Annotated in this window: 242 protein-coding genes, 1 tRNA gene, 1 riboswitch and 1 other annotated feature (1 of these 245 cut by a window edge); of the genes, 176 read left to right on the forward strand and 67 right to left on the reverse strand. The window is 45.2% G+C overall.

Annotation, left to right across the window (positions count from 1 at the left end):
* The first annotated feature begins 379 nt into the window (after positions 1-379).
* The 3 genes from EDD67_RS05690 to EDD67_RS05700 all read left to right on the forward strand — a co-directional run bounded on the left by EDD67_RS05690 (position 380) and on the right by EDD67_RS05700 (position 5,073).
* Positions 380-835, forward strand: coding sequence for a MarR family winged helix-turn-helix transcriptional regulator (locus tag EDD67_RS05690; protein ID WP_093075287.1), 456 nt, complete (start codon positions 380-382; stop codon positions 833-835).
* Positions 832-4,257, forward strand: a complete 3,426-nt coding sequence (locus EDD67_RS05695) for an efflux RND transporter permease subunit (protein WP_121439832.1) — start codon at positions 832-834, stop codon at positions 4,255-4,257. Before EDD67_RS05690 ends, EDD67_RS05695 begins: the two co-directional genes overlap by 4 nt.
* A 192-nt stretch (positions 4,258-4,449) precedes the next feature.
* Positions 4,450-5,073: a TetR/AcrR family transcriptional regulator gene (locus EDD67_RS05700; RefSeq protein ID WP_158638212.1), complete on the forward strand. Its 624-nt coding sequence runs from the start codon at positions 4,450-4,452 to the stop codon at positions 5,071-5,073.
* Between the two features lie 34 nt (positions 5,074-5,107).
* On the opposite strand, the gene EDD67_RS05705 is transcribed toward EDD67_RS05700, so the two are convergent.
* From EDD67_RS05705 to EDD67_RS05720, 4 genes are all read right to left on the reverse strand, one after another.
* Positions 5,108-5,794 (reverse strand): Crp/Fnr family transcriptional regulator, encoded by a 687-nt coding sequence (locus tag EDD67_RS05705; protein WP_121439830.1) that lies wholly within the window; start codon positions 5,792-5,794, stop codon positions 5,108-5,110.
* Positions 5,795-5,900: 106 nt separating this feature from the next.
* Positions 5,901-6,104 (reverse strand): YvrJ family protein, encoded by a 204-nt coding sequence (locus EDD67_RS05710; RefSeq protein ID WP_121439829.1) that lies wholly within the window; start codon positions 6,102-6,104, stop codon positions 5,901-5,903.
* 66 nt (positions 6,105-6,170) lie between these two features.
* Complete coding sequence (locus tag EDD67_RS05715) at positions 6,171-6,386, reverse strand: DUF2922 domain-containing protein (protein ID WP_093075274.1); 216 nt, start codon at positions 6,384-6,386, stop codon at positions 6,171-6,173.
* Between the two features lie 20 nt (positions 6,387-6,406).
* Complete coding sequence (locus tag EDD67_RS05720) at positions 6,407-6,622, reverse strand: DUF1659 domain-containing protein (RefSeq protein WP_093075272.1); 216 nt, start codon at positions 6,620-6,622, stop codon at positions 6,407-6,409.
* 96 nt (positions 6,623-6,718) lie between these two features.
* On the opposite strand from EDD67_RS05720, the gene EDD67_RS05725 reads away from it, so the two are divergent.
* The 3 genes from EDD67_RS05725 to arsC all read left to right on the forward strand — a co-directional run bounded on the left by EDD67_RS05725 (position 6,719) and on the right by arsC (position 8,259).
* The gene (locus EDD67_RS05725) at positions 6,719-7,342 is read left to right on the forward strand and encodes a pyroglutamyl-peptidase I (RefSeq protein ID WP_121439828.1); all 624 of its coding nucleotides are present in this window, start codon (positions 6,719-6,721) and stop codon (positions 7,340-7,342) included.
* Between the two features lie 4 nt (positions 7,343-7,346).
* On the forward strand, positions 7,347-7,769 hold the full coding sequence (locus EDD67_RS05730) for a GIY-YIG nuclease family protein (RefSeq protein WP_121439827.1): 423 nt from the start codon (positions 7,347-7,349) through the stop codon (positions 7,767-7,769).
* A gap of 70 nt (positions 7,770-7,839) precedes the next feature.
* Positions 7,840-8,259, forward strand: coding sequence for an arsenate reductase (thioredoxin) (arsC, locus tag EDD67_RS05735; protein WP_121439826.1), 420 nt, complete (start codon positions 7,840-7,842; stop codon positions 8,257-8,259).
* Between the two features lie 33 nt (positions 8,260-8,292).
* On the opposite strand, the gene EDD67_RS05740 is transcribed toward arsC, so the two are convergent.
* Positions 8,293-8,583 carry a 4a-hydroxytetrahydrobiopterin dehydratase gene (locus EDD67_RS05740; RefSeq protein ID WP_093073779.1) on the reverse strand — a complete coding sequence of 97 codons (291 nt, stop codon included), beginning with the start codon at positions 8,581-8,583 and terminating at the stop codon, positions 8,293-8,295.
* Between the two features lie 228 nt (positions 8,584-8,811).
* On the opposite strand from EDD67_RS05740, the gene EDD67_RS05745 reads away from it, so the two are divergent.
* Both EDD67_RS05745 and EDD67_RS05750 read left to right on the forward strand, forming a co-directional pair.
* On the forward strand, positions 8,812-9,807 hold the full coding sequence (locus EDD67_RS05745; protein WP_162843788.1) for an EAL domain-containing protein: 996 nt from the start codon (positions 8,812-8,814) through the stop codon (positions 9,805-9,807).
* A gap of 26 nt (positions 9,808-9,833) precedes the next feature.
* Positions 9,834-10,412, forward strand: a complete 579-nt coding sequence (locus EDD67_RS05750) for an NAD(P)H-dependent oxidoreductase (RefSeq protein WP_121439824.1) — start codon at positions 9,834-9,836, stop codon at positions 10,410-10,412.
* Positions 10,413-10,440: 28 nt separating this feature from the next.
* Here EDD67_RS05750 and EDD67_RS05755 read toward each other — a convergent pair whose 3' ends face one another.
* The 4 genes from EDD67_RS05755 to EDD67_RS05770 all read right to left on the reverse strand — a co-directional run bounded on the left by EDD67_RS05755 (position 10,441) and on the right by EDD67_RS05770 (position 14,579).
* Positions 10,441-12,186 (reverse strand): B12-binding domain-containing radical SAM protein, encoded by a 1,746-nt coding sequence (locus EDD67_RS05755; RefSeq protein WP_121439823.1) that lies wholly within the window; start codon positions 12,184-12,186, stop codon positions 10,441-10,443.
* Complete coding sequence (locus EDD67_RS05760; protein ID WP_121439822.1) at positions 12,183-12,968, reverse strand: hypothetical protein; 786 nt, start codon at positions 12,966-12,968, stop codon at positions 12,183-12,185. The genes EDD67_RS05755 and EDD67_RS05760 overlap by 4 nt, the downstream gene beginning before the upstream one ends.
* Before the next feature lie 117 nt (positions 12,969-13,085).
* On the reverse strand, positions 13,086-13,319 hold the full coding sequence (locus EDD67_RS05765) for a hypothetical protein (RefSeq protein WP_093073769.1): 234 nt from the start codon (positions 13,317-13,319) through the stop codon (positions 13,086-13,088).
* A gap of 93 nt (positions 13,320-13,412) precedes the next feature.
* On the reverse strand, positions 13,413-14,579 hold the full coding sequence (locus EDD67_RS05770) for a KamA family radical SAM protein (protein ID WP_121439821.1): 1,167 nt from the start codon (positions 14,577-14,579) through the stop codon (positions 13,413-13,415).
* A gap of 270 nt (positions 14,580-14,849) precedes the next feature.
* Between EDD67_RS05770 and EDD67_RS05775 the strand changes: the two genes are divergently transcribed.
* A complete protein-coding gene (locus EDD67_RS05775; RefSeq protein ID WP_093073765.1) occupies positions 14,850-15,704 on the forward strand; it encodes a MurR/RpiR family transcriptional regulator in 855 nt (284 codons plus the stop codon).
* Positions 15,705-15,743: 39 nt separating this feature from the next.
* Here EDD67_RS05775 and EDD67_RS05780 read toward each other — a convergent pair whose 3' ends face one another.
* The 3 genes from EDD67_RS05780 to EDD67_RS05790 form a co-directional block, all read right to left on the reverse strand.
* Positions 15,744-17,666: a TRAP transporter permease gene (locus tag EDD67_RS05780; protein ID WP_093073799.1), complete on the reverse strand. Its 1,923-nt coding sequence runs from the start codon at positions 17,664-17,666 to the stop codon at positions 15,744-15,746.
* 243 nt (positions 17,667-17,909) lie between these two features.
* A complete protein-coding gene (locus EDD67_RS05785; protein ID WP_093073763.1) occupies positions 17,910-18,938 on the reverse strand; it encodes a TAXI family TRAP transporter solute-binding subunit in 1,029 nt (342 codons plus the stop codon).
* 275 nt (positions 18,939-19,213) lie between these two features.
* Complete coding sequence (locus tag EDD67_RS05790; RefSeq protein WP_121439820.1) at positions 19,214-20,581, reverse strand: MATE family efflux transporter; 1,368 nt, start codon at positions 20,579-20,581, stop codon at positions 19,214-19,216.
* 558 nt (positions 20,582-21,139) lie between these two features.
* Between EDD67_RS05790 and EDD67_RS05795 the strand changes: the two genes are divergently transcribed.
* From EDD67_RS05795 to EDD67_RS05830, 8 genes are all read left to right on the forward strand, one after another.
* Positions 21,140-22,462 carry a sugar ABC transporter substrate-binding protein gene (locus EDD67_RS05795; protein ID WP_093073759.1) on the forward strand — a complete coding sequence of 441 codons (1,323 nt, stop codon included), beginning with the start codon at positions 21,140-21,142 and terminating at the stop codon, positions 22,460-22,462.
* Between the two features lie 75 nt (positions 22,463-22,537).
* Positions 22,538-23,848: a sugar ABC transporter permease gene (locus tag EDD67_RS05800; RefSeq protein WP_093073756.1), complete on the forward strand. Its 1,311-nt coding sequence runs from the start codon at positions 22,538-22,540 to the stop codon at positions 23,846-23,848.
* Between the two features lie 24 nt (positions 23,849-23,872).
* Positions 23,873-24,715: a sugar ABC transporter permease gene (locus EDD67_RS05805; RefSeq protein ID WP_093073797.1), complete on the forward strand. Its 843-nt coding sequence runs from the start codon at positions 23,873-23,875 to the stop codon at positions 24,713-24,715.
* 179 nt (positions 24,716-24,894) lie between these two features.
* A complete protein-coding gene (locus EDD67_RS05810; RefSeq protein ID WP_093073754.1) occupies positions 24,895-25,944 on the forward strand; it encodes a LacI family DNA-binding transcriptional regulator in 1,050 nt (349 codons plus the stop codon).
* Positions 25,945-26,078: 134 nt separating this feature from the next.
* On the forward strand, positions 26,079-27,182 hold the full coding sequence (locus EDD67_RS05815; protein WP_318272048.1) for an AI-2E family transporter: 1,104 nt from the start codon (positions 26,079-26,081) through the stop codon (positions 27,180-27,182).
* 101 nt (positions 27,183-27,283) lie between these two features.
* The gene (locus EDD67_RS05820) at positions 27,284-27,556 is read left to right on the forward strand and encodes a hypothetical protein (RefSeq protein ID WP_093073752.1); all 273 of its coding nucleotides are present in this window, start codon (positions 27,284-27,286) and stop codon (positions 27,554-27,556) included.
* Between the two features lie 101 nt (positions 27,557-27,657).
* Positions 27,658-28,521: a YitT family protein gene (locus EDD67_RS05825; protein WP_162843789.1), complete on the forward strand. Its 864-nt coding sequence runs from the start codon at positions 27,658-27,660 to the stop codon at positions 28,519-28,521.
* An 18-nt stretch (positions 28,522-28,539) separates the two neighbouring features.
* On the forward strand, positions 28,540-29,010 hold the full coding sequence (locus tag EDD67_RS05830; protein ID WP_121439819.1) for a BsuPI-related putative proteinase inhibitor: 471 nt from the start codon (positions 28,540-28,542) through the stop codon (positions 29,008-29,010).
* 337 nt (positions 29,011-29,347) lie between these two features.
* Here the strand turns inward: EDD67_RS05830 and EDD67_RS05835 are convergent, their stop codons facing one another.
* Both EDD67_RS05835 and EDD67_RS05840 read right to left on the reverse strand, forming a co-directional pair.
* Entirely contained in the window at positions 29,348-32,086 is a 2,739-nt protein-coding gene (locus tag EDD67_RS05835) for a DEAD/DEAH box helicase (RefSeq protein ID WP_147098885.1), read from the reverse strand.
* Entirely contained in the window at positions 32,046-32,921 is an 876-nt protein-coding gene (locus EDD67_RS05840; protein WP_121439817.1) for a hypothetical protein, read from the reverse strand. Before EDD67_RS05840 ends, EDD67_RS05835 begins: the two co-directional genes overlap by 41 nt.
* 148 nt (positions 32,922-33,069) lie before the next feature.
* On the opposite strand from EDD67_RS05840, the gene EDD67_RS05845 reads away from it, so the two are divergent.
* The 3 genes from EDD67_RS05845 to EDD67_RS05855 all read left to right on the forward strand — a co-directional run bounded on the left by EDD67_RS05845 (position 33,070) and on the right by EDD67_RS05855 (position 34,446).
* Positions 33,070-33,342 carry a NifU N-terminal domain-containing protein gene (locus EDD67_RS05845; protein WP_093073744.1) on the forward strand — a complete coding sequence of 91 codons (273 nt, stop codon included), beginning with the start codon at positions 33,070-33,072 and terminating at the stop codon, positions 33,340-33,342.
* 64 nt (positions 33,343-33,406) lie between these two features.
* A complete protein-coding gene (locus EDD67_RS05850) occupies positions 33,407-34,144 on the forward strand; it encodes an AzlC family ABC transporter permease (protein WP_121439816.1) in 738 nt (245 codons plus the stop codon).
* Positions 34,126-34,446, forward strand: coding sequence for an AzlD domain-containing protein (locus EDD67_RS05855; RefSeq protein WP_242006002.1), 321 nt, complete (start codon positions 34,126-34,128; stop codon positions 34,444-34,446). The genes EDD67_RS05850 and EDD67_RS05855 overlap by 19 nt, the downstream gene beginning before the upstream one ends.
* Here EDD67_RS05855 and EDD67_RS05860 read toward each other — a convergent pair.
* The gene (locus tag EDD67_RS05860) at positions 34,443-34,898 is read right to left on the reverse strand and encodes a GNAT family N-acetyltransferase (RefSeq protein ID WP_222591960.1); all 456 of its coding nucleotides are present in this window, start codon (positions 34,896-34,898) and stop codon (positions 34,443-34,445) included. The two genes, EDD67_RS05855 and EDD67_RS05860, sit on opposite strands and share 4 nt — an antisense overlap.
* A 175-nt stretch (positions 34,899-35,073) precedes the next feature.
* On the opposite strand from EDD67_RS05860, the gene ctaG reads away from it, so the two are divergent.
* The 12 genes from ctaG (at position 35,074) to fabF (ending at position 44,584) form a co-directional block, all read left to right on the forward strand.
* Positions 35,074-35,997, forward strand: a complete 924-nt coding sequence (ctaG, locus tag EDD67_RS05865; protein ID WP_093073740.1) for a cytochrome c oxidase assembly factor CtaG — start codon at positions 35,074-35,076, stop codon at positions 35,995-35,997.
* A 15-nt stretch (positions 35,998-36,012) separates the two neighbouring features.
* Positions 36,013-36,642 carry an SCO family protein gene (locus tag EDD67_RS05870; RefSeq protein WP_242006001.1) on the forward strand — a complete coding sequence of 210 codons (630 nt, stop codon included), beginning with the start codon at positions 36,013-36,015 and terminating at the stop codon, positions 36,640-36,642.
* Positions 36,643-36,763: 121 nt separating this feature from the next.
* Positions 36,764-38,056: a molybdopterin molybdotransferase MoeA gene (locus tag EDD67_RS05875; RefSeq protein WP_121439815.1), complete on the forward strand. Its 1,293-nt coding sequence runs from the start codon at positions 36,764-36,766 to the stop codon at positions 38,054-38,056.
* Positions 38,056-38,583: a molybdopterin-guanine dinucleotide biosynthesis protein B gene (mobB, locus tag EDD67_RS05880; protein WP_121439814.1), complete on the forward strand. Its 528-nt coding sequence runs from the start codon at positions 38,056-38,058 to the stop codon at positions 38,581-38,583. Before EDD67_RS05875 ends, mobB begins: the two co-directional genes overlap by 1 nt.
* Before the next feature lie 4 nt (positions 38,584-38,587).
* Positions 38,588-39,067, forward strand: coding sequence for a molybdenum cofactor biosynthesis protein MoaE (locus EDD67_RS05885; protein WP_121439813.1), 480 nt, complete (start codon positions 38,588-38,590; stop codon positions 39,065-39,067).
* Positions 39,060-39,296, forward strand: coding sequence for a molybdopterin converting factor subunit 1 (gene moaD, locus EDD67_RS05890; RefSeq protein ID WP_093073732.1), 237 nt, complete (start codon positions 39,060-39,062; stop codon positions 39,294-39,296). The genes EDD67_RS05885 and moaD overlap by 8 nt, the downstream gene beginning before the upstream one ends.
* A gap of 200 nt (positions 39,297-39,496) precedes the next feature.
* On the forward strand, positions 39,497-39,784 hold the full coding sequence (locus EDD67_RS05895) for a HesB/YadR/YfhF family protein (RefSeq protein ID WP_121439812.1): 288 nt from the start codon (positions 39,497-39,499) through the stop codon (positions 39,782-39,784).
* A 158-nt stretch (positions 39,785-39,942) separates the two neighbouring features.
* Positions 39,943-40,662 carry a YwiC-like family protein gene (locus EDD67_RS05900; protein ID WP_158638210.1) on the forward strand — a complete coding sequence of 240 codons (720 nt, stop codon included), beginning with the start codon at positions 39,943-39,945 and terminating at the stop codon, positions 40,660-40,662.
* 269 nt (positions 40,663-40,931) lie between these two features.
* Positions 40,932-41,912 carry a BMP family ABC transporter substrate-binding protein gene (locus EDD67_RS05905; protein WP_121439810.1) on the forward strand — a complete coding sequence of 327 codons (981 nt, stop codon included), beginning with the start codon at positions 40,932-40,934 and terminating at the stop codon, positions 41,910-41,912.
* Positions 41,913-41,933: 21 nt separating this feature from the next.
* Complete coding sequence (locus EDD67_RS05910) at positions 41,934-42,269, forward strand: hypothetical protein (protein WP_093073724.1); 336 nt, start codon at positions 41,934-41,936, stop codon at positions 42,267-42,269.
* 105 nt (positions 42,270-42,374) lie between these two features.
* Positions 42,375-43,307 carry a beta-ketoacyl-ACP synthase III gene (locus tag EDD67_RS05915; RefSeq protein ID WP_121439809.1) on the forward strand — a complete coding sequence of 311 codons (933 nt, stop codon included), beginning with the start codon at positions 42,375-42,377 and terminating at the stop codon, positions 43,305-43,307.
* Between the two features lie 35 nt (positions 43,308-43,342).
* Positions 43,343-44,584, forward strand: coding sequence for a beta-ketoacyl-ACP synthase II (gene fabF, locus EDD67_RS05920; RefSeq protein ID WP_121439808.1), 1,242 nt, complete (start codon positions 43,343-43,345; stop codon positions 44,582-44,584).
* A 59-nt stretch (positions 44,585-44,643) separates the two neighbouring features.
* On the opposite strand, the gene EDD67_RS05925 is transcribed toward fabF, so the two are convergent.
* The 4 genes from EDD67_RS05925 to EDD67_RS05940 all read right to left on the reverse strand — a co-directional run bounded on the left by EDD67_RS05925 (position 44,644) and on the right by EDD67_RS05940 (position 48,582).
* Positions 44,644-45,366 (reverse strand): Crp/Fnr family transcriptional regulator, encoded by a 723-nt coding sequence (locus tag EDD67_RS05925; protein WP_121439807.1) that lies wholly within the window; start codon positions 45,364-45,366, stop codon positions 44,644-44,646.
* 56 nt (positions 45,367-45,422) lie between these two features.
* Positions 45,423-46,409 carry a tryptophan--tRNA ligase gene (gene trpS, locus EDD67_RS05930; RefSeq protein ID WP_121439806.1) on the reverse strand — a complete coding sequence of 329 codons (987 nt, stop codon included), beginning with the start codon at positions 46,407-46,409 and terminating at the stop codon, positions 45,423-45,425.
* A 362-nt stretch (positions 46,410-46,771) separates the two neighbouring features.
* The gene (locus tag EDD67_RS05935; protein ID WP_121439805.1) at positions 46,772-47,764 is read right to left on the reverse strand and encodes a sodium:calcium antiporter; all 993 of its coding nucleotides are present in this window, start codon (positions 47,762-47,764) and stop codon (positions 46,772-46,774) included.
* 275 nt (positions 47,765-48,039) lie between these two features.
* A complete protein-coding gene (locus tag EDD67_RS05940; RefSeq protein WP_121439804.1) occupies positions 48,040-48,582 on the reverse strand; it encodes an HD domain-containing protein in 543 nt (180 codons plus the stop codon).
* A gap of 213 nt (positions 48,583-48,795) precedes the next feature.
* Between EDD67_RS05940 and EDD67_RS05945 the strand changes: the two genes are divergently transcribed.
* The 5 genes from EDD67_RS05945 (at position 48,796) to pepF (ending at position 55,128) form a co-directional block, all read left to right on the forward strand.
* Positions 48,796-50,028: a putative glycoside hydrolase gene (locus EDD67_RS05945; protein WP_121439803.1), complete on the forward strand. Its 1,233-nt coding sequence runs from the start codon at positions 48,796-48,798 to the stop codon at positions 50,026-50,028.
* Positions 50,029-50,718: 690 nt separating this feature from the next.
* Positions 50,719-51,120, forward strand: coding sequence for a transcriptional regulator SpxA (gene spxA, locus EDD67_RS05950; RefSeq protein WP_093073710.1), 402 nt, complete (start codon positions 50,719-50,721; stop codon positions 51,118-51,120).
* A 305-nt stretch (positions 51,121-51,425) separates the two neighbouring features.
* Entirely contained in the window at positions 51,426-52,076 is a 651-nt protein-coding gene (mecA, locus tag EDD67_RS05955) for an adaptor protein MecA (protein ID WP_093073708.1), read from the forward strand.
* A 108-nt stretch (positions 52,077-52,184) separates the two neighbouring features.
* Entirely contained in the window at positions 52,185-53,252 is a 1,068-nt protein-coding gene (locus EDD67_RS05960; RefSeq protein WP_121439802.1) for a competence protein CoiA family protein, read from the forward strand.
* A gap of 67 nt (positions 53,253-53,319) precedes the next feature.
* Complete coding sequence (pepF, locus tag EDD67_RS05965) at positions 53,320-55,128, forward strand: oligoendopeptidase F (RefSeq protein WP_121439801.1); 1,809 nt, start codon at positions 53,320-53,322, stop codon at positions 55,126-55,128.
* A gap of 393 nt (positions 55,129-55,521) precedes the next feature.
* On the opposite strand, the gene EDD67_RS05970 is transcribed toward pepF, so the two are convergent.
* The 4 genes from EDD67_RS05970 to EDD67_RS05985 form a co-directional block, all read right to left on the reverse strand.
* Positions 55,522-56,448, reverse strand: coding sequence for a ClpXP adapter SpxH family protein (locus EDD67_RS05970; protein ID WP_121439800.1), 927 nt, complete (start codon positions 56,446-56,448; stop codon positions 55,522-55,524).
* Between the two features lie 16 nt (positions 56,449-56,464).
* The gene (locus EDD67_RS05975) at positions 56,465-56,863 is read right to left on the reverse strand and encodes a globin domain-containing protein (protein WP_093073700.1); all 399 of its coding nucleotides are present in this window, start codon (positions 56,861-56,863) and stop codon (positions 56,465-56,467) included.
* Positions 56,864-57,045: 182 nt separating this feature from the next.
* Complete coding sequence (locus tag EDD67_RS05980) at positions 57,046-57,744, reverse strand: lytic transglycosylase domain-containing protein (RefSeq protein WP_121439799.1); 699 nt, start codon at positions 57,742-57,744, stop codon at positions 57,046-57,048.
* 16 nt (positions 57,745-57,760) lie between these two features.
* Positions 57,761-58,357, reverse strand: coding sequence for a CYTH domain-containing protein (locus tag EDD67_RS05985; protein ID WP_121439798.1), 597 nt, complete (start codon positions 58,355-58,357; stop codon positions 57,761-57,763).
* A gap of 151 nt (positions 58,358-58,508) precedes the next feature.
* On the opposite strand from EDD67_RS05985, the gene yjbM reads away from it, so the two are divergent.
* The 7 genes from yjbM to EDD67_RS06020 all read left to right on the forward strand — a co-directional run bounded on the left by yjbM (position 58,509) and on the right by EDD67_RS06020 (position 63,053).
* Positions 58,509-59,153 (forward strand): GTP diphosphokinase, encoded by a 645-nt coding sequence (yjbM, locus tag EDD67_RS05990; protein ID WP_093073694.1) that lies wholly within the window; start codon positions 58,509-58,511, stop codon positions 59,151-59,153.
* On the forward strand, positions 59,056-59,973 hold the full coding sequence (locus tag EDD67_RS05995; RefSeq protein WP_121439797.1) for an NAD kinase: 918 nt from the start codon (positions 59,056-59,058) through the stop codon (positions 59,971-59,973). The genes yjbM and EDD67_RS05995 overlap by 98 nt, the downstream gene beginning before the upstream one ends.
* On the forward strand, positions 59,970-60,890 hold the full coding sequence (locus tag EDD67_RS06000; RefSeq protein WP_242005999.1) for an RluA family pseudouridine synthase: 921 nt from the start codon (positions 59,970-59,972) through the stop codon (positions 60,888-60,890). Before EDD67_RS05995 ends, EDD67_RS06000 begins: the two co-directional genes overlap by 4 nt.
* 68 nt (positions 60,891-60,958) lie before the next feature.
* Positions 60,959-61,741 (forward strand): enoyl-ACP reductase FabI, encoded by a 783-nt coding sequence (gene fabI / locus EDD67_RS06005; protein ID WP_093073688.1) that lies wholly within the window; start codon positions 60,959-60,961, stop codon positions 61,739-61,741.
* A 92-nt stretch (positions 61,742-61,833) separates the two neighbouring features.
* The gene (locus EDD67_RS06010) at positions 61,834-62,088 is read left to right on the forward strand and encodes a hypothetical protein (protein WP_123875810.1); all 255 of its coding nucleotides are present in this window, start codon (positions 61,834-61,836) and stop codon (positions 62,086-62,088) included.
* 74 nt (positions 62,089-62,162) lie between these two features.
* The gene (locus EDD67_RS06015; protein WP_121439796.1) at positions 62,163-62,708 is read left to right on the forward strand and encodes an NADPH-dependent FMN reductase; all 546 of its coding nucleotides are present in this window, start codon (positions 62,163-62,165) and stop codon (positions 62,706-62,708) included.
* Between the two features lie 96 nt (positions 62,709-62,804).
* A complete protein-coding gene (locus tag EDD67_RS06020) occupies positions 62,805-63,053 on the forward strand; it encodes a hypothetical protein (protein ID WP_093074551.1) in 249 nt (82 codons plus the stop codon).
* 35 nt (positions 63,054-63,088) lie between these two features.
* On the opposite strand, the gene EDD67_RS06025 is transcribed toward EDD67_RS06020, so the two are convergent.
* Both EDD67_RS06025 and EDD67_RS06030 read right to left on the reverse strand, forming a co-directional pair.
* On the reverse strand, positions 63,089-63,814 hold the full coding sequence (locus EDD67_RS06025; RefSeq protein WP_121439795.1) for a GntR family transcriptional regulator: 726 nt from the start codon (positions 63,812-63,814) through the stop codon (positions 63,089-63,091).
* Between the two features lie 132 nt (positions 63,815-63,946).
* Positions 63,947-65,101 (reverse strand): TIGR04053 family radical SAM/SPASM domain-containing protein, encoded by a 1,155-nt coding sequence (locus EDD67_RS06030; protein WP_242005997.1) that lies wholly within the window; start codon positions 65,099-65,101, stop codon positions 63,947-63,949.
* A 194-nt stretch (positions 65,102-65,295) separates the two neighbouring features.
* Between EDD67_RS06030 and EDD67_RS06035 the strand changes: the two genes are divergently transcribed.
* Entirely contained in the window at positions 65,296-66,405 is a 1,110-nt protein-coding gene (locus EDD67_RS06035) for a TIGR04053 family radical SAM/SPASM domain-containing protein (RefSeq protein ID WP_121439794.1), read from the forward strand.
* A gap of 232 nt (positions 66,406-66,637) precedes the next feature.
* Entirely contained in the window at positions 66,638-68,212 is a 1,575-nt protein-coding gene (locus EDD67_RS06040) for a diguanylate cyclase domain-containing protein (RefSeq protein WP_158638209.1), read from the forward strand.
* A 53-nt stretch (positions 68,213-68,265) separates the two neighbouring features.
* Here EDD67_RS06040 and EDD67_RS06045 read toward each other — a convergent pair whose 3' ends face one another.
* The gene (locus tag EDD67_RS06045) at positions 68,266-68,589 is read right to left on the reverse strand and encodes a DUF4870 domain-containing protein (RefSeq protein ID WP_093074559.1); all 324 of its coding nucleotides are present in this window, start codon (positions 68,587-68,589) and stop codon (positions 68,266-68,268) included.
* Positions 68,590-68,622: 33 nt separating this feature from the next.
* Entirely contained in the window at positions 68,623-69,264 is a 642-nt protein-coding gene (locus EDD67_RS06050) for a helix-turn-helix domain-containing protein (protein WP_121439792.1), read from the reverse strand.
* Positions 69,265-69,556: 292 nt separating this feature from the next.
* Here EDD67_RS06050 and EDD67_RS06055 point away from each other — a divergent pair, with 292 nt between their 5' ends.
* The 5 genes from EDD67_RS06055 to aceA all read left to right on the forward strand — a co-directional run bounded on the left by EDD67_RS06055 (position 69,557) and on the right by aceA (position 81,862).
* Positions 69,557-71,800 (forward strand): alpha/beta hydrolase, encoded by a 2,244-nt coding sequence (locus EDD67_RS06055; protein WP_121439791.1) that lies wholly within the window; start codon positions 69,557-69,559, stop codon positions 71,798-71,800.
* 305 nt (positions 71,801-72,105) lie between these two features.
* Complete coding sequence (gene gltB / locus EDD67_RS06060; RefSeq protein ID WP_121439790.1) at positions 72,106-76,704, forward strand: glutamate synthase large subunit; 4,599 nt, start codon at positions 72,106-72,108, stop codon at positions 76,702-76,704.
* Between the two features lie 23 nt (positions 76,705-76,727).
* Complete coding sequence (locus tag EDD67_RS06065; protein ID WP_121439789.1) at positions 76,728-78,215, forward strand: glutamate synthase subunit beta; 1,488 nt, start codon at positions 76,728-76,730, stop codon at positions 78,213-78,215.
* A 174-nt stretch (positions 78,216-78,389) separates the two neighbouring features.
* The gene (locus EDD67_RS06070) at positions 78,390-80,594 is read left to right on the forward strand and encodes a malate synthase G (protein ID WP_121439788.1); all 2,205 of its coding nucleotides are present in this window, start codon (positions 78,390-78,392) and stop codon (positions 80,592-80,594) included.
* Positions 80,591-81,862 (forward strand): isocitrate lyase, encoded by a 1,272-nt coding sequence (aceA, locus tag EDD67_RS06075; RefSeq protein ID WP_121439787.1) that lies wholly within the window; start codon positions 80,591-80,593, stop codon positions 81,860-81,862. The genes EDD67_RS06070 and aceA overlap by 4 nt, the downstream gene beginning before the upstream one ends.
* A 48-nt stretch (positions 81,863-81,910) precedes the next feature.
* Here the strand turns inward: aceA and EDD67_RS06080 are convergent, their stop codons facing one another.
* The gene (locus EDD67_RS06080) at positions 81,911-82,363 is read right to left on the reverse strand and encodes a DinB family protein (protein WP_121439786.1); all 453 of its coding nucleotides are present in this window, start codon (positions 82,361-82,363) and stop codon (positions 81,911-81,913) included.
* 202 nt (positions 82,364-82,565) lie between these two features.
* On the opposite strand from EDD67_RS06080, the gene EDD67_RS06085 reads away from it, so the two are divergent.
* Positions 82,566-83,642, forward strand: coding sequence for an SDR family oxidoreductase (locus EDD67_RS06085; protein ID WP_158638208.1), 1,077 nt, complete (start codon positions 82,566-82,568; stop codon positions 83,640-83,642).
* An 80-nt stretch (positions 83,643-83,722) separates the two neighbouring features.
* On the opposite strand, the gene EDD67_RS06090 is transcribed toward EDD67_RS06085, so the two are convergent.
* On the reverse strand, positions 83,723-83,983 hold the full coding sequence (locus EDD67_RS06090; RefSeq protein WP_121439784.1) for a hypothetical protein: 261 nt from the start codon (positions 83,981-83,983) through the stop codon (positions 83,723-83,725).
* Positions 83,984-84,049: 66 nt separating this feature from the next.
* Positions 84,050-84,883, reverse strand: coding sequence for an alpha/beta hydrolase (locus EDD67_RS06095; protein ID WP_121439783.1), 834 nt, complete (start codon positions 84,881-84,883; stop codon positions 84,050-84,052).
* A gap of 347 nt (positions 84,884-85,230) precedes the next feature.
* On the opposite strand from EDD67_RS06095, the gene EDD67_RS06100 reads away from it, so the two are divergent.
* The 7 genes from EDD67_RS06100 to trpB all read left to right on the forward strand — a co-directional run bounded on the left by EDD67_RS06100 (position 85,231) and on the right by trpB (position 91,810).
* A complete protein-coding gene (locus tag EDD67_RS06100) occupies positions 85,231-86,148 on the forward strand; it encodes a glycoside hydrolase family 16 protein (protein ID WP_121439782.1) in 918 nt (305 codons plus the stop codon).
* Positions 86,149-86,285: 137 nt separating this feature from the next.
* Positions 86,286-88,013: a glycoside hydrolase family 16 protein gene (locus EDD67_RS06105; protein ID WP_121439781.1), complete on the forward strand. Its 1,728-nt coding sequence runs from the start codon at positions 86,286-86,288 to the stop codon at positions 88,011-88,013.
* 163 nt (positions 88,014-88,176) lie between these two features.
* Entirely contained in the window at positions 88,177-88,905 is a 729-nt protein-coding gene (locus EDD67_RS06110) for an HAD family hydrolase (RefSeq protein ID WP_121439780.1), read from the forward strand.
* Between the two features lie 43 nt (positions 88,906-88,948).
* Positions 88,949-89,128, forward strand: coding sequence for a hypothetical protein (locus tag EDD67_RS06115; protein ID WP_093074587.1), 180 nt, complete (start codon positions 88,949-88,951; stop codon positions 89,126-89,128).
* Positions 89,129-89,157: 29 nt separating this feature from the next.
* A complete protein-coding gene (locus EDD67_RS06120; RefSeq protein ID WP_093074590.1) occupies positions 89,158-89,979 on the forward strand; it encodes an aldo/keto reductase in 822 nt (273 codons plus the stop codon).
* 73 nt (positions 89,980-90,052) lie between these two features.
* Entirely contained in the window at positions 90,053-90,493 is a 441-nt protein-coding gene (locus EDD67_RS06125; protein ID WP_121439779.1) for an OsmC family protein, read from the forward strand.
* Between the two features lie 144 nt (positions 90,494-90,637).
* On the forward strand, positions 90,638-91,810 hold the full coding sequence (trpB, locus tag EDD67_RS06130) for a tryptophan synthase subunit beta (protein WP_121439778.1): 1,173 nt from the start codon (positions 90,638-90,640) through the stop codon (positions 91,808-91,810).
* A 66-nt stretch (positions 91,811-91,876) separates the two neighbouring features.
* Here the strand turns inward: trpB and EDD67_RS06135 are convergent, their stop codons facing one another.
* On the reverse strand, positions 91,877-92,740 hold the full coding sequence (locus EDD67_RS06135) for a DegV family protein (RefSeq protein ID WP_121439777.1): 864 nt from the start codon (positions 92,738-92,740) through the stop codon (positions 91,877-91,879).
* Between the two features lie 178 nt (positions 92,741-92,918).
* On the opposite strand from EDD67_RS06135, the gene EDD67_RS06140 reads away from it, so the two are divergent.
* The 3 genes from EDD67_RS06140 to EDD67_RS06150 all read left to right on the forward strand — a co-directional run bounded on the left by EDD67_RS06140 (position 92,919) and on the right by EDD67_RS06150 (position 95,456).
* Positions 92,919-93,431 (forward strand): type 1 glutamine amidotransferase domain-containing protein, encoded by a 513-nt coding sequence (locus EDD67_RS06140; RefSeq protein WP_093074601.1) that lies wholly within the window; start codon positions 92,919-92,921, stop codon positions 93,429-93,431.
* 49 nt (positions 93,432-93,480) lie between these two features.
* Positions 93,481-93,672 carry a hypothetical protein gene (locus tag EDD67_RS06145; RefSeq protein WP_123875811.1) on the forward strand — a complete coding sequence of 64 codons (192 nt, stop codon included), beginning with the start codon at positions 93,481-93,483 and terminating at the stop codon, positions 93,670-93,672.
* A 338-nt stretch (positions 93,673-94,010) separates the two neighbouring features.
* Complete coding sequence (locus EDD67_RS06150) at positions 94,011-95,456, forward strand: MDR family MFS transporter (protein ID WP_121439776.1); 1,446 nt, start codon at positions 94,011-94,013, stop codon at positions 95,454-95,456.
* A gap of 25 nt (positions 95,457-95,481) precedes the next feature.
* Here the strand turns inward: EDD67_RS06150 and EDD67_RS06155 are convergent, their stop codons facing one another.
* Positions 95,482-96,621 (reverse strand): DEAD/DEAH box helicase, encoded by a 1,140-nt coding sequence (locus EDD67_RS06155; protein ID WP_121439775.1) that lies wholly within the window; start codon positions 96,619-96,621, stop codon positions 95,482-95,484.
* Between the two features lie 207 nt (positions 96,622-96,828).
* Between EDD67_RS06155 and EDD67_RS13865 the strand changes: the two genes are divergently transcribed.
* Positions 96,829-96,981, forward strand: a complete 153-nt coding sequence (locus tag EDD67_RS13865) for a hypothetical protein (protein ID WP_154718754.1) — start codon at positions 96,829-96,831, stop codon at positions 96,979-96,981.
* A gap of 207 nt (positions 96,982-97,188) precedes the next feature.
* Here the strand turns inward: EDD67_RS13865 and EDD67_RS06160 are convergent, their stop codons facing one another.
* Entirely contained in the window at positions 97,189-97,521 is a 333-nt protein-coding gene (locus EDD67_RS06160; protein ID WP_121439774.1) for a DoxX family protein, read from the reverse strand.
* Positions 97,522-97,714: 193 nt separating this feature from the next.
* Positions 97,715-99,100: an NTP transferase domain-containing protein gene (locus tag EDD67_RS06165; RefSeq protein ID WP_121439773.1), complete on the reverse strand. Its 1,386-nt coding sequence runs from the start codon at positions 99,098-99,100 to the stop codon at positions 97,715-97,717.
* A gap of 148 nt (positions 99,101-99,248) precedes the next feature.
* On the opposite strand from EDD67_RS06165, the gene EDD67_RS06170 reads away from it, so the two are divergent.
* Entirely contained in the window at positions 99,249-99,662 is a 414-nt protein-coding gene (locus tag EDD67_RS06170) for an NUDIX domain-containing protein (RefSeq protein WP_158638207.1), read from the forward strand.
* Positions 99,663-99,710: 48 nt separating this feature from the next.
* On the opposite strand, the gene EDD67_RS06175 is transcribed toward EDD67_RS06170, so the two are convergent.
* Positions 99,711-101,057, reverse strand: coding sequence for an alanine/glycine:cation symporter family protein (locus EDD67_RS06175; protein WP_093074788.1), 1,347 nt, complete (start codon positions 101,055-101,057; stop codon positions 99,711-99,713).
* 177 nt (positions 101,058-101,234) lie between these two features.
* Between EDD67_RS06175 and EDD67_RS06180 the strand changes: the two genes are divergently transcribed.
* Both EDD67_RS06180 and EDD67_RS06185 read left to right on the forward strand, forming a co-directional pair.
* Entirely contained in the window at positions 101,235-102,086 is an 852-nt protein-coding gene (locus EDD67_RS06180) for a GNAT family N-acetyltransferase (RefSeq protein WP_121439771.1), read from the forward strand.
* A complete protein-coding gene (locus tag EDD67_RS06185) occupies positions 102,079-102,594 on the forward strand; it encodes a GNAT family N-acetyltransferase (RefSeq protein WP_121439770.1) in 516 nt (171 codons plus the stop codon). The genes EDD67_RS06180 and EDD67_RS06185 overlap by 8 nt, the downstream gene beginning before the upstream one ends.
* A gap of 88 nt (positions 102,595-102,682) precedes the next feature.
* Here the strand turns inward: EDD67_RS06185 and EDD67_RS06190 are convergent, their stop codons facing one another.
* Positions 102,683-103,498: a ZIP family metal transporter gene (locus EDD67_RS06190; RefSeq protein WP_121439769.1), complete on the reverse strand. Its 816-nt coding sequence runs from the start codon at positions 103,496-103,498 to the stop codon at positions 102,683-102,685.
* Positions 103,499-103,750: 252 nt separating this feature from the next.
* Between EDD67_RS06190 and EDD67_RS06195 the strand changes: the two genes are divergently transcribed.
* From EDD67_RS06195 to EDD67_RS06215, 5 genes are all read left to right on the forward strand, one after another.
* The gene (locus EDD67_RS06195) at positions 103,751-104,395 is read left to right on the forward strand and encodes an HAD family hydrolase (protein ID WP_121439768.1); all 645 of its coding nucleotides are present in this window, start codon (positions 103,751-103,753) and stop codon (positions 104,393-104,395) included.
* Between the two features lie 162 nt (positions 104,396-104,557).
* Positions 104,558-104,806 (forward strand): hypothetical protein, encoded by a 249-nt coding sequence (locus tag EDD67_RS06200; protein ID WP_121439767.1) that lies wholly within the window; start codon positions 104,558-104,560, stop codon positions 104,804-104,806.
* 65 nt (positions 104,807-104,871) lie between these two features.
* Positions 104,872-105,087 carry a CueP family metal-binding protein gene (locus EDD67_RS06205; RefSeq protein ID WP_121439766.1) on the forward strand — a complete coding sequence of 72 codons (216 nt, stop codon included), beginning with the start codon at positions 104,872-104,874 and terminating at the stop codon, positions 105,085-105,087.
* Between the two features lie 71 nt (positions 105,088-105,158).
* Positions 105,159-105,506: a DUF805 domain-containing protein gene (locus EDD67_RS06210; protein WP_158638206.1), complete on the forward strand. Its 348-nt coding sequence runs from the start codon at positions 105,159-105,161 to the stop codon at positions 105,504-105,506.
* A gap of 135 nt (positions 105,507-105,641) precedes the next feature.
* Entirely contained in the window at positions 105,642-106,784 is a 1,143-nt protein-coding gene (locus tag EDD67_RS06215; protein ID WP_121439764.1) for a baeRF3 domain-containing protein, read from the forward strand.
* A gap of 34 nt (positions 106,785-106,818) precedes the next feature.
* On the opposite strand, the gene EDD67_RS06220 is transcribed toward EDD67_RS06215, so the two are convergent.
* Entirely contained in the window at positions 106,819-107,217 is a 399-nt protein-coding gene (locus EDD67_RS06220; protein WP_162843790.1) for a gamma-glutamylcyclotransferase family protein, read from the reverse strand.
* A 113-nt stretch (positions 107,218-107,330) separates the two neighbouring features.
* Here EDD67_RS06220 and uppP point away from each other — a divergent pair, with 113 nt between their 5' ends.
* From uppP to EDD67_RS06235, 3 genes are all read left to right on the forward strand, one after another.
* Complete coding sequence (gene uppP, locus EDD67_RS06225; RefSeq protein ID WP_121439762.1) at positions 107,331-108,164, forward strand: undecaprenyl-diphosphatase UppP; 834 nt, start codon at positions 107,331-107,333, stop codon at positions 108,162-108,164.
* Between the two features lie 57 nt (positions 108,165-108,221).
* Entirely contained in the window at positions 108,222-108,461 is a 240-nt protein-coding gene (locus EDD67_RS06230) for a hypothetical protein (protein WP_123875812.1), read from the forward strand.
* Positions 108,462-108,742: 281 nt separating this feature from the next.
* Positions 108,743-109,099: a DUF805 domain-containing protein gene (locus tag EDD67_RS06235; protein ID WP_093074813.1), complete on the forward strand. Its 357-nt coding sequence runs from the start codon at positions 108,743-108,745 to the stop codon at positions 109,097-109,099.
* 19 nt (positions 109,100-109,118) lie between these two features.
* On the opposite strand, the gene EDD67_RS06240 is transcribed toward EDD67_RS06235, so the two are convergent.
* Complete coding sequence (locus EDD67_RS06240) at positions 109,119-109,829, reverse strand: DUF1361 domain-containing protein (RefSeq protein ID WP_121439761.1); 711 nt, start codon at positions 109,827-109,829, stop codon at positions 109,119-109,121.
* Positions 109,830-109,923: 94 nt separating this feature from the next.
* On the reverse strand, positions 109,924-110,682 hold the full coding sequence (locus EDD67_RS06245) for a helix-turn-helix transcriptional regulator (protein ID WP_121439760.1): 759 nt from the start codon (positions 110,680-110,682) through the stop codon (positions 109,924-109,926).
* Positions 110,683-110,866: 184 nt separating this feature from the next.
* Between EDD67_RS06245 and EDD67_RS06250 the strand changes: the two genes are divergently transcribed.
* Complete coding sequence (locus EDD67_RS06250; RefSeq protein WP_121439850.1) at positions 110,867-111,403, forward strand: macro domain-containing protein; 537 nt, start codon at positions 110,867-110,869, stop codon at positions 111,401-111,403.
* A gap of 94 nt (positions 111,404-111,497) precedes the next feature.
* On the opposite strand, the gene trhA is transcribed toward EDD67_RS06250, so the two are convergent.
* From trhA to EDD67_RS06270, 4 genes are all read right to left on the reverse strand, one after another.
* Positions 111,498-112,136 (reverse strand): PAQR family membrane homeostasis protein TrhA, encoded by a 639-nt coding sequence (gene trhA, locus EDD67_RS06255; protein ID WP_121439759.1) that lies wholly within the window; start codon positions 112,134-112,136, stop codon positions 111,498-111,500.
* A gap of 70 nt (positions 112,137-112,206) precedes the next feature.
* Positions 112,207-112,281: transfer RNA gene (locus EDD67_RS06260), tRNA-Val, on the reverse strand.
* 90 nt (positions 112,282-112,371) lie between these two features.
* On the reverse strand, positions 112,372-112,554 hold the full coding sequence (locus EDD67_RS06265) for a hypothetical protein (RefSeq protein ID WP_093074826.1): 183 nt from the start codon (positions 112,552-112,554) through the stop codon (positions 112,372-112,374).
* A gap of 100 nt (positions 112,555-112,654) precedes the next feature.
* Positions 112,655-113,221: a phosphatidylglycerophosphatase A family protein gene (locus EDD67_RS06270; protein ID WP_093074829.1), complete on the reverse strand. Its 567-nt coding sequence runs from the start codon at positions 113,219-113,221 to the stop codon at positions 112,655-112,657.
* Positions 113,222-113,395: 174 nt separating this feature from the next.
* On the opposite strand from EDD67_RS06270, the gene EDD67_RS06275 reads away from it, so the two are divergent.
* The 4 genes from EDD67_RS06275 to EDD67_RS06290 all read left to right on the forward strand — a co-directional run bounded on the left by EDD67_RS06275 (position 113,396) and on the right by EDD67_RS06290 (position 115,030).
* Positions 113,396-113,713 carry a hypothetical protein gene (locus EDD67_RS06275; RefSeq protein WP_121439758.1) on the forward strand — a complete coding sequence of 106 codons (318 nt, stop codon included), beginning with the start codon at positions 113,396-113,398 and terminating at the stop codon, positions 113,711-113,713.
* 20 nt (positions 113,714-113,733) lie between these two features.
* Positions 113,734-113,934 (forward strand): DUF2188 domain-containing protein, encoded by a 201-nt coding sequence (locus tag EDD67_RS06280; protein ID WP_121439757.1) that lies wholly within the window; start codon positions 113,734-113,736, stop codon positions 113,932-113,934.
* 149 nt (positions 113,935-114,083) lie between these two features.
* Complete coding sequence (locus tag EDD67_RS06285; RefSeq protein WP_121439756.1) at positions 114,084-114,599, forward strand: YjcG family protein; 516 nt, start codon at positions 114,084-114,086, stop codon at positions 114,597-114,599.
* Positions 114,596-115,030: a GNAT family N-acetyltransferase gene (locus tag EDD67_RS06290; RefSeq protein WP_121439755.1), complete on the forward strand. Its 435-nt coding sequence runs from the start codon at positions 114,596-114,598 to the stop codon at positions 115,028-115,030. Before EDD67_RS06285 ends, EDD67_RS06290 begins: the two co-directional genes overlap by 4 nt.
* 71 nt (positions 115,031-115,101) lie before the next feature.
* Here the strand turns inward: EDD67_RS06290 and EDD67_RS06295 are convergent, their stop codons facing one another.
* The 4 genes from EDD67_RS06295 to EDD67_RS06310 form a co-directional block, all read right to left on the reverse strand.
* Entirely contained in the window at positions 115,102-115,581 is a 480-nt protein-coding gene (locus EDD67_RS06295; RefSeq protein ID WP_186805973.1) for an S-ribosylhomocysteine lyase, read from the reverse strand.
* Between the two features lie 74 nt (positions 115,582-115,655).
* On the reverse strand, positions 115,656-116,405 hold the full coding sequence (gene nfsA / locus EDD67_RS06300; RefSeq protein ID WP_121439754.1) for an oxygen-insensitive NADPH nitroreductase: 750 nt from the start codon (positions 116,403-116,405) through the stop codon (positions 115,656-115,658).
* A 265-nt stretch (positions 116,406-116,670) separates the two neighbouring features.
* On the reverse strand, positions 116,671-117,357 hold the full coding sequence (locus EDD67_RS06305; RefSeq protein WP_121439753.1) for an ATP-binding cassette domain-containing protein: 687 nt from the start codon (positions 117,355-117,357) through the stop codon (positions 116,671-116,673).
* A 208-nt stretch (positions 117,358-117,565) separates the two neighbouring features.
* The gene (locus tag EDD67_RS06310; protein ID WP_093074996.1) at positions 117,566-118,222 is read right to left on the reverse strand and encodes a potassium channel family protein; all 657 of its coding nucleotides are present in this window, start codon (positions 118,220-118,222) and stop codon (positions 117,566-117,568) included.
* Positions 118,223-118,384: 162 nt separating this feature from the next.
* Here EDD67_RS06310 and EDD67_RS06315 point away from each other — a divergent pair, with 162 nt between their 5' ends.
* From EDD67_RS06315 to EDD67_RS06335, 5 genes are all read left to right on the forward strand, one after another.
* A complete protein-coding gene (locus tag EDD67_RS06315; protein WP_121439752.1) occupies positions 118,385-119,488 on the forward strand; it encodes a mechanosensitive ion channel family protein in 1,104 nt (367 codons plus the stop codon).
* Positions 119,485-119,730, forward strand: coding sequence for a glutaredoxin family protein (locus EDD67_RS06320; protein ID WP_121439751.1), 246 nt, complete (start codon positions 119,485-119,487; stop codon positions 119,728-119,730). Before EDD67_RS06315 ends, EDD67_RS06320 begins: the two co-directional genes overlap by 4 nt.
* 15 nt (positions 119,731-119,745) lie before the next feature.
* Positions 119,746-120,798 (forward strand): HD-GYP domain-containing protein, encoded by a 1,053-nt coding sequence (locus EDD67_RS06325; RefSeq protein ID WP_121439750.1) that lies wholly within the window; start codon positions 119,746-119,748, stop codon positions 120,796-120,798.
* A gap of 77 nt (positions 120,799-120,875) precedes the next feature.
* The gene (gene dapD, locus EDD67_RS06330; protein WP_093075008.1) at positions 120,876-121,595 is read left to right on the forward strand and encodes a 2,3,4,5-tetrahydropyridine-2,6-dicarboxylate N-acetyltransferase; all 720 of its coding nucleotides are present in this window, start codon (positions 120,876-120,878) and stop codon (positions 121,593-121,595) included.
* Positions 121,596-122,738 (forward strand): N-acetyldiaminopimelate deacetylase, encoded by a 1,143-nt coding sequence (locus EDD67_RS06335; protein ID WP_242005996.1) that lies wholly within the window; start codon positions 121,596-121,598, stop codon positions 122,736-122,738.
* Positions 122,739-122,883: 145 nt separating this feature from the next.
* On the opposite strand, the gene EDD67_RS06340 is transcribed toward EDD67_RS06335, so the two are convergent.
* The gene (locus EDD67_RS06340) at positions 122,884-123,729 is read right to left on the reverse strand and encodes a mechanosensitive ion channel family protein (RefSeq protein WP_093075010.1); all 846 of its coding nucleotides are present in this window, start codon (positions 123,727-123,729) and stop codon (positions 122,884-122,886) included.
* A gap of 160 nt (positions 123,730-123,889) precedes the next feature.
* Between EDD67_RS06340 and EDD67_RS06345 the strand changes: the two genes are divergently transcribed.
* On the forward strand, positions 123,890-124,555 hold the full coding sequence (locus tag EDD67_RS06345; RefSeq protein WP_093075013.1) for a potassium channel family protein: 666 nt from the start codon (positions 123,890-123,892) through the stop codon (positions 124,553-124,555).
* Between the two features lie 48 nt (positions 124,556-124,603).
* Here EDD67_RS06345 and rnjA read toward each other — a convergent pair whose 3' ends face one another.
* From rnjA to def, 3 genes are all read right to left on the reverse strand, one after another.
* Entirely contained in the window at positions 124,604-126,268 is a 1,665-nt protein-coding gene (rnjA, locus tag EDD67_RS06350; protein WP_093075016.1) for a ribonuclease J1, read from the reverse strand.
* 3 nt (positions 126,269-126,271) lie between these two features.
* Entirely contained in the window at positions 126,272-126,484 is a 213-nt protein-coding gene (locus tag EDD67_RS06355; protein ID WP_121439749.1) for a DNA-dependent RNA polymerase subunit epsilon, read from the reverse strand.
* Positions 126,485-126,767: 283 nt separating this feature from the next.
* Positions 126,768-127,349 carry a peptide deformylase gene (gene def, locus EDD67_RS06360; RefSeq protein ID WP_093075022.1) on the reverse strand — a complete coding sequence of 194 codons (582 nt, stop codon included), beginning with the start codon at positions 127,347-127,349 and terminating at the stop codon, positions 126,768-126,770.
* A gap of 182 nt (positions 127,350-127,531) precedes the next feature.
* On the opposite strand from def, the gene EDD67_RS06365 reads away from it, so the two are divergent.
* From EDD67_RS06365 to lpdA, 5 genes are all read left to right on the forward strand, one after another.
* Positions 127,532-128,182, forward strand: a complete 651-nt coding sequence (locus tag EDD67_RS06365; RefSeq protein ID WP_158638204.1) for a YkyA family protein — start codon at positions 127,532-127,534, stop codon at positions 128,180-128,182.
* Positions 128,183-128,577: 395 nt separating this feature from the next.
* Positions 128,578-129,666, forward strand: coding sequence for a pyruvate dehydrogenase (acetyl-transferring) E1 component subunit alpha (pdhA, locus tag EDD67_RS06370; RefSeq protein WP_093075028.1), 1,089 nt, complete (start codon positions 128,578-128,580; stop codon positions 129,664-129,666).
* Positions 129,667-129,669: 3 nt separating this feature from the next.
* Entirely contained in the window at positions 129,670-130,647 is a 978-nt protein-coding gene (locus EDD67_RS06375) for an alpha-ketoacid dehydrogenase subunit beta (protein ID WP_093075031.1), read from the forward strand.
* Positions 130,648-130,744: 97 nt separating this feature from the next.
* On the forward strand, positions 130,745-132,361 hold the full coding sequence (locus EDD67_RS06380; RefSeq protein ID WP_121439747.1) for a dihydrolipoyllysine-residue acetyltransferase: 1,617 nt from the start codon (positions 130,745-130,747) through the stop codon (positions 132,359-132,361).
* Between the two features lie 3 nt (positions 132,362-132,364).
* Positions 132,365-133,774 (forward strand): dihydrolipoyl dehydrogenase, encoded by a 1,410-nt coding sequence (lpdA, locus tag EDD67_RS06385; RefSeq protein ID WP_093075036.1) that lies wholly within the window; start codon positions 132,365-132,367, stop codon positions 133,772-133,774.
* Positions 133,775-133,971: 197 nt separating this feature from the next.
* Here the strand turns inward: lpdA and EDD67_RS06390 are convergent, their stop codons facing one another.
* Positions 133,972-134,193: a hypothetical protein gene (locus EDD67_RS06390; RefSeq protein ID WP_123875813.1), complete on the reverse strand. Its 222-nt coding sequence runs from the start codon at positions 134,191-134,193 to the stop codon at positions 133,972-133,974.
* 236 nt (positions 134,194-134,429) lie between these two features.
* Between EDD67_RS06390 and EDD67_RS06395 the strand changes: the two genes are divergently transcribed.
* From EDD67_RS06395 to EDD67_RS06405, 3 genes are read left to right on the forward strand one after another with little or no spacing between them, the layout of a single operon-like run.
* On the forward strand, positions 134,430-134,984 hold the full coding sequence (locus EDD67_RS06395; RefSeq protein WP_093075445.1) for a GbsR/MarR family transcriptional regulator: 555 nt from the start codon (positions 134,430-134,432) through the stop codon (positions 134,982-134,984).
* Positions 134,977-135,648, forward strand: coding sequence for a cysteine hydrolase family protein (locus tag EDD67_RS06400; RefSeq protein ID WP_121439746.1), 672 nt, complete (start codon positions 134,977-134,979; stop codon positions 135,646-135,648). Before EDD67_RS06395 ends, EDD67_RS06400 begins: the two co-directional genes overlap by 8 nt.
* On the forward strand, positions 135,645-136,598 hold the full coding sequence (locus EDD67_RS06405; RefSeq protein WP_121439745.1) for a glycine betaine ABC transporter substrate-binding protein: 954 nt from the start codon (positions 135,645-135,647) through the stop codon (positions 136,596-136,598). The genes EDD67_RS06400 and EDD67_RS06405 overlap by 4 nt, the downstream gene beginning before the upstream one ends.
* Positions 136,599-136,663: 65 nt before the next feature.
* Here EDD67_RS06405 and EDD67_RS06410 read toward each other — a convergent pair whose 3' ends face one another.
* Positions 136,664-137,056 carry a hypothetical protein gene (locus EDD67_RS06410; RefSeq protein WP_121439744.1) on the reverse strand — a complete coding sequence of 131 codons (393 nt, stop codon included), beginning with the start codon at positions 137,054-137,056 and terminating at the stop codon, positions 136,664-136,666.
* Between the two features lie 190 nt (positions 137,057-137,246).
* A complete protein-coding gene (locus EDD67_RS06415) occupies positions 137,247-138,782 on the reverse strand; it encodes a glycine betaine uptake BCCT transporter (RefSeq protein WP_121439743.1) in 1,536 nt (511 codons plus the stop codon).
* Positions 138,783-139,037: 255 nt separating this feature from the next.
* On the opposite strand from EDD67_RS06415, the gene EDD67_RS06420 reads away from it, so the two are divergent.
* The 4 genes from EDD67_RS06420 to EDD67_RS06435 all read left to right on the forward strand — a co-directional run bounded on the left by EDD67_RS06420 (position 139,038) and on the right by EDD67_RS06435 (position 142,060).
* Complete coding sequence (locus EDD67_RS06420) at positions 139,038-139,937, forward strand: polysaccharide deacetylase family protein (RefSeq protein ID WP_121439742.1); 900 nt, start codon at positions 139,038-139,040, stop codon at positions 139,935-139,937.
* A gap of 23 nt (positions 139,938-139,960) precedes the next feature.
* The gene (locus EDD67_RS06425) at positions 139,961-141,097 is read left to right on the forward strand and encodes a peptidoglycan DD-metalloendopeptidase family protein (protein ID WP_158638203.1); all 1,137 of its coding nucleotides are present in this window, start codon (positions 139,961-139,963) and stop codon (positions 141,095-141,097) included.
* A 138-nt stretch (positions 141,098-141,235) separates the two neighbouring features.
* Positions 141,236-141,673: a hypothetical protein gene (locus EDD67_RS06430; protein ID WP_121439741.1), complete on the forward strand. Its 438-nt coding sequence runs from the start codon at positions 141,236-141,238 to the stop codon at positions 141,671-141,673.
* A 93-nt stretch (positions 141,674-141,766) separates the two neighbouring features.
* Positions 141,767-142,060 carry a DUF3055 domain-containing protein gene (locus EDD67_RS06435; RefSeq protein WP_177169778.1) on the forward strand — a complete coding sequence of 98 codons (294 nt, stop codon included), beginning with the start codon at positions 141,767-141,769 and terminating at the stop codon, positions 142,058-142,060.
* Positions 142,061-142,105: 45 nt separating this feature from the next.
* Here the strand turns inward: EDD67_RS06435 and EDD67_RS06440 are convergent, their stop codons facing one another.
* Positions 142,106-143,584 carry an aminotransferase class I/II-fold pyridoxal phosphate-dependent enzyme gene (locus tag EDD67_RS06440; RefSeq protein WP_244922838.1) on the reverse strand — a complete coding sequence of 493 codons (1,479 nt, stop codon included), beginning with the start codon at positions 143,582-143,584 and terminating at the stop codon, positions 142,106-142,108.
* A gap of 152 nt (positions 143,585-143,736) precedes the next feature.
* Here EDD67_RS06440 and EDD67_RS06445 point away from each other — a divergent pair, with 152 nt between their 5' ends.
* Entirely contained in the window at positions 143,737-144,021 is a 285-nt protein-coding gene (locus EDD67_RS06445) for a UPF0223 family protein (protein ID WP_121439739.1), read from the forward strand.
* A gap of 45 nt (positions 144,022-144,066) precedes the next feature.
* Here the strand turns inward: EDD67_RS06445 and EDD67_RS06450 are convergent, their stop codons facing one another.
* Complete coding sequence (locus EDD67_RS06450) at positions 144,067-144,711, reverse strand: YktB family protein (protein ID WP_121439738.1); 645 nt, start codon at positions 144,709-144,711, stop codon at positions 144,067-144,069.
* A 242-nt stretch (positions 144,712-144,953) separates the two neighbouring features.
* On the opposite strand from EDD67_RS06450, the gene EDD67_RS06455 reads away from it, so the two are divergent.
* Both EDD67_RS06455 and EDD67_RS06460 read left to right on the forward strand, forming a co-directional pair.
* Complete coding sequence (locus EDD67_RS06455) at positions 144,954-145,142, forward strand: hypothetical protein (RefSeq protein ID WP_093071684.1); 189 nt, start codon at positions 144,954-144,956, stop codon at positions 145,140-145,142.
* A 119-nt stretch (positions 145,143-145,261) separates the two neighbouring features.
* Positions 145,262-146,050, forward strand: a complete 789-nt coding sequence (locus EDD67_RS06460; protein WP_242005992.1) for an inositol monophosphatase family protein — start codon at positions 145,262-145,264, stop codon at positions 146,048-146,050.
* 33 nt (positions 146,051-146,083) lie between these two features.
* Here EDD67_RS06460 and EDD67_RS06465 read toward each other — a convergent pair whose 3' ends face one another.
* Entirely contained in the window at positions 146,084-146,275 is a 192-nt protein-coding gene (locus EDD67_RS06465) for a DUF5325 family protein (RefSeq protein WP_093071685.1), read from the reverse strand.
* 169 nt (positions 146,276-146,444) lie between these two features.
* Here EDD67_RS06465 and EDD67_RS06470 point away from each other — a divergent pair, with 169 nt between their 5' ends.
* Complete coding sequence (locus EDD67_RS06470; RefSeq protein ID WP_093071686.1) at positions 146,445-146,798, forward strand: YlaH-like family protein; 354 nt, start codon at positions 146,445-146,447, stop codon at positions 146,796-146,798.
* Between the two features lie 73 nt (positions 146,799-146,871).
* Here the strand turns inward: EDD67_RS06470 and EDD67_RS06475 are convergent, their stop codons facing one another.
* On the reverse strand, positions 146,872-147,075 hold the full coding sequence (locus tag EDD67_RS06475) for a YlaI family protein (protein WP_093071687.1): 204 nt from the start codon (positions 147,073-147,075) through the stop codon (positions 146,872-146,874).
* A gap of 134 nt (positions 147,076-147,209) precedes the next feature.
* Here EDD67_RS06475 and EDD67_RS06480 point away from each other — a divergent pair, with 134 nt between their 5' ends.
* Positions 147,210-147,662: a pyridoxamine 5'-phosphate oxidase family protein gene (locus EDD67_RS06480; protein WP_093071688.1), complete on the forward strand. Its 453-nt coding sequence runs from the start codon at positions 147,210-147,212 to the stop codon at positions 147,660-147,662.
* Between the two features lie 37 nt (positions 147,663-147,699).
* Here EDD67_RS06480 and EDD67_RS06485 read toward each other — a convergent pair whose 3' ends face one another.
* Positions 147,700-148,182 (reverse strand): peptidyl-prolyl cis-trans isomerase, encoded by a 483-nt coding sequence (locus EDD67_RS06485; RefSeq protein ID WP_371859265.1) that lies wholly within the window; start codon positions 148,180-148,182, stop codon positions 147,700-147,702.
* A gap of 195 nt (positions 148,183-148,377) precedes the next feature.
* On the opposite strand from EDD67_RS06485, the gene EDD67_RS06490 reads away from it, so the two are divergent.
* Both EDD67_RS06490 and EDD67_RS06495 read left to right on the forward strand, forming a co-directional pair.
* Complete coding sequence (locus tag EDD67_RS06490; RefSeq protein WP_093071690.1) at positions 148,378-148,674, forward strand: Fpa/YlaN family protein; 297 nt, start codon at positions 148,378-148,380, stop codon at positions 148,672-148,674.
* A 183-nt stretch (positions 148,675-148,857) separates the two neighbouring features.
* Positions 148,858-149,322 carry a Dps family protein gene (locus tag EDD67_RS06495; RefSeq protein ID WP_121439736.1) on the forward strand — a complete coding sequence of 155 codons (465 nt, stop codon included), beginning with the start codon at positions 148,858-148,860 and terminating at the stop codon, positions 149,320-149,322.
* Positions 149,323-149,365: 43 nt separating this feature from the next.
* On the opposite strand, the gene EDD67_RS06500 is transcribed toward EDD67_RS06495, so the two are convergent.
* Complete coding sequence (locus EDD67_RS06500) at positions 149,366-150,271, reverse strand: COX15/CtaA family protein (protein ID WP_242005991.1); 906 nt, start codon at positions 150,269-150,271, stop codon at positions 149,366-149,368.
* 523 nt (positions 150,272-150,794) lie between these two features.
* Between EDD67_RS06500 and cyoE the strand changes: the two genes are divergently transcribed.
* From cyoE to EDD67_RS06530, 6 genes are all read left to right on the forward strand, one after another.
* Positions 150,795-151,709 (forward strand): heme o synthase, encoded by a 915-nt coding sequence (gene cyoE / locus EDD67_RS06505; protein ID WP_121439845.1) that lies wholly within the window; start codon positions 150,795-150,797, stop codon positions 151,707-151,709.
* A gap of 59 nt (positions 151,710-151,768) precedes the next feature.
* Complete coding sequence (gene coxB / locus EDD67_RS06510) at positions 151,769-152,860, forward strand: cytochrome c oxidase subunit II (RefSeq protein WP_121439735.1); 1,092 nt, start codon at positions 151,769-151,771, stop codon at positions 152,858-152,860.
* 29 nt (positions 152,861-152,889) lie between these two features.
* The gene (gene ctaD / locus EDD67_RS06515) at positions 152,890-154,722 is read left to right on the forward strand and encodes a cytochrome c oxidase subunit I (protein ID WP_121439734.1); all 1,833 of its coding nucleotides are present in this window, start codon (positions 152,890-152,892) and stop codon (positions 154,720-154,722) included.
* A 2-nt stretch (positions 154,723-154,724) separates the two neighbouring features.
* Positions 154,725-155,345 (forward strand): cytochrome (ubi)quinol oxidase subunit III, encoded by a 621-nt coding sequence (locus EDD67_RS06520; RefSeq protein ID WP_121439733.1) that lies wholly within the window; start codon positions 154,725-154,727, stop codon positions 155,343-155,345.
* Positions 155,346-155,349: 4 nt separating this feature from the next.
* Positions 155,350-155,697 (forward strand): cytochrome C oxidase subunit IV family protein, encoded by a 348-nt coding sequence (locus EDD67_RS06525; RefSeq protein WP_093071695.1) that lies wholly within the window; start codon positions 155,350-155,352, stop codon positions 155,695-155,697.
* Positions 155,698-155,819: 122 nt separating this feature from the next.
* Entirely contained in the window at positions 155,820-156,299 is a 480-nt protein-coding gene (locus tag EDD67_RS06530; protein ID WP_093071696.1) for a DUF420 domain-containing protein, read from the forward strand.
* A gap of 51 nt (positions 156,300-156,350) precedes the next feature.
* On the opposite strand, the gene ytvI is transcribed toward EDD67_RS06530, so the two are convergent.
* Positions 156,351-157,415: a sporulation integral membrane protein YtvI gene (gene ytvI, locus EDD67_RS06535; protein ID WP_093071697.1), complete on the reverse strand. Its 1,065-nt coding sequence runs from the start codon at positions 157,413-157,415 to the stop codon at positions 156,351-156,353.
* Positions 157,416-157,506: 91 nt separating this feature from the next.
* Positions 157,507-157,860: a YugN family protein gene (locus tag EDD67_RS06540; RefSeq protein ID WP_093071698.1), complete on the reverse strand. Its 354-nt coding sequence runs from the start codon at positions 157,858-157,860 to the stop codon at positions 157,507-157,509.
* Positions 157,861-157,987: 127 nt separating this feature from the next.
* On the opposite strand from EDD67_RS06540, the gene EDD67_RS06545 reads away from it, so the two are divergent.
* The 6 genes from EDD67_RS06545 to EDD67_RS06570 all read left to right on the forward strand — a co-directional run bounded on the left by EDD67_RS06545 (position 157,988) and on the right by EDD67_RS06570 (position 162,135).
* Positions 157,988-159,073 carry a CAP domain-containing protein gene (locus EDD67_RS06545; RefSeq protein ID WP_121439732.1) on the forward strand — a complete coding sequence of 362 codons (1,086 nt, stop codon included), beginning with the start codon at positions 157,988-157,990 and terminating at the stop codon, positions 159,071-159,073.
* 62 nt (positions 159,074-159,135) lie between these two features.
* Positions 159,136-159,570 (forward strand): YlbF/YmcA family competence regulator, encoded by a 435-nt coding sequence (locus tag EDD67_RS06550; RefSeq protein ID WP_121439731.1) that lies wholly within the window; start codon positions 159,136-159,138, stop codon positions 159,568-159,570.
* 32 nt (positions 159,571-159,602) lie between these two features.
* Complete coding sequence (locus EDD67_RS06555; RefSeq protein WP_121439730.1) at positions 159,603-159,878, forward strand: YlbG family protein; 276 nt, start codon at positions 159,603-159,605, stop codon at positions 159,876-159,878.
* A 77-nt stretch (positions 159,879-159,955) separates the two neighbouring features.
* Positions 159,956-160,516: a 16S rRNA (guanine(966)-N(2))-methyltransferase RsmD gene (gene rsmD / locus EDD67_RS06560; RefSeq protein ID WP_121439729.1), complete on the forward strand. Its 561-nt coding sequence runs from the start codon at positions 159,956-159,958 to the stop codon at positions 160,514-160,516.
* 1 nt (position 160,517) lies between these two features.
* Positions 160,518-161,000 (forward strand): pantetheine-phosphate adenylyltransferase, encoded by a 483-nt coding sequence (gene coaD / locus EDD67_RS06565; RefSeq protein ID WP_121439728.1) that lies wholly within the window; start codon positions 160,518-160,520, stop codon positions 160,998-161,000.
* A 76-nt stretch (positions 161,001-161,076) separates the two neighbouring features.
* Positions 161,077-162,135, forward strand: coding sequence for a SepM family pheromone-processing serine protease (locus EDD67_RS06570; RefSeq protein ID WP_121439727.1), 1,059 nt, complete (start codon positions 161,077-161,079; stop codon positions 162,133-162,135).
* A 257-nt stretch (positions 162,136-162,392) separates the two neighbouring features.
* Here the strand turns inward: EDD67_RS06570 and EDD67_RS06575 are convergent, their stop codons facing one another.
* Positions 162,393-163,598 carry a nucleotidyltransferase gene (locus EDD67_RS06575; RefSeq protein WP_121439726.1) on the reverse strand — a complete coding sequence of 402 codons (1,206 nt, stop codon included), beginning with the start codon at positions 163,596-163,598 and terminating at the stop codon, positions 162,393-162,395.
* A gap of 194 nt (positions 163,599-163,792) precedes the next feature.
* On the opposite strand from EDD67_RS06575, the gene EDD67_RS06580 reads away from it, so the two are divergent.
* The 3 genes from EDD67_RS06580 to EDD67_RS06590 all read left to right on the forward strand — a co-directional run bounded on the left by EDD67_RS06580 (position 163,793) and on the right by EDD67_RS06590 (position 165,329).
* Positions 163,793-164,311: a YceD family protein gene (locus tag EDD67_RS06580; RefSeq protein ID WP_121439725.1), complete on the forward strand. Its 519-nt coding sequence runs from the start codon at positions 163,793-163,795 to the stop codon at positions 164,309-164,311.
* Positions 164,312-164,356: 45 nt separating this feature from the next.
* Positions 164,357-164,530, forward strand: a complete 174-nt coding sequence (rpmF, locus tag EDD67_RS06585) for a 50S ribosomal protein L32 (protein WP_093071707.1) — start codon at positions 164,357-164,359, stop codon at positions 164,528-164,530.
* A gap of 64 nt (positions 164,531-164,594) precedes the next feature.
* A complete protein-coding gene (locus tag EDD67_RS06590; protein WP_121439724.1) occupies positions 164,595-165,329 on the forward strand; it encodes an enoyl-CoA hydratase/isomerase family protein in 735 nt (244 codons plus the stop codon).
* 17 nt (positions 165,330-165,346) lie between these two features.
* Here EDD67_RS06590 and EDD67_RS06595 read toward each other — a convergent pair whose 3' ends face one another.
* On the reverse strand, positions 165,347-165,835 hold the full coding sequence (locus tag EDD67_RS06595) for an N-acetyltransferase (protein ID WP_093071709.1): 489 nt from the start codon (positions 165,833-165,835) through the stop codon (positions 165,347-165,349).
* A 157-nt stretch (positions 165,836-165,992) separates the two neighbouring features.
* Here EDD67_RS06595 and EDD67_RS06600 point away from each other — a divergent pair, with 157 nt between their 5' ends.
* The 36 genes from EDD67_RS06600 (at position 165,993) to pyrE (ending at position 203,328) form a co-directional block, all read left to right on the forward strand.
* Positions 165,993-166,886 (forward strand): 2-dehydropantoate 2-reductase, encoded by an 894-nt coding sequence (locus EDD67_RS06600; RefSeq protein ID WP_093071710.1) that lies wholly within the window; start codon positions 165,993-165,995, stop codon positions 166,884-166,886.
* Complete coding sequence (locus tag EDD67_RS06605) at positions 166,879-167,259, forward strand: DUF3397 domain-containing protein (RefSeq protein WP_162843791.1); 381 nt, start codon at positions 166,879-166,881, stop codon at positions 167,257-167,259. The genes EDD67_RS06600 and EDD67_RS06605 overlap by 8 nt, the downstream gene beginning before the upstream one ends.
* Before the next feature lie 111 nt (positions 167,260-167,370).
* The gene (bshC, locus tag EDD67_RS06610) at positions 167,371-169,002 is read left to right on the forward strand and encodes a bacillithiol biosynthesis cysteine-adding enzyme BshC (protein ID WP_121439723.1); all 1,632 of its coding nucleotides are present in this window, start codon (positions 167,371-167,373) and stop codon (positions 169,000-169,002) included.
* A complete protein-coding gene (locus EDD67_RS06615) occupies positions 168,989-169,201 on the forward strand; it encodes a hypothetical protein (RefSeq protein WP_123875814.1) in 213 nt (70 codons plus the stop codon). Before bshC ends, EDD67_RS06615 begins: the two co-directional genes overlap by 14 nt.
* 155 nt (positions 169,202-169,356) lie before the next feature.
* Positions 169,357-169,788 carry a division/cell wall cluster transcriptional repressor MraZ gene (gene mraZ, locus EDD67_RS06620; protein ID WP_093071713.1) on the forward strand — a complete coding sequence of 144 codons (432 nt, stop codon included), beginning with the start codon at positions 169,357-169,359 and terminating at the stop codon, positions 169,786-169,788.
* Positions 169,789-169,812: 24 nt separating this feature from the next.
* The gene (rsmH, locus tag EDD67_RS06625; protein ID WP_093071714.1) at positions 169,813-170,769 is read left to right on the forward strand and encodes a 16S rRNA (cytosine(1402)-N(4))-methyltransferase RsmH; all 957 of its coding nucleotides are present in this window, start codon (positions 169,813-169,815) and stop codon (positions 170,767-170,769) included.
* Complete coding sequence (ftsL, locus tag EDD67_RS06630; protein ID WP_093071715.1) at positions 170,759-171,130, forward strand: cell division protein FtsL; 372 nt, start codon at positions 170,759-170,761, stop codon at positions 171,128-171,130. The genes rsmH and ftsL overlap by 11 nt, the downstream gene beginning before the upstream one ends.
* A gap of 48 nt (positions 171,131-171,178) precedes the next feature.
* Entirely contained in the window at positions 171,179-173,383 is a 2,205-nt protein-coding gene (locus EDD67_RS06635; protein ID WP_242005989.1) for a penicillin-binding protein, read from the forward strand.
* A gap of 148 nt (positions 173,384-173,531) precedes the next feature.
* Complete coding sequence (locus EDD67_RS06640) at positions 173,532-175,001, forward strand: UDP-N-acetylmuramoyl-L-alanyl-D-glutamate--2,6-diaminopimelate ligase (protein ID WP_121439722.1); 1,470 nt, start codon at positions 173,532-173,534, stop codon at positions 174,999-175,001.
* A complete protein-coding gene (locus tag EDD67_RS06645) occupies positions 174,998-176,359 on the forward strand; it encodes a UDP-N-acetylmuramoyl-tripeptide--D-alanyl-D-alanine ligase (protein WP_121439721.1) in 1,362 nt (453 codons plus the stop codon). The genes EDD67_RS06640 and EDD67_RS06645 overlap by 4 nt, the downstream gene beginning before the upstream one ends.
* A 15-nt stretch (positions 176,360-176,374) precedes the next feature.
* Positions 176,375-177,352: a phospho-N-acetylmuramoyl-pentapeptide-transferase gene (gene mraY / locus EDD67_RS06650; RefSeq protein ID WP_093071718.1), complete on the forward strand. Its 978-nt coding sequence runs from the start codon at positions 176,375-176,377 to the stop codon at positions 177,350-177,352.
* On the forward strand, positions 177,349-178,737 hold the full coding sequence (gene murD / locus EDD67_RS06655) for a UDP-N-acetylmuramoyl-L-alanine--D-glutamate ligase (RefSeq protein ID WP_121439720.1): 1,389 nt from the start codon (positions 177,349-177,351) through the stop codon (positions 178,735-178,737). The genes mraY and murD overlap by 4 nt, the downstream gene beginning before the upstream one ends.
* A 6-nt stretch (positions 178,738-178,743) precedes the next feature.
* Positions 178,744-179,844: an undecaprenyldiphospho-muramoylpentapeptide beta-N-acetylglucosaminyltransferase gene (gene murG, locus EDD67_RS06660; protein ID WP_093071720.1), complete on the forward strand. Its 1,101-nt coding sequence runs from the start codon at positions 178,744-178,746 to the stop codon at positions 179,842-179,844.
* Positions 179,845-179,931: 87 nt separating this feature from the next.
* On the forward strand, positions 179,932-180,765 hold the full coding sequence (locus EDD67_RS06665; protein WP_121439719.1) for a cell division protein FtsQ/DivIB: 834 nt from the start codon (positions 179,932-179,934) through the stop codon (positions 180,763-180,765).
* A gap of 1 nt (position 180,766) precedes the next feature.
* Complete coding sequence (locus EDD67_RS06670; protein ID WP_121439718.1) at positions 180,767-181,477, forward strand: DUF881 domain-containing protein; 711 nt, start codon at positions 180,767-180,769, stop codon at positions 181,475-181,477.
* Positions 181,474-182,175 (forward strand): DUF881 domain-containing protein, encoded by a 702-nt coding sequence (locus tag EDD67_RS06675; RefSeq protein ID WP_121439717.1) that lies wholly within the window; start codon positions 181,474-181,476, stop codon positions 182,173-182,175. Before EDD67_RS06670 ends, EDD67_RS06675 begins: the two co-directional genes overlap by 4 nt.
* A gap of 3 nt (positions 182,176-182,178) precedes the next feature.
* A complete protein-coding gene (locus tag EDD67_RS06680; RefSeq protein WP_121439716.1) occupies positions 182,179-182,532 on the forward strand; it encodes a small basic family protein in 354 nt (117 codons plus the stop codon).
* Between the two features lie 95 nt (positions 182,533-182,627).
* Positions 182,628-183,956: a cell division protein FtsA gene (gene ftsA / locus EDD67_RS06685; RefSeq protein ID WP_121439715.1), complete on the forward strand. Its 1,329-nt coding sequence runs from the start codon at positions 182,628-182,630 to the stop codon at positions 183,954-183,956.
* A 53-nt stretch (positions 183,957-184,009) separates the two neighbouring features.
* Complete coding sequence (gene ftsZ / locus EDD67_RS06690) at positions 184,010-185,164, forward strand: cell division protein FtsZ (protein ID WP_093071726.1); 1,155 nt, start codon at positions 184,010-184,012, stop codon at positions 185,162-185,164.
* 112 nt (positions 185,165-185,276) lie between these two features.
* On the forward strand, positions 185,277-185,966 hold the full coding sequence (locus tag EDD67_RS06695) for a YggS family pyridoxal phosphate-dependent enzyme (protein ID WP_121439714.1): 690 nt from the start codon (positions 185,277-185,279) through the stop codon (positions 185,964-185,966).
* A gap of 14 nt (positions 185,967-185,980) precedes the next feature.
* On the forward strand, positions 185,981-186,421 hold the full coding sequence (locus EDD67_RS06700; RefSeq protein WP_093071728.1) for a cell division protein SepF: 441 nt from the start codon (positions 185,981-185,983) through the stop codon (positions 186,419-186,421).
* A 22-nt stretch (positions 186,422-186,443) separates the two neighbouring features.
* On the forward strand, positions 186,444-186,707 hold the full coding sequence (locus tag EDD67_RS06705; RefSeq protein WP_121439713.1) for a YggT family protein: 264 nt from the start codon (positions 186,444-186,446) through the stop codon (positions 186,705-186,707).
* Positions 186,708-186,727: 20 nt separating this feature from the next.
* A complete protein-coding gene (locus tag EDD67_RS06710; RefSeq protein WP_121439712.1) occupies positions 186,728-187,501 on the forward strand; it encodes a YlmH family RNA-binding protein in 774 nt (257 codons plus the stop codon).
* A 71-nt stretch (positions 187,502-187,572) separates the two neighbouring features.
* Positions 187,573-188,106 carry a DivIVA domain-containing protein gene (locus EDD67_RS06715; protein ID WP_093071731.1) on the forward strand — a complete coding sequence of 178 codons (534 nt, stop codon included), beginning with the start codon at positions 187,573-187,575 and terminating at the stop codon, positions 188,104-188,106.
* A 44-nt stretch (positions 188,107-188,150) separates the two neighbouring features.
* Positions 188,151-188,378 (forward strand) — a binding site (T-box leader).
* Positions 188,379-188,427: 49 nt separating this feature from the next.
* A complete protein-coding gene (gene ileS, locus EDD67_RS06720) occupies positions 188,428-191,196 on the forward strand; it encodes an isoleucine--tRNA ligase (RefSeq protein ID WP_121439711.1) in 2,769 nt (922 codons plus the stop codon).
* 131 nt (positions 191,197-191,327) lie between these two features.
* A complete protein-coding gene (gene lspA / locus EDD67_RS06725; protein ID WP_121439710.1) occupies positions 191,328-191,795 on the forward strand; it encodes a signal peptidase II in 468 nt (155 codons plus the stop codon).
* A 4-nt stretch (positions 191,796-191,799) separates the two neighbouring features.
* The gene (locus EDD67_RS06730; protein ID WP_121439709.1) at positions 191,800-192,717 is read left to right on the forward strand and encodes an RluA family pseudouridine synthase; all 918 of its coding nucleotides are present in this window, start codon (positions 191,800-191,802) and stop codon (positions 192,715-192,717) included.
* Between the two features lie 201 nt (positions 192,718-192,918).
* Entirely contained in the window at positions 192,919-193,464 is a 546-nt protein-coding gene (pyrR, locus tag EDD67_RS06735) for a bifunctional pyr operon transcriptional regulator/uracil phosphoribosyltransferase PyrR (RefSeq protein ID WP_093071735.1), read from the forward strand.
* 151 nt (positions 193,465-193,615) lie between these two features.
* On the forward strand, positions 193,616-194,935 hold the full coding sequence (locus tag EDD67_RS06740; protein WP_121439708.1) for a solute carrier family 23 protein: 1,320 nt from the start codon (positions 193,616-193,618) through the stop codon (positions 194,933-194,935).
* 145 nt (positions 194,936-195,080) lie between these two features.
* Entirely contained in the window at positions 195,081-195,989 is a 909-nt protein-coding gene (locus EDD67_RS06745) for an aspartate carbamoyltransferase catalytic subunit (protein ID WP_277872122.1), read from the forward strand.
* Positions 195,990-196,022: 33 nt separating this feature from the next.
* Positions 196,023-197,141 (forward strand): glutamine-hydrolyzing carbamoyl-phosphate synthase small subunit, encoded by a 1,119-nt coding sequence (carA, locus tag EDD67_RS06750; protein WP_121439706.1) that lies wholly within the window; start codon positions 196,023-196,025, stop codon positions 197,139-197,141.
* A complete protein-coding gene (gene carB / locus EDD67_RS06755; protein ID WP_121439705.1) occupies positions 197,119-200,325 on the forward strand; it encodes a carbamoyl-phosphate synthase large subunit in 3,207 nt (1,068 codons plus the stop codon). The genes carA and carB overlap by 23 nt, the downstream gene beginning before the upstream one ends.
* On the forward strand, positions 200,322-201,086 hold the full coding sequence (locus tag EDD67_RS06760) for a dihydroorotate dehydrogenase electron transfer subunit (protein WP_121439704.1): 765 nt from the start codon (positions 200,322-200,324) through the stop codon (positions 201,084-201,086). The genes carB and EDD67_RS06760 overlap by 4 nt, the downstream gene beginning before the upstream one ends.
* Positions 201,083-202,024: a dihydroorotate dehydrogenase gene (locus EDD67_RS06765; RefSeq protein WP_121439703.1), complete on the forward strand. Its 942-nt coding sequence runs from the start codon at positions 201,083-201,085 to the stop codon at positions 202,022-202,024. Before EDD67_RS06760 ends, EDD67_RS06765 begins: the two co-directional genes overlap by 4 nt.
* Entirely contained in the window at positions 201,994-202,704 is a 711-nt protein-coding gene (pyrF, locus tag EDD67_RS06770; RefSeq protein WP_170158420.1) for an orotidine-5'-phosphate decarboxylase, read from the forward strand. Before EDD67_RS06765 ends, pyrF begins: the two co-directional genes overlap by 31 nt.
* 3 nt (positions 202,705-202,707) lie before the next feature.
* Positions 202,708-203,328 (forward strand): orotate phosphoribosyltransferase, encoded by a 621-nt coding sequence (gene pyrE, locus EDD67_RS06775; protein WP_121439701.1) that lies wholly within the window; start codon positions 202,708-202,710, stop codon positions 203,326-203,328.
* 40 nt (positions 203,329-203,368) lie between these two features.
* Here pyrE and EDD67_RS06780 read toward each other — a convergent pair whose 3' ends face one another.
* Positions 203,369-205,105 carry an Rqc2 family fibronectin-binding protein gene (locus EDD67_RS06780; protein WP_121439700.1) on the reverse strand — a complete coding sequence of 579 codons (1,737 nt, stop codon included), beginning with the start codon at positions 205,103-205,105 and terminating at the stop codon, positions 203,369-203,371.
* 177 nt (positions 205,106-205,282) lie between these two features.
* Between EDD67_RS06780 and EDD67_RS06785 the strand changes: the two genes are divergently transcribed.
* The 4 genes from EDD67_RS06785 to rpoZ all read left to right on the forward strand — a co-directional run bounded on the left by EDD67_RS06785 (position 205,283) and on the right by rpoZ (position 207,513).
* A complete protein-coding gene (locus EDD67_RS06785; RefSeq protein ID WP_121439699.1) occupies positions 205,283-206,164 on the forward strand; it encodes a YicC/YloC family endoribonuclease in 882 nt (293 codons plus the stop codon).
* 87 nt (positions 206,165-206,251) lie between these two features.
* The gene (remA, locus tag EDD67_RS06790; protein ID WP_121439698.1) at positions 206,252-206,521 is read left to right on the forward strand and encodes an extracellular matrix/biofilm regulator RemA; all 270 of its coding nucleotides are present in this window, start codon (positions 206,252-206,254) and stop codon (positions 206,519-206,521) included.
* Positions 206,522-206,675: 154 nt separating this feature from the next.
* Entirely contained in the window at positions 206,676-207,287 is a 612-nt protein-coding gene (gmk, locus tag EDD67_RS06795) for a guanylate kinase (RefSeq protein WP_093071747.1), read from the forward strand.
* 4 nt (positions 207,288-207,291) lie between these two features.
* Positions 207,292-207,513: a DNA-directed RNA polymerase subunit omega gene (rpoZ, locus tag EDD67_RS06800; RefSeq protein ID WP_121439697.1), complete on the forward strand. Its 222-nt coding sequence runs from the start codon at positions 207,292-207,294 to the stop codon at positions 207,511-207,513.
* A 194-nt stretch (positions 207,514-207,707) separates the two neighbouring features.
* On the opposite strand, the gene EDD67_RS13870 is transcribed toward rpoZ, so the two are convergent.
* On the reverse strand, positions 207,708-207,872 hold the full coding sequence (locus tag EDD67_RS13870) for a hypothetical protein (protein ID WP_154718753.1): 165 nt from the start codon (positions 207,870-207,872) through the stop codon (positions 207,708-207,710).
* Between the two features lie 114 nt (positions 207,873-207,986).
* On the opposite strand from EDD67_RS13870, the gene coaBC reads away from it, so the two are divergent.
* The 9 genes from coaBC to thiT all read left to right on the forward strand — a co-directional run bounded on the left by coaBC (position 207,987) and on the right by thiT (position 219,072).
* Positions 207,987-209,195, forward strand: a complete 1,209-nt coding sequence (gene coaBC / locus EDD67_RS06805) for a bifunctional phosphopantothenoylcysteine decarboxylase/phosphopantothenate--cysteine ligase CoaBC (protein WP_121439696.1) — start codon at positions 207,987-207,989, stop codon at positions 209,193-209,195.
* Positions 209,192-211,606, forward strand: a complete 2,415-nt coding sequence (gene priA / locus EDD67_RS06810) for a primosomal protein N' (RefSeq protein ID WP_121439695.1) — start codon at positions 209,192-209,194, stop codon at positions 211,604-211,606. Before coaBC ends, priA begins: the two co-directional genes overlap by 4 nt.
* Positions 211,607-211,620: 14 nt before the next feature.
* The gene (gene fmt, locus EDD67_RS06815) at positions 211,621-212,568 is read left to right on the forward strand and encodes a methionyl-tRNA formyltransferase (protein ID WP_121439843.1); all 948 of its coding nucleotides are present in this window, start codon (positions 211,621-211,623) and stop codon (positions 212,566-212,568) included.
* A complete protein-coding gene (rsmB, locus tag EDD67_RS06820; protein WP_121439694.1) occupies positions 212,569-213,933 on the forward strand; it encodes a 16S rRNA (cytosine(967)-C(5))-methyltransferase RsmB in 1,365 nt (454 codons plus the stop codon).
* A gap of 31 nt (positions 213,934-213,964) precedes the next feature.
* Positions 213,965-214,726, forward strand: a complete 762-nt coding sequence (locus EDD67_RS06825; RefSeq protein ID WP_158638200.1) for a Stp1/IreP family PP2C-type Ser/Thr phosphatase — start codon at positions 213,965-213,967, stop codon at positions 214,724-214,726.
* Entirely contained in the window at positions 214,719-216,770 is a 2,052-nt protein-coding gene (gene pknB, locus EDD67_RS06830; protein WP_121439692.1) for a Stk1 family PASTA domain-containing Ser/Thr kinase, read from the forward strand. Before EDD67_RS06825 ends, pknB begins: the two co-directional genes overlap by 8 nt.
* Positions 216,771-216,784: 14 nt before the next feature.
* Positions 216,785-217,669, forward strand: a complete 885-nt coding sequence (rsgA, locus tag EDD67_RS06835) for a ribosome small subunit-dependent GTPase A (RefSeq protein WP_121439691.1) — start codon at positions 216,785-216,787, stop codon at positions 217,667-217,669.
* Position 217,670: 1 nt separating this feature from the next.
* The gene (gene rpe / locus EDD67_RS06840) at positions 217,671-218,321 is read left to right on the forward strand and encodes a ribulose-phosphate 3-epimerase (protein WP_121439690.1); all 651 of its coding nucleotides are present in this window, start codon (positions 217,671-217,673) and stop codon (positions 218,319-218,321) included.
* A 14-nt stretch (positions 218,322-218,335) separates the two neighbouring features.
* Positions 218,336-218,439, forward strand: a riboswitch (TPP riboswitch).
* 78 nt (positions 218,440-218,517) lie between these two features.
* The gene (gene thiT / locus EDD67_RS06845) at positions 218,518-219,072 is read left to right on the forward strand and encodes an energy-coupled thiamine transporter ThiT (RefSeq protein WP_121439689.1); all 555 of its coding nucleotides are present in this window, start codon (positions 218,518-218,520) and stop codon (positions 219,070-219,072) included.
* Positions 219,073-219,129: 57 nt separating this feature from the next.
* On the opposite strand, the gene rpmB is transcribed toward thiT, so the two are convergent.
* Entirely contained in the window at positions 219,130-219,318 is a 189-nt protein-coding gene (gene rpmB / locus EDD67_RS06850; RefSeq protein ID WP_093071757.1) for a 50S ribosomal protein L28, read from the reverse strand.
* Between the two features lie 229 nt (positions 219,319-219,547).
* Between rpmB and EDD67_RS06855 the strand changes: the two genes are divergently transcribed.
* The 8 genes from EDD67_RS06855 to plsX form a co-directional block, all read left to right on the forward strand.
* Positions 219,548-219,913: an Asp23/Gls24 family envelope stress response protein gene (locus EDD67_RS06855; protein ID WP_093071758.1), complete on the forward strand. Its 366-nt coding sequence runs from the start codon at positions 219,548-219,550 to the stop codon at positions 219,911-219,913.
* Positions 219,914-219,950: 37 nt separating this feature from the next.
* Entirely contained in the window at positions 219,951-221,636 is a 1,686-nt protein-coding gene (locus tag EDD67_RS06860; protein WP_121439688.1) for a DAK2 domain-containing protein, read from the forward strand.
* Positions 221,637-221,664: 28 nt separating this feature from the next.
* Positions 221,665-222,528: a DegV family protein gene (locus EDD67_RS06865; RefSeq protein ID WP_121439687.1), complete on the forward strand. Its 864-nt coding sequence runs from the start codon at positions 221,665-221,667 to the stop codon at positions 222,526-222,528.
* 141 nt (positions 222,529-222,669) lie between these two features.
* Positions 222,670-223,332 carry an L-serine ammonia-lyase, iron-sulfur-dependent subunit beta gene (gene sdaAB, locus EDD67_RS06870; protein ID WP_093071761.1) on the forward strand — a complete coding sequence of 221 codons (663 nt, stop codon included), beginning with the start codon at positions 222,670-222,672 and terminating at the stop codon, positions 223,330-223,332.
* 24 nt (positions 223,333-223,356) lie between these two features.
* A complete protein-coding gene (gene sdaAA / locus EDD67_RS06875) occupies positions 223,357-224,229 on the forward strand; it encodes an L-serine ammonia-lyase, iron-sulfur-dependent, subunit alpha (protein ID WP_121439686.1) in 873 nt (290 codons plus the stop codon).
* A 22-nt stretch (positions 224,230-224,251) separates the two neighbouring features.
* A complete protein-coding gene (gene recG / locus EDD67_RS06880) occupies positions 224,252-226,285 on the forward strand; it encodes an ATP-dependent DNA helicase RecG (protein ID WP_242005988.1) in 2,034 nt (677 codons plus the stop codon).
* Positions 226,286-226,362: 77 nt separating this feature from the next.
* Positions 226,363-226,953, forward strand: coding sequence for a transcription factor FapR (fapR, locus tag EDD67_RS06885; protein WP_093071763.1), 591 nt, complete (start codon positions 226,363-226,365; stop codon positions 226,951-226,953).
* A protein-coding gene (gene plsX, locus EDD67_RS06890) for a phosphate acyltransferase PlsX (RefSeq protein WP_121439684.1) crosses the window boundary here: on the forward strand, positions 226,937-227,593 show its 5' portion. The gene runs 357 nt beyond the window's last position; only the first 657 of its 1,014 coding nucleotides appear in the window; its start codon is at positions 226,937-226,939; its stop codon lies off the right edge, out of view. Before fapR ends, plsX begins: the two co-directional genes overlap by 17 nt.

Raw genomic sequence — 227,593 nt, forward strand, 5'->3', positions numbered from 1 at the left:
CTCGGCGCTCGCCCGCGGACTAGTAAGACACGGCGAAGTCTTTTTGAGCCGATGTCGCAGTGATACCTTCAGGTGAAAGAAGCCGGACGATGCGCCGTCATCCGTTCCTTTTAATATGACATCTAACGATGTCATGACTTTGTCAACACTCTGCAGCGTATGTTGGTACGCTGTTAGTGACATCATGATTAAACGAAGTTGCTTTATAATGCTTATGATCCCGCGCAGCGAAGTCTGCGCGGGATTTTTTGAATTTGTTTAAATACTGAGTTATGCCAAGGTTGATTATAAGTTGCGTTTCAATTGACACTCATTTATGCATTCGATATAGTTTAATAAATTAACAGTTAAGATGCTTAATTAATTATGGAGGTGTGTGATGAAAACAGATGAAATTTTTGCACAGATCGAAGAAAACGTGATCGATATCAGCTTAGCCTTAAATCACCGGTTCAATTCCGAAATAGATAATGATTTAACTCCGAATCAACAGCTGCTTTTATACCTTGTCGGTAAAAAAGGAGTTCGTCATGTTAAAGATTTAGCTTATTATATGAGTGTATCGGCCAGCGCCATCAGTCAAATGGTTGCCAAATTGGAACAGGACAGCGTGATCCAGCGGGAGATTGACGAAACAAACCGCCGCAGCACGGTGCTCAGACTGGGCGAACGGGGACAGACATTGATGGATGAAACGGACATGCGGCGAAGCGCAATCATTAACGACTACTTACTTAAAATGAATGAAAAAGATTTATTGGAAATAAACAGCGCTCTTAAGAAACTGTATACGATTATAAGAGAAGAGGAATTAGAGAGAGGCGATAGACGATGAGGAATCTCATAAAATTTTCAATTGGCAGGCCGGTTTTTACGTTAGTGACGATGACTTTATTTATCTTGCTTGGTGCGGTGTCTTTAACAAATATTCCGTTGAAACTTATACCAGAAATTGATCCGCCTGTAGCTGCTGTTGTCACAAGTTATGATGAAGCCGGTCCGCAAGAAGTAGTTGACGGTGTATCAAGACCAATGGAAACGAGTTTATCAACAATCGAAGGACTTGAATCGATCAATTCGATTTCAATGGAAGGTTCATCTTTAACATTGCTCGAATTTTCATGGACAACGTCGATTGAAGATGTAGAAAACGATATTATTCAAAACATGAATCAAACAGAATTGCCGAGCGGTGCAGGTTCGCCGCAGTTTTTAAAGTTTGACCCGTCGCAAATTCCGATTATTCAAGCGTCGATATCAACCATTGATAACGACAACGATAATTTAACCGAACAAGTTAATGAATTAGAGACCGATTTACTCCAAGTGGACGGGGTAGGAAGCATTGATTTTATGGGCGATGCCGCTGATGAAGCAGCCGTACGGCTCGATCAGGATTTACTGGAAGAAAACAACTTAACCCAGGAGATCGTCGTTCAAACGCTGCAGTCTCATAATGTAACAGCCCCCGGGGGTGTAGTTGAATCCGGGGAGGCGGAAATATCGACGCGTCTTTTGTTTGAAATGAATTCGGTTGAAGACATCGAAAACATTACATTAACTGAAGATCCAGAAGACGGTGAAGACGTTACCGTCGCTGATGTTGCCGAGGTCAGCATCGCACCGGAACCGACCGATATGATCACACGGACGAACCAGGACGACGCGATTATGCTCAGTGTTCAGCAGCAGGCGGATGCCAATACTGCTGATGTATCCCGGGCGTTTATCAATGAATTAGACTCCTTGCTTGAAGATGATCAATACAGCGATCTTGATGCATCGATTTTGTTCAACCAAGGTGAATATGTTGATGAGGCCATTTCTAATGTAGCGCTTGCGCTTATTGCCGGGGGATTCATCGCTATGGCAGTTCTGTTTGCCTTCTTGCGCAATTTTAAAACACCGTTGTTAATCGGGATTGCGATTCCGTTTTCCGTTATTGTAACGTTTGTACTGCTTTATTTTTCGAATTTCTCCTTAAATATCATGACCTTGGGCGGCTTGGCACTCGGGATCGGTATGCTGGTCGATAATTCGATTGTCGTAATAGAAAATATTTACCGACATTTGAATATGAAAAAAGATCCGAAACAAGCTGCATTGGATGGAACAAAAGAAGTGGCGACAGCGATAACAGCCTCGACACTCACGACGATTTCCGTTTTCCTTCCGGTCGTTTTTATTGCCGGCATTGTCGGGAATCTTTTCCGTGAATTTGCTTTAACTGTCGCATTTAGTTTGCTCGCTTCCCTTCTGGTAGCTTTAACGGTCGTTCCGATGCTCGCATCGAAATGGCTCAGAACACCGCGGGCCGATGTCGAAACGGAACGCCGGAAATCCCGGTTTGTCAAATTCTTTGATTCATCAGCGAGATGGTCGCTGCGTCACCGGTTCACCATTGTCTTGTTAACGCTGTTGCTCCTTGTTGGCGGGGGCGCTGGTGTAACGACGGTCGGCACTGAATTTTTGCCGGCGACAGATGAAGGATTTTTCCAAATTGATGTTGAAAACGAATCGGGCACTCCGCTTGAGTCAACATTTGAAGATATGGAAGAGATTGAAGCGATTTTAGATGATGAAAATGATGTTGCCCACTACACAGCAGTGACCGGGTCCTCCGGAGAACAAGGACCGATGGCAGGTCAAGGCGGCAGCGGCCATGAAGGTGTCGTTTATGTCTCGATGGTGCCCGTGAATGAACGAGAACGAAGTACAATGGACTTTTCAGAAGATATTCGTACCGACGTAGAACGAGCTGCTCCGGATGCTGAGATCTCGATCACGATGGATGCATCGTTTGGTTCAGATCCGAATACGTTCAGTTTTGATTTAAGCGACAGCAATCCGCTGCAGCTTGAAGAAGTTTCTGAGGATCTGCTTGAGCAGTTTGAAGATATGAGTGAATTTACAGAAGTGACAAATACGCTGGAAGAAACGGTCCCAGAGCTTCAGCTCAATATTGATGATGATGAGGCGCGCGAGGCAGGGTTAACCCCTGCAGAAATTGCTTCGCAAGTCGAGCAGATGACCGGAGGAGCGCTTGCAACGCAAATTGTCACCGAAGAAAATGATGTTTATAATGTGATGGTCCGTTACGAAGAAGAATTTACCGAGACAGAGGAAGATTTAGAAAACCTCCTGCTGCAAACGCAGGATGGAGATTATATTGCATTAGGCGAGCTTGCAGAATTTGATGAAGGTGAAAGTCCGGAAGAAATCCAGCGAATTAATCAAGAAGAGTCTGTGCAGTTCGATCTGACCTTCGGTACTGACTATAATCTCGGGGAGATCAATACGATCGTGCAAGATGAAATAGATGAATACGGACTTCCGGATGAAACATCGATCAGCTACACCGGAGATCAGGAACTGCTTGAAGATGCAGTCAATGATTTAACGTTTGCATTGATTCTAGCGATCGTTTTCGTTTATCTCGTCATGGCCGCTCAGTTCGAATCACTGAGATATCCATTTGTGATCATGTTCAGTGTACCGCTCGTCGTGATCGGGGTGGCGATTGCTCTGACGTTAACGCGAACGCCGATCAGCGTTACAGCATTTATCGGTTTAATCGTGCTCGTCGGGATTGTTGTTAATAACTCGATTGTGCTCGTGGATTATATTAATCAGAGAAAAGAAGCTGGTTTTAAAAGTGCAGATGCGATAATTGAAGGTGTGAAAGACCGCGCACGCCCAATCTTAATGACAGCATCAACGACGATTCTTGCTTTGGTGCCACTTGCGCTCGGCTACGGCGAAGGGTCAGAAATTCAGCAGCCGCTGGCCATTACGGTTATTGGCGGGATGATTAGTGCGACATTTTTGACACTGGTTTTGATCCCGGTACTTTACAGTTTCATGGATAAAGAAACCCGTTTTATGAACCGGAAGTATGTAACCCCTGACGGTCAGCTGATTCCTGCTTATTTGATGGAAGAGCGGTATTCAGATGAGACAGGTAAAACGAGAGGTCGCTATATATCAGATGAGAAAGAGGATATGAGCGAATATTACCGGCCGGCCGAGGACGTTCCGGAAAGCGGACAATTGGTTGACGTAGAAGAAGACAGAAGCGGTGAACAACCGAATGAAGCCTCTCAATCAGATGATCCGTTTATGTACGATGAAAATGTTGTCGACCGTTTGCCGTCGCGTAAAGAAAAACATCGCGCTGATGATTTGTCGCAAGAAGAGATATTGAAAAGGCTTGAATCGATGATCGAAAGAAACAAAAACAGACGCGATGACGAGTAACCTTATAACAGTGCAGTCATCAAGGACAAAGAGAGAACCTTACCAGGTTCTCTCTTTGTGTTTTATTTCACATAATCGTCATCGAAATGCAGATAGTTTGGCACATTTCTTTCACAAATCTTTCGGCGGAATGCGGTAAAATAAAGGCAGGAAAGAGTAGCGGACCGTTAGTGAGAAGAAGGAGAGATGAATATGGATATGCCAGCAGAAAGTCCATTGTCGACCGAAGAACGGATTATGCTGACGGCGATCGATTTAATGGAGAGAAAAGGATTCAAAGCAGTAACGACTAAAGAAATAGCCCATGCATCGGGTTTTTCAGAAATGACTGTGTTCCGAAATTTCGGTACGAAACAAAACATTCTTGAACGTGCATTTGAAACTTACAGCAATCATATCGATATCGAACATGAAATAAAAAATAAAGTGGAATATAACTTGTTTGCTGATTTAAAAAAAGTCGCTCAAGTATTTCAAAACTACCATGCTGACAATAGAAAGATGTTTTTAATCGGTTTTCAGGAGCGCAATACGAATCCGAATTTAATTTATACAATGGCTGAAAATCCCCGGGAATTAAAGCGTTTCCTAATTGATTATTTTGAAGAGATGAAAAAACTTGGGCGCGTGCGCACGAGCATTGACAGCCATGCGCAGGCAATGAATTTTTTATGGATGAATCTGGGTCATTTCTTTTCCGGTCATATTGCCGGTCAGAACGTCGCCGAGAAAACGGTTGAACTTGACGATTTTATCGAAAATGCAGTTGAGGTTTTTTCTTACGGACTGCGGCCGGATTGTCCGGACATGAAATAAAACAACCCTCAGGTTGACTGAGGGTTGTTTTTGTTTACAGTTTGCATGTTTGATGATTGCACTGATAACAGCCGAGTTCTTCAGCCAGCCGTTCAAGGTTGTAAAGCACGATATACTTTGATTGCACAAAAAGAATTCCCGCTTGATTGAGCCGGTTGAGAATGCGGTTAATGCTTTCACGGGAAAGACCGATATGATCAGCAATCTCTTGATTGGTCACTTTTTTGTTAATTAATATCCCTTGTTCAATATTCACGCCGTACTCGTTAGCCAGCCGAATAAGAACGGCATAAACCGCTTGCCGGCTGCCGCAAAAAATATAGTCGCGGCATTGAGACAGAAGCACTCCGTTTTCGGCGTTGAGCTGCTTGAACAATGCGACCGCAAACTCATAATCGTGCGCTGTTAAGTTCTCGACGTCAGTGATTGGCAGGCGCAACAACCGGCTGTCTTCTATGCTGTCCGCCTGAAAAAGTGAAGGAATAGGGTTGAAAAGGTGTGAAGCAGCTAACAGCTGGCCCGGGCGCTTCTTTTCGAAAGTGAAGACTTTGTCTTCGGCAGACGGTTTGCTCAGCTGCACTTCACCTTGTCTGATAAAATAAAGGTATTGCGGGGGCTCGCCTTCGCGAATGATACACCCGCCTTTAGGGACCGTAATATCGGCGGCTGAGGCGCTGAACACCCTGTAAACTTTATCATTTTCGCCAGTTTTTCCGGACATAAGACAGCTCCTCTGTAATTTATACCGTTGAAATGAAACTTCGACTATTACAATAGCATCGTGAAAAGACTGTGCGCGGTGCTTTAAGCGAAGATTTTATTACAATTCATTGATACCAGTCATTTTCTTCTTCAATCGGCTGAACGTGATACGAACTTGAGCCGGCACGTTTTAGAACTGTTTCTTGAAATTTTAATTCATGTACGGATGCATTTAATGTATCGAGTTTTTGCTCAACTCTGTGAAGTAAATAAAACGAGATCGCAGCCGGAAATCCGAAATCACCGATCGCGCTGAACCATATGTCCATACGGCATGCTCCTTCGTCAACAAAACCGGCTGGATAAAGGCTCCAGCCGGTTTACATTTTGGCTTGCTAAATTTCGATGACCTCGACGGTTCGTTCAACAATGCGAGCGTGCCGTTTTTTTACGACGTCTCCGTCTGTTGATGTGAAAATATTCTGATCGATGATTGTATCCATGACTTCGGATACCTGCTCAGCGTTCACCGGCTCAACCGGATGGTCAAGCCCGACCGTGACATTTTTACCGCCTTCATTGTAAAATAACATTTCAAGACGTTTGGACATTGGATTGCCTCCTTTATGCGTTATTCTTGCGTTAAGTCATACGTGTTGCTGCGCTCAATCGCGCTGAGTTCTAACGTTTGCAGCTGAGCCATTTGCGAGAAAACGGCAACAATGCTGCTGTTATCAGCTTCTGTTTTAATGTTTCTGAAATGGCGGAACTGTTCGATAAGTTCGCCGTTTTCGTCTTCACCGGCATGAAGAACTAGTGTAATGCGTGAGTCTTGTGCGTTATTCATTATCTCACCCCCTTTCACCAAACAAGTACGAAGAAAGATGTGAAAAAGGGGGTAGAAGTCACAAGATGATCAGCCGAACGACAAAGGAGGAAAAGAATGAAAATATTAATCAGCGGATTTGAACCTTTCGGCGGGATGAAAACGAATCCCGCGATGGAACTTCTGGATGAAATAAAAGAAAAATCGTCCGATCAATTGGAGATTTATACAATTTTGCTCCCGGTCGTTTATTCAGAATGCGGCGAGAAGCTCGTTGAGAAAATAAAAGCCGTTGAGCCGGATGCAGTGATTGCTCTAGGAGTAGCCAAAGGAAGAGCGAGTATGCAATTCGAACAAATTGCAATTAATATGGAAGATGTCGGAAGCGAAAAAGAAATCGCCGATAATGCGGGTGATACACCGAAAGGCCGTGCGGTCATAACGAATGGTCCGGACGGTTATTTTACAACGCTGCCGATTCGGCATTTAAATGCTGTTTTGCGTCAAAGCGGTGTACCGTCAGCGATTTCAAACAGTGCGGGGACATATATTTGCAATACGACAATGTATCATATGCTCCATTATGTGCGCCGGGCTTTGAAACCGATCCCGGCAGGATTCATCCATGTTCCTGCGGTACCAAGCATGGCGGTAAATGAACCGCACATACCAACGATGACGCTTTCTGCACAATTACAGGGACTGCAAGCGGTTCTCTTGGAATTAGAACGGATGGAGTAAACGAATGGAACAAGCAAACAGCACTTTATATGTCGTATGGCTGTACGTCAGTCAAGAAAAGCAAATAACGATCGGGAAAAAAGGAACGTTTTCGTTTCCTAAAGGGCATTATCTTTATATCGGCAGCGCCAAACGCGGCTTATCTCAACGATTGCAACGCCATTACCGGCTTAATAAGAAAAAACGCTGGCATATAGATTATTTTCGCGAGAACGCTTCGTGGCGTCATAGCTGGGCGTTTCAGGAAGCAAGCGGAGAGTGCGCCCTGCAAAAGTATACTGCTGATCTGCTGAAAGGAGAATATCCAGTTCCTTCGCTCGGTTCCTCCGATTGCTGCTGCCCGGCTCATTTAATTAAAGTGCCGGAAATGTCGAAAACAAAAGGCGACTTGCTGTCGAGATTCTGGCATGAAAATACTTTTACGTAATCTTAAAAATTCAAGCATTCAGGTTTTGGTATACTTTAGTTGTTACAAATTAACGATGGAGGGGTTAATTATGAGCAAACCGGTTATTTATTTCTTGTGCACAGGTAATTCCTGCCGAAGCCAGATGGCAGAAGCTTGGGGGAAATATTATCTCGCGGACGAATGGGAAGTGTATTCAGCAGGAATTGAAGCCCACGGTGTTAATCCAAAAGCTATTAAGGCAATGAAGGAAAAGAATATTGATATTAAAGGTCAAACATCAGACATAATAGATAAGGAGTTATTGCAAAGCGCTGATTTTGTTGTGACGCTTTGCGGTCACGCGGATGATGTTTGTCCGGCAACACCGGCGGATAAGAAGAAGGACCATTGGGGATTTGACGATCCGGCGAAAGCAAGAGGAACAGATGAAGAACAATGGGCAGTATTTCAGCGTGTTCGCGATGAAATCGGTGAACGGATTAAAACCTTCAAAGAAACGGGAAAATAAATAAGACCGGCGTATTATGCCGGTCTTACTTTATTACATGAACTTTTTCGACGTTTCATCGTAAGCATGCGCAGATTCAAAATCTTTTTGCGTTAACCCGCCTTCATCGAGTGTGCTTAACGCGATTGTGACGTTTTTATGATCGATTGTAATATGCGGATGATGGTCGCGCAATTCTGCAAGATCGGCAACGGAATTTACAAATTGAATTGCTTTAGGAAAAGTCGGCAGGTGATACGTTTTCGTGATCCATTTTTCTCCGCTCAGTTCCCAGCCTTGCGAGTCTTGAATGTTCGCTTCAACTTCCTCTTTTGTTAAGATCATTGCGATTGCCTCCTTTATATTGAATGAATATTCTAACTTCATTCGCAAATTCATCATATCAAATTTCAATTGTTATGCAAGAAAAGCAGCAAAGATTTTTTTGAAGACGAGTTTGTCACAACAAATACGGGGGTATATAGAACCATATATAATGCGAAAGATGGTGAGTAAATGGAACCGTGTACGTTTTGTCAACGCACATTCCCGATCAATACAGAAGGGAAATTAATGATTCGTGCCAATCGGAAACTAGAGAGAAAATCTATTGAAGAGATATTTATGGACGTTGAGAATAAGACGTACAATTTTGAGCGAGATGCTTTATTTGTTCCATACGGTTCGCTTGAACAGTTACATACGTTTGTGACCCGACTGACAGGCAGTTTAACCGGCGGCCAAATCGAGGAAACAGAAGGCAATGTCATCGGCAGTGAAGATCAGAACAGCTCTGTATATCCTGTTTATCCTATAAAGGAAATGGCATTGCGGATTGATCATCCGCTTTATACCGAAATTATTCAAAACCGGCTGTTTCAATCGTTCATGCAGCCGATTGTCAGCGCGGCGGATACAAACGTTTACGGTTATGAGTTTTTATTGCGCCCTAATAGCGATGATTATCCTTTTTCACCCGGGGAGTTATTTCAGTTTTCCACCCGGGCGGGCATGCAGTCGATGCTTGACAGTCAAGCCCGGGTAAGTGCGATTCAGAAAGCATCGGAAGAGCTTGATGATGAGAAAGCCGTTTTTATTAATTTTTTGCCGTCGACCATTTACAGCCCATCATTTTGTTTACGAACGACGTTTGAAGCGGTTAAAAAATATGCGGTAAAACCGGAAAACTTGATTTTTGAAGTGGTGGAAACAGAAAAGATCGCCGATTTCAGTCATTTAGAAGCAATTTTTGCTGAATATAAACGCCACGGCGTAAAAGTTGCTTTGGACGACATCGGATCAGGGTATGCAACGGTTGATGTGTTAAAAAAATTGACGCCCCATTTTGCGAAAATTGACCGTGAATTAATCCGGGATTGTCACCTTAGCCCGTCGAAACAAAGCAAGATTAAGCAAATTGCTAAAACGGCAGAGGAGATCGGGACGAAAGTGCTTGCTGAAGGGATTGAAACGGAAGAAGAGTTTTCTGCGGTAAAAGGATACGTAGATTTGGCCCAAGGATATTATTTTGGCAAACCTGCTGCAAAACCAGCTTCTGCCGTATATTAAGAATTTTGTAAAGGAAGGGGCAGTTTATGAAACATAGCTTAATTTTGTTTATGCATCCGTCCGCCGCCAGTTTTAACCGTGCGATTTGTGAACGGATTAAATCGGCGCAAACGGATGCAGGCAACTCCGTTGACGTTCGGGATGTTTATCAATTGTCATTTGATCCGGTTTTAACGCAAAAGGAATATGAAGAATCGCTGGAAGGGATATATCCGCAGGATGTAATGCAAGAACAGGCGTATATCGATGCTGCCGATGAAATTGTTTTTGTCTTTCCGGTCTGGTGGGGAGGCTTTCCCGCATCGGGCAAAGGATATATCGATCGAGTGTTTTCATACGGTTTTGCCTATGAATTGAACGGGGAAAAACCGCTGCCGAAACTGAACGGTAAAACCGCTTCGCTCGTATTTACGACAGGAGCTCCTGACAGTGAATGGCACAATTCCGGTTTGCACGAATCGATGGTTCATCTGATTGATGCATCGACGTTGCAGTTTTGCGGACTTAAACTTACGAATACGATTCATTTAGGAAATGTTATTCAAGCCAGTGACGGTGAACGCCGGCAGATGCTTGACGATGTTTATCATGCGTTTTACACTTAAATTCAAATAAAAGCCGCAGCAGGCACCGTTAATCCGGGCTTACTGCGGCTTTGTTCATCGAAAAAGAATGAACAGACGGTTCAATAAGATCGTACCGAATATAAGACAGATAGCTGCCCTCGTTTATTTCCCCGGTTTGCAAAAATCTTTCCCAGTCAAACACCGATTTCACAGCAATGCCCTTTTTAGCAATAGCTTTTTCGGCAGTCCGGTTTCCCGCTTGAAATGAAGGCATCTGGTTAATACGCTCGGTAAAATAAGTCGTTTCTTCATTTGTCCAGTCAGGTTCTCTCCACCATAAACGTCGGGGCTTTTGTTTGAAGTGCAGCAAATAATCAAGTTTCATCATGTCTGCCGTTATCAGATCGCCAATCTCAGCCGTATCTATAAAACGCTTGAGGCGGTGAAACAAGTCGGTAAACTGGTGACCGATTCGGCTGTATCCTTTTTCTTCCCAAAGGTCGCCGAATTGTTGAAAGAAATCGAAAGGGGAATGAACGGATCGGTTCATCAAGTCAGTCATCGTTAAATCAAAGCGCCGGCTGTTCCAATATTTTTCTAATACATCCTCAAGGCGCTGAATCCGCAAAATATCATCAAATGGCAGCACGTTGTTTGATAAAATTTCATAAGGCGCGTGGTCCATAAACGCATAGCCATAGTGATCAGCCATCTCTCTCATTCCGGTTCCGCGGAGCATTTTTAAAAAACCGAGCTGCAATTCTTCCGGCCGCATTGCAAAGACATCATTGAAGGTTTGCCGAAATGAGTCGTAATTTTCTTCCGGGAGTCCGGCGATTAAATCAAGATGCTGGTCAATTTTTCCGCCTTCTTTAATCTTTTGCACTGTTCGGGACAGTTTGTTGAAGTTTTGTTTTCGTTTAACGATTGCATTGGTTTCTTCATTCGTTGATTGGACGCCGATTTCAAACCGAAAAATCCCTTTAGGAGCATTTTCGTTTAAAAAATCGAGCACTTCCGGGCGCATAATGTCAGCTGTTATTTCAAATTGAAATTGGCAGCCTTGATGGTTGTCGATTAAAAATTGAAATATTTCAAGCGCATATTCGCGGTTAATATTAAACGTCCGATCAACGAATTTAATCATTTTTGCGCCGTTCGCAATTAAATAAAGCAAATCCGCTTTGACGTCTTCAAGCGGGAAATAACGTACCCCTTGTTCCAGCGAGGATAGGCAAAATTGACATAAAAACGGACAGCCGCGGCTCGTTTCAAAATAAACAATTCGCTTGGACAGATCAGGGCGATCTTCAGAAAACCTGTAAGGTGTCGTAAGCGATTGAACATCGAGATTGCCCGCGGCAGGGCGGTGGCGGATTTTTGTATCTTTACGGTAAGAAAGGTTTGTTGCGTCTTCAAATGATGACTTGTCGCGCAAAGATCTTAACGTCGTAAGAAACGCCTCCTCACCTTCACCGCGAATAACCGCATCGACTGACGAGTGTGCAGACATCCATTCATGTGTGTCATAAGATACTTCCGGACCGCCGAGAATTATAAAACAATCAGGAAGAATTTTTTTAATCATACTCGTAATTTGCAGCGTTTTATCAATATTCCATATATAGCAGCTGAACCCGAGCACGTCTGGTTTTTCTTCATACAAATCGCGAACGATATTCATATCAGGGTCGCTGATTGTGTATTCTTTCATCGTTATTTTAAACTCAGGTTCAGCAGCAGCTTTTAATAAGCGAAGCGCAAGGTTTGTATGAATATACTTTGCATTAAGCGTCGAAACGACCGTTTTCATGATGAAAAATCTTCTCCTTTCTCGAGTTCAATCACAAAAGAAAAACGCCATTCAGGGAGATTCGCTGAGGTGCGTTCGATTGCCAAGTCAAGCGGGAATTCCAGCTCGCCGGCAAATTCTAATTCCGCAAGTCGTCCGCCGTTTAATTGTTCAACACTTGAAAACTGCGGATAAATCTCCGTGTTCTCCTCAATAATCGTAAATAAATACTCCTGTTCCCTCTTAGCATCCGGATGATCATCTTGAAACATGAATGAGAGCTGTCTGTTTTTGATCGCGTAATCTTCGACAGCTAAATCGCCTAAGACTATTTTGTCTTTATCGTGATCAAGCGTAAATTGGTATCCGTCTTCAAACAGGCTCGGAATCATATAAAACGGGATTAAAAAAAAGCTGCTCCTGTTATTTGACGGGGGAGGAGTGATGTCTAAAGTGATACCGAGCTGATCGTCTCTCAGTTCTTTTGTGAATAATCGGCTGTTGCTGATATTCGTTTCCGAGAGTTTAAAATAAAGGTCGTTTTCATCTGTAATATACGACGGCCATTGAAATTGATAGTCGTCGGCAGCAATGGCCGACTCGTCTTGATGTTCCGCTTTAAAGCCGAGCGTTAAAGCTTCCGAGCTTTGATCGAATCCTTCGTAACTCAGCTTGAGCGGCTCTTGTTCAATTTCATTTTGCACCGGGAGGGAAGCAGATTCATTTTCTTCATTTGTATCCTCAGCAAAAATGCAGCCGGCTAACAATATTGTAAAAATCGAAAAAGGGAGAGGAAGTTTCATATTGAATTCCTTTCATGACATTGTACTGCTATTGTACTAAATGATGCAGCCCGAATGACAGCTTTTTAACAATAAAAATGACCGTTTCAATTGAAACGGTCACAGTAAATTTGTGCATTATGCCGATATGGGCTCTTCGTCGATCGGCTGCTCAATCTCGACGCCGCTTGCGCTGTTATTAACGGCGCCGTCACCGCCGCCGGGAATCATCGGCAGCAGATAATTGGCGATGAAGAAAAGGATAATAAGTGTGATTAACGTAATAAATCCGTATTTAATAAATGTAGCTCCGACCTTGCCGGGTTCTTTACGTTTTTCGATTTTTTCTTCGGTTCTGTGTTCATCTCTCACAGGAAACACCCTTTCTAACGTTGTTAGTGGGGAAGTTTCCCGGCGGGAACATTTTTAAACATTTTAAACTAAAAACGACAGAAAGTGATTGTACTACAATTGCGGACTTTCTTTTTCAGCGATTTTTTGATTGGCGCCTTCGAAGTCTTCCCATTTCTTTTTCGGGGCATTCCAGTGCGCATCGTTACCCGGAAGATCGTCAAACCATGTGGCGTCCTCCGGGCAGTCAAGCACCATGAATTTTCCGTATTCTGCATCTCTTGATTGATGGTATTTCAAGTATGCTTTTCCGTCTTCGATTGCAAGAATTTCAATTTTTCCGGATGTATGGCTCATCGACAGCCGGACGCGTTTGCCGAGTCCCGATGTTTTTGCTTTCGCTTTTTCGACAGCGTCGTAAGCTTCTTTTAACGTAAGGACAAAATCATTATTGCCCGCCACCGGCCGGTTAATAAAGAAATAGTACGGAGTAACGCCTGCCCAGGACAACCTGTCGAGCAGCTCGGCTAAATCATCCGGGTCGTCATTGATTCCGCGCAGAACAGGTGTCTGATTGACGACAATCGCACCGGCTTGATGAAGTGCATCAAAACCGCGAATCGCCTCAGGTGTAATCTCATTAGGATGATTAATATGCGCCATGACATATATGCGCTGTTCAGGCTTAGAATACTCGCTGATTAGGTCAAGCAACGCCTGATCCTCATAAATGCGCATCGGATTGAATACTGGCATTTTCGAACCGAGACGAATAACCTTCACATGAGGAATGTCTCTAAGCTGTTCAATGATGCCGCGCAGTTTTTTCGTCGCTAAAATGAGCGAATCTCCGCCGGTTAACAGCACATTCGAGATCTCCGGATGATTTTTAATGTACTCGATCCCCGGCTGCACATCAGACATCGCTTCTTTAATGTCATTTCGAAAAAGGCGTTTTCGAAAACAATACCTGCAGTAGGCGCCGCAAACTTCTGAAACGATCAATAAGGCCGTTTCGTCGTATTTATGCTGGCACCCGGGCACGACATAATTTGTATCTTCGTCAGAGGCATCCCAGCGGCCGTATTCTTCCAGTTCACCTTCATTTGGAATGACGAGCTTTCGGATCGGATCTTCCGGATCACCCCAATCGATTAAGCCTAAATAATATTCATTGACGCGGAAGACGAATTTTTCGGTGATTTGTTTTAAATTTTCTTTTTCTTCATCAGACAGATGCGGCACCTTTTCAATGTTCATGATGTATTTCGGCTGTGCCATGTATCATCATCCCCCTTATAATAAGCTACTCTCATTTAAACACAGCCGGCATAACAGGTCAAAAATGGAAGAAAACCCTTTCATAATAAACAAATACTGAAAGAAGGGTTTCATTTTATTCTCTGACAACTCTTTACAAAGCGATGCGACTTCATTAAAATGAAAGATAAATTTCATCAGAGTGAAATTATGGAGTTATTTTAAGGTGTGCATGTCTGACTGATTTTCGTTACGATGAAATATAACAGGACGGAAATCGGGAGGGAAGCCATGCTGGAAAGTGATGTATTACAACAAATTATCCAATCGCGAGAAACAATGAGCAAGTCGCACAAAAAAATTGCCGGCTATTTAATCGATAACCACGAAACAGCTCCGTTTTTAACGGCTTCAAAACTGGCCAAACATGCGGGAGTCGGCGAAGCAACAGTTATCCGCTTTGCTTATCAGCTCGGATACGCCGGTTATCCGGATTTTCAGCGTCATTTGCAAGAGGCATTGCAGCGCAAAATGACATCAGCGGAAGTTCTTCGGCGGACAACTGATGAAGATAATGATGCCGAGGACGCGGTGACGGAGGTGTTGTCTGATGATATGCAAAATATCGATAACACGTTGAAGCAGATCAATACACAAACGTTTGAAGCGGCAGTGAATGAAATGATTCAAGCAAAAAGGATTTATATCATCGCTTATCGCAGTGCGGCAAGTATCGGCGGATTTTTAGAATTTTACTTGGACTTGGTTTTGCAAAATACCGAAATGATTCATCAGGCTGACGGGGTCAGTGAACATCTTTTAGATATCGATGAGCGGGACTTAGTGATCGGGGTAGGATTTTCCCGCTATACAAAGCGGACGGTCGAGGTGATGAAGTATGTGAAAGAAAAACGGGCGAAAACCGTCGTTATTTCCGATCACATGTTAAGTCCGCTAGTACCTTACGGCGATTATAACTTATTAGCTTCAACGGAAATTAATTCATTTATCGATTCCTATGCGGCGCCGATGAGCATCGCGGGCGCGTTAATCACAGCGCTGACACGCTCAGAGCATAAAAAAATTGAAAAGCGTCTGCGGGAATTGGAGAGTTTATGGGAAACGTTCGATGTATTTTACAATTAAAAAGCGCACCGGCTTTTTGCCGGCGCGCCTGTTAATAAGTTAACTTTTGGCTGTTTCCTTGCTTTCACGGCGTTTGCGGAACCATTGCACAGCACCGATGATGATAAACAACACGAAGCCGCTTCCTTCAATCGTCAGATTTTCCGGATAAATCAGCATGATTCCGGCAACAAACAACAGCAGCCTTTCGTACCAGCGAAAGCTGTATACAAAATAATTCATCATAACGCCGCTTACCGCAGCCATACCTAATACAGCAGTTATTACAAGATACACAACCGTTCCGAGCTGCGCATCGACAAAGAGTAGGGCAGGGTTATAAACGAAAATATACGGGATGATAAATGCAGCAATCGCCAACTTGAAGGCGGTGACCCCTGCTCTCATCGGATTCGCTTTCGCTATCCCTGCGCCGGCATAAGCCGCCAGGCACACAGGCGGTGTAATATCAGCAACGATTCCGAAGTAAAATACGAAAAAGTGTGCGGAAATTTCCGGAACGCCGTATGCTATTAACGCCGGAGCTGCCATCGAGGCAGTGACGACGTAATTTGCGGTCGTCGGAAGTCCCATGCCCAGCAGTATACAGGCGATCATTGTGAAAAACATTAACAGGAAGAGGTTATCTCCAGCCATACCGAGCAACCCTCCGGCAATCCGGCCGCCAAGGCCTGTGAAAACGACGATCCCGACGATGATGCCGGCTGTCGCACAGGCAGCAATCACCGGGAGCGCGACCCTTGCCCCTTGTTCAAAGGCATCGAGAAGGTCGCGGAATCCCATCCGTGTATCTCTGCGGGACATGCTCACTAGAAAGGCGGTACCGATCCCTGCAAGAGCCGCGTAAGTCGGTGTAAATCCGCTCACCAGCATCGATACAATAATGATTAACGGAAGAAGCAAATCTGCCCGTTTCAGCAACCCTTTTGATGAGGGGAGCTCACTTTTTGGCAAACCGGTTATGCCAAAGCGTTTGGCTTCAAAGTGTGTCCCCATAAAGACACCGGTGAAATACAGCAAAGCCGGAATGATACCGATAATGATTATATCACCGTATGTGTGCGTCGATACATAATCAGCCATGATAAATGCGGCAGCGCCCATGATCGGCGGCATAATTTGTCCGCCGGTAGAGGCGGAAGCTTCCGCCGCAGCAGAAAATTCAGGGCGGAATTTTGCCCGTTTCATCATCGGAATCGTGAAAGAACCGGATGATACCGTGTTGGCGACTGAACTTCCGGTTAATGTCCCTTGCATCGCTGAAGCTGCGACCGCAGCCTTCGCTGTTCCCCCGGTGAACCGGCCGGTTGCACCAAAAGCGAGGTCGTTAAAATATTGCCCGACACCTGTTTTCGTCAACATCACACCGAAAAACAGAAATAAGTAAATGTATGTTGAAGAAATTTGAATCGGTGTTCCGAAAATAGCATCTGTCGAATAAAACAACCGTCTTGATAAACCTTCCCAATCAAATCCGCCGTGGCCAAAATAAGGAATATTCGTTCCGTAAAGACCGTAAAGAATACCCAATATACCGACGACAACGATCGGCACACCGACTGCGCGGCGGGTTGCTTCGAGCAGCAAAACGATCGCGATCGTCGCGACGATAATATCGAAAGTGGTAAAGCCCATGATTCTGGCGCCGCCGGTTATCCAATCATAGCGGAAAATAATGTAGTAAGACGACCCCATAGCGAGAAATGCTAAGATGACGTCGTACCAAGGCACGCCTTTTTTCTTTATGCCGCCTCGCCGGATCGGGTAAAGTAAAAATATTAACCCTAATGCGGTCCCGAGGTGAACCGCTCCCTGTAAGATCGATACGAGCGGTCCGCCAAAAGCCGGCAAGGCTCTGAAGAGATGAAACGTCGTCAATGAAATGGCAATAAATGCAATCACCCAGTACCATTTGCCGGTATCTTGTCTAAATGACGATTCTTTATCGTATTTTGAGAGCATTTCGCGCTTTTCTTCATCCGTTAAGATGTCATCTTCAGTCGTTTCGAACTCTTTGTCGTGTTTGTCTGTCACGGTAGTTCACCTCACTTGTTTTCATATCTGGGTTGGAGCGGGGGATCTGCGAAAACGCAGGAATCTTTTCTTGCGTTTTCGCAGATAACCTGTGATTTGCAAATAATTTCACAGAAAAAAGAGAAAAAAAGACCGGACAAGAGTTCCGTCCGGCCTCTAGAAATAAGCTGATCAGTCTAGCAGTCCTTCTTCTTCAAAATAACGTTCCGCACCCGGGTGCATCGGCAGATCTTCCGACCCGTTCAGGGCATTATCAAGTGTGACATGTTCACCTTGCGGATGCTGAATATCTTCACTGTGTTCAAACATCGTTTTTGTAATTTCATAACCAAGGTCTTCGTCAATCGTATCTGTCGAGCCGACGAGGATGGCATACGCAGTAATTGCAGCCACATCATCTTCTTGGAAGTCATAGGAATCAGCTTCAATTTCAAATTGTTCGTAACCGCTGTTCTCTTCGATGTAATCTAATCCCTCATCAGTAAGTCCGAGCAGTTCGATTTCACGGTTTTGGTGTAATCCTTCGATTTCGCTGTTAGGCAAGCCTAACAGACCGAAGGAAGCATCAATATTTCCATCTTGGATGCCCTCAGCAGCATCGCCAAACCCTTCTTCATAAGGTTCATAGTCGCCTTCTTCCAATCCGTAAGCTTCGAGAATCAACTCAGCCGCAGCTTGTGTCCCGCTTCCAGGGGGGCCGACCGCAATGCTTTCTCCTTCTAGATCAGCAACCGACTCGTATCCGGCATCTTGCGGAACAACGATCTGCATGACTTCAGGGTAGATATGGCCCATAAAACCGAAATTATCAACCTCAACCCCCTCGAAATCACCATCGCCGGTTAAGGCATCTTGAGCAGGAAGGTGCACGGACATGCCGAGTTCGATCTCCCCTTGATTAATATTTGCGATATTATCAACAGATGCACCTGATGATACAGCGCTGATATCGACGTCATCGTTATCAATGTTATTGTTGACTGCTGTCGCAATCTCTTGGCCTAAAGGATAATACGTTCCTCCGGTACTGCCTGTACCAAGCTGCATGTTGCCGAGATCAACGTCGCCGGCAGCTTCACCGTTGTTGTTATTGTTTGCCGCATTATTTTCATTTTCACCGTTATTATTCCCGTCGCCGCAAGCAGCTAAGAGCAAAGTTCCTGAAAGTGCGATTGTCATCAATCCTGTTGTTCTTTTCATTGTGAAACCCCCTTTGAAATATTGGTAAAAATACTTACAACCGCATAAAAAGTTGCAAATATTCTCTTACATTTAATCAAACTTAATTATAAATGTCAAAAACAAAAGTTAGTAATTCGAAATAGTTTTACTGTTGTACAGCAATAATCGTTGATATTAAGGGGGAAATTCAGTTTTTCCAGCTGTTGTATAATAATAACCGGCCGAACAATTGAAAAAATCACCCGAATGTCAGTAAGATAGTCGTGCATAATTATGAATGTTATACATCTGTATTATTGATCGCGGCTTTTTCGAATAAAAGACATTTGTTCCCATTTCTTTGATTGCCACCGCCGAAGCATCAAAAGTCCTCGAAGCCACTCATCGAGAATCATTGCCAGCCAGACCCCGACTAAACCGAGTCCGAGCCAAATTCCGGCTGTATAAGAGACCGATACAGCGACGCCCCACATCGAGAGGATCCCGATGTAAACAGGGAAGCGTACATCACCGGCTGCCCGCAGCGAATTTATAACAATTAAATTGAAAGCGCGTCCCGGCTCGAGAACAATTGTCAAGAGCAATAAAATGCTTCCGAGCTCAATAATCTCTGGATTTTCAGAAAAAATACTTAAAATTTCCAAACGGAAAACAGCAAAAAGGGCAGCGGCTGAAGTAGAGACAGCCAACCCGATTTTCAAGCTGCGCAAACATCGGCGGTAAGCTTCTCTTTGACGGTTTTCTCCTATTAAATGGCCGACCATAATTTGTGTCCCTTGACCGATGGCGACGGCAAATAAAAACGCGAACATTGTTATATTCATTACATAGACTCTGGCGGTCAGTTCAACCGTCCCCATTGAAGCTATAAAGAAGGTAATGACCATTTGCGATGAAGTGTAAGACAGATGTTCGCCGGCAGTGGGAATACCGATGCGAAACAGGTCTTTAAGTTCTTCTTTCGGAAATTTATGTATGAGCATACTCCATGGCAGATCCCCTTGGACACGCCGGTATAAAACAATAAAAAGGATCACCGTTCCGATGATTCGGCTTCCGGCTGTGCTGATCGCCACACCGGTTGCTCCGAGCTCAGGAGCTCCGAAAAAACCGAAAATCAACACCGCATTTCCGATCACATTTAAGAAATTCATCCCGAGCGTTACGTACATCGCGTCTTTTGTAAAACCGTGGCTTTTAATGATCGCCCCGAGCGTCATAATCAGCGCTTGAACGAAAGCGAATCCGCCGACAATCCGTAAATAAATGAGCGCGGTATCCATCAGTTCTGCGGGGAGGTTCATCGCATGCAATATTTGCGGTCCGAAAAAAAACAAAACGAGGCTCAACATCAAGCCCGAACAAATATTTGCCGCGATCGAGACGACGGCAAACCCTCCCGCTTTATCACGCTGATCCGCACCGAGGTGCTGGGAGATCAAGATAGTCGTACCTGTAGCAACGAAGCCGAACATAACAATAATAACGCTCATAATTTGATTGGAAACACCGACGGCAGCCACTGCATCATCGTCGTACTGACTGAGCATGAGTGTGTCAGCATTTCCCATGATCATGTGCAGCATAATTTCGATGAAAATCGGCCAAGTTAAAGCGAATAATGTCATTTTAGAAGTTTTAGTTGAATTTGCTGAACTCATGATCCACCCACTTTATAATATGGTAGTTAGTTACTATAAATGAAATAGGGATAAAGCAAACTCATTTTACCCTAGGTGCAAGCGCTTGCGCAATGAAATGAGCGGTTAGCGGCAAGAACATTAGGCCGCTGTTCAAAATGGGGAAAGTTTATAGCCTGTCTTTGATCTGATCATTAAAGAACTTGCGGAATATAAATTTCAGTAAACCGCTTAAAAAAATGTTTATATATATAAAATGTTTATATATTATATAATATGATAAAGAAAGGGAAATTAAATTTTTCTCCTTTCTTTAAAAAAAGGGTTGCGGTTTTGAAACGTCCAATAGTATAATAAAGCCATAACGATGCAAACGATTTCACGACAACAAGTCGTGAAAAAAAACGCCATTTTGTGCAATCGGTTGTCCTCTGATTTATCGGTGAGTGTAATTGTTTTATTGTGCGCTGTATAGAGCTTTTGTGAAAGCGCATTCCGCAATTGACATTCACGGTTGAGGCAACTGCATTCCGGCTGTTTGCATTACTTATTTCACACTAATTATAAGGGGGAACCATCATGTTCAAAAGTAAGTCTTTATTAAAATCTTTGACCGTTGTTTCAGCGCTTTCTGTCGGTCTCGCTGCCTGCGGCAATGATGCAGACGAGAACAACGACCCGGCAAACGAAGGAAATAATGCTAACGACAATGCTGCAAACGACAACGGGGACGAAGCCGCTGCTGATGAAGAGGCGCCTGAAGCGCCGGAAGAACTGACTATGTGGGTGAATGACGAGGAATCACAATTGGAAGCCTACGGCAACATTGTTGAAGGCTTTGAAGAAGAACACGGTATTGAAGTTGATATTACCGAATATTCTATGCTGGACCAAACAGAAGGAATGTCCTTGGACGGTCCTGCCGGCCAAGGCCCCGATTTATTCTTCCAGCCGCATGACCGCATGGGAGATGTTGCTTTACAAGGATTGGCCCGGGCGCTTGATTTAACAGATGATCAGCAAGAACGTCTCGAGGGGTATAATCCTGAAGCAGTAGAATCTTTCTCATACGAAGGTGAACAGTACGGAATCCCGGCGGTTGTCGAAACATACGCGCTGTTTTATAACCAGTCGATGGTTGATGAAGCGCCGGAAAATCTTGATGAATTAAATGAAATGGCTGAAGAATTAACAGATGATGACACTTACGGCTTTATGATGGATGCCACTGACTTTTATTTCACTTATCCGTTCTTGACTGCTCACGGCGGCTATGTGTTCGCTCAAGATGATGACGGTGTCTATGACCCAGAAGATATCGGCTTAAATGAAGAAGGCGTTGTAGAAGGTGCGGAAATGATTCAATCCTGGTATCAAGACGGTCCGATTCCGGACGGCGCAGATGGTGATGCTGTTGACGGCACATTTACAACAGGAGATACAGCGATGGTTGTATCCGGTCCTTGGAACGTTCCGTTCTACAGTGATGAATTAGGTGATGATTTAGGCGTATCTAAGCTGCCGGCAGCTGAAGAAGGCGGCGATCCGGTAACATCATTCTCAGGCAACAAAGGCTGGCTCGTTAATGAGTACACAGAAGAAGAGTATTGGGCGACAGAATTAGCGCTTTATATTACGAATGCGGAAAGCTCTGAAGAATACTTTGAGACAGCGCAAGAATTGCCTGCACACGAAGATGTAGAAATCGATGACGAATTCTTCGAGCCGATCTTTGCGCAAACAGAATATACACAGCCGATGCCAAACATTCCGGAAATGTCGCAAGTTTGGGATCCGATGGCGGATGCGCTTGAATTTATTTCCCAAGGCGATGATCCGCAAGAAGTCTTAGATGAGGCTGTTGAACAGATTCACACAGAAATCGGGATTATGAATCAATAGAAGTCAGTATAAAGGGCGGGGGGTTGAGAACGCGTTTCTCAATCCCTGCACCTTTTAGTCAGGAGGAAAGATGTTATGGCTGCAGATAAAGAAAAAAGACAGCAAAATGTGTTACAACGGCCGCAGCACAACTCGGCGCTTGCTGCAGGACTCTCGATTATTCCAGGTCTCGGTCAAGTGTATAACAAACGATACATTAAAGGGACGATCTTATTCATTCTCTTTGCTGCTTTTATCATTGCATTGTTTGATTTTCTTGCAACGGGGTTACAAGGTTTGGTCACTTTGGGAGAAACCCCGCGCGAAGATGATTCACGCGTCTTTTTAAGTAACGGGATTCTTTCAGTAATTTTATTGACGTTTGCCTTATCCATGTACGGAATCACGATTCAAGATGCTTATAAAGACGCAAAGAGAATACAATTAGGCTGGAAAGTACCGACGATTAAAGAAGGGTTCAAAAACGCTTGGGATACAAGCTTTCCTTATTTACTGGTAGGTCCGGGTCTTGCTTTGCTCATTTTCGTCGTCGTTTTTCCGCTGCTTTTCATGTTTTTACTCGCATTTACAAATTACAATTTGTACAATGCGCCGCCGGCGAATCTATTAGAGTGGGTCGGGTTCAGTAATTTCACTGATCTGTTTATGATAGCTGAATGGCGCGCGACCTTTTTAAATGTTCTGTCCTGGACACTGATCTGGACATTTGTTGCTACCTCATTGCAAATTGCTTTGGCAATGTTTTTGGCTATTTTAACAAACGATCCGCGTTTGAAGTTTAAAAAACTTATTCGGACGGTCTTCATTTTACCTTGGGCTGTTCCGGCGTTTGTTACGATACTTATTTTTTCCGCTATTTTTAACGATAACTTTGGAGCGATTAACAATGATATTATTGAGCCGATTTTCGGCTCCGGTATTCCGTGGCTGACGGATCCGTTTTGGACGCGCTTTGCGTTGATTTTAATTCAAACATGGCTCGGGTTTCCGTTTGTGTATGCATTATTTACAGGTGTTTTGCAAGGAATATCGAGCGATTGGTACGAAGCGGCCGATATGGACGGTGCCAACCGGTGGCAAAAATTCAGAAATATTACCTTTCCGCACTTAATGTTTGCAACCGCACCGCTATTGATTATGCAATATTCGTTTAACTTCAACAACTTCAACATTATCTATTTATTTAACCAAGGCGGACCGGCTATCCGGGGTCAAAATGCCGGCGGTTCAGATATTTTGATTTCCTGGGTGTACAGTTTGACGTTTGAAACCCAGCAATTCAATATGGCCGCGGCGATATCAATAATACTCGGACTGCTGGTTGCAACGTTCGCATTCTTCCAATTCCGGCGATCACGATCCTTTAAAGAGGAGGGGACATTCTAAATGAGTCAAACGACGAAAAAACCAATGAGCCGAAAGAAAAAGAATACGCTTGAATTAATTGCAATGTACAGCATCATTGGTGTGATGTTTGTCATTATCCTTTACCCTCTTCTTTGGACGCTCGGATTATCATTAAATCCCGGCCGCGGATTATTCGGGGCTGAAATGATTCCGACAGACTGGTCGCTCGTTCACTATGAATGGCTGTTCTTTTCTGAAAACAGCGATTATCTGACTTGGTATCGCAACTCGTTAATTGTCGCAATTGCGACCTCAGCGTTTGCAACAATGATCGTTTGTTTCACAGCTTATGCGTTTTCGCGTTACCGGTTTAAAGGACGTAAAAATGGGCTGTACGCGTTCCTGCTTTTACAAATGTTTCCGATCTTAATGGCAATGGTAGCCTTGTACATCCTTTTAAATACTGTTGGTTTATTGGATACATTGACAGGGTTGATTCTCATTTACGTAGGCGGAGCGATCCCGATGAATGCTTTCCTTGTCAAAGGTTATTTTGATTCGATTCCGCGTGAATTGGACGAATCGGCGAAAATTGACGGCGCGGGTCATTTCCGAATCTTCTTTCAGATTCTGCTGCCGCTTGCCAAACCGATTCTCGCCGTTGTCGCATTGTTTAACTTTATGCAGCCGTTTATGGACTTCCTGCTGCCGCGGATTGTGCTGCGCAGTCCGGAGAACTACACGCTTGCACTCGGATTGTTTAATTTCGTTAATGATGAATTCTCGAATAATTTCACCCGGTTTGCGGCCGGCTCGATTTTAATCGCTGTTCCGATTGCAGCTGTTTATCTGTTCTTGCAGCGGTATTTGATCAGCGGTCTGGCTTCCGGAGCAACGAAAGGATAACCGTGATAAAGGAGAGAGGAAGCAGGTATCCCCTCTTCCTCTCTTTTTATATTAGTTATGTTTGTATAATCACAGTCAGAAGTGTATATTGAATAATATAATCACTGATAATAACAGCGTCGAATCTTGTGCAATGTATGTGCATACAATATTAACTGATTGAAAGGAGGTTCATTCACATGGCTGTCACGATAAAAGACGTTGCTAAATTGGCGGATGTAGCACCATCAACGGTCTCCCGGGTGATTGCCAACAGTCCGCGTATCAGCGATCGGACAAAAGAAGCGGTCAGAGAGGCAATGAACGAATTAGGCTATCACCCTAATTTCAATGCACGAAGTTTGGCAAACCAATCGACGAAGACGATTGGGGTCGTTATGCCGAATTCGGCTAACAAAACCTTTCAGAATCCGTTTTTCCCCGAAGTTATTCGCGGAATCAGTTCGAGATCGCACCAGCTTGAATACGGTCTGTATTTATCTACAGGACAGACGGAAGATGAAATATTTGAAGAAGTTCAGGACATGGTTTTAGGAAAACGAGTCGACGGCATTATTTTGTTGTACTCGAGGGTGAACGATAAGGTCATGAACTACCTGCACCAGCAAAAGTTCCCGTTTACAGTGATCGGCCGGCCTTATGAACCGTCGATGACAGACCTGACTTATGTTAATAACGACAATTTTAAAGCGGCTAAAACCGTTACCGAATACTTGTTGCTTCTCGGTCATGAAAAAATTGCTTTTATCGGCGGGAATTTAGATTTTGTCGTTACCGTCGATCATATGGAAGGATACCGCAAAGCGCTGACAAACGCCGGGATTGATTTGCGCGATGAATACGTTGTTTTTCATGAAGAACTTCAAGAAGGCGGTCAGGAAGCCGTCATTGATTTAATGAGTTTAGCTGAACGGCCGACTGCTCTGATCGTGGCAGATGATATCATGACGTTCGGCGTTATGCGAATGCTTGCTGAGATGGAGATGAGTGTTCCTGACGATGTATCAATTATCAGTTTTAATAACGTTACCATCTCCGAACTTTCATCTCCGCCGATGACGACAGTGGATATCAACATTTTCAGCTTAGGTTACGAAGCTGCGAGCTGTTTAATCGATTTAATCCATAAACCCGGGATCGAACCGAAGCAGGTGCTCATTCCGCATAAAATGATTAAAAGGCAAACGTGTCAGCGGCTGACGCCAAAATTAAATGAAAAAGCAAAATAATTTAAAGCGGCTGTTTAAATCCTTGTAACAAAGGGAAGTTTTTAAACAGTCTTTTATTTTGCAAAACAACTTTTTTCTTACTGACGGATGCTGTCTTAACGAGTTTAAAATGTTCTTGGAACGGAGGATCGTCATTGCTGTTTGAATCAAAATTCATGCGTTTTTTGGCTGGAACATTGTTAATATTGGCCATCATTTTTATAGGCTCACAAGTTTCGTTTATTTTTCACCCGATCAACGTAGCGTTTCAGACGCTCTTTATCCCTTTTTTAATCGCAGGCGTATTTTTTTATATTCTGCGTCCGTTTGTTAAATATCTACATACTTATAAAGTCCCGAAAGCGCTGTCGATCGTGATCATTTATTTGATTTTTATCGGTGTGATTGTCAGCATTTTTTTATTAATCGGACCGGTTTTGCAAGAGCAGGTGATGAATTTAGCCGACAATGCCCCTGCGTTATTCAATGACTTGAACAACCTGTTGGTTGAAATCGATCAAAATGAATGGTTTCAAGATTTCGTCGCCACTGATGATTTTTCCATCGAGAATTTGACTGAAAATTTAACGGATTATTTATCTGAGGCATTCGATTTTATCGCCGATAACGTGGCCGGGTTTTTTGGAGCGGTCACGAATTTTCTGCTCGTTTTGATCGTTGTTCCGTTCATGCTGTTTTTCATGCTGAAAGACGGCGAGAAACTTCCTGATCAAGTCTTCCGTTTTCTTCCAGAAAAACAACAGGAAGAAGGTCAGCGTATTTTGTTTGATATGGACGACAAACTGTCTTCTTATATTCAAGGGCAGATTATCGTCAGTATTTTTGTCGGAACATTAATGTACATTGCTTATTTAATTATCGGTGTTGATTTTTCTCTCATCCTTGCTTTAGTGAATATGGTAACGAATGTTGTGCCGTTTGTCGGACCATGGATCGGCAGTATTCCTGCGGTTATTGTCGGCGTGATTGATTCACCGATGACGGCTGTATGGATTATTGTTGCGATTATTATCGTACAGCAGCTTGAAAGCAATTTAATCTCGCCGAATGTGATGGGGAAAAAGCTTAGCGTTCACCCGCTGATGATCATCGTGTTGATTTTAGTCGGCGGCAGCTTTGGCGGTTTGCTGGCCCTGATATTGGCAGTTCCGTTTTATGCAGTCGTCAAAGTGATCGTCACGCATGTTTACCGTCTGTTCCAGCTTAGAAAGAAAATTGATGAAGAGCTGAATCAATGACGGAGGCGATCGAAGGCGTTTTTGACGATAAGGAAAAGTTTATTATCCGGCTTGATGAGGAATGGGGAACAGAAGAGCAGAATTAAAAAGGAGTGGGAGCGATGAATAAGTGGCTAGCTTCAACATTTTTAGCTGTCGGCGCCGCGGCTGTCTCATACTATTTAGGCGATGAAGAAAATCGTGTAAAGGCGAAACAGTGGTATAATCGTGCGAAAGCCTGGGCATTAAATGAGACAGAAGATGAAACTTACGAAGAGTATATGACAGAAAAAGTCGGTCATTCACACCCTGAGGATATTCAAGACAACACGATGGTAGATGAAGGCGCCCAGTTTTCGGTCAATTATTACAACGAAAAATATAAAAAACACTGAATGTTGCCGGCTTTGTCTTTTAAAAGACAAAGCCGGTATTTTTCGAAAAATAATGCAATTTAAGCCGGAGTCCGGTAAAATCATAAACGGTTGAATTATGTATGCAGAAAGTTGGAACTGGGATGCTGAAAAAATTTGATTGGAAAGAAGAAGGGAAATTAACGTCCTTGTCGATGATTTCCGGGTTTTTAATGGCGTTAAGTCTAAACTTGTTTTTGATCCCCGGAAATATTTTTGCGAGCGGTTTCGCCGGGGTGGCGCAAATTTTGAATGTTTTTATTCCCCTGTCTCCCGGGATTCTTCTCTTCTTGCTCAATATTCCTGTAGCGATTCTTGGCTGGCGCCTCGTCGGGAAACGTTTTACGTTTTACAGTTTTGTTACGGTCGCCTTTACGACATTGTTTCTTGAAGTATTGCCGATCCTGATGTTGTCAGAGGATATTATTTTGAATGCCGTCTTTGGCGGTGTCATCGGCGGAACGGGTGCAGGTATTATTTTGAAATGGGGCGCGTCTATGGGCGGCCTGGATATTATCGCTTTGATTATGGCTAAGCGAAGCGATCGTCCTGTCGGGGTTTACTTTTTTATTTTGAATGCGATTATTGTCACTTCTGCCAGTTTTATTTTTGGCTTGGAAGAAGCGCTTTATACATTGTTGGCCCTTTATGTTCTGTCGCGGATTATCGATACGATACATACGCGCCATGTTAAATTGACGGCGATGATTGTTACCGATAAGGCGGACGAGCTCCAGGAAGCTTTCCATGCGAAAGTAACGCGCGGCGTTACGCGGATACCGGCTAAGGGCGGTTATACGAAAGCGGATAAAGAAGTGATGATGATCGTCATTACGAGGTATGAATTATATTTGCTCCAGCAAGTTATCGAAGAAACCGATCCGCATGCGTTCACAAACATCGTACAAACAACAGGAATCTTCGGTCTTTTTCGTAAAGATGACTAAGGAGAAAGGGGTATAAACGTGAGAAGGCTTCTCGATCTTGTTATGTTAACTTTCTTCCTGACAGCCTGCGGTGAAGCGGAGGAAAATTATGAAAAACAAAAAAGCGGCACACTCGAACACGAGGGCCTTTTGATGGAAACAAAAATTGAACATCGGGATGATGAAACCGAAATCTCCATTCAAGTAACGAATAAGTCCGATCATCCGGAAAGCTTTACAATATCAGACGGTCACGCTTTTGATATTCGCTTATTGGATGAAAAAGGGAATGTTCAGTATGATTTCGCTGAAGGGAAGATGTTTACGCAAGCAGTCATTACTGAAGAGCTTGAGTCTGATGAAACGCACGAATGGACAGAGACGTTGCCGGCCGATGTATACCGTAATGAAAAAATAGCTGCAGCAGAAGTAACGGTGCGGATTGACGAATGGCGCGGAAATGCGGTCACAGATGATGACTTGAGAATAGAAAAACCTTGGGACCTTTAAGATCTCATTCATAGCCGGCCCCGCAAATCCATATTTGCGGGGCCGGATCTTCGTCGCTTGCTTTCGAGGCTGCTGAAAAAGTAGCTGATCAATTGGTTACCTGCATATTTATTCTTCTTTATAGAGCGAGAAGTTTTATGAGACCGGAGCAAACTCGACGCCTGCGGGAAAAGCAACTGCCAATGTATTTGCGACGAGTAACCGCAGGAGCAGAAGACCCCACAAGAAGCGGTTTCGCTTCTGAGGAGGCTGAGGCGTTGCCCGCGGCAAGCGAGTTTGCGGAGGGCTCATAATATTCTGTATTCTATGCGGCTCAGCTTTCGCCCGCAGAGTGTTTTTACTGGTATTGAAACAAACGGATAAGTTCTTCGTCAGCAAGCGTCCAGAGCGGTGCTGCCTCTCCATCTATGATACTGTCCTGCATTTCTTCTTTTTGATCGATAATTTCCGTGATCCGTTCTTCGATTGTTCCTGTTGCGGTGATGGTATGGATGCGGACATGCTCTGTTTGGCCGAAACGGTGAATCCGATCGGTTGCCTGGTTTTCAACGGCCGGGTTCCACCAGCGGTCAAAATGCAAGACTTCAGAAGCTTCGGTCAAGTTTAAGCCGACTCCTCCAGCACGAAGAGATATGACCATAAACGGGAGATCTTTTGCATGTTTGAACAGATCTAAAATCTTTTGCCGCCCGCGTTCAGACAATCCTCCGTGATAAAACGGAATATCAATGCGCCAATTTTCACGGGCGTAATCACGGAACAGTTCTCCCGAATAGCGGTATTGCGTAAATACAAGCCCTTTCTTGCCTTTTCTTTTCCAATATTCGATAAGTTCGACCGCTTGATCCCATTTCGGGGATCGGTTTGAGCGAAATCGTCCTGCTCCCCGTTCTTTACAAAGCTGGCCGGGGTGATTACAGATTTGTTTAAGCTGTGTCATCGCTTTGAAGATACAGCGCGGTCTGGCCTCGGCAGATACATCGTTCATTTCCTGGATAAATTGATCGGCAACGGCTTTATACATTGTCATCTGTTCAGTTGACAATGAGACACAATGATGAACAATCGATTTATCCGTGAGCTGGAACTGATCTTTCAGGTCAGTTTTCGTTCGTCTGAAGATGAAGGGCTGAATAATTTGCCGGAGCTGCTGGAAATTTTCTTTTTGTTCATCTTTGGATGCATGTTTGACATATTGATCATAAAACCAGCTTTTGTCATGCAAATAACCGGGATTGAGCACGTCCATCAGCGACCAAATATCTTCAGGATAATTTTCTACCGGAGTCCCTGTAAGAGCAATCCGCTGTTTACAAGCGAGAGTTTTGACAGCGCGGTGCAATTTTGAACGGTGGTTTTTCAATGTTTGCGCCTCATCAAAGATGATGTTTTGCCAGCCGGTTTGCTTGAGAACTCCGATATCGTTGAGAGCTGTTGTGTAGGAACAGACCCAAACAGTTCCGCCGGGACCGTTATTAAAGCGTGTTTTTCTGTCTGCCGGTGATCCTGTATATAAACGAACCGGTAAATCAGGTGAGAAGCTGTTTAACTCTTGTTTCCAATGATGTAGGAGACTGGACGGCACAAGAATCAATGAAGGTTCCTCAGACGATTGGACAAGGCTGAGAAAAACTGTTGCCTGCAATGTCTTTCCAAGTCCCATGTCGTCTGCAAGACACGCGCCGAAACCGATCTTATTCATATGCAAAAGCCACGACACACCCTCTTTTTGGTGAGGAAACATTTTCTCTTCCCATTCCCCGGGGATAGAAGGTGCTGATCGATCAGCTTGCGGTGTGAGCCACTCGTTAATTTCCGGGATGTTTATTTGCATACCCGGATGAAACCGTTTGTGCTTCTCATTCGTCCCAGTCAGCGATTCTCGCACGCTTTGGTAGATCACTTCTTCGGGCAAGTCGTGCGAGAGCCGATCGATATTTTCGACGAGGCGGGCGGCAGCATCAAGGTCGAATCGCACCCAGCTTGTCTGAATTTGAATCAGCTCGATTTGCTGCTCGACTAAAGAGCGCAGCGTTTCAATATCAACCGCGGATTGATCGAGAGTGATTTGCCACGCCAATTTGCCGTTCACCGGCGGGCGCTGTGCAGCTGATGTTTTATCCTCGATCTGCGGATGAAAACTCCCTGTTGCTTCAGGTTGGATCTGTTTTTTTAAAAAGTCAGGAATATAAAGCTCAATCCCGTTGTTTTCAAAAAGCGTGACATCTTTTTCCAAAAAAGAGACAACATCGCTCTTTTGTAATGTCAGATTCGCTCTTGCTGAATCGATGTTTACAGTAATAGGCTGAAGTTTTGTCAACAGCTTATGTAATGAGCGGATATACGGCAATGGGTTTTCATGAAACGGATGGAGCCCTTTTAAAATATCATCGATCGAAACGATCTGCCGGGAGATAAGATCTTTGATAAACGGTTTGACACTCCAGATGTTATCACCATGCGCGGGAGGCGAGAGGACGTAAAGAAACTGAAAAACATGGCTGTTCGGGTTGCGCCATAGTTTTTGCGCAACATTTAATGCTTCAAAAGAAACTGAATCGTGTCGGCCGCCATGCGCTAATGTATGAAGCCAATTTTCTGTATAGGCGGATATATTCAGGTCCTGAACTTGACGGTAAAATCTCGACAGCTTTTGTTTAAATGCTTCTGAGGTCTCGAGTTCTGAGCGGATCAGCCTGTCGGCCAGCTCGGCAGAAAAAAGCGGACAAAGATCATGAAATTGCCAACAGCCGTTTGCAGAAGGCTCTATAGCAAATTGTGCTATCTTATACCGCAACTGTAAAAGATTATCTGCTTGCAGCAACGGAAATTTTTCAGCTAACATTGCGGCAACCCGAAACGTATCGGCAAACGGAATTTCAACGTAATAACTTCCTTTAGCATCTGAGGAAATATCATAACGAATGCCGTAAAAAGAATCCTTATCAGCGCGGAAAAGCTCTTGTTTCCAACGAAGAACCTCTTTACGCCGGTACGCTGAAGGATCTTTAGGCTTTAGCCCGATAAGAGCGGAATTATTTTGTGTTGTCATTATTATGCTTGGCAAGGAAGTCAACGTTATCAAGCTCCTGAATGAAAGATCGCAACGACCTGTATTTACGCCGGAGAAGAGCTAGCCAGCTTTCAAAATAGTCGCGCTCGGTAAAGCCTTTAACCGCAGACACCCAATTAAGAGCGTTTTGATAAGCATCTGTCTGCCTCTTTTCGATCAGCTGCTCAGTAATTTGCAAACATACCGGCAGAGCGCGTTCCGGATCGTTGGCTATCAATGCTGAAAAGAAGCGTTTTTCCTCCCGGCTGAACTGCATCGGATCAGCTGAAGAACGTTCCCAAGCACCGATCCCCTCTTCCCACATACGGTGATACGCGGTCAGTTCAAAAAAGGTGCGCCTGCTCGGGGGATGGTGAACGTGTTCTTGCAGTCTGGCTGCAATGAAGGTTTGCAAAAAAGACTGTTCCGCTGAAGACAGTTCCTTTAAACGCTGTTTATAAGAGCGGAAGTGGGGTCTGACAAGCCACTGTTCTGCCCATTGAGTCAATGAAGGATCGGCAGCTGTTGGATCAGGGATCCTTTGTTTGAGCGCCGGGTAGCTGTCTGCATACTTCGATATTGCCTCGTGAGAAAGAGACTGGAAAGCATAAGCATACACATCCTCGGAAAACACGAGGATGAATTCATTAGCCAAACGGCGAAAATCAGTGATGCAAAAAGAATACTGGCCGCGGGAAATTAAGGCTTCTTTCCAGAGATTTATTTGCCTGAAGACGGCTTCAGCTTGCAACTCGACAGAAAAATCTTTTTTAATTTTGCTCGATGTATCATTAATCAGCGACGGCTGTTTATCACGCTGCAAAATCCATTCTTCCAGGGTTGTATGCCGGTTTGACATTTAAGATCCTCCTTAAAAACAGGGGATAAGACAACTTATATTCTACTAAATACCTTTACGGTCAACAATCAGGGAAACGAGTTTCTTTTTCTTTTTATATTCATCGTGTTAAACTGTGGCTGTACACAATTAATAGGAGGGATCATTCATGGCAATAGACGTGCGCGGAGAACCAACGCCCAATCCGAATGCAATGAAATTCACTGCAAATCAAACTTTATTTGAAGGTGCAGGGAGTCATTCGTTTAAAAAAGATCAAGAAACGGATCACCCGTTAGCGAAAGAGCTGCTTGCGCTGGACGGTGTCGATAATATATTTGGTTTTCAAGACTTTGTAACTGTTAATAAAGAACCTGATGCTGACTGGGACGAGCTGCTTCCAAAAATTGAGACAGCTTTTTCTGATGTATACGACGGTTAGTTAGAACGATAAGCCTGACATGGTTCAGGCTTTTTTCTTTGCCGAAAAGAGAGTGGGATGATCAATGAGTGCAAATAATGAATCCGGCGGTTCTTCTTATGCAGAGCCGGCTAACACAGTTTTTCTTCAAGGTATAAAAGACGGCATGCCGATTGCAATCGGGTATGCTCCGGTGGCAATAACCTTCGGTGTTTTAGCCGGAAACACAGGGCTGAAAGCATTTGAAGCGCTGCTGATGAGTATGCTTGTGTTTGCAGGAGCTGCTCAGTATATGGCCCTGTCTATGATAGCGGCCGGCTCCGGGGTGCTTGCTGTCATCTCGGCTACGTTTGTCGTAAATTTGCGGCATTTATTAATGAGCACTGCTATGAATGAACGGATAGATAAAGGCACGCGTTCGAAACGTTCATTGGCGGCCTTTTTATTAACCGATGAAGTGTTTGCCGTTTCGTCGGCTAAAAAATCGCCGGTTCCATTAACCGAGCTGATTGGCACAGGTTTGGCCGCTTATTCGAGCTGGATTGGATTCACATTGGCAGGTTATTACACCGGGGGTGTCATCCCCGTTTTTTTGCAAGAAAGCTTGGGAATCGCTCTTTATGCGCTCTTTATTGCTTTAATTGTGCCCTCGATTCAATCCGGCGGCCGGCTCGTGTTTTTCTTGGCTGCTCTTGGCGGATTGTTTCATGCGGCATACGCGCAGTGGATGGATACGGGCTGGGCGGTCATGCTTGCTGCGATTAGTGCTGTCGCCGTGATGGAACTGATCGAAGGAGGGATAAAATGGCGTCATCGTTCATAACAGCGCCGATTTTTTGGCTGATCCTCGGGATGGGCGCAGTTACATTTATTCCGAGGGTGCTGCCGTTTATAGTTTTGAAAACAGAGGGGTGGCCGGCATGGGCGAAACGGATGCTCTCCCGTGTTCCTTACGCTGTGTTAGGCGCGTTAATTTTCCCGGGCATTCTGTATATTCAAGAAGATATACGGTTCGGTATTCTAGGGGGGACGGCAGCTGTGTTGATGGCCTGGAAAGGAGCGCCTCTGATTGCAGTGATTGGCGGAGCTATTGCCGCCGTGGCTCTCCTGGGCTGGATGGTTTAGAGCGTCCGGCCGTAACGCTTCGATACGATATCATAAAAGCCGAGTGAATTGTACAGCTGTTTTGTTGCCTGATCACTGATGCCTGTTTCCAGCTCAATACCTTGAAAACCTTCGTTTTCAGCCCAGTGAAGCAAATTCAAAAGCAACCGCTTGGCAATCCCCTGCTGCCGCATATCTTTTCGCACATAAAGTTCGTTGAGCCATATGTAACGTCCGCCTTTATCCAGGCCGATGCCAATGTTTAAAAAGGCGGCGCCGACGATTTCGCCTGATGATGTTTCGCTGATAAAGAATTCACAGTCGGATTCGCTGGACAAAGCTTGGCGCACGGTTTTCTTCAACGTTTCCCGTGTGATATCGACGCTGATTTGCATCATTTGTTCCAGCATTAAATCGGTGATTTGATCAATTGTTTGTTCGTCTGCAGGTTTCTTTACCCGTTCGATTTTCACGACGTTACCTCCGTTTTTTAGTAATCAGTGTCTGATATAAAATCAATCGTTATGTTCGCGTTTACAACAAATTCATGTTATGAATATACTATAACATGAGCGGATTATGATAAAATAGAGCTTAAACACGCTGCGAGTGCAAATATTTTCAGTGACAAAGGCAGGGGGCATCAACATGGGGGTATTTTTTGAAACATTTACGGCGCGGACAATCTGGACACCGGAGTTGATCGTTGTACTTGCTGTAATCAGTTTCGTATACTTTATGGTTATTACAAAATTCCGTGCATTTTTTCCGGAGGGCGCACCGGTTCCAACCCGGAGAGTTGTTTATTTTCATTTAGGTTTGTTAGCTGTTTATCTTGGTTTTGGCGGCCCTCTCTATGTACTGGGTCATATTAACCTCAGTATGCATATGCTGAGTATGGCGATTGTATACTTAATTGCTCCGCCGCTTTTACTGATCGGGATCCCGTCATGGTTTTTTAACTATTTTGCCCGTTTTTCGTGGATTCGCAGACTGTTTACGATCGTCGGCTTTCCGATTCTCGGCCTCGTTTTGTTTAATGCGCTTTTTTCATTCTATCATTTGCCGTTTACATTCGATTTTGTCATGACGAATGAAGGCTGGCATAATGTTTATCAAATCGGAATGCTTCTGGCGGCGATGCTGATGTGGTGGCACATTATTCCGCGGCTGACAACGAAGTATGATATGTCAGAATTAAAACGAATCGGTTATATGTTCGCAAGCGGTGTGTTGTTTACACCGGCATGTGTCTTAGTCATTTTTGCCGGGAGCGCGCTTTATGCGACGTATACAGACCCGGGAACATGGGCGACAGCGATGGCTTATTGTTTGCCTCCGGGTGCGGACATTCCATACGAAGTTTTAGACGGTGAACAGTCGTTAACGCTCTTAAGCCCGTACAGAGACCAGCAATTTGGCGGCGCTCTTATGAAAATTACTCAAGAGCTGGCGTACGGTGTCGCAATGGGATATACATTTCGAATTTGGATGCAGCGCGACCGATCTTCTTCACCTCAGCTTGAAGTAAAAGAGTACGATATGTATCAGCCTGAAAATGCCAATGTTTAATGAGGGATGTAAAAAATGTGGAAACGAACAATCCTTGCTTTTTTATTGTTATTGATCGCAGCTGTCGGTACAGCATGCAGTTTTCTTTACGAAGATGTCTCAGAATCTGGTGAGGCGGAAACAGTCATCGATGTGTCCGAATCTGAAGAGGATTGGGAAATGATCGATTTTGAAGCGGTCAATGAAGAAGATGAAGCCATCACAAATGAGTATTATGAAGGAGAATGGTGGGTTGCGAAAACGATTTTCACTCGTTGTCCGACGGTATGTATGATAATGACGCCGAATATGGTTGAGCTGCAAAACGAACTCGACAGCGAAAATATCGATATTGAAATTGTTTCGTTTACAGTTGACCCTGAGTTTGACACTCCGGAGCAGCTGAAAGATTACGGTGAATCGTATCAGGCCGACTTTTCAAATTGGAATTTTTTAACCGGTTATTCGGATGAGTTTATTCGCGAGCTTGTATTGGAGTCTTTTAAAGCGCAAATTCAGGAAATACCGGAACAAAGTGACATTATGCATCCGACTCGCTTTTACTTAGTTGACCCTGATGGCCAGATCGTCCGGATGTACAGCGGAGAGGACAGCTTCGACTTGGATGCGACAGTGAATGATATCGCCGAAGTGACCGGCTCATAGTTCGGAAAAACTGCTGAAACGTGCTCAGCAGTTTTTTCATATTTTGTTCTGATTTAACTGCCGGATCAACAGCTAAAACTGATAAAATGAAAAGAGAATCGATAAAAAAGAGGTGCAGTTTATGTTTAAAGAACGTCAGCCTGTTAAAGTCGCTGAAGCCGTAAATAAGGTAATGTCGTTTACAGCCAAAGGAGAGAAAGAATATATTGATTTAATGGAAGCTGAGGGCCGTTATTTAGCGGAAGATATTCTCGCAGACCATCCGATTCCGCCGTTTGATCGCTCGCCGTTGGATGGGTTTGCGATTCGCAGTGCAGATACAAACGAGGCATCAAAAGAATCACCTGTACAGTTAACGGTGAAAGAAACCGTCGGTGCGGGAAATGTATCAACGGCGGCAATCGGACCCGGTGAAGCTGTCCGGGTGATGACCGGGACAATTATGCCGAAAGCGTGCGATGCAGTCGTCATGTTTGAGTTGGCCGATGAATATGTTGAGGACGGGCTTGAAAAAATTCAAATCAAACGGCGTTTTTATCCAGATGATAACGTTTCAAAACAAGGTGAGGAAACGAGCGAGGGAGAAGTTGTTGTTAAACAGGGGAGCAAGGTCACCTCAGGGGTCATCGCCGTTCTTGCTACATTCGGTTACGACCGTGTTCCGGCTGTGAAAAGACCGGTCGTCGGCATTTATGCGACAGGAACCGAGCTTCTCGATGTGAATGAAAAGCTGGAACCGGGAAAAATACGCAACAGCAATGCTTACATGGTTGCTTCGCAAGTGAGAGAGGCCGGTGCAGAACCGCTTTATTTCGGCAAATTAGCTGATGATTTTGACACTTGTTATGAAGCTGTGAAAACAAAGCTCAATGACGTCGACGCATTAATTACGACCGGCGGAGTTTCCGTCGGGGATTTCGACTTTCTTCCGGAAATATACGCTAAGCTGGGTGCCGACGTTTTGTTTAATAAAATTGCGATGCGTCCCGGAAGTGTGACGACAGTGGCAGCCAAGGATGAAAAATTGCTTTTTGGGCTATCAGGCAATCCTTCTGCTTGTTTTGTCGGATTTGAGTTATATGCTCGTCCGTGGATAAAATCGTACCTCGGTTCGCCGGCGCCTTATTTGCAAGTAGTGCGGGGGACATTGACGGCCGATTTTCCGAAGCCGAATCCTTTCACCCGGTTTATTCGAAGTAAAGTTGAGTACGCCGGAAACCGGCTGTATGCGAGCCCGGTCGGGATGGATAAGTCGCAAGTTGTCACGTCGCTTGCCTACACGGACTGTCTCGCCGCTGTTCCGGGCGGAAGCCGAGGCTATCATGCAGGCGACGAAGTGGATATTTTGCTGTTAAATCCTGAAGGAAGCTCCGAGCCGATTAGAGATCCGGAAAAGAAACGGAGCGGACATTGATGATTGTGTTTCAAATTGTCGGGTATTCAGATGCCGGTAAAACGACCGTCACAGCCGAACTGTTAGCAGCTCTGACAGCAATTAACTATCAGACGGCAACCGTGAAACATCACGGGCACGGAAAATCTTTGCCTGATCCTGATTATAATAAAGATACGTGGAAGCATCGGCAAGCCGGAGCAGAAGCGTCTTTGGCCGTGACAGAAACGGGTTATCAATTGACGGCTGCTAACAGCCGGCCGTTTCCGCTTGAGAAATGGCTGGAGATCTACAAGCTTTTGGAAATTGATGTTGTTTTAATTGAGGGCTTCAAATACGCGGATTATCCGAAAGTGTTGCTCGTTCGGCAAACAGATGACTCAAAGCGTTTGCTTGCAGAGCTAACGAACGTTCGGGCTGTTCTTTATGCTTCAGAGGAAAGCGGCGATTCTATAAAAACAAATTTCAACGGGTTTGCAGGAAGCTCGTTTAATACCGCTGGGTTTATAAATTGGTTTTTTCAGGAATATATTGGCGAAGGGGATTGAGACAATGTCAGAAAATAATTTCAAAGTAACTTATGAACCGCTCAATGTTGAAGAAACAATCAAAAAAGTCGCCGATCGAAATGCAGGCGCAATCAACACGTTTATCGGCACTGTCAGAGAAATGACGAATGAGAAAAAAACGTTAAAATTGACATATGACGCATACGTGCCTATGGCAGAAAAAAAACTTGCTCAAATAGGAAGAGAGATTGCCGCTGATATTCCTGAAGCAAAAATTGCGATCACACACCGGATCGGCGAATTAGAAATTTCCGATCTTGCTGTTGTCATAGCTGTTTCGACTCCTCACAGAGCGGATGCATTTGAAGGAAGCAGGTACGCGATTGAGCGTATAAAAGAAATCGTGCCGATATGGAAAAAGGAGCATTGGCAGGACGGTGAAATGTGGATCGGCGATCAGCTGGAAACGACCTCATATCCAGAAGGAAAACCGTTATATAAGGAGGCAACGGAAGATGATTAAAGTATTATTGTTTGCAGAGCTGGAAGAAAAAGCGGGACAGCGTGAAATTGAATACGACATGGAAGAGGTATCTGTAAAAGAACTGAGAAATAAAGTACAGGAAGATTTTCCGAATATTACAGGTATGGAGCGAGCGATGGCGGCTTTGAACGAAGAATATGCCGGTGAAGACACGCCTGTGCATAAAGACGATCTGCTCGCCTTTATTCCTCCGGTTAGCGGAGGGTGAAGCTCGAGCCGGACAGGCAGAAAAGATGTCGTCCGAATCAAGCAGAGAAGTGTCAGACTTGTCTTGGATGATGAGTACGTCATGCCGGCAGCTAATTTGAAAGCAGCCGGCTTTGTCATAAGCATTTTTGATTGACCGAACAGCTGCCGGTTATTTATAGTACGATATACTCTCAATTCGTTATTACGGAGGTGACATGCATGAATATGACAGTGACTGAAAGAGCGGGAAAATGGTTTGAAGAAGAAATGGGTGTGCATAAGGGAGACGCTGTGCAGTTTTTTGTCCGTTACGGCGGAGATGCCAATTTTCAAAGCGGATTTTCATTAGCGGTTGCGCTGAAAAAACCGGATGAACCTGCTTTAATGACCGAACTTAACGGGATTACCTTTTACGTCGAACAAAAAGACAGCTGGTATTTTGACAATACGGACTTTACGGTTGATTATGATGATGATATCGGTGAAATACGCTACCTTCACGGCTGAAATGAGAGCTGCCTCATAGTTGTATCGTGCCTTTACAAAAAACAAGCTTGCTCGTTCGTTTAAAGGGAGATCGGTGACCTTAATCACCCCGTCTGCCTTGAAACGGTGTTAAAGTTTAGAAAGGCATGACACATTATGAAAAAAGGAAGGTAACGCTTATGAAATGGTATTTTCCGCGTGAACACGGAGCTTGGGCAATGCTCGTTTTTCCGTATTGGACTGGAGCAGTGATGGCGGGAGTGTCGATGACTCACGGATTATTTTTTGCGGGGATCTTTTTCGTCTATTTATTACAAGCTCCGCTCTTAGCTAAGCTTCGGCAAGCAAAACGAAACGATATTTGGCCGTCATTTTTATTGTATTCGTTTTTGGGTGCGGTCTTTTTGCTCCCGCAATTTTGGCGTGATCCTGAAGTATTGGCGCTTGCCATGGCCGCGCTTCCGTTCTTTTTCATCAATATGCTGTTTGCAAAGCTGAAGAAAGAACGTTTATTGGTCAATGATCTTGCAGCCATTACCGGTTTATCCTGGCTGCTTGTGATCGCTTTTTATTTAGGCGAAGGTTTTATTTCTGCCGCCGCAGTTTTGTACGCCGGTCTGTACATATTCTTTTTTATGGCAAGTGTATTTCATGTAAAATCGCTGATTCGCGAGCGTAATAATCCGAGTTTTCATCGAATATCGTTTGTATATTATCTTCTATTGCCTGTTGGAGCTGTCGTGTTGAATTTATACGCTGCGGCCGCGGCGTTTTTTCTCACGTTTATAAAGGCAGCGCTGATTCCTTCTGAACAGTTGCGCCGTCCGATGCAAATCGGTATGATCGAAATGGTAAACAGTATCATTTTTTTTGTTTTAATTCTTGCCGGTTATTTTTAGAAGCAAGAACCGGCTTCTGATTATGTTAGCTGGTGTAATGAATGGCGTGATTTTATAAGAATCGGGAGGAAATCAGCATTGAAACGGCTCGTTTTTGGAATCGTGATTTTTTCTGCAGTTGCCTTATTTCTGTTTTTTCTGCTGTCCGTCGTTACTGATTGGCCTGTAGAAATTCGTCTAATTGTTTCATTAGCTTCAGGGGCCGCTGTCGAAGCATTTTATTACAAGATAAAGCGATCGTCGGCTCTGGAGTGAGAACGGAGGAGAACATGTTTCTAAAAAAAATAACTTACGTAATGGCTTTTATCGCATTAATTCTTTCCGGATGTGCAAATGAACAAGAAAATAGGGCGGCGGGGCTTTTAATTCCGGAACCGATTGACGATCAAGGGTGGAATTATGAAGCGTATCAAGGTGTGATGTCAGCACAGGCTGATCGGGAGCTTGAAATGTTTATTTCTGAAGGGAAAACTTCTCAAGCGGATATTAAGGCGAAAATTGATGCATGGTCTGAGGAAGGTGTAGAGTTGATCATCGGTCACAGCCATCTGTACGGTGATCACTTTGCTGATCTTCATGAGGACTATCCGGACACGCACTTTGTTGTCATGAATGAAGAAGTGTCGGGAGACAATATGACCGGCCTTCATTTTAACGGTTATGCAATGGGGTATTTTGCCGGCATGCTCGCGGCAGATTCGTCTGCCAATGAGCATATTGCCGCGATCGGAGCTTTTCCGTTTCAGCCGGAACTGCAAGGGTTTGAAGATGGCGCCCGCTATTATTCTTCAGCAGTGCAGACAGACATTGCAACGATCGAAAGCTGGACGGACACCGAAGCTGCCGAAAGGAAATACGACGAACTTACCGAAGCCGGTGCAGACATATTTTATCCGGCAGGGAACGGTTTTAATGTGCAAATTATTGAGCGCGTGAAAGAAGATCAGCTTCATGCTATCGGCTATGTCGGCGATCAAATCGATTTAGGCGAATCAGTCATTTTGTCCAGCACTGTTCAAAAAGTAGGCTACCTTTATGAATATTTGCTGGATGCTTTTCAAAATGACGAATTGACAAACGGCAATCATTATTTTGATTTTAACGACGGAGCGGTTGCGATGGGAGATTTTGGCGCGGCGGTCGACGAAGAGACAAAAAAATGGCTGAACAAACATGTTTCTCATTACATTGAACATGAGGAACTTCCGCATGAATCAGATGTTGATGAGCAGCTTGATTCAGACAGTTAAATAAAAAGGAGCTTTAATACAATGACTGAACAGCAAAATGAAGCGATGAAAAAGATGGCAAATCGAATGATCAAGGGCTTTAATGCCGTGCACGACCGTGATTATGAAAAAGGCAAAGAAGAACTCGAACCGCTTATGCCGATGTTTCATTCCGAAGACAGCCCAAATGTTAAATTGTTGGCCTATATATCGATTGCCCAGCTGGGAACAAAAGATATTGACGCCTTTTTGGCGACGTATGAAGAGTTGAATAAATTTGATCCGGAAAAAGAAGAGGATAAGAAATTGAAAAAACGGGTTGATGAAATGTTCGAAACGCTGATGGAATCATTAAACGACGAGAACAACGCGTATTAATCTAAGGTTTAAAGCATAATATTTTGACTGGCAGAAGATGGCTTGCATTTTAGTTAAGAACAGGTCATAATGGTTGGTGAAAACACTTATTTAGGGGGTTACGAGATGCGCGCAGGGATTTGGGGTTTAGGAACGTATGTGCCCGAGCATGTCGTTACAAATAAAGATTTAGAAAAAATTGTCGATACAAATGACGAGTGGATTCGCACCCGTACAGGCATTGAAGAACGTCGAATTGCTCCTGATGAGATTGATACATCGCATATGAGCTACGAGGCAGCGCAAAAAGCTTTAGCCGATGCAGAGATAACAGCCGATCAGCTTGATATGATCATTGTGGCGACGGTGACACCGGATAAGGCCTTTCCTTCTGTCTCTTCTATGATTCAGCGGCAGCTTGGAGCTGACAACGCAGCAGCGATGGATCTGAGTGCAGCGTGTGCAGGATTTATTTACGGCATGGTCACTGCTAAACAATTTATTGAAGGCGAAGCATACAAGCATGTTTTGGTGATCGGGACAGAAAAATTATCGAAAGTGACGGATTGGAATGACCGCAACACGGCCGTTTTGTTTGGTGATGGATCCGGTGCGGTCGTCATGGGACCGGTTTCAGATGAGCGCGGCGTTTTATCGTTTGAATTAGGTTCAGACGGAAGCGGCGGCGAACACATTCGCAAAGATGAGTATTTATTTATGAACGGCCGTGAGGTCTTTAAATTTGCCGTGCGTCAAATGGGAGAATCATCATTGAATGTTGTCGAAAAAGCAGGATTGAAAAAAGAAGATGTTGATTTTCTCATTCCGCACCAAGCGAATATTCGAATTATGGAAGCGGCTCGAGAACGGCTCGAATTGCCTGAAGAAAGAATGTCTAAAACGGTTAACCGCTATGGAAATACCTCTTCGGCATCCATTCCGCTATCATTGGATTATGAACGGCAGCGCGGGAAAATTGCCAACGGCGACACACTCGTGATGGTCGGATTCGGTGCCGGATTAGTGTGGGGAGCTGTAACCTTGCGCTGGGGAAAATAATTCAGGAAATATTCTATTAAGGAGTGGTGACAATCATGGAAAAAAAGCGCGTTGTCGTTACCGGCATGGGAGCAGTGACTCCGCTCGGGAACGATGTAACGTCGACTTGGGACGCAATTATTCAAGGGAAATCCGGGGTTAATCTCGTAACAAAATTTAAAGAGGCGAACTTTCCGACTGACGTTGCTGCAGAAGCTTCTGATTTCAATATTGAGAATTATATTGACGGAAAAGAAGCGCGTAAAATGGACCGCTTTACACATTTTGCCATTGCCGGTGCAAAGATGGCGGTTGAAAATGCCGGGTTGACGATCGATGAATCAAACGCGAATCGTATCGGTGTATGGATTGGATCCGGCATCGGCGGGATGGGCACGTTTGAAACGCAATTTCGTAATTATGAAAAACGCGGTCACCGCCGGGTTTCGCCGTTTTTTGTACCGATGATGATTCCTGATATGGCAGCCGGACAAGTTTCGATTACGATCGGAGCGAAAGGAGTCAACAACTGTTCTGTGACAGCCTGTGCTTCCGGTGCGAATTCAATTGGCGATGCTTATAAAGTTGTCGAACGCGGTGATGCGGATGTTATGGTTACCGGCGGAACAGAAGCGCCGATTACAGAGATGGGATTTGCCGGTTTTTCATCTGCGAAAGCCTTGTCGACAAATCCGGATCCGGCATCTGCCAGCCGTCCGTTTGATAAAAACCGCGACGGTTTTGTCATGGGCGAAGGCTCCGGCATTCTCGTTTTGGAGTCATTAGAACACGCGAAAGCGCGCGGAGCAACGATTTATGCTGAGATATGCGGATACGGATCGACAGGCGATGCGTATCATGTAACGGCTCCTGCACCTGAAGGCGAAGGCGCTGTCCGTGCGATGCAAGAAGCAATCAGAGATGCAGGGATCGAAAAAGAAGAGGTTGCGTATTTGAATGCTCACGGGACAAGTACGGAATATAATGATAAGTATGAAACGAGCGCTGCGAAAACGGCCTTCGGCGATTATGCTTATCAACTCCCGATCAGTTCGACAAAATCGATGACGGGTCATCTTTTGGGCGCTGCCGGTGCGGTAGAAGCGATTTTTTCAATCAAAGCGATTGAAAATAGTATTGCGCCTGCAACGGTCAATTATGAGACGCCGGATGAAGAGTGCGATCTCGATTACATTCCGAATGAAGCGCGTGAAATGGATATTCCGTATGCAATGAGCAATTCGCTCGGTTTCGGCGGTCACAATGTTTCACTTTTGTTTAAGCGTTTTGACGGATAACAGAAATATAAAAAAAGCCGCAAAATCTCATCGTGATTTTGCGGCTTTTTTGCCTGTATTCAAGCTATTGTGCAAATGCCATGCGGACATTTATGACAATGAAGAAGGCGTTTCAGTTCACGAAGCTTTCGGATAATTATTAAACCGTTTTCGGTTAATAAAACACCTGATTTTTTCCACTCGCTAAAAATCCGGTTAACAGTTTCTCTCGTCGTCCCGATAAATTGAGCGATTTCTTGATGAGTGATACGTAAATTTATTTTCCATCCAAGCTGATCCTCAATGCCGTAAGAGTGAGCAAACCTTAGCAGTACAGATGCTAAGGCTGCATCGTTGCCGTAAAATAGCAAATCTGTACACTTCGCTTGAGTTGCGAGCTGATTGAACGCGCGACCGCGGAGCAGCTCCTGCATGATCAGCGGAGAAGAAAGAAGCAAGTCTTCGAGCACGTCTTTTTTAATCTTTGTCACTCTGCATGCTGTGCGTGCAACAGCGGTCATCAATGCAACAGGAACGTCATACAAAACATTGTCGCCCAATATGTCGCCGCTATCTTTCAAGTGGAGAATAAATTGGTAATCATCGATCGCAGCTTTACTGAGTTTGATTTGACCGCTGTGAATAATAAAAACATCTGTCAGCAGGTCGTTCTCTTCGTAAATATGCTGTCTTGCCCGGTAAGAGCATTCTTCTCCATTTTCGACTAACAATTGTTGATCGTTATGGGTGAGCCGATGAAAAAACACGGCGTATTTGTTATGCTTCCAGTGCTCTGTTGCCATTGGTGTGCTCCTTTAAAAAATTGCTCGCCAGCTCCAAGCGCTAAAAAAGACAGAAGTTACCGTTTTCGGCCTAAGCCGACAGCTTTTTCAGCTTTTTTCAGCATTTTATACGAGGCTGCCTGCGCTTTTTCAGCGCCGTTATCGAGAATGAGGTCCAGTTCATCGGAGTTGATCAGTTCTTCATAGCGTTTTTGGATCGGTTCAAGTACAGCAACGACAGCTTCAGCTGTATCGGCTTTAAATTCACCGTATCCTTTGTCTTGGTAGTCTAATACTAAGTCATCAATTGATCGGCCGGTACAGAGGGAGAAAATCGTCAGAAGATTGGATACTCCTGGTTTTTGATCGGGATCAAAGGCGATTTGCTGGTCTGAATCTGTTACTGCGCTCTTAATTTTTTTGCGGATTACTTGCGGTTCATCGAGCATAGAGATGTAGCTTTTCGCATTTTCGTTGGATTTGCTCATTTTCTTGTCCGGTTCAGTCAAAGACATAATTCTGGCTCCGACCTTCGGAATCCGAACTTCGGGAAGCGTGAAAATGTCATTATAGAGCCGGTTGAAACGCTCAGCCAAGTTTCGCGTCAGTTCAAGATGCTGTTTTTGATCTTCTCCGACCGGAACAATATCTGTGCCGTATAGTAAAATATCAGCAGCCATAAGCGGCGGATACGTTAACAATGCCGACGACACGGCCTCTTTGCCGGAGGATTTATCTTTAAATTGTGTCATTCGTTCAAGTTCACCGATATAACTGACACATTGCATAATCCAGGCAAGCTGAGCGTGCGCTGGAACTTCGGACTGAATAAAGAGTGTTGAACGCTCCGGGTCGATTCCGGAAGCTATGTACAAGGCGGCTAAACTTTTTGTATTTCGTCGCAGTTCGAGGCGGTCCTGCGGCACGGTGATCGCATGCTGGTCGACGATGCAAAAAAAACAGTCGTGATCATTTTGCAGATCAACAAAATGTTTCATCGCCCCTAAGTAGTTTCCGAGCGTCAGCGTTCCGCTCGGCTGAATGCCTGAAAATATACGCTTCATGAATATCCCTGCTTTCTGTGAATAAGTACTGAGTTTATTTGAGTAACGACAGCCAAAAGGGAGCGGCAAGCCGTTAAAAAGTCCATCCGGATCTCCAGTCAGAGATGAATGGACGTTGTGCCGAGCAGACGCTTATATGAAAGCGTCCTTGAAGGCGTTTCTTTTCATTCGAATAACAGCCGTCAGCAATAACGGTACATAGAAAATGATTTTCAAAAACGTCGGTCGTTCATCTCTTAAATTTTAATCGTTTTAGCTGGAACTGATTCGTGTCCGCTTGAAGCAAGTTTTGCTCAATCATGTAATTTTCATTCTGCCAACGTTTATTATACGTTGGCAGAAGGCGGATTTCAATTGCCTGTTCAGCTGAAAGTAAAAATGACAGCACTGGCAATCAGATAAACAATTATAATCAAAGTGGAAGGTAAAGCGTACGCAGTTTTTGGTATGAGATTGTGTTTCAGCGCAAAGAATTGGCTTAAAACGATGAGATGAAGCACAAGGCCGGCCCCGATCGTCCAAGCAACCGCAGGATCAACAGCTGTTAATATCGATCCGTTTCTGTAAGCGATGTCTGACACGATAAGAATCAACAGATTAAACAAGTTGCTGCCGAGGATGTTTCCGATGGCAAGCTGGTAGTTCGTTAACTGGATGGCGACAAGAACCGTGATAACTTCAGGCAAACTTGTTGCACCGGCAATTAAAAAAGTGCCGATAAAACTGGAACTTAACCCGGTTGCTTCAGCGATTGCATCGCCTGTTACCGTTAAGAGAGAACCAGCAATAAAAATAATGACCGCTGAAATGAAAAAACCTTTTTTTGCCTGTTGTAATGAAATCGCACGAGTGTGGTAATTTTCAGTTGCTGATTTTGCGAGGTCGTTTAAAGACGTTTGTTTTCGCGAAATGATTCTCATGCCGACAATATACAATAATAACAGGATAAACATTTCAACGCCGATGTTGATGATATTTTTATCAAAGGCAGTTAAAACAGCAGTCATTATCAAAACGGAGAGCAAAAATGATAAGATTGCAGTGCGTCCTTGTGCGAAGTCAATCTGCGACATGATCATCTTACGGCGATAAACGAAATCGAAAACTGCTAAAATAAGAATGTTGAACATATTGCTGCCAAACACGTTGCTTACAGCGATTTCCGGGTTTTCAACGTAAACGGCCGTAAGAGATGTCGTCACTTCCGGCAAAGACGTAGCGCCGGCTAACAGCAAAGTGCCGGCCATCATTCCGCCAAGCGAAGTCCTTTCTCCGATAACATCGGCAAAACTGGACAGTTTAACCGCGGACCAGACAGTAAATGCCGCAGCCAGGATAAAACCGATATAAATCATGTCTGCACCGCCTTCAGAGTAAAATACGCTCAAAAAAAACAGACCTTTTTACGAAAGATACAGTTTAACCGCACTGTATCTTTCGTAAAAAGGTCTTGCGAGCTCTTTGAAAATGATAAGAAATTAAGAGCCTCATAAACCGAGTGCCCAAGCACTGTCTTGACGATTTATGAACCGGGTTGGTCCGCTACTCCCCTTTTTTATAAGCAAAATTCAGGTTGACTTCACTGTAGCATGCGCCGAATAAAAAGGCAACTTTCTCCTCATAGTGCCTGTTAAGGGGCTCCCGCCGATTCATCATAGAAATGGTCGAGTGTACGTTCAATTTTTCTGTCTAAGTCTGCAATTTTTTTTCGGGCGCGTTCCGGAGAAATATAACGGTAATGATGTTTTCCGTCGGGCTCTTCGTCGGCTTCATCCGCTAAAGCGACTACTTCTTGCAGCGGGGTGCGGGTAATTGGTGACTCGGGCAAAAAAGAATCGGTGTGAAAAAGAACAGCCAGTGCAATTTCTTTTGCGCGAACTCGGTCTTCGCCCAGTCGAATTAATAGTTTGTGCGCTCTTTCAGCTCCTTTAATCGGATGAATATCATTTTCTTTATATAAATCGTAATCCCATTCGCCGTTAACATACCATGTATAATGTCCCATATCATGCAGGAAAGCAGCTTTGACAGCAAGGTCAGGGTTAACATTGTATTCAATAGCGAATTGGTAAGCATAATAGGCTGTTGAAATCGCATGGGCCAATCCGGATCTATGAACATATTTTTGCGCAATCGGATGTTCATAAATTTCCAGCAGCGTCAACCTGCTCATATGATCCCTCCTGAAACTGTAAAATATAATATTGTTCAAAATTATAAGGAATGAAATTATTTGTGTCAAACGGTCTTTTTCAATGAAAATAGTAGGCATAATTAATCATAGGAAAAATCTTACTCTCATTGTATAATTTAATAGCGATGAATGACAACTTAGATGACTGCAGTATTTTTCTGCGCATTATTTCAGAAAGAAAGGGAAATGAATATGAATAAAAGTATACGGATGCTGTCAGCAGCCGGAATGATAGTAGTAGGTATGAGCTCGATCGATTACATAGCGGAAGCAGGCGACGTTGAAGTTCGCAGCGCTTCGATGCATTTAGAGAAACACTTGGGATTATCGGCGCGGGAGTGGCCGGGCAGTGTAGGTAGATTTTCGTTTGATTCCGGTTATGACTTCAATTACCCTGATGCTGTCCGCGGCATTTTTGTTACTGGCCACACTGCCGGAGGAAGCCGGTTCGACGAAATGCTTGACTTGGTGAATGATACAGCATTGAACTCGATGGTCATTGATGTGAAAGAAGATGACGGGTACGTCACGTTTATTCCGGATGAAGATGAACCTTTTTATGAAATAGCGAGAAATTGGATAGCCGATCCGGACGAAATGATGGCCGAGTTAGAAGATAATGATATTTACCCGATTGCCAGGGTGGTAGCTTTTAAAGATACGGAACTCGCTGAAAAACGTCCCGATCTGTCGTTTCAAGAAAATGGCGAGGTGTGGAAAAATTCCCGCGGTGAAGCCTTTACAAATCCATTTTTAAAAGAAGTTTGGGATTACAATGTTGATGTAGCGAAAAAAGCGGCTGAGATGGGATTTGAGGATATTCAGTTCGACTATGTCCGCTTCCCGGAAGGGTTTGAAAATATGGATGAAGATTTGGAATACGGCACCGGAGATTATGAAGATTCTCCGGAAAACAACGTTCGCCGCCGTGTGGATGCGGTAACGGATTTTGTAGAATATGCCCGTGAAGAGCTTCAAGAATACGATGTCGATGTTTCCGTCGATGTGTTCGGATATGCGATTACAACCGAAGAAACACCGGGGATCGGGCAAAATTTCGGGCGGCTTGCTGAAGCGGCAGAAGTGATGTCCTCGATGATTTATCCAAGCCATTGGACTCCTCATTTCGGCGTTGATAAACCGGATCTTCATCCATATGAAATCACAGATGAATATGCTCAGCGCGAAAATGAGCTTCTGAACAGCCTCGATGATCAGCCGACTTCCCGTCCGTGGATTCAAGATTTTACCGCTTCTTACCTTGGCGAAGGCAATTATCAAAATTACGGCGTCGATGAGGTTGAAGCACAAATTCAAGCGTTATACGATAACGACATTCATGAGTTTCTCCTATGGAATGCGAGCAACAACTACACTGAAGGTGTCGATTATATGCTCGATTTAGATGAGGAAGACTTGCAATAACAAGATTAGATGAACTTCTGAAACCTCCCCGTTTTTTTCGGGGAGGTTTGTTATCGGCAGTTCTTAAGAGAATTAATTTTGTTTCTTCATGTTTTAACCGCTTTGACAAAAGGGAATGGTTTCGTAGAAGCAGCTGACGATCATCCGTATTGCAGTTAAATTGCAAAAAGAAAGGAGGATCGGAATGTCAAGCAGATCAAAACGCCGCAGAAAAAAATTACTTTGGAAAGAATTCATGAAGCGTAAATGGGGTGAGCTGAATAAAAAACCTTCCCCTTCTCCGAGAAAACCGCCGGTGGCTCCTTTTAAACATTCAGCTTAATGAAATGCGGTGTCTGCGATGCAGAGACCGCATTTATTATTGAGAATGATAATATTCCTTTTTAATTGAAAATGTGATATAGTTAGCAAATTCCTGAAACTTTTCGGATCATTTTTGCGTACAATATATTGAACAGCAATCAAAAAAGCTGTAAAGAAAACCGTTGATAATTTCAAGGTTTAAAAAGACGGAAGAAGGGAATCTTAGCCAGTAAGAACAGAAAGCTGTACATAGCGTTTAACACTTGCATAATTTTTTGAAAACTCATATACAAGTTATACTTTTTATCGTATAATATTAATTATAAATAAGAACTTAGTGATCAGCTGATAAATGCTCATGCAATACATTTTAAGGAGGCGAAAATAATGGTAACCCTGCTCACTTCACCGAGTTGTACATCTTGCCGCAAAGCCAAGGCATGGCTGGAAGAGCACGGCATTGAATTTGAAGAGAGAAATATTTTTTCCGAACCGTTAAGCGTCGAAGAAGTTAAACACGTCGTCCGCATGACCGAAGACGGCACAGATGAGATTATTTCAACGCGTTCGAAAGTGTATCAAGAGTTGAAAACGGATTTAGATATGATGCCGCTGCAGGATTTATTTCAATTGATCAGCGATAATCCAGGTCTGTTGCGCCGCCCGATCATTATGGATGACAAAAGAATTCAAGTCGGCTATAATGAAGCAGAAATCCGCCGCTTTTTACCCAGGGAAGTACGTACGTTTGAATTGCAGGAAGCAACAAAAAAGCTCGTAAATGAATAAAATGACAGACCTTCCACGCAGTCATCGGAAGGTCTGTTTCTTATAATTTTTAAAAGTATTGCTGTTTCAAGAATTACACCTTTTCATTTGGCTCGTATTCTATTACAATAGGGTCAAAATACCTGCAGGAAGTCGAAAATATTAAACAGATCGTTTTAACATTGCGGTGAAATCGGGTAGAATGAAAAGTAAGCAAGGCAGTTGGCAGAGGAAGTTTGTCAGAAACAAACAACTAAGCAGATTATCTTTTGTTGCCAAATGGATTAATCACAGAGGATTTTTATCTCGCGAAAGGGTGAGAACGAATGGAAATCGAAAGAATCAACGAAACAACCATTAAATTTTATATAACGTATACTGACATCGAAATGCGCGGTTTTGACAAAGAAGAGATTTGGTACAGCCGGGAACGCGGCGAAGAGTTATTTTTTGAAATGATGAACGAAGTGAACGATCAAGATCAATTCGAGATGAACGGACCGCTATGGGTGCAAGTACAAGCTTTGGAAAAAGGACTGGAAGTGATTGTTACACGCGGGCAAATGAATGATGGAAGCGTGCGTCTGGATATTCCGGTGGAAGAAAGCGCAGATGATCAATCCGTTGACAATAATATCGTTGACATGCTTGACCAGCAATTTGGCGATGACAGCAGCACTGCCGCGAAAGAAGGGGTGCTTAGTGCAGTCATTGAATTCGCTGATTTTGAAGATGTTATTTCGCTCAGTCACCAAATCGATGACTCCGTGCAGTCAAGCTTGTATTTCTTTGAGAACACGTACTTTGTTTATATTGTGCTTGACGAAAAGTTTTCCGATGAGGAACAAGACAACTTGCTAAGCCGCGTATTAGAGTACGGCAAAGAATCAGATGTAACGATTCACCGCATACAAGAATACGGTAAAACGATCTTAGAAAAAGATGCCTTGCCGACAATTCAAAACAATTTTAACTAAACCGGTCGAAAGCGACCGGTTTTTTTATGATATATTCCACGGCTTCACGGAAATAAGATTGAACATACGTTCCTGTTTTGTTATAGTTAGCAAAAAGGAGCTGAAGTCTTGAAAGATAACGGTGAAAACCAATCAAGAAATGAGAGTGCTGAACATCTGACAGCAAAACGGATGACAGAAAAATGGCTGCAGCGATACGGTTTTGTCCCGGAGATCGAAGCGGCTGTACCGGGAACGTGCCGCCGCGCTGATATTGCTGTGCAAATTGGCAAACGTATGCAGGCGATTGAATTTCAGCGGTCTGCCATCGCGCCGGAATTGTTTCATACGCGGACAACAGACTACTTAAGAGCCGGATACAACCCGATCTGGATCGGATTAAAACCTCCTGGTGTACCGAAATCCGCTGTTCAACTGATCTCGTTTGAACAGCTCGACAGCTTGTGCGTTTCGTTTAAACCTCTTCCTCATGCACTGTATTTAGATGTCAAGCGAATGAAGTGGGTGTTCATTTCCGCTTTTTTGTTTATTCAACCCCGGAAAATCCTGATTCGCCGCACTGATCACTCATTTGAAATCTCTCCTGATATTCTTTTCAGCCGAACTGGCCGCTTGCTTCCCGAAAGAATCGACATTGATACATGTCAATCCTTTTTACAGATCTGGAAAAGGGAAACTTATCTTAAACGCACACAAAAATACCTCCGTATAACTCCCGCCGAAAGAACCGTCCTTTCTGAATTACAAAATTTTCAGCTCAATTTAAACTGTTTCCCTGCTTTGTGCAACATTCCTCTTCTTACACAGTATACAATGAGAACAGCTCCGCATCTTTGGCAAACGTGGTTCGTGCTGACTGTGTTAAACCGGACGCCTGTGGGAACAGCTCTTACGCTGAGACAGCTCTCTTATAAAATTGAGCGCTCTTTACCTGACTTGGGATTTACGGTTTCTGCCAATAATGTTCATCCCCGCGACCGATTAAGGCCGCTGTTGCGTGAGTATTTAGACGTTCTCTGCGAATTCGGGGCATTGCAGCGTCATTTTAACGGGGTGTACAAAGTTATCCATCATGTTACTGTGAAAAAAACGATGACAACACTGCTCGATGATGATGCTTACGTTTTGAACCGAACCGAATCGCGCTTTAAACAATATGCAAAAGCAAATGCTTGAAATGAAGATCGAATTATCAGTAAAATAAGAAGTATTAAAAAGCCAATTAAAGCGGAGGTAAATATAAATGACGAATGCAGCACTGCCGAAACGAGAAGAGGTTCCGAAAGAAAGAACGTGGGATTTAGAAGATATTTTTGCGACAGATGAAGAATGGGAAGCGTTGTTTGCGGAAGTTCAGTCGATGCTCCCGGAGCTCGAACGTTTTCGGGGGACATTACATAAATCAGGGGAACAGATGGCCGATGCGTTAATTTATGAAGACCGGATTGCTGAAAAATTAGGCAAGCTCTTTGTTTATGCTCGAATGAGAAATGATCAAGACACAGCTGATTCTTATTATCAAGGTTTGCATGATCGCGCCGGAATGCTTGTTACAAATGCGAATCAGGCATCGTCATTTATAACCCCGGAGATCTTGGCGATTGATGAAAGAACCGTTCAAGCGTTTGTTCAGGAAACTCCGGCGCTGCATGTTTACAAACACGCTTTAGAAAAGTTAAACAAACAGCGGCCGCATGTTTTGTCCGAACAGGAAGAATCAATCATGGCGCAAGCAGGTGAAGTAACAGCTGCATCTGCGAATACGTTCGGTATGCTGAATAATGCTGATTTAAAATTTCCGCAAATTAAGGATGAAGAAGGGGAGTATCAAGAAGTTTCCCACGGAAGGTTTTTGCGGTTTATGCAGAGCGATCATCGTCAAGTACGAAAAGATGCGTTTCAAAGTCTGTATTCGACATATGAAAAATACCGCAATACATTTGCCAGCACGTTAAGCGGGCAAGTGAAAAAGAATATTTTTCAAGCGAATGTTCGCGGCTATAAAAATGCACGAGAGGCAGCACTAAGTAAAAATCATATTCCTGAAACTGTCTATGATCAATTGATTGAAACAGTGAATAATAATTTACATCTCCTCCACCGTTATGTCGACATTCGAAAACGGGCGCTTGAGCTCGACGAATTGCATATGTACGATTTGTACACGCCGATTGTCAAAGATGTGAATATAAAAGTAAGTTACGAAGAGGCGCAAGAAGAGATTTTAAAAGGATTGACACCTTTAGGTGAAGAATACACGTCGATTGTTCAAGAAGGTTTTAATCACCGGTGGGTCGATGTAGATGAAAACGAAGGAAAACGAAGCGGCGCATATTCCTCTGGCACTTACGGAACAAAGCCGTATATTCTTATGAACTGGCAAGATGATGTGCAAAATATGTTTACACTCGCACATGAATTCGGACATTCTGTGCACAGTTATTATACCCGAAAGCACCAGCCATTTCCGTATGCAAACTATTCGATCTTCGTCGCAGAAGTCGCTTCAACTACGAATGAAGCATTGTTGAACCGTTATATGTATGAGAAGGAAACTGATAGACAACGCCGTCTTTATTTGCTGAATCAATTTCTTGAAGGATTTCGCGGCACCGTGTTTCGTCAAACAATGTTTGCTGAGTTTGAGAAGCGTATTCATGATATGGCTGAAAACGGCGAACCGTTGACGGCAGATAATTTGAGCAGCGAATACCGCTTGCTTAATGAAAAATATTTCGGTGATCAGCTCGTCATCGATGATGAAATTATGATGGAATGGGCGAGAATTCCGCATTTCTATATGAATTTTTACGTTTATCAGTATGCCACCGGCTATAGCGCGGCAGCAGCGCTGGCAGAACAGATTCTCGGCGAAGGAGAGCCGGCTGTAAACAGATTTACAGACTTTTTAAAAGCGGGGAGCTCAGATTATCCGATTGAAGTATTGAAAAAGGCAGGGGTAGATATGACTTCTCCTGATCCGGTCAATAAAGCTCTCAATGTTTTTGAAAAAACATTAGACGAGCTCGAACAGTTAATGTTTGCGAAGTAAAGACAGTGTTTTTGGGAGTGAATACCCCGAAGGCCGTGAAAATCTGAATGAAGAGCTGAAGAAAGTCAAATACAGATAAAATCATGACAGGGGAAAAGTATCACTGTTATAAAAGCCGGATGAGCGTGCTCGTCCGGCTTTATCTCAAGAAAGCGCTGTATCATCAGCGCAAATATTTTGACACATTTGTGAACTGTTTCACTAATTGTTGCGCGAAGGGGGGCAGAGTTGTTATTATTAAATTGTGAAAGGGATCACATAACTCCCCTTGTATATGTGTGACGTCTTTACCCCTTGACGGACACCTCCTTTCAAGACAAAAGACAATATTCCGAACACAAAAAACCAGGCCGACCCCGCCTGGTTTTTTGTGTTGTTAATCTATTAAATTAGTTAATAACACGGTGCTAATGTTCGCCAAACCGATCCGTGCTTTGTTTTTGTTTCATCTACTAAGCAACGGAGCTGTAATTTTTTTAATTCATGCCGAACATCTTCAATCGATAAATCGTAAATAATGGCGAGTTCTTTTTCCGCAACGACGGAATAAAAAGACACAAACTGTTCGATTGAAATCAGCGGGCATTTTTCTAAAGGTTTCCCGAGCAAATCTTCAAGAATATCAACATAAATTGAATACGAATAATTTCCTTTGATTTTTATTCCGGGCTCATTAGGATCTTCTCCTAAAATCACCATCGAAGGGACAGTGTCGATATTCATATCATTTGTTGTTTGCATATCAGACTCTAAAGCTTTCTTTGGTTCCTCAGAAGCTAAATCAGCTTCAAAAGCTTCAATATCCATACCGTCAATATGACGGGCACAATCAATTAAAACGTTTTTATCTGCAATATTTTTCTTTTTCAAAAATAACGCTTCACGGATCCGCCGGGAATATTTAGAACCGATTGATTTACCTTGCATTTCGGCTGCTTTGATCGCCATTGCTGCTGTGTAAGGTGTCGTTAAAGGGTTCTCATACCACACATCGCCTTCACACGGAATACCGGTCCGGCAAGCTGTTTCATGGTAGGAATTCGCCATGTCTTGAACACGGTTTTGTAACTTCTTTCCTGATTGAGAGGAGGACTTATCCGGTGATATACCGATAAAGGTTTTGAGCCTTAAATAATGGCCGTATTCCATTTGCAATTTTTTTATAATCGGATCGATCACCCAGCATTCCGGGCATAAGGGATCGATAAATAAATAAATTTCAACCGGTCTTTCTTCAGTAGTATAAAATGACGACGGATCAGTCGGACAATAAGCACCTTGACTGTCGTCACATACGTACATGTACCTGTTATTCGCCATCGGATCTTCCCCCAATTCAGCGTCGTATAGTCTCATCATCTGTACTGTTGATCATATGTTTGGCTGTGTGGGAAAGTCGATCAAACATTGCCTCGCGGACATTTTTTTCAATGCCGGTGTCAACAAGTGCAGCAGCCATACAAGCCAGCCAGGCTTGAGCTTTCGTTTCGGTGATTTTAAAGGGCATGTGTCTCGCCCGGAGCATAGGGTGTCCGTGTTCTTCAGTATAAAGCGGCTGGCCGCCAAAAAATTGTGTTAAAAATTGTTTTTGTTTCCTTCTTGTTTCTGTTAAATCATCCGGAAATAATTCAGTTAATTCATCATCAGCACTGACGCGGTCATAAAACTGGTCAACGAGTTTGTGAAGGTTTTCTTCTCCGAGATGATCGAAAATTGTTACAGGTTGATTCGTCATGTTGAGCTCCTCTTTAGTTAATGTACCGTCATTGTAGCAAGGAGGGGTATAGATGACAACAAATCCGAACTGACGCTCCATGGAAAAAAAGAGATTATAAAGAAACAACCGTTAAGAAACGGTTGTTTTTGTATGCAGACTGACTGCTTCGATATGCAAGGTGTTAACATCCCAGGTCCAAATCAGGCGTTACGCCTGGCATTGGCGGTATCGATAACACGGGGGACATAAGCTTCAGTTTCTGCGAACGGCGGGACACCATTGTACTTATCAACATTGGCTGGTCCGGCATTATAAGCAGCCACAGCAAGTTTTTCATTACCGTCAAACCGTTCGAGCATGTTTTTTAAATACCGTGTGCCGCCGTCGATATTTTCGGCAGGATTGAAGCTGTCGGAAACACCGAGGCCTTCAGCCGTTGCCGGCATCAATTGCATCAATCCTTCTGCTCCGGCATGGCTCGTGACATCGGTTTGAAAACCCGATTCGTGTTCGATCACACTGTAAATCAAAGATTCATCGACTTGATATTTTGCAGCAGCCTCTTCGATTAAAGAAGTGAATTCATGATCTTTAACCTCGCTGTTAATAGCGGGCTGAGAGGGGGCCGTTATTTTCGTTTCGGCTGATTGGAGGTCAGTCAGATCCGGGAGCATAAAAGACGATCGTCCCGCGCTGAGAACAGGCGTATGCTGTAATTGATTGATCAACATTTGATTGCGGTTTTGCAGGATATTCATTTCTTGCTGCAAAAAGTCGTTAAAGAAAGAAGTATGCTGACCGGACATTGCGTTAAGTCCTGATTCGTTCGATGCAAAACCGCTCTGAAATGGAGCTGAAGCTGCACCGGATGCGGTCGGATTCATGAAGAACTGGTTCATGCGATATCTCCTTTACTTATTTGCTTTGATCATCGCGGTCTGTTTTCGCCTGATAGAAACGCTCGATCTTGTTGCGCGGCGAGTTTCTTACCAGCTGCCAATCTTGGAGCAAGCGTTCAAATGCTTTTTTTCCTTCTGTTTCATCACTGCATTCAAATTCTAATTCATAATCAGTGAAATCAAAATAATTGCTCTTGTCAAGAACTAACAGACCATCATCGAGTTTGGCTTCACTCCGCGCGGTTTTCAAATACCCGAGGTATTGCACATCCGGCTGTGGGGATCCGGTGAGATCCGCAATGCGATGCGCAACATCGCCGTCGGGAACAGTGCCTGAGTTTTTCATCTGCATGAACTCTTCTTCAGTTAATTCTTGATGGGTTTCCAGCAAACCTTTTTCATGAGGCTCTTTTAATGTTAGAATACAGCGGCTGTTCTTATTCCGAACGCGCAAAGCGGCTCCAGCTGAGCGGAGTCCGAATACCGCAGTGTCAAAATAATGGTTCGTCTGTTCTGCGATCGGTGTTCGCATATGCTGGAAATAGTCAAGCATGTTATCATAAGTGTTTTCGTCGATCAGCTGTTTAAATTCGATTTCAATTTCTTGGTTCATAACGGAGTCACCTGCTGTTAATATAGTCGAATATATTATTCCATATTCATGGGAGGAACGCAAACTGCTTAAAAATGCCAAGAGCCGGTGACGCAAAGAGATAATATGATAAAATATACATAGAAAAGTGTTGTGAGGGTGGTGATCGCAGATGATTGACTGGGATGTTATGCTGACGCCTTATAAACAGGCGGTTGAGGAACTGAAAATAAAAATGAAAGGTATTCGAGATCAATATCAGTTAACGTCGAAACACACGCCGATTGAATTTGTTACAGGCCGAGTAAAACCGGTATCAAGCATTCTCGAAAAAGCGAAAAGAAAAAATATTCCTCTGGATCAACTCGAAGACGAAATGCAGGATCTTGCTGGTGTGAGGATTATGTGCCAATTTGTCGGCGATATTGATACAGTCGTGGAATTAGTTAAAGCGCGAACAGATTTTGAAATAGCGGAAGAGAGAGATTATATAAAAAATAAAAAGCGCAGCGGCTACCGCTCATATCATATGATTTTGCGTTATCCGGTCCAGACGATCGACGGGGAAAAACCGATCTTAATCGAGTTGCAAATTCGAACGCTGGCGATGAATTTTTGGGCGACGATTGAACATTCGCTGCAATATAAATATTCCGGTGAAATCCCGGAAGAAATCGAGGAAAGACTGCAAAAGGCAGCCGAAGCAGCCTATTTGCTTGATGAGGAGATGTCAAAAATCCGCGGTGAAGTACAGGAAGCGCAGCAGATCATATCTGAAAAACAGGAGACGCTTCGAAAGAACTCCCCGCCGCGATGAGAATGGCAGAAAGGAAGTTGGTCAGATGAAGTTTTTTGTGAAGTCTCGCGGAGATGATGATTCTAATTTATTAACAGAGAAAATCAGGCATTATTTGTTAGAGTTTGCGATGGAAGAGAGTAAAGAGTCACCCGAGATTGTGATATCAGTCGGCGGGGACGGCACGCTGCTTGAGGCGTTTCACCAATATACAGACCGTCTTGATGAAATTGCCTTTGTCGGTGTTCATACCGGTCATTTAGGGTTTTATGCAGACTGGCAGCCGGACGAAGTCGAAAAGCTGGTCATTCACATTGCTAAAACGCCGTTTAAAGTTGTTGAGTACCCGCTTCTCGAGGTCACGATCCGTCATCAAGGAGAGCGTTTATCAGATCGTTATCTTGCTTTAAATGAGTGTACCGTGAAAAGTATGGAAGGCTCTGTTGTGATGGACATTGAGATTAAAGGAGATGCTTTTGAAACGTTTAGGGGAGACGGGCTTTGTATTTCCACTCCTTCCGGAAGCACGGCTTATAATAAAGCTTTGGGAGGAGCGATTTTGCATCCGTCGCTTTCTTCAATTCAGCTTGCCGAGATGGCATCGATCAATAATCGGGTTTACCGGACAATCGGATCACCGCTTGTTTTGCCTCAGCACCATACATGTTTTATGAAGCCGAAGTATGCCGATCAGTTCCGGGTTACTGTAGACCATTACAATTTGTATGAAGATAATATTCAATCGATTCAGTGCAGAGTAGCTGATGAGCGAGTGCGCTTTGCCCGTTTTCGTCCGTTTCCTTTTTGGAAACGTGTTAAGGAGTCGTTTATTGCAGAATGAGACATCATGAAATTTCGATGGAATGGACGGTGTCTCAAGAAGACAACGGCTTGAATTTACGGTCGTATTTGTTAATGAAGAAAGATATTTCACGCCGGCTGTTGACGGATATAAAATTTGCCGGAGGTTCATTGCTTGTAAATAATAAACAGAGCACTGTCCGGTCCAATTTAGTTGCCGGCGATCGGGTGAAAGTGATCTTTCCGCCTGAACCTGTCAGTGAATTTATTCCTCAGTCATCTGTTGATTTATCGATCGTTTATGAAGATAAGCATTTGCTTGTGATTGATAAACCATCGGGCATTTCAACGATCCCGTCGAGAGACAGGCAAGCTGATTCCGTTGCCGGAGCTGTCCTTGCCTACTACAGCCGGACCGCCTGGCCGGCTACGTTTCATGCGGTTAACCGCCTCGATAAAGAAACCTCGGGATTAATGATTGTCGCTAAACACCGTTATGCTCATGATCAGTTCGCGAAGAAACAACGGATGCAGGAAGTGAAAAGACAGTACACGGCGCTTGTGCACGGGGAAATCTGCTGGTTCAACGGGATGATTCATGCGCCGATTGCGCGGAAAGACTCAAGTATTATCGAAAGAAAAGTCGATGAAAGCGGGAAGGAAGCTCATACAGCTTTTGCAACTGCAGCGGTAATGAATGAAGCTTCGCTAGTAAATGTGTCTTTATTCACTGGACGAACCCATCAAATACGCGTACATTTTGCCTGGCTCGGTTACCCGCTCGTTGGCGACAAGCTGTACGGCGGATCGATTTATCATTCAAACGCTCACTTGCTTCATGCATCGCAAATAGCGTTTATCCACCCGTTTACAAACGAGATGCATTATTTCACTTCTGCATTGCCCGAGCGTTTTACAACCTGCAGTTTATTCCCGGATCAAACGAACGGTCATTGACGGTTAAATTATTATAAAGTAAAATTATGACCAGCTACTAATGCTTGTCGAATAGAGGAGGAACATTTATGCAATTGGATTTATCAAATAAAACTTACGTCGTCATGGGAGTTGCCAATAAGCGGAGCATTGCTTGGGGAATTGCGGAGACCCTCGATCAAGCGGGCGCCCGTTTGATCTTTACTTACGCCGGGGAACGGTTTGAAAAAAATGTTAAAGACCTCGTCAGTGAGCTTCCATCAGCTGACAAACACTTGGTATTGCCTTGCAATGTATCAAGTGATGAAGAAATTGCCGACACGTTTGCGCAAATCGGCGAAAAAGTCGGTGTGATTCACGGAATTGCCCATTGTATCGCGTTTGCCGAAAAAGCTGAGCTGGAAGGTGAATTTTTAAATGCAACCCGGGAAGGCTTTTTAAATGCTCAAAACATCAGCGCTTATTCCCTGACAGCCGTCTTAAAAGAAGCACGTCCGCTCATGACCGAGGGCGGATCGGTGATAACACTAACGTATCTCGGCGGCGAGAAAGTTGTTAAAAACTACAACACGATGGGCGTCGCCAAAGCAAGTCTTGATGCCAGCGTCCGCTACTTGGCTAATGATTTAGGGAAAGAAAACATTCGCGTGAATGCTATTTCAGCAGGCCCGATTCGGACACTTTCAGCTAAGGGTGTCGGCGGGTTCAATGATGTGCTCCAGGCAATGGAGGATCATGCGCCGTTAAAGCGTACGGTAACACAAGAAGAAGTCGGCAAATCGGCGTTCTTTTTACTGAGCGATCTTTCAAGCGGTGTCACTGGAGAAATTTTGCATGTTGACGGCGGCTACAGCACAATCGGCTTAATGTAAAAAGTATTTATGAAACACCACCTTAATGCAAGGTGGTGTTTTTTTGTCATGATTAAAAGGACTGCGGGAAGGGTATAGATGAGTACGAGGTGATGGCTATGGGATATATTCCGCCAGTTACTTATGATCAAAATAATGTTTATGCCGGAAGAGAGCCAAGTGTTATGCCGTTAATACAAGGACCTTCCGCAGTTGAAAGGATTCAGTTTCACGAAGCGTTAAAAAATCATGAGAAACCAAAGGCTTATTTGCACGCCTCTTTAAAAAAGAAACAGCAGCTTATGCAAGCAAAACTTATTGAAAATTCACTTACAGACCGCGGAGAAAGATTCGATAAATCCGTTTAACGGATAAGTTCCCTTTCCTTTTCGGGAAAGGGAACACCGCTGTTATAAATATTATCTTTCATGGAGGGGTTACAATGTCTTATTATATTGCAGGATTTGCTGGAAGTTTACGTAAAGGGTCATTTAACAAAAATGTCTTAAACTTTGTTGCTGAGCGTGAGAATGATGTTTACATACATCCGTTTGACGAGCTTCCTTTGTTTAACGCTGATTTAGAGTCCGGCGGCGATCCTGTACAAGTGAAACGCTGGAAAGATCAAATCAAGCAGGCAGACGGACTGTTTATTGTAACACCGGAGTATTCGCACGCTATGCCCGGGGTGGCAAAAAACGCACTTGATTGGGCGGGAAGCATCGCGAATGAAAACGTGCTTGATAAAAAGCCGGTGATGATTATCGGAGCTTCGCCAACCGGAATGGGTACCGGATTTGCTCAGGCACAAATGCGTCAAGTGCTGGCAGCTTGCGGCGCTTATGTAATGCCGCAGCCAGAAGTATTTATCGGCAGAGTGCATAACATTATGGATGAAAACGGCCGGTTAACCGATCAGGGGACCGTTGACTTTTTAGCGGACGCCATCAATGAATTCCGCAGTTTTATTGCAATGTGCCAACAGTAAACGAATGCAGAAATTTCGCACTTTAAGCAAACTGCTTGATCCGCTGTTCACATTTAGGTAAGGTGTATATTGAATTTACCTATTGGAGTGAACAGCATGAACTTGTTAGACTGGAAATTCAGCAAAAACGGTCAAGTGAAAGCTTGGTTTTCAGTATATCCTCGATCAACCGTCATTCTCCATTTTGTTTCGGGCTACTATTTTACGTTTATGGCTGTATGGTCCGCTTTTGACCCGGCCCCGAAACGCGCGGATTTAGAGGAAATGGAAAGAATAATCAACGATGAACTCGGCTGTTTAGAGGAGTATGAAATACGGCGTTCAGCGCAAAAATTGGAGATTTAAAAAAACTTCCTGCACTGTTTACAGGAAGGTTTTTATTATGAGCGGCTCATTTGGATACGGAAACGATATCGATCCGCTCTGTACCTTGATTTGACGAATTCAAAGGGACGTCCGTCAGCAAGAAACGTCATACGTTCAATTAATAAGACAGGCGCGCCTTCGGGGAGCGAAAGCAAATTCATTTCGCGTTCGTTCACAATGGACGATTCAATTACTTGCGAAGCGCTCCCGATCGCGAGCCCTAGTTTACTTTCGATATAATTGTACAGCGAATCGTAAATCACTTCTTCGGTCAGACCGGTGATAACATCACAAGGAACCCAAGTTGTTTCTAAAGCCATCGGCTGATCATCTGCAAGGCGGATCCGTTCAATTTCATAAACTTGTGCGCCGAGAGCAATGTTAAGTTTTCCGGCAATATAGTCCGAAGCTTCGCGCACCTGGAAAGACAGCATTCGATTACTCGGCACAAAGCCGCGTTCACGCATATCTTCAGTGAAGCTAGTTAATCCTTGCAGCGGCTGGTCAATTTTGGATTCGTTAACGAACGTGCCGGTTCCTTTTTTTCGATGCACGTAACCATCGTTTACAAGTTTTGTGATAGCTTGCCGTACAGTCATGCGGCTGATGTCGTAGGTATCTGCATACTCTCGTTCGGACGGAAGGACATCCCCCGGCTTTAATATTGCTTGTTCAATTTCTTTTTGAATTTTTTCTACAAGCTGAAAATAAATCGGGATCGGCGATTGTTTATCTATCATACTATCATCCTTTTACGCGTAAAGTGTCATAGACCACTGTTCCTCTTGCTTTTAGCACAGTGTACAGCGGTAAAGAAAAGGAGTCAAGCGTTAAGTTTTCTGCGAAAATCATCGCCGTTTTTCATCCGCTTCTCAATCTCGATAAGCTGCCGGAATATAAACACAATACGGTTCGCTGCCGAGATAATCACCGGTGACCGCATAAGTTCTTGATCGTGATCCGCCGCAAACGTAGCGGTATTCACAGACGCCGCACTTGCCTTTATAATTATCAGGGTTGCGGATAGCTTTCAAAACCGGGGATTCCCGATAAATTTCTTTAAGCGATGATTCTTTGACATTCCCCACCTCGATCGGAAGCAAGCCGCTCGGCATAACATTGCCTTTATGGTCGATGAAAATGAAACCGTTCCCGTCATTCACCCCTTTAGGCGCCCGTTTTAGTCCGTCGATTTCCGAAGCCGTGTCAGAAATGGCATCAGCATAGCGAATGTGTTCCTTGTCAATCAGCTGTTCTTTCGCTTTTTGCTGGATGACGACGCGACGGTGATGCTGAGCAGCGGTTGTTTTAATATCAAAATTTGAGGTTTTGTTTAATTCATAAAGCCAGCGAAAGACTTTCTCGTGTTCAGCGGCTGATAAACAGTGTTCCTGCTGACCGCGCCCTGTCGGCACAAGCATAAAAATATACCACATAATGACGTCCAGTTCTTCAACAAGTTCAGCCATTTGTTCTAATTGATCGACATTGTATTTCGAGATAACCGTATTGATTTGCAGAGGCATATTAAGTTCTTTTAATGCTTTGATCTTTTCAAGTGTTAAGTCGAAAGAGCCGGATGTGCCGCGAAAATGATCGTGCGTTTCAGGTGTCGGTCCGTCTAAACTGAAAGCCCAGCGTGACAAGCCGACTTCTTTCGCTTTTTCCATCTTTTCTTGCGTTACATTATCCGTAGCACTTGGTGTCATTGAGACGCGCATCCCTTTTTTAACAGCGTAATCCGCGAGTTCGAATAAATCTTTGCGCATCATACAGTCCCCGCCGGTGAATACGAGCATCGGATTATTCATCGCATAAATTTGATCGATCAGTTCAATACCTTCAGCAGGTGTCAATTCTTCCGGATGAGGCTCGACTTGAGCATCCGCCCGGCAATGAAGACAGCGCAGTTCGCATGCACGTGTTACTTCCCAAATGACAATGAACGGGTCTTGATTGTAATCGATTCCCATTGGTCCTAATTTTGTTTCCGTGCCGGTCTGTTGAGAAGCAGCGTGAGTATGCATAGTTGATCACCAACTTTTTAAAATTAATTACAGTTTAATTTTACGATATTGTGAAGAGTGAAAAGGATCCTTTATGTTACATCTCGGCGACAATTTTTGTCCTTCCGCTGTGACTTGCATCACCGCCTGTTTTCGGCAAATACATGTAGAATCGAAACAAAATCAATGATCGAAAAGACAAGGGTGTGTAAAAAATGATCAAGAAGGATTATGATCAAAATCCGTTTATTGTTATTTGGGAGCTCACGAGAGCCTGTGAATTGCAGTGCTTGCACTGCCGGGCGGAAGCACAATACCGCCGCCACCCGAATGAACTTTCTTTTACGGAAGGTAAAAAGCTGATTGATGAAATTGAAACGATGGACCGGCCGATGCTTGTATTTTCCGGCGGCGACCCGCTTATGCGAGGTGACGTATTTGAATTGGCCTCCTATGCCGTTTCAAGAGGCATTCGAGTATCGATGACGCCTTCAGCGACACCGAATGTGACGAAAGAAGCGATGATAAAAGGGCAGAGCGCAGGTTTATCTCGTTGGGCTTTCAGCATTGATGGACCTGACGAACAAATACACGACTATTTTCGCGGCACTGCAGGTTCTTTTAAACTGACTGTTGATGCGATTCGGACACTCCATGAATTAAATATGCCGGTGCAAATCAACACCGTCATTTCCTCGTTTAATGTGAATGAATTGGAGCGGATGGCTGCGCTTGTTTCCGAATTAAAATGCGTACTGTGGAGTGTGTTTTTTCTCGTCCCTACCGGCAGGGGCGAAGAAAAGCATATGATCAGCCCGGCGGAACATGAACGCGTCCTTCATTGGCTTTTCAATCATTCAAAAACGGCGGAGTATGATATTAAAACAACGGCCGCTCAGCATTACCGCCGTGTTGTGATTCAGCAAAAAAAGCGCGCGGATGCGTCGGAAAAACCGATTGATTATCAAGACACCTTAAAAACCGGGATGATCGGTGCTGTCGATGGCCTCGGACGCGCTCCGAAAGGTGTAAATGACGGCAACGGCTTTGTATTTATTTCTCATACAGGCGACATTTATCCGAGCGGACTGCTTCCGGTTAAAGGCGGTAATGTGCGCGATGACGGATTAGCAGAAGTGTACCGCCATTCACCGCTGTTTCAAGCCTTAAGAGACCCGTCAAATTATAAAGGGAAATGCGGCGTGTGCGAATACCGCTACGTTTGCGGCGGCTCGCGGTCGCGGGCCTACGCGTTAACAGGCAATTATTTGGAGAGTGAACCGGCCTGTGTATATATCCCCGAAGCTTACAGAGCAAGAAGTTAAAAAAAGCGTCCTGCTGATGATAGATCAGACAGGGCGCTTTTCTTGTCGTATCATGCAGTTATGCAATTTTCGACAATTGTATGATAGATTTGCGATTGGCAGTAAACCTTTCAGCCTAAAAACGGTTTAAAAAGAGGAGGAGAGTTCTATAATACTAAGACTAAATTACTTGAAAAGCGGGTAAGTAATATAAACAGCGTGAACTTAAAGACAGAATGCAGGCGGTGAGATGATGATTGAAAATACGAAAATTAAACAGTCGATGAATGAATTGACTGAAGATATTCTTAAAAAAATATATTTATCCGTTTTGCTTGTCGGTCTCTTATTTATGTTTGTTAATTTTTTGAATGAATTAAAACTTGCACAAGTGTCAATAACATATTGGATCGCTCCTTTATACACAGGTGTGCTATTTATTTATTTGTTTGCTTCCCGCTTTTCTTTTCGGTTCCGGGCTTATGCGGTAATTCTTTTGATTTTATTTGTCGGGCTTTTAAGCAGTTTTTTCTACGGGATGCTCGGTCCTGCCGTACTTTTTTACATCGGCTCTGCGTATACCGCGATGCTTTTACTGTCAAAAAAAGAAACGGTTGTATTGATTGCCGGTGCGTTTGTTGCTTATACGGCGATTTATTTGCTGTGGGTGTATGAAGTGCTGACGCCGGCTTTTTCTCTCGATACGTATACGCATTCGTTAAATACCTTTGCAACAAGAATTGTCGCACTTCTGTTTTTTGTCGGTTTAATCATCGTCTCGCAATACAGGGTGAATCAGTTTTTAGTCCGTAAAGTGAATGAATTGAATCAGGCGAGGTCGGAAGTGAGACGGACGGGTGAAAAGCTGACGGTGCAAGAAGAAATCGCTGCGACAAACAGAGAACAGGCGCGGATAAGTCAAGAACATTATTCAGCGCTGATTGAAAACACTGCGGATTTGATATTTACGATGTCGCCAGCCGGATATTTGTTATCGGTAAATTCAAAGTTTGCCGAAAGTACAGGCATGAAAGAGGAAGATTTACGCTCGCAGCATTTTAAGACTCTTATTCAAAAAGACGGCGAAAAGAAAAAATTCGAAAGTGAATGGAATCATATGCTGAAAGCCGGTCAGGCTGTTCAATTTCTTACCAACAGGCATGATCAAATGAATGATCAACTGCTGACATATGAAATTTCAATGACGCCGATTTTTACGGACGATGATGAGTTATCGTTTGTGATCTGCCGTCAGCATGATGTGACAGTGCTAATGAATAAAGAGAAACGAATCGAAAAGTTAGCATACTATGACCAGCTGACAGGTCTTGCAAATCGTGTTCATTTTGAAGAACGGGTGCAAGAAAGTCTCTCGCTGTCACAAACGGAGGACAAACAAATCGGCATCATTTATTTGGATCTCGATCGGTTCAAAAAAGTTAACGATACCGCCGGCCATCATGCCGGTGATGACTTATTAAAGGAAGCTTCAGAGCGGATGGCAGACGTTGTTCAACGTACCGGAGAAATCGCCCGGATGGGCGGAGATGAATTTGCGGTGTTATTTCAAAATAGAGCATCCGATACAGACTTTACCAATATGCTTGAACAAACAGCGAAAGATTTAATCGAAAAATTGGAAGAACCGTATTATTTAAGAGAACATTCGTTTTATTTAAGCGCGAGCGCCGGGATTGTTTGTTCACCGGATCACGGGGTGGATTTCGATGTATTAATGAAAAACGTAGACAGTGCGATGTACGCAGCCAAAAATGACGGTAAAGGGTGCTGGAGATGGTGCAGTGCCGAAATCGAATCACACAGTTAGTCGAAAATGAAAACAGCCGGCCGAAGAACTGTCGGCCGGCTGTTTTCTGCGGGTCACAGAAATTTAATTGTAAACGGGATTCGGTAATACTCGCCGCTGAAAGCTTTCACAGCTGCGACGATGGTGATAATAAACACCCATAAGCCGACAATCGCCGAAAGAAATAAACCGATAACGATAATCGCCAAGATTGCACTGATAACAAAATAAATCGTCGAAGATATAAATAAGTTTAAGTATTGTCTGCCGTGAAAATCGATAAAATCCGAATCGTTTTTCTTGATCAGCCAAATAATCAAGGGGCCGATAAAAGCAGTGAAAAAACTGATCAGATAGATCAGCATCGCAAGCAATCGTTCATCGTTCGTCAATTCCATCACCTGTTTCTTTACTTAATCGTTCATTTCATTTTAGCGAACGCTGTGAACCCAGCCGAACTGTATCGCCTTTCGTACAGCCTCTGTCCGGTCAAAGGCGTTTATCTTTTGCAAAACCTTGTTAATCTTAACAGAAACAGTCGATTGCGCAAAATGAAATTTGTTGGCAATGTCTGTATTCGATTTTCCTTCGAGAATAGACTGTAAAATTTCATGCTCGACGTGTGTTAGTATTGAGTACGGTTTATGACGGTCCAGCTTTAAGTGTCGGATCCGTTTTTTCGACCAATGATTTTTATCAAGATAATTGCAGATTAAGTAATGGAGGTTTCCTTCGATAAAGCAGCCGTAAGCAGCAATATCAGCAATGACTAATTCTGTTTGTGAGGCAGCCGTGTGGAGGGAAACAAGTCCGTTTATCGGCAGGTGCAATAGATGCAGTGTGTCTTCCCCCGGTTTGGTGCGAAACAATACAAGACAGGCGGCATTCTCTTTTTCGTTTTTAGCCAGCGAAGTGATTTCTTGATTGACGGTTTCGGATAGTTCATCGACAAGGAAAATGTACCATTTGCTATAAGAGCTGTGCTGAGTGTTAATCCGATCTTCAATTTTTTGTTTAATCCGATCCGGGCAGATTGTTGAACGGTCTTGCCATATAATTGCAGGAGTTGTCATGTTATGTTCCTCCAAACATTGAAAATGTGACAAAAAAATGAAATTACTGTCATGATAAATGAGTTTTTCAGCATAAGCAAAGTTTTATCAAAAAAATAGTGATTTTGGTTTAGTCATTTTTTGTTGTGTGATTACCAGCTCGGCGTCTGAGCGTTGATAATTCATTGTTGCATGTTTTTTTGTATTAACTGAGGGGAAGTACTTTTATCAGTATGGATAAAAATACGATGGCTCGTTATTTACCAAATTTGATATACTGAACCCAATAAGAATCGATGAGAGGACTAAGCAGATGGTGACACGAGTTTTGAAGTTATATTTATCTCCGTTATTAAAACAAGTGATCAGCCGGGTGAAGCAAACCGGCTCTTTTGATGTTGAGAAAACAGCTTTGCTCGGCGGGATTTGGGCCGCCGGGATGTTTGCTGTGGCTATTGGCGGTGCCGGCAATCCGACAGGGTATGGCATTTTTATTGACATTTTTGTTTACATTACGCTGCACAGCGTTTTATTTATTGCATCCGTATCGCTTGTCGGGATCATGTTATCCTTGCTGTTTATTCCGGTGCCGCGACTGACTGTCGGGGCGCTCTTTTACACGTTCGCACTCTGTTACTGGATGCTTGAAGAGGCAAATATTTATGAGCCGTTCGCAGCATTCTTCAGCGGAATATACACAAATGCCGCATTTGCGCTCGGGTTGTTGGCCGCGCTGCTTAAAACGCCAACGTTAAATGCAGGAACAAAAACAGCAGGCGCGGCGATTCCGGCTGCGATGATAAGTTTGTTTTTATTTTATTCGCCTTCGATCGAACATGAGGATCCGGGGTCTTCTTTCGACCATATGGGGGCTGTTAAGCCGATTGATGAACTTTCACCGGCGGCGGACGGCGTGTACAAGGTCGACCATTTCACTTACGGGAATGGCGAAGACCGGCACCGGGAGCGGTTTGCTGACAGTGTCGGTATTGTAACAAACACGGTCAACGCTTCGGCATACATTGATGATTGGGAAGATCGGCGGACAAAGTTTTGGGGATTTGATGAAACGGAACTGCCGCTTAACGGTGAAGTTTGGATGCCTGATACAGAAGAGGCAGAAAAGCATCCGCTCGTTTTAATGGTGCATGGCAATCATCGTATGGAAAATTTTTCAGAAGGCGGGTATGAGTACCTCGGTGAAATGCTTGCTAGTCAAGGATTTATCGCGGTTTCTGTTGACCAAAATTTCTTGAATTATTCCGGATGGTCGGGTATTCCCGATGATGATTATTGGCTCAGGGCATGGTTTCTGCTTCATCATTTAAACGAGATTGCCGGAATGTCAAGCGAACCGGGCAATCCGTTTTTTGAACGGACTGACCTTGAGAGCACGGCGCTGATAGGTCATTCCCGCGGGGGACAGGCAGCGGCTATGGTGGGAGATTACGAGCGCTGGTTTGCTGATGAGCCGGCGGCGGAAGTGATGAACGATATCGATCTTAAAAGCATTGTTTCCCTTGCTCCGACGGACACACAAGTCGATGATCAACGGCCTGAACTTTTTGATACGAGTTATTTATCGATTCACGGTGCGCTTGACGGCGATGTCCATAACTTTCACGGTGACAGACAGTACGGCCGAGTTAATATAGAACCGGGGAGCGAGCATAAAAGAGCAGGGGTATATATTGCGGAGGCAAACCATAGCCAATTCAACACGGATTGGGGCCGGATGGATATGCGTCTTCCCGGCGGACTGCTTTTAAACCGAGAGCAACTGTTGGAACCGGATGAACAGCAAGAGGCAGCTAAAGTTTATATTTCTGCTTTTCTGCGCTCTACACTGACTGATGAGCGCCGGTTCGATCGATTGTTTAGGGATCCGCGCTATGGTGCAGATTGGCTCCCGGATACAAAGTATGTTACCCGTATGGAAGACGGCGCTTATCAAAGACTCGTCGACTTTAATCAAGCCGAAAATGATTTTTCCTTTGCGGGCGGCGTATCGCTTGAAGCTGACGGGTTTGATCTGTACGATGTCCGCCAGGCTGTCAACCGTTCAGGAAACCGCAAACGAACAGAAGGCGCGGTCGTTCAATTCCAAGCTGACGGGTTATTATCGTTTGAATTGCCAGATGACAATGCAGAAGACATCCTGGCAGGTGAATACGAAACATTCGCTTTGTCGATGGCCAATCTTGACCGCAAGCTCAACGATGAAAAGGAAGAATTTAATTTTAATCATGTTCCGCAAGTTGAAGCCGTCTTAGTTATGAATAACGGCGAAAAAAAGTCTGCTGCGCTTGAACCTTTTGATCAAATCGCTGCATCGATTCATACGCAATATACCCGCATCCCGGCTTTCGATGATTACATGCGCGAGGACAAGTATGCAGAGGCAATTGAACCGGTTTTTGGTCTTTATGAATGGCCGCTCGGCGCTTTTTCGCAAGAAGAAGAGGTCGATCTGTCAGAGCTTGACCGGATCGAGCTGCGTTTTACAGACGGACCAGGGAAGTTGATGATTGACGACATTGGATTTTTCAAAAAGTGAAGATGAAAAATAAACGTGAGAATAAGCTTGCAGACCGGAGTATTCGGGATTTTGTCCCGCTCCGGTCTTTTCTTGTCCCGTTAAATAAAAAAATTTGTGAAAAAATTTCACGTTTCTCTATTAGAAACTTTGAGATAAACGTGTTACAATTATCAAAATCTTTTTAATTCTGCAGTTTTCCTATTTATATAGGCTAAACAATCAGCGGGGCCATGGAAGGGAGTGCAATTTACTCTTCCATGGTCTCGTCAAGTGTTGATTGAACTGACAGAAAAAGAAAATTTCAGTTGAGGAGGAGCGTACTCATGACTTATTTTGATTTTCCGGAACCGCAAGGACTGTATGACCCGCAAAATGAACATGAAGCTTGCGGAATCGGCATGATCGCTCATATTGACGGTCGCAAATCACACGATATTGTCCAAAATGCTATTACAACACTATGCAACCTGGAGCACCGCGGAGGTCAATCTGCTGATACAAGCACTGGGGACGGCGCCGGAATGATGACTCAAATTCCGCACCACTTCTTTTTAAAACAATTTCACAAGGAAGACGTAGCGCTTCCTGATGAGGGGCAGTACGGGATCGGTATGATCTTCTTCCCGCATGATCACAAAGCGCGCAAGAAAACACGCGCGATTTTAGAGCGGATCGTTCGCGAAGAAGGTCAACGAATACTCGGGTGGCGCACAGTGCCTGTGAATGACTCATTTGTCGGCCGCGAAGCGAAGAAATCTAAGCCGTTCATCCGTCAAATTGTTATCACACCGTCTGAGGAGTTAAAATCAGACCAAGATGCGTTTGAACGCAAACTGTATGTGATTCGAAAACGGACCGAACAAGCAACGATGCATGACAAAGATTGTGAGAATTTCTATATTTGCAGTCTGTCTACCCGCACGATTGTTTACAAAGGTATGTTAATTCCTGAACAGCTGGATTCGTTTTACATTGATTTGAATCACCCGGATTTTGTCACTTCATTTGCATTTGTTCACTCACGTTTCAGCACGAATACATTTCCAAGCTGGAAACGTTCGCACCCGAACAGATATACGATTCATAACGGTGAGTTTAACACCATTAAAGGAAATATTAATTGGATGATGGCACGGGAAAAAGCGGCAGCATCCGAAGCTTTTCCGCCGGAAGACTTAGAGAAAATCCTGCCGATTGTGGATACGAACGGCAGTGATTCATCGATGTTTGACAATGCATTTGAATTTTTGACCCTGTCCGGACGTTCGCTTGCGCATACAGCGATGATGATGATCCCGGAGCCGTGGGCTAACGATGAAACAATCGATCCGAAAAAACGCGATTTTTATGAGTATCACAGCACATTAATGGAACCTTGGGACGGACCGGCAGCGATTGCCTTCACAAACGGCAAGCAAATTGGCGCCTGTCTGGACCGCAACGGTCTCCGTCCGGCACGCTACTACGTTACAAAAGATGATATGATCTTTCTCGGTTCAGAAGTCGGTGCTTTAGATGTATTTTCTGAAGACATTGCTTATAAAGACCGGCTCGAGCCGGGGAAAATGCTGCTCGTTGATTTAGAAGAGGGACGGATTATTCCTGATGAAGAGATTAAGCAGGAGATTGCCGAAGCTCATCCTTATCGCGAGTGGATTGATGAACACATGAAAAACATCAATCAGCTGCCAAAAGGCTATCCGGTTCAGCGTCCGTTTGAGAAAGAAAAGCTGGCCGAACAGCAGCTGGCTCACGGTTACACGAACGAAGAATTTGAAAAAATTATCAAACCGCTCGTTCAAGGAGGCAAGGATCCTGTCGGCTCAATGGGGTATGATTCGCCGATTGCCGTGCTCTCAAAACAGCCGCAGCTGCTTTACAATTATTTCAAGCAACTGTTTGCGCAAGTTACAAACCCGCCGATCGATGCTATTCGTGAAGAATTGATTACGCAAGTGTCGACGACAATCGGTGCGGAAGGAAATCTCGCAGATCCGAAAGCGGAAAACTGCGAGCACATTCGTTTAAATACGCCGATTTTATCAAACGAAGATTTGGAGGCGGTCCGGCACGTTAATGAACGAAGCTTCCGAGCGAAGACGCTGCTTACTTTGTTTGATGTAACGAAAGAATCCGGTGAACTCGAACAGGCGTTAGAAGAGCTGTTTGACCGGGCAGATCAAGCGATTGAGGAAGGGAACACATTTTTAATTTTGTCTGACCGCGGCATTGATGAGTCGCATGCTTCGATCCCGGCGCTTCTTGCTGTTTCAGGTTTGCACCACCATCTGATCCGGCAAGGCACCCGCACAGGTGTAAGCATTTTATTAGAAACCGGGGAAGCGAGGGAAGTTCATCATTTCTCTACCCTAATCGGCTACGGTGCAGAAGGGATCAATCCGTATCTCGTATTCGATTCGTTGAAAGATTTGCTTGAGCGTAAAGAACTGGTCAAAATGCACCATAACGATGCTGTGCAAAAATATATTAAGTCCGTAACAGACGGAATTATGAAAGTCCTTTCAAAAATGGGGATTTCGACAATCCAAAGTTATCGCGGCGCACAAATTTTTGAAGCGATCGGTATTAACAGCGACGTGATTAACAAGTACTTCACGCGGACATCTACAAGAATCGGCGGAATCGGACTTGACCTCATCGAAGAAGAGACCCGTATACGTCATACGGCAGCCTTTCAGGAAAGCCGCGGCAAAGACAAGACGCTTGCTCCCGGTGATGAGTATCAATACCGGCAATTTGGCGAAGATCACCAGTACAATCCGCAGACAATTCATAAACTGCAGCACGCTTGCCGCTTAAATGATTATGAGCTGTTTAAAGAGTATTCGGAACTTTTGACAAATGAAGAAAATAACCTGCAGTCTGTACGAGGCCTGCTGAAAATGAAGAAGGCGCAATCGGTTCCGATTGACGAAGTTGAATCGGTTGAGACGATTGTTAAACGGTTTAAAACCGGGGCGATGTCATACGGAGCAATCAGTCAAGAAGCACACGAAGCTTTAGCGATTGCCATGAACCGGATCGGCGGTCAAAGCAACTCCGGGGAAGGCGGCGAAGATATCGACCGTTTCACTGAAGACGAAAACGGCGATTCCCGCCGCAGTTCAATCAAGCAAGTTGCTTCCGGGCGCTTTGGCGTGAAAAGTCATTACCTTGTGAACGCTGATGAAATTCAAATTAAAATTGCACAAGGCGCGAAACCGGGTGAGGGCGGTCATTTGCCGGGTAATAAAGTCTATCCGTGGATCGCGGAAGTTCGCGGCTCAACGCCAGGTGTTGAATTAATTTCACCGCCTCCGCACCATGACATTTATTCGATTGAAGATTTGGCTGAGCTGATACACAATTTAAAAAATGCCAACCCGAGTGCACGGGTCAGCGTGAAACTCGTGTCAGCTGCCGGTGTCGGTACAATTGCTGCCGGTGTGGCAAAAGGCCGGGCTGATCTGGTGTTAATTTCCGGTTACGACGGCGGAACAGGCGCTGCACCGCGGACGAGTTTGAAGCATGCCGGTTTGCCGTGGGAAATCGGTTTAAGCGAAACACATCAAACATTATTGTTAAACGGACTGCGCGACCGAATAACCGTTGAAACAGACGGAAAGATGATGAGCGGACGCGACGTTGTCGTCGCCTCCTTGCTGGGAGCTGAAGAATTCGGATTTTCAACGGCGCCGCTCGTTATTCTCGGCTGTGTAATGATGCGCGTTTGCCATTTAGATACATGTCCGGTCGGTGTGGCAACGCAAAATCCGGAGCTTCGTGCAAAGTTCATGGGTACGGCTGATCATGTCGAAAACTTTATGCTCTTTGTCGCACAAGAAGTGCGTGAATTGATGGCAGAGCTCGGTTTCCGGAATATGGACGATATGATCGGCCGAACAGATTTGCTTGAAGTAAATGAAGAGGTTCAACACTGGAAAGGGAATTCACTCGATTTGAGCAGTTTGCTCTACAAACCTGAGGTTCCTGCTCACATGCCGCGCCATAAAACACGCGAACAAGATCACGGTATTGATACTTCGCTTGATATGGAAGAATTAATTCCGTTTTGCGAAGATGCGTTAGAGCATAAAGTGCCGGTGAAAGGAACGTTTGCGATTCGAAATATTAACCGCGTTACCGGAACGATTCTCGGGAGCGAAATTTCTAAACGTTACGGCTTGGAAGGTCTTCCTGAAGACACGATTCGACTGAGCTTTAAAGGTTCGGCCGGTCAAAGCTTCGGTGCTTTTATTCCGAACGGAATGACGCTTAAATTGGTCGGAGACGCGAACGATTATGTCGGAAAAGGGCTTTCCGGCGGGAAAATCATTGTACGCGCTTCAAGACAGCGGACGTTTGTGCCGGAAGAAAATATTATTGCCGGAAATGTATGTTTTTACGGGGCGACTTCCGGTGAAGCCTACATTAACGGAAAAGCCGGCGAACGCTTCTGTGTGCGCAACAGCGGAGCGAAAGTAATTACAGAAGGTGTCGGCGACCATGCGTGTGAATATATGACCGGCGGAAAGGTTGTTGTTCTCGGCGAGACGGGCAGAAACTTTGCAGCCGGAATGTCAGGCGGGATTGCGTACGTTCTTGACGAAAGTCCGGAGCCGTTTGCTGATAAATGCAATCAAGGTTTAGTCACGCTGGAACCGCTGGAAAGCGAAGAAGAAACGGCGATGATTTATGACATGATCAAACGTCATGTTGAGCACACTTACAGCGACAAAGGGAAGTACGTCTTAAAAAATTGGGATGCGCTCGTGGCGAAGTTCGTCCGTGTCGTGCCAAAAGATTATTTGGCAATTCAAAACCGTATTCAAGAACTTCTCGAAGAAGGAATTGAGTCGTACGATGCGCAAATGACTGCTTTTGAAGAAAGCAAGAAACAAAAAGCGGCACTGCTTAAGTGATACAAAGGAGGGATCGATAACCGATGGGCAAAGTGACAGGATTTATGGAATATAAACGGCAGTCACAACATACACGTGACCCTGGTGAACGAATCAAAGACTGGGATGATTATACGATCCCGCTTACAGAAGAGGAAGTACAAGAACAAGGAGCGCGCTGCATGGATTGCGGCGTACCGACTTGTCATACAGGAATGGAAATTGAAAACGGGACATCCGGGTGTCCCGTTTACCACCTCATTCCCGAATGGAACGATCTTGTTTATCGCGGACAATGGCGCGAGGCGCTGAAAAAAGAGCATGAAATGAATAACTTTCCGGAATTTACCGGCTATACGTGCCCGGCTCCTTGTGAAGGCGCATGTGTTTTAGGGATTAACGAACCGCCGGTGGCGATTCGCACGGTTGAACGGTCTATTATCGATAAAGGCTTTGCTGAGGGCTGGGTCCAGCCGAAGCCGCCGAAACAACGGACCGGAAAACATGTTGCCGTTGTCGGCTCCGGCCCGGCTGGAATGGCTGCGGCCGACCAGTTGAATAAAGCCGGTCATAATGTCACTGTTTATGAGCGGGATGACCGCCCGGGCGGCCTGCTCACGTACGGCATTCCCGAGGCGAAATTGCCTTATTATATCGTTGAACGGCGCATTCAGCTGTTAAAAGACGAAGGCATCACATTTGTGACGAATACAAAAATCGGCGAAGATATTACAGCAGATAAGCTCAAAGAAGACAACGATGCGGTGATCCTTTGTACCGGAGCCACGCAGCACCGTGATATTCCTGCAGAAGGAAGTCACTTGAACGGTGTACATTATGCAATGGATTTTCTGCACAGCAATACGAAAAGTCTGCTTGATTCAGATTATGAAGACGGCGAATACATCTCGGCCGAAGGGAAAAATGTTGTTGTCATCGGCGGCGGCGACACCGGTACCGATTGTATTGCAACGTCTATGCGCCACGGCTGCAAGAACTTAACGCAGTTTGATATTTACCGAAAACGCGGTGATGAGCGGGATGTTGAAGCGAACCCATGGCCGCAGTGGCCGATCGTGCACCGTGATGAGTACGGTCATAAAGAGGCAGCAGCTGTTTTCGGCAAAGACCCCCGCGCTTACGGCGTGATGACAACCCGCTTTGTCGGTGACGATGACGGGAATTTAAAAGAAGTTCATACGGTAGAAGTCGAATCGAAAAAAGAAAAAGACGGAAGGCGGATTCGTAAAGAAATTCCCGGCACAGAACAGGTTTGGCCGGCTGAACTCGTCTTTTTAGCGATCGGTTTCAGCGGACCGGAACAAAGCTTGATCGAACAGTTTGGTGTTGAAACAACCGATTGGTCGACGGTGAAAGCGGAGCATGAAGATTATCGCACGAATGTCGACGGGGTCTTTTCTGCCGGCGACATGCGACGCGGACAAAGCCTTGTTGTTTGGGCAATTAATGAAGGCCGCGGTGTTGCACGCGAATGCGACCGTTATTTGATGGGAAGCACCGTCTTGCCGTAAAACTTAAAATTAGTCAGTACCCCCCCCTCACCTTTTAACAGGTGAGGGGATTTTTGTAAGAAATAAGACCTATTTATAAAAAATAGCTTGAAAATCTGTTCATTTGTTATATAATAAAAAACATATAATCTAACTGTATTATAACAGTTGGTTTTAAATTAAAGGAGGGATTATGTGAAGAGTTACAGCCGGCGGGGCAACATGCAAATTGCGGATGTATTCGCAGCATTTCTTGAAGAAGAATTACTTCCGAAAACGAAGCTTGACAAAGAACTCTTTTGGAGCGGATTTGAAAAACTCTTAACCTCCTTCCATGAACGGAACAAATCGCTGCTCAAAATGCGAAGTGACTTTCAAAACCGTTTGGATGAGTATCACAGACCGGAAAAGGGAGGGAAGGATAAACAAGCGTATCAAGATTGGCTGGAAGAAATCGGATATATCGAACCTCTGACAGAGCGTTTCACTGTAGAAACGAAGAACCTCGATCCGGAAGTCAACACACAAGCCGGTCCGCAGCTCGTCGTACCGGTCAATAACGCCCGGTATGCTGTCAATGCAGCAAATGCCAGGTGGGGAAGTTTGTACGATTCATTGTACGGAACAGATGTTTTGAATGAAGAAGGGGGAGCTGAGCGCAAAGCAGACGGGTATAACCCTGTCAGAGGTGAAAAAGTGATCGCTTACAGCAAAACGTTTTTAGATGAGAGGTTTCCGCTCGCTTCCGGCAGTCACCACAACGTTCGACGGTATTATGTTGCAAACGAAACGCTTTACAGTGAAACAGCTCATGAAACCGTGCAGCTGAAAAACCGTGATCAGTTTCAAGGATTTCAAGGTGAAATGAATGAACCTTCAGCCATTTTACTTAAAAACAACGGGCTGCATATTGAACTGCAAATCGATCGGAGCGATCGCATCGGCGAAGACGATCCGGCTGGGTTAAAAGATATTGCAACAGAAGCAGCGACGACGACGATTATGGACTTTGAAGATTCGGTTGCGGCAGTTGACCCGGAAGACAAAACGGAAGTTTACCGGCACTGGCTGCAATTGATTGACGGGACGCTGACAGCGGGGTTTTACAAAAATGGCAAAGAAACGAAGCGCGCGTTAAATCCTGATCGGACGTATCAATCACCGTTTGGCGGAGAAGGAAACCTTTCCCTTCCGGGACGTTCGTTAATGCTTGTGAGAAATGTCGGTCATTTAATGACGACAGATTTAGTTTATTTACCGAACGGAGAAGAAGCATTTGAAGGTTTAATTGACGCAGTGATTTCTGGATTGACCGGTCACATTGATCTGTCTGAGCGCGGTGTATACGGGAATTCGAAAACCGGCTCCGTTTATATTGTTAAACCGAAAATGCACGGTTCAGCAGAAGCAGCTTTTACAAATGAGCTGATGACAGAGACAGAAAAGCTGACAGGCATTCCTGAACATTCGATTAAAGTCGGTGTCATGGATGAAGAACGGCGGACATCATTAAATTTGCATAATGTGATTAATGAGGTGAAAGAACGGATATTTTTCATCAACACCGGTTTTCTTGACCGCACAGGCGATGATATTCATTCGGTTATGGCATCCGGTCCGATGATTAGAAAAGGGGAAATGAAATCGTCGGTTTGGCTCGATGCTTACGAACGCGCGAACGTTTATCACGGCTTGCAGCTTAACTTGCATGAGAGCGGACAAATCGGCAAGGGAATGTGGGCGATGCCGGAAGAAATGGCCCGAATGATGAGCGAGAAAGGATCGCAGCTCGAAGCCGGCGCAAACACAGCCTGGGTGCCGTCTCCGACTGCTGCTGTGCTTCATGCGCTGCATTATCATGCTGTCGATACGCCTGCTGTGCAAAAAAGGTTGCAACAAACAAGTGAAAATCCGGCGGATAAGATGCTCGAGATTCCGCTGAGCCAACGCCATTTTACGGCTGAAGAAGTTGAAGAGGAATTAAAAAATAATGCGCAAGGGATTTTGGGTTACGTTGTCCGCTGGGTTGAACAAGGTGTCGGCTGTTCAAAAGTGCCGGATATCAATAACGTGCACTTAATGGAAGACAGAGCGACGCTTCGCATATCAAGTCAGCATATGATGAATTGGCTCCATCACGGCGTATGTACAAAAGAGCAGGTGATGCGGGTTATGCATGAGATGGCCGCTGTTGTGGACCGTCAAAATGAAGGCGATCCTGCTTATGAACCGATGTCGGTTCAGCCGGAAACATCGACCGCTTTTCAAGCCGCGCTCGAACTGGTTTTTACTGCGAAAGAACAGCCAAACGGGTACACAGAACCGATTTTGCATCGGCGGCGCCGCGAATATAAAGAATATATCGCCAATAAATCCAAAAAAGGGGAGATGATTCAATGAGAACGAATGAGCGAACCGATGTGATTGACCAGTGGGATTCCGAGAGATACAGCTTAGTTGAACGCCCATACAGCCGAGCGGATGTCGAAAAATTACGCGGATCGGTGATGATCGAGCATACATTGGCCCGCCGCGGTGCGGAAAAACTATGGTCAGATATGGAAAACAAGCCGTTTATCCGGGCGCTCGGGGCGTTGACCGGGAACCAGGCTTTGCAGCAAGTCAAGGCGGGGTTGAATGCCATTTACTTAAGCGGCTGGCAAGTTGCGGCAGACAACAATCTCGCCGGACAAATGTATCCCGATCAAAGCCTGTATCCGGCTAACAGCGTGCCGAATGTCGTTAAAAGCATTAACCAAACGTTTCAGCGCGCCGACCAAATCCAGCATGTTGAAGGAAATGACGAGATTGATTATTTTGCACCGATCGTTGCCGATATGGAAGCCGGATTCGGCGGACCGTTAAACGTTTATGAAATGACAAAAGCGATGATTGAGGCCGGGGCTGCCGGAGTTCATTTGGAAGATCAGCTCTCTTCGGAGAAAAAGTGCGGTCACTTGGGCGGGAAAGTGCTATTGCCGACACAAGTCGCGATTAAAAATTTAATTTCAGCGAGACTCGCGGCAGATGTCAGCAACGTGTCAACGGTTATCGTTGCCCGTACTGATGCGAATGCGGCCGATTTAATTACGAGCGATATCGACCCTTACGATCAGCCGTTTTTAACCGGTGAACGGACAGAGGAAGGGTTTTACCGCACAAACAGCGGGATTGATCAGGCGATTAACCGCGGGTTGGCTTACGCACCGTATGCGGATTTGATATGGTGCGAAACGAGCGAACCGAATCTTGATGAAGCGCAGAAATTTGCTGAGGCCATCCATGCTGAATTTCCCGGCAAAAAACTTGCCTACAATTGTTCACCTTCGTTCAATTGGGCGAAAAAACTGGATGAAGACACGATCGCCCGTTTTCAAGAAGAGCTCGGCGAGATGGGGTATACTTTCCAATTCGTCACCCTTGCCGGCTTCCATGCGTTGAATCACAGCATGTTCACATTAGCTAATGAGTATAAAGAAGACGGAATGGCTGCTTATTCCCGCCTGCAGCAAGCGGAATTCTCCTCAGAAAAAGACGGATATTCTGCGACGCGACACCAACGGGAAGTCGGAACAGGTTATTTTGATGAAGTTTCGCAAGTCATTGCCGGCGGGGCTTCCTCGACATTGGCGCTCTCCGGTTCGACAGAAACAGCCCAGTTCAAATAAAAAGCACTAGAAGCTCCTTTGCCTAACAGCAAAGGAGCTTCTGATCATTTACGTGCGGACGTACAACGGCAACTCATCGTACCCCATCATCCGCAGATAGACAAACAAATTCCCTTTGTGATGGATTTCGTGATCGATCGCTAACTCAATCACTTGATGAGCGGGCATTTTCGCACCGAAAATTTCTGTCATGTCGATCAGTTCATCCAAGCCGTCTTCCGTTAATTCATCAAAAAGCGCGATCGTTTCATCCGTATATGTTTGGGCGTATTCGGCCAAATTTACCGCCTGTTCTTTTTCGCCTAAATCAAGCGGCTGTTTTCCCGCGGCAAATGCAATGAAAATATTTGCGCTTTTCATCATATGCTTGATCAATGTCTCGGAGTCCATCGACGTTTCCGCCGGCTTAAATGAATAGCGGTCTTGATTGATCATAGAAGCAAGTTCATTGGTTACATCTCTGTGGGCAAAAAACTTTTGTTTTAATGTTTCTTTAGACAATGTAGTCCCTCCTCATTTCTCTCTGTTCATTGTTTATCATTCACGTTGACCGGTCTGTTTAAACGGACAATCTTATTAAAGAATGTGTGAATATGAGCAGGAGACTACACATCAGCTTGATGATTTAGTAGAATATGCAATACAGTATTTAAAAATATTGTCATGTCACATATATATGTGTTTTATAAAAGGAGTTTTCATCATGAATGTACTTTTAACCGGAGCGACCGGTTTTCTCGGTACGATAATCACCAATCGTTTAGCTGAGAAGGGTTATGAAATTTATGCGTTAATCCGTAATGAAACGAAAGCGAAAGATTGGCTCGATACCCTGTCTCTTAACACAAAAAAAGCTGTTCATTTCGTTTACGGCGATTTGCTGAAGCCGTCAGGCGGTTTAACTGATAAGCGAATCAACGAATTAACCGGAAAGATTGACAGCGTCATTCACTCGGCAGCTTATTTATCATTTGATGATAATGAAAGAGAGACGGTATTTCAGATCAACAGGCAAGGGACGAAAGAACTGTTGAAGCTCGCTGAAAAACTGGATATATCAACGTTTCTCCATGTCAGCACGGCTTATACGCTCGGAAGAGGCAAAGAAGGATTCGAAGCGCTCTATCAGCCGGAAAACAGAGAGTTCGTGAATGCTTATGAAGAAAGTAAATGTTACGCCGAACACGATGTCATGTCTTATCAAGAAAAGTTCCATGTTGCTGTTCTTCGTCCGGCAATTATCGTTGGAAACAGTGAAACAGGCGACGCGGATTCAACTTTTGGCCTTTACGGTGTGATGCGGGCGGTTGAGTTAATGAAACGTCACGTCCAAAAAAAGCAGCGTAATTCAAAGCTTGACTCTTTTAAAATTGTCGTCAGCGACGAGGAAAAAACGCACCTCGTTCCGGTTGACTACGTTGCAGAAATTGTTACCGGCGCGTTAACGAAGAGTGTAAATGGATCCGTTTATAATGTGACAAACCCTTATCCGCCGACAAACGGGATGATCATGTCTGCGATACGAGACGGTTTTGATTTTCAGGAATTAGAGTGGGTTTCTTTCGATCAAACCGAGCAACTGACAAAGTTAGAGCAAAAGATGAACGAACCGTTGGCTGTGTTTGAACCGTATTTAAACCGTACCATTGATTTTTCCGAGAAAAACACGAGAGCTTTACTGGACCGCTTGCAACTTAATAGTTTAGCGATGGACCGGGCGATGCTTGACCGGATTGTCGCCGGCTTTCGTCATCGCAATGAGCAGCCGGAACACGTTTAAGAAAAAGCAGCTAAAAGTGCTTGGGATAAATTTCCAAGCTCTTTTTTTTATTATACAGTCTTTTTCTTTTCACAACGGGATTAACCGGCGTGTACCAGCAAGTGCAGCGCATACGTTAAAAACGCAGAACCGATCATAAGTAACAGCGATCTTCCCCAGTGAAATACAGTGTGTTTCGGGATGAAAACAATATTAAAGACAATAAATATGGACAGAATAAACACAGGATACCAAGGTGTTAAAAGCGGGTTAGCCCAAAACAGACTAAACAAAAGATAGAAAAAAGCAATAATCGCTCCCGCGCCGATACTCACATTGCCAACGATCCAAGTGGCGGCCATTATTGAAGTACCCCTTTCATCCCGCAAAAACGGATCACTCATGTTTTTGAAGCATCCGTTCAGCGGTTAGTCAAGTTCTTCCAGGAAGGTTTCGATTGCTGAAACAAAACGATTGTTTTGCTGCAAGTTATTATGGCCGTAACCTTCGAGATGAACGATATTTGTTCGGCCGCCCCACTGCTCAGCGGTCGTTTCGGAATGCTGCGGCGGAATGACACGGTCTTCGGTACCAATGACGGTCAAGAGCGGAGACTCGATATCGGAAGCTCTGTCGCTTAATTCAAATGGATGGCGAATAAACGATGATATCGGTAAATACGGATGCCGATGCTCTTGCAGACGTGTCCGGCTGTCATAGGGAGAAATGAGAATGGTCCCTTTTGCATCGCGGACATCAGAAGCATGCACCGCCGGAGCGGTTCCCATACTGCGGCCCATTAAAACAATCTTATCTTCATTGATATCATCACGCTCGCTCATTGTATCAAAGAGTGTCTTGGCATCGCTGTACAATTCGTCCTGCCCGGGTTCGCCTTCACTTAAGCCGTAGCCGCGGTAATTCATAAACAGAACCGACCAGTCGGATAAATGATCAAACGTAGGGATCGCCTGTGACTGCTCTTCCGCGTTGCCGCCGAAATATATTACGAGCGGCTGTTTTTCTTGATCATTCGCTGCATGTCTGAGCCAGCCGTGCAGCGTCACACCGTCGGTTGCATCGATTGACAGTTCTTCTAAATCATCACGCTCCTCGCTTACTGAAAAAGCGCGTTCTTCTGAAATGGTTTGTTCCATAAACAGCTGTTCTTCTTGATTAAAGATGACCATAAACGTTTGCAAGCCGAAAAAAAGCAAAACTATCCCGGCGACCATCCCGGCGCCTGTCAGTAAAACCTTCATACATTTCCTCCAAACAGAAGCGTTTTCTCAATCTTACCTGGTGAAATATTTGTATTCAACCCGGCGCAATCACAGCTGCTTCCAGACAACAACAATGTAATGGCAAATAATCAGGTATTTAGGAATATTGTCGTGACATATGGAGGTCGATTATCTTATTTTTGTAAAATCAATTGACTTACAACTGTTGAAACGATACTCTTTACGAAATCGCTTTCGTTAACGGAAGCAAAATATCACTATTTACATAAGAGAATTTACGGGATTAGTTAAATGAGCCGGATATTTTTTGCACTTTTACGAAACCGATTTCGTAATGGGATTTTCTTTTGAAGGAGCGTATTAGCATGAAACTAAAGAGCGGATCGTTAATACTTTTGTTAACGCTTCCCGGAATGGTCGCATCATTTTGTGCAGATCAAGACGATGGTAATAATGCAGAAGTTTCTGGTTCAGAAACAGATTGGCAGATGACTTGGAACGACGAGTTTGACGGTGATGAATTGGATACGTCGAAATGGCGAATCGATACCGGGCACGGATTTTATGAAGACGATGAATGGATTCCCGGCTGGGGAAATGAGGAGCTCCAGTCTTACCAGAAAGATAATGTCAGTGTCGAAGATGGCCGTCTGATCCTGGAAGCGCGGGAAGAAACAACGAGCGATGAGCACGGCGAATATGACTATACATCGGGAAAAGTGTTGACCGATGAGTCGTTCAGTCAAGCCTACGGGCGCTTTGAGGCGAAGATGAAACTTCCGGAAGGGCAAGGCTACTGGCCGGCGTTTTGGATGATGCCGCAAGACGACGTTTACGGCGGTTGGGCCGCATCCGGCGAGATCGACATAATGGAAAACAGAGGTTCCGAAACCGGTATCGTCGGCGCCGCGATTCACTACGGGGATGTTTATCCGGACAACACATATTCTGAGGAAGAATATCAATTTCCTGATGGACAATCGACAACAGAGTTTAACGAATATGCGATTGAATGGGAGCCGGGTGAAATCCGCTGGTACGTCAACGATGAACTCTATTCAATGAAAACGGAATGGTACACCGAGGCAGGCGAATACCCTGCGCCGTTCAACGAAGAATTTCATCTGATTCTGAACCTTGCTGTCGGCGGTTGGTACGGCGGCGATCCGGATGAAACGACAGAGTTCCCGGAGCAAGTGGAAGTCGACTATGTCCGCGCCTATGAAGATGCCAATGCAGACCATCCGCTGCCGGAAGAAAATCCTGACGCCGAAGATTCGTGAGCTAATTGATTAATCGAGTAATGAAATAGTGCAGGGAGAAAAGATATTAACCTTAGGGGGTGTTCGTCTTCTGAGCAAATCGTGAAATCCGTATTTACTGCTGTACAATTAATCATTAAATTGAGAGGAGTTTGGTTATGAAATTAAACAAATTCAGCGGATCGTTAGTGTTGTTGCTGGCAGCTTCAAGTTTTCACGCATCGGTCAGCGCCGGTGAGAGTAACGAAGGCAACGGAGGGGATTCGGAACCGGATTGGCAAATGACTTGGAACGACGAGTTTGACGGCGATGAATTAGACACATCGAAATGGCGGATCGATATCGGAAACGGTTTTTACGACGGAGATGAATGGATTCCCGGTTGGGGAAATGAGGAATTGCAGTCTTACCAGGAAGACAATGTCACGGTCGAAGACGGCAAGCTGATTCTTGAAGCGCGTGAAGAACAGGTCAGCGATGAGCACGGCGACTACGATTACACATCCGGGAAAGTCTTGACAGACGAGTCGTTCAGTCAAGCTTACGGGCGCTTTGAAGCGAAGATGAAGCTTCCGGAAGGGCAAGGCTATTGGCCGGCGTTTTGGATGATGCCGCAAGATGACGTTTACGGCGGCTGGGCCGCGTCCGGCGAGATCGACATTATGGAAAACAGAGGTTCCGAAACCGATATTGTCGGCGCCGCGATTCACTACGGCGATCTTTGGCCTGATAACACATATACGGCGGAAGAGTATTATTTCCCAGACGGCCAGTCAACAACAGAGTTTAACGAATACGCGATTGAATGGGAGCCGGGTGAAATCCGCTGGTACGTCAACGATGAACTCTATTCAACGAAAACAGATTGGTACACTGAATACGGCGAATACCCTGCGCCGTTTGACCAGGAATTTCATATGATCCTCAACCTTGCTGTCGGGGGCTGGTACGGCGGCGATCCGGATGAAACGACAGAGTTCCCGGGACAAGTGGAAGTCGACTACGTCCGCGCTTATGAAGATGCCAACGCGGAACATCCGCCGCCAGGAGAGAAAATTGATCCGGATAATGGCGACGAAGATGAAGGGCTGCCGCCTGTCGATGAGTCAGCTAATTGGACAGAAGTCGGTGAAAACTTGATCGAAGACGGAACCTTTGAAGAAACAACGGAGTTCGGTGATGAAAACGACAGTCTCGTCTGGAATATTTTCAATATGGGCGATCACGATCCGAATGCAGGCACAGCTGATTTCTCGATCGAAGATAACGTATTAAATGCTACGATCAATCAGGTCGGCTGGGCTTGGTATCATATTCAATTAATGCAGGATGTTACCGTGCCGGAAGGGACGTACAAAGTTGAATTTGATATGAGATCCGACTATGACCGCGACGTATACGTAGAACTGGCCGGTGCAGAAGCGGGCATTTTAGACTTTGAAGTCAGCGACGCGATGGAAACGCAAACAGGGTATATCAATGTAGAAGAAGCGGGAGATTACAGCATGCTTTTCGGCCTCGGCCGCGATGAAGATGACCCGCAATTAGATGTACCGTATGATGTTCAACTCGATAATGTCAGACTCGTCGAAGTCGAAGAAGGAAAAGAACCGGCTGACATGTTAGAGGCACTGGAGAATATGACTGCCGAGTATAAAGATTCCGGGGACATCAGCGGACCTCTCGTTAATCAGCTCGGCAATTCACTCCGCCAAGCTGATCATCATTACAGCAGCGAGAGAGAAGAACAGGCAGCGAAGTTTATCGATAATTACCTGAAGCATTTAAACCGCGGACCGAATAATCGTCACATTGACGCCGACGTGAAAAGCGAATTAAATTCTTATGCAGAAGAGCTTGCCGGTCAGCTGAAAAACGCTGAGTGACTTAAAGGACAATGTTAAATCTATTAAGCGGTAATCAACACCCGGGTTCTTTTGAATCCGGGTGTTGAATTTTGTCATACTAATTTTTTTGTGATTTACCTGTCGTGCACAAAACGTTTTTCGTGTATAATATCTTTTTAGATTGGACGAAGGAGTTGTTTGTATGACAGTTTTTTTTGATTTAGATGATACGCTTTATGACCAGCTTGAGCCTTTTCGCAAGGCGGTAGCAGATACTGGTTTTGCTTGCAGCGGGGAAGAACTGTATGCATTATTTCGCCGAATACGTCATCATAGTGACACGATGTGGCCGCTATATGTTAACGGCGAGATCAGCCTTAATGAAATGCGCATAGTCCGAGCGCAAAAAGCTTTTAAAGACACGGGAATGGAGATCACTGAAGACGAAGCGGCCAAACTGCAGGATTCCTATGTATTTTATCAAGCGCAGCTCAGTTTCTATCCAGGTGTGGAAGATGTATTTCATCTGCTGCAAAGCGCTAATATTCAAATCGGACTTATTACAAACGGACCGGGCGAGCATCAACGCAAAAAGATCGAAGCGCTCGGTTTATCAGAGTGGATACCGGAAGAGCTTCAGTTTATTTCCGAAGAAATCGGTCTGACAAAACCGGACACGGCCGTATTTCATTACGTCAACGAAAAGAGCGGGACGCTTCCAGAGCAATCGGTTTATGTCGGCGACAATTGGATAAATGACATCGAGCCCGCGAAACACTCCGGCTGGCAAGCTGTTTGGTTTAACGACCGCCATCTTCAGCAGCCGAAAAGCGTTGAACCGGATGCTGTTGCAACGAGTTTTGCAGAATTGTATGATTGGCTTAACGAGCAGTACATTCCTTTTGAACCTGAAAGATCCGCAATAGAATGAAATCGGCAGTTGTCAACATAATTATGCGCGGGGGGAACAGGTCATGAATAAAAAAGAAGCGACGAATGCCTCATCGATTATTGCCGGTATTTTTATGATTATCGCGGCGCTTGTTCTTTGGATCATCGATATCTTTAATACAACAACGCTCGGGATCGCATTGGTTGTCTCATTTTTGATTCAATGGTTTGCGTTTCGAATTTTTCATACAGAAACCGACTAGCGAAAAAATTTTGCGGAGGTGCTTTTACGATGGCTCATATTCACTCAGCTGTAAAATTGAATAACGGTGTATTAATGCCTTGGCTCGGACTCGGCGTTTACAAAGCAGAGGCCGGCGAAGAAGTGAAACAGGCGATTCATACTGCGTTAGCGGCAGGCTACCGGCATATTGATACAGCCTCATTTTATAACAATGAAGAAAGTGTCGGTGAAGCGATCCGCGAAACGTCTGTGCCGCGTGAAGAGATCTTTGTCACGACGAAGGTATGGAACGATGATCAAGGGTATGACGAAACGCTGAGAGCTTTTGAAACAAGCCGGCAAAAGCTCGGTTTAGAGGTGATCGATCTTTATCTTATTCATTGGCCTGTCAGCGGAAAGTTTGTTGATACGTGGAAAGCGCTCGAGAAGCTGTACGCTGAAGGGAAGATCCGGGCGATCGGCGTCAGCAACTTTTTAATTGATGATTTAGAAGATTTAATGAAACATACAGAAATTAAACCGTCCGTCAATCAAGTGGAATGGCACCCGCGCCTTGTGCAAACGGAACTGCAGGAGTTTTGTCAAAAGCACGGTATTCAAGTGGAAGCCTGGAGCCCGCTCGGCCGTGCGCGGCTCTTGGATGAGCCGGTGTTGACGGAATTGGCTGAAAAACACGGCAAATCGGCGGCGCAAATCATTTTGCGCTGGGATTTGCAAAAACAGATTGTTACGATACCGAAATCGGTGACACCGGAAAGAATTAAACAAAATGCAGCGATATTTGATTTTGAACTGACGGATGAAGATATTAAGAAGATTGATGCACTGCACACAGGGGAGCGGTATGGACCGAACCCGGCTGATTTTTAGTCACGAATGAATGTTATAAAATCCGCGATCCAGGGTACAGTCTCCCGTACCTGATATTTAAAGGAGTGGATCGATCGTGAGTAAAATGGAATTTGAAGTAACCGGCGCTACCGATAAAATGAAGACTCAGGTAGAGGGGGCCGGTCATAGTATCGTGATTGATGAACCGCAAAATATGGGCGGGAACGATGAAGGACCTGACCCGTTAACAAATATGCTTGCCTCTTTAGCAGGGTGCGAGAATGTTGTGGCCAACATGGTAGCAAAAGAAATGGACTTCGATCTGCAGTCAATTCATTTCTTTATCAAAGGAGAGCTCGACTCGCGGGGATTAATGGGAGAACCGGGTGTACGGCCATTTTTCCAGCGTGTCGATGTACATGCACAGCTTGTCACAACGGAAACAGATGACCGCATTCGTGAAATGCAGGAAAAAGTCGACGCCCGCTGTCCTGTTTTTACGACGATGAAAGCAGCCGGAACGGATATGCATGCAAACTGGGAACGGGGATAATCGATTGATGCGACGCCTGATACTTTTCAGGCGTCTTTTTTAAATTGACATGACGGGCATCGTCCGGTAGGATATAACTAATTCGTGCCTAATGAGTTTTTTAGTGGAGCAGAGAAAAAAATGAGCTGAGGAGAGTGGAGTAAGATGAACTATGTTACGGAAGAAAAAGGGTATTTCGGCGAATTTGGCGGAAGTTTTGTACCGCCGTCATTGCAAGCTGTATTGGATCGGCTGACTGATGAATTTGAAAAGTACAAAGATGATCCTGATTTTAATGCAGAATATAAAGAGTGTTTGCGCGATCATGTCGGGCGGGAAAATCCGCTTACGTTTGCGAAACATTTAACAGAAGCCTACGGCGGAGCGAAAATTTATTTAAAACGCGAAGACTTAAATCATACCGGTGCACATAAAATTAACAACGTCATCGGACAAGCGCTGTTAGCGAAAAAAATGGGTGCACACCGAATCATTGCCGAAACAGGAGCTGGCCAGCACGGTGTTGCGGCAGCGACAGCTTGTGCAATGTTTGGGATGGAATGCATCATTTATATGGGAAAATTGGACATGAAACGTCAAGCGCTGAACGTGTTCCGAATGGAGCTCCTCGGTGCAAAGGTTGTATCGGTTGACCAAGGGCAAGGGCGGCTAAAAGATGCCGTAGATGTTGCGCTGAATGACTTAGTCGAAAATTATGAAACGACGTTTTATTTATTAGGTTCCGCGGTCGGTCCGCATCCGTATCCTTCGATTGTTAAACATTTTCAAGCTGTATCCAGTGAAGAATCGAAACGGCAAATGTATGAAAAAGAAGGAAAACTGCCGGATGCAGTCATTGCAGTTACCGGCGGAGGAAGCAACGCGATCGGTGCGTTTGCGCATTACATTGACGAACCTTCCGTCCGCCTTATCGGTGTCGAACCGGAAGAAGCAGCAACGTTATCGAAAGGAACACCGGCTGTTATTCACGGGTTTAAATGCCTCCTGTTGCAAGACGAAGACGGACAGCCTTCCCCGACGTATTCGATTGCGGCCGGATTGGATTATCCCGGAATCGGGCCGGAACACAGCTATTTAAAAACGAGCGGCCGGGCGGAATATGCTACGGTTACAAAAAAAGAGGTCATGGAAGCGTTCGAGCTTCTCTCGAAAAAAGAAGGGATCATCCCGGCATTAGAAAGTGCGCATGCTGTTGCGATGGCAAAAAAAATCGCACCAGGATATGACCGCGAAGCTGCGCTCATTGTCAATATTTCCGGAAGAGGAGACAAAGATGTGCAGCAAGTGTTTGATATGTATCAAAACGGAGAATTTTAACGGCCGTTGTTGAGTGTAAATGAAAAAAGACCGGAGCAAACATTGTTTGCTCCGGTCTTTTTTAGACTAAACGTCTTTGTCTTCATTTTGCCAAATCATCGCTAACGTACCTTCGCCGGCGTGAACAGCAATCGAGGAGCTGATCTCGCCAATCACAACATCGAGCGACGGAAATTGTTCTTTGACGCGTGATTTCAGTGCGTCTGCCTTATCAGCGACATTGCCGTGGAGAATCTGAACTTGGCGGATCCGGTACTTCTCATAAGACTCACTGAATAATTCCAGAATACGTCGCAAGGCTTTCTTTTCTGAGCGGACTTTTTGAAAAAGGCCGAACGTGCCTTCACTGGTGATTTGAATTATCGGTTTCACTGCTAACAAATTGCCGAGCAGAAATTGCGTTCCTGTCATTCGGCCGCCTTTGTAGAATTGCTCGAGACTGCCGAGCAGGATATAATTTTCCGATTTTTTCGCATTGTGATTAAGAGTTTCCTGGATTTCATCAGCGGATACCCCGTTTTCAGCCATGCTCATACCTTGTTCAATCAGCGTTGTGATTGCATAAGACATCGAGCGTGAATCAACAATCTTTACATCAAAATCCGCCATTTCTTTACCGGAAGCAGAACTTTCAATCGTCCCGCTCAGTTGGCTGGAAATGTGGACCGCAATCGCAGCATCATAGTTGCTTTTTAAAGATTCATACAGCTCAGCAAACTTTCCTGCCGCCGGCTGTGACGTTTTTGGCACTTCTTTGCTGGAGCGGATTTTTTGGTATAATTCTTCTGTCGTTAAGTCGACACCATCTTCGTAAGGAAATCCGTCTATAATAATTGAAAGCGGCAATACGTAAACATCGGGGTGATCGATCAGTTCCTGTGTTAAATAAGCCGTGCTGTCCGTAACCCAAGCGATCCGTTGCGCAGTCATAATCTCAGCTCACTTTCTTTCTTACTTAAGAGTAACTTCATTATACTATCATCAGTGATTAATACCAAGTACTAAATACGAAAAAATGTCTTTTAACGAACAAGAATAACATGTTTGCAGGTAAAAATCGCCGGGTAAGATTTTTACGTAACTAATATAAACTAAAGGAGAGATATAGATGAGTAAGAAAATTGCCAGTGTAATGTCGCACTTATTTGAAGACTCTGAATACACATCTCCATTAAAAGCAATGCAAAAAGACGGTCATGATGTTGTTGTTGTCGGTCCGAAACAAGGTCAAGAATTGAAAAGCAAGCAAGGGGAAGCCGAAGTAACCGTAGATATTGCCATCGGCGATGCTTCTCCGGAAGACTATGATGCACTCTTGATCCCCGGCGGTTTTTCACCGGATATTATTCGAACAGATGAACGTTTTGTAGAATTTGCGAAACATTTTGTCTTATACGACAAACCGATTTTAACAATTTGTCACGGGCCTCAGTTGTTGATAACAGCGGATGTATTGCACGGCCGCAATCTGACAGGGTTTAAATCGATTATTCAAGACCTGCGCAATGCCGGGGCTAATTTCTTTGATGAAGAAGTTGTTGTCTGCGGCAATCTCGTCACAAGCCGAACGCCTGATGACTTAAATGCATTTAACCGTGAATCGCTGAAAAAATTAAAATAATCTTTAAGCCGTCTGCACTAAGCAAACGGCTTAGAGTGTAGACAAAGTCATGACATCGATAGATGTCATATTAAAAGGAACGGATGACGACGCATCGTCCGGCTTCTTTCACCTGAAGGTATCACTGCGATATCGGCTCAAAAAGACTTCGCCGTGTCTTACTAGTCCGCGGGCGAGCGCCGAGCCGCTTCGGGCTTATGCCCTGCAGGGTCTCGTCTGTCTCGCTATCCCGCAGGATTAAGCCGGGATGCTGGGTCATCCTCCTTCTTTGAATCGAGTGTTTTCATAAAAAAGGAAGCCACGCATCCACTCCTCCGACGCCTCCGGGAAAGCAAGAGACGAAGATCCGTATTCGGCAGCCTCAGGCCGCCGAATACTAGCTGAGTCCTTGCCCGGGGCAAGCGGAGGTTAGTGGCTGCGTGGCTTACGTCAAAATAATAATTTGTCTACAATCTGAGCCGTCTGCACTAAGCAGACGGCTTTTATTTTTGATGAAAATTCACATGCAATCTTCTTTCTATTCTCGAAATAATTCGGTATTATAGAAAAAGATGATTTTTACGTCAGGAGATTATAGTTATGGAAGAAGATGATCCCAATAACCAAAAAGTGAACCGTATACCGCTCGTTGCTGTTTTGCTGGCGGGAGCTTTTGTGGCAATTTTGAACCAAACATTATTGGTGACGGCGATCCCGCCGATAATGGCTGATTTAAATATAACCGCAAATACAGGGCAGTGGCTTAATTCGGTTTTTATGCTCGTAAACGGAATTATGATTCCGATCACGGCATTTTTAATCGGAAAATTCACGACGCGGAAATTGTTTATGACGGCTATGGGCTTATTTGCCTTTGGAACACTCGTTGCCGGTATCTCGCCGAATTTTGAAGTTTTGATTCTCGGCCGGGTCATTCAGGCCAGCGGTGCCGGAATTATGATCCCGTTGATGCAAACAGTATTGTTCCTCGTGTTTCCTGTGGAAAAACGCGGTCAGGCGATGGGGCTTGTAGGTATGGTCATCGCGTTTGCTCCGGCAATCGGCCCGACTCTGTCCGGTTACATTGTCGACCAGTTTCCATGGCGCGCGCTGTTTTTTATTATCTTGCCAATCGCGCTTGCCGATATGATTATCGCTTACTTCATTTTGAAAAATGTGACTGAACAAACGTTTCCTAAGCTCGATATTCGTTCAATCATGCTGTCGACGTTCGGTTTCGGCGGTTTGCTTTACGCCTTCAGCGTTGCAGGGATGAACGGCTGGACGAGTACATCTGTTCTTGTCTGGATGGGAATCGGTGCGCTGTCGCTTCTTTGGTTTATTTTACGGCAGCTTAAATTGCCGGAACCGATTTTGGAATTTCGCGTATTTAAATCAAGCATTTTTGCGTTGACAAATGTTATCGGTGTGGTCGTATTCATGTCTATGATCGGAGCGGCAACGATCCTGCCGATTTATATGCAGGATATGCAAGGATTCACAGCATTTGAATCCGGATTGATGCTGATGCCGGGTGCGATTGTGATGGGTGTGATGAATCCGATCACGGGGAGAATCTTTGATAAAATCGGCGCCAGGTGGCTGGCGATTTCAGGGATGACTGTGCTGACTGTGAGTAATTTTCTTTTTACGAATTTGAGTGAAGATACCGGTTTTGCGTATATGGCAATCATTCATTCTTTTCGGATGCTCAGTTTGGCAATGGTTATGATGCCGGTCACGACGGCAGGTCTAAATTCACTGCCGGACAGACTTATCCCGCACGGTACAGCAATGAACAACACGTTAAGACAAGTCGGCGGTTCACTTGGAACAGCATTTCTCGTGACAGTGATGACTGTCGGAGCAGGTTTTGCTCCAGAAGGAACGGCTGAAAGTGCAATGATTTACGGTGTGAACTTATCCTTTTGGGTCACAACCGTGCTAGCGTTTATCGGTTTAATTATTGCAACGTTTGTGAAACATCCGCCAAAATCGGGAACAACTGTTCAAACTGACGATAAGCAAGACGAAAAGAGCGGCTGACATTATTGTCAGCCGCTTTTAATATTTATTCTGGAACATCAGCTAACCCGCCGTGGAAAAATCGGCTTTTTCGCAGTGTCAGGTTGAGTTGTTCAGCAATTTGCAAAAGCCGCTCTTCTTCGCCAGGAGTGACAAGAGAAACGACTGTACCGGTTTTCCCAGCTCTAGCGGTTCGGCCTGACCGATGTTTATATTGATAAACATCATTTGGCAAATCGAGTGAGATGACATATGTGAGTTCAGGCACATCAATTCCCCGCGAAGCGACATCTGTTGAAATTAAAAGAGGCGACGTCCCGGAACGGAAAGCTTTCATAGCTTGTTCACGGGCTTGTTTATTTGCACTGCCGTGCAATAAAGCGAACGGGCGTTTATGATACTGAAGATGTTCGCTAAAAAAATCAGCATCAAATGCGTTGTTCGTAAAAGCGATACCATAGAAATCTTGCATTCCGGCTAATTTACGGAGCAGTTTCGGTTTTTCCCGCCGGTCTGCAATGAGGTAGCGGTGCGTCATGTTCTCAAGCAATTCCCGGTCGAGTTCAATTCGAATAATTTCCGGCTTGTTCATCAAGTTTTTCGCTTCTTCTTCAATATGTTCGGGTACCGTTGCTGAACAGACGATTTTTTGACAGTCCCTTCTTGATGCTTTGATGATACTGTCGACAGCACCGCGGTGTTCTTTAGTGAAAAGCTGATCTGCTTCATCAAAGACAAGCTGGGACAATTCATGCAGCTTGAGTTTTTTTGAAGCAATGTGTTCAGTCAGGCGGCCGGGAGTTCCGACAATAAACTGAGGTTTTTTCTTCAGTTTTTCTTCTTGCCTTTTTACATTCGCACCGCCGATCAGCGGAACGCTTTGAATTTTGCTGCCTTTGGACCATTGCTGAATCTCTGTATGCACCTGCATCGCAAGTTCGTGTGAAGAAACGACAATAAGCACTTGCGGCTGTTTTGCTTGCAGATCAGTATCCGCAAGAGCAGGAAGTAAATAGGCTAATGTTTTCCCGGAACCTGTCGGCGCTTCAGCGATAATATCTTTTTGCTGCATAGCTGCAGGGATCATTTTCTCTTGGATCGGTGTCAGTTCTGTGAATCCGGAGGACTGCCAAACGTCGTGAACAAACGCGGGCATCGTTTGCGGCAATATTGCTGAATGTGTCATATAAGTGCTCCTTTTTATCGTACTGTGTCTTCTCAGATTATATCCTTCACAGGTAAATCCGTAAAGCTGCAGAAGGTAAGAATCAAATACGGTGGCTAAATTTGGATATCGTTTTATAAATTTTCAGAAAATGATTGACGCGAAAACTCTTCTGTTATAATATAAAAATTAATAAATATAACTGTACTAAAACAGAGGAGGGCTTTTATGACTTATCGGCACGAAAAACAAAATATGGGAGATTTTTTGCAGAACATGAGAAACATCGAATCGGAAAACTTGATGCTTTCAGAAGAAGACCGTCACCGTCATCATCCGAAAGGTCAAAGTGAACATTACCATACTTATTTGTTTTTTTAATCGTGACCGGGCAAAAACGCAGCTGCAAAAATGCAACTGCGTAGACTGTAGACAAACTATATTTTGATGTCAGCCATGAATCCACTACCCTCCGCTTGCCCCGGGCAAGGACTCAGCTAGTATTCGGCGGCCTGAGGCCGCCGAATCCGGATCTTCGTCTCTTGCTTTCCCGGAGGCGTCGGAAGAGTGGATGCATGGCTTCTTTTTTTATGAATACACTCCATACAAAAAAGGAGGATGACCCAGCATCCCGGCGATTAAACCAAGACCGACGAAAATTTCCCCCCCCCATGCGACGATAAAACTGAAAAGATCTGAGTTTGGCAGCGCCACGTTTTCAATAAATGCATGGTAGGTCGGATACTGCTCCATCACTTCTTCATTGCCAACGACACCTTGTAAATATCCGCTGGCGTCGAACCCCTCGGGTCCAAATACTTTATCCCAGCCTGACGTGAGCCACTGCCAACCGATGTAAATACGCAATACAGCTAAGATGGCTGAAGCGACGGTATTTTCCCTTAAAAATTTAATAAACATACGATAACCTTCTTATTAGCAGTTAAAATACGGTGATATTAGTGCAAAGCGTTAGTGAGTAAACACTAATTCCCTTTTAAGTTATAATTTAACAAATCTCATGGCCGGCAATGATTCTCAAATGTGATAAAATGGCAAACAATCTGTGACAAAATGATAAAAAAGCCGGTTCAGCAGAAACCGGCTTTTTTTATCACCATCCGTATTTGTAAGCGCCCCATGGCTTTTCGATTAAAGTTTGTTTCTGATACAAGAGTGTCTCGCTGGCAACATCCTGTTCCACACAAACACCGGAACCGACCACTGAGCGCGCGCCGATTTTTACTCCCGGCATGAACATGCTCATTATACCGGTGCGCACGAAATCGCCGAAAAAAACAGCGTTGCCGAATTGATCAGGGAATTCCTTCCTGCCGGCGACGGTTTGAACTTGCAGCGTATCATCAAAGCGGGCCATGCCTATCGTTACCCCGGCCGCAATGTCTGTTGCTTCACCGACGACACCGAAAACTTCGCCGTAATGAATAAAGCTGACGTTGGGAAAACTGACGCCGCTGAATTCAGCGCAATGTCCGATACGATTGCGGCTTCCGATTGAACTGTTCCCGGCAATTTTAGCAAAATGAGTGATGCTGCAATTGTCTCCAATCACAGCCGGTCCATCGATGACAACACCGTGATCAATGACAGTGTTGCTTCCGATCACTGCGTTGCCGTTAATACGGACATATTTCCCGATGTGCGAATTTTGGCCCATCACAACATAGCCCCGAACGTCTGCCGTTTTATCCAGCGTGCTTGATGCCGGAACATTTGATGCTGTCAGAGAAGCGGTTATGTCACTGACAGCGGTGTGATTTGCTTTCATGATATCCCACGGCTTGTCTAAATCGACAAATCCGTCAGCGATTGAATAATTTTTGACATAATTTCCATTTTCAATAAGATGCTGAAGCGCTTGTTCGATCATTCCTTCGTCCGGGGGCATGACGCCTGTGGGAACATTTGTCATTAAACCGGGCTGTTGTTTAAGGCCTTCACGGATATCTTCTTTATCGAGCAAAAAGGCGCCGATCACGCGTTCAGATACATAGTGCGGACGAGGATGGGCAACGATGTTGGCAACACGGCCGTTCTTTCCAAGCGCAGCGCCAATCGTCTCTTGGGGCATTTCTGCGCCGTAAGGACCGGTTAACAGACAAGCGGAAGCTTTCGTTTTGCGACAAGCCTGAAGCCATTCAGCCATACGCTTAGGAGTGAGATACAAATCGCCGTAAAATAGCGCGAAATTCTCTTCTTCGACATGTTCCAGTGCAGCTTCAAGACTTTCTGCCGTTCCGGACGAAGAAGAAACAGTAACAACTGTTATTTGTTTATATGCCGCTAGAATTGAACGCACAGATGAATGATCAGCTCTTATGACAGCGATAATATGGCCGACATGCTCGTCGGTTAATTGATCGATCAAATGTGAAATGACCGGCTTTCCGGCAACCGGAAGAGCTGGTTTTGCTTTCGTGACGGAATAAGGCCACATTTTCCGCCCGTTTCCTGCCGCCAGGATAACAGCTGTGTTCATAAATATTCCTCCTTTAAAAAGTATGCGCTTACATTGATCGTATGTCTTTTTACATAAGAAGTCAATTTCACAATAATGACACGGATGAATAATGACGGAAACTTTGGTATATTAAAGGTTGAATCGAAGTGAAACAGGGGTGGAGCGTTTGATTGAACAAAGGAATATATATGTTGTTGTCAAAGCCGTTATAGTCCGTGACGGGTATGTTTTGCTTGTTCATCGTACCGGGCGAAATCGCAAGTGGGAGTGTCCCGGAGGGAAAATGGAATTCGGCGAACATCTCGAAGATGCAATGATTCGGGAAGTTTATGAGGAAACAAAATTGAATATTCACGTAAATGCTCTTCTTTATGCTGAATCGATGTTGGCAGAGCCAGGCAAACAGCTCGTCATTTTAACGTACTTATGTGAAACCGACGAAGAGAGCGTTATTCTTTCCGATGAACATGATGATTACTGCTGGGCCGGGCGGCGTCAATTATATGAACTGATCGCTCCGGATATCAGAGTGCATTTTAGCGAGCACGGGCTTTTTGAGCGTGAGGATCTGTGCGAATAACAAGCACCCCGAAATCCAACCAAGTGGTTTTCGGGGTGCTTTGTCTGTTTAGGCTTGTTTTTCTTCGCGCCTTTTTTGTTTGAATTTTTTCGTTTCATTTACAATGACACCGGATAAAAGCAGCAAAGCTACTAAGTTTGGAAAGGCCATTAATCCGTTCATGACGTCGGCAAATCCCCATACGATATCAAGAGAGACGACGGAGCCGACAAAGAGCATGATCACAAAGGCAAAACGGTACGGCATGGAAACTTTGCCGCCAAAAAGGTAGGTGAAGCACTTTTCGCCGAAGTAAGACCAGCCGACGATCGTTGAGAATACAAAGAATAAAAGTGCAACAGCAACGACTAAGCCGCCAAAGCCGGGCAAGTATTGATCAAATGCTGCCGACGTCAGCTGAGCAGAACTGTCGAATTCAGCTTCTCGTGCATACATCTCGCTCATTACTAAAGCCAAACCGGTAATCGTACAGACAATAATTGTATCGATAAATACCTGTGTCATCGATACCAGCGCTTGACGGGCCGGGACATCGGTTTTTGCAGCAGCAGCAGCAATTCCGCCTGTACCGAGGCCGGCTTCGTTTGAGAAGATCCCGCGCGCGACCCCTTGCTGGATGACGGCACCGACAGCGCCGCCGGCCATAGCTTGCCCCGTAAAGGCGTCAGTGAAAATAAGGCCGAATGCAGCCGGAACTTCTGTAATGTTCATCAAGACGATAAGCAGTCCGGCACCGACATAAAATACGATCATGACAGGAACAACGATGCCGACAACTTTACCGATACTCCGTATCCCGCCAATGATGACCAGTCCGACGAGCACAGATAGAACAAGCCCGGTCACCCAGACCGGTATACCGAAGTTTTGGTTCGCAACACCAGCGGCTTCGTGCGATTGGACCATGTTGCCGATACCAAAAGCGGCTACCGCGGCAAAGGCGGCGAAGATAACAGCGAGCCACTTCATGCCGAGCCCCTTTTCAATATAGTACATCGGTCCGCCCGACATTTCCCCGCGTTCATTTTGAATCCGGTATTTCACCCCGAGAATAGCTTCGCCATACTTTGTAGCCATACCGACGAAAGCAGTGACCCACATCCACAGCACTGCTCCCGGTCCGCCGACGGCGACAGCAGACGCAACCCCGGCAATGTTCCCGGTTCCGACTGTGGCAGCCAGTGCTGTCATCAACGCCTGAAAATGCGTGATATCGCCTTGCGAAATTTTGTCGCCTTTTGTGAAGACGAGCTTAAGAGCGTACGGGAGCTGCTGAAAAGAAAAAAATGTGAGGCGAAAAGTTAAGTATAAGCCGGTGCCGACGAGCAAAATAATAAGGGGAAGCCCCCATACAAAATCACTCGCCGTGTTAATGATATTTTCGATCGCTTCCATTTGTTTCTCTCCTTTCTGTGCTGGAATTGGTTGAATATAAAGAATATTCTATCACACATTTTCTGTATATAAACGGATGATTTTATATTTTTATGTCAATAAACTTCGCAACCCGTGAAAATTATCCTCCAAGCCGGTATAATAGCGGTGGAACAGGAATGAAAAGGAGTGAACAATGTGACGCAGACGATACGCGAGCTTCACTATGAAGATTTACCACGTGTTGAAGCGATGCAAAACGGTATTGAGAACGATTATGTCCCGCGCGTTTTTAACCGGCTGACAAGCGGAAACAACCGTATATTCGGCATGTTTGAAGGTGAAGATCTGATTTCTACGGCAGGATATACGGTTTATGCCGAAAGTTATGCGATGCTCGGACGTCTACGAAGCGACATACGTTATCGCGGCAAAGCGAATGCAACAACGCTGTTAACGTATGTGCTCAGAGAGGCGGAGCGTCACCCGGGGATTCAGTGGATCGGCGCGAATACGCAACAGGCTAACAGTCCGGCAAGACGTGTTTTAGAAAAGATCGGATTTGAGCCGGTGACTGCGCTGTATCCTGCAGCGACAAAAGAACCGGCGCGGCTGGCTGAGAACGGCTGTGTCTGGAACCGGTTGACATCGCTCAGCGAAAAGCGCGCCTGGGTTAAGCGGATGTATGTCGATACAGGTGCTGTGTTTCCTTACGAATGCTATTACCCATTTCCGGCGAGCGATGATTTATTTCCGGATAATTTACTCGATAAATGGGAGTTTTATGAAAATGAAGATCGCTCTCGATTTTTACTTATGAAATACGATCAAAAACTGTATCATTATTTGCATACGGTTTATCCGTGGGATGATTTTACCGAGCAGCCGGGTCTTTGGAAAACAATCGACGAAAGTTATAAGCAGCTTTTACAGGAAACGGACGGCGAGACGTATGTTTGGATGGATATGACCGAAGCGGAAGCGTCCGCGCTTCCGGATGCGCACCCGTTTGAATTGCCGGATCCGTGGGTTCTTTATCGTTATGATTAATTTTCGCCGGCTTCATTCATCCGATTTGCGAAATATTCAACGCGTGCAAGAAGAGACAGCAGAAGCGCTGGAAGATCGGGATCACCTGGAAGCGTTAAGCGAAGCGGAATTTTTAGCAGCATTAAACGGGAAGGGCCTTGTCATGGGAGCGTTTGAAGCCGAAGTTCTTGTCGCTTTTCGTGTTCTGTTGTTTCCGGGCAAAAGCAGGGAAAATCTCGGCCGTGATGCCGGCTTGTCAAATGATGAGCTGCCGTACGTCGTTCACCAGGAATTGAGCTGTGTTCACCCGCAAAGCCGCGGCCAGCGCCTGCAAAAAAAACTTGGCGCCTTTTTGATGGCGGAACTTGCGAAAGATTATCCCGAAATGCGCTGGGTTTTTGCTACTGTTCATCCGGACAACAGAGCGAGTCTTAATGATAAGCTCGAGCAGGGGATGAAGGTTATTGCTGAAACAGAAAAATACGAAGGGAAAAAACGTTATATATTGATGAAAAAGCTCCATTGTTAAACGGTTCAGTTTTTCTGGGCTTAATTTTAAAGCTCGGTACAGCTTCGTTCGCTGTACCGAGCTTTTCTATTGTTTAATTAGAAAAACATTATCCGATCACTTCAACGAGTACTGTCATTAATAGAAATCCGCCGAGAAGACAAATTGTCGCCACGTTTTTATTGCCGTTCTCTTGCGAACCGGGAATGACTTCCTCGACAACGACGAAAATCATCGCCCCGGCGGCAAATCCAAGCGCAAACGGGAGGAGCGGTTCGACGAGGGATACGGCCAAAACGCCGAAGACAGCAGCGATCGGTTCCATCATCCCGGAAAAATGACCGATCAAAAAGCTTTTTCGCCGCGACAAACCGTCTCGCCGCAGCGGCATTGACACAGCTGCGCCCTCGGGAATATTTTGCAACCCGATTCCTAGAACAAGCGCCCCTGCACCGGCAAGCGTTGCTGACGGCATTCCTGCCGCCGCTCCGCCAAAGGCGATCCCGATCGCAAACCCTTCAGGTATATTATGAAGCGTAATGGCGAAGACGAGGAGGGTGCTGCGTTTTTTTCTTTCCGGGTGATGACCTTCGGCAGTTTCCGGGAAAGCCGTCGGATGAAGGTGCGGCAAAAGCCGATTAGCAATGGCGAGAAAAGTGCCGCCGGCTGCAAATCCGCCCGCGACAGGGAGCCAGGCAGGATCGTTATAGACGCCGGACATTTCAAACGCGGGGAGAAGCAGCGACCAGAAACTGGCCGCGACCATGACCCCGCCGGCAAATCCGAGCATGCTGTCGAATAATTTCATATTAATATCGCGGGTCGTAAATACAAGCGCCGCTCCGACGCCGGTTAACAGCCACGTGAAGATCGTTGCGATCAAAGCTTGCTCAAGCGGGGATAAGTTCATGAAGTAGGCAGTCATAATCAGTCTCGTCCTTTACAGTGTAATCGTTATTCATTTGATCGGTAATAAATCAATATTGATGAAAGGATGTAAGAAGACAAAAATGAATAACCGTCAACAGACAGCTTCCATCACCTACTACTATACCCTGAAAATTTCCTTTGAAATCTCATGATTATTCAGTCTGTCTGTTTCTGCTTATTCGATAACGATTTAAATGATATACTGATAAAAAAGAAAAAAATTAACACGAAAGGACGGGAACTACTCATGAAAGCAATCATTTTTGATTTTGACGGAACACTGGCCGATACACTGCCGATGCTGTTTGTTACCTTTCGCGACGTATTTAAAACGTATGACGGTGTGGATTATACGGATGAGGAGATTAAACAGATGTTCGGTCCGCCCGAAACGGGAGTTATTATGAACAATTTAAAAAGCATTGAGAGGAAAAAAGCTGTCGCTTATTTTTATCAGCGCTATGATGATCTTCACGATGAGTATATAACGGTCGATCATGCGATGAATGCGATGCTCACACGCCTTTCCGAGCATGCATCGCTCGGTATTATGACTGGGAAAGCCCGGCGCAGTTTAGATATTTCCTTACAGCGTTTAAATATGGAAGGAATCTTCAGTACGTTTATTTGCGGTGATGATATTGAAAAGCCGAAGCCTGATCCGGAAGGCGTTTTAAAAGCGATGGAAGAACTCGGTGCTTCAGCGGATGAAACGATTTTTACCGGAGACAGCGATGCCGATGTAACTGCCGGGTTGAAAGCCGGGGTTACAACCGTCGGAGCGCAATGGCTGGATAATCTTCAAACAACGGACTACAGTTTAACACCGCACCACATCAGCACGTCTTTGCAAGATTTTGAAGCTTATTGTATGACTTTTCTGCGCAAGTAACCTGAGTGCGCGAATCGAATGAGAGTGGCATTTTCGTTTTTGAAAAATGTTATGTAACAACAGTTTACAAATGAATGAAGAATTTGTGAAATCGGTGTGAAGTGAATCCGCATGTATTATACTTAAAATCGACAGTAAATTTTACAAAAGGCGGTGCAGAACGTGAAAAGAATTTCTTTAACAGTGACAGGGCTTTTATTCGCAGCATTACTGGCTTTTGTCATCACGAACATTGCGGAAGAACAAGGTGCGGCACCCGAAAGTGATATAAAAGAACTGGTGCATGCTTTCAGTACAGGCGCTGAAACAGCTGAAGCCGCCGCGATTTCATCACACGAATTGACGGTGGAAGGCGGAGAACAAGGTGACGTTCAATATGATTTGTCTAAAGAAGAGTTTTTGTCTCGATAGCGCCTTACGAAGATGAAACTCATCCGTGAGAAATTCATAACCTGACAGGTTGTCAGGGCGAGCAGGTGAGCGAAACGTTTGAGGTGTATATTGAAGATGAAGAAGGCAATGTTCATGTCGATAAAAAAATGGAAACGCTCGAGAATGGCTTTATCGATCTTTGGCTTCCCCGTGAAAAATCGTACAATGGGAAAATAGCGAATGACGAGGTTGAAACAACAGGTGAAATTTCAACTTTTGCAGGCGATAATACGTGCATTACGACAATGCAGCTGTCTTGACAGAAAACGTATGATTACTCGCTGAAATTATGCTAAAATCATCTCCAGCAAGTACAGTTGGAGTGATGATTATGCAGTGGTATTTAAAAGCGTTTAAAAATTTCGCAAATGTACAAGGACGTGCACATCGTAAGGAGTACTGGTCATTCTTTTTGATTAATGTGCTGATTACCGTTTTTCTCGCCGGGATTGAAACGAGATACGGGATCGACAATATTTTGACAACAGTTTACGGTCTGCTCATTTTTATTCCGATGATTTCCGTTTCTGTTCGGCGTATTCATGATTTAGGCCGTTCCGGCTGGTGGGTAGTATTGCTGTTTGTTCCGTTTTTATATCTTTTTTTAATGGCCTATTTTGCTTTCGACGGCGAAAGCGGACCAAATGCATACGGCCCTGACCCGAAAACATCGTCTTAAAACGAAGAAAAGCGCGTTGATCAACGCGCTTTTTAATTTTTATCTACTTATTCCAAACGTTTTATTGTATAATATAGGAAAGACTTTGTACTATTTGTTACACACGTGTTTAACCTTTTGAAGGAGGCGTTTGCGATGTATCAAATTGTCACCGAATTTCCGCATCCGATTTTGTACGAACAAGACGGCCCGTTTTTATCTCTGTACCAGCCGACTCACCGTTATTCGCCCGATAATCAGCAAGATCCGATTGTCTTCAAGAAACTGTTAGGGGAATTAAAGTCAGCTCTTTCTGCAAACTATCCGAATATCGATAGCGAAAAACTAATGAAACCGCTGTATGATTTACAAAAAGATAAACATTTTTGGAACAATACATTGGACGGTTTGGCGATTCTGTTATCGCCTCAGCAGTGTGCCGTTTACCGTTTGCCGAGACCGGTGAACGAGCGCAGCTATGCCGGTGACCGCTTACACATTCATCCGCTGATCCGAGTGTTTCAATCGGCTGATCAATATCAGCTTCTCGGAATTAACCGTGATACGTTTCATATTTTTCAAGGAAACCGCTACGGCTTAAATAAACTCGAGGTTAACTCAGGCGATCCGCAAACGAGAGAAGAAGTGCTGGGCGACCAGCGCACGGAGCGTTACCTTGCCAGGGCTGCTCCCGGCAGCGCCGGCGGGACGACACAAATGTTCGGTCACGGCTCAAAAAAAGATGAAGAGGATAAAGATACGGAAAAGTTTTTCCGCTATGTTGATCAGTACGTTTATGAGACGTTTTCGAAACCGTCTCAAGTGCCGCTTATTTTTACCGGCTTAAAACAACACCACGGCGTATTCAAAAAGATCAGCAACAATCCGTTTTTACTTGAAGATACGATTACGGCCGACCCGGACAGTGTTGATGAGGAGGCGCTTCGTAAAAAAGCGTGGCATGTGCTGGAGCCGATGTATCTTGAAAAAACGAAGAAGCTGACAGACGCTTATCATCAGGCAAAAGCGAAAGGGAAGGCGACAGACAGTGTTTATGAAATCGGTGAAGCTGTTATTCAAAACCGGGTGCAGACAATGCTTGTGGATGACCAGTCGTATGTTCCCGGAAAACTGGATGAAACGACCGGCGAAGTGACGTTAATCAGCAATCCTCCGCCAGCTCACAACGACGTCCACGGCGAATTAGCCGAAATTGTATATAAACAGCGGGCTGAAGTGGTGGTGCTGCCGTCCGAGCGCATGCCGACGGATAAAGGCATTGCTGCTGTTTTAAGATAGTATCGTAAGAAAAGGATCTGACAGCGGATGATTATTAATCATCCGCTGTCTTTTGCTGATAAGCGCGCCAATCGTTCTCCGTAATATACGGGAGATTGCCCGGATTTTCGAAGAGATAGACAAAAGCACTGTAAGTTTGACTGTCAGAATAAACGTTTAGCGTTTTTCGTTCGTATAAATTGGCACGATTTTCTCCAAAATACCCTTCAAGGCGATTAATATTTTTTAGCTGACTATCAGTGACAGCGTACAGTTCGCCTTTTACAGCGGCATAATCGTCTTTAATTAAAGCAGGGTATCCTTCGCCGGTATCGACGAGGCGGCCGTTTGTACAGCAATGTTCTTCTAAACAAGCAGCTTCGGTTAAATATCCGTGATTCGGCTCTCCTTTAAGCAGTGTGCCATAGACAAATACTAGTATGTGTTGATTCAACATGACCATCCTTTATAAATAAGTGTTATTTTACTATAAATCGATTTAAAGTTGAACTTCTTTGTATGTTAAACTAAGCTGATACCATTATTTTAAAAGAGAGGAAGATTGCGTTGTCTTTGTTTGAAGCGATTATTTTTGGAATTGTCCAAGGTTTGACAGAATTTTTGCCGATCTCCAGTTCAGCCCATATAGTCATTACCCAATTAGTTTTCGGTTACACGTTTCCTGGATTATCATTTGAAATTTTTCTTCATGTTGCTTCAGTTCTCGCTGTAATATTGTATTTTTGGAAAGATCTTTGGCGTGTTATTGAAGGTTTCTTCCGTTTTGTTGTCAAACGTTCACCCAAAGACCGAACACAATTTTATTTCGGACTTTACATACTTATTGCAACATTCATTACCGGAATTTTAGGGATTTTGCTCGAAGGGGCAGTCGGCAATTGGATGAAAACGCCCCCGGTAATCGCCTCAATGCTGACTATCACCGGATTGGCTTTAATTTTCATTGAACGTTTTCACAAGTACGGCGACCGCACTGAGAAAAACATGTCTTTTAAAGACTCGATCGTTGTCGGCCTCGGCCAGACGCTTGCAGTTATGCCGGGAATTTCCCGCTCAGGTTCGACATTGATTGTTTCTCTGTTAATCGGTTTGCAGCGTGAAACAGCCGTGCGTTATTCCTTTCTATTGGCGATCCCTGTCATTTTAGGGTCGACTGTGTTAGCAATCGGTGATTTCTCGGCGGAGATGGTTGCCTATATCGGCGGGCTGAATTTGCTCGTATCGTTTATCATTACTTTTGTGTTCTCTCTGATCGGTATTGTTTGGCTGATCGATTTTTTGAAAAAGAGCCGGCTTATTTATTTTGCGGTTTACTGTTTTGTTTTAGCTTTGTTTGTTGCAACAATGATCGATCCGGCTACAGTTATGGATGTTGAGTAAACGAATTGCGTAAGATCTGAACCGGATATACATCCGGTTCAGAGTGTTGACAAAGTCATGACATCGATAGATGTCATGTTAAAAGGAACGGATGACTACGCATCGTCCGGCTTCTTTCACCTGAAGGTATCACTGCGACATCGGCTCAAAAAGACTTCGCCGTGTCTTACTAGTCCGCGGGCGAGCGCCGAGCCGCTTCGGGCTTATGCCCTGCAGGGTCTCGCCTGTCTCGCGGTCCCGCAGGAGAAAGCCGGGATGCTGGGTCATCCTCCTTTTTTGAATGGAGTGTATTCATAAAAAAAAGAAGCCATGCATCCACTCCTCCGACGCCTCCGGGAAAGCAAGCGACGAAGATCCGGATTCGGCGGCCTCAGACCGCCGAATACTAGCTGAGTCCTTGCCCGGGGCAAGCGGAGGGTAGTGGATTCATGGCTGACATAAAAATATAGTTTGTCTACAGTCTAAACCGGATATACATCCGGTTTTTTATGTTAATAATAAAAAATGCCGTGCGTAAAGGACTCGATTTCAGGGTAAAGAAAACTATAAGACGGGAGGCAGTATAAGGAGGGTGAGGTATGAATTGGTACATCTATGCGATGAAAAATTATGCAATGTTTGACGGACGCGCGCGCCGGAAGGAATTTTGGTCTTACGCGATTATTCAATCGATTTTGTTCTTTGGCGTATATCTGCTTGACAATGCTCTTGAAACAACGTACTTATTGACAATATTGTTTATGCTAATTGTCCTCATGCCGACATTGGCAGTAGCGACAAGAAGACTGCATGATCTCGGAAGAAGCGGAGGCCTTGTCGGACTGTTGTTTATTCCGATTGTTAATATGGCAATGCTCGTTTTTTTCCTGTTTGACAGTGAATCCAGTACGAACCAATACGGTCCCAACCCTAAAGAAAGGCGCAGGGCGTCATAAATGCCATAAACCTCTCCTGTTAGCGGAGAGGTTTATTTTTGTGCATCAGCCGGGCAGCAATATAGAAAAATAAATACGAAAACATTCCGAGCAATGTGAAACCGCCTGCGAAATAGATCATAAACCGATCGACACTTTCAAAAGTTACAGCAAGGACGTTAAACGGGTCCCTTAAAATATCCCATGAGTTGAAACGGATAAAGCGGCCTAAAAAGATTCCGACTCCGGATAAAATTTGTACGGTCAGAACGAACAGCCAGCCAATCAGTGTATTAAATTGTCTCGTTACATTGAAATGAATAATATAAAGGCTGAGAACACTGATTGCCAGTCCGATTCCGGCTACATAAGCGATAGTGAAAAAAGAGTTCCACGCTTGCCTGTCCATTGCATAGACTGTTGTACTATATCCCGTTGCCGGTGTCGCATCCGGTTCTGACAGATGAAAATTGAGATCAGACAAATGAAGAAAATCAGTCAGGACATAAACAGCGTTCGGAAAGAAAAACAGCCAGGCTGCCGTGAAAATCATCACGATCGCGGCTCGTCCATGCAAGTGTGTCGCAATTGTCCAGGTCCAATGAGCCGCCAAAGCGAAAAAGAACGGAACCCAGGCTAAAAATAAATTCCAGGCGAGCGGATCGATCGCGGAACGATTAAATAAAAGCATCCAAATGCTGATAAAGAAAGAAGCTCCAATAAGTAAGGCGGTAAAATACCTAAGTTCCATATAATGGCCTCCTGATAGTCTTATCTAACGTTCACGATACTTTAATTAACTAATTAAAGCCAGAAAAACACGCTGACAATGTCAGCGTGTCAGGTTAAACTTTTTCCGGCGGAGCGGATTGTTGATAGATTTTTCGATAATCGAGCGGGGTCATGCCTTTAAATTTTTTAAACAGTAAACTGAAATGACTTTGATTGCTGAAATGATAGCGTTGAGAGATCTCGCGCAAACTTAAATTGGTATGGGCTAAATCTCTTGCGGAACAGCTGATCTTGCGTTTATTGATATGGTTGTTCATCGTTACTGTCATCTCCTCTTTAAACAGATGAGAAAGATACGTCGGAGTGATCCCGACCACAGCTGCGATTTTATCTAATGTAAGCTGTTCATAAATATGTTCTTCGATATATTGCAGCGCTCTATTAATATACGGGTTCGCTGAAGATAAACTTGAAAGGCTTTTATGTAGTTGAATCAGCTGATCGATCAGCCACGGACCTAAACGGATGAAGTCTGCTGTTTCTTTGCAGTCATCAATCATACTGATAAGAGCAGTCGATGTCGCGAATAAAGAGACGTCAATGCCGTTAGGGATCGCCTGACTGCGGACGATAAAGGATACAAATCCGGTTAAATAGAGTTGAACTGTACGTATAAGGTTGTCGTAAGGGACACTGACAAAACGGTAAAGGATATCGTTTAAAATTTCTTCTGCTGCTTCTTGCTGCGCATTCTCAATACAGTTTATCAGCTTTTCTTCAAGATGAATCATTTTTTTGTTTGCCTGAAGTGTTTCAACAGTCTGTAAATGCCGCTGGTATCGTGAATAAAATAATTCGTCAAAATGCTCCATTGTTATCTCCTTCTGCGAGATTATAATCCTAATATCGGATTAGTCGGCTCAATGTTTCAGTTAAAATCAAAAATAAATCGTTTATTTAAGGATATTTTTTACAGGATAAGCCGGTTGGAAATTCTGTGTCATGAGATTTACAATATAGTCAGACAAAGGAATCGACAAAAGGAGGTTGATCTTGTTGAATTGGCAAGTAGCGGATAAGACAATTGAAGTTATTCAAGGAGACATCGCCGCACAAGATGATATTGCAGCAGTAGTAAATGCAGCCAACGCTCAGCTTGAAACGGGAGGGGGTGTAGCCGGAGCGCTCCATAGAGCAGCCGGACCGGATCTCGCTGAGGCGGGCAGGAAGTACGCACCGATCAGCCCCGGTGAAGCAGTTATTACGCCGGCCTTTCAGCTGCCTAATGAAGGAGTTATTCATTGTCTCGGACCGGTCTTCGGCAAAGATAAACCGGAAGATCAATTGCTTTTAAGCTGTTATGAGCAAGCGTTGGAACTTGCTGAAAAAGAAAAGCTGGAAAGCATAGCTTTTCCGGCCATTTCTACAGGGGCGTTTGGTTATCCGTTTGAAGAAGCAATGAAAAAGGTGCTCCCCTTTGTATTTGAACGCCTGCCATCGTTAAAATTTGTTCATACTGTCCGATTTGTGCTGTTCAATGAACAAGAAGTTGAACAATATGTACGTTATATCGAATCCTATCTCATGAAATAACCGACTGTGAATCGCGGTTGATTCGTATGCCGAAAAACAAAACCGTTTCTTTCTAAATGATTGAAACGGTTTTGTTACGGGTAACGAGAAGTCATCACGGCAAAAGTGTCAGGACAGCAAAAAAGTGAGAGATACTGCCGCCAAGGACAAAAACGTGCCAAATTGCGTGATGATATTGAAACCCTCGCCACACGTAAAAAACAGCCCCGCCTGTGTAAAGGACGCCTCCTAAAATAAGCAAAAACAAGCCGTTGTTTTGCACATTAGCAACGAGCGGGTCCCACGCAAAGACGATCATCCAGCCGAGAATAATATACAGCAAGGTTGACAAGAAAAGAAATTTCTTAACAAAAAAGATTTTCAATACTGTTCCGACGATTGCCAACCCCCAAATGATCCCAAAAAGGGTCCAACTGAGCGCTCCCGGTACAGCAGTGAACAAAAACGGTGTATACGTCCCGGCGATAAAAAAATAAATACTAGCATGATCGAGAATTTCAAACACATCTTTAGCTTTACCTTCCGGAAAGCTGTGAACCAGTGTTGATGAGGTGTAAAGAAGCATCATGGTAACACCGAACAATGTAAAACTGATAACGTGAGCAGCGGTTCCTTCAACGGAAGCAACTGTGATTAAAACGACAAGGCCGACAACACTCAATACCATCCCGATACCGTGAATTAAGGCATTAGCGACTTCTTCTTTTTTTGAAAATCGGTGTGTGTAGGCCAAAGCAGTCATCCTTTACATTTATAGTTAAGAAAAGCTCCCCCGAATATTGGGGAAGCTGTCATAACAATTATGGTGATCCGTACTGGATTTGAACCAGTGACCCCTTGCCTGTCAAGCAAGTGCTCTCCCGCTGAGCTAACGGATCAGATTACAGTTGTGTCTGTCGATGTCTTTTCAGCGACAATTAATACTGTATAAGAAAAGCTCATCGCTGTCAACAGTTTTTCAGCAATTTTTATTCGTCATAAGTATAACGGATAATATATTTATCCGATTTCAGTTTGCGAATCTCCACAGAGGGGCCGATTTCATAGCCGCCGATCCAGTTATCTTCGATTTTAGTTTTTTGACAGTTGGCTTGAAACTTCGTTCGAAAAATTTCCTTCCAATAAATCCAGCGCGGTTGACGAAACGCCATGGAAACACCTCATTTTTTTGATAATCATCATTGTGAAAAGAATACCACTGATTCAGGGGGAAAACAAGAAGAGAGTCCCTGCTTGCGGGACTCTCACTGATTAACCGATACGTTCTTCGCTGTCGCGCTTTTCAATTTCCTCTTCCCGCAGCTCTTCTTGTCTGTCGCGAATCCGGTGAGCCAGGCGGCTGGATGCATTAGCAGCAATACTGCAGATAAGATCGTCTAAAAACGTATGAATTTTTTCGCTTTCCTTCGTATCCAATTCCTTAATAATCCCTGACTTTGCCTTGTCGAGATAGCCGAACGTGGTGACGGCGATACTGCCGTAACCAAAAACTGATCCTAACGCGACTGTCTCGTCAACGCCGAAAAGCCCTTCGTCAGAAGCAACAATCGATTGCAGCGGTTCGGATAACTGATTTTGCTCAGCCAGTTTGTCTAATTCAACACCGACGAGCACGGCGTGTTGAATTTCACGTTTTTCCAGCACACGGTCGACACTTTGTATGCAATCTTCCAGCGTTAACGACCCGTTAAATTCCACTTGCATATCATAAACTATTTGTGCAATGTCGCTAATTTCAACACCGCGTTCTTTCAGTAATTTTCGCGCTGCGTTCTCAACAACGTGACAGTGCAGCTGGTCTTTATTTACATAACTCATACTTAACATCCTCCCCAATCAATTTGGCGCTGATTTTTATTTTAACATATGTGCTGTCAGCGCAGAAAATTTCCCACTCAGTAGTTAAAAATACCCAATTTTCTGTCCGTATAAAAAATAGAAGCGTAATCATCGGGACAGGCGGGTAATTCGGCCGTAGAAGGAGGGTTAACGATGCAGAAAGAGCTGTACTACGTGATTTGGAACAGCGGAACGCATCTTTCGTTGCAAAAGCAACTGACTGATCCGCAACAAATCCATTATGCTGTGGAAGTAGACGATTATGAAAAGAAAAAACTCCAAGAAAAAATTGCGGAAGTTTCAGCTGGAGATGTGATTCCAGAACATGTTTTCGTTTCACCTTTTGATGAAACAAAAGGAGATATCGATAAAATGGAGCTTGGTGAAGACGAAGATAATTTGTTCCACATGATCTATAACGTTGGTACAGAACGCACGAAAGAGCGGTTGCTTTCACTATATAACCAATAATAAAAAAGGAGAGATAAATCATGAAAGAATTTACAGTCAGACCGAATAAAGACGCCGATACGTGGTTTGTAAAGACGGAGGATGCGGTTCCTTCTCATGAATACGACAAGATGGATGAAGCGATCAATGCAGCAAAAAATTTAGGCGAAGAAAACAAACCATGCAAAGTTTTAATTTATGACCACCACAATGAACTGGCAGAAGAATTAACGTTTGATTAATGAGAGAGCAGCCCTTTAATGTTGGGCTGCTTTTTTTGGTTGTCGAGTCAGAGTAAGTATATTATGATTGAATATAATAAAATGTGACAACGTTTTCCAACAATCACGATCGCAGGCTTGGTTTGGAAAAAAAGGAGGAATGAATAGAGATGAGATACGGGGTAGCTGCTTTCCCTTCAAAGAAATTACAGGATCTCGCCAACTCATATCGTAAACGTTATGATACAAAGTACGCCAAAGTGCCTCCGCACATAACTTTAAAAGAACCTTTTGATCTTGACGAATCAGAGGTTCAAACGGTGATTGAAAAAATTCGCGAAATTGCGAAATCATCCGCACCTTTTGACGTCTCAGTGTTGAAATTCAGTTCATTTTACCCGGTAACGAATACGCTTTATATGAAACTGCAAGAAAATAATGAAATGCGCCGTCTTCAGGAAAAATTGAATGAGGGCGAACTCGACTTCGGTCAAGAACATCCGTTTGTTCCGCACATTACGATCGGTCAGGAAATGGATTATGATGAATTATCGGATGTGTATGGCCGTTTAAAAATGGAGAAAATCGAACATCACGAAACGATCGATCGCTTCTCCCTTCTTTATCAGCTTGAAGACGGGACTTGGACAGCGTATGAGACGTTTTTGCTTGGAGGTACGCAATGACAGTCACTGTTAAACAGGCAGAAACAGAAGAAGAGATTGCGGATGTTTTCAGCGTTCGCCGGACAGTGTTCATAAATGAGCAAAATGTACCGGAAACGATTGAGATTGACGAAAAAGAAAACCAGTCGCTTCATTTTATCGCCTACAAAGATCAGCGGCCGGTCGGGGCAGGCCGGCTGAGGCTTGAGGATAAAAAAGCTAAAGCTGAACGGGTTTGTGTATTGACTTCATTGCGAAACACAGGGATCGGCGCGATAATTATGAATGAAATGGAGAATAAAGCTGTCGAATGCGGGGCTTCTGTGATGGTTTTAAATGCGCAGCTTCAGGCATTATCTTTTTACAGCGGCTTAGGGTATGAAGCGGTTTCGGATATATTTTACGATGCCGGCATTGAACATAAAACGATGGAGAAACAGCTTATATCATAACGGTATTAAAATAAAAATCCGGCAATTATACGCGCAGGCATTCTTTTAAAGAATACCTGCGCCGTGTTTTTTTATGATGCTTCTTCATCTTTGAAAATGACCGGCCAGCTGTCTTTTTCCGCCAGCATCTCTCGCGCCATTTCTTTCGCTCCTTCTAATGAATGGGAAGCAGCCCAGCCGCACTGGTATTCATTGCACGCAGGAACTTCATCGGCCTGCAAAATATCTTCAAGGGTTTTTTCGAGCAGACTCATTACTTCGTCAATACTGTCATCATTGATCAATGAAAGATAAAATCCTGTCTGGCAGCCCATCGGACTGATATCGACAACACGGCTGTGATGATTTCGGCTGAATTCAGCCAGCATGTGTTCCAGCGAATGGAGTGCAGGCATTGTCATATGCGCTTTATTCGGCTGTTTAAAGCGCAAGTCGTATTTGTAAATTGTATCTCCGTTTTCACCTTCAACTTTTCCTGCCATTCGCACATACGGAGCATCAACTTTTGTATGGTCAAGGTTGAAACTTTCGACGTTCATTTTTTTACTCATTTTTATTCCTCCTTTTAGGTTAGGATGGCTTTTGCTGTAACACCAGTTTAACAAATCTGGATGTCAAATTGAAATCAGCGGTGCATAAATCCTTTCGCTGTGATAATTTGCTGCATATCTAAGCGTTTGGGGGTTGCAAGCATCCGGCTGATTTGTCCGCTCCACGTATCTCTTCTCGTTCCTCCCGAACGTTTTTCATAATAATCAGCAATCGTTTCATTATAAGCGCGAAGCTCATTCATCCACTTCGCAGAATCATCGTTATACAGGTTCTCGTGATAGATGTTTTCCATCGGCAAGCGCGGTTTTAGATCTGTATCTGCTGAGGGGGTGCCGACAGCGAGTCCAAAAAGCGGAAGGACATGCTCAGGACAGTGCAGCAAATCAGAGACTTCTTGCAATTGATTGCGAATGCCGCCGATATAACAGATCCCTAAGCTCATTGATTCGGCAGCGACGGCAGCATTTTGAGCAGCCAGCGAGGCATCAATAACTGCAACCATGAATTTTTCTGTCGACTCAATCGAAGCAGCAACGTTTGTCTGCTCCAATTCAGCTGCGTACCGATGCCGGCGCAGATCGGCACAAAAAACGAAAAAATGTCCGTTCGTCTCAACGTAAGGCTGATCGCCGGCAAGCGAGGCGAGTTTGCTTTTTAATTCAGGATCTGTGACGCCGATAATCGTATAGGCTTGGATAAAACTTGAGGTGGATGCGGATTGGGCTGACTGGATAATGCAGTGCACTTGTTCTTCGGTTAAACGGGTATCAAGAAATTTCCGAATAGAACGATGGTTTACTAAGGTTTGAATCGTTTCATTCATATTTTATCCTCCTTTTTTGGTGCTGTCATTTATGATTATGATATCATAGACGGCGAAGCAAGCAGATGCAAAGTCAAGTTCATTAGCTCGCATGGCCGGGAGGGATAAACATGAAGCCGGAGAAAACAAAAAAAGCGATTATTCTTGTGCTGCTCATCTTAACTGTCGGACTTATGGCGGCATTTACCGTGCTTTCAATCATGTCCGTATTTTATGCAAATTAACAACCCCGTCCGGATTTGTTCCGGACGGGGTTGTTAATAGCTTAAACAGTATTAGGTGTTTCATCAATCAGTTGCCGATCCTCAATTTTAACGAACCGGTCGGCTTTTTGAACGAGCGAATCATCTTCTGTAACAAAAACGACGGTTATATTGTGCTTACGGGCAAATGAAAGAAGGTGATTAATAATCTCTCGGCCTTTTTCGCCTTCCAAGGCTTTTGTCGGCTCATCAGCTAATATGATTTTCGGTTTTGTCATTAATATTCTTGCAATCGTTCCGAGGATCAGCAGCTCATTGTCGAGCGATTCAATAGAGTGATCAATTTTATTTTCAGGAAAGCCTATTTCATCTAAAATGGCAAGCGCTGCTTTTTCTTTTTCAGGGTAATCCGGGTCATCTTCTTTTGTACCGATCAGCAAGTTTCCTTTTATAGACATGTACGGCATTAATACACTCTCGTCATTTAAATAGCCGATCGTATTCAGGCGCCATTCTGTCCGCTTTTTGATATGCACCAAATCTTCACCGAAAACTTTGACATCGCCTTTATTTGCAGGTGTCATTGCTGCAATCATTTGCAAAACCGTCGATTTTCCGACACCTTCTTCTCCGGAAATAACGACGAGTTCCCCCTCGCGAACAACAAAATCCATGTCTTCAAATAAAACTTTCATATCGCTTCCGTTAGCATATCGTTTTAAAATATTTTCCATCTCGATGACATTCATATGCCGGCCCCCTAAAATAAAATGGTAAGTTCATGATCACAGTTGTTAATTACTCCCTATACACATATTAAAACACGATAGGGGGGTAATTGAAACCGTTGTCAGGAAAAATGTTTGACAATTTTGCAAAGTTTGTAAACTTTTCATAGTAGTTAACTGACTTTGAATTGTATAAAAAAAGAACCCACACTGTGATGGGTTTAAAGAATTACAATGCACCGTCTTGAAAGCGGCGAAGGTCTTTTTTGTTGCCGATCATAACAAGAATATCGCCTTTGTTAATCTTTTCAGTCGGGTTCGGTGTGACGTCGACTTTATTTGTTTTTTTAATTGCAATGACCGTACAGCCGTATTTCGCGCGGATATCAAGTTCAACGAGCGACTTGTTGTTGATTTTGTCTGTCGCGAGCATTTCAACGATACTGTAATCGGACGAAAGATCAATGTAATCAAGCACTTTTTCCGAAGTGAGGAATTCAGCGATACGATAGCCCATATCATGTTCCGGATGAAAGATCCGATCGGCGCCGATTTTCTCAAGAACCTTATGATGGTAGTTATTTTGCGCCTTCACCCAAACTTTCGGCACGTCAAAATCTTTGAGGTGAAGAGTCGCGAGGATGCTTGCCTGAATGTCTTCTCCGATACCGACAATGACATGTTCGAAATTGCGGATGCCTATTCGCTGCAGAGCCGTTTCATCTGTCACATCAGCAACGAGCGTATGTGTCGCTACATCGCTCAAAGCATCGACCTTTTTCTCATTTTTATCAATTGCCAGCACTTCGTGTCCCATGTGGTGGAGTTCCCGGCAGACACTGCTGCCGAAGCGGCCTAAGCCGATAATCGCAAATTGTTTTTTCATGGTTCAAGTTCCTCTCAAGTAGAGTCGATATGTAAGTATATCATTTACAGCTCATGGTTTTCAAGTTACTATAAAAGCATATTAACCGCTGAAAGACTGCGGATTCAACGGTTCGGCTGAGAAAACAGTTGAATCATCATTTTCTATAAGGGAGAAACAATTATGAATATATTTATAGCCTCTGATCATTGGCTGCTGCAAATTTCATGGCAGGAATGGTTAATTGCTGCCGGCATATTACTGCTGTTTTTAACACTGCGCAAATTAATGGTGAATTATTTATTTAAATTTATTTTGCGTCTTGCTTATAAAACCCCGACGGAACTTGTAACGAATATTTTGTTATCTTTTGAAAAACCGTTAAGGCTGTTTCTCATTTTTCTCGGTGCATTTGTTGCTTTGCGCTTTTTACCGTTGACCGAACAAATTGACGGTATTTTGCTGCAAATTTTCCGGACAATCATCGTGATACATATTGCATGGGGACTGTTTAATCTTTCTGCTGCTTCCTCAAAAGTTTTTTCAAAAATCGGTGAAAAAATGGATGTACAGTTTGATGATATTTTGCTGCCTTTTTTGTCGAAGATTATCCGTTTTGCCGTGATTGTTATGGCTTTAAGTATCGTTGCCGATGAATGGGGCTACAATGTAAGCGGCTTTGTTGCCGGACTCGGTCTCGGCGGCTTGGCTTTTGCGCTTGCTGCACAAGACTCGATCAGCAACTTTTTTGGCGGGGTCATTATTATTACGGAGAAACCTTTCACGCTCGGCGATTGGATTAAGACACCGTCAGTCGAAGGCGTCGTTGAGGACATTTCGTTTCGCAGCACTTCGGTACGAACGTTTGCTGATACACTGGTCACTGTGCCGAATAACACGTTAGCGCATGAACCGATTGAAAACTTGCAAAAAATGGAGAAAAGACAAATTACCTTTAACCTCGGTGTTAAATATTCGACGCCCCGTGACAAAATTTCCCGCTGTGTCGACCGGTTTAATGAACTGCTCAAAAACCACGAACAGATCGATCAAGAACTGATCATTGTTCGTTTTACTGAGTTTAATGAAAGCAGCCTCGGTATATTCCTTTATTTTTTCTCTGCACCGACAGCTTGGGAGGAGCACCTGCAAATTAAAGAAGACATTAACTTGCGGTTAATGGGAATCATGGATGAAGAAGGGGTGCAAATGGCTTTTCCTAGCCGGAGTCTTTATTTGGAAGATACCGAAAGGCCTCTAGCAACTGAAAAGGAGGGGGATGTATGAGTCAAATAACTGTATATATCAGTTCGAATTGTCCTTATTGTCAGCGTGTGCTCGATTATTTTGCCAGTGAAATGATTGAGCCGCGCGTGAAAAATATTTCTGAAGATCAACAAGCGTACGCTGAGTGGAAAGCAATCAATCCGATCGGCACGCCGCTTACGTGTGTCGGTGATAACCATGTGGTAGGAGCAAACAAGAAAAAACTTGCAGAAATAGCAAATTCTTCTGGAAACAATGTTTGAAAAGGGTGAACAGCGATGCGCTATGTTTCGATTGACCAGCTTGATCAAGGGGAACAATTAGGCAAGCACATTTATGCCAGTGACGGAAGAATTTTGCTCAATCAAGGAGTGACATTGACAATCGGTCTCATATCTAAGCTGAGGCAGATGGGCGTCAGGTCGATCTTTATTAAAGACGACCGTTTTCCTGAAGTTGAAATCGAAGAAGTCGTATCTGAAACAACGCGCAGAGAAGCGATTTCGACGCTTGCCAATTCGATTCAGTACTTGCAGGAAGGTCAGCCGATTGAAGGAAATTCAGTCAGTTCGATCGTTGAAAAAATTATCGATGAGGTGATGGCGAATTCAGATGTATTAATTCACTTGACCGATATTCGTACAAAAGATAACGAACTGTTTGTGCATATGGTGAACGTTTGTATTATCTCAGTGATGATCGGTGTTCAATCAGGGCTTGGAAAAGCAAAAGTGCAAGAGCTCGCGGCAGGCGCTGCCTTGCACGATATCGGCAAGCTCATTGATCGAGTGAGCCGCCGCGATATTCCAACCGGTTACACGGAAAGGGATGAATTGATGAATCACCATTCCTGGAAAGGGTTTAATTTGCTGCGCAAATCTCCTGATATCAGCACATTGTCCGCGCATATTGCTCTTGCTCACCATGAGAATATTGACGGAACAGGGCAACCCCGCGGCTTAGAAAAAAATGACATCCATTTGCTGGCAAGAATTGTTGCGGTTGCAAATGATTATGACCATATGGTTTCAAGCCATACAGGCTCGAAAAGCTTTTTTCCGCACGAAGCGTGTGAAATCATCATGGGTCAAACCAACTCGCGCTTTGACCACCAAGTAGTTTGGCAGTTTCTCCGTTCGATCGCCTTTTATCCGAACGGAACTCAAGTGAAGTTAAGCAGCGGTTTAATCGGAGTCGTGACAAGTCAGCATAAAGGGCTTCCGCAAAGACCGGTCGTCCGGGCTTACGATCCTGATGGCGATGGTGTTCTGTTTGAGGAAGTTGATTTATCCAAAGAAACAACGACATTTATTACACGTGTATTTGAATAATCTTTACGATTGCATTTATTTATCTGAATGTCTATCATGGAGAAGAAATCTGATCTAATTAGAGGAGGATGCATTGAATGAAACAAATGGACGCAAACGAGATTATCAGCTTTATTTCCAACAGCGAGAAATCAACGCCTGTAAAAGTGCATGTTAAGGGAGATCTTGACGGTATTGATTTCGGAGCGAATACGAAAACATTTATCCAAGGCAATACTGGTGTACTTTTCGGCGAATGGAAAGATATTCAGCCGGCCGTAAAAAATAACGAAAGTAAAATCGAAGATATTGTCGTCGAAAATGACCGCCGCAATTCGGCGATTCCGACACTGGACTTAAAAAACATCCACGCGCGCATTGAACCTGGATCGATTATTCGCGATCAAGTGGAAATCGGCGATTCTGCCGTCATTATGATGGGAGCAGCCATCAACATCGGTTCCGTCGTCGGCTCGGGCACAATGATCGATATGAACGCGACACTCGGCGGCAGAGCAACAGTTGGAAATAACTGTCATATCGGGGCCGGGGCTGTGCTTGCCGGGGTCATCGAACCGCCTTCTGCCGATCCGGTCGTTGTCGAAGACGGGGTCGTTGTCGGTGCCAACGCTGTGATTCTTGAAGGCGTGCGCGTCGGCGAAGGTTCAGTTGTGGCAGCAGGAGCAATCGTAACAAACGACGTTCCGCCAAACAGCGTTGTTGCGGGAACCCCGGCAAAAGTTATTAAACAAATTGATGAGAAGACAAAAGGCAAAACAGAGATGAAAGCAGAACTGCGAAAGCTGAGTGATGAATAGATGACTTCATCACCGATGATGACAGAGCGCCTGGCGAATTATCGCCGGGCGCTTCATCAAATACCGGAAAAAGGTTTTGAAGAGTATAAAACCCAGCGTTTCATTCTCAATACGCTCGCCGGTTTCCCGCAAGATCAGATGGAAGTCGTGACGTGGCATACAGGTGTGCTCGTGAAAATTCACGGCACGGATCCCGTGAAAACGGTCGGATACCGAACGGACATGGATGGTTTGCCGATGGAAGAAGAAACAGCCCTGCCGTTTAAATCAGAACATCCCGGGATGATGCATGCCTGCGGTCATGATATGCATATGGCGATCGCGTTGACCCTTGTTGAACACTTTGCGTCGAACCCGGCGCGGGATCACTTGCTCTTCATTTTTCAGCCTGCTGAGGAAGGTCCGGGCGGAGCCAAACCGATGCTTGATTCAGAACCGTTTCAGCGTTGGCAGCCGGATGAGATGTATGCGCTGCACATTGCGCCGGAATACCCGGTCAAAACCGTTGCTGTAAAGCCGGGAATATTATTTGCCAACACAAGCGAATTGTTTATTGATCTTTATGGACAAGGCGGTCATGCGGCGTATCCGCATAAAACAGAGGACATGGTTGTCGCTGCAAGTTATTTTGTCACGCAGCTGCAGACGGTTGTTGCCCGCAATGTCCCGCCGCTTGATGCCGCGGTGGTTACAATCGGTAAAATCACCGGCGGTTCGAAACAAAACATCATCGCTGATCATGCCCGTTTAGAAGGGACGATACGCACGCTCTCGCTTGAATCAATGAACGAGGTGAAATCACGGATCGAATCGCTATGTAAAGGAACGGAGGCAAGCTTTCGCTGCCGGACATCGATCGATTACGGGGCGAATTACTGTCAAGTTTACAATGATGAAGAACTGTCCGAACAGTTAATCAGTGCCGCGGAAAATTCGTCTCACGTATCCTATACAGCTTGCGATAAAGCGATGACCGGCGAGGACTTCGGTTACTTTCTCGAAAAAATACCGGGTGCGATGTTTTGGCTCGGCGTAAACAGCGAACACGGACTTCATTCATCCAAATTAAATGCTGATGAGGAAGCGATGGAGCCGGCTGTGAACTTTCTGATCGAATGGATAAATGGGCGCACAGCGAATTAAACTGTCTTATTATCTGCTTGCCTGCGAATATAACTACTGCGGGCAGATCTTGTTAAAGCCAATCATTCGAGCGTAAGGTGTTGACTGAAAAAATGATAATACAAAAGAGGATCCTGAGTTTAATAACCCGGGATCCTCTTTTATATTATTCAGCTTCTTTCTCATTTTTATACAAGTTGACTTGATGAGGGAAGGGAATTTCAATGCCGTATTCGTCGAGCGATTCTTTCATCGCTTTGCGCAGATCGCGTTCCACCGCCCATTGTTCCATATTGGCGGTTTGCGACAATATTCGGATGACGACATCACTGTCGCCAAGAGTCTGCACGCCGACAACGTGCGGACCTTCTTTAATGCGCTCATCGTTTTCAGCCACACGGTCACAAGCGCGCTGCATGATATCCATCGCTTGATCGATATTTTCGTTATAAGCAATGCTGATATCGACAAGCGCCCGCATGTTTGAGCGCGAATGATTGCTCAGGCTGCCGATCTCCCGGTTTGGAATGTAGTGTACTGTTCCATCGAACCCTCTGATCCGGGTTGTACGGAGGCCGACCTCTTCGACAACGCCGTCAAGACCGGCGACGGTAACATATTCTTCTACTTCGAGCTGTTTTTCAAGCAAAATAAAAAATCCTGTCACAATATCGCTCACAAGCCCCTGCGCACCGAAGCCGACGGCTAAGCCTACAATACCGGCGCCGGCGATTAATGCCGTAACATCATATTCAAAAATTCCGACAATCAAGGTGGCTAAAATAAAGAGCAAAATGTAAGAAAACACATTTAATGCAAGGCGCTCAAGTGTAGCCGCTCGCCCCTCGCCGATGTTTTGTTTTTCGCTCATTTTCGAAAAACTGTTGCTGATCATTTTTTTACCGAGCGCGCGGATGATAAAAAAGGCGATCAGAATGCCGGCAAGCTGAAGACCGACTGTCAAAGCTTTTGTTCCGAGTGCTTGCCAGTCAATCGTTTGAATCCAATCCATAAACGATAACTCCTTTCGCGTCTATTGCTGTCATTTTTGGAACGACTTTTAGTATTTTACCACAATATATAAGCGGCTTAAACGTGAAATCATCTTTGAACAGCTTGAGATAAACATGGTATGATAATGTGTATGTAAGTACAATTGTGGAGGAACTGAGATGAAAAAACAATTTGCAATTATCGGTTTAGGCCGCTTTGGAGGCAGCATTTGCCGTGCATTAAATGAACAGGGGTTAGAAGTGCTCGCGATTGATACAAGCGAAGAAAAAGTGAACGAATTTGCCTCTGTCGCGACACACGCGGTGATTGCCGATGCGACGGAAGAAATGACGTTAAAGAGTTTAGGCATACGTAATTTTGATCATGTTGTTGTTGCGATCGGCGACAATATACAGTCGAGCATCTTGACGACGCTGATGCTTGTAGAACAAGGCGTTAACCACATCACCGTCAAGGCGCAAAACGATTATCACGAGAAGGTGCTGAACAAAATCGGTGCCCACAAAGTCGTTCACCCGGAGCGGGATATGGGGGTGAGGATTGCGCATAACGTCGTTTCAAAAAACGTGCTTGACTACCTTGAATTATCCAATGAATACAGCATTGTCGAATTAGAAGCTGGCAAACTCGTCGATAAGCGGTCGCTGACAGACCTTGATCTGCGATTGAAATACGGCTGCAACGTCATGGCGATAAAACGGGAAGACGATGTCAACGTGTCGCCGGCTCCTGATGATATATTGTTAGAAGGAGATATCATTATCGTTGTCGGCGCAGACAGCGATATTAATCGAATGGAAGAAGCATTGTTTGATGATAACTAGATACGTAAAACCGGCAGGCCGTTTATTATCGGGCCTGCCGGTTTTTTCTTAAACTTCCATAATGATCGGCAAGATCATCGGTTTTCGTTTTGTTTTTTCATATAAGAAAGGTCCGAGTGTGTCGGAAATCTCATTTTTAATTTCAGACCATTGCGTCGTTTTGTTTTTCATTAATCCGTTTAAATGCGTCGATAACTTACGCTGTGCTTGGTTGATTAAATCGCCCGATTCACGCATATATACAAACCCGCGTGAAATGATATCCGGGCCGGAAGCAATTTTATAATCTTTCATATTAATCGTTACAACAACAACGACTAACCCTTCTTCAGAGAGGATACGGCGGTCGCGTAAAACGATATTGCCGATATCACCGATGCCGCTGCCGTCAACATAGATCGATCCCGAAGGAATTTTGCCGGCAAGCGACGCTTCATTGCGATCGAGCGCAAGAACATCGCCGATATCCATAATAAATGAATTTTCTTCCGGAACGCCGGTATCTTTCGCTAAATGCGTATGCATTTTAAGCATCCGGTATTCGCCGTGAATCGGCATGAAAAACTTAGGACGCATCAGTCGGAGCATCAACTTCTGCTCTTCTTGTCCGCCGTGACCGGACGTGTGAATATCATTTAACGATCCGTGAATGACCTCGGCTCCTGCACGGAAAAGCTGATTAATTATTTTATTGACGCTCATTGTATTTCCCGGAATCGGGGAAGACGAGAAGATGACTGTATCTCCGGGAATGATCTGAATTTGTCTGTGCGTTCCGTGCGCAATTCTTGACAGAGCGGCCATTGGTTCGCCTTGACTGCCGGTACATAAAATCAAAACTTGATCTGCGGGAATTTTGTTCAGCTGATTCGGTTCGATAAACGTTTCATCTGGAGCATTGATATAGCCCAATTCACGCCCGATCCGAATGGCAGATTCCATGCTTCTGCCGAAAACAGCTACTTTACGTCCGTATTTCACCGCTGATTCGACAGCCTGCTGCAGCCGGTAAATATTTGATGCGAACGTTGCAAAAATAATCCGGCCGTCCACTTTGCGGAAAATGCCTTCAATACTTTCGCCGACTTTTCGTTCAGACATCGTGAATCCGGGAATTTCTGCGTTCGTGCTGTCGGAAAGCAGGCAAAGGACACCTTCCTCGCCGATCTTAGCCATCTTTGACAAATTGGCAGGCTCGCCGACCGGCGTGAAATCGAATTTAAAATCACCGGTCTGGACGATATTGCCTTCCGGTGTTTTCACGACGATCCCCAAAGAATCCGGAATGCTGTGTGTTGTGCGGAAAAAAGAAACGGCTGTTTTTTGGAATTTGATAACCGTATCTTCCTGTACTTCGTTTAAGCTCGCGTTTCTAAGCAAACCGTGTTCTTCCAACTTGTTGCGAATCAATGCAAGGGCGAGGCGGCCGCCGTAAATAGGAGCATTAATTTCACGCAGCAAGTAAGGGACACCGCCGATGTGGTCTTCATGACCGTGGGTTATGAAAATTCCTTTGATTTTATCTGCATTTTTGACGAGGTACGTATAATCGGGAATAACGTAGTCAATACCTAGCAATTCGTCCTCAGGGAACTTAATACCAGCATCGATAATAATGATTTCATCCTGAAATTGGACCCCGTACATATTTTTACCGATTTCCCCAAGACCCCCAAGGGTGAAAATCGCTACTTGGTGATTTTTAACTTTCATGATTTATGCTTTCTCCACGCGAAAATCTTCGTTGTTTTCTTTTTCGTAGGCTAGAGCGGCATCGGATAACGGGGTCACGAATTCGATGTTGTAATTAGTGTTTTTCAGTGATCTACGAACCTGTTCTTCGGTCTCTGCTTCAACGTACATGGCTTTTGTCTCTTCTCTGACAGGAACTTCCTCAATCGTCTCTTGATAATATACTTTAAATACCATTTATTCATTCTCTCCTTTGTCTGTACATACATTTATGCCTTTCTCCTGATCATTTCGTGAAAGATAATCGGCGCTTTCCTGCCATCTGTTTAGATCTGATGAAACAAACTGAGAAAAACGTTGATTGTCTTCATATTGCCTTTCCCGCCTAGAAAGGTGACGAATCGAATCATTTGAAATACTTGAAAATAGAAATATCCGCACTTTCCACCTTATAACATTCTAAACCTTGTACCTTGATACTTCAAGCTTCATGTGCGAAATTCCCTTTATAGCTGAAGGTTTATGCCAAGGGGACTTCATCTTCGCTGCGCTGAACGAGTTCGTGCGGAGGTAGCTCGATCTTATAAGGATCTTGCTCATCAATGCGGTCGTAAAACATAATTCCGTTTAAATGATCTAATTCGTGCTGAAAAACGATGGCAAGAAAACCGCGCAGCCGTTTTGTGAATCGCCGGCCGTCGAGATCGTAAGCTTCGAGTTTTACGCGTGCATAACGGGGAACGATGCCGGGAACATCTCTATCGACTGAGAGACAGCCTTCGCCGCCTTCTAAGTATGCCGATTGTTGCGAATGGCTGATAATTTTCGGGTTGAACATCGCCAATTCAATCAATTCGTCGTTATGGTCGGTTGTCCGCATTGCAATCATTCTTTTTTTGAGATTAATTTGCGGCGCAGCAAGACCCACACCGGGCCGTAACTGGTACTCTTGAGCGGTTTCAGGATCTTGGCTGTTACGCAAAAATTCGATCATTTCTTCTAATTGCCGCTTATCTTCATCGCTCGGCGGTAAAGCGACTTCCTCTGCTTTTTCCCGCAAAACTGAATTTCCTTCTCGGATTACATCGTCCATTGTTAACATTCCAGTATACCCCTTCCGTCGATCGATCATTTATATTCTATAATAACTAGAATGAATATGAAAAGGAAGAGGGAAGATTTGCGTTGCAATGATGATGAAAATCTCTTGTAATCTTAAGGAAAATAGGGTAATTTTATAATGGCAAGATCAGAATGGAAAAGGTATTTGAGGAGGTCATTTTATTGAATAAATTAACAACCGCATCTGTTAGTGCGTTGTCTGTTGCTCTTTTGGCCGGTTGCGGCGGAAACGATCCTGCAGAAGAAATGTATGAATATTTGGAAGAATCTGTGCAAATCGAATCTGAGATTGAAGAGAAGCAGGAGCCGATGCAAGAAGCGGAGCAAGAAGAACAACGGCTTTACGAAGAAGAGATGCTCCAGCTGACGGAAGTAGAGGATATTGCCCCATACGCAGAGGAAGCGATTGAATCTGCCGAAGAACGGAAAACATTAATGGAAGAAGAGCGGGATCTGATTGAAGAATCTTACGAGACATTTCAGCAAGCAGAAGAACCGAAAGCTAATTTAGAAGATGAAGAGCTTCAAGAGGCAGCCGAAGAGATGTTCAGTACGATGGAGACTCGTTATGATACATACAGCGAATTGTTTGAAACGTACATGGAATCAATCGAGCTCGATATCGAACTTTATGAAATGACGAAATCGGAAGAGACGGAAACAGATGAACTGGAAGAGCAGCATGAGCAGGTAAATGAAAAATACAACGAAATCACTGAGCTGAATAATGAATTTAACGAGCTGACGAATGAGTATAATGAAGCGAAAATGAATTTTTACGAAGCGGCAGATTTTGAAGTGACATTCGAATAACTCAGCAAATAAAAAAGGGGCGGAAGACTGCCTCTTTTTTTTTATAGCTTTACTATAACAGATGTTTAATAAATGTATAACAGATCGAGGGGTTCGCGAAGTTGCCTAAACAACTTATGTGTAGAGGTAAACTTATTTAACAAGCTTAAAGCGTTGACTTTTTTGTTACGAGTCGTGTAATATATGATTTGGAATCAGGGGTTGTACTACCTTTGAAATATATAGATTGTTACAGGTTTTACGCTATATGCAATCGACGATTATTTTTTTCAGTGAACGGGAATACAACCACTGTGAAATGTCTGGACGGAACTACTGATAACGGCGTGAATTTGTTGTAAGCAAGATATAAACCCCGTGATTCGATTTAATGAAAGGATGAGGTGAAAAGACAGATGGAAAAAACGAAGGAATTACAGCAGATCGAAGAGCAGTTTAAAACTTTTCAAATTATGGATGAAGAAGGGAACATTGTAAACAAAGAAGCTCTGCCGGACCTTTCTGATGAGGACTTAAAAGAAATGATGAAGCGTATGGTTTATACGCGCATTTGGGATCAGCGCGCGATTTCACTTAATCGCCAAGGGCGTTTAGGCTTCTATGCACCGGTTGCCGGGCAAGAGGCCTCGATGATCGGCTCGCATTACGCGCTGGAACAACAGGATTGGATATTGCCGGGGTATCGTGACATACCGCAAATTCATTACCACGGACTTCCGTTGCACCAGCTTTTTTTATGGTCGCGCGGACACTTCCAAGGCGGCCAAATGCCTGAAGGCGTTCGAGTTATGATGCCGCAAATTATTATCGGCGCGCAAATCACTCAAACGGCGGGCGTCGCTATGGGACTTAAAAAGAATAAAGAAGATGCGATAGCAATCACATATACAGGAGACGGCGGTGCTTCGCAAGGAGATTTCTACGAAGGAGTCAACTTTGCCGGCGCTTTCAACTCCCCGGCGGTCTTCGTTGTACAAAACAACCAGTTTGCTATTTCCGTACCGGTTGAAAAGCAGTCGGCTGCTGAAACGATCGCACAAAAAGCAGTCGCTGCCGGTGTACATGGCGTGCAAGTAGACGGCATGGACATCCTCGCCGTTTATGCTGTTACGCAAGAAGCCAGAAAACGGGGGCTGGAAGGAAACGGTCCGACGCTGATTGAAACAATGACTTACCGTTACGGCCCGCATACGATGGCCGGAGACGATCCAACGCGGTACCGTACATCTGAAGAAGATAATGAATGGGAAAAGCGTGATCCGCTCGTACGTTTCCGTAAATATCTCGAGTCAAAAGATATTTGGAGCGAAGAAGAAGAAGACGAGATTGTTGAACAGGCAAAAGAAGACATTAAAGCCGAAATTAAAAAGGCCGATCAAGCTCCGAAGCAAAAAGTTACGGACTTAATCGATCTTATGCACGACGAACTGCCGAGCAATTTAAAAGAGCAGCGTGCGAAATACGAAGAAAAGGAGTCGAAATAAGCCATGGCGCAAATGACAATGATTCAAGCAATTACGGATGCGATGCGGTCAGAGTTAAAAAATGATGAAAAGGTTCTTGTATTCGGCGAGGACGTCGGCCAGAACGGCGGCGTTTTTCGGGCGACGGAAGGATTGCAAGATGAATTCGGCGAAGAGCGCGTATTTGATACGCCGCTTGCCGAGTCCGGCATTGGAGGCTTGTCAGCCGGTCTCGGTGTAACAGGATTTCGTCCGGTAATGGAAATCCAGTTTTTCGGTTTCGTCTTTGAAACGTTTGATGCAATATCAGCTCAGATGGCGCGGATGCGCTATCGTTCCGGCGGTACGTACAACTCTCCGGTGACGATCCGTTCTCCGTTCGGGGGCGGTGTAAAAACTCCGGAATTGCATGCAGACAGTTTGGAAGGGTTAATGGCACAATCGCCGGGACTGAAAGTTGTCATTCCGTCCAATCCATATGACGCGAAAGGACTTCTTATTTCTGCGATTCGCGATAACGATCCGGTAGTCTATCTCGAGCATATGAAACTGTACCGCTCTTTCCGCGAAGAAGTGCCGGAAGAGGATTATACGGTGCCGCTCGGTAAAGCGAAAGTAACGCGCGAAGGATCGGATGTAACGATTGTGACTTACGGTGCCATGGTTCACCAGGCAGCAAAAGCTGCTGAAGAACTGGAAAAAGAAAATGTTTCCGCAGAAGTCATTGATCTTCGTACGGTATCTCCGATCGACATTGATACTATAATTGAATCAGTTGAAAAAACGAATCGCGCGATTGTTGTTCAGGAAGCGCAAAAGAAAGCCGGTATTGCTGCCAGTGTCGTGGCAGAAATTAACGATCGGGCGATCTTGAAGCTGGAGGCGCCTGTTTTGCGGGTAACAGCACCGGACACCGTGTTTCCGTTCGCGTCAGCTGAAGATGCTTGGCTGCCGAACCATAAAGATATTGTTGAACGGGTTAATGAGGTAATCAATTTCTAGGCACCGATTCAGCTTGAACATAAGAGGGCGGGGGGGAAGTTTCCCCGTTCTCGACTTTTTATACGTATTTTTATTTTTTGAAACGGAGGCATTCATCATGGCATACGAATTTAAACTTCCCGATATCGGTGAAGGAATCCATGAAGGCGAGATTGCGAAATGGCATGTGCAAGAAGGCGACGAAGTAAAAGAAGACGACGTGCTTTGTGAAGTGCAAAATGACAAAGCTGTTGTTGAAATTCCGTCGCCTGTTGAAGGAACGGTAAAAAAGATTCATGTCGAAGAAGGCGTTACAACAAACGTCGGCGATGTCATTATGACGTTTGAAACAGATGCGGAACAGCCGCCGGAAGCGCACGGAGAAGAAGAGGCGCCGCAAGAAGAAAAAGCAGCTGCGAGCAGTGAACCGGCATCTTCCTCCAAAAGTAAAGGCGATTATGAATTTAAACTTCCAGACATCGGTGAAGGGATCCATGAAGGCGAGATTGCGAAATGGCATGTGCAAGAAGGCGCCGAAGTAAAAGAAGATGACGTGCTTTGTGAAGTACAAAATGACAAAGCTGTTGTTGAAATCCCGTCGCCTGTTGAAGGAACGGTAAAAAAGATTCATGTCGAAGAAGGTGTGACAACGAACGTCGGCGATATCATTATGACGTTTGAAACAGACGCGGAACAGCCGCCGGAAGCGCACGGAGAAGAAGAAGCGCCGCAAGAAGAAAAGGCTGCTGCAAGCCAAGGTGATACAGCTCAGCCCGCAGACAGCGATGCACGGGTGATCGCTATGCCGTCTGTGCGCAAGTATGCCCGCGAGAAAAATGCTCAAATTCATAAAGTCCAAGGATCAGGCAAAAACGGTCGTGTGTTAATAGAAGACATCGATGCTTACTTGTCCGGAGAGCAAGCCCCTGCAGCCGAAGCATCAGCGCCAGACGCGGCAGGCGAGCCGGCAGCGCAAGCGAAGTCGGAAGAAAAAGCTCCTCAGCCGGTATCCTCCTACACACCGGCAAATGAAGCTTATGAAACGCGCGAGAAGATGTCCGGCATTCGAAAAGCGATCTCAAAAGCAATGGTGAACTCGAAGCAAACGGCTCCGCATGTTACACTGATGGATGAAATCGATGTAACAGATCTGGTTGCTCACCGGAAACAGTTCAAAGCAGTCGCTGAAGAAAAAGGCATCAAACTGACATATTTGCCATATGTTGTAAAGGCTTTAACGTCAGCGATTCGCGAGTATCCAGTTTTAAATGCTTCGCTCGATGATGCTTCGCAAGAGATTGTCTATAAGCACTACTTCAATATCGGGATTGCAGCCGACACAGAAAAAGGTTTGATGGTTCCTGTCGTCAAAGATGCTGACAGAAAATCGATTTTCACGATTTCAGATGAAGTGAACGATTTGGCGAAAAAGGCTCGTGACGGGCAATTGACGAGTGAAGAAATGAAGGGAGCGTCTACGACGATAACGAACATCGGCTCGGCCGGCGGGCAATGGTTTACCCCGGTAATTAATCATCCGGAAGTGGCGATTCTCGGTCTTGGCCGCATTCAAGAAAAAGCTGTTGTCAAAGACGGAGAAGTCGTTGTAGCCCCGGTGCTGGCGCTGTCACTCAGCTTTGATCACCGCATTATTGACGGAGCAACAGCTCAACACGCCATGAATCAGATTAAACGTCTCTTGAACGATCCGCAATTACTCATGATGGAGGGATAATTAATGGTAGTAGGAGATTTTCCAATTGAAGTAGACACACTTGTCATCGGCTCCGGCCCCGGGGGATACGTCGCTGCAATCCGGGCAGCGCAAAAAGGACAAAAAGTCACCGTTGTTGAAAAAGACAATTTGGGCGGGGTCTGTTTGAATGTCGGCTGTGTCCCTTCAAAAGCACTTATTGAAGCGGGTCACCGTTATCACAACGCAGGGAACTCGGACGACATGGGGATTTCTGTAGAAAAAGTTAACCTCGATTTTTCGAAAGTTCAAGAATGGAAAGAGTCCGTCGTGCAAAAATTGACCGGCGGTGTTCAAGGACTTTTGAAAGGAAACGGAGTCGAAGTTGTTCGCGGCGAAGCATTTTTTGTTGATGATACAACACTTCGAGTCATGGATGAAAAATCTTCACAAACGTACAAGTTTGAAAATTGCATTGTTGCAACAGGCTCACAGCCGGTAGAACTTCCTAAGTTTAAGTTCAGCGACAAAGTTGTGTCATCGACCGGAGCGCTGCAGCTGAAAGAAGTTCCCGAAAAAATGGTTGTGATTGGCGGCGGTTATATCGGTGTCGAGCTCGGCGCCGCATACGCTAATCTCGGGTCGGAAGTAACGATTCTCGAGGGCTTGAAAAACATTCTTCCCGGATTTGAAAAACAAATGAGTCAGCTTGTTGTGAAGCGTCTGAAAAATAACGGCGTGACGATCAAAACAGAAGCCTTTGCTCAAGAAATGGAAGAAACAGAAAACGGTGTGAAAATTAAAGCCGAGATTAACGGCGAAATCGAAGAATTTGAAAGTGATGTTCTGTTAGTGACGGTCGGGCGCAAACCGAATACCGATGAACTAGGCTTGGAGCAAGCCGGTGTTGAAGTTGGCGACAACGGCCTTGTGCAGATCGATAAGCAGTGCCGAACGTCGGTGAAAAATATTTATGCGATCGGCGATATCGTCGAAGGCCCGGCGCTTGCGCATAAAGCTTCCTACGAAGCGAAAGTAGCTGCCGAAGCGATTGCGGGCGAGCCGTCTGAAATCGATTATACCGCGATTCCGGAAGTCGTCTTCTCAGGTCCGGAACTTGCACAAGTCGGCTTAACTGAACAGCAGGCTAAAGACGAAGGTTATGAAGTCGAGGCCAGCAAATTTCCGTTTGCTGCAAACGGACGCGCGCTTTCTTTAAACGAAGAAGAAGGATTTATGAAAATGGTTACCCGCAAAGAAGACGGGCTCGTCCTCGGTGTACAAATTGCCGGTCACAATGCATCTGATATGATTTCTGAAGCTTGTGTGGCGATTGAAGCGGGGATGACGGCCGAAGATATCGCTTTAACGATTCATGCTCATCCGTCGCTAGGTGAAATCACGATGGAAACAGCAGAATTGGCAACAGGCTTACCAATTCATGTAGTTAAATAATGTGATCAATCCTCCGCTAAAACAGCGGAGGATTTAGGTTGTCGACAAATTATATTTTTATGTCAGCCATGAATCCACTATCCTCCGCTTGCCCCGGGCAAGGACTCAGCTAGGATTCGGCGGTCTCAGACCGTCGAATCCGGATCATCGTCTCTTGCTTTCCCGGAGGCGTCGGAGGAGTGGATGCATGGCTTTTTTTATGAATACACTCGTTTCAAAGCAGAAGGATGACCCGGCATCCCGGCTTTCTCCTGCGAGATAGCGAGACAGGCGATACCCTGCAGGGCATCAGCCCGAAGCGGATCGGCGCTCGCCTGCGGACTAGTAAGACACGGCGAAGTCTTTTTGAGCCGATGTCGCAGTGATACCTTCAGGTGAAAGAAGCCGGACGATGCGCCGTCATCCGTTCCTTTTAACATGACATCGATCGATGTGATGACTTTGTCTACAGTCTGGATCCTCCGCTAAAACAGCGGAGGATTTTTTGTTTGATTCGATTACCTTGTATTTACTTTGTTTATCTATAAATATCTCGAGATAGAAGCTAAAAGTGATATTTGCGCAACATGTATAAATGATATATATTTAATTTGTTCAATTCATATAATCTAAATTAAACAAATTGAACTTAAATGAATAGAAGAGGAGGGCCAAAATGTCTCATACGGACAGTGATAAATTAAATGAAGCACGTGATGTTATGATCAGCGCGATCGCACAGTCAATGGAGATTTACGGTGTTTCCCCTTCCGTCGGCCGAATCTATGGTGTTCTATACTATTCAGAGGAACCGATGTCGCTTGAGGATATTAAGGATGAAGTAGCGATGAGTAAAGCAAGCGTAAGCAACGGCATGCGCGAACTGCTTGATACAGAAATGGTCATTAAAGTCTGGAAAAAAGGTGAGCGCAAAGATCACTTTATTGCGGAAAAAGATTTCTTAAAAAACTTTATCAACTACTTTGTCAAACAAATCCGTCATGAAAAAAATTTGATTATGAAAGCATCAGAACAGGCTAAGCCGGTGTTTGATGAAATGCTTAAATCAGATGATAATCATGTACGTGATGCTGCTCAAAAGGACAAAAAAAATATGGAAAGCACTTTCGATTATTTTGACTGGACAATGCGATTGGCGTACGCGATGGAAACCGGCGAAATTTTCGATTATTTCCCTAAAAAAGAAGAAAAAGGTGAAGAAGATGGATAAAACAAAAACAGCGGTTGTACTTATTGATATGCAAAAAGAAAGCAGTTTTGGCATTGCTGATGTAGATCAGGTCATCGAAAAAGCAGCTCACTATTTGCCGTATTTTCGCGAGCAAGGAATTCCGATCATTTACACGCGTCAGATTAACCGCGCTGACGGCACCGGTTTATCGAATGAAGAACCTTTGAATGAAAAAGGAGAACCGATTTATTATCATGACGGGACTGATCAAATAGAAATATTTGACGAAATTGCTCCTCAAAAAGGAGAACCGGTTATTGATAAATATCGTTGGAGTTCGTTTCATGAAACGAGTCTGGATCTAATGCTCCGCAGTTTGAATGTAACAGATGTAGTTATGGCGGGATTTGTAACCGACGGCTGTTTAATGACAAGTGTCTTTGATGCTTATTTCCGAAATTACAAGGTACATTTATTGAAAGATCTTATTGCTACGACGAACGAAGGCGCTCACATGTCAGCAATGCTGATCATGGCAAATTGGGTTTATGACATGGAAGTTTATGATACCGAAGAATTAGTTAAAAAAATGAACGGCGAAACGTATCGATCTTGGAAAGGGGCAGGAGCGGATACGCTGCAGTTTACACCGGAGACAATAAGAGAACAATACAATCAATTGAAAGGTGTGGAGAAAACATGAAGAAGACACTAAACGTTTCAATATTAACCGGGAGTATGCTCTTAACTTTAGCGGCATGCGGCGAAAACGCAAACGAAGATAATAACAACATAAACAATGATACAACCAATGAAAATAACAACGAAGCAAACGAAGCAGTGTCAGAGGAAGAAGCGGGAGAGCTTGAAGGTGACGATCAAGTCATTACCTTTGGTGTGACGACATGGACAAGCACAGAGGCACCGACTGAAATCATCAGTCAAATTTTACAGGATGAAGGTTATGAAGTTGACTTTGAGTTTTTGGATCAGCCGATCATTTGGGAAGGACTCGCGAATGAAGATATTGATTTCTTCATGGATGCTTGGCTTCCCTATACTGAAGAAGAACTTTGGAATGAATATGAAGATGAATTGCAGCAAGTGACGGTAAGTTACGAAGAAGCTCCGCTCGGCTGGGTTGTGCCTGAATATGTCGCAGAGGATTCGATCTCGGATTTAATTGATCAAGGCGATAAATACGACAACCAAGTACTGGGGATAGATCCGGGCGCAGGAATTGTAACGATTTCTGAAGATGTCATGGACGGCTACGATCTTCATGATGAATATGAACTGTTGACTTCGAGTGAACCGGCAATGCTTTCTGATGTACAGAGCATGGTTGAAAACGAAGAGCCGGTCGTTTTCACAGGCTGGCGTCCGCACTCGATGTTTGCGGATATGGACTTGAAATTTTTAGAGGATGAAGAAGAGTACTTTAAGGAAGATGATGTATATGTCCTTTCTTATGAAGGGGTAGAAGAAAAGCACCCGGAAGTTTACGAGATATTATCTAACTGGGAAATTGAAGTCAGTGACCTAGAAGAAATGATGCTTGAATATGAAGAGGATGATCGTCCATTCGAAGAGTCAGCAGAAGAATGGATTGAGGAGAATGAAGAGCAAGTTGAAGAAATGGTCAATTCCTGATAGGTGAACAAAAGGAGTGAATCTAAGTGATTCACTCCTTTTTTCTCTATATAACAAGTTACGGATTATCTTTTAACGAGCGGGAATTCAGATTCAAGCTCGCGCACGATGTATGAAAAATTGTTTTCGCCGGAAACACGAACTTGTTCTTCCATATCATCAATGATTAGCAAGGACGGATACGATGATACATCAAAGTGGTCGGTCAGCATGTTTTGCTGCTTAGAGACGATCTCGACTTTTTCCAGCATACCCGGGTGTTGCTGTTGCATCGTTATTAATGCATCGTAATAATCATTTTCCTGATCGTAATCGGTCTCATCAGAAAATAATAGCGCAATAGCTCCTTCATCGTCTTCTTGATCTAAAAAGGGATATTCAGCTTGTATGTCTCCGCCGTTTGAACAGCTGTTAATCAGCGGTACGAGCAATACCGCAAAAAGCAGTATAGATTTCACATTATGACCTCCTAAATACGTTCAAGAAGAAAAACAGGAATTTCTGTTTTAATATGCAGTCCGTTTGCATCTAAAATGATCATAACAAATAACAAGCCGGAACAGTCCGATGTAATCGAACTGTTATTAGAATGATAAACAGATAAAAGACCGCCGATTATTGTAATCCGGCGGTCTGAACGATGATTATTTATGAACGTTCTTTTTTAGGCGGGCGTGCTATTTTTCGGCGCGGCGGAATCATTTCTTTACGGAGCGATTTCATTAAGCTTATCACCATAAAGATCATGATAATCACAAACGGAAAGGCGGCAATAATCGCAGCGGTTTCAAGCGCTTCGAGACCGCCGGAAAGCAGCAGCACAGCAGCTGTCGCGGATTGAATAACACCCCAAATCAACTTGACGTTATTTGGCGGATTCAAACTGCCGTGCGTTGTTTGCATGCCGAGTACAAACGTTGCGGAGTCAGCAGATGTAATAAAAAATGAGGCGATTAAGAGCAGGGCAATAATCGATAACACGCTGCCGAGATTATACTCCTGCAAAACAGTGAATAAAGCCGTCTCATTTCCTTCGTTTTGAATAACCGAATAAATATCGACACCTTGAAAAAATTGCAAATTGATCGCTGAACCGCCGAAGACGGAAAACCATAGTGCACCGAAAACAGTCGGAACGGCAATAACACCGATGATAAATTCACGGATCGTCCGGCCGCGGGATACACGGGCGATAAATGTGCCGACAAACGGCGCCCAAGCAATCCACCAAGCCCAATAAAAGATCGTCCATCCGTCGACCCATGTCGTGTCTACGTCGAATGTATCAAGCTGAAAACTCATGTTAATAAAATCGGCAATATAAGCGCCGAATGTTTGTGTGAAAGAATTCATAATAAAGTTTGTCGGTCCGCTGAAAAGCAGAAACAACATCAGCATGACAGCGAGGAAAATATTCACTCTGCTCAAGATGCGAATGCCGACATCTAAGCCGGTCAGTGAAGAAATCATATATAAAACAGTGATCACTAAAATGATGATCATTTGCAAAGTGATTGTGTTATCCATGCCGAAAATGATATTTAAACCGCCGCCTAATTGCGCGGTTCCAAAACCTAGAGAAGTGGCGACACCGAAAATTGTCGCAAAGACGACAATTGTATTGATCGCTGTCCCCATACCGCCGTTAGCTTTCTCGCCGATCAAAGGTTCAAATGCGGCGCTCACAACCCCGGGAGAATTTTTCCGAAATTTAAAATAGGCGAGTGTCAAAGCGACAACAGAATAGATCGCCCAGGGATGAACACCCCAATGGAAAAAAGAATAGCGCAGAGCTGCACCCGCGGCATCGATCGTACCTCCTTCAGTTCCTGCGTGCGGCGAAGGTTCAAACACATGGCTCATCGGCTCAGCCACTCCCCAAAAGACCAGTCCGATGCCCATTCCCGCTGTAAAAAGAAACGAGAACCATGTTAAGTAACTATATTCCGGTTCCTCATCTTCTTTGCCAAGTTTAATTCTTCCGTACGGGCTGATGGCTAAGAAAATGGCAAAGGCGACGAAGCCGGTTGCTGCTAATAAATAAAACCAGCCGAACTGTTCGGTAATGAAGCCTTGAATCGATCCCGTAATATATTCAAGGTTATCAGGTGCGATGACCCCCCACACAATAAACGCAAAAGCGATTGAGAATCCAATGAGGAAGACAGGTGTTAATTTTTTCACTATAATCACCTTTCTTTTTGACGGCGTAAAAAATTTGTTTGATAGTAGTCAACCCATTTATTTTAACGAATTTTGCAGTGAGGTCAAGAGGCAGAACTGGGAAGCACGGACTATTTTCCAAAAGGGGAGCTGCTAAGTCTTTCATGTGGCAAGTATTTTTTTAACGTGAAACTTTTTTTAAATCACTCGCCAGTCGAATCAAGTTATATGTTAAAATCTACTAGGTTAAATAATTTTTTTCGAGGAGATGCGCTTATGAAACGATATATATATCCAGCCTTGTTGGTGTCGGCAACAGTGATTACCGCTGCCTGCGGAAATAACGAGGAAGCAGAAAACATTGAATTGACTAACAATAATCATAACGAAAATATCCCTGAAGAGCATCAGGAAGAAAATGAGAATCAAGCAGAAATTGATACAGAGGAAAACAACAATGTAAACGAGGACACCGCAAGTAACGCTGAGAATAACAGCGATCACGGTGAAGATAACAGCGCGGAGAATAATGACCTGGAGGAAGCCTATGAGATTGCTGAAGACAGCTCACTTCAGCCGGTCGATGATGCGGATGAAGAGGTCGTTTTGATGACGATTGATGATGCTCCGGACGATAACGGGGTTGAAATGGCGGAAATTTTAGCTGAGAATGATGTGCCGGCGATCTTTTTTGTTAACGGTCATTTTTTGCAAAGTGACGAAGGGCGCGAAGAGCTGAAAGCGATCCATGAGTTGGGCTTTGAGATCGGAAATCATACGATGAATCACCTTGATTTGGCCGCTGACGATGTGACTGAAGAGGAACAATACGACGAAATCGTTGATTTAAATGACTTGGTGGAAGAGATTATCGGCGAACGGCCGCGGTTTTTTCGCGCTCCGCTTGGCCATAATACCGAGTACAGCAAGGAATTGCTGGAAGAAAAAAATATGCAGTGGATGAATTGGACGTACGGGTACGACTGGGAGCCTGATTACATGGAGCCGGAACCGTTGGAAGAGATTATGGTTGAAACGGAATTGTTGAAAAATGGCGCCAACCTGCTCATGCACGACCGGGAACACTCAAAAGAAGCGCTGGAAGGAATTATCGCAGGTCTTCGGGATCAAGGATATGAATTTCTTGATCCAGATAAAATTGAAAATAACGATTAATCACGAAAAAGGACGGAATGAAGATGAAACGTACAGTTATGATATCGATCGCCGGCATGCTTTTGGCTGCGGGCTGCAGCACGGCTGAAAATGAAACGGAAATTTCCAGCGAGAATACAGAGCGAGAAAACAACTCAGTCGCAAACAACGATGCAAATGACAAAAATAGTAACGCTGAAGAAAAGAATGAAAAAGACAACAGCCGTTACATGCTGGAAACCCATGCGTTAAATGACGACGAGTCTTTTGTTTCCTTAAAAGATTTGGCTGAGCGGATTGATGCAGAGCTCGAGGCTGATGAAACCGATCGGACTGCGGATTTGAAAGTCGGCAACCATAGTTTTTTCTTTGTCGAGGGGGTGCCTGTTGTAGAACGGGACGGGATTTATTTGCCGTCTGACGATGTGACGTTCCGTATCGAAGACGGCACTCCATATGTGTCGAAAGAATTTCTGCAAGTCGGCTTTGAAAAAGAGTTTGAGGCGGACCAAGGGATCGTTTCATTTAATTGGGAAGACTCTTTAACAGAGGCAATCGGTGAACCGAAAGATGACGGATTTAATCTGGAAGATCTTTCGCAAGAAGAAATGAAAGACTATTTATCTTTTATGGCATCACCGATTGAAAATGCAACGGTAAGCACGGAATCGAGTCATTTACCGGGGGCTCCGCGTGACTATCGTAACGGTGAGCATGAAGGGATCGATTGGTACGATCATACTTCAGCTGCTGATATAACGACAGAAACGCCTGTTCTTGCGCAAGCAGAAGGTGAAGTTGTCCGGGCTGACCACGATTTTGAAGACTATCAATCGCATGATGAAAGAAATGAAGATTTGGCGATTGCTGAAGATGAAGGGTATACGCCTGAGTATATTCTTGACCGCTTGCGCGGGCAGCAAGTTTGGGTGCAATACCCGGACGGAGTGATGATGCGTTATGCCCATTTAGATGATATACCCGAGGAGATTGAGGTCGGACAAACCGTCGACGAAGATACAAAAATCGGTTATGTCGGCAATAGCGGAACGAGCGGCGCGCTTGATGAAGACGGAAGCGGACTGCATTTACATCATGACTTGTTGATATACGGCGAGCTATTTTGGCAGCCTTACACATTGGAAGAAACAGCAGAAATCATCCATTATTTATGGGGGTAAGAAAAATTGAGCCGAAAAGGCTCATTTTTTTTTAAATATTTTTTATGTTTTTGACAAAAGACGACACGTTTTTTTCCCTATAGATGTTAGACTCACTGTAATACTTAATCATTCGATAAAAAGATGGTGATGATCGTAATGAATAAATCTGATTTTTTAGATGAACTGCGTCTGCATATCGGGGCGGCATATGATTATGCCAACACACGTGAAGAATTTATTCGATTTATGATCGAGGCTGTTTATGAGAAGACCGATCAAGAGCTGTCTTTTACACTCTCACGCTCGTCAAATGGAATTTTAACGACAATATTGTCTCTTGGCGAAGAAAAACATAATAAAGAACAAAACCGGTTAGGTGAAGGTTTCTTTTTAACTGACAAAATGCTCTCTGGCGGCTATATTAATAAAGGGGCAGAACATGTTTTTTATGTACCGATACCGATCGACGGCCGGACTTCATATTTTGTAACGGTGCAATTTACAAATCATAACTATATTTATACGCGTGAGGATCGGATATTTATTTCTGAAGTGCTGCAATTCATACATGTAAAACAATCAACATTACGGTAATCAGGTTTACTAAAAAAATAGCGGGGTATAGTATGCTAAACTGCGGCCGACGTTGGCAGTCAAACGATGCAACCGGAAGGAGGGATCATTCTGATGGAATTTGAACGTCTATATGATGAATCAGAACGGGCGAATGTCCAATTTGTCGGAATGACAACAGAATATTCAAGGTATGATTTTGCGATTGTGTATACGAATTTGTTTTTTGGCAAGCCGCTGATCACTTGTATGCAGTCAGGAAGGTCCTGCTTATTAAACCGGGAAGATTTGGATGATACGGAATATGTGCGCAAAACATTTCGTGTGACAGAAGATGCCGATGTTGAGTCTTTGCGGGAATTCTTTTTATCCGTATTGCCGCCTGCGATGCTTGAGCCGCAATATTAAATTGCCGGTGCCGGACAGTTAACTGTCCGGCACTTTTTCTTTGATTTATCTGATCGCTTCCTGTCTGCGGATCACTCGAATGTTTTTAAGTGTTGTATCCTCTAAACCTTGAACAGGAAGTCCGGACTCTTTGTTTTTAAGGATATAGTCAATGTTCTCATTTTCGATGATTTCGCCGGGAATAAAAATCGGGATGCCGGGCGGATAGATCATTATGAATTCCGCACTGATTCTTCCGGCTGACTCGGTTAACGGAACGATTTCCGTTTCACTGTAAAAAGCTTCTCGCGGTGAAAGGGTTAAGATCGGGATATTCGGAATATCTACGTTCAGCTGATCTGTCACCGGCTTTTCAGCGCGGAAATATTTTGCGGCAATTTGTTTGATCGCTTGAACAAGCCGGCCGGCCGTTTTTTCTGTATCGCCGGGTGTCAAAATACACAATAGATTGTACAAGTCGGAAAGCTCTACTTCGATATTGTACTCGCGGCGAAGTTCCTGCTCAATTTGGTACCCGTCAATTTGCAAATCGCGAAGGGAAATAATCAGTTTTGTCGGATCGAAATCAAACCGTGTTTTACCATCGAGCAGTTCACGGCCCGGGCAGTAAATGCCCGGGATGGCATTTAACTGTTTGCGCGTATCTTCAGCCAGCTTGATCGTATTCGTCAATGCTTGCCGACCGTTAACAGCTAAATAACGCCTGGCCGTATCGAGCGATGCAAGAAGCGGGTAAGAAGTAGAAGTTGTCGTAAGCATACTCATCACCGTTTGTACACGTGAGCGGGAGATGAGCTCGCCTTGAACATTTAATACAGAACTTTGCGTTAATGACCCCCCCAGTTTGTGAACGCTTGTCGCTGACATGTCGGCGCCGGCTTGCATAGCAGAAACCGGCAGTTCCTCATGAAAATGGATGTGAACCCCGTGAGCTTCATCGACGAGTACAGGTATATTATAATGATGGGCCGTTTCAACGATCGTTTCCAAATCGGCGGAAATCCCGAAATAGGTGGGATTTATCATGAGGAGCGCTTTCGCGTCTTCATGGTTGCGAATCGCTTTTGCAACAGAATTAACTGAAACGCCATGAGAGATACCAAGATCCCGGTCCAATTCCGGATGAATAAAAACGGGCTTCGCGCCGGAAAAAACGACAGCTGACATGATTGATTTATGGACATTGCGGGGAACAATGATTTTATCGTTCGGTCCGCAAACCGCCATGATCATCGACATGATTGCACCGCTCGTCCCTTGCACGCTGAAGAATGTATAGTCGGAGCTAAACGCTTCGGCAGCCAGTTTTTGCGCTTCGTCGATGATGCCGTGCGGATGATGAAGATCATCGAGCGGCTCAATATTAATTTGATCGATTGAGAGCAAGTTTTCGCCGATGAAGTGACGAAACTCAGGATCCATTCCGGTTCCGCGTTTATGCCCGGGAATATGGAAAGGCACGGTTTGTTTAGCAGCATGTTGTTTAAGTCCGTCAAATAACGGTGTTTGGTGTTGGGAAGACAAAAGGGTCACCTCAATAAATGAATTTTTCTGTACAGCGGTTTGACAAGAAAAAGATGCTTCATGTAGCATTTGATTGAAACAGAGGTAGTATATCAAAAACCTGACAAAATGAGAAGCAAACAATGAAACGAAAGAGGACAGAGGTGGCTCATATGGGAAATGAAGCGGATATTAAGTTTCCAATCTCGATGGATTGGACGACTGATGAGATTGTTCAAGTCGTGCATTTTTTTGAAGCGGTCAATGATGCTTATGAAAAAGGCGTTGACCGTGAAACGTTATTAACGCGTTATCGTCAATTTAAAAATGTTGTGCCTTCAAAGGCGGAAGAAAAGCAGCATTTTAAAGATTACGAGGAACAAACCGGTCAATCGGCTTATCATGTTGTTAAACATGCACGGGAGAACGCCGAGACAGAGGTAATTAAAATGAAATGAAAAAGGAGGACGCCGATGCAGTATCGGCGTCCTCCTTTTATTTGTTTACGATTGACATGTGTAGATATGCGAGGCTGCCTCGTAAAGCGGCAAAACAGTATCAAAGACATGTTCAACTGTTGCAATAAATTCATCGCCGTCTTGTAAGCGGGGATCATCGCTTGCGATTTGAAGCCCGCAAAGAAGTTCGGCTTTTTTTACAGATCCGAGCCGCTCAATCATACGCTCCAGTTCATCTTCTGACAGATCGCCGTGATTTACAGCTTCGGGTTTTGTATGATCAACGGACCAATGAAAATGTTCGGGAATTCTTTGAGTAATATCGGTAATTTGTTCTTGGAACTCGTTGGCCAATGGTTTTTTAACCGGTGATTCATAAATAACCGCAAACCAGATAAATACATGGGATCCAAACAAACCGATTTGAAAATGAGGAAGCTTTTTATAGCCCCGTTTATCATTAGCAAAAGCGACCCACGTATCATCCGGAGGATTTACTTTTCGGCGGGCGTGCTTTGCGACATGATAATACATAGGTTCTCCAATTTTCGCTGATAATTTTTCGGCGAATATTTCGCCGAGCGCTTCAAGTTTCGGTCTGACAATCGATTTAATATCAGTCATTCGTTCATCAAGTCCTTCAACAGCAAAAACATCAAAATCTTCTTGAGTAAATCCATCAAATGCCATGTGTATGTTAGCCCCTTTCTGAATTAATAATCATTTTAGCAAACAATTCCTCTATAAAAAAGAAATATAATTTGTTTCTCAATTACGTTTATTTATTTGAGAATATGGGAAAACACAAAATAAACATAACAGAATAGTTGCAAAATTCTAATAAATATCTTATTATTGTAATCAAACTTTTAAATCGATTGGCTGTCTGTTTTTGGGAGGAAATACCATACTAATTAAAAGGGGTGCGGAAAATGGAAAAGGTCATTCAGACTTTGCGAAGAAAAGATGGAGAGAATCGTATCCCAGTACTGAAGCTGGAAATTGATTACGAACTCCAGTCGTTGTATGATGCGATGGAAGCTAATGAAACATCAGCTGTCGAGCAATGTAAAGAAAATCTTGAACAACTTCGTTATGAGTGGCTTCGACTCGAAGCTTAATCAAGATATATCCTTTCTGTGAACCTAGTGATGGGTTCACTTTTTTTGTTTGCGGGTATTGGGTGACTGTGATATAAGTTAGAAAACGCACCTAAGATAGATAAAGGAGTGGCATTAATATGATTGAGTCTTCAATAAACATGAATGAGATAAAAGACATCGCCGAATCGTGGACATATGAAGCAGCAGCTAAGATTAAGCGGGAAATGAACGAAAGTTACAGCGTAGATACGAAAGCCGATGAACACGATCTTGTTACCGAGGTGGATAAAAGTATCGAAACTTTCTTTGCAGATAAAATTGCCAAACAATATCCCGGTCACCGCCTGATGGGAGAAGAAGGATCCTTCAAAGACATTCATGATTTAAACGGGATTGTCTGGATTTTGGACCCGATTGACGGAACAGTGAATTTCGTTCATCAGCGGACTGGATTTGCGATCTCTATCGGGGTTTATCAAAACGGTGAACCGCTGGTAGGAATTGTTTATGATGTCATTCAAGATGAAATGTTTTCTTCGGTGAAAGGGCAGGGTGCTTTTTTGAACGGGGTAAGGCTTGCAGATTTATATGAGAGCCGTTTAGATAGGTCGTTAATCAGTTTTAACAGCGGATGGGTACTTCAAGATCGAAGGCTGGAAGCATTAATCGAACAAGCTCGAGGTATGCGCTCTTACGGAGCGGCGGCTTTGGAAATCGCTTATGTCGCGTGCGGGCGTTTGGATGCATATATCAGTTTCAATTTGGCGCCGTGGGACATTGCGGGTGGCTGTGCGATCCTTCGAGAGGTTGGCGGGGTTGCTTCTGACTATGAAGGAAAAGAATTATCATTTATGGGAAAAGGCACATTTTTGGCAGCCAACCCCGGGGTATACAAAGAAATTTTACACACAGTGCACACGTCTTAGAAGCGGGCGGGCAAATGCCCGCCCGTTTCTCTGTCAGGATGTATGCGAAGGGGATGGGTACCGTTTGTTTTTTCGGCGAAAACCGAAAAAAAATGCCCCGAGTGTCAGGAGAAAAGAGACAGTAAAAATGGTTAAACTGAGCTGAGCGAGAGAGATACCGATCCCTACCATACCGGCGGTGCCGAGAATAGCGTAAATAAACGAAATAAGATCAAACCTGTCCATCGTTAACCTCCTTTTCTAAAGCTGAGTTTACTAAATTTTTGTTTAAAAATAAAGCGGAATCATAGTATTATTGCAAGGTGACTTTTTATATTGTGAGGTTCATGAATATGTATGCTATAATCAACAGCGTCTGCAAAAACTTTGGAATACCCTCATGAGGAGTGACAATATGATTTTTCTCAGTACCGGAAACGGGGAGCCGGCGCCAGATTTCACACCGATTGCTGAGTGGCTGGGAGCTGCAAATCCGGAAGAAAATTTTGTCATGGCTTTTTGGGTCATGTACATTATTATTAACCTGTTAAGTATTCTAGTTTTTAACCTTGGATTTGCTAGAAAACTGCCGCTGTTAAAAAATGTTGTTGTTTACGCAGTAATGTTTTTCGGAAATATGTTTATCACTTTTTTCGCTTTTACGATGCCGATTATTGAATCACTTATGATTGCGGCAGCTGTGTTGGGAATTTATAAACTGCAATTTCGGCGCCATCAACAAGCCGAAGCTTCTGATTCGCAGCAATAACAATAACAGTCGCGGCAATAAAAAACAGTCCGGCAGAGCATAAGCTCTGCCGGACTGTTTTTTATTGCCGTTGTTAAATATAATCATCTTTTTCCTCTTGCGGGGCATGCTGTCGAAACTCTCCGCTGTTAATCCGCGTTTCGGTCCGTTTCTTTATGCGGTCATAACAATTTTCGCACATATATGTGTGAATCGGCCGATTGCGCAATTTTTTTGCAATCGGCAGCTGAGGATCAATCGACTCTACCTTATCGCAGAGGACGCATTTAACTTTCATGATCGTCACCTCTCAGCGAAAGCGTTGGCTTAAGTATAACACAGGGAAATTATGACTGAAAATCGCAAATAAATGTTTTCAGTTTCCCTGCGAAAAGGTATGATAAAATCAGATCAGAAAAAGGAGGCACTAACATGGCTAATCGAGTAGAAAATGAACTGACTGAAGAATTATTGCCGCTATTGCAAGAAGAACGGTATGTAACTGTCGCGACGGTTGATCACGAAACCGGGGGACCAAACGTTAACGCGATCTCTTGGGTGTATGCGATGGACAGTAAACGAATTCGTTTTGCTGTAGATAACCGTTCCCGCATTGTGGAAAATCTCCGCAAACAGCCGCGTATCACGTTAACTATGATCGGCGGCGGATCGACGTATTCCATTACAGGCACTTCTGAAGTTATTCAAGAAAGTATGGACGATGTGCCGTTAAAATTGGCATTGATTGAAGTGGCGATCGAAGAAGTCCGCGACGTAATGTTTTACGGTTCCCGAATCACCGCAGAGCCGAAATTTGAAAAAACTTATGACAAGGAAGCGGCGGATAAACTTGATAAGCAAGTTGCCGACGCGATGAAAAAGTAATAAAAAAGTGCGCCTTCATCAGAGGGCGCACGCTTTTTTATACAATTTCAATTACCTCGATATGTGTGATCGGTTCGCCTTCGTTTGACCCGTCGCCAAAATAAAAGTGGACGGGGCCGGTATCCTTAAGAGGGCGTCCTTCTTTCGAAAAGGCAAGAATGCCGCTTTCTGCTTCTTGCTTTGTGATCGTCGAACCGTTGCCGCTGCCATCCATCAGATGAACAAATTCAGCGTCGTCGTTCAGTGCCGCATTGTCTAAAAACGGTTTTAACGGAACTGCGAGCGAATTTTCAGTAAGGTCCTTTTTATCGACGTGAATGATGTTTTGATTTGATTGCGGGTTCAACCCTTTTCGCTGGTTATCCCAAGCATCGCCGAGCGCCTTAACTTCTTTATGTTCAACGTGAGATACATCTCCCGAAAAAAAAGCATCTAGCGTGAAGCGGCGGTCATCAAATATCCAGACGCCGGGATCAAGCGTAATCGGGTGCTTCACATTTCCTTTGATACGGACGATCATTTCTTTCAACAAAATCCCTCCTTCTTCTTACAGTTTAAAGGCTGAGGGTATTTTTGTCACCGGTGAATTGCAGATGTTGAAATGTTGCAATTTCGAATCATAACCGATATGATGGAAAGACAATCATACAATTTTGTTTATGATATATAAGAAAACAGGAGATTATCTCCCGAATGAAGAACAGGAGGGATTCACGTGTCACTTGAAACCCTGTCAGGACAAAGCGAAAAAGCATATGCCCTTCTGCAGGAAGATGCTGAAAAAATTCTCAAGCTGATCGAAGTACAGATGACGAATTTAACGATGCCGCAATGTCCGCTATATGAAGAGGTTTTAGATACACAAATGTTCGGGTTGTCGCGGGAAATTGATTTTGCTGTCCGGCTTAACCTGATCAATGAAGAAGAAGGTAAAGAATTAATGGATAAATTGGAACGGCAGCTATCAGCGCTTCACGAATCCTCTATGGAACAAAAAGAAAAATCACAGTAACAAGCCGGCGTTTAGAGTACGGCTTGTTTTTTTTTGATAAATGCAACAATATTTTGAACATCCTTCATGCAATGCTCGTTTCAAGCTATTGTCACGATATAATTATTACATAAAGAGGTTTAAAATAATCTCTTTTAGGTTAAAAGCATGAATGAATGAAAATTTATTAGGGAGTTGATCGTAATGGCAAGAACAAAAACACAATCAGTAAATCCAAAAACAGCGGAAATTCTAAACCGCCATGTGGCAAACTGGAATGTCTTGTTTGTTAAACTGCACAATTATCATTGGTTTATCAAGGGACCGCACTTCTTTACACTTCATGAAAAATTCGAAGAGCTTTACAATGAAGCGGCCGGTCATATTGATGAGCTGGCTGAGCGTCTCTTAGCTGTGAAAGGCGAGCCTGCAGCTACAATGAAAGAATATTTGAACATTGCTACAATTGAGGAAGCTAAAGGGGAAACAACAGCAGATGAAATGTTAAATACATTGATTGCTGATTTTGAAAAAGTAGCAAAAGAACTTGACGATGATGTTGAAACACTTGAAGATGATGCGGGTGATGCAGCAACTGCTGACATGCTTATTGCACTTCGCCAATCGGTGGAAAAACACAATTGGATGCTTCGCTCCTATCTTGCATAATTAATTTAAAAAAGCTGCCGGAACAATATGTTCCGGCAGCTTTTTATTTCTTCATTCCCGATCGATTAGCTAAAAGCGCAGTATAACTGAAAGTTCCAAAAAGGACGCTGATCATAAAAGCATGAAACATCGTGGCATAAAGGTTAAATCCTGTGAAAATCACAAAAGCTCCGCTGATGACTTGGACAGTAATAAAAATCGTGCTCAGCAATATACTGACATATAGAGTCAGTTGCTTTTTGCAGTGTTTAAAGGCAACAGCTAAAAGACTGACCATAAATAAAAATAATGTTCCGGCTGCGAAGCGGTGGAAATAATGAATTAACTCCGAAGTATTCAACGACGGCACTAAGTTCCCGTTACATAACGGCCAGCCTCCGCAGGCACCTCCCGAGCCGGTGTGAGAAACATAAGCGCCCGTGTACACAACCGCATAGATAAAAATCAGCAAGAAATAAATATATTTTCTCATTGCGTTTGAAATGTTTGGTGTCGTGAACCTTGTAGCTTTTCCGTCTTCAAATGCAAGCAGAGTCAACAGTAAAACCGACGTAAACGATATTAAGGAAAAGCCGAAGTGAAGCGCCATGATCGCATCAGACTGCCCCCAAACTACCGCTCCAGCTCCGAGAAGGCTTTGCAAAATGATGAAGAAAACCGACAAGACAGCAAATAACCGTGTTTCCCGTAAATGTTTTAAACGGACCGCGCTCCATACAGCATGGGTGATGACCATTAACCCCATTATCCCGGAGACGAGCCGGTGGGTATATTCTATCAATGTGGGAATCGTCGGGTTCGATGGAATTAACTGACCGTAACACAGCGGCCATTCAGCGCCGCAGGCATCACCGGAACCCGTCTGTGTAACCAGTGCGCCCTGAATGATCACGATCAGCATTCCCGCTGTTGTTATTACCCCGAATATTCGTAAAGCCCATAAATGCACGAGCAACACCCGCTTTCGTTATATCACTTAAATGATTGGAAAAAAAAGTTTATTAACTTTATGATATGTAAATTATAGTGAAAAATTTTTTTGCTGCCAAATTTAATAACTGCAGTTTATTTTATGGAGAAATCAAGCAAAAGTCAACGCTTGAGAGACGTACTTCGTCTAAGTGAAAGCCCTTCCTCTTTCGTTTTATAATTGTCATAGTTTATAATGTTATCAACGTAATTAAGTTGGTTTCTTAGTTGTAAAGGGCGGGTAAGGGGAAAATAAGTCGTTTTTGTGAAAGAAATGTGATGAAAAACGGAACTTAATCATATATACTGTGTGTAAATGGTTTTTTTATAATAATGATTCTTATCTTAGCGATGTTTTTTAAGGATAATATTATATTCTTGAAAGACAAGCGATTATTTCGCAAATAATCTCGGGAGGAATTACAAATGGTGCGGCAAACATTGTTAAAGTTTGAACGAAAAGTAACTGAGGGAGGTGAAAGTAAGTGGAAAAATTAAATTCAATGTCAACCGTAAATTCAACAGTCGGAGTGCATGAGTCCGTTACAGATAAACAGGCAACATGGAAAGAATACTTAGCTATCTCGAAAACAGGCATCGTCATGTCCAATCTGATTACGGCTTTTGCCGGATTATACTTAGCCAGTCATTATACTGGAACGACTCTTGCAACCGACCCGCTCACAGCCTTGTTGGCGATGTTAGGCACTGCGTTTATTATTGCAGGGGCATCTGTATTAAATAATTACATCGATCGTGATATCGATCATTTAATGGAAAGAACGAAAGAACGTCCGACAGTGAACGGTCAGCTTTCAGGGCGGCAAACTTTGACTTACGGACTTGTGCTCGCAATCTTGGGTACGCTGTTTCTTTCGATGACAACGTTAACGGCTGCTGTTATCGGTTTTTCCGGCTTGTTAATTTACGTTGTTTTATACAGTATGTGGACGAAAAGAACAACGACATTAAACACGATTGTCGGCAGTTTTTCAGGAGCGGTTCCTCCGCTCATCGGCTGGGCAGCCATAGATCCCGGCCTTCACCCGATCGCCTGGACACTGTTTCTCATTATGTTTATGTGGCAGCCTCCGCATTTTTTAGCATTGGCAATGAAACGGGCCGATGAATACCGCGCTGCGGGTATCCCAATGCTTCCTGTTGTTGCAGGGTTCGCTGTGACAAAGCGGCAAATCATTTGGTATGTAGCTGCGCTTATCCCGGTGTCGCTCCTCGTAGCAGATTTTGGAATAATCTATACCGTCTCAGCTGTTTTGCTCGGCGGCGGTTGGCTTGTCCTCGGTTTGAGCGGATTGCGGGCGAAAGATGATGTGAAATGGGCGCGGCAAATGTTCGTCTATTCGTTAAACTATTTAACAGTGTTATTCGTCTTGATGATTGTTGTTCATATGATCTAACAGCGTATGAGAATTTAAAAAGAATTTATTTTATGACAGAAAGAGGGGTTTGTTACGAGATGAAGCATTTCTGGCGGTTATTACCACTGTCGTTCATTTTGTTATTGTCAGGATGCGGGGCTGAGAACATGTCAGCGCTCAATCCTCAAGGGCCGGTTGCAGAGATGCAATTTTCACTGATTGCATTGAGCCTTTATATTATGATTTTTGTACTCTTCGTCGTTTTTGCGATTTATATTTTTGTTTTGATTAAATTTCGCGAGCGTCCGGGCGATACACATATTCCGAAACAAGTGCACGGAAACCGCACTTTGGAAATTGTTTGGACGACAATTCCGATCATTTTGCTCTTAATGCTCGCAGTGCCGAACGTGATGGACACGTTCACACTTGCTAATACCGAAATCGAGCAGGAAGAAGCTGAAATAGAAGAAGAGAACGGGGAAGAAAATGGCGATGATGCTCCTGGAAGTGTCAGTGACCAAGAGGCGATCACGATTGAAGTGAACGCTCACCAATTTTGGTGGGAGTTTGAGTATAAAGATTATGAATTTACTGCGGGACAAGATATGTATATCCCAACCGATACTCAGGTGAACATTGAATTGATTTCTGATGATGTCCAGCATTCGTTTTGGGTTCCGGCGCTCGCCGGAAAGCAGGATAATGTGCCGGGAATTACAAACGAGATGTGGCTTGAAGCGCCTGAAGAAGGTGTTTATAACGGAAAGTGCGCTGAGCTGTGCGGCGCATCGCATTGGTTGATGGAATTTAAGGTCGTAGCAGTAGATCAAGGAACGTTTGATGACTGGGTGGACGGAATGACTGAGCCGCCTGAGGAATCGATTGAACCGACAAACGAAGTTGCAGCTGACGGACGGGAAGTTTTTGAAGACAGCTGCATCAGCTGTCACGCAGTCGGTGATGAGGGCGGTCAACAAGGCCCGGATTTAACAAACTACGGAGAGCGTCAAGTGCTTGCCGGTTATTTAGATCACGAAGATGAAAAACTGGAAGCGTGGCTGCGTGATACGGAAGAATACAAACCTGATAATGAAATGCCTTCCTTTAGTGAAGATGAAATTGACGACGAAGAAATGGATGCTCTTATTGAATATATGAATTCACTTAAAGTATTGGAAGAAGACTAAATCAAGACAGTTAAAGGAGGTACGTTTTCGTGTCTACAGCTCAGACAGGCTCAAAGAACGTGATCTGGGATTGGCTGACAACCGTAGATCATAAAAAAATCGGTATTCTGTATTTGGCCGGCGGAGCGTTTTTCTTCGTTCTCGGCGGGATCGAAGCGATTTTAATGCGGATTCAGCTAATGTTCCCGGAATTTACATTTCTAGGAGCCCAAACGTTTAATGAATTATTGACGATGCACGGTACAACAATGATCTTTCTCGCGGCGATGCCGCTGTTGTTCGGATTTATGAACTTTATCATCCCGCTGCAAATCGGCGCCAGAGATGTTGCCTTTCCGTTTTTAAACGCGTTAGGCTTTTGGCTGTTTCTTTTTGGCGGGCTGCTCCTTAATGTAAGCTGGTTCACCGGCGGAGCGCCAGATGCTGGCTGGACAGCTTATGTTCCATTATCCAGCGAATCGGCAGGGCAAGGACTTGATTATTACTTGCTTGGACTGCAGGTGAGCGGACTCGGCACATTAATCGGCGGAATTAATTTTCTGGTAACCGTTATTAACATGCGTGCGCCGGGAATGAGTATGATGCGGATGCCGCTGTTTACCTGGAGTTCGTTTGTTGCTTCAATGCTGATTCTCTTTGCTTTTCCGGCTTTGACAATCGGGCTGCTTCTGTTAATGCTTGAAAGACTGTTTGGCGGTCAATTCTTTGCCGTTGATTTCGGCGGAAACGTCATTATTTGGCAGCATTTATTTTGGATTTTCGGTCACCCGGAAGTATACATTTTAATTTTGCCTGCCTTCGGTATCTTTTCAGAAGTTATTCCGACGTTTGCGAAAAAACGGCTGTTCGGGTATTCAGCAATGGTCTTTGCAACACTTATTATCGGCTTTCTCGGCTTCATGGTATGGGCACACCATATGTTTACGGTCGGAATGGGACCGGTTGCGAATGCAATCTTTGCTGTAGCGACGATGGCGATTGCTGTACCGACGGGAATTAAAATTTTCAACTGGCTGTTAACCCTCTGGGGCGGACGCATTCGTTTTACGACGGCGAATTTGTGGGCGCTTGGATTTATTCCATCGTTTGTCATGGGCGGTGTCACCGGCGTGATGCTCGCGGTAAGTGCGGCAAACTACCAGTTTCACGATACTTACTTTGTTGTTGCGCACTTTCATTACGTGATTATCGGCGGTGTTGTTTTCGGTCTGTTTGCCGGCGCCTATTTCTGGTGGCCGAAAATGTTCGGTTACCGTTTAAACGAGACGATGGGAAAATGGTTTTTCTGGCTATTCTTAATCGGATTCCACTTAACGTTTTTCGTTCAGCATTTTCTCGGTCTCCTCGGTATGCAGCGACGTGTCGCGTCTTACCTTGAAGGCCAAGGTTTTGGCGATATGAACTTTGTCAGTACGATGGGAGCTTTTCTCATGTCGATCGCATTCATTATTTTCTTGATCAGTATTTTTACGTCGAAGAAAAATACAGAGAATGTAAACGATCCATGGGACGGACGATCGCTCGAATGGACAACGACAAGTCCGCCGCTGCATTATAACTATCCGCAAACACCGCTTGTTCGCGGTCTTGATGCATTTTGGCTGGAGAAATATGAAGGCGATGGCCGAATGAAGGCAGCCGAACCTTTGGGTGACATTCATATGCCAAACCCGACGATTTTGCCGATTGTGATTTCGTTAGGCTTGACGATAGCCAGTTTTGGTTTCATCTACCTTGTTTATTGGCTGATATTTGTCGGTTTGGGAATTACTTTCGGGGCGATGTTTATCCGCTCTGTAAAAGAAGATCACGGCCATCATATTCCAGTTGATGAGATTAAGCGCGATTTGGAGGAGGGATAATTATGGCAGAACAACAAGCATCTACTTATGAACAGCTTCCTCCAAATCCGGAAACAGCGACATTGGACGGAAGAAACAAATACCTCGGTTTCTGGTTCTTTCTTGGAGGAGAAACCGTATTGTTCGGCAGTTTGATCGGAACGTACCTCGGTCTTCGCGCCGGAACGGCAGATGGTCCCGGGCCGGCGGATTTGTTCCACCTTGACCTTGTCTTTATCATGACGATGATTCTTTTAACGAGCAGTTTGACGAGTGTTATGGCGATCATTAATATGAAACGCGGCAGCCATAAGAAATTGCTCGGCTGGATGTGGGGCACAGTTATTCTCGGCGCAGCGTTTTTGGGTTTTGAAATTTACGAGTTTTACGATTATTATCAGCAAGGGCTCGGATTTGGAACGAGCGCGTTCTCTTCGGCATTTTATGCGTTGGTTGGAACACACGGCGCACACGTGCTTTTTGGAATCCTCTGGATTTCGACACTGTTAATCCGCTACCGAAACAGCGGTATAACATTAACGAATGCACCTAAGTTTAATACGGCCGTTTTATACTGGCACTTTATTGATGTCGTTTGGGTATTTATCTTTACGGTTGTTTATTTACTGGGAATAGGAGGCTGATCGTATGAGTGAGCACGTTGATCCAACCGCACCGCTGCAAGGTGAGCCGTCAAAATCGACAGAACGTAAATTGCGCAAAGAGGCGCGTGTGCAAATTGTTTCGTATTTCTTAATGATCTTTATGACATCACTCGCCTTTTTCTCGATTGCAAGTGATGCTGTCGACTCTTCATTTGCGATTCCGTTTATCGTTATCGTCGGAGCTGTCCAAGTTGTCATGCAGTTGTATGTCTTTATGCATATGGGTGAAAAAGGCACCGGCTGGATTAATACGATGATTTGGTCAGGTATACTGATCGCGGCATTGACAGTCGGGGCTTTAATGTTCTTAATCGGGATTGTTAAATATTAAAAGATGATGCCCCTTCGCCTTATGAGCGAAGGGGATTTTTATTCAGTTCACATGGATACTCATGAACAAATGAATATGATATAATCTTTTCCGTAAAGGGTAGCAGTTAAGGAGGAGTTTTAATGGAATATTTTTTACCGTTTATAAGCACAGTATTTATAGCGATCAGCGCGGTGTTTGTTGCTGTCGGCTGGGTGCTCGTGGCAAAAGGTCACATTGAAACGCATAAAAAATCAATGTTTTGGGCAGCGGTGTTCGCTGTAATTTTTTTTGCTACATATTTAAGCCGGACGATATTTATTGGAAGCACTTCCTTTGGCGGTCCGGATGATGTGCGTTTGTATTATACAGTCTTTCTCGTGTTTCACATTACGATGGCTACGATTGCGGCAGTTTTGGGAATCATTCAATTAACGACAGGCTATAAAAATAAGTTAAGAGCGCATAAAAAACTGGGGCCGATCACGTCTGTTATTTGGTTTATCTCTTCGGTCACAGGGATTGCTGTTTATTTGTTGCTTTATATTATTTACCCGCCGGGTGAAACAACAAATTTGTTTGATGCGATCATCGGCGCAAGCATTCACTCATTTATAGTATAAATAAGTAAGACGGCCTCAAACCATGATTGGTTTGAGGCCGTCCTTTTACCGTTAAAATTTAAAATTAAATTTAATGATCCCTGCCTCACGGGCGCTTTGAAATAAGATCACGAGAAGCGGGCCGAGCACAAATCCGATTGCTCCGAGAAGCATCAAACCAAGATACAAAGAGATGAGCGTTGCAAGCGGAGACAGCCCGATATGATGCCCCATCACTTTCGGTTCAACTGTTCGGCGGATTGTCAACAGTACAGTCGCCAAGACGAGAAGCTGCACAGCAAGCACGGTATTGCCGGCAATAAGATGAAACCCGGCCCAAGGCGCTAAAACCGCAATCGATCCGATAATCGGAATAAAATCAATCAGCCAAATCATAATAGACATGATCAAAGCTAATTCAGGAGCAATAAACATCAGTGATGTAAATGTGACGATAAAGATTATGATACTGACTAAAAATTGCGCCTTAAAAAAGCCGATGATTACAAATGATAACCGTGAGCCCATAAAACTGACTTTTTCAGCTGTTTGTTCAGTGAAGAAGCCGTAAAGCTGGGTTTTTAACCGAGGCAGATCAAGCAAAAATAAATAAAGCGCAATAAGATAAACCAATAGTGAGACAATATATTGAGGTATGCTCATGAGTATATTGGTGACATGGCCGATAATATTGATTTCCTGAAACCACGTGCGCATTTCGTCCAGCTGTCTGCTGACTGTTTGATCAATTTCCTGTACGAGCTCCTGGGAATATTGATCAAATTGGTCGCTAAGCTGCTCAAGCAAGCTCATCCATGCGATATTGATTTCGTTGATCGTCATCGGCAAGTTCTCGACAAATTGATTGACTTGTGCCAAAGCGCGAGTGAAAATAAGATAAACGATAAAACTTGAAATAAGTAAAAAAGTGACGAAAACAATAAACACAGCAATATTCCGTGTAATTTTTGTCCGTCTCGCCAATGCGTTAATCGACGGGGTTAAAATTAACGCAGTCAGAAATGCGGCAATAATCGGTATCGATACGGGCAGAATAAAATATGCAGCTGTTCCAACTGCTGCGATTGCAAGTATGATTAGTATGTATTTTCTTACGAGCTGGGCTGTAGTTGTCAACTGAACTCTCCTTCCCGCAACCGGCTGTTCAAGTAAAAGGAAGGAGGTCTAACATAGTTTGTCAGCACCTCCTTCGTTACCTTTTACAACTTTAAAGCGATTCGGCCTGAACTTTTTCTGATACAAGGTTTGCTTTTTGCAGGCATTTATCAATTATTTTTTGCGGAAACTCTTCGTCGTATTCGACCCCGTGCGGGTAATAATGTTTACCGACATACGGTTTCATCAATTCAACGCGGGCTGAATTTTTGGGGATTTCCCCTTCGATCACGAAGCAAGGAATACGAAAGTAGTATGTACTGTTGTCGACTTGGTCTACTATTTTATAATCGTATGTTGCCCGTTCATAATCCCAGGCACGGTCGAATCCGCATTCGTCCATGATTTCATCAAGAACTTCAAATGTCATATGTTTTCCATGAAGACCTGTTTCTTCAAATTTCATTTTGATGCGACCTCCTCAATCATTCTTTCAGATTCTTCTTTATCATATTACGAAATACTGTTTGTTGCAATCTTAAAGCGAAGCCAGCTCCGTTTAAAAAATTACTCGTATTTTGGAGGCAAAGGATATGAAGCGTTTTATTATCGTCCTCGTGATGTTTTCGTTTGCATTTATTGGCGCGCAATATTGGTTGACAGATTACTTCAATCTTGGGAATCCTGTTGAAGATTTGCCAGAACGGCTTCCGACTGAATTGAACAGGCCGTTACACACCTCAGAAGAGGCGAGTCAAAATGTCCCATTAACGGAAGAAGATGCAGTTGAAAATCGAGACACTGCCGATTACATTGGTGCAGAACTGGCCGATCTGAAAGAGGAAAAAGGAGAGACGAAAAGAAGCGGCTGGACGCCGTACGGTTATGAATGGAACGTTTTTCAAGAGGACGGCAGTCGCAGTTACTTTGGTGTTGACAAAGAAGAAAACAAAGTTGTTTCGATCATTAAAACCGATCCGACAAAAGTTGACGGCGAACAAGTTTTTGCCGGCGATGATTATGAACAGTTAAATGAAAAATTCGCATTTAGTAATGAGGTGGACGTCACAAGAGGTGCTGACAATTTCACATTTGAATTGACCGCTGCCGATTTAAAAAGCAAACCGCTCGTGCAACTTGAAGATGATGTATATGCACAGTTTTATTTTGACACCTATGAACAAACGCTTGAGCAAATCCGATTTATAACCGGTGAGCCGCTGTTAAAAAAGCGGCCTTATGCGTTATCATACCGAGGAACATTGCCTGAAAAAGATGAGTTGAGCGGTGAGAACGGTGAACGTTGGGCAGAAAGTCAAGCGATACAAATCGCTGAGCTGACAAATGTTATTCGGGAAAAACGGGAGCTGGCACCGCTGGAAATTTCCGAACGTGTTGCGGAAACTGCGAAACGTCACAGTGAAGAAATGGAGGAGGAAGGTTACTTCGCTCATGATTCTCCGAATGAAGGGTCGCTCGCTGACAGGTTGAATCGTGACGGTATTTCTTATCAGTCGGCTGCCGAGAATATCGCGGCGCGTTATGTTGACGGTTTGGAAGCGACAATCGGTTGGCTTAACAGCGAAGGCCATCGGGTGAATTTATTAAATGAAGATTTCACGCATATTGGTGTCGGGGTGTATCGATGGTATTATACACAGAATTTTCTTCTGAAGTAAGGCGGTGCGTGCTGTTCAGGAGTTCATTATCCGTGTTATACTGCGGGTACGGAGGTGTTATTATGGTCGCAGCGATAGCAGATGTCAACATCATGCTTGAAGCAGACGAATTGAGTGAATCCATTCTCTCATCAGAGATATTTAATAAATATATCGAAGCAAAGCAAGCAGTTCAAAATGACCCGGACGCGCAGAATTTATTACAGGCGTTTCAAAGCATTAAAGCGGATTATGAAGAAGTGCAGCGATTCGGGAAATATCATCCTGACTTTAAGAAAGTAACGAAAGAAGTCAGGGAAAAAAAGCGGCAAATAGACAGTCATCCGCTGATAGCTGAATACAAAATTGCCGAGGAAGAGCTGGAAAAGTTATTAAATGAAATTTGTGAAACGATTGCTTATAAAGTATCGCCGAGTGTGAAAGTTCCTTCCGGAAACCCGTTTTTTGATCAGAGCTGCGGAGGGTGCGGAAGCGGCGGAAGCTGCGGCTGCAGCTGATACAGCAACCAAGTAATTGAGGAGGCGGGTGAATGGTTCCCAACAGAGTAGGTTTGGCAGTTTGGCTGCATTCAATGAAGCCGTTAAAGCAATTAAAACGTCATGGGCATGTTCATTACGTGTCGCGAAAAATGAAATATGCTGTCGTCTACTGTGACGAGGAAAGCATGACGGAAACAATAGAAAAGATTGCATCGATCAGTGCGGTGAAACATGTGGAACCGTCAATGCGGCCGTGGGTTAAAACAGAATACCAGTCAGCTTTACCGGACAAAGAAAAAAGTGATGATTATAAAATGGGTATTTAACATATAAGGCCTTCAGAATGCCTGAAGGTCTTTTTTTATGATATTCTTTTATTAACTGAAAAAGTAGGTGTTTAAGCATGCGGGTGATCAGCGGAGAGAGAAAGGGAATGCGTTTAAAATCGGTTGCAGGACAAGGGACACGGCCGACTTCTGATCGTGTCCGTGAGGCATTGTTTAACATGATCGGGCCGTACTTTAACGGCGGGCGCATACTGGATTTATTTTCCGGGAGCGGTGCGTTATCTATTGAAGCATTGAGCCGCGGCATCGATGAAGCTCTGCTCGTTGAAATCGACAAATCAGCGATAAAAACGATTCGGGAAAACATTGAACAAGCTCAATATAAAAGCAAATGTACGGTGTATAAAACGGATGCGAAAGCAGCGCTCAATAAAGTCGGCAAAAACGGCGAGCAGTTTGATATTGTTTTTCTCGATCCTCCGTATAATGCGGACGAACTTCCCTCTTTACTCGATTTAATTGACAGTAATAATTTATTGTCTGAAAGAGGTTGGGTTGTTTGCGAACACGAAAAAGGACTTGATTTGCCCGACCGTGCTGTTACGTTTGCCCGGAAACGGACACAAAACTACGGCAATACATCTGTAACTATTTTTAGAAGAATCGAGGCGAAGTGATATGCAAAAAACAGCCATTGTACCGGGGAGTTTTGATCCGGTCACACTCGGCCATATCGATATTATTAACAGGGCGGCAGTGATTTTTGATAAGGTGATCGTTTCAGTTCTGAACAATCAGCATAAAAACCCGCTTTTTTCAGTCGAAGAAAGAATCGAACTTCTGCAATTATCGCTCAAGGAACAAGCGAATATTGAAATCGATTCTTTTGACGGATTATTAATTGATTATGTGAACCAAAAAGAAGCTGATGTGATCATAAAAGGTTTGCGGGCTGTGTCTGATTTTGAGTACGAACTGCAAATGGCTTCGATCAATCGCAAGCTGGATGATAAGGTAGAAACGTTTTTTATGATGACAAACCCTGAGTATTCGTATTTAAGTTCCAGTATTGTGAAAGAATTATCACGGCACGGAGCAACAACATCAGACTTAGTGCCGGAATCTGTTGAAAAGGCGCTGCAAGAAAAGTTCACACGTTAATTTCGCTGTGTTTGCTTTTATAAATAAAACATAATAGGTGCGATCAGCAGTGCCGTTCGGAAGGAGCTTACAATCAATGGATAAATATGAACGTCCCGCCCGGAACAGATCATGGCTGAAATGGTTTTTGTTGTTTGCCGTATTAATTGCCGTGAATTTTATTCAGCTTCCTTATTATTTTACAGTGCCTGGAGATGCCAAAACATTAAACGAAGTAATAGAAGTTGAAGACGGCAGCGAATACGAAGGGTCTTTTATGTTGACGACGATACGGATGGGCCAAGCGAATACAGTCAACTATATATGGTCTTTTTTTAGCGATGAAAGAGAACTGCTGCACGAAAATGAAGTGCGTCCAGAAGGGGAATCGGATGAGGATTATCATCACCGGCAAATGATGATGATGGACGGTTCGCAGGAAACAGCCATTGTCGTGGCATTTAACTACACAGATATTGATGCCGAGTTTGAAAATCATGGTGTTCTCGTGACCCAAATTATTGAAGGTATGGACGCTGAAGAAAAACTGGAATCTGGCGATCGAATTATTGAAATTGAAAACGAAGAAATCATTAATGTTGAGAATATGATGAGTATTTTGGCTGACTATGAGATCGGTGATGAAATTGCTTTGACTTTGGAGCGCGGCGAGAACCGCGATAATTCTGAAGAAGTATCGTTGGATATTACGATCGAAGCATTTCCGGAAGAAATGGCAGCCGGGTCCGGTGAAGGCGGTTTAGGGATCATGTATCCAGTAACAGACCGTGAGCTTGTCACAGACCGGGATATTCATATTGATTCAGAAGACATTGGCGGGCCGTCAGCAGGTTTAATGTTTTCACTTGAGATATACAATCAGTTAACCGAAGATGATGTAACCAAAGGCCGCCATATTGCGGGGACAGGTTCTATCACAGAAGATGGGGAAGTCGGACAAATCGGCGGAACACATCAAAAAGTTTATGCAGCTGACAATGCTGGTGCAGATGCATTTTTTGCCCCTTCCGGTAACGGAGAGGCTGGGTCGAATTACAGCATTGCAGTTGAAACGGCGGAAAAAATCGGCACCGACATGGATATTGTCGCGATAGATACTTTTGAAGATGCTTTAGATTATTTAGACTCGCTGTAAAAGAAACGCTGTCCGTTATGGACAGCGTTTCAGATTGTAGACAAATTATTATTTTGACGTAAGCCATGAATCCACTGCCCTCCGCTTGCCCCGGGCAAGGACTCAGCTAGTATTCGGCGGCCTGAAGCCGTCGAATCCGGATCTTCGTCTCTTGCTTTCCCGGAGGCGTCGGAGGAGTGGATGCATGGCTTCTTTTTATCAATAAACTCGATTCAAAAAAGAGGATGACCCAGCTATCGATGTCATGACTTTGTCTTTTAATCGATGATAATTGGTTTTTTTTGATATTCTTTAAGCGAATCACTGCTTTGAACAAAATCAGCAATATGCGAAGCTTTTAAATCAAGGTCGAACCACGGATGTTTTCCGGCAGAAGCTTTTGTAATGAGCGGCATGCTCATCGTTTTTTTCATTGCAGATAAGTGCGCTTGTCCGGCAGTGTTCATACCAAGCAATCGAATGTAAGGGGCCGGATTGCCCGGCGACCAGCCAATTATGTCGCTTTTATTCACCCGGTTGAGTGTATGAACAGCTAAACGTTGAAGTTTTGTCCGCGTGTAACGTTTCGCTTTCACCGCATCAATAAACTGGCCGAAGGTTTTCGTTTGGTGAATATTTTTTTTGAAGCGGTGCTCTAACCCTTCGCTGCAATCATAAATGTTAGCAAGTTCCTCGGTCTCAGCTGTCATAAGGTTGTATTTCAAAAACGGAAAATAAGCTTCCCAATCAGTCAAGTTTTCTTTTTTTTGATGGAGAAGCTGAAACGAAATATCCGGTACATAAGGGCGAACATTCGTGAAAGGCTGATGCTTATCAAAGATAATTTTACGTAAAGCTGTCGCACTGGCAATCGCCGCAGAAGATGGATCTTGATCGTGAAAAGAACTGCCGATCCGTTTTATTGTATGGGCTTGGATGACATTTTTTCTCCGGCGGATCGCTTTGACATATTCAAGACCGAGAATGTTGTTCGGTTTAGATGTATCTAAGCCTATACTGCCTTGAAAAGCTTCAGTGACGGCTTCGTTATAGGCTCTGGGGAAGCTTTTTCCGGCACTTAAATGTGCGGTTACTTGTTGATCGATCTGTTGACCGTGTTGCTCGATCGATTCCGCTGCGTCTTGAAAAGGTTTAATCTCACCGTTCTCACTTCCAAAACAAATATCTGTAACGCCGCAAGCTTCGAGCATAGAAACAGCCCCGTCTGCAAAACGGTCAGCAGGCTGCACAGCAAACACATACGGCAGTTCGATCACAACATCAATGCCTGCTTTTAAAGCGGTTTCTGCACGTGTCCATTTGTCTACCAGCGCCGGTTCTCCGCGCTGCAGAAAAGGCCCGCTCATAACCGCTACTGTAAGGTCAGCGCCGGTCTTTTTCCCAGCCTCTTGTAAATGATGCAGATGCCCGTTATGAAAAGGGTTATATTCCACAATTAATCCTAATACTTTCAGATATCTCAGCTCCCTTCTTTAGCTCGACAACCTTAAAATATCACAGTTGAGCCGCCTTTTCACCTTTGTTTTTTCGCTCGAATATGATAATGTATACAAAAGCAGACTGCTGATGATTTTCAGGCGAAAGATTGTGTCGAGATCGTGTTGACAAAGCGTTTTGCGAAAGATATAATTACATTTGTTGTCTTGAGGTGAATGAAATGAAATGGTCGGTACAGCAGTTGCAATCTCTCCGGCATAAGGGGTTGCAAGTGAATGAATCGGTCGAATTAAACGAGTTATCAACACTCGATCCTGAAGTTCGGGATGTCACACCAGTTCATGTCAAAGGAGAAGCTTCATTCGTAGACGGAACGGTAACGTTTCGCCTGGCGATCGAAGGCGCATTGACATTGCCGTGTGCAAGAACATTAAATGATGTCGTTTTCCCTTTCTATATTGAAGCAGATGAAATGTTTCAGCTTGATGGGAAAGACGCAGCAGATGAAGAAAATGACGTCCATGAACCAGAAGGTCAAACAGTTGATCTCAAGCCTTACATTCAAGAGCGGATTTTGTTAGAAAAGCCGTTGCGTGTTTTCAGCGAAGAGCAAGACGGACCGGCACCCCCGGAAGGTGACGGGTGGGAGCTGCAAGTCGAAGAGGAACCGTCTGAAGAGGATGAAAAGGCTGTCGACCCGAGATTAAAGGAATTAGGGAAATTTTTTGATAAAGATTGATTCTTTATCACTGAGAAGACGATCGCAATCAAGGAGGTGGGACTGATGGCAGTACCATTTAGAAAAACGAGTAAGACACGTAAAAATAAACGTCGGACGCACTTTAAACTTCGTGTGCCAGGCATGGTTGAATGCCCAGAATGCGGAGAAATGAAGCTTTCTCACCGAGTTTGTAAAGAGTGCGGTGCATATAAAGGACGCGACGTCGTCGAAAAATAAGCGCATAATTAACAGGAAGGGACTTTCCCTTCCTGTTTTTTGTAGTGAGGAAAAGAGGTGCGGCATGACTGTTAAACTGACTTTTTATGATGAAGGAAAAGCAGCAGTGACGTTAAATCGACCGGACGCAAAAAATGCGGTGAATTTTCAAATGATTGCGGATTTAGAAATAGTTCTCACGGAGCTTGAACAGACAGAGAGCTTGCATGTTGTTGTGTTTCGCGGTACGGGGGACGCTTTTTGCAGCGGCGGAGATATCCGGCAATTTCATCAGCTCCGCTCCGCTGATGATGCCATGTCTATGCTCGAACCAATGTATCGCGTGTTAGTTCGGATTACAGAGCTTACGCCGTTAACTGTCGCGCACATTGATGGTCCGGCTGTAGGGGGCGGAGCGGAACTGGCCGCTGCTTGCGATGTGATAACCGGAACATCGAAGGCGAAGGCGGGTTTTATTCAAGGGCGTTTAGTATTGCCGCCTGGATGGGGAGGATCTGCTCTGTTAAAGAGCAAACTGCAGATAAGTGATGCTCTTTATATGCTCGTATCCGCGCAGATTTTTTCTGCTGACGAATTGCTCCGGTTTGGTTTTATCCAAGAGCTTGCAGACGAACCTTTCGCCCTGTTTAAAGCCGCGCCGGAAATGATCAGCTACCATAAAAAGCAAAAACAGTCGATACCGGATTTAGCGGAAAAAATGTATGCTGATGTTTTAGCATGTGCGGAATTTTGGGAATCTGAGTCCCACCATGCGGCGGTTGAAGAAGCTTTAACCAAAAAAGAGGGCCCCGCTGATTGACAGCGAAGCCGGTTGCATCAAGACTCTGTATCGTATGCTTGCTCTGTTACCCCTTTCGGAAACCAAACATACGGATTTTCGCCGCGATCGCGTTCAGTTTGGTATGTAAGAGGTTCGAATCCCTGTTTTACCCAAAAGTCATCGGAACGCTGGCGTGCGTTTGTCTTTACCGGGAGGCCGAAGCTTTTCGCAAAATCAACAAGCGCTTGGCCGATGCCTTTTCCCTGATAGCCAGGAAGCACTTCGAGTTTCCATAATTCAAAATAATCTTGCGGGGGTTCAAAATAAAAATCAAATTTTCGGCTGATTTTGTATAAACTCATCCGCCCGACCAGTTTATTGCCGAAATAAACCCCGTAAAATGGAGAATCACTGTCATTTTCGACAATGTTTTCCTGCAGGTCTTCTTTCATCGAAAGTTCTTGCTGACCGTATTCGCGAAAATTTTCAAATTCTTCAAGTGTTTTAAAGTTAACGCGTAAACGCACAACATCATGTTTGTTCATAAGATCCCCTCCGAATTGTATGCATCACAGCTAAGCATAAAGGTTATTTCATCTTTAATTATAATAGAAAAGACGATAAATGAAAACGCATTCTCACCATACTTATGGAAGATAGCGGAAATAACATAAAAATCGGCCGCTGAAAGGGGCGAGAGTTATGAAAATTATGGTTATCGGCGCCGGCGCCGTCGGCTTGCTGACGGCATTTTATTTTCAAAAGGCGCAAATCGATGTCACCGTTGTTGCGAGGAGAAAAGTTCAAGCGGAGAAAATCAACCGGGAAGGAATTAAGCTTTTGAGCGGCGATCATCAAGAGAGCGTATACCCAAAAGCTGTGCCGGCTGAGGAGATAAAATCTGCCGAAGCCGAAGCTGCCTTCGTCGCATTGAAACAGACGGAGTTTTCTTCCTGGGTGTTATGGGCGAAATCTCACTTAGACGTAACACTTCCGCTCGTTTTACTGCAAAACGGCGAAGGGCACACTGAGAAACTTCGTGATGCAGGTTTTACAGAACTGATCCGTGCAATTGTCACGCACGGCGCTATGCGTGAATCGGATACGGCTGTTCGCCACACGGGCAAGGGGAAGATGACGGCAGAAGATACTTCGATCATGCACCTTCTCGGTAAACCGTTTTTCAAGCACGCTGATTTTCCGATTCAATTATCGAAGAACATCAAAGCTGAAGCGGAGCGGAAATTTATCGTAAATGTAACAGTCAATCCGGTCACAGCTGTTTACGGTGTCCGTAACGGCGAATTGCTCGCGAATGAAAGTTTGCTGGATAAAGCGTATCAGCTGTTTACCGAAGCTGCCGGCGTTTTATGTTTAGACGAAAGTTACTGGAGGGACGTGTTAAACGTTTTGGACATAACAGCAGACAATTGTTCATCGATGTTGGTAGATATTCAAGTTGGGCGGCGTACGGAAGCAGATGCGCTTACCGGCTATGTGATCGCCGAAGCTGAAAAACAAAAGATTGCTGTGCCTCACACAATAGAAATACACAATCAATTGAAACAATTAGAAAGGCGTGAGCGCATTGATTAACGTTGCCGCCGGCTTTGTTGCAACAATTGTAACGGCACCTGTCATCGCATTTTTTATCGTTTATTACGCAGTGAAAAAAACCGGGAAAGCGCATAAAACAGCATTTAAACGGGCTGTGGACTTTACAGTGCTTCTTTTTATGCTGTCGGTATATTTTATTGTTCTGGAAACGTGGGGCCTGCCAATCGGTTGGTGGATCCTGCTCGGCTTGCTCATTACCGCCGTGATGTTTACGATTTATCATTGGCGCCATTACGATGATATTGATTTATTCCGGCTCGTCCGCGGTGTGTGGCGTATGCAATTTATTATTTATTTTTCGCTATACTGGATATTAGTGCTGGCTGGTTTTTATCTGCATATGAGTTCATAATAAAGCAAAACGTATTACTGGTGACGTTTTGATCTATTTGATATACTTTGCCATACTGGCTAACATACTCACTCCATCTAGTTGATTGGATACGGAAGGTTGTCGTTACGGATGAAATGGGTACGAACGAATACAAATGATCCTGAATCATTTATTGCTGCTTACATAAATAAGGAGGAACGATTAGCGCCGTTTTTCGATTATGAAATGAGTCAAACAGCTGAACATCAGCGGTTAAAGGAACTTGAACCCCTCAATTTTGACCGTGAGACGCTGGGAGCGATTCTTTCTGACTGCAATGAAAACCTCGGCCGCGGCGGGGAAACTGCTGAACAGATCAGACGGTTTAAACAAACGGACAGTGCTGTTGTGATCGGCGGTCAGCAATCCGGTCTGCTTGGCGGTCCGATGTATACGGCGCATAAAATGATCTCGATTGTTATTGAAGCTTCAAGACTTGAACAGACTCACGGAATCCCTGTGATCCCGGTTTTTTGGATTGCAGGTGAAGACCATGACATTGACGAAGTGAATCATACATATTTCACAGACGGCGTGTCGACGAAAAAAATCCGCGTCCCTGAAAGAAATGCCGAGAAAACACCTGTTTCTGAACGCTCGTTTTCGAAAGATGAAGCGCTTGAAGCGCTTCTTTCCGCTGTAAAGTTTTTGCCTGAGACAAATGTTACGGCTGAGCTGTTAAAGGCCTTAAAAGGCGATATTGCAGAAGCTTCGACGTACACGGAATGGTTTGCGCGCTGGATGGACAAACTCTTCCCCGATTCGCCTATTTTATTTATTGATGCCCACGATGAACGGTTGCGGGAGTTTGAACGCCCGTATTTTCAAGAAATGATTCGCAAAAATGCGGAAATCCGCAGCGGATTTTTGGCGAAAGGCGAAGCGTTGAATAATTCAGGCTGGGGTGAGCCGATTACACTCGACCCGGACAATGCCCACATATTTATTCATGTTGACGGTGAACGGCATCTTTTAAAATTCACGGACGGCTATTTTTTAAACGAACAAACGGGCCGATACTGGACTGAACACGAGTTAATTGAGGCTGCAGAGGAACGTCCGCTGAAATTAAGCAACAACGTGGTGACGAGACCGGTGATGCAAGATTTAGTTTTTCCGGTGCTGACATTTATCGGCGGACCCGGTGAAGTGAAGTATTGGGCTGTGCTTAAAGAAGTTTTTCATGCTTTTAATCATGCTATGCCGATTGTTAAACCGCGCTTGCAGTTCACGTTTATTCCCCGACGGGCCGAAAAAACACTGGGCCGTTACGGTCTGTCGCCGGGACATGTTATTCGAAACGGCGTTGAAGAAGAGAAACAGCGGATTACTCAAGATAGCGAAACCGTAAATGAAGCGGAATTATTTGCTGATACCCGCTTAAAATTAGATAACACAGCTGACTGGCTCAATGAGCAACTCCCGGACGAACACATGTTTATTAACGCTTCGGAAAAATTTTCTTACCGGTTAAGGAAAGCTCTTGCAGAGTTTGAAAAGGAGATAAAAGCAGGACGAGAACAGCAGAACAGTCATCATTTAAATCGGCTTAACGGATTGGCCTGTTGGCTTATTCCGGACGGCGTTCCGCAAGAACGGCGACTTAATGCGGTGCCGCTCGTCAATTTATACGGCTGGGATGTTTTCGAGCGGATTCAAAATGAATTGCTCAGCCACCAAAATACGATCGAACCGGGCGATCACATTTTTGTTTATTTGTAATTTGATTGATGCAACGCTTCGGGCTTATGCCCTGCAGGGTCATCCTCTTTTAGAAGCGAGTGTATTTATAAACAAGAAGCCATGCATCCACTCCTCCGGGAAAGCAAGCGACGAAGATCCGAATTCGGCGGCCCGAGGCCGCCGAATACTAGCTGAGTCCTTGCCCGGGGCAAGCGGAGAGCAGTGGATTCATGGCTGACATAAAAATATAGTTTGTCTACAGTCTGAGAACGGCATTTTGCCGTTTTTTTTTATGTAATCAAAAAGTAAAGTAGTTTTTTCCAAAACTAAGTGGTATAAAGTGGAGACTTGTGGTAAATTAGGGGTAATAAGTGGAAGGGGAGGTGGACCCCGATGTTCATGGGCGAATATCATCATAATATTGATGACAAAGGACGGTTGATTATACCGGCAAAGTTTCGTGATGGACTGGGGTCCGCTTTCGTTATTACCCGCGGAATGGATCAATGTTTATTTGTGTACCCGATGGAAGAGTGGAAGCAACTGGAAGAGAAGTTAAAATCGCTGCCGTTTACGAAAAAAGACGCGCGTGCATTTACGCGTTTCTTTTTTTCCGGGGCAATGGAATGTGAATTAGATAAACAAGGCCGTGCGAGCATTGCGCAAACACTGCGTTCCTATGCGGAATTGGAAAAGGAATGTGTCGTGATCGGAGTGAGCAACCGGGTTGAGATTTGGAGCAAACCGATATGGGAATCTTACTTCGCGGACTCAGAAGAATCTTTTTCTGAAATCGCAGAAAGTATGGTCGACTTTGACTTGTAATGTCCGATTCGAGGAGGTGTGAGTTTGTTTGAACACGATACGGTATTAAAAAGGGAAACGGTTGAAGGATTAAATATTCAGCCGGAAGGTGTTTACATCGATTGTACATTGGGCGGAGGCGGCCACAGTGAAGCGATAGCTGAGCACTTGACTGGAATCGGGCATCTTATCTGCTTTGATCAGGATGAAGCGGCTTTGGCTCATGCGAAAAGCAGGTTAAAAGCATGGGAAGACCGGATTACATATGTTCGCCGGAATTTCCGATTTTTGAAAGAAGAATTAGCTGAATTAGGAATCAGCGGGGCCGACGGGATTGTTTTTGACCTTGGCGTCTCCTCACCGCAATTTGATGAACCGGAACGGGGTTTCAGCTACCGTTATAATGCGCGTTTGGACATGCGCATGGATCAAAGTCAAACGTTATCAGCCTACGAGGTTATTAACGAATGGTCATTTCACGATTTGCTGAAGATTATCAGCCAATACGGGGAAGAGAAATTTGCCAAATCGATTGCAAGGCAAATTGAAAAGGTGCGAAAGCAAGCCCCGATCGAAACAACATTCGAACTTGTCGAAGTGATCAAAGAGGCGATACCGGCTCCGGCAAGACGAAAAGGGGGCCATCCGGCTAAAAGAACATTTCAAGCTGTTCGAATTGCTGTAAATGATGAACTCGAAGTTTTCAAAAAGGCGCTAGAAGACGCGATTGCGAGCTTGAATCCCGGCGGGAGAATCGCTGTGATAACTTTTCATTCACTCGAAGACCGGATCTGTAAACAAGTCTTTAAACAAAAAAGCACACCGCCGGATTTGCCAAAAGATTTACCTGTTATCCCTAAAGGTTTTGAACCTGAGTTAACGTTAGTGAATCGAAAACCGATTCTTGCCGGAGAAGAAGAGATGACAGCTAATAACCGAGCTCATTCTGCTAAATTGCGGATTGCCGAAAAAACAGTAAAGGAGGCTTACGATGAGTCCTGAAGAGCATAAGACATTGCATCACGGAACAGCGCCCAAAAGACATATCGAACGTCAAACAGTGCATGAGCGGGTATATAAAGGCGGGATTACAAAAGGGGAAAAAGTTCTTTATATCTTGTCAGGCATCATTATCGGCATCACGATGTTTTTTCTGCTGTCGAATTATGCGACAATGTACTCGCTGAATGACACGATTCAAGAAACGGAAACAGCAGTTTCTGAACAGCAAAGCACAGTCGATGGGCTGCAGCTTCAAGTTACCGAACTTTCGGATCCGGAGCGGATTTTACATATCGCTGAAAATGAACTCGGGATGACATTGGATGACAGAAACGTTCAAGTAATCCACAGACAGGAATGATTCGTTTTCTGATCGGTGTGATCGGTTGAAAAGGGGAGGTTTGCCCAAGTGGAGCAAATAAAAAACACACGGATTACAAAACGGGGGCTGTTCTTCCTCGTTTTGTTTTTGTTCATAATGGCGGTACTTTTTTCGAGGTTTGTTTATATCCAGGCAGCAAAAGAAGTGCAAGATGAAAATTTGCAGTCGCTCCTTGAAGAACGCTGGTCGCAGACGAGGGAGCTGGATGCGAGCCGCGGCGGAATATTTGACCGCGACGGTGAAGTGTTGGCTGAACAAATTCCGTCTTATTCGATTTATGCGGTGCTGGATGATGAGTACGATAATTATGTTGCAGACCCTGCATCCTCAGCAGAAGCGCTCAGCGCAGTTCTTGATGCAGATGCATCAACGCTCGAAGGTTATTTAAGCCGGGATGCTGAGCAGGTTGAGTTAGGACCTGCAGGCAATAACTTGAACTATGAAGAGCGAAGAGAAATTGAAGAGCTTGATCTTGGGGGTATTTTTTTCCGTGAAGATCCGCGCCGTTATTATCCTAATCAAACGTTCGCCTCGCACGTCATCGGATATACAGAACGGGATATGGAAAAAGCAAGAATGGGATTGGAACAAATGCTCGATGATGAACTGCGTGAAGAAGACGGGAGTGTGAGGTATAAGCAAGACGGACGGCAGCGCCCGCTTGTTAATGCTGACCAAATTATTGACGAACCGAAAGACGGAAGCGACGTGTACTTAACGATAGATTCGCGGATTCAAATGGCGATCGAACAAACGATGAATCAAGTTGATGATGAATATGCTCCGGAAAGATTAATGGCTGTCGTTGCCAGTGCAGAAACAGGAGAAATTCTCGGGATGTCAAATCGCCCAAGCTTTAATCCGAACGAATATGAAAATATCGAAAATTATACAAATTTCAACGTATCACACAGTTTTGAACCTGGATCGACACTGAAGGCCTTTACGTTAGCGGGAGCGATTGATAACGGATCGTTTGATGCCGATGCTGAATTTGAATCCGGTTCTTATGATATTTTAGATGCAACGATACACGATCACAATAACGGTGAAGGGTGGGGAGAGATCTCTTATCTGGAAGGCGTTCAAAGGTCTTCGAATGTTGGTTTTGCAAAGCTTGTTATGGATCGTATGGGAGAAGAACGGATGTATGACTATTTAACAGACTTTGGCTTTCGTGATCCGACCGGCATTGATCTGCCTAATGAGGCAGGCGGGCTGATTGCAGAGCAATATCCGGTCGATGCTGTGGTTACAGCGTTTGGCCAAGGTTCGGCTGTAACGCCGATTCAGCAGGTACAGGCGGCGACGGCCCTGGCGAACGACGGGGAAATGATGCAGCCCTACATCGTAGACAGGGTGGTTGACAGTGAAACAAATGAAGAAACATTAAAAAATGAGCCCGAAGCAAAAGCAAAACCGATTTCAGCGGAAGCTGCCGAAGAAACAATGGACATCTTAGAGACGGTTGTTTCGGCAGATGAAGGCACTGGGAGACCGTTTGCGATTGACGGGTTTGAAATTGCCGGAAAAACGGGGACAGCGCAAATTCCGAACGAATCCGGCGGCGGCTATATGACCGGAGACGGGAACAATATTTATTCATTTCTCGGCATGGCTCCTGCGAAAGATCCCGAAGTGATTGTTTACGTCGCCGTTGACCGGCCGGAGATTGAAAACGATCAAAGCGGCAACGAAGCTTCGAGCATGATTTTCCGCCAAGTCATGGAACAGAGCTTGCAGTATTTAAATATCGAGCCGGATGAAGAATCGGAAGCTCCCACGGTTCAAGAAGAAGAAGAAATGCCGGATGTGAGCGGAGAAGATACAAAAGAGACGGTCGAATCATTTGAAGAGAGAGGCTATAACGTTGCTGTCATCGGAGAAGAAGGGACAGCTGTAAAAAATCAGGCGCCGGAAGCGGGGACGGAAGTGGTTCAAGGAGAGCATATTTTGTTGTTGACTGATGATGATGACCCGCAGATGCCGGATATAACTGGATGGTCATCCCGTACAGTGTTCATGCTCGGCGACCTGATGGAGATGGAAGTTGAAATTGACGGAAACGGTTATGCGGTTGAACAAACTCCGGAGCCGGGAAATTCTATTGGCGATGCCAGCAAGATGAATGCAAGATTGACTCTTGAAGATGAAGAAGATGATGAGAGCGAAGATGACGATGATAACGGAAACGAAGATAATGAAGACGATGAGGACTTTTTCATGGATTGAGTCTCGAACAAGACTGACCGAAAAGTTTGCCGCTTCTTTGGTCAGTCTTGTTTCAGTCAAAAGGATGAACAGAAGAGCGTGACAAATAAAAAAGACAGAAGTAAAATGAAATGAGGTTAATGACAGTTAAGCAGAAGGATGATTTACAATGAAATTACAAGAATTAATCAGTTGTCTTCCCGCTTATGCCGTTGAGGACGATACGAATCCGGAGATTACGTCGCTCCAAATGGATTCGCGTAAAGTGCAGGACGGAGCATTGTTTTTTTGTATCCGCGGATTTACAGTTGACGGTCACCGCTTTGCGAAGCAGGCCGAAGCGAGCGGCGCTTTAGCCGTTGTTTCAGAAGAACCGCTCGATCTCAGCGTTCCCGTCATTGTTGTGCGGGATTCGAAGCGGGCGATGGCGCTGATTGCAGCACGATTTTATGATTTTCCGAGCACGAAAATGCGGCTCACCGGTGTCACGGGGACGAATGGAAAGACGACGGTGACGCATCTGCTGCAGGAAATCTATATGGAAGCAGGTTTTCCGGCCGGTTTAATCGGTACGATGTATACGAAGTACGGAAATGAAGTTAAACCTTCAGTGAATACAACTCCGGAATCGTTGGTCTTGCAAGAAATGTTTTTTGACATGCATGATCAAGGGATGGAGCACGTTGTCATGGAAGTTTCTTCTCATGCTTTGCAGCTCGGCCGGACACACGGCACAGATTTTGACATTGCCGTATTTACGAATTTATCCCAAGATCATCTGGATTACCATGAAACGATGGATGAGTATGCGGCAGCTAAAGCTTTGCTGTTTTCACAGCTCGGCAGCGGCTATCACCCGCAAAAGCAAAAGTTTGCAGTTATCAATGGAGATGATCCTTATGCGGAGAAAATGATTACGGCCGCAGCGGCTCCGGTGATCACGTATGCGATTGACAGCCAGGCGGATATCCGCGCTGAAAATGTGAACGTTCACGCCGGCGGTTCGGCGTTTGATCTCGTCCATTACAATCGGCATTTCCGTATCGAATTACAAATGCCGGGCCGTTTTTCTGTATACAATGCACTTGCCGCAGCAGCAGCGGCTTATGCAGGCGGGATTGGATGGGAAACCATTTGTAAAGTCCTTCCCGAAGTAAAAAGTGTCAGCGGACGCTTTGAAAAAATTGCTTCCTCTTCTCCTGTCAATGTCATCGTCGATTATGCGCACACATCAGACAGTCTGGAAAATGTATTACAGACAATAAGCGAGTTTGCAAACGGCAATGTGCGGACAGTTGTCGGATGCGGAGGCGACAGAGACAAAACAAAACGGCCGTTAATGGCATCAACAGCGGAAAAGTGGAGTGATTATGTCTACTTAACTTCGGACAACCCCCGTTCGGAAAATCCCCGCACCATTTTGGAAGAGATGGAACAAGGTTTGTCAACATCTGCTTATGAACTGATCGAGGATCGCGAAAAAGCGATCCGCCAGGCAGTCAATGATTCCGGGCCGGACGATGTCATTTTGATTGCCGGTAAAGGGCACGAAACATACCAAATTATCGGCGAGCAAACGTATGATTTTGATGACCGCCTTGTTGCCAAACAAGCGTTAGAGGAGCTCGGTATGAAATGACAAAAGCCCACCTGGACCGACGATTAATTCAAAAAGCCGCGAAAGAAATACAAGGTGACGTACCGTTGACGTTCGTTGCATCGGGCTTAAAAACAGACCCGCATAAAATCAGCCCCGGGGAAATTTTCGCGCCGGTTGTCACGAAAGATTACGACGGTCATGCTTTTATTGAAGCAGCGATTGAAAACGGGGCCTCCGCTTCGTTTTGGAATGAACAGATTCCGCTCCCGAACACGCTTGAGAGCGGCTTTCCTTTGTTTATTACCGATGATATCGCTGCATCTGTAAAGCAAATGGCGGAAGACTATTTGTTTGACCTTGATCCAGTAAAAGCCGCAGTTACCGGTGATTACACCCGCGATGTCACGAAAACGATGTTGAAGTATGCCGTCGAACCGATGTATACGATCCATGAGAGCGAGGATATGGATGGCAATGAATTCACCTATGCAGAAGCGGTATTGTCGATGCCGCCCGGTACAGATATTCTCTTATTTAACATTCCGGCCAAGTCGTCTGAAGCGGTAAGAAAAGCAGGGAAACTGTCGGATCCGAGTTTGGCGATCGTCAGTATTTTCCGTGTTGATGAAGGACAAGAGGAGGCTGAGAATGCGCTTCTCATCGAAGAGGGCATGAAGGCAAGCGGAACGACGATCATTGATGGCGATGCAGCAAGACTCGTCAAAGACGCCAAGACAGATCTCATCACGTACGGCTTCAACGAAGAAGATTTATTTCGCATCACGAATGTCAGGGAAGAAGAGCAGGCGGCAGTTTTTGAAATTCTCGGTGTCCGGATGCTGGATTATAAACTGCCGCTTCTGTTAAGCCAGCATGTTAAATTCGCTTCAGCTGTTGTCGGCGCAGGTTTGCATTTAGGTGTCGGCGCCGAAAGAATTCAAGCCGGATTAGAAAAAATCACAGCAGCAGAACTAGACTTTGAGTCCTTTGCGTCTGTCCACGGTTCTGTATTGCTGTTTGACGGTGAACAGGGAAGTGAAAGCGGCCTCGCGTATTCGTTGGGCATGCTGCGGCATATGCACCGTTTTGAGCGGAGAGCATTAATTGTTGATGAAGGATTTCAATCGAACCCCCTTAACAGCAAGTTTATACACGAAGTGGTGGCTGACGAGATTCGTTTTCCAATCACTGATGTGATCACTGTCGGAGAGAAAGCGTTTTGGATCCGCGATGCTTTAAATAAGTCGGGCTGCGAACGGGCAGGGGGGCATTATGCAACGCATCATGAGGCTATGAATGAACTGGAGAGTCTCCTTCGCTCAAATGCCTTGATATTATACAGAGGAGCAAACAAAGCTTTGTTAAAACAAATAATTAAAGAACTGAACAGTCGTTAGAAAGGAGTTCCATCAATGTTGGAACATGGAATCATTTATGCACTGCTTGCAGCTTTTGCCGTCTCAGCCGGCATATCACCTATCGTCATCCCGTTTTTACGTAAATTAAAATTCGGCCAAAGCATTCGGGATGAAGGGCCGAAATCTCATATGAAAAAAACCGGAACGCCGACGATGGGCGGTTTGATGATCATCGGCGCAATCGCAGTATCTGTGGTTGTGGTCGGTCTTGCCTACGGTGCGTTTGGTGTCGAAATCGCACTCTTGCTGCTCGTGACATTAGGTTTTGGTTTACTTGGATTTTTAGACGATTATATTAAAGTCGTTAAAAAACGAAACCTGGGACTGACATCGAAGCAAAAGTTTCTCGGTCAGGTCGGGATTTCTGTGATCGTTTATTTCACCCTGTTGCAAACTGGTATCTCAACTGACATTCGCCTTCCCGGTACGGAAGCGGCTGTCGAAATAGGCTGGCTGTACTTGCCGTTAATCATTATAATGCTTGTCGGCACGAGCAATGCTGTCAATTTAACCGACGGTTTAGACGGATTGGTCGCAGGCAGTTCAGTTTTTGCATTTGGCGCTTTTTCATGGATCGCTTATTCTTTCGGGGAAACTGAAGTTGCTTTGTTCGCCGCGGCAGTCGTCGGCGCATCGCTTGGTTTTCTGATTTTTAACATCAACCCGGCGAAAGTTTTTATGGGCGATACCGGCTCACTTGCACTCGGCGGCGCATTGGCGATGATTGCGATTTTGGCTAAAGCTGAAATTGTGCTCGTTTTAATCGGCGGGGTTTTTGTCATTGAAACGTTATCAGTAATGATTCAAGTCGCATCGTATAAAACCCGGAAAAAGCGAGTCTTTAAAATGAGCCCGCTTCATCATCATTTTGAGCTTTCCGGCTGGGGTGAATGGCGTGTTGTCACGGCGTTTTGGCTCGCCGGCTTCGTATTAGCTGCAGCGGGGACGATCTTAGAGGTGGTTATCATATGAAAGAAATTACCGTTTACAATAATAAATATGTATTAGTGCTCGGGCTTGCCAAAAGTGGAACTGAGGCAGCGAAACTGCTGCTTAAACTCGGGGCAAACGTCACCGTGAACGATCAGACAGCGTTTGGAAACAACCCGGCCGCCCAAGAGCTTGCCGACGCCGGAGCGGATGTGATTTGCGGTGAGCATCCGGAAGAACTGATCCACCAAAACCTTTTCCGGCTGGTGAAAAACCCGGGGATCCGCTATGATCACCCATTAGTCAAAAAAGCTAAAGAGCTCGGTGTTCCGGTTATTACTGAAGTAGAGCTGGCCTATGAGATTGCCGAAAGCGAAATGATTGGGATTACAGGATCGAATGGAAAAACGACGACGACAACTTTGACCGGTGAAATGCTCGAGGGTGCGGAGGTGTCTCCTCTTCTAGCGGGCAATATCGGCGAAGTAGCTTGCCGTGTTGCACAAGAAGCCACTAGTGAAGACGTGATGGTTGTCGAACTTTCCAGTTTCCAGCTGATGGGCATTCGTTCGTTCCGTCCGAAAATCAGCGTCATATTGAACTTGTACGAAGCGCACCTCGATTATCACGGCACGTTAGAAGAATACAAGCAAGCTAAAGCAAATATTTTTGCGAATCAGACAGAAGATGACTTGCTGATTTATAATGCTGATGATCCGGCAGTTACAGAGCTGATTTCCCAATCGAATGCCAAAAAAATCCCGTTTTCAACAAGAAGCACATATGAACACGGTGCTTATGTTGCGGACGGCTGGCTGCATCTGCTCGGGGAGAAAATCATCGAGGTTGAAAAAGTCGCTCTTCCCGGAGAACATAACATTGCAAACGGTCTGGCAGCAGCTGCAGCAGCATATTCGGCAGGAGCGGATGTTCAACAAATCGCACAAGTTCTCGCGACATTCGACGGTGTCAAACACCGGCTGCAATTTGTCAAAGAAGTAGCTGGCCGCCGTGTTGTTAATAATTCGAAAGCGACCAATGTGCCGGCGACGATTACAGCTTTAAAAGCGTTCCCCGCTGAGCAAATTGTGTTGATCGCAGGCGGACTGGATCGCGGGAATTCCTTCGATGACTTAATCCCTTATGTCAAGAAGAATGTCAAAGGTCTTGTCGCGTATGGCGAAACGAAAGAAAAACTGCTGCAAACAGCTGAAAAGGCAAATATTGTAGAGGTTAAAATGTGTGAAACATTAGAGGAAGCGGTTCACGAAGGCTATAAGATGACCGCGCCGAAAGATATTCTTCTCCTGTCACCGGCTTGTGCTTCTTGGGATCAATTTAAAACATTTGAAGAACGCGGAGACCGGTTTATTAAAGCAGTTGAAAACCTGGATGTTAAACACAGCGATTTTTTTACGGAAGGATAAGATAACATGCGCGTACTTGTAACCGGCGGAGGCACAGGCGGACATATTTACCCGGCCCTCGCTTTAATCCGCCATTTAAAAAAGCACCACGATGAACTTGAATGTTTGTACATCGGTACAGGGACGGGGCTGGAGTCAACGCTCGTTCCGCGGGAGGGAATACCGTTTGAGACTGTTGAAATATCAGGTTTTAAACGAAAAATTTCTTTTGAAAATGTTCAAACAGTCATGAAATTTATTCGCGGAGTAAAAAAGTCAAAGCAGCTTATCCGTTCATTTAATCCGGATGTTGTCATCGGCACGGGAGGGTATGTCAGCGGACCGGTCGTTTATGCGGCGGCAAAACTGAAAATTCCGACAGTCGTGCATGAACAAAACAGTGTTCCCGGTTTAACGAACAAATTTTTAGCCAAATTCGTATCAAGCGTTGCGGTGACGTTTCCGGGCTCGGCAGATTATTTTCCGAAAGATAAGACAGTGCTGACTGGAAATCCAAGAGCGACAGAAATGGTTGAGACGAAAAAGTTAAATGAAAACAGTAAACTGACGGAACTTGGCTTGGACCCAGAAAGAAAAACCGTTTTGATCGTCGGCGGAAGCCGGGGAGCCAAACCGATCAATGATGCTGTGATTGGCGCGGCTCAATCGCTGAAGGATAAATCATACCAGTGTCTGTATGTTACCGGTGATGTCCACTTTGATCATGTTCAAACAGAGCTTGCACAACACGGTCGGACAGAGCGGATTACCGCCGTGCCATACCTGCATGATATGCCCGCTGTTTTGCGGGAGGTAGACTTTCTCGTTGCCCGTGCGGGAGCAACGACGCTATCGGAAATTACAGCGCTCGGACTGCCTTCTCTGTTAGTTCCGAGTCCTCACGTTACGAATAATCACCAAGAGAAAAATGCCCGGTATTTAGAGGAAAATGAAGCGAGTGCGGTGCTCCTGGAACAGGAAATTACTGCAGATCGGTTTACGGAGGAGCTTGACCGGATTATTCTTGATGATGAGAAATTAAAGCGTATGAAAGAAGGAGCTGCTTCGATCGGGCAGCCAAACGCCGCTTATGAAATTGAGAACTTAATAACAAAGCTTGTTAAGTAATTCTCTAGTCTGTTTGCACCTTTTTTTCATATCAAGGTTATCACGGTTTAAACTCCGTAAACCTTCCTATACAATGGAGGAAACATTATGTCAGAAAAAAATGTCGTCGATATTGATGAAAAAGCCCCTCAGCTGAAAGCGATGAGGCGTAAACGTGCAAACCGGCGTTTTATGATTTTTATAGGGATTCTTTCTTGCTTGATTTTGTTCGTCTTGTATCTGGAAAGTCCATACAGCGATGTACAATCGGTTGTTATTCAAGGGAATGAATACGTTGAAAAGAGCTGGGTGACGGAAGCTTCCGGACTTTATAATGACGTCAGCATGTGGGCTCTGGACGAACAATCTGTTCAGAAAACATTAACGGAAAATGATATCATCGCCGATGTTACGTTAGAGAGAAACTGGCCGACAGAAGCTGTCATTCATATCGACGAACACAGCCTTGCCGCTTATTTGTACGACGATGATCAACATACGTTTATTCCGCTTTTAGAAAACGGCACGCTCGTTGAAAGTGCTAAGAATCGTTCACCCTCGGGAAAAGTGCCGCTTCTCTACGGATTCCTAGACTCAGACAGAGTCGGGAGCATCGCTGAAGAAATCGCTTATACGGACCGCTCGGTCATGCGAAGAATTTCGGAAATACATTTCGATCCTGAAGATTCCGATCCTTCAGGCGTTATGGTTTACATGACGGACGGTTTTCCTGTGCGGACTACGGTTACAAACTTTCATGAGCGAATTGATCCTTATCCGGCTATTATCGAACAATTGGACCGCGAGGAAGACGGTTTAATTCATATGCGGCTTAATCCGTACTTTGAAAGTTTTGAAGATGATGATTCAGACGAAGAAGAGGAAGATGTCCTTGATGATGGACAAGACGTCATAGAACATCACGATGAGGAGGGAACATGATGTGACTATAAAACGGCGTCAAATAAGTATCGCTGTCGTGCTTTTTGTTGCAGGATTTGCTGTTTCTTTGACGATTCAATCTGCGAATGACGCAGCGCCTGCCACTCGCTCTGACACGGAATCATCTTCGTTGCAGCCAGAAGAAATTCAAGATGAAATTCTTGCTGAACAAGAAGCAAACCGTGAAATTGCTGAAGAGATTTCTGCTGTTCAACGTGAAATAGCCTCGTTTGAAGACAGTATCGCTGCTCGGGAAGAAGAACATTACAATCAGCTTGAAGATATTGAGCGTCTCCGCATGATTACCGGGGATATCCCTGTAAGCGGTGAAGGTGTAGAAATCCGTTTAGACGATTCTGATTTCAACGAAGGTCAGGACAACCCGAATGAATTTATCGTGCATGAGCGTCATATTCAAAAAGTCGTTGATGAACTGTATGCTTCGGGAGCTGAGGCTGTTGCTGTAAACGGACAGCGTTTAGCCAACGACAGTTATATTTATTGTGTCGGCCCTGTTGTTGAAGTTGACGGTTACACCTCTTTTGCACCGTTTGAAATTACCGCGATCGGCGATGCAGAAACGCTGGAAGAAGCTGTTAATTTAGGCGGCGGAGTGAGAGATCAGCTTGTGAACGACAACGTGCAAGTCCGGACGGATCAGCTGAACGAAACAGAGATGGCCGGCTTGCATGAAGAAGGTGCGGCGCAATGAATAATAAAAGTCTGGTTATTATTTCAGCGTTCACATTGATCACCGCCGGGACGGCGCTTTTATTGTTTATGTCAGCAGACAGCGAACCTCAAGCTGTTGAGACGAGAGATACTGCCGAGCTGCAAGAAGATCTGTTGGATGAAAAGGACCGGCGGCAAAAATTGAATGATGAGCTTGCTCATTTGCAAGAAGTGTACAACCAATTTCAGGAAGAAGAAGATCCGGAGCTCGTAATGGACGATGTGTTAAATGATTTAAAAAGGGCAGCCGGCGTGACCGAAGTTTCAGGAGAAGGGGTCGTTCTTACAGTTGATGTTTACATTGATGAACATTATGAAGGCGGAGGCATCCGTCATATCCCGCCGTATTTGCTGCGCATGCTCATTAATGAATTAAATGTCCAGGGAGCAGAAGAAATCGCGATCGACGGTCAACGCGTGATAGCAACAACTGCAGTTAGGGAAGCCAATGATCAAACACTTGTGAACGGAAGCTGGCTCAGTTATTTCCCGATTGATGTTAAAGTGATCACTGAAGATCCGGAATCGCTTCATCACGCGATGATGTCTTCGCAGACGAGAGAGAGGTTTGAATACGAAAATTTGCAGTTTGAATCAGAAACTGTCCAATCGCTGACTGTTCCTGCTTATGACGGTGTGCAGAGAGTAAGACATATGACTCCGGCACAGGAGGGTTAAACAATGTGGATACCGATTGCGGCAGTTTGTTTAGGCTTAATTGCAGGTTATTTATTTTATGCGCCGTTTGAGTATATTTATTCTGGGTACTTGGCTGTTTTTCTGCTCGTATCATTAGATACGATTCTCGGCGGAATTCGCTCTTATCAAGAAAACACTTTCGATGAGCAAAATTTTTTATCCGGATTTGTCATTAATTTGATATTCGCTTCCGGAATCGCTTTTCTCGGGCTCCAACTTGGTGTAGACTTGTACTTAGCAGCAGTATTTGCATTAGGGGTCCGGCTCTTCCGGAATTTAAGCATCATCCGCCGGCACGTGACTGACCGGCTTAAAAAGCAAAAAACGGATCATTGATAACAAAAATTGTTCGATCTGAAGCTGATCCTGTTATTATTTCTTGATGCAAAGGAACTGACAGGGAATTACAGGTACACAAGGAGGTGCGGTGCTTGTCCAAACAAAATACATATGTCACATTGGACATCGGAACAACATCCGTTCGAGTAATGATAGGAGAAATGACAAACGGCTCTCTCAATGTTATTGGAATGGGCGAAGCTCCATCTATAGGCATTAAAAAAGGAGCGATTGTCGATATTGACGATACCGTTCAATCAATTCGGCAAGCCGTAGAAAAAGCAGAGCGCATGATTAATTCTAAAATAAACAATGTGGTTGTCGGCGTTACCGGCAATCATCTGGAACTTCAACCGTGTCACGGGGTTGTTGCAGTATCGAGTGATGACAGCGAAATCAATGATGAAGACATTAACCGAGTCATTGATGCTGCGCAAGTGATTTCAATTCCGCAAGAAAGAGAAATTGTCAACATCATTCCGCAGCAGTTTATCGTTGACGGAAGGGACGAAATATCCGATCCGCGCGGAATGCTCGGCGTTCGCCTCGAAATGGAAGGTATGATCGTAACCGGTGCCAAGACGATGCTGCGAAATTTATTGCGCTGTGTTGAAAAAGCCGGGCTCGATATCGCTGAAATTGCCCTTCAGCCTCTGGCGGCCGGGACAGCAGCGTTATCGAAAGACGAAAAGAACCTCGGGGTCGCACTCGTCGATCTTGGCGGCGGTTCGACTACTGTTTCAGTGTTCGAGGGAGGAACGCTTCGGGGCACATCGCAAATTCAAGTAGGCGGGGATCACATCGCTAACGATATTTCCGTCGGTTTTCGCACCTCAAAAGAAGAAGCGGAAAAAATCAAACTTGAATACGGATATGCGTTTATACCTGAGGCTTCTGAACAAGAAACATTCCGTGTAGCAAAAATCGGCAGTGATCAGCCGGAAAACCGCAATCAATTAGAACTGGCAAATATTATTGAACCGAGAGCAGAAGAAATCTTTGAAATGGTCGCCAAAGAAATTCAAAGACTCGGATTCAATGATTTGCCGGGAGGGTTTGTGTTCACCGGCGGAACGGCGAAAATGCCGGGAATTCTTGAACTGGCTAACGACATGTTCAACCAAAACATCCGCGTAGCTGTGCCGGATTATATCGGGGTGCGCGAGCCTTACTATATGAACAGTTTAGGGCTGATTAAGTTCACTCATCAGCACATGCGGATTCAAGGAGAAGATGTGTTTGCCGAGCTGACGCCGGCAGATGAGCCGCGCAATCACCGGCAGCCGCCGAAAAAGCGCGAGAAACAAAAGCCTAGAGAAGAAACGTATAAATCCCGGGAACCAGCAGCTCCGCAAGCGAACCGTGAAAAGGGTCAAATGAAGAAAAAAGTATCAAATATGTTCAAAACATTTTTTGAATAATCAATAGGTTTTGTCAGCAAGAGTTTGAATGAGACCGGATTGGAGGATCGATAATGCTAGAATTTGAAACGGACATGGACCAGTTGGCAACGATCAAAGTGATCGGTGTCGGCGGAGGCGGAAGCAACGCAGTAAACAGAATGATCGAAAACGGGCTCCAAGGAGTCGATTTTATTGCCGTAAACACGGATGCCCAGGCATTAAATCTGTCTAAAGCAGACAGCAAGCTGCAGCTGGGGGGAAAGCTGACGCGCGGTTTAGGCGCCGGGGCGAACCCGGAAATCGGCAAAAAAGCGGCGGAAGAAAGCAGAGATAATTTAGAAGAACTGCTTCGCGGCGCGGATATGGTCTTTATTACGGCCGGCATGGGCGGAGGCACCGGTACAGGTGCGGCACCGGTTATTGCAGAAATTGCCAGAGAGGTCGGCGCTTTGACGGTAGGTGTTGTTACTCGACCGTTTACTTTTGAGGGCCGAAAGCGGATGACGCACGCGTCTACCGGTACAGAAATGTTAAAAGAAAAAGTCGACACATTGATTGTCATCCCGAATGACCGGCTGTTAGAAATTGTTGATAAGAACACGCCGATGCTTGAAGCGTTCCGAGAGGCGGACAATGTGTTGCGTCAAGGTGTACAAGGGATCTCAGATTTGATTGCGGTCCCTGGGCTCATTAACTTAGATTTTGCCGACGTGAAAACAATTATGAGCGAAAAAGGTTCAGCCTTAATGGGGATCGGTGTTGCTACCGGCGAGAGCAGAGCCGGTGAAGCAGCGAAAAAAGCTATTTCATCACCGCTGTTGGAAACGAGTGTTGATGGAGCGCAAGGCGTGTTGATGAATATTACCGGCGGAACCAATCTAAGCCTCTTTGAAGTGCACGAAGCGGCCGAAATTGTTTCAACCGCTTCAGACACTGAAGTCAATATGATCTTCGGCTCTGTGATTAACGAAAATCTAAAGGATGAAATCGTTGTTACCGTTATTGCAACAGGATTTGATGAACAGCAGTCTGAAAATCAAAACGTATCAAAGCGGCAAACGCAAATGACCCAGTCCTCGAGCTCTCAATCACAGCAGCAGTCAGCACCGCAAGCGTCCAGAAGTGCAGAGGTGCAGCAGGAGTCTGCAAAGTCCGGGCAGCAACAGTCCGAAGACGAAGAAACATTGGATATTCCAACGTTTTTGCGAAATCGTCGAAATCGGTAAAGTATCGACTTGCAGCTGGTCCAGTTGCAAGTCTTTTCTCTACGTTTTAATGATTTTATGATAAAGTAAATGTAGCTGATAAACGAAAGTGTTATGAGGAGTTGTCTTGAAGATGTCTGTTAACGAAAACTGCCGGCAAGTCTTCGGCGCTGTAAAACGCGCATGTGATCGAAGCGGACGTGATCCGGCTGATATTACGGTCGTTGCTGTAACGAAGTATGCAACGATCGAGACTGCCCGCGAAGCTGCCGCAGCCGGCTTGGCTCACTTTGGTGAAAACCGCGCTGAGGAAGGTGTTGAGAAGGCAGAGGCATTGCCGGATACGATTGTTTGGCATTTTATCGGCCGTCTTCAGTCAAAAAAGGTAAAAAAGATGCTCGATCATTTTACTTATATCCATTCTTTGGACCGGTTATCGTTGGCGAAAGAGATTGATAAGCGTCTGCCTGAAGGCGAAAAGAAAAAATGTTTTGTACAAGTGAACGTTTTCGGCGAGGATTCTAAAACCGGAACCGCACCGGAAGAAACATTGCCGTTCATACGTCAGCTTGCCGATTATCCGGCTGTGGAAGTTATCGGATTAATGACGATGGCTCCTTTAACAGCGGACGAAGATCGGTTAAGAAAAGGGTTTGCTGCGCTCAGGCAGCTGCGTGATCAAGTTCAAGATGAAGCATTGATGCATGCTCCCTGTACGGAACTGTCCATGGGTATGTCAAATGACTATGAGCTGGCGATTGAAGAAGGCGCGACATTTATTCGGATCGGCTCTGATTTAGTCGGCAGCGAAAATAAAACTTGAAACGGGGGGATATCATGACGTTAAAGGGAAAATTCAAACGTTTTTTTGAGCTTGATGATGAGTATGAAGAAACAGAGATGGATGTTGACGTATCAAATGAAGAAGTGCAAGAATACCAGTCTGCCCATAAAGAACCGAAGCCGGGAAAGAAAGAGAAACAAAATGTTGTCAGCTTAAGCAGTGTGCAATCGCAAGCACGGGTGATGCTTTTGGAACCTCACAGTTACGATGAAGTGCAGGAAATTTCTGATCATTTGAAAAACCGTAAAGCCGTAGTGATCAATTTGCAACGCCTGCCTCACGAACAAGCGAAGCGCATCGTCGATTTTCTCAGCGGCACGGTTTATGCGATCGGCGGCGACATCCAAAAGCTCGGCAGCAATATTTTCCTTTGCACCCCGGATAACGTCGATGTGACAGGCAGTATTTCAGAAATGTTTCAGCATGAAGGGTAAGATTGATGAAAGGTGATGCAATATGCAAATTTTAGAAAATATTATTGTCCAAGCGATCCAGCTTTACTCGATTATTTGTATTATTTATATCTTTATGTCGTGGATTCCGAATGCGCGAGAATCTGAGTTTGGGCGCATAATCGGAAAAATTGTTGAACCGTTGTTTGCTCCGTTCAGACAAGTTATTCCCCCGATCGGGATGATCGATATTTCCCCGATCGTAGCGATTTTAGCACTTCGCTTTGCGATTACCGGTGTAGAAGCATTGTTCGGGTTCTTTTATTAATAGGGTGAGAGGGTGTTAACATGTCGTTATATCAGCACTTTCGACAGGAAGAGCACGCTTTCATTGATCTGGCGACTGATTGGAAAGAGCTTGTCGAAAACGAATACCGGCCGAAACTGACTGATTTTTTAGATCCGCGCGAGCAGCATATTTTACGTTCGTTAATTGGTGAAAAAGAGACGGTTTCCGTTGCTTTTAGCGGAGGAAGTTTAAACGCGGAAAGAAAGCGGGCGCTTATTTATCCGGATTACGTTACACCGGAACCGGATGATTTTGAGGTGGACGTATTTGAAATTCATTATCCGCGTAAATTCGTTCAATTGGAACATCCGAAAATTCTCGGCTCACTGATGGGTCTGGGGTTGAAGCGGGGCAAATTCGGCGATATACTGTCGGATGGAGGACGCTACCAAATTGCTGTATGCAAAGATATTGCCGATTATATCGAGTTAAATTTCACAGCTGTCGGCAAAACAGAAATCAGTCTTTCCAAACCGGCTGAGACCGACCGGCTTGAACAGCGGGAAATGTGGGAAGAGAAAATGACGACGGTCTCTTCGCTTAGACTCGATGTCATCCTTAAGGAAGCCTTTCACTTATCCCGAGCAAAGACGAAACCGCTGATTCAAAACGAACGTGTCAAAGTCAATTGGCGCCCGATAACCGATCCGTCGTTTTCCGTAGAAGAAAAAGACATGATCTCCGTCCGCGGTTTCGGGCGGGTATCGTTGCAAAGCATTGAAGGAGAAACGCGAAAGGGCCGTTACAGAGTTATGCTGGCTTATCCGGCATAGACGTGATATTAAAACAGCAATTAATCCGGTATTATGATTCACGCCGGGATACATAATATGGAGGTGCACGTATGGCATTAACACCGCTTGACATTCATAACAAAGAGTTTACCCGAGGGTTTCGGGGATATGACGAAGATGAAGTGAACGAGTTTCTTGATCAAATTATTAAAGATTATGAAATGGTGATTCGTGAAAAGAAAGAGCTCGGCGACAAAGTCAATGAATTGGAAGATAAACTGAGCCATTTTTCCAATATCGAGACGACCTTGAACAAGTCGATCCTCGTTGCGCAAGAAACGGCAGAAGAAGTTAAACGCAACGCCGATAAAGAATCAAAGCTTATCATTAAAGAAGCAGAAAAGAATGCCGACCGAATTGTCAATGATGCACTGGCAAAATCACGTAAAATTGCTTTGGAAATTGAAGAATTGAAAAAGCAGTCATCCGTTTACCGGACCCGTTTTAAAATGCTCTTGGAAGCTCAGCTGGAAATGCTCAATGATGACGATTGGGAAGCGCTGGAATCCGATATGGCACGCCAGCAGGAAGATGCCGAAAACTTTGAAACGGCAGGGTTTGAAACGGACGACACGTCATCTTGACGTTCTGGATCGATTCTTATATACTGATTGCAGATTTTAGCGATCATGATGCGACGATAGGAACAGTAAAATCAGCTGGCATGGCTTAGCGAGCCGGTGGTGGTGGAAGTCCGGCCCATGCGCTGATTTGAATATCTCCCTGGAGCAGCTGTCCGAAAGGTGTATTATCTGCCGAGTAGATGCAGCCGGTTCATGACCGATAGCTCATGACTGAGTGAGCGGCTGTGCCGTTTAACAGGGTGGTACCGCGGGTTTTTCTTCTCGTCCCTTTTTGGGCGGGGAGTTTTTTTGTTGATGGACTATGACAAGGAGGATTTTGCGATGAATTATAAAGACACATTATTAATGCCGAATACAGATTTCCCGATGAAAGGAAATTTGCCGAACCGGGAACCGGCGATGCAAGAGCAATGGGAAACGATGAATATTTACGAAAAGGTGCAAGAGCGCACGAAAGGGCGGCCGATGTTCGTACTGCATGACGGTCCGCCGTATGCCAATGGCGATATTCATATGGGGCATGCCCTGAACAAAATTTTAAAAGACTTTATCGTCCGTTATAAGTCGATGGCCGGATTCCATGCTCCGTATGTTCCCGGCTGGGATACGCACGGATTGCCGATTGAAACGGCGTTAACGAAAAAAGGAAAAGTTGATCGGAAGAAGCTGTCGATTGCTGAATTCCGGCAAAAGTGTGAGGAGTATGCGCTGGAGCAGCTGGATAATCAGCGTGAGCAATTCAAACGTCTCGGTGTCCGCGGGGACTGGGACAACCCGTATGTGACGCTTAATCCTGAATACGAAGCACAACAAATCAAGGTTTTCGGCGAGATGGCGAAGCGCGGTTACATTTATAAAGGCAAAAAACCCGTGTATTGGTCGCCTTCCTCTGAGTCTGCGCTGGCAGAAGCGGAAATTGAGTATCACGATAAACGTTCGCCGTCGATTTATGTAACGTTTGATGTTACGGAAAACAACGGTGTGTTGGACGGAGATGAGAAGTATGTTATTTGGACGACGACACCTTGGACGATTCCGGCCAATTTAGCGATCGCACTTCATCCGGAGCTGACGTACGTAACCGTTCGAAGCGGCGGAAAGAAATTAATTGTCGCCGAAGGTATGCTGGAGCATATGCAAAATGAAGAAGTGATCAGCGATTATGAAGTGCTCGCAACATACAAAGGGGCCGATTTGGCCGCTACGAAAGCGAAGCACCCGTTTTACGACCGCGAATCGTTAGTCGTTTTAGGTGAGCACGTAACGCTCGATGCCGGGACAGGCTGTGTGCATACAGCTCCGGGACACGGTGAAGATGACTATGTCATCGGGCTCGAAAACGGCCTCGATGTTCTTTGCCCGGTCGACGACCGCGGCCACTTCACCGATGAAGCGCCGATGTTTGAAGGGCAATTTTACGACTCGGCGAACAAGCAGATTACGGAGCTGATGAATGAGAACGGCACACTGTTGAAACTGAATTGGGTGACGCATTCCTATCCGCATGACTGGCGGACAAAAAAACCGGTTATTTTCCGGGCGACAGCGCAATGGTTTGCATCAATTGATGAGATTCGGGACAACTTATTAAGTGAAATTGAAAATGTCACGTGGCTTCCAAAATGGGGCGAAACAAGGCTCTATAATATGGTTCGCGACCGCGGCGACTGGTGTATATCACGTCAGCGCGCCTGGGGAGTGCCGATCCCGATTTTTTACGGCGAAGACGGAGAAGCGATCATTTCCGATGAGACGATTAACCATGTCTCCGAGTTGTTCAGAGCATACGGATCGAATGTATGGTTTGAACGGGAGGCGAAAGACCTTCTTCCTGAAGGATTTACCAGCCCGCAAAGCCCGAACGGCACGTTTACAAAAGAAACAGATATTATGGATGTTTGGTTTGATTCCGGTTCGTCTCATCAGGCTGTGCTGGAAGAGCGTGATGATCAACAGCGTCCGGCTGACGTCTATTTAGAAGGCTCAGACCAATACCGCGGCTGGTTCAACTCATCGTTGTCCACATCTGTTGCCGTAACCGGAAAAGCGCCGTACAAAGCGGTGATCAGCCACGGGTTCACGCTCGACGGTGAAGGGAAGAAAATGAGCAAGTCGTTAGGCAACGTTATTGTGCCGAACAACGTGATGAAAAATCTCGGTGCTGATATTATGCGGCTGTGGGTGTCTTCTGTCGATTACCAGGCTGATGTCAGGGTCTCCGACGCGATTTTAAAACAAGTTGCTGAAGTTTACCGCAAAATCCGCAACACACTGCGATTTTTGCTTGGAAACTTGAACGACTTCAACCCGGCGGATCATGAACTCGCTTTTGATGAGCGGCGCGAACTCGATCAATATATGTCCATTCAAGCAAATGAGCTGGTGAAGAGTGTCCGTAAAGGATATGATGATTATCAATTTGCCCAGGTATACAATAAAATTCACAACTTCTGCACGATTGAACTGAGTTCATTTTACATGGATGTTGCCAAAGATACGCTATACGTTAAACAAGCCGATCATCCGGCGCGGCGAAGCGTTCAGTCGACGATGTACGAAATTTTGCAAACCCTCGTGAAATTGATCTCGCCGATATTAAGCCATACAGCGGATGAAGTTTGGCAGCATATTCCCGGCAGATCAACAGAAAGTGTTCAGCTGACAGATATGCCGGAAGTAAAATCTTACAGCGGAAAAGAAGACCTAGTGCAAAAATGGGACAGACTGCTCGTGTTGCGCGACGATGTGATGAAAGGTCTTGAATACGCCCGAAACGAGAAAGGGATTAAACAAAATTTAAGCGCATCTGTTAATTTATATGCATCTGAACAGGATTTAACGCTGTTAAAATCGTTTAATGAACTGCATAAACTGTTCATCACTTCCGGTGCTCATTTAAAAGGCACGTTGGAAGAAGCTGCTGAAGATGCGGTGATGTATGATGAGATCGCTGTCGCTGTAAATTTAGCGGAAGGCGAAAAATGTCCGCGCTGCTGGCATGTTTCTGAAAATACCGGGACAGACAGCCGGCACCCTGAACTTTGTCCGGATTGCACAGAAACCGTGATCAATTATTATGAAAATGCTTGATAATTGTGGTGGAGCCGGCGGCTTGAACGTCCGGCTCCTTTTCACGGATCACACGCTTTCTTTCTACTTGCAAAGGTTTGTGCTAAAATTCGAAGTGACATGATTCGCTGATAGATTTGGGGGAAAAAGGGTTGATTTACTATTTTATTGCGATCGCTGTTATTGCACTCGATCAAATAACAAAGTATTTTGTCGTGCGTTATATGGATATTGGCGAAAGTATTCCGCTGATTGACAATGTCTTGTATTTAACCTCACACCGTAACGCCGGAGCGGCGTTTGGTATTTTGCAGGGACAGATGTGGCTGTTTTTCATTGCAACGATCATTGTCGTAAGCATTATTGTGTACTTGATGATCACGCAAGTGCAGGGCTCTAAATGGTTCGGGACTTCACTTGGGCTTGTATTAGGCGGTGCAATCGGAAATTTCATCGACCGGATGCTCGCAGGCGAAGTTGTTGACTTCATCGATGTGTTCATCTTCGCGTATAATTATCCAATATTTAACGTCGCGGATATGGCGCTCGTCACCGGTGTGATCATGATGATGATTCATTTTATTAAAGAAGACCGCAAAGAAAAAAAACAAGGGAAGTAATAATATGGAAACGATAATTTATAAAGCAGATGTATCTGGCGTACGAATTGATAAATGGCTGACAGGACAGATAGACAGCTGGTCGCGAAGTTATGTTCAGCAGCTGATAGGAAACGGGCACATCCGTGTTAATGAACAAGAAATAAAATCAAATTATAAGCTACAATCCGGCGATGAGATCGCTGTCAGTGAACCGGAAGTGGAAGAACTGGATGCAGAAGCCGAAGAGATGAACTTGGATATTCGTTATGAAGATGAAGATTTACTCGTTGTCAACAAACCGCGGGGCATGGTGGTTCATCCGGCTCCCGGCCATGTTTCCGGCACGCTCGTAAACGGTTTGATGGCTCATTGCACGGATTTATCCGGTATTAACGGCGTGATGCGTCCCGGCATCGTCCATCGGATTGATAAAGATACGTCCGGCCTTCTCGTAGTGGCGAAAAACGATTCAGCCCATGAATCGCTTGTCGAACAAATGAAAGCAAAAACGACGAAAAGACGCTACGAAGCGATCGTCGTCGGCGAAATTAATCATGACAAGGGAACGATCGATGCTCCGATCGGCCGGGATCCGGAAGACAGGCAAAAAATGACGGTGACAGAAAAAAACGCACGCAATGCCGTTACACATTTTCAAGTGATCGACCGATTTCCAAATTATACGCACGTGATGCTGGAATTGGAAACGGGAAGAACGCATCAAATTCGCGTTCATTTTAAATATATCGGCTATCCGATCGTCGGCGATCCGAAATACGGACCGAGAAAACGGCACGTATTTCCGATTGAAGGTCAGGCTTTGCATGCAGGAATGCTCGGCTTTATTCACCCGCGTTCAGGCGAAGAACTGATCGTTGAAGCAAAACCTCCGGAAGATTTTAACACCTGCCTTGAAGAACTTCATCGAATGAAGCATTGACTTTCAACGGCCGCTGTGGAATAATAACAGAAGTTGAATGAATCTTCCTTTAAATCCAATCCGGAGAGATGGAAAAGGAAACAGTTAAGCAGGCAGACATCTGTATGCCGCCGATTAACTCACAGGCCGATTGCGCTTATTTCCCTCTCTCCGTTCGGAGAGAGGTTTTTTGTTTGCATAAGCAGAACAGGGAGGGAGAAAATGGCGAAAATCATTATGGATGAACAGGCGATTCACAGAGCTTTAACGCGGATTGCCCATGAAATTATTGAACGGAATAAAGGAACGGAAGAGCTGATTCTCGTCGGAATAAAAACGCGCGGTGTTTATCTTGCCAAGCGGCTGGCGGAAAAAATTGAACAAATCGAAGGCGAGAGCATCCGGACAGGGGAAATCGATATTACGCTGTACCGTGATGACTTAACACCGAAACGAAAAGATCAGGAACCGGAATTAAAAGGGACAGATATCCAGGCGGATATTACGAATCAAACGGTCATTCTAGTCGACGACGTTTTATATACCGGCAGAACGGTGCGGGCTGGCCTCGATGCAATCGTCGATCACGGCCGGCCGGCGCAAATTCAGCTGGCAGTATTAATCGACCGGGGTCACCGGGAACTCCCGATCCGGCCGGATTTTATCGGCAAAAATGTTCCGACGAGCAAAGATGAAGTGATTGAAGCGAAACTGACCGAATTTGATCAAAGTGAAGAAGTATTATTAACACAAAAAACCTCCCTTTAAACCAGTCCCGAGAGGCTGAAAAGGGGTATATTCCTCCTCGCTGAGCGGCTGCTGCATGCATTGCAGCCGAGTCATCTATGTGCGGGCAGAGCGAATAACCTCTTTGGGCGGCAAAGAGGTTTTTTGTATATTCTAAAGGAGGAATAACCTTATGTCAGAAAAAACTGTCTCTATTAACGAAGTGCCTAGAATCGACAAATGGCTGTTGTTGAGTATACAGCATTTGTTTGCGATGTTTGGAGCGACGATTTTGGTTCCGCTCTTAACGGAGTTACCGCCGTCTGTCGCGCTTGTTTCCAGCGGACTCGGAACGCTTGCTTATCTCGTGATTACAAAAGGGAAAATCCCTGCGTACTTAGGTTCGTCTTTCGCCTTTATTATGCCGATTATTGCAGCGATATCGATCGGCGGACCGGAAGGCGCGATGATCGGAAGCTTTTTTGCGGGTCTTGTTTACGGAGTAGTCGCATTAATCATAAAAGCAACTGGCGTTAAATGGCTCATGACGCTGTTGCCGCCGATCGTTGTCGGCCCGGTGATTATGGTAATCGGTCTCGGGTTGGCTGCGACAGCTATTGATATGGCGATGAACGACCCGGCGACAGAGAGTTACAGCGGGATCCATTTTAGTGTCGCGATGCTTACGCTCCTGTTAACGATTATCGGCTCGATCTTCTTTCGCGGATTTTTCGGTCTCGTACCGATTTTGTTCGGTATCGTCGGCGGCTACATCGCTGCTTCTGTTGCCGGAATTGTCGATTTTCAAGCCGTAAGAGAAGCAGCTTGGTTTGAGGCTCCGGAATTTATCGTCCCGTTTGCAACCTACTCGCCGGCGATCTCTTGGGAAATTGTATTCATTATGGTTCCGATCGCGCTCGTGACGCTGTCAGAGCACATTGGCGATCAAATGGTTTTAAGCAAAGTCGCAGAACGGAATTTTGTCGAGGATCCCGGTTTGCACCGCTCGATCATGGGCGATGGTGCAGCTACTGTGATCAGTTCGTTTATCGGCGGTCCGCCTAACACCACGTACGGGGAAAACATCGGCGTCGTCGCTTTGACCCGCGTTTTCAGCACATTTGTCATCGGCGGCGCAGCGGTATTGGCGGTAGCCTTCGGTTTTATCGGCAAAGTATCGGCTTTGATCAATACGATTCCGCAGCCGGTTATGGGCGGCGTTTCGATCCTTTTATTCGGGATTATCGCCTCGAATGGCATGCGTATGCTGATTGATAACCAAATCGATATCGGCAAAAAACGCAACTTAATCATCTCGTCTGTCATTCTCGTCGTCGGGATCGGCGGAGCGTTTATTCAAGTGACAGATACGATCGAAATCGCCGGCATGGCGCTTGCAACCGTGATCGGTATTCTCTTAAATCTCATTTTGCCCGGGAAAGATCCAGTGAGGTCGACCTCGGAAATGTTTGAGGATATGAGCAATAATGATGAAAAGAAAGAATCAGCCTGACCCTTTAATGAAGTACAGCGAGACTTCAAAGGGTGTTTAAGCGGCAAGCGGGACTGCGCTTGCCGTGCACCCTTGTAATCTTGCAAGGGTGCTTTTTTTTGAACTCTCGCAGATGACAGCCCTGACTTTTCAAGGAGGTATAAATGTGAAAAATCTTCTGACACTGAAAACATGGCCGGCCGGTGACGTTGATCGTCTGCTGCATCAAGCTGAAGAATCGGCTTCTTCCCGGACAAACCGCCTTTGCGGAGACTTGACGGTGGCTAATTTATTTTTTGAACCGAGCACGCGAACGAAGAGCAGCTTTGAAATGGCGCAAAAACGGCTCGGGCTGGCTTCACTTTGTCTCGATGCATCCGCCTCAAGTGTGCAAAAAGGGGAGTCGCTTTATGATACGGCTAAAACGATGGAAGCGATCGGCTGCGATGCGTTAGTGATCCGCCACCCTGAGCGCGCCTTTTATGAGCAGCTCAGCGGCTTGAATATTCCGATTGTAAATGCCGGTGACGGTTCGGGAGATCATCCGACCCAATCGCTCTTGGATTTATTGACGATCAAGCAGGAATTCCGCCAATTTAAGAATGTGCATGTTGTTATTGCGGGAGATATTAAGCACAGCCGGGTGGCCCGAACGAACATCGAAATTCTTAACAGGTTAGGCGCGCATGTGTCGCTCACGGGTCCGGAGCAATGGCTCGATGATTCGACAGGCGCTGAACAGATTCTGTCGATGGATGAGGCGGCTGAACAGGCCGACGTTTTGATGCTCACAAGAGTGCAGACCGAGCGCCATCAAGGCGAGGATTTGTATACGAAAGCAGATTACCATCGGAAGTTCGGCTTAACCTTAAAACGAGAAAAACGAATGAAACGCGATGCAATTATTATGCATCCGGCGCCGGTAAACCGGGGCGCTGAAATTGCCGGCGGCCTTGTTGAAGCGGAACGGTCGCGGATTTTTAAACAAATGCAAAACGGTGTTCATGTCCGCAAAGCTGTATTGCAGCATGTGCTTGAGCTCGAGAACGCAACAATTGATAATGCGCTTGTTTAGTCAGATGATTATATAAAAAAAGGAGACCCGCCGATGAAAACACGACAGCTGATAATGGAAAACGGAGCGGTATTTACAGGTGAAGCTTTTGGCAGCGACCGGCTTACTGAAGGAGAAGTTGTCTTTAATACCGGTATGACGGGTTATCAAGAAATTTTATCGGACCCTTCTTACGCCGGACAAATCGTCACATTGACCTATCCTTCGATCGGCAATTGCGGGATTAACAGAGATGATTTTGAGAGCATGACCCCGTTTTTGCACGGGGTGATCGTGCGAGAGTCTGCGGAAACACCGAGTCATTTCCGTTCGGAAAGAACGCTTGACGAATGGCTGAGCGAAAATAATATTCCGGGATTAAAAGGGATTGATACACGCAGACTGACGCGGATGATCCGTTCTTCAGGCGCGATGAAAGGCCGGTTATGTTCTGTCGATGACGACAGAGAAGAAGTTGTTAAAATGCTGAAATCAACTGATCATGCAGGACAATTTATCGAGCGGACAAGCACGAAAAAAATGTACGTTTCTCCCGGAAAGAACGGGCGGATTGTCCTGATTGACTACGGCGCGAAAAAAAGTCTCTTAAAGGAACTGTCGGTTTTTGAAACGGAAATCGTCATCGTGCCGCATACGATGTCGGCCCGGGATATTCTCGATCTGCGCCCGGACGGCGTGGCGCTGAGCAACGGCCCGGGTGATCCGAAAGCTGCGAGCCATGCCGTGAAAATTATTCGCGAGCTGCTCGGCTCTGTGCCGATTTTCGGCATTTGCCTCGGTCATCAGCTTTTGGCCATGGCTGCCGGCGGCGACACAGAAAAGATGCCGTTTGGTCACAGAGGAGGCAATCATCCGGTGAAAGATCTGCGGACGTCGCAGGTGACAATCACCGCGCAAAATCACGGTTATACGGTGCGAAAAGATTCATTGGCGGGCAGAAATGTTGAAATCACGCATGAAAATGTTAACGACAATACGGTCGAAGGGATTTCACTGACGGACGCTGCGGCTTTCAGTGTCCAATTTCATCCGGAGTCTTCCGCGGGCCCTGAAGATGACAAAGCGCTTTTTCAGGCGTTTTATGATGAAGTATGTAAGCATCGCAACACAAAGCGAGGGGGAGCTGTTTATGCCGAAACGAACGGATATTGATAAAATTCTCGTCGTAGGTTCAGGACCGATCATTATCGGTCAAGCTGCTGAATTTGACTACTCCGGAACACAAGCATGTATGACGCTGAAGGAAGAAGGCTATGAAGTGATTCTCGTGAATTCGAACCCGGCGACGATCATGACCGATGAAATGACTGCAGACCGGGTGTATACAGAGCCTTTGACCGCCTCTTTTGTCAGCCGGATCATCCGAAAAGAAAAACCGGATGCATTATTAGGAACACTCGGAGGACAGACAGGTTTAAATATTGCAATGGAATTGCACGATACCGGTGTATTAGCTGAATGCGGCGTGGAGCTTTTAGGTACGGGGATTGATTCAATCCGCCAGGCAGAAGACCGCGAATCGTTCCGGACACTTATGAATGAACTTTCAGAACCGGTGCCGCAAAGCCAAATCGTTCACTCAGCAGACGAGGCAAAAGAATTTGCCGCGCTGAGCGGCTATCCGCTCATTGTCCGGCCGGCTTACACGCTCGGGGGAACCGGCGGGGGCATCGCGGAAAATGCGGAGGAGCTTGAAAACATCATTACCGGCGGCTTAAAAGCAAGTCCGACGAACCAATGTTTAATCGAAGAGAGTATTGCCGGGTTCAAAGAGATTGAATACGAAGTAATGCGTGATAAACATAATAATGCGATTGTTATCTGCAACATGGAAAACATTGATCCTGTCGGAATCCACACAGGGGACTCAATCGTCGTTGCCCCGAGTCAAACGCTGACAGACAGGGAATATCAGCTCTTGAGAAATGTCTCGTTAAGAATTATCCGCGCGCTTGAAATTGAAGGCGGGTGCAACGTTCAGCTTGCGCTTGATCCGTACAGCGAATCGTACCGCGTCATTGAGGTCAATCCGCGGGTGAGCCGCTCCTCTGCTTTGGCGTCAAAGGCGACTGGTTATCCGATTGCAAAGCTGTCAGCGAAAATCTCTTGCGGTTATACGCTGGATGAGTGCATCAACCCGATTACGCAAACGTCGTATGCTGTGTTTGAACCGGCTTTGGATTATATTGTGACGAAAATTCCCCGCTGGCCGTTTGATAAATTTGAATCGGGCAATCGGACGCTCGGCACGCAAATGAAAGCGACAGGCGAAGTGATGGCGATCGGCAGAACAGCGGCGGAATCACTGTTAAAAGCAGTCTGTTCCTCCGAAACGGATGTGTTTCATTTAAAAATGGAAAAATGGCAAGGATTAACGCGCAATGAAAGGAATCGGCTTCTCGTTCAGGCGACGGATGAACGGATTTATCTGCTCGCCGAAGCGATCCGGGAAAACGAATCGATCGAAAACCTATACGAATTGACGAAAATCGATCCGTTCTATTTGGAAGTAATCTCGTCGATTGTTAAGCTCGAACGAAGAGTGATGGCCGGGGAAAATGTGCTGTTCGAAGCAAAACGGGCCGGGTTCGCCAACCGCTGGCTCGCTGAAGCGCTCAATATGAATGAAAAGGATGTCGAACAGCAATTATTCACTTCCGGCATCGAACCGGTTTTTAAAATGGTTGATACTTGCGCCGGCGAATTTGCGTCGGCAACGCCATATTATTACAGCACGTACGAAGAAGAAAATGAATCTGCAGTTTCAAACACACCGTCGGTATTGGTTTTAGGCTGCGGTCCGATCCGCATCGGACAAGGAATCGAATTCGATTATGCCACAGTTCATGCGGTTAAAGCGCTTAAAGAGTCAGGTTATGAAGCGATCATTATAAACAATAACCCGGAAACTGTCAGCACGGACTTTGAGATTTCCGACAAATTGTACTTTGAACCGCTGACTGCCGAACATGTGATGAATGTTATCCGTCATGAAGAGCCGGAAGGCGTGATCGTTCAATTCGGCGGTCAAACAGCGGTGAATCTTGCCGCCGATCTGGCCGAACGCGGGGTGCGGATACTCGGCACATCGATCGGTGCAATGGATGAGGCTGAAGACCGGGAGAAATTCGAACAAAAGCTGGCATCACTGGAAGTGGCCCAGCCTGCCGGAAAAACAGCTTTTTCGATTGACGATGCGGTGAAAATTGCCGGCGATATCGGTTATCCTGTTCTCGTCCGCCCTTCGTATGTCCTTGGAGGCCGGGCGATGGAAATTGTTTATCAGGAAGAGGAATTGCTTGATTATATGACAAGGGCCGTTAAAGTTAATGAGAAACACCCTGTCCTGATCGATCAGTATATGGCAGGAACAGAAATAGAAGTCGATGCTGTTTCTGACGGTGACACCGTCGTTATTCCCGGTATTTTAGAACATATTGAACGTTCAGGGGTTCATTCCGGTGATTCAATCGCTGTTTATCCGCCGCGAAATATGGCGACCTCTATTAAAGATGAATTGATCGAACAGACGAAAACATTGGCGCGCGGGTTGAATATCGTCGGCTTAATGAACATCCAGTTTGTTGTCAGCCGCGGGAGTGTGTTCGTGTTAGAAGTCAATCCGCGCTCGAGCCGGACAGTGCCGTTTTTAACGAAAGTAACAGGTGTAAACATGGCAGGATTGGCAACAAAAGTGATGGCCGGTCAATCACTGCGAGAGTTGGGCTGGTCGTCGGGCTGTATACAAGAAGCAGAAAAATTTTCTGTGAAAGTCCCGGTCTTTTCGTTTGCAAAACTGCGCGATGTGGATATTTCGCTCGGTCCGGAAATGAAATCGACAGGTGAAGTGATCGGCACCGATATCTCGTTTGAAAAGGCGCTGTATAAAGGATTGATCGCCTCAGGCATGACAATGCCGAGTTCGGGTAAAGTGCTGTTTACAATTGCGGATAAAGATAAAGCTGAAGCTGTTCAGTTAGCTGCCCGCTTTAAAGCGCTCGGATTTGAATTAGCTGCTACAAGCGGTACACACAAAGTTTTATTAGCGCACGGGATTCGTTCTGAACCGGTTCGAAAAGTCGGCGAGAGTGAAGCGGACATATTCAATCTGACTGAAAACGGAAACGTTCAAGTGATCGTCAATACAATCACGCGGGGAAAACAGCCGATCAGCGACGGATTTAAGATCCGCAGAAAAGCTGTTGAACAGGGAACGATCTGTATGACGTCGCTGGATACGGCCGAGGCTTTAACTGATGCGTTGGAATTATTTCATTTCACAGCAGAGCCGTTAAAAAATCATCCGCGCGGCAACAAAAGCGGGGTGCTCACATGAAAACAGCAGATTTCAAGGTTATAAGTCATCGGCAGATTGCCGACCATATTTTCCAGCTCATTTTAACAGGCGAAGAGGCAGCGAACATGACCGAACCAGGGCAATTTGTCCATGTGCAAATTCCCGGGAAAACAGCTCCGCTCTTAAGAAGACCGCTGAGCATTGCGGATGCCGAACCGGCTGCAAAACAATGCACGCTCATTTATCGGGCAGAAGGGCCAGGGACAAAGCAGCTCGCTGCTGCAGGGGAAGGAGACGTTGTAAATCTGCTCGGCCCGCTCGGAAACGGATTTACATCCGCCCCGGAACAAGACGGCAAAGCCGTTTTGATCGGCGGCGGTATCGGCGTGCCTCCCTTGTATTATTTGGCGAAAAGATTCGCTGCAAGCGGAATAGCGCTCGATATTTATCTCGGTTTCCGCACGAAAGGAGAAGTTTTTTTACAGAAAGCATTTGCCGATTTAGGGCAGACAACGATAACCACGGAAGACGGATCGTTTGGTGAAAAAGGATATGTGACAGACCAAATCAAAGCGCTCCGCGGAAACGAGACGTTTTATGCCTGCGGGCCGCGGCCGATGCTTCGGGCGGTGCAAGAGGCCGCGGAAAGCAAAGCGTATCTCTCGCTGGAAGAGCGGATGGCTTGCGGTGTCGGAGCTTGCTTATCATGCGTCTGTGAATCCGCCCGTTCTGTCAATTCTCCTTATGTGAAAATTTGCAGTGATGGACCGGTTTTTAACAGTGCGGAGGTGAAAATATGACAGATTTGACCGTTAATCTTCCGGGTATGGCGATGGATAATCCGGTCATGACAGCATCGGGATGTTTTGGTTTCGGGAAAGAGTACAGTCAGTTTTACGATTTGAACACACTCGGTGCGATCACGGTAAAGGCTGTTACAGCAGAACCGCGGAGCGGAAATCCGCCCCCGCGAACGGCAGAGACGAACAGCGGGATGCTCAATGCGATCGGACTGCAAAACCCGGGAATGAACAAAGCGGTTGCAGCTGACCTCCCGTTTTTGGAAGATTATGATTTGCCGGTGCTGGTGAATGTTGCCGGCAACCAGCAAGATGATTACGTAAACGTGGTCGATCATTTGAGCCGTCAGGCAAAGTTATCGGCATTTGAACTGAATATTTCTTGTCCGAATGTCAGCTGCGGCGGACTGCAGTTCGGAAGCGATCCGGAGAGCGCGTATAAGTTGACCAAAGCTGTCAAAAACACAACCGAACATCCGATTTATGTCAAACTGTCGCCCAATGTGACCGACATAACAGAGATCGCCCGCGCGGTCGAGGAAGGCGGTGCAGACGGGCTCAGCATGATTAATACCGTTTTAGGGATGAAAATTGATCTTCAGTCATCGCGCCCGTTATTAGGAAATGAACGCGGCGGTCTGTCCGGTCCGGCGATCAAACCGATCGCTGTCCGGATGATTTACGACGTTTCCCAAGCTGTTTCCATCCCGATTATCGGTATGGGCGGTGTCGCCTCAGCGGATGATGTGATTGAATTGATGCTTGCCGGAGCATCTGCAGTCGCGGTCGGAACAGCAAACTTTGCTGATCCATACGCATGCCCGCGTATCATCGGCGACCTCCCGGCAAGAATGCACGAACTCGGCTGGAAAAGCGCTCAAGACCTGACAGGAAGGAGCTGGAATCATTGCAAATCTCCCCTCTCTACATTGCGTTAGACAAAGAAAATGAAACAAAAGCGCTCGCTTTTTTAAACGAATTTAAAGAGGAAACGTTGGATGTCAAAGTCGGGATGGAACTTTATTTCCGGGAGGGGCCGCGAATTGTGGAAACGATCAAACAAGCGGGCCACAGAGTGTTTATCGATTTAAAAATCCATGATATTCCCGTAACTGCCGAAAAAGCGATGCGTAATTTAGCGAAGCTTGAACCGGATTGTGTGAATGTCCATGCCCTCGGGGGGAAAGAAATGATGAAAAGAGCGAAGGAGGGACTGACAGCAGGAACTCCGGCATCAAAAGAGCCGCCGCTCTGTTTGGCCGTCACCCATTTAACGAGTTCGTCACAAGAAATGCTCCGTAACGATTTGGCGATAGCAACAGATATCCAAGCTCACGTTCTGCAATTGAGCGCTTCCGTTTATGAAGCCGGCTTAGACGGCGTGATTTGTTCAGCTTTGGATGTTTCGGCTGTGAAAGAACATTTTCCGCTTTACGCCCTTTGTCCGGGGATCAGGCGAAAAGCAGACGAACCGGACGATCAAAAACGGGCGGTGACGCCGAGAGAAGCGCGGGAATTCGGGGCAGATGCGATTGTTGTCGGCAGAGGCATTACGAAAGCTTCCTCCCCGCAAAAAGCTTATCAGGACTATATCAGAGAATGGTTAAAGGAGAGATAAACGATGAACAAAAGCATCGCCTCTATTTTACTGGAAATTGAGGCTGTCATGTTCAAACCTGACCAGCCTTTTACGTGGAGTTCGGGAATTTTATCTCCCATTTATTGCGATAACCGGCTATTAATGTCTTATCCGAATGAGCGGAGAGTTGTCATTAATGCTTTCAGTCAAATGATTCAAGATACGTATCCGGAAGCGGAATGTCTTGCGGCGACCGCTACTGCCGGAATTCCTCATGCAGCTTGGCTGAGCGAGCAGCTGCAGCTGCCGATGGTATATGTGCGATCGGGCAAGAAAAAACACGGCAAAGGCAATCAAATCGAGGGGAAGATGTCAAAAGGAACGAAAGTGGTCGTCATTGAGGATTTGATTTCAACCGGCGGTTCCGCGATTGAAACGGCTGAGGTGCTTCGGGATTACGGAGCGGAAGTTTCCGGTATTGCGGCGATTTTTTCCTACGGACTTCCGAAAGCGAAACAAAACAGTGAAAAGCACCGGATAAAAATGACGACACTGACAGCTTATGATGAATTAATTGAAGCGGCCGTCAGCGGCGAATATATCGAAGCGGCGGAATTGGATTCCCTAAGAGCGTGGCGAAAAGCGCCGGAAAAATGGGCATAACAAAAACTCCGGAAAAGTCTGGCTTTTCCGGAGTTTTTGTTTAAGAACGGGCTTTTTCTTCGGTGGCGCGCCGGCGCATCGTTTGAACAAGCTGCTCGTCCGGATTCACAAACAAGGTTGTCTGCTGATCGTATGTGACAAATCCCGGTTTGGCCCCGTTCGGTTTTTTTACATGCCGAATCAGCGTATAATCAACGGGAACTTGACCGGACATTCGCCCTTTGCTGAAGTAAGCAGCTAATTGCGCCGCTTCGATCAACGTTTCTTGATCATAGTCTGTGCTGCGAATTAACACATGCGAGCCCGGAATATCTTTCGTGTGCAGCCATGTATCATCTTGGCGGGCAAGCCGCATCGTTAAATATTCGTTTTGTTTATTATTTTTGCCGACGTATACCTCGGTACCCGACGAAGAAACGTACCGTTCAACTTGCGGTTTAGCCGGCTTCTTTTTCGCCTTTTTTTTCGAAGCCCGCTGCTTTAAATACCCTTCTTGCTCAAGCTCTTCGCGGATATCTTCTAAATCTTTCGTTGACGCCTGTTCCATTTGCTGCAGCAAGTTATCGAGATAAGACATTTCTTTTTTTGCTTCGCGTATTTGTTTTTTAACATGTTTGGCCGCGGCCAACAGTTTGCGGTATTTTTTAAACAGAGCCTGTGCATTCTCCGGGCCGCTTTTTTGCGGATCGAGCGCGATCGTCAGCGAGCCTTGATCGGGATCGTAATAATCAATCACGTCTACTTCCGTATCCCCGGGAGAGATTAAATGAATATGCGCGGTCAGCAATTCGCCTTGTTTTTGATAGTCCTCCGCCTTTTCTGTATCAGCCAATGTTGCGGTCAGTTTTGCAATTTTATTTTTGTTTTTCTCATATTCGTTGCGGACAAACCGCTCTAAATCGTGGGCGCGCTGTCTGACCCGGTCGCGTTCTGCTTTGTCTTCGTAGTATTGGTCGAGCATTGCTTGCATCGATGAGAAAACGACGGTTTCGCCCGCGGCGTGCGTCAGCGCTATGACCGAAAACAGCTCTTTATTGCCGTCGCTTACAATGTTTGGCGTGAAATCCCTTTTTGCGAGCGGTTCGATCACGTCGGTGAACGCTTTCGGCAGCGTCTCTTGGTTTACGAGGCCGGCCCGGTGCATAATTTCTTTAATCGTCTGCGGGGAGAGGCCTTCAAACGTTTGTAAAAGCTGCTTGTCAATTTTTCCGCGATTGTAATCGATTTTACGCCGGACGACGGTTTCGTCCGATTCTAACGGGTTAAGCTTGCCTTGGTGCGGCGGATCGACATACGCTTTGCCGGGCAGTACAGTCCGGTATTGTGACAGCGAGGGCGGAATGTGCTTAATGCTGTCAATAATGGTGTTATTTTCTGCATCGATGAGCATCAAATTACTGTGCCTTCCCATCAGTTCCAGCGTCAATTTTTTGTATGAAACATCCCCCAGCTCATTGCGTCCTTTAAAGGAAAAGGTGACGATCCGTTCCAGCCCCTGCTGTTCAATCGATTCGAGAATACTACCTTCAAGATGTTTTCGAAGCACCATCGCAAACATCGGCGGTTCCTTCGGGTTCTCAAATTTCAGCGACGTCAGGTGAAACCTGGCAAAATTCGGATTGACGGAAAAAAACAGCGTATGGTTTTTTCCGGCAGCGCGGACGGTGACGGTGAGGTCGGTCGGATAAGGCTGATGAATTTTCGTGATTCGTCCGGATTGAATCGTTTCGCTTAGTTCATGTGTTACGGCTCGGGTGACGGTGCCGTCAAAAGACATTCGTTCACCACCTCGGCTTTCTTTTCATCGTCATCAATTGCTGATGCTCGTTCTATTATAACAGACCTGTTCAGCCGGTTAAATTGCGGACAAAAACGGCTTAACAGAGGGAATTTCTGTTTCTCCCTTGTTGTAGCATAAAAAATTGTATAAAATGAGCATGTGGATGTGATAAGAATGTTGAAGAGTATGACAGGATTTGGCCGATCTGTAAAGGAAATTGACCGCGGTCAAGTCACAGTCGAAATGAGAGCGGTAAATCATCGTTTTTCAGAAGTGAACATGCGCCTTCCGCGGCAATTGTTCTTTATCGAAGACAGGCTGAAAAAGACGATCGCTGCCAAAATTCAGCGCGGCAAAGTTGACGCGTACGTTAATATTGCCGGGCAAGACCTCGGCGGACGGGAACTGCAAGTGGATTGGGAGCTGTTCAACAGGTATTATGAAACATTTGAGCGAATGGCGGAAAAGACAGTTGCTGCAGAAGCCTTTCCGATTGACCGGCTGCTTTTGCACGACGAGGTTGTCACTGTCAAAGAAACGGAAGATATTTCTGCTGAACTCGTCACGGCGGTGGAAGAAGTGACGGCTGAAGCGGCCGAGCATCTCGCTGAAATGCGCGAGCATGAAGGGGCGGAGCTGTGCGCAGATATTAAGCGCCGGCTTGACACATTTGAGGGGCTGATGAGCCGTATGCACAGCTTGAGTCCGGATGTACAGGCGGCGTATCGGGACCGCTTGCAGCGGCGAATGGAAGAGCTTCTTGCTGAATTCGGCGAAACGGATGAACAGCGGCTCATGACTGAAGTGGCCGTTCATGCCGAAAAGACAGATTTCCAAGAAGAACTGACACGAATGGACAGCCATGTCAAACAGTTTCGTGACATATTGCAAAGTACAGAACCTGTCGGACGTAAACTCGACTTTTTAATGCAGGAACTGAACCGGGAGGTCAATACGATCGGTTCAAAAGCAGGACATTTAGAAGTTAATCAGCTTGTTGTCGAGATGAAAGCTGAGCTGGAAAAAATCCGTGAACAAATCCAAAATGTCGAATAAAACAAACTGATCCATTACTAAATAACAACAGGGTGCAACATGTCCATCGTAAAATGGAACAATGAATTGACAAAGGAGTTATTTCTAATGAATCCGGATATTAAACTAATAAATATCGGTTTTGGCAACATCGTCTCAGCCAATCGCATCATTTCAATCGTAAGCCCGGAATCCGCGCCAATCAAACGGATTATTTCTGATGCCCGGGACCGCAACATGCTCGTTGATGCTACATACGGCCGCCGGACGAGAGCGGTCATCATTGCTGACAGCGATCACGTTATTTTGTCTGCCGTGCAGCCGGAAACCGTTGCTCAGCGTGTAATTACAAGTAAAGACGAGGCGAACGAAGACTGAACGCAAGAGAGTTTCTTGATACACGTATAAAATGATGAGCCACCGTATAGATTCGACGGTGGCTTTACACATGATTTTTCGTTGAACTGCTGTTGTCAGAAGTGAAATCATGTTAGACTGAAGAAATGAAAAGGACGCGGAGGTAAAGACATCTATGAAACGAGAAAAAGGACTGTTGATTGTATTATCCGGCCCGTCTGGTGTCGGAAAAGGGACCGTGTGCGGCGCGCTCAGAAAAGAAGATACCGATATCCGCTACTCTGTTTCAGCGACGACACGCGCTCCGAGAGAAGGAGAAGCGGAAGGCGTCAATTATTTTTATAAGTCGAAAGCTGAGTTTGAGCGGATGATTCAAGACGGGGAACTGCTCGAGTATGCGCAGTACGTTGAAAATTACTACGGCACGCCGCGAAGTTATGTTGAGGATATGCTTGCGGCCGGCCATGACGTGATTTTGGAAATTGAAGTTCAAGGAGCGCTCCAAGTTAAAGAGACGTTTCCGGAAGGCGTGTTTATTTTCCTCATGCCGCCAAGTTTAAATGAATTGCGCAGCCGGATTGAAGAACGCGGGACGGAAACAGCGGATTTAATCGATAATCGCATGACGGTTGCGAAAGAAGAAATCGACTTAATGGACAAATACGACTATGTCGTTGAAAACGATGAAGTTGAGTCGGCAGTTGAACGAATCAAAGCGATTGTGACAGCTGAAAATTGTAAAAAGGACCGTTTGATCCATTTATATAAAAGTCTTGTAGAGGAGTGAGCATATGTTAAACCCATCGATCGACTCGCTTATGGAAAAAATCAATTCAAAATACACCCTTGTGACAATCTCTGCCCGCCGAGCGAGACAGCTCCGCGACGAGCCGGAAACCGAAAATCCGAATGTTGATGCTAAATCACCGAACCTAGTCGGACAAGCGCTTGAAGAAATTGATCATCGCGAATTGACATACAAAAAAAGCTCTTTAACAGAAGAAACGTCCTAAACAGGGCGTTTCAAGGTGTAGACAAACTATTATTTTGACGTAAGCCATGAATCCACTACCCTCCACTTGCCCCGGGCAAGGACTCAGCTAGTATTCGGCGGCCTCAGGCCGCCGAATACGGATCTTCGTCTCTTGCTTTCCCGGAGGCGTCGGAGGAGTGGATGCATGGCTTCTTTTTTATCAATAAACTCGCTTCAAAAAAGAGGATGACCCAGCATCCCGGCTTTCTCCTTCGGGATAGCGAGACAGACGAGACCCTGCAGGGCATCAGCCCGAAGCGGCTCGGCGCTCGCCCGCGGAAAGAAGCCGGAGGATGCGTAGTCATCCGTTCCTTTTAACAGGACATCTAACGATGGCATGATTTTGTCAACACTCTGAAACGTCCTAAACAGGGCGTTTCTTTCTTTTTTTGTTCAGATCATTCAATCTGTATTATAATGAACAGCAAGATCGATTAAGCTGGAGGGGTATAGATGTCAGAAAAAAAACATATATTGCTCTGTGTCACAGGCGGGATCGCTGTTTTTAAAGCGGCGGCCTTAACAAGCAAACTTACACAGGACGGCTATCAAGTGAAAGTGGTCATGACAGAATCAGCTCGTGAATTCGTTACGCCGCTTACGTTTCAAGCGCTGTCGAGAGAGGTCGTTTATGAAAATACGTTTTATGAACCGGATCCGTCCTCGATTGCGCATATCGATATAGCAGATTGGGCGGATTTGGTTGTCATTGCGCCTGCAACAGCAAACATCATCGGGAAGTTGGCGCACGGGCTGGCTGATGATATGGTGTCGACGACTTTGCTTGCGTCGACAGCGCCGGTTATGATTGCTCCGGCAATGAACGTGCACATGTATGCTCATCCGGCTGTAACGAGAAACCTGACGGCGTTAAAAGAGATGGGCTGCGAATTTATCGAACCGGATGAAGGGTATTTAGCGTGCGGTTATTCCGGCAAAGGCCGTATGGCCGAACCGGAAGATCTGCACGCGATGATCGATCATCATTTTATTCGCCGCGCCAACCCGCAATGGCACGGATTAAAAGTCCTCGTAACCGCGGGGCCGACACAAGAAAAAGTTGACCCGGTCCGGTTTGTCTCAAATCGCTCGTCCGGCAAAATGGGATTTGCAATCGCAGAAGAAGCCGCTGCCCGCGGAGCGGACGTGACGCTCATTGCCGGACCGGTCGGTCTGCCGGATCCGCACGGTGTCAAACGCGTTGATGTGACTTCAGCGGCAGAGATGTATGAACAAGTTCATCAATATTACGGCAGTCAAGACGTGGTGATCAAAGCTGCGGCCGTGTCTGATTACCGGCCGGCTAACGTTGCCGAACAGAAGGTGAAAAAATCAGATGATGGCTGGACGCTGCCGCTCGAACGCACCGCAGATATTTTACAGTCGCTCGGGGCGGCGAAAAAGGGACAATACTTGGTAGGTTTCGCGGCTGAATCGGAACATATCGAATATTACGCGAAGAAAAAGCTCAGTGAAAAAGGATTGGATTTAATTGCAGCAAATTCGATTGTAGCAGAAGGCAGCGGCTTTGACGGGGACACGAATGCATTAATGCTTTATGACCGGGACGGAAACGAGGTGGAGATCCGTTTGACGGCGAAACGGGCCGCAGCAAAACAGCTGCTTGACGCCGTTCAAGTGCGGATGGGGGCGGAAAAATGATTGCCCGGACGATTGTTGATGTGCCGGCGAGCCAGACGGACCGGGTGTTTGACTATGCCGTGCCCGAAGAATTTGAACATTTGATTAAACCGGGTATCCGTGTTTATGTCCCGTTTGGACCGAGGAAGATTCAAGGGTTTGTTTTGGAGTTGACGGATACTACCGATGTTCCGGCGGGAAAACTGCGGGAAATCAGCCGCCTCGTCGATTTGACCCCTCCGCTGACAAACGAGTTAATGATGCTTGCGGATTGGCTGAAAGACCAGACATTGTCTTATCATATTTCTGCGCTGCAAGTGATGCTTCCGGCAGCCATGCGGGCATCTTACAGAAAAAATGTTGTCATCGCTGAGGACGCAGAGTTAGCAAACTATTCTGAGGCAATTCTTCGAGTGTTTCAACAAGATGATGGGATCAGCGATTGGGATAAATGGCAGCAAAAGGCGACCAAAGAAGAACGAAAAGAAGTAGCGGCCGGGCTTAGACGGGGAGACTTTCTAGTCACACCGGTTGTCAAATCAAACGAAACGGAAAAAAGGCAAACGGCGGTATACCCAAGCATCAATGCAAAGCTTGAGAACTTAACCGCGAAACAAAAGCTTGTGCTGGATTATATACATAATCTCGGCGATCATCCGGAAGATCATGCTGTTGCGCGCATACTTGAAGCGACCGGCGTCACGCGCTCAATCATTGATGCGCTCGTTAAAAAAGGCGCACTGGAGAAAAAAACCGAAGTTATCCAGCGTGACCCTTACGAAGGAAGAGAGTTTCACGATCAAAAACCGGCGGCGCTCATGCAGGAGCAGACGGAAGCGTTGCAACCGGTTGACGAAGCTGTCCGCTCCGGCCGGGCAGAGACATTTTTATTGCGCGGTGTAACCGGAAGCGGGAAAACGGAGATCTATTTACAGGCGATTGAGTCGGTCTTGCAAAAAGGCGAAGAAGCGATTGTACTCGTTCCGGAAATATCTTTGACGCCGCAGATGGTGACGCGTTTTAAGGGGCGTTTTGGTTCGCGGGTAGCCGTGTTGCACAGCGCTTTATCAAAAGGTGAAAAGTACGATGAATGGCAGCGGATACGCAACAAAGAAGTCGATGTTGCTGTCGGCGCGCGCTCTGCAGTGTTTGCTCCGTTTGAAAACCTCGGAATTATCATTATTGACGAGGAACACGAGGCGAGTTATAAACAAGAAGATGCCCCGCGATATCATGCGAGAGAAGTAGCGATACAGCGCGGCAAACACTACAGCTGTCCGGTTGTTTTAGGCAGCGCCACACCGTCGCTCGAAAGTTTTGCCAGAGCGAAAAAGGGTGTGTACCGGTTATTGACGATGGAAAAACGGGTCAACGATGTCAAAATGCCCGATGTTTCCGTCATTGATATGCGTGAAGAGTTGCGCTCGGGAAACCGCTCAATGTTTTCCGAAACGATGATCGACGCAATTCAAACGAGAATCGAAAAAAACGAACAGGCAGTCCTTTTTTTAAACCGAAGAGGTTACTCAACGTTTATTATGTGCCGGGATTGCGGTTATGTTGCCGAATGCCCCCACTGTGATATTTCGCTGACGTATCATTCTTCACAGCGAAAGCTCCAATGTCATTATTGCGGCTACAGTCATACCATCCCCACACTGTGTCCCGAATGCGAAAGCGAATCGATCCGGTTTTTCGGCACGGGCACACAAAAAGTGGAAGAGGCTCTGCGCGAGGTATTCCCTGATATCCGCGTGATCCGTATGGATGTAGATACAACTTCGCGGAAAGGCTCTCATGAAAAGCTGCTCGAAGCTTTCGGCAATAAAGAAGCCGATGTGCTTCTTGGCACGCAGATGATCGCCAAAGGTCTCGATTTTCCTGATATAACGCTTGTCGGAATTCTTGCTGCCGATTCGATGCTGCACCTGCCGGACTTTCGCGCAAGTGAACGGACGTTTCAGCTTTTAACGCAGGTGAGCGGTCGGGCCGGCCGGCACAAACGGCCGGGTGAAGTGCTCGTACAAACTTACACGCCGGAGCATTTCAGTATTCAGCATGTGAAAGAGCACGATTTTCTGTCTTTTTTTGACGATGAAATGCGCGTACGCAAAGCGGGCGGCTATCCGCCGTATTTCTTTTTAACGCTCGTGCACGTCAGTGCTGAAGATCTTGAATATACTGTGCAAGTAACAGACCGGATCGCCCGCTTTCTGCGTGAACATTTAAGCGGCCAAACGCTTGTGTATGGCCCCGTTGCCTCGCAGATTCCGCGGATCAAAGATAGATATCGTTATCAATGCATGATAAAATATAAAGTTGAACCAAAGTTGACGGAAACACTGCAAACAATGATGAAAACATTCGAAGGTGAATTGAATCGATCCGATTTAGCGATCGTGATCGATACGAACCCGAATATGATGCTGTAAGAATGGAGAGATCAATCATGAAAATCGTGTTTATGGGGACGCCGGATTTTTCTGTTCCAATATTACGGGGGTTGGTGACTGACGGCTGGCAAGTGCCGCTCGTTGTGACGCAGCCAGACCGGCCGAAAGGACGAAAGAAAACGATGACTCCGCCTCCGGTAAAAGAAGAAGCACAGCGGCTGGGGATCGACGTCTATCAGCCGGAAAAAATCGCCGATAGAGACGCGGCTGCCCGGGTGCTTGAAACAGAACCTGACATTATCGTAACAGCTGCGTTCGGGCAGATTTTACCGCGGGCCATTCTTGATGCTCCACCGCACGGCTGCATTAATGTTCATGCTTCATTGCTGCCGAAATACCGCGGAGGCGCACCGATTCACCGATCTGTGATCAACGGTGAAAACGAAGCCGGCATTACGATCATGTATATGGTGGAAAAACTTGACGCAGGAGCGATGCTTTCGCGGCAATCGATACCGATTGAAGCGGAAGATACCGCAGGATCCATGCACGATAAGCTGTCTGTACTCGGAAAAGATTTATTGCTAGAGACCCTTCCGAAGCTGATCAACGGAGAAATCAACCCGGAAGAACAGGACGAACAGCAGGCGACGTTTGCGCCGAATATCAAGAAAGAAGATGAACGGTTAAACTGGTCTAAGCCGGCAGCGGCTGTTTACAATCAAATTCGCGGCCTTTCGCCGTGGCCGGTTGCGTATACAACTGTCAACGGTGAACGAATCAAAATTTGGCAGGCGTCTTTACTGGACGCTGCTGCTGAAAAAGAACCGGGAACCGTCACTGCAGCCGGGCCGGACGGAATTGATGTCGTTTGCGGAGACGGCCGGCAAGTTCGTTTGCTGACCCTGCAGCCTGCAGGAAAAAATCAAATGAATGCCGAAACGTTTTTAAACGGAAAAGGAAGCACGTGGGAAATCGGTATGAAATTAGGAGAAAACTAAATGGCACAACATTCTGCATATAATGTCCGTGAAGCGGTGCTTGACATATTGCTTCACGTGAAAAAAAACCAAGGATACAGCAACGTGTTAATCGATCGGACAGTGAAAGAAAAAAAACTTGCCAGCGTCGATGTTCCGCTTTTAACGGAAATTGTGTACGGCACGATTCAGTATGAGAAAACGCTCGATTACTATATAAATGCTTTTTTGACTCAGCCGCCGGAAAAATTAAACGATTGGGTACGCGCGCTTTTACGTTTATCTGTATATCAATATGTGTATCTCGACAGGGTTCCTGATCATGCGATTATTAATGAAGCGGTGAATATTGCTAAAAAGCGCGGACATAAAGGGATTTCCGGCATGGTTAACGGTATACTGCGTTCGATCATGCGCGAAGAATTACCGTCGCTCGATGCGATTGAAGATCCGTCAGAACGTCTTGCGGTTAAAACGAGCCATCCGTTTTGGCTGATTGAGCGCTGGATCGAGCAATTCGGCAAGGAAAAAGCGGCGGAAATTGCAGCGAATAATTTAAACTACCCGATTACATCGGCAAGAGTCAACACGACAAAAACGACGCGCGAAAAATTGATTCGCGAACTGGCAGAAGAAGGGGTTGAAGCTGAAGCGAGCCCGCTAGTTGAAAATGCGGTTCGAATCCGTAACGGCGTGCTGACAAAAACAGCTGCATTTCATAACGGCTATGTTTCCTTGCAAGATGAAGGGTCGATGTTGACAGCTTTGTTATTGAATCCTCTTCCGGGCGAACGAATTCTTGATGCGTGTGCAGCGCCGGGAGGCAAATCAGCATGTATGGCTGAAAGAATGGACGACACCGGTGAAATTATCAGCGTTGATATTCAACAAAATAAAGTCAAACATATTACTGAACAAAAGAAGCGGCTCGGCTTGTCGATCATTACTGCTCATGCCGGTGATGCCCGCCGCCTCTCTGATGTGTATGAACCGGAGTCATTTGACGGCATTTTAGTCGATGCGCCGTGTTCCGGATTCGGCGTTATTCAACGCAAGCCGGATATTAAATGGGCGAAGGAGAAAGAAGATATCGAGCGTTTAGCTGCGGTACAAGCGGACATTCTCGATGCTGTTTGGCCGCTGTTGAAAAAGGGCGGGCGTCTTGTTTACAGCACATGCACGATCGATCTTGAAGAAAACAGCCGGCAAGTCGAAGCCTTTCTGTCAAGACAGCGAGACGCTTTCATTTCAGGACATGCAGAAGAACGTCTGCCCGAGCCCGTCTTGGCAACGGCCGTTCGTTACAGCGAGGGAGTTCAGCTGTTTGCGGGAGAATTCGGGACTGACGGTTTTTTCATGTCGCTTATTGAAAAAAGCAGCGGTTAATCATGACAGAGAAAAGAAAAGAGGGTGGATGATGAAAGGTATTTTTCGATCAGATAAAGGAAGAGTTCGCGCTCATAATGAAGATAATGGTTTTTTTTCCGATACGGAAAACAGTACAGTCTTGGCAGCTGTAGCAGACGGCATGGGCGGGCATCAAGCCGGTGATGTTGCTAGCGGCATCGCGATCGAACATGTGAAAAAAGCTTGGCAAAATCGTGCTGAAGAGCTCCGGGCAAAAAATTGCGGAGAATGGCTGAAAGAAACGATTCAGGGTGCCAACGAGGCGATTATCCGCACTTCTCTTGACCAGCCGCAATACGGCGGCATGGGAACGACATTGATCGCAGCTGCAGCCGAAGAATCGGACGTAACGATCGCCAATGCAGGCGACTCGCGAATGTATTATTATTCTGCTTCTCAAGCTGATCTCCGCTTAGTGACGAGTGATCATTCTGTCCCGGGAGAAATGGTGAAAAAAGGGCATATTACACAAGAAGAGGCAGAGGTGCATCCGCAAAAAAATATTCTTACGAATGCGCTCGGCACCGATTGGCAGATTAATGTTGATCTCGAACAGATGATTTGGGACGCAGGCGATATTATCTTGCTCTGCTCTGACGGTTTAAGTGATAAACTCGGCCTTGAAGATATACAAAAGCTATTGGCCGAAGAAACGCCGATTGAAAAAAAAGCTGACGAAATGGTTAAGCTGGCAAACGCCCGCGGCGGCGAAGATAATATCACCGTTTTGATGTTGGAAAATCGCCCGAAGGGTGGGGCCGGGAATGATTGAGAAACGCGTCAACGACCGTTATGAAATTATTCGTTCCATCGGAGCGGGAGGCATGGCGGATGTTTATTTGGCAAGGGATTTAATTCTTGACCGTGATGTTGCCGTCAAAGTTCTTAAAGAGCAATTTTCAAACGATGATGAATTCATCCGCCGCTTTCGCCGGGAAGCAAAGTCAGCGACAAGTTTATCGCATCCGAATGTTGTTTCGATATTTGATGTAGGTGAAGAAGATGACGAATATTTTATCGTTATGGAATACGTTGACGGAATGACATTGAAAGAATATATTCAGCAATACGGACGTCTATCTGCAGTTGAGTCGATGAGAATCCTCGACCAGCTGACGTCGGCTGTCGGACATGCTCACGATAATCAAATTGTTCACCGAGATCTTAAACCGCAAAATATTTTAATCCGTCATGACGGAACCGCAAAAGTGACGGATTTCGGCATTTCCCGAGCGATCAGTGACGCGACGATCACACACACGAACTCGGTGCTCGGCTCTGTTCATTATTTATCGCCTGAACAGGCGAAAGGCGGCTTTGTCACTTATCAATCAGATCTGTATGCACTCGGTGTAATCGGTTATGAGATGTTAAGCGGCGACGTTCCTTTTTCGGGAGATACAGCCGTGTCAATTGCGATCAAACATTTGCAAGAACCGATCCCGAGTCTAAGGGAAATGGATACAAGCATTCCGCAAAGCGTCGAAAATATCATTATCAGATCAACCGCGAAAGATGCAGCGGACCGTTATCGAAATGCTGCACAGATGAACGAAGATGTTGTTACCGCCTTGAACCCGGAACGGTTGCATGAAGCGGCGCTTCCCATCGTCATGAACGACTCTAACATAACAAAAGCAGTTCCGATTATCGGCGGGACGAAAAACGTTGAGGATAAGACGATTGTGCCGGGCAATTCACACCAGTTATCAGCAGATGAAAGACAAGCATCATCATTACATACGAATAAGGCTCATGAAAAACCAGACCGAAAAGCAATGTGGCTTAAGCTCGGCGCCTTAGGTGCCGGAGCGGCAGTCGTCATTTTGTTTCTGGCATTTTATTTCATTCCGAGCTGGCTTCATGTTGACGAAGTGACGATACCGGATAACCTGATCGGAATGCATTATGAAGAAGCGGAAGAAATACTGACTGAAGATCTTCAGCTTGAAGTTGAAACTGAGCGCCGTTTTGACGATGAGATCGAGGAAGATCATGTCGTGTCTCACAATCCTGATGCCGGTCACTCCGTTAAAGTCGGCGCTTTGATTACACTCGTTGTCAGTGACGGGATGGAGCCGGTTGAAATGGATGAACTGACCGGTGTCAACCGCGGCGAAGCCGAAGACCAGCTCGATGAATTTGCCGAAGTTGAGGTTGACTTCGAAGAAACGTATGAATCAAAAGATGATACCGTGATGCAGCAGGAGCCCGCACCGGGTGAGGCGGTGATCCCGGCAGAAACATCTGTAAAGCTTACCGTGAGCGAAACGCCCGAGTATACAATGGATAATCTCCGCGGGATGACAAGAGACGAAATCGTCAGTGCGATCGGAAGCGAACCGCTGCTCGATTTTACATTTGAAGACGAACCGCATGAACGGATCCCTGAAGGAGAAGCTTTTGAGCAAGATCCTCAGCGCGGTGAAACGATTAATGAACCAACGACAGTGGAGGTCGTTTTCTCTGAAGGTCCGGAAGAAGACGAAGAAAATGAAGAAAATGCGAACGGGAGCGAAAATAATCAGAACGAAAATAATGAAGAGGAAGTAATCTCCGGAACGGTGCCGTTTTCCGTCTCGGTTCCCGATGAGGAAGAGAACAATGACAACGAATTTGATGTAGTTATTTCCGTTGCTGATGACAAAAGCGATGAGCCGGAAGAAGAAATCACAGAAGAAGTTACGGAAGATACCGAATACGATGTACCGATGAGTTTGTATCCGGGAGAAACAGGCAGACTGATATTAGAGGTCGACGGCGAAGAGTTTGCTGATTCGCCTTACGAATTCGCTGCGGAAGACATCGAGCAGTAAAAGAGGAGGTTTGCATGGAAAAAGGCCGGATTATAAAAGCGTTGAGCGGGTTTTACTATGTTGAGAATAACGAAGGGGTTTTCCAATGCCGCGCGCGCGGCGTTTTTCGCAAACGGAAAATCGTTCCGCTCGTCGGTGATACGGTGATGTTTGAAGCGGCAAATAAAACAGAAGGTTATATTATGGAAGTGAAAGAGCGGTCGAATGAGCTTGTCCGCCCGCCGATTGCCAATGTAGAGCAAGCGGTGCTCGTTTTTTCTGTCGCTGATCCGGTTTTTCATCCGCTGCTTTTGGACCGGATGCTCGTACACGTTGAATCACGCAGGATTGAACCGTTGATTTGTTTCAGCAAATTAGATCTGGCTGATCCCAGTGTGCAGGCGAACATCGCCCGTTTTGAACAATGGTATAAAGAGATCGGTTATCAAGTGCTGAAAACCTCGATCTATACCGAAGAGACGTTAAAAACCGTCTACCCTTATTTAGAAAATAAAGTAACGGTCCTCGCCGGTCAGTCAGGTGTCGGAAAATCATCTTTATTGAATGCGCTGAAGCCGGGGTTGAATATTAAAACGGATGAAACGTCGAAAAGCCTCGGGCGGGGAAAGCATACAACGAAACACGTCGAACTCATTCCGTTGGAAAACGGCGGTTATGTCGCTGATACTCCGGGATTCAGTTCGCTGGATTTTACCGGCATTGAGGCGGAAGAGTTAACGCTCTATTTCCCGGAGATGGAGCAAAGAAGAGAATTTTGTAAGTTCCGCGGATGTTTGCACGTAAATGAACCGTCGTGTGCCGTTAAAACGGCCGTTCGGGACGGCGAGGTTGCTCAGCACCGCTATGATCATTATTTGCAGTTTATTGAAGAAATCCAACAGACAAAACGGAGGTATTAAGATGACCAAAATTGCACCGTCTATCCTTGCAGCCGATTTTTCAAAACTGGGCGCAGAAATTGCAGATGTCGAACAGGGAGGGGCCGATTATATTCATGTCGATGTGATGGACGGACATTTCGTTCCGAACATTACAATCGGTCCGCTGATCGTTGAGGCAGTCCGCCCGCATACCTCTCTGCCGCTTGATGTCCATTTAATGATCGAAAATCCGGATCAGTATATCCCGCAGTTTCGTGATGCCGGCGCAGATATTATCAGTGTGCACGTTGAAGCGTGTCCGCATCTGCACCGGACGGTTCACCTGATTAAAGAAACAGGAGCGAAAGCGGGAGTTGTATTGAATCCGCATACACCGGTAAGTATGATCGAACACGTTATCAATGATGTCGATTTAGTGTTGCTGATGACCGTTAACCCCGGATTTGGCGGACAGTCGTTTATTGATGCTGTCTTGCCGAAAATTTCCCAAGTAAGACAGATGGCTGAAAAGCTCGGTTTAGAGATTGATATTGAGGTTGACGGCGGTGTGAAAACAGCGACAGCAAAAAAATGTGCAGATGCCGGCGCGAATGTTCTTGTCGCCGGGTCTTCGGTTTTCGGGCAAGCTGACCGTAAAAAAGCGCTTGAGGATTTGCGCACAAGCTTGTAGAATGAAACGACAATATGAGCCACGAGGGGAGTCCGAAATGGGCTGAGAGGAAGCGCTGAGCTTCGACCCTAAGAACCTGTAAGTTCATGCTTGCGCAGGGATGTGGACCTGACTGTCAGCTTGTTTGTCATGACGATGACTGCATCAGTCAGGGGCATCTCCTTTCTGTGGTTCCACTTTGAAAGGAGTTTTTTTAATGAGAAATCGCCGAACATTAATTATGGCAGAAGTGTCAATGATGACAGCGGCGGCAATTATTTTGGATTTATTGACGTTTCTGCGTTTTTGGCCGCAAGGGGGATCAGTATCTTTAGCAATGGTTCCTGTGCTCTTAATCGCGTTTCGGCGCGGTTGGAAAGTCGGGCTTGTCACCGGTTTTCTTTACGGGATCGGGAACATGATTTACAATCCGTTTATTGTCCATTGGCTTCAAGCGCTGCTGGATTATCCGCTAGCTTTTATGCTGCTTGGACTGGCAGGAACGGTGCCGATATTTAAACAGTCGGCGAAATGGATGACGGCGTTGTGGTTAATCATCGGCACGTTTTTCGCGGCCGCGCTGCGGTTTGCCGCTCACTTTACCGCCGGGGTGGTTTGGTTCGGAGACTTTGCGCCTGAAGGCACACCTGTTGCGGTGTACACCTTTTTCTATAACCTTTCCTACATTTTGCCGTCAGCCGCTGTGTCGGCTGCTGTGTTAATACTGCTGTATTATGCTGCCCCGAGGCTCTTTACCCCGGACAGCCGCTAATGTTTTTAAACACAAAAAAAGCGCTCGATTGAGCGCTTTTTTTATGATCAGATCGCATTATACGCGAGTAACTTTACCGGATTTTAACGCTTTTGCGGAAACGTAGCAACGCTTAGGCTTGCCGTCGACAAGAATTCGAACTTTTTGTACGTTCGCATTCCATCGGCGTTTCGAAGCGTTCATCGCGTGTGAACGGTTGTTACCGGATTTAGGTCCTTTCCCTGTTACAACACATTTGCGTGCCATGGTCATCCCTCCTTAACAACTAACAGTACATACTTTAAACGTATTCTTGATCTCAAATCAGATACTTGGTTATATTAGCATAGCCTTGTTGATAATTCAAGGGTTTTATCGTAAAATATCAAGGTGTTTGCCTTGACAGCGGGCAGATGTAATAGGGATTGGAATTTGCCTTCCGCTTATAGTAAAATAGCGTTAGCCGAGCTAGGAGAATGAAAAGGAGGCGCACGAAATGACGATAGAAATGAAGACGAAATACGGGAATATTGATGTGTCCAAAGATGTTGTTTCGGTTATTGCTGGCGGCGCTGCAGTCGATTGCTACGGAATCGTCGGTATGGCGTCGCAAAAACAGCTGAAAGACGGCATTACCGATTTACTGGGCAAAGAAAATTTCGGCCGCGGCGTCGTGATTCGCGAAGAAGACAATGAACGAGTGCATATTGATATGTATATTATTGTCGGGTACGGAACAAAAATATCTGAAGTCGCGCATAATGTACAGTCGAAAGTGAAATATCAGCTCGAACAGATGCTGGGCCTTAAAGTCGAATCCGTTAATATTTTTATTCAGGGCGTGCGAGTCCTGAATCCGTAATAGATCATTCAGCTCAAGAAGGTTAGGAGGACCACCAGTGGCAATAAATGAAATCGATGGAAAGCTGTTCTCTGACATGTTAGTGTCTGGAGCGAACAACCTTTCTAATCAGGCGCAAAAAATAGATGCACTAAATGTATTTCCCGTTCCGGATGGAGATACCGGTACGAATATGAATTTAACGATCACTTCAGGTGTAAAAGAAGTGAATCAATCGAATGATCCGGAAGTAGGCAAAATCACTTCGGCTTTTGCAAAGGGCTTGTTGATGGGGGCGCGCGGAAACAGCGGCGTGATTTTGTCGCAGCTTTTCCGCGGATTCTCGAAGTCGGTAGAAGGGAAAACCGTCTTAACCGCGAAAGATCTGAGCGCAGCTTTTGAAAACGGCGTGGACATGGCTTATAAAGCGGTGATGAAACCTGTTGAAGGGACGATTTTGACGGTCGCAAAAGATGCGGCAGCGGCTGCCGTGTCATACAGTAAAAAAGATGATGATGTTATCGGTTTAATGAAGGCTGTCAAAACGGAAGCCGAGGCTTCGCTTGAACGAACGCCGGATTTACTCCCGGTGCTTAAAGAAGTCGGAGTAGTTGATTCGGGCGGTCAGGGACTTTTGTCGATTTATGAAGGCTTTTTGTGTGTTCTTGAAGGGGATCATATTTCGGCTGACGGTAAAGAGAACACCCCGTCGATGGAAGAACTCGTAAAATTTGAGCACCATTCTGCTCAAAGCCATATGGCGACGGAAGATATTCAGTTTTCGTACTGTACAGAAGTAATGGTGAAGTTTGATGAGGACAGCCTGCAGCAAAATCCTTACAATGAAGACGACTTTCGTGAGCTGTTGTCACAATACGGCGACTCATTGCTCGTCGTTTCAGATGACGATTTGTTAAAGATTCATATTCATGCAGATTTCCCCGGCGAAGTTATCAATGAAGCGCAAAAGTTCGGTTCGCTTGTAAACATAAAAGCAGAAGACATGCGCGAACAGCACTCAACTATTTTGCAAGAAGACAGCCAAGCATCGCAAAGCCGCGCTTCGCAGCAGCAAGACCCAGAAACGGCGGATTTTGCTGTCATTACTGTCTCAATGGGCCCGGGGATCGCCGATTTGTTTAAAGGGCTCGGCGTGACGAAAGTAATTGAAGGCGGTCAAACGATGAACCCGTCGACAGAAGACTTTTTGAAAGCTATCGATGACTGCCAGGCAAGCCGAGTGATTTTGCTGCCGAACAACAGCAACATTGTGATGGCCGCGCAGCAGGCAGCGGATGTTGCTGATATTGAAGCATCTGTTGTGCCGTCAAAATCTGTTCCGCAAGGATTGGCTTCAATGCTCGGTTTTGACCGGGAAGGAGGTCTTGAAGCCAATGTCGAAGATATGAAAGAGTCGATGCAAGACGTTAAGACCGGCGAAGTCACTTATGCTGTGCGCGACACGGAAATGAGCGGGGTATCGATTAAAAAAGGCGATTACATGGGAATTCAGGAAAAAACGATTCTAAGCAACGGACCGTCTGTTCAGGACGTTGCCCAGCAATTAATCGACGGGATGATCGATGAGTCGAGTGAAATTGTCACCATTATCTATGGAGAAGAACGCAGCAGTTCAGAAGCAGCAGAGCTTGCGGACTATATCGAAGCAAATTATGTAGAAGTAGAAGCGGAAGTGCATAACGGCGGTCAACCTCTTTATTCGTATTTAATCTCTGTGGAATAAAAAATTGCTTTTTTTAGGAGGAAATACAATGTCGAATGTTTCGATTGTAACGGATTCTACAGCAGATATACCGAAAGAACTGGCTGATGAACTGGATATTACGATCATTCCTTTAAAAGTGCATTTTGGTGAAAATGAAGTTTATGAAGACGGCGTTGATTTAACTGCGGAGCATTTTTATAAACGCCTCGGCGAAAGCGACACAATTCCGACGACGTCTCAGCCGACGCCTTATCAATTTGAAACGGTGTATCGGGAACTGCATGAAAAAGAACCGAATAAACCGATTTTGTCGATTCATTTGTCAGCAAAAATGAGCGGCACCCATCAATCGGCTTATTTGGCTTCGCAAAATGTCAGCGATGATTTTCACGTGACGGTGATTGATTCCAAGCGTGCTTCTTATGCGATCGGCATTATCGTTGTTGAACTGGCATCGATGGCCAAGGCCGGCGCCCAAAAAGACGATCTGCTCGAACGATTGGATGAACTTTTGCAAGATACCGAAGTTTTTTTCATGGTCGAGACGATGGAATATTTACAAAAAAACGGCCGTATCGGCAAAGCTTCAGCGCTTCTCGGCTCGCTTCTGAAAATTAAACCGATTCTGTCGCTGACAGAGGACGGCGAAGTGTATCCGTTCGATAAAGTTCGCGGATCAAAAAAGGCGATTCAGCACATTTTAACAGAATTATCTGATCGATACGGTGATGAGCCGGTCCACGTCGGCATTTCCCATGCGGAATCCGCCGAAGAGGCGAAAAAGATCATGGCGGAAATTACCGGCCGCTTTCAAGTGCGAAAAGAAGTTATCACCGATATCGGGCCTGTGATTGGCGCACACGTCGGACCGGGGACAATTTCCATATCTGTGACGAAATCGAAATTATAATGTTTCATTTACGCTGCTTCCGGTATATTTTTCCGGAAGCTTTTTATTTTGTTTGGCAGAAAAGATACCGGCGGATAGAAATATTTGTTAACATAAAGACAGTGAAAATCGTCAAATAAAGATTAACTCAGGGGGGATACGATGCAGTTTCGAAGTGTATTCGATATTATCGGTCCGGTTATGATCGGGCCGTCTAGTTCGCATACGGCAGGGGCAGCGAGGATCGGTTTAGTTGCAAGACAGCTCTTTGAAACAGAACCGGAATGGGCAGCCTTTCACTTATACGGGTCGTTTGCCAAAACGTATGAAGGGCATGGTACAGACGTTGCCCTCGTCGGGGGCATTCTCGGTTTTGATACATTTGACGACCGTATGACAACATCGTTTCATCATGCTGATAAGCGCGGTCTTCGTTACACGTTTATTGAAGAAAAAGCGCAGCCGGAACATCCGAATACCGTCAGGATCCGGCTCGGAAAAGGCGAAGATGTTCTTGAACTTGTCGGGATATCGATCGGCGGAGGGAAAGTCGAAATAAAAGAACTCAACGGCTTTGCTCTCCGTTTAAGCGGCAACCATCCGGCAATCCTTGTCATGCATGACGACCGTTACGGAGCGATTGCAAATGTCGCGACGAGGCTCGCGAAAAATGAGATTAATATCGGACATATGGAAGTGAGCCGGAAAGAACAAGGAAAAGAAGCGTTAATGGTGATCGAAGTCGACGAAAATATTGACAGCGAGACGATGCACGATTTGACAATGCTTGAGCACGTACGCAGAGTAACAAAAATTCATGATTAATTTAACATCACGAAGGAGGCTGTCATGTTTAAAAATGCCGAAGAGCTTGTCCGTATAGCTGAACAGCGATCCGTGCCGATTTCAGAAATTATGATCGAGCAGGAAATGGAAACGTATGACCGTTCGCGTGAAGACATTTATGCGCAAATGGATAAGAACCTTGAAGTGATGGAGCAGGCAGTCGAACGCGGCGTGACCGAACAAGTTCAATCTGTCTCCGGTTTGACAGGAGGGGACGGGAAACGTCTGCACGAATACTTGCAGACGCACACGCCGCTTTCGGGTGAATTAATCCTCGATGCAGTCAGTAAAGCAATGGCGACGAACGAAGTGAACGCAGCGATGGGGACGATCTGCGCGACGCCGACGGCGGGATCAGCCGGTGTCGTCCCCGGGACGCTGTTTGCTGTAAAAAATCGGCTCGAACCGACACGGGAAGGAATGATCCGCTATTTGTTCACATCCGGAGCGTTCGGCTACATTATTGCGAACAATGCATCGATTTCCGGCGCCGCCGGCGGCTGTCAGGCGGAAGTCGGTTCAGCAACGGGGATGTCAGCCGCGGCGATTGTCGAAATGGCCGGCGGATCGGCCCGCCAATCAGCGCAGGCGATGGCCATTGCACTGAAAAATATGCTAGGATTAGTGTGTGATCCTGTCGCCGGCTTGGTCGAAGTTCCTTGTGTGAAACGTAACGCATTCGGCGCCTCAAATGCGCTGACGGCGGCTGATATGGCTTTGGCAGGAATAGAAAGCCGTATTCCGTGCGATGAAGTGATTGATGCGATGTTTCGTATCGGTCAGACAATGCCCTCTACGCTCAGAGAAACCGGCGAGGGCGGCTTGGCAGCGACGCCGACAGGGAGAAAATATCAAGCCGAAATATTCGGCAAATAAGGCAGATGAAGGTGTGAAAACGATGAACGATCCGGTGACTGTTTTGTCCGGTGTCGGACCAAAAACAGCTGAACAGCTTGAACAGATGGGAATACGCACGGTTGCTGATCTCTTGGCGCATTTTCCATTCCGTTATGAAAATAACGAAATCCGTCCGCTGACAGATGCAGAACACGGCGAACAAGTGACGATTCAAGGAGATGTTCACAGCGAACCGGAACTTCGTTTTTTTGGCAAAAAGAAGTCAAGGCTGACCGTTCGCGTTCTCGTGGACGGTCTTCTTGTGAAGGCTGTTTTTTTTAATCAGCCGTACGTAAAAAAACAAATCGCCCTCGGCGATCATATCGTTTTATCAGGAAAGCTTGACCGTCACCGGCTCATGGTCAACGGCGCGGTATTAAAACCGGCCTCGAAACTCGAGCAGGGCGGGTTGGAACCTGTTTATTCGTTAAAAGGAGAATTAAAGCAGCGTACGCTGAAAAAACTGATCGAAGAAGCTTTTGCATTTGCCGAAGGGCGGATTGCGGAGATTTTACCCGAGTCTTTTCTTAAGCAGTATAAGTTAATGCCGCGCGCGGAAGCTTTTTTTTACATGCATTTTCCTAAAGACGAGACTGCGTTTCAGCAGGCGAAACGGCGAATGGTCTATGAAGAACTGTTGTTATTTCAACTGAAAATGCAATGGTTTCGCCAACAGGAGCGTCAAGCAGACGAAGGCATTATGAAATCGTGGGACAAGCAGGCGCTTCGATCCTTTACAGCAGGACTTGGTATTTCATTGACCGGGGCGCAAAAACGGGTGCTGCAAGAAATTCTTGACGACATGCGCGGCAGGGAACGTATGAACCGGCTGTTGCAAGGCGATGTCGGGTCGGGGAAGACGATTGTTGCAGCTGTCGCGCTCTATGCTTCAGTTTTATCCGGTTTTCAAGGGGCGCTGATGGTTCCGACAGAAATTCTCGCTGAGCAGCACGCCGTCTCTTTAAAAGAATTATTTGCCGGAACAGGTGTAACGGTTGTTCATTTATCCGGTTCTTCGCCCGCTAAAAAACGCCGTGAAACGCTGGAACAATTAAAAGAAGGGGCCGCAGACATTATCGTCGGCACCCATGCACTTATCCAAGAAGGGGTTGATTTTGCGAATCTGGGCCTGGTTATTACAGATGAACAGCACCGGTTCGGCGTGAATCAGCGGCGGGTTCTGAGAGAAAAGGGGCTTCATCCCGATGTGTTGTTTATGACGGCGACGCCGATTCCGCGAACGCTTGCGATTACAGCTTTTGGAGACATGGATGTATCGACGATTGATGAACTGCCGGAAGGAAGAAAACCGATTAAAACTCATTGGGGCAAACGGAATATGCTTCCGCGTGTGCTGGACTTTATTAAGCGCGAAGCAGAAGCCGGGAAACAAGCGTATGTAATCTGTCCGTTAATCGAAGAGTCTGAGATGCTTGATGTTCAAAATGCGATTGATTTACATAGTTCGATTGAGAGCGCGCTGCCTGAACTGACCGTCGGTTTGATGCACGGGCGGCTTCATCATGAAGAAAAAGAAACGATTATGACTCAGTTTCAGGCAAACGCTTTGCAAGTGCTCGTATCGACAACGGTTGTTGAGGTCGGTGTGAACGTGCCGAATGCGACGGTTATGGTGATCTATGACGCAGACCGGTTTGGACTGGCTCAGCTCCATCAGCTGCGGGGCCGGGTAGGACGGGGCGCGGATCAGTCTCACTGTGTTTTGCTTGCCGATCCGAAAACGGAGGTCGGCAAAGAACGGATGAGTATCATGACCGAAACGGCCGACGGCTTTGAACTTTCACAGCGGGATTTGGAATTGCGCGGCCCCGGAGAATTTTTCGGTGTGAAGCAGAGCGGTCTTCCCCGTTTTAAAGTAGCGGCTCTCGTTGAAGATTACCGGACGCTGGAAACGGCGCGGGCGGATGCTGCGAAATTGGTTGAGAGCGGTTCGCTGTGGCAGGCGGCTTCATGCCGGAAACTGTTTGAGCAGCTGGCTGCTGAAGGGCTGTTCAATAATGAACGGGTCGATTAATCAAGGGGTTGAAAACGAAAGCTCCAACATATATACTACTTTTAGTACCTAGTCATATGAGCGTGGTGAAATCAAAAATGAAAATGACAAAACGCCAGCGTCAGCCTTTATTAAAAGAGAAAATTGACGAGAATCCGTTTATTACGGATGATGCGCTTGCAGAGCATTTTCAAGTCAGTGTGCAGACAATTCGGCTTGACCGATTGGAAATGAATATTCCTGAAGTGCGTGAGCGGATTAAATATGTCGCAAAACAGCAGTATGATACTGTCAAAGCTTTGCCGGTCGAGGAAATCATCGGTGAAGTTGTCGATTTAGAGCTTGATCATTACGCCATATCGATTTTGGATATCGGAAGCGACCACGTATTTTCCCGAACCGGAATCGCCCGCGGTCACCATTTATTCGCACAGGCAAACTCATTGGCAGTTGCGGTAATCAATGATGAACTGGCCTTGACCGCCAATGCCGATGTATCGTTTAAACGTCAAGTTAATAACGGTGAACGGGTTGTCTGTAAAGCGAAAGTGGAAAATATTAGAGAAAAACGAACAATTGTAGCAATCACCAGCTTTGTCGAGCAAGAAGAGGTATTTTCCGGAACATTTTCGATGTTCCGCGACGAATCGGCTGAAGGAGGGGCGGAAAGCGATGAAATTAGCAGTTGATGCGATGGGCGGAGATCACGCCCCGGAAAGTGTTGTAAGCGGGTGTTTGAAGGCGTTGAGTACGTATTCTGACTTAGAAATCATTCTTTACGGCGACAAGCAAATGATTGATTCCTTTATCGATGACAAACCGGACCGTCTGACGATCCATCATACCGACGAAAAAATTGAAGCTGACGATGTGCCGACCCGAGCGGTGCGCCGCAAAAAACAGGCTTCGATGGTGCTCGCTGTTCAGGCGGTGAAAAACGAGGAAGCAGACGCTGCTGTGTCTGCCGGGAATACCGGGGCGCTAATGACAGCGGGGCTGTTAATGATCGGCCGGACAGAGGGGATTGAACGGCCGGCGCTGGCTCCGATGCTTCCGACAATGGACGGAAGCGGCTTTCTTTTGCTCGATGTCGGGGCGAACATGGAAGCGAAGCCGTCTCAGCTTTTGCAATATGCGCAAATGGGTGATGTCTACATGCGCAATGTCCGCGGGATTGAACGCCCGCGCATCGGCCTTTTGAACGTCGGCGATGAAGCCGGAAAAGGAACGGAATTAACGAAGGCTGTTTACGATCTTTTATCGTCGTCAGAGTTAAACTTTGTCGGCAATGTTGAAGCGCGCGACCTGCTTGACGGACCGGCTGACGTT

This window comes from Salisediminibacterium halotolerans (assembly GCF_003814815.1).
Lineage (GTDB): Bacteria > Bacillota > Bacilli > Bacillales > Salisediminibacteriaceae > Salisediminibacterium > Salisediminibacterium halotolerans.

What these genes read in the sequence shown, in the direction of transcription:
- EDD67_RS05690 (WP_093075287.1), top strand. Translation starts at nt 380, where the DNA reads ATGAAAACAGATGAAATTTTTGCACAGATCGAAGAAAACGTGATCGAT.
- EDD67_RS05695 (WP_121439832.1), top strand. Translation starts at nt 832, where the DNA reads ATGAGGAATCTCATAAAATTTTCAATTGGCAGGCCGGTTTTTACGTTA.
- EDD67_RS05700 (WP_158638212.1), top strand. Translation starts at nt 4,450, where the DNA reads ATGGATATGCCAGCAGAAAGTCCATTGTCGACCGAAGAACGGATTATG.
- EDD67_RS05705 (WP_121439830.1), bottom strand. Translation starts at nt 5,794, where the DNA reads ATGTCCGGAAAAACTGGCGAAAATGATAAAGTTTACAGGGTGTTCAGC.
- EDD67_RS05710 (WP_121439829.1), bottom strand. Translation starts at nt 6,104, where the DNA reads ATGGACATATGGTTCAGCGCGATCGGTGATTTCGGATTTCCGGCTGCG.
- EDD67_RS05715 (WP_093075274.1), bottom strand. Translation starts at nt 6,386, where the DNA reads ATGTCCAAACGTCTTGAAATGTTATTTTACAATGAAGGCGGTAAAAAT.
- EDD67_RS05720 (WP_093075272.1), bottom strand. Translation starts at nt 6,622, where the DNA reads ATGAATAACGCACAAGACTCACGCATTACACTAGTTCTTCATGCCGGT.
- EDD67_RS05725 (WP_121439828.1), top strand. Translation starts at nt 6,719, where the DNA reads ATGAAAATATTAATCAGCGGATTTGAACCTTTCGGCGGGATGAAAACG.
- EDD67_RS05730 (WP_121439827.1), top strand. Translation starts at nt 7,347, where the DNA reads ATGGAACAAGCAAACAGCACTTTATATGTCGTATGGCTGTACGTCAGT.
- arsC (WP_121439826.1), top strand. Translation starts at nt 7,840, where the DNA reads ATGAGCAAACCGGTTATTTATTTCTTGTGCACAGGTAATTCCTGCCGA.
- EDD67_RS05740 (WP_093073779.1), bottom strand. Translation starts at nt 8,583, where the DNA reads ATGATCTTAACAAAAGAGGAAGTTGAAGCGAACATTCAAGACTCGCAA.
- EDD67_RS05745 (WP_162843788.1), top strand. Translation starts at nt 8,812, where the DNA reads ATGATTCGTGCCAATCGGAAACTAGAGAGAAAATCTATTGAAGAGATA.
- EDD67_RS05750 (WP_121439824.1), top strand. Translation starts at nt 9,834, where the DNA reads ATGAAACATAGCTTAATTTTGTTTATGCATCCGTCCGCCGCCAGTTTT.
- EDD67_RS05755 (WP_121439823.1), bottom strand. Translation starts at nt 12,186, where the DNA reads ATGAAAACGGTCGTTTCGACGCTTAATGCAAAGTATATTCATACAAAC.
- EDD67_RS05760 (WP_121439822.1), bottom strand. Translation starts at nt 12,968, where the DNA reads ATGAAACTTCCTCTCCCTTTTTCGATTTTTACAATATTGTTAGCCGGC.
- EDD67_RS05770 (WP_121439821.1), bottom strand. Translation starts at nt 14,579, where the DNA reads ATGGCACAGCCGAAATACATCATGAACATTGAAAAGGTGCCGCATCTG.
- EDD67_RS05775 (WP_093073765.1), top strand. Translation starts at nt 14,850, where the DNA reads ATGCTGGAAAGTGATGTATTACAACAAATTATCCAATCGCGAGAAACA.
- EDD67_RS05780 (WP_093073799.1), bottom strand. Translation starts at nt 17,666, where the DNA reads ATGCTCTCAAAATACGATAAAGAATCGTCATTTAGACAAGATACCGGC.
- EDD67_RS05785 (WP_093073763.1), bottom strand. Translation starts at nt 18,938, where the DNA reads ATGAAAAGAACAACAGGATTGATGACAATCGCACTTTCAGGAACTTTG.
- EDD67_RS05790 (WP_121439820.1), bottom strand. Translation starts at nt 20,581, where the DNA reads ATGAGTTCAGCAAATTCAACTAAAACTTCTAAAATGACATTATTCGCT.
- EDD67_RS05795 (WP_093073759.1), top strand. Translation starts at nt 21,140, where the DNA reads ATGTTCAAAAGTAAGTCTTTATTAAAATCTTTGACCGTTGTTTCAGCG.
- EDD67_RS05800 (WP_093073756.1), top strand. Translation starts at nt 22,538, where the DNA reads ATGGCTGCAGATAAAGAAAAAAGACAGCAAAATGTGTTACAACGGCCG.
- EDD67_RS05805 (WP_093073797.1), top strand. Translation starts at nt 23,873, where the DNA reads ATGAGCCGAAAGAAAAAGAATACGCTTGAATTAATTGCAATGTACAGC.
- EDD67_RS05810 (WP_093073754.1), top strand. Translation starts at nt 24,895, where the DNA reads ATGGCTGTCACGATAAAAGACGTTGCTAAATTGGCGGATGTAGCACCA.
- EDD67_RS05820 (WP_093073752.1), top strand. Translation starts at nt 27,284, where the DNA reads ATGAATAAGTGGCTAGCTTCAACATTTTTAGCTGTCGGCGCCGCGGCT.
- EDD67_RS05825 (WP_162843789.1), top strand. Translation starts at nt 27,658, where the DNA reads ATGCAGAAAGTTGGAACTGGGATGCTGAAAAAATTTGATTGGAAAGAA.
- EDD67_RS05840 (WP_121439817.1), bottom strand. Translation starts at nt 32,921, where the DNA reads ATGTCAAACCGGCATACAACCCTGGAAGAATGGATTTTGCAGCGTGAT.
- EDD67_RS05845 (WP_093073744.1), top strand. Translation starts at nt 33,070, where the DNA reads ATGGCAATAGACGTGCGCGGAGAACCAACGCCCAATCCGAATGCAATG.
- EDD67_RS05850 (WP_121439816.1), top strand. Translation starts at nt 33,407, where the DNA reads ATGAGTGCAAATAATGAATCCGGCGGTTCTTCTTATGCAGAGCCGGCT.
- EDD67_RS05855 (WP_242006002.1), top strand. Translation starts at nt 34,126, where the DNA reads ATGGCGTCATCGTTCATAACAGCGCCGATTTTTTGGCTGATCCTCGGG.
- ctaG (WP_093073740.1), top strand. Translation starts at nt 35,074, where the DNA reads ATGGGGGTATTTTTTGAAACATTTACGGCGCGGACAATCTGGACACCG.
- EDD67_RS05870 (WP_242006001.1), top strand. Translation starts at nt 36,013, where the DNA reads ATGTGGAAACGAACAATCCTTGCTTTTTTATTGTTATTGATCGCAGCT.
- EDD67_RS05875 (WP_121439815.1), top strand. Translation starts at nt 36,764, where the DNA reads ATGTTTAAAGAACGTCAGCCTGTTAAAGTCGCTGAAGCCGTAAATAAG.
- mobB (WP_121439814.1), top strand. Translation starts at nt 38,056, where the DNA reads ATGATTGTGTTTCAAATTGTCGGGTATTCAGATGCCGGTAAAACGACC.
- EDD67_RS05885 (WP_121439813.1), top strand. Translation starts at nt 38,588, where the DNA reads ATGTCAGAAAATAATTTCAAAGTAACTTATGAACCGCTCAATGTTGAA.
- moaD (WP_093073732.1), top strand. Translation starts at nt 39,060, where the DNA reads ATGATTAAAGTATTATTGTTTGCAGAGCTGGAAGAAAAAGCGGGACAG.
- EDD67_RS05895 (WP_121439812.1), top strand. Translation starts at nt 39,497, where the DNA reads ATGAATATGACAGTGACTGAAAGAGCGGGAAAATGGTTTGAAGAAGAA.
- EDD67_RS05900 (WP_158638210.1), top strand. Translation starts at nt 39,943, where the DNA reads ATGAAATGGTATTTTCCGCGTGAACACGGAGCTTGGGCAATGCTCGTT.
- EDD67_RS05905 (WP_121439810.1), top strand. Translation starts at nt 40,932, where the DNA reads ATGTTTCTAAAAAAAATAACTTACGTAATGGCTTTTATCGCATTAATT.
- EDD67_RS05910 (WP_093073724.1), top strand. Translation starts at nt 41,934, where the DNA reads ATGACTGAACAGCAAAATGAAGCGATGAAAAAGATGGCAAATCGAATG.
- EDD67_RS05915 (WP_121439809.1), top strand. Translation starts at nt 42,375, where the DNA reads ATGCGCGCAGGGATTTGGGGTTTAGGAACGTATGTGCCCGAGCATGTC.
- fabF (WP_121439808.1), top strand. Translation starts at nt 43,343, where the DNA reads ATGGAAAAAAAGCGCGTTGTCGTTACCGGCATGGGAGCAGTGACTCCG.
- EDD67_RS05925 (WP_121439807.1), bottom strand. Translation starts at nt 45,366, where the DNA reads ATGGCAACAGAGCACTGGAAGCATAACAAATACGCCGTGTTTTTTCAT.
- trpS (WP_121439806.1), bottom strand. Translation starts at nt 46,409, where the DNA reads ATGAAGCGTATATTTTCAGGCATTCAGCCGAGCGGAACGCTGACGCTC.
- EDD67_RS05935 (WP_121439805.1), bottom strand. Translation starts at nt 47,764, where the DNA reads ATGATTTATATCGGTTTTATCCTGGCTGCGGCATTTACTGTCTGGTCC.
- EDD67_RS05940 (WP_121439804.1), bottom strand. Translation starts at nt 48,582, where the DNA reads ATGAGCAGGTTGACGCTGCTGGAAATTTATGAACATCCGATTGCGCAA.
- EDD67_RS05945 (WP_121439803.1), top strand. Translation starts at nt 48,796, where the DNA reads ATGAATAAAAGTATACGGATGCTGTCAGCAGCCGGAATGATAGTAGTA.
- spxA (WP_093073710.1), top strand. Translation starts at nt 50,719, where the DNA reads ATGGTAACCCTGCTCACTTCACCGAGTTGTACATCTTGCCGCAAAGCC.
- mecA (WP_093073708.1), top strand. Translation starts at nt 51,426, where the DNA reads ATGGAAATCGAAAGAATCAACGAAACAACCATTAAATTTTATATAACG.
- pepF (WP_121439801.1), top strand. Translation starts at nt 53,320, where the DNA reads ATGACGAATGCAGCACTGCCGAAACGAGAAGAGGTTCCGAAAGAAAGA.
- EDD67_RS05970 (WP_121439800.1), bottom strand. Translation starts at nt 56,448, where the DNA reads ATGGCGAATAACAGGTACATGTACGTATGTGACGACAGTCAAGGTGCT.
- EDD67_RS05975 (WP_093073700.1), bottom strand. Translation starts at nt 56,863, where the DNA reads ATGACGAATCAACCTGTAACAATTTTCGATCATCTCGGAGAAGAAAAC.
- EDD67_RS05980 (WP_121439799.1), bottom strand. Translation starts at nt 57,744, where the DNA reads ATGAACCAGTTCTTCATGAATCCGACCGCATCCGGTGCAGCTTCAGCT.
- EDD67_RS05985 (WP_121439798.1), bottom strand. Translation starts at nt 58,357, where the DNA reads ATGAACCAAGAAATTGAAATCGAATTTAAACAGCTGATCGACGAAAAC.
- yjbM (WP_093073694.1), top strand. Translation starts at nt 58,509, where the DNA reads ATGATTGACTGGGATGTTATGCTGACGCCTTATAAACAGGCGGTTGAG.
- EDD67_RS05995 (WP_121439797.1), top strand. Translation starts at nt 59,056, where the DNA reads ATGAGGAGATGTCAAAAATCCGCGGTGAAGTACAGGAAGCGCAGCAGA.
- EDD67_RS06000 (WP_242005999.1), top strand. Translation starts at nt 59,970, where the DNA reads ATGAGACATCATGAAATTTCGATGGAATGGACGGTGTCTCAAGAAGAC.
- fabI (WP_093073688.1), top strand. Translation starts at nt 60,959, where the DNA reads ATGCAATTGGATTTATCAAATAAAACTTACGTCGTCATGGGAGTTGCC.
- EDD67_RS06010 (WP_123875810.1), top strand. Translation starts at nt 61,834, where the DNA reads ATGGCTATGGGATATATTCCGCCAGTTACTTATGATCAAAATAATGTT.
- EDD67_RS06015 (WP_121439796.1), top strand. Translation starts at nt 62,163, where the DNA reads ATGTCTTATTATATTGCAGGATTTGCTGGAAGTTTACGTAAAGGGTCA.
- EDD67_RS06020 (WP_093074551.1), top strand. Translation starts at nt 62,805, where the DNA reads ATGAACTTGTTAGACTGGAAATTCAGCAAAAACGGTCAAGTGAAAGCT.
- EDD67_RS06025 (WP_121439795.1), bottom strand. Translation starts at nt 63,814, where the DNA reads ATGATAGATAAACAATCGCCGATCCCGATTTATTTTCAGCTTGTAGAA.
- EDD67_RS06030 (WP_242005997.1), bottom strand. Translation starts at nt 65,101, where the DNA reads ATGCATACTCACGCTGCTTCTCAACAGACCGGCACGGAAACAAAATTA.
- EDD67_RS06035 (WP_121439794.1), top strand. Translation starts at nt 65,296, where the DNA reads ATGATCAAGAAGGATTATGATCAAAATCCGTTTATTGTTATTTGGGAG.
- EDD67_RS06040 (WP_158638209.1), top strand. Translation starts at nt 66,638, where the DNA reads ATGATTGAAAATACGAAAATTAAACAGTCGATGAATGAATTGACTGAA.
- EDD67_RS06045 (WP_093074559.1), bottom strand. Translation starts at nt 68,589, where the DNA reads ATGGAATTGACGAACGATGAACGATTGCTTGCGATGCTGATCTATCTG.
- EDD67_RS06050 (WP_121439792.1), bottom strand. Translation starts at nt 69,264, where the DNA reads ATGACAACTCCTGCAATTATATGGCAAGACCGTTCAACAATCTGCCCG.
- EDD67_RS06055 (WP_121439791.1), top strand. Translation starts at nt 69,557, where the DNA reads ATGGTGACACGAGTTTTGAAGTTATATTTATCTCCGTTATTAAAACAA.
- gltB (WP_121439790.1), top strand. Translation starts at nt 72,106, where the DNA reads ATGACTTATTTTGATTTTCCGGAACCGCAAGGACTGTATGACCCGCAA.
- EDD67_RS06065 (WP_121439789.1), top strand. Translation starts at nt 76,728, where the DNA reads ATGGGCAAAGTGACAGGATTTATGGAATATAAACGGCAGTCACAACAT.
- aceA (WP_121439787.1), top strand. Translation starts at nt 80,591, where the DNA reads ATGAGAACGAATGAGCGAACCGATGTGATTGACCAGTGGGATTCCGAG.
- EDD67_RS06085 (WP_158638208.1), top strand. Translation starts at nt 82,566, where the DNA reads ATGAATGTACTTTTAACCGGAGCGACCGGTTTTCTCGGTACGATAATC.
- EDD67_RS06090 (WP_121439784.1), bottom strand. Translation starts at nt 83,983, where the DNA reads ATGGCCGCCACTTGGATCGTTGGCAATGTGAGTATCGGCGCGGGAGCG.
- EDD67_RS06095 (WP_121439783.1), bottom strand. Translation starts at nt 84,883, where the DNA reads ATGAAGGTTTTACTGACAGGCGCCGGGATGGTCGCCGGGATAGTTTTG.
- EDD67_RS06100 (WP_121439782.1), top strand. Translation starts at nt 85,231, where the DNA reads ATGAAACTAAAGAGCGGATCGTTAATACTTTTGTTAACGCTTCCCGGA.
- EDD67_RS06105 (WP_121439781.1), top strand. Translation starts at nt 86,286, where the DNA reads ATGAAATTAAACAAATTCAGCGGATCGTTAGTGTTGTTGCTGGCAGCT.
- EDD67_RS06110 (WP_121439780.1), top strand. Translation starts at nt 88,177, where the DNA reads ATGACAGTTTTTTTTGATTTAGATGATACGCTTTATGACCAGCTTGAG.
- EDD67_RS06115 (WP_093074587.1), top strand. Translation starts at nt 88,949, where the DNA reads ATGAATAAAAAAGAAGCGACGAATGCCTCATCGATTATTGCCGGTATT.
- EDD67_RS06120 (WP_093074590.1), top strand. Translation starts at nt 89,158, where the DNA reads ATGGCTCATATTCACTCAGCTGTAAAATTGAATAACGGTGTATTAATG.
- trpB (WP_121439778.1), top strand. Translation starts at nt 90,638, where the DNA reads ATGAACTATGTTACGGAAGAAAAAGGGTATTTCGGCGAATTTGGCGGA.
- EDD67_RS06135 (WP_121439777.1), bottom strand. Translation starts at nt 92,740, where the DNA reads ATGACTGCGCAACGGATCGCTTGGGTTACGGACAGCACGGCTTATTTA.
- EDD67_RS06140 (WP_093074601.1), top strand. Translation starts at nt 92,919, where the DNA reads ATGAGTAAGAAAATTGCCAGTGTAATGTCGCACTTATTTGAAGACTCT.
- EDD67_RS06145 (WP_123875811.1), top strand. Translation starts at nt 93,481, where the DNA reads ATGACATCGATAGATGTCATATTAAAAGGAACGGATGACGACGCATCG.
- EDD67_RS06150 (WP_121439776.1), top strand. Translation starts at nt 94,011, where the DNA reads ATGGAAGAAGATGATCCCAATAACCAAAAAGTGAACCGTATACCGCTC.
- EDD67_RS06155 (WP_121439775.1), bottom strand. Translation starts at nt 96,621, where the DNA reads ATGACACATTCAGCAATATTGCCGCAAACGATGCCCGCGTTTGTTCAC.
- EDD67_RS13865 (WP_154718754.1), top strand. Translation starts at nt 96,829, where the DNA reads ATGACTTATCGGCACGAAAAACAAAATATGGGAGATTTTTTGCAGAAC.
- EDD67_RS06160 (WP_121439774.1), bottom strand. Translation starts at nt 97,521, where the DNA reads ATGTTTATTAAATTTTTAAGGGAAAATACCGTCGCTTCAGCCATCTTA.
- EDD67_RS06165 (WP_121439773.1), bottom strand. Translation starts at nt 99,100, where the DNA reads ATGAACACAGCTGTTATCCTGGCGGCAGGAAACGGGCGGAAAATGTGG.
- EDD67_RS06175 (WP_093074788.1), bottom strand. Translation starts at nt 101,057, where the DNA reads ATGGAAGCGATCGAAAATATCATTAACACGGCGAGTGATTTTGTATGG.
- EDD67_RS06185 (WP_121439770.1), top strand. Translation starts at nt 102,079, where the DNA reads ATGATTAATTTTCGCCGGCTTCATTCATCCGATTTGCGAAATATTCAA.
- EDD67_RS06190 (WP_121439769.1), bottom strand. Translation starts at nt 103,498, where the DNA reads ATGACTGCCTACTTCATGAACTTATCCCCGCTTGAGCAAGCTTTGATC.
- EDD67_RS06195 (WP_121439768.1), top strand. Translation starts at nt 103,751, where the DNA reads ATGAAAGCAATCATTTTTGATTTTGACGGAACACTGGCCGATACACTG.
- EDD67_RS06210 (WP_158638206.1), top strand. Translation starts at nt 105,159, where the DNA reads ATGCAGTGGTATTTAAAAGCGTTTAAAAATTTCGCAAATGTACAAGGA.
- EDD67_RS06215 (WP_121439764.1), top strand. Translation starts at nt 105,642, where the DNA reads ATGTATCAAATTGTCACCGAATTTCCGCATCCGATTTTGTACGAACAA.
- EDD67_RS06230 (WP_123875812.1), top strand. Translation starts at nt 108,222, where the DNA reads ATGACATCGATAGATGTCATGTTAAAAGGAACGGATGACTACGCATCG.
- EDD67_RS06235 (WP_093074813.1), top strand. Translation starts at nt 108,743, where the DNA reads ATGAATTGGTACATCTATGCGATGAAAAATTATGCAATGTTTGACGGA.
- EDD67_RS06240 (WP_121439761.1), bottom strand. Translation starts at nt 109,829, where the DNA reads ATGGAACTTAGGTATTTTACCGCCTTACTTATTGGAGCTTCTTTCTTT.
- EDD67_RS06245 (WP_121439760.1), bottom strand. Translation starts at nt 110,682, where the DNA reads ATGGAGCATTTTGACGAATTATTTTATTCACGATACCAGCGGCATTTA.
- EDD67_RS06265 (WP_093074826.1), bottom strand. Translation starts at nt 112,554, where the DNA reads ATGGCGTTTCGTCAACCGCGCTGGATTTATTGGAAGGAAATTTTTCGA.
- EDD67_RS06270 (WP_093074829.1), bottom strand. Translation starts at nt 113,221, where the DNA reads ATGAGTTATGTAAATAAAGACCAGCTGCACTGTCACGTTGTTGAGAAC.
- EDD67_RS06275 (WP_121439758.1), top strand. Translation starts at nt 113,396, where the DNA reads ATGCAGAAAGAGCTGTACTACGTGATTTGGAACAGCGGAACGCATCTT.
- EDD67_RS06280 (WP_121439757.1), top strand. Translation starts at nt 113,734, where the DNA reads ATGAAAGAATTTACAGTCAGACCGAATAAAGACGCCGATACGTGGTTT.
- EDD67_RS06285 (WP_121439756.1), top strand. Translation starts at nt 114,084, where the DNA reads ATGAGATACGGGGTAGCTGCTTTCCCTTCAAAGAAATTACAGGATCTC.
- EDD67_RS06290 (WP_121439755.1), top strand. Translation starts at nt 114,596, where the DNA reads ATGACAGTCACTGTTAAACAGGCAGAAACAGAAGAAGAGATTGCGGAT.
- EDD67_RS06295 (WP_186805973.1), bottom strand. Translation starts at nt 115,581, where the DNA reads ATGAGTAAAAAAATGAACGTCGAAAGTTTCAACCTTGACCATACAAAA.
- nfsA (WP_121439754.1), bottom strand. Translation starts at nt 116,405, where the DNA reads ATGAATGAAACGATTCAAACCTTAGTAAACCATCGTTCTATTCGGAAA.
- EDD67_RS06305 (WP_121439753.1), bottom strand. Translation starts at nt 117,357, where the DNA reads ATGAATGTCATCGAGATGGAAAATATTTTAAAACGATATGCTAACGGA.
- EDD67_RS06310 (WP_093074996.1), bottom strand. Translation starts at nt 118,222, where the DNA reads ATGAAAAAACAATTTGCGATTATCGGCTTAGGCCGCTTCGGCAGCAGT.
- EDD67_RS06315 (WP_121439752.1), top strand. Translation starts at nt 118,385, where the DNA reads ATGAATATATTTATAGCCTCTGATCATTGGCTGCTGCAAATTTCATGG.
- EDD67_RS06320 (WP_121439751.1), top strand. Translation starts at nt 119,485, where the DNA reads ATGAGTCAAATAACTGTATATATCAGTTCGAATTGTCCTTATTGTCAG.
- EDD67_RS06325 (WP_121439750.1), top strand. Translation starts at nt 119,746, where the DNA reads ATGCGCTATGTTTCGATTGACCAGCTTGATCAAGGGGAACAATTAGGC.
- dapD (WP_093075008.1), top strand. Translation starts at nt 120,876, where the DNA reads ATGAAACAAATGGACGCAAACGAGATTATCAGCTTTATTTCCAACAGC.
- EDD67_RS06335 (WP_242005996.1), top strand. Translation starts at nt 121,596, where the DNA reads ATGACTTCATCACCGATGATGACAGAGCGCCTGGCGAATTATCGCCGG.
- EDD67_RS06340 (WP_093075010.1), bottom strand. Translation starts at nt 123,729, where the DNA reads ATGGATTGGATTCAAACGATTGACTGGCAAGCACTCGGAACAAAAGCT.
- EDD67_RS06345 (WP_093075013.1), top strand. Translation starts at nt 123,890, where the DNA reads ATGAAAAAACAATTTGCAATTATCGGTTTAGGCCGCTTTGGAGGCAGC.
- rnjA (WP_093075016.1), bottom strand. Translation starts at nt 126,268, where the DNA reads ATGAAAGTTAAAAATCACCAAGTAGCGATTTTCACCCTTGGGGGTCTT.
- EDD67_RS06355 (WP_121439749.1), bottom strand. Translation starts at nt 126,484, where the DNA reads ATGGTATTTAAAGTATATTATCAAGAGACGATTGAGGAAGTTCCTGTC.
- def (WP_093075022.1), bottom strand. Translation starts at nt 127,349, where the DNA reads ATGTTAACAATGGACGATGTAATCCGAGAAGGAAATTCAGTTTTGCGG.
- pdhA (WP_093075028.1), top strand. Translation starts at nt 128,578, where the DNA reads ATGGAAAAAACGAAGGAATTACAGCAGATCGAAGAGCAGTTTAAAACT.
- EDD67_RS06375 (WP_093075031.1), top strand. Translation starts at nt 129,670, where the DNA reads ATGGCGCAAATGACAATGATTCAAGCAATTACGGATGCGATGCGGTCA.
- EDD67_RS06380 (WP_121439747.1), top strand. Translation starts at nt 130,745, where the DNA reads ATGGCATACGAATTTAAACTTCCCGATATCGGTGAAGGAATCCATGAA.
- lpdA (WP_093075036.1), top strand. Translation starts at nt 132,365, where the DNA reads ATGGTAGTAGGAGATTTTCCAATTGAAGTAGACACACTTGTCATCGGC.
- EDD67_RS06390 (WP_123875813.1), bottom strand. Translation starts at nt 134,193, where the DNA reads ATGTTAAAAGGAACGGATGACGGCGCATCGTCCGGCTTCTTTCACCTG.
- EDD67_RS06395 (WP_093075445.1), top strand. Translation starts at nt 134,430, where the DNA reads ATGTCTCATACGGACAGTGATAAATTAAATGAAGCACGTGATGTTATG.
- EDD67_RS06400 (WP_121439746.1), top strand. Translation starts at nt 134,977, where the DNA reads ATGGATAAAACAAAAACAGCGGTTGTACTTATTGATATGCAAAAAGAA.
- EDD67_RS06405 (WP_121439745.1), top strand. Translation starts at nt 135,645, where the DNA reads ATGAAGAAGACACTAAACGTTTCAATATTAACCGGGAGTATGCTCTTA.
- EDD67_RS06420 (WP_121439742.1), top strand. Translation starts at nt 139,038, where the DNA reads ATGAAACGATATATATATCCAGCCTTGTTGGTGTCGGCAACAGTGATT.
- EDD67_RS06425 (WP_158638203.1), top strand. Translation starts at nt 139,961, where the DNA reads ATGAAACGTACAGTTATGATATCGATCGCCGGCATGCTTTTGGCTGCG.
- EDD67_RS06430 (WP_121439741.1), top strand. Translation starts at nt 141,236, where the DNA reads ATGAATAAATCTGATTTTTTAGATGAACTGCGTCTGCATATCGGGGCG.
- EDD67_RS06435 (WP_177169778.1), top strand. Translation starts at nt 141,767, where the DNA reads ATGGAATTTGAACGTCTATATGATGAATCAGAACGGGCGAATGTCCAA.
- EDD67_RS06445 (WP_121439739.1), top strand. Translation starts at nt 143,737, where the DNA reads ATGGGAAATGAAGCGGATATTAAGTTTCCAATCTCGATGGATTGGACG.
- EDD67_RS06450 (WP_121439738.1), bottom strand. Translation starts at nt 144,711, where the DNA reads ATGGCATTTGATGGATTTACTCAAGAAGATTTTGATGTTTTTGCTGTT.
- EDD67_RS06455 (WP_093071684.1), top strand. Translation starts at nt 144,954, where the DNA reads ATGGAAAAGGTCATTCAGACTTTGCGAAGAAAAGATGGAGAGAATCGT.
- EDD67_RS06460 (WP_242005992.1), top strand. Translation starts at nt 145,262, where the DNA reads ATGATTGAGTCTTCAATAAACATGAATGAGATAAAAGACATCGCCGAA.
- EDD67_RS06465 (WP_093071685.1), bottom strand. Translation starts at nt 146,275, where the DNA reads ATGGACAGGTTTGATCTTATTTCGTTTATTTACGCTATTCTCGGCACC.
- EDD67_RS06470 (WP_093071686.1), top strand. Translation starts at nt 146,445, where the DNA reads ATGATTTTTCTCAGTACCGGAAACGGGGAGCCGGCGCCAGATTTCACA.
- EDD67_RS06475 (WP_093071687.1), bottom strand. Translation starts at nt 147,075, where the DNA reads ATGAAAGTTAAATGCGTCCTCTGCGATAAGGTAGAGTCGATTGATCCT.
- EDD67_RS06480 (WP_093071688.1), top strand. Translation starts at nt 147,210, where the DNA reads ATGGCTAATCGAGTAGAAAATGAACTGACTGAAGAATTATTGCCGCTA.
- EDD67_RS06485 (WP_371859265.1), bottom strand. Translation starts at nt 148,182, where the DNA reads ATGATCGTCCGTATCAAAGGAAATGTGAAGCACCCGATTACGCTTGAT.
- EDD67_RS06495 (WP_121439736.1), top strand. Translation starts at nt 148,858, where the DNA reads ATGGCAAGAACAAAAACACAATCAGTAAATCCAAAAACAGCGGAAATT.
- cyoE (WP_121439845.1), top strand. Translation starts at nt 150,795, where the DNA reads ATGTCAACCGTAAATTCAACAGTCGGAGTGCATGAGTCCGTTACAGAT.
- coxB (WP_121439735.1), top strand. Translation starts at nt 151,769, where the DNA reads ATGAAGCATTTCTGGCGGTTATTACCACTGTCGTTCATTTTGTTATTG.
- EDD67_RS06520 (WP_121439733.1), top strand. Translation starts at nt 154,725, where the DNA reads ATGGCAGAACAACAAGCATCTACTTATGAACAGCTTCCTCCAAATCCG.
- EDD67_RS06525 (WP_093071695.1), top strand. Translation starts at nt 155,350, where the DNA reads ATGAGTGAGCACGTTGATCCAACCGCACCGCTGCAAGGTGAGCCGTCA.
- EDD67_RS06530 (WP_093071696.1), top strand. Translation starts at nt 155,820, where the DNA reads ATGGAATATTTTTTACCGTTTATAAGCACAGTATTTATAGCGATCAGC.
- EDD67_RS06540 (WP_093071698.1), bottom strand. Translation starts at nt 157,860, where the DNA reads ATGAAATTTGAAGAAACAGGTCTTCATGGAAAACATATGACATTTGAA.
- EDD67_RS06545 (WP_121439732.1), top strand. Translation starts at nt 157,988, where the DNA reads ATGAAGCGTTTTATTATCGTCCTCGTGATGTTTTCGTTTGCATTTATT.
- EDD67_RS06550 (WP_121439731.1), top strand. Translation starts at nt 159,136, where the DNA reads ATGGTCGCAGCGATAGCAGATGTCAACATCATGCTTGAAGCAGACGAA.
- EDD67_RS06555 (WP_121439730.1), top strand. Translation starts at nt 159,603, where the DNA reads ATGGTTCCCAACAGAGTAGGTTTGGCAGTTTGGCTGCATTCAATGAAG.
- rsmD (WP_121439729.1), top strand. Translation starts at nt 159,956, where the DNA reads ATGCGGGTGATCAGCGGAGAGAGAAAGGGAATGCGTTTAAAATCGGTT.
- coaD (WP_121439728.1), top strand. Translation starts at nt 160,518, where the DNA reads ATGCAAAAAACAGCCATTGTACCGGGGAGTTTTGATCCGGTCACACTC.
- EDD67_RS06570 (WP_121439727.1), top strand. Translation starts at nt 161,077, where the DNA reads ATGGATAAATATGAACGTCCCGCCCGGAACAGATCATGGCTGAAATGG.
- EDD67_RS06580 (WP_121439725.1), top strand. Translation starts at nt 163,793, where the DNA reads ATGAAATGGTCGGTACAGCAGTTGCAATCTCTCCGGCATAAGGGGTTG.
- rpmF (WP_093071707.1), top strand. Translation starts at nt 164,357, where the DNA reads ATGGCAGTACCATTTAGAAAAACGAGTAAGACACGTAAAAATAAACGT.
- EDD67_RS06590 (WP_121439724.1), top strand. Translation starts at nt 164,595, where the DNA reads ATGACTGTTAAACTGACTTTTTATGATGAAGGAAAAGCAGCAGTGACG.
- EDD67_RS06595 (WP_093071709.1), bottom strand. Translation starts at nt 165,835, where the DNA reads ATGAACAAACATGATGTTGTGCGTTTACGCGTTAACTTTAAAACACTT.
- EDD67_RS06600 (WP_093071710.1), top strand. Translation starts at nt 165,993, where the DNA reads ATGAAAATTATGGTTATCGGCGCCGGCGCCGTCGGCTTGCTGACGGCA.
- bshC (WP_121439723.1), top strand. Translation starts at nt 167,371, where the DNA reads ATGAAATGGGTACGAACGAATACAAATGATCCTGAATCATTTATTGCT.
- mraZ (WP_093071713.1), top strand. Translation starts at nt 169,357, where the DNA reads ATGTTCATGGGCGAATATCATCATAATATTGATGACAAAGGACGGTTG.
- ftsL (WP_093071715.1), top strand. Translation starts at nt 170,759, where the DNA reads ATGAGTCCTGAAGAGCATAAGACATTGCATCACGGAACAGCGCCCAAA.
- EDD67_RS06640 (WP_121439722.1), top strand. Translation starts at nt 173,532, where the DNA reads ATGAAATTACAAGAATTAATCAGTTGTCTTCCCGCTTATGCCGTTGAG.
- EDD67_RS06645 (WP_121439721.1), top strand. Translation starts at nt 174,998, where the DNA reads ATGACAAAAGCCCACCTGGACCGACGATTAATTCAAAAAGCCGCGAAA.
- mraY (WP_093071718.1), top strand. Translation starts at nt 176,375, where the DNA reads ATGTTGGAACATGGAATCATTTATGCACTGCTTGCAGCTTTTGCCGTC.
- murD (WP_121439720.1), top strand. Translation starts at nt 177,349, where the DNA reads ATGAAAGAAATTACCGTTTACAATAATAAATATGTATTAGTGCTCGGG.
- murG (WP_093071720.1), top strand. Translation starts at nt 178,744, where the DNA reads ATGCGCGTACTTGTAACCGGCGGAGGCACAGGCGGACATATTTACCCG.
- EDD67_RS06665 (WP_121439719.1), top strand. Translation starts at nt 179,932, where the DNA reads ATGTCAGAAAAAAATGTCGTCGATATTGATGAAAAAGCCCCTCAGCTG.
- EDD67_RS06675 (WP_121439717.1), top strand. Translation starts at nt 181,474, where the DNA reads ATGAATAATAAAAGTCTGGTTATTATTTCAGCGTTCACATTGATCACC.
- EDD67_RS06680 (WP_121439716.1), top strand. Translation starts at nt 182,179, where the DNA reads ATGTGGATACCGATTGCGGCAGTTTGTTTAGGCTTAATTGCAGGTTAT.
- ftsZ (WP_093071726.1), top strand. Translation starts at nt 184,010, where the DNA reads ATGCTAGAATTTGAAACGGACATGGACCAGTTGGCAACGATCAAAGTG.
- EDD67_RS06695 (WP_121439714.1), top strand. Translation starts at nt 185,277, where the DNA reads ATGTCTGTTAACGAAAACTGCCGGCAAGTCTTCGGCGCTGTAAAACGC.
- EDD67_RS06700 (WP_093071728.1), top strand. Translation starts at nt 185,981, where the DNA reads ATGACGTTAAAGGGAAAATTCAAACGTTTTTTTGAGCTTGATGATGAG.
- EDD67_RS06705 (WP_121439713.1), top strand. Translation starts at nt 186,444, where the DNA reads ATGCAAATTTTAGAAAATATTATTGTCCAAGCGATCCAGCTTTACTCG.
- EDD67_RS06710 (WP_121439712.1), top strand. Translation starts at nt 186,728, where the DNA reads ATGTCGTTATATCAGCACTTTCGACAGGAAGAGCACGCTTTCATTGAT.
- EDD67_RS06715 (WP_093071731.1), top strand. Translation starts at nt 187,573, where the DNA reads ATGGCATTAACACCGCTTGACATTCATAACAAAGAGTTTACCCGAGGG.
- ileS (WP_121439711.1), top strand. Translation starts at nt 188,428, where the DNA reads ATGAATTATAAAGACACATTATTAATGCCGAATACAGATTTCCCGATG.
- EDD67_RS06730 (WP_121439709.1), top strand. Translation starts at nt 191,800, where the DNA reads ATGGAAACGATAATTTATAAAGCAGATGTATCTGGCGTACGAATTGAT.
- pyrR (WP_093071735.1), top strand. Translation starts at nt 192,919, where the DNA reads ATGGCGAAAATCATTATGGATGAACAGGCGATTCACAGAGCTTTAACG.
- EDD67_RS06740 (WP_121439708.1), top strand. Translation starts at nt 193,616, where the DNA reads ATGTCAGAAAAAACTGTCTCTATTAACGAAGTGCCTAGAATCGACAAA.
- carA (WP_121439706.1), top strand. Translation starts at nt 196,023, where the DNA reads ATGAAAACACGACAGCTGATAATGGAAAACGGAGCGGTATTTACAGGT.
- carB (WP_121439705.1), top strand. Translation starts at nt 197,119, where the DNA reads ATGCCGAAACGAACGGATATTGATAAAATTCTCGTCGTAGGTTCAGGA.
- EDD67_RS06760 (WP_121439704.1), top strand. Translation starts at nt 200,322, where the DNA reads ATGAAAACAGCAGATTTCAAGGTTATAAGTCATCGGCAGATTGCCGAC.
- EDD67_RS06765 (WP_121439703.1), top strand. Translation starts at nt 201,083, where the DNA reads ATGACAGATTTGACCGTTAATCTTCCGGGTATGGCGATGGATAATCCG.
- pyrE (WP_121439701.1), top strand. Translation starts at nt 202,708, where the DNA reads ATGAACAAAAGCATCGCCTCTATTTTACTGGAAATTGAGGCTGTCATG.
- EDD67_RS06780 (WP_121439700.1), bottom strand. Translation starts at nt 205,105, where the DNA reads ATGTCTTTTGACGGCACCGTCACCCGAGCCGTAACACATGAACTAAGC.
- EDD67_RS06785 (WP_121439699.1), top strand. Translation starts at nt 205,283, where the DNA reads ATGTTGAAGAGTATGACAGGATTTGGCCGATCTGTAAAGGAAATTGAC.
- remA (WP_121439698.1), top strand. Translation starts at nt 206,252, where the DNA reads ATGAATCCGGATATTAAACTAATAAATATCGGTTTTGGCAACATCGTC.
- gmk (WP_093071747.1), top strand. Translation starts at nt 206,676, where the DNA reads ATGAAACGAGAAAAAGGACTGTTGATTGTATTATCCGGCCCGTCTGGT.
- rpoZ (WP_121439697.1), top strand. Translation starts at nt 207,292, where the DNA reads ATGTTAAACCCATCGATCGACTCGCTTATGGAAAAAATCAATTCAAAA.
- EDD67_RS13870 (WP_154718753.1), bottom strand. Translation starts at nt 207,872, where the DNA reads ATGCCATCGTTAGATGTCCTGTTAAAAGGAACGGATGACTACGCATCC.
- coaBC (WP_121439696.1), top strand. Translation starts at nt 207,987, where the DNA reads ATGTCAGAAAAAAAACATATATTGCTCTGTGTCACAGGCGGGATCGCT.
- priA (WP_121439695.1), top strand. Translation starts at nt 209,192, where the DNA reads ATGATTGCCCGGACGATTGTTGATGTGCCGGCGAGCCAGACGGACCGG.
- rsmB (WP_121439694.1), top strand. Translation starts at nt 212,569, where the DNA reads ATGGCACAACATTCTGCATATAATGTCCGTGAAGCGGTGCTTGACATA.
- EDD67_RS06825 (WP_158638200.1), top strand. Translation starts at nt 213,965, where the DNA reads ATGAAAGGTATTTTTCGATCAGATAAAGGAAGAGTTCGCGCTCATAAT.
- pknB (WP_121439692.1), top strand. Translation starts at nt 214,719, where the DNA reads ATGATTGAGAAACGCGTCAACGACCGTTATGAAATTATTCGTTCCATC.
- rsgA (WP_121439691.1), top strand. Translation starts at nt 216,785, where the DNA reads ATGGAAAAAGGCCGGATTATAAAAGCGTTGAGCGGGTTTTACTATGTT.
- rpe (WP_121439690.1), top strand. Translation starts at nt 217,671, where the DNA reads ATGACCAAAATTGCACCGTCTATCCTTGCAGCCGATTTTTCAAAACTG.
- thiT (WP_121439689.1), top strand. Translation starts at nt 218,518, where the DNA reads ATGAGAAATCGCCGAACATTAATTATGGCAGAAGTGTCAATGATGACA.
- rpmB (WP_093071757.1), bottom strand. Translation starts at nt 219,318, where the DNA reads ATGGCACGCAAATGTGTTGTAACAGGGAAAGGACCTAAATCCGGTAAC.
- EDD67_RS06855 (WP_093071758.1), top strand. Translation starts at nt 219,548, where the DNA reads ATGACGATAGAAATGAAGACGAAATACGGGAATATTGATGTGTCCAAA.
- EDD67_RS06865 (WP_121439687.1), top strand. Translation starts at nt 221,665, where the DNA reads ATGTCGAATGTTTCGATTGTAACGGATTCTACAGCAGATATACCGAAA.
- sdaAB (WP_093071761.1), top strand. Translation starts at nt 222,670, where the DNA reads ATGCAGTTTCGAAGTGTATTCGATATTATCGGTCCGGTTATGATCGGG.
- sdaAA (WP_121439686.1), top strand. Translation starts at nt 223,357, where the DNA reads ATGTTTAAAAATGCCGAAGAGCTTGTCCGTATAGCTGAACAGCGATCC.
- recG (WP_242005988.1), top strand. Translation starts at nt 224,252, where the DNA reads ATGAACGATCCGGTGACTGTTTTGTCCGGTGTCGGACCAAAAACAGCT.
- fapR (WP_093071763.1), top strand. Translation starts at nt 226,363, where the DNA reads ATGAAAATGACAAAACGCCAGCGTCAGCCTTTATTAAAAGAGAAAATT.